The organism is Actinoplanes sp. SE50/110, assembly GCF_900119315.1.
In the GTDB taxonomy this organism is placed as follows: domain Bacteria; phylum Actinomycetota; class Actinomycetes; order Mycobacteriales; family Micromonosporaceae; genus Actinoplanes.
Genome location: NZ_LT827010.1, coordinates 1698358 through 1925398, shown reverse-complemented (window position 1 = coordinate 1925398; position 227041 = coordinate 1698358). Strand labels below are relative to the sequence as shown.

General features: G+C 72.5%; 204 protein-coding genes, 2 pseudogenes and 1 riboswitch (2 of these 207 running past the window's edge). Of the genes and pseudogenes, 77 read left to right on the top strand and 129 right to left on the bottom strand.

From position 1 onward, the window contains the following. The 6 genes in view from ACSP50_RS08630 to trpC are tightly spaced (at most 54 nt apart) and all read right to left on the bottom strand, a layout consistent with a single transcriptional unit that may run on beyond the window. Positions 1-955, bottom strand: partial view of an NAD(P)/FAD-dependent oxidoreductase gene (locus tag ACSP50_RS08630; protein ID WP_014688781.1) — the 5' portion only. Its footprint begins 236 nt before the window's first position; only the first 955 of its 1191 coding nucleotides appear in the window; the start codon lies at positions 953-955; its stop codon lies off the left edge, out of view. Positions 956-984: 29 nt separating this feature from the next. Beyond that, complete coding sequence (lgt, locus tag ACSP50_RS08625; RefSeq protein ID WP_014688780.1) at positions 985-2181, bottom strand: prolipoprotein diacylglyceryl transferase; 1197 nt, start codon at positions 2179-2181, stop codon at positions 985-987. A 54-nt stretch (positions 2182-2235) separates the two neighbouring features. Then, entirely contained in the window at positions 2236-2889 is a 654-nt protein-coding gene (locus ACSP50_RS08620) for a pyridoxal 5'-phosphate synthase (RefSeq protein ID WP_014688779.1), read from the bottom strand. Then, on the bottom strand, positions 2889-3713 hold the full coding sequence (gene trpA, locus ACSP50_RS08615) for a tryptophan synthase subunit alpha (RefSeq protein ID WP_014688778.1): 825 nt from the start codon (positions 3711-3713) through the stop codon (positions 2889-2891). Before trpA ends, ACSP50_RS08620 begins: the two co-directional genes overlap by 1 nt. Continuing rightward, positions 3710-4951 carry a tryptophan synthase subunit beta gene (trpB, locus tag ACSP50_RS08610; RefSeq protein ID WP_014688777.1) on the bottom strand — a complete coding sequence of 414 codons (1242 nt, stop codon included), beginning with the start codon at positions 4949-4951 and terminating at the stop codon, positions 3710-3712. The genes trpA and trpB overlap by 4 nt, the downstream gene beginning before the upstream one ends. After that, positions 4948-5805 carry an indole-3-glycerol phosphate synthase TrpC gene (gene trpC / locus ACSP50_RS08605; RefSeq protein WP_014688776.1) on the bottom strand — a complete coding sequence of 286 codons (858 nt, stop codon included), beginning with the start codon at positions 5803-5805 and terminating at the stop codon, positions 4948-4950. The genes trpB and trpC overlap by 4 nt, the downstream gene beginning before the upstream one ends. Positions 5806-6126: 321 nt before the next feature. Here trpC and ACSP50_RS08600 point away from each other — a divergent pair, with 321 nt between their 5' ends. Then, a complete protein-coding gene (locus tag ACSP50_RS08600; protein WP_014688775.1) occupies positions 6127-6405 on the top strand; it encodes a hypothetical protein in 279 nt (92 codons plus the stop codon). Positions 6406-6421: 16 nt separating this feature from the next. Here the strand turns inward: ACSP50_RS08600 and ACSP50_RS08595 are convergent, their stop codons facing one another. From ACSP50_RS08595 to hisI, 3 genes are read right to left on the bottom strand one after another with little or no spacing between them, the layout of a single operon-like run. Continuing rightward, positions 6422-6949, bottom strand: a complete 528-nt coding sequence (locus tag ACSP50_RS08595; protein WP_014688774.1) for a Trp biosynthesis-associated membrane protein — start codon at positions 6947-6949, stop codon at positions 6422-6424. After that, positions 6946-8454 (bottom strand): anthranilate synthase component I, encoded by a 1509-nt coding sequence (locus ACSP50_RS08590; protein ID WP_014688773.1) that lies wholly within the window; start codon positions 8452-8454, stop codon positions 6946-6948. The genes ACSP50_RS08595 and ACSP50_RS08590 overlap by 4 nt, the downstream gene beginning before the upstream one ends. Next, a complete protein-coding gene (hisI, locus tag ACSP50_RS08585) occupies positions 8451-8810 on the bottom strand; it encodes a phosphoribosyl-AMP cyclohydrolase (protein ID WP_014688772.1) in 360 nt (119 codons plus the stop codon). The genes ACSP50_RS08590 and hisI overlap by 4 nt, the downstream gene beginning before the upstream one ends. A 201-nt stretch (positions 8811-9011) precedes the next feature. On the opposite strand from hisI, the gene ACSP50_RS08580 reads away from it, so the two are divergent. Beyond that, positions 9012-11108, top strand: coding sequence for a hypothetical protein (locus ACSP50_RS08580; protein WP_014688771.1), 2097 nt, complete (start codon positions 9012-9014; stop codon positions 11106-11108). Between the two features lie 147 nt (positions 11109-11255). Here the strand turns inward: ACSP50_RS08580 and ACSP50_RS08575 are convergent, their stop codons facing one another. Beyond that, entirely contained in the window at positions 11256-11981 is a 726-nt protein-coding gene (locus ACSP50_RS08575; protein WP_014688770.1) for a DUF2470 domain-containing protein, read from the bottom strand. A gap of 70 nt (positions 11982-12051) precedes the next feature. On the opposite strand from ACSP50_RS08575, the gene rpsD reads away from it, so the two are divergent. Further along, entirely contained in the window at positions 12052-12660 is a 609-nt protein-coding gene (rpsD, locus tag ACSP50_RS08570) for a 30S ribosomal protein S4 (protein WP_014688769.1), read from the top strand. Here rpsD and ACSP50_RS08565 read toward each other — a convergent pair. Both ACSP50_RS08565 and ACSP50_RS08560 read right to left on the bottom strand, forming a co-directional pair. Continuing rightward, positions 12657-14420: an ABC transporter ATP-binding protein gene (locus ACSP50_RS08565; RefSeq protein WP_014688768.1), complete on the bottom strand. Its 1764-nt coding sequence runs from the start codon at positions 14418-14420 to the stop codon at positions 12657-12659. The genes rpsD and ACSP50_RS08565 overlap by 4 nt on opposite strands. Then, positions 14417-16192: an ABC transporter ATP-binding protein gene (locus ACSP50_RS08560; protein ID WP_172898735.1), complete on the bottom strand. Its 1776-nt coding sequence runs from the start codon at positions 16190-16192 to the stop codon at positions 14417-14419. Before ACSP50_RS08560 ends, ACSP50_RS08565 begins: the two co-directional genes overlap by 4 nt. A gap of 139 nt (positions 16193-16331) precedes the next feature. Here ACSP50_RS08560 and ACSP50_RS08555 point away from each other — a divergent pair, with 139 nt between their 5' ends. Both ACSP50_RS08555 and ACSP50_RS08550 read left to right on the top strand, forming a co-directional pair. Next, positions 16332-16958 (top strand): TIGR03085 family metal-binding protein, encoded by a 627-nt coding sequence (locus tag ACSP50_RS08555; RefSeq protein WP_014688766.1) that lies wholly within the window; start codon positions 16332-16334, stop codon positions 16956-16958. Positions 16959-17026: 68 nt separating this feature from the next. Then, the gene (locus ACSP50_RS08550; RefSeq protein ID WP_014688765.1) at positions 17027-18472 is read left to right on the top strand and encodes an APC family permease; all 1446 of its coding nucleotides are present in this window, start codon (positions 17027-17029) and stop codon (positions 18470-18472) included. Here ACSP50_RS08550 and ACSP50_RS08545 read toward each other — a convergent pair. Further along, positions 18353-19729, bottom strand: coding sequence for a PLP-dependent aminotransferase family protein (locus tag ACSP50_RS08545; protein WP_014688764.1), 1377 nt, complete (start codon positions 19727-19729; stop codon positions 18353-18355). The two genes, ACSP50_RS08550 and ACSP50_RS08545, sit on opposite strands and share 120 nt — an antisense overlap. A 99-nt stretch (positions 19730-19828) precedes the next feature. Here ACSP50_RS08545 and ACSP50_RS44565 point away from each other — a divergent pair, with 99 nt between their 5' ends. Further along, positions 19829-19951: a hypothetical protein gene (locus ACSP50_RS44565; RefSeq protein WP_014688763.1), complete on the top strand. Its 123-nt coding sequence runs from the start codon at positions 19829-19831 to the stop codon at positions 19949-19951. Here the strand turns inward: ACSP50_RS44565 and ACSP50_RS08540 are convergent. Next, positions 19923-20813 (bottom strand): carbohydrate kinase family protein, encoded by an 891-nt coding sequence (locus ACSP50_RS08540; RefSeq protein ID WP_014688762.1) that lies wholly within the window; start codon positions 20811-20813, stop codon positions 19923-19925. The two genes, ACSP50_RS44565 and ACSP50_RS08540, sit on opposite strands and share 29 nt — an antisense overlap. Positions 20814-20938: 125 nt before the next feature. Between ACSP50_RS08540 and ACSP50_RS08535 the strand changes: the two genes are divergently transcribed. Next, positions 20939-22762: a long-chain fatty acid--CoA ligase gene (locus tag ACSP50_RS08535; RefSeq protein WP_014688761.1), complete on the top strand. Its 1824-nt coding sequence runs from the start codon at positions 20939-20941 to the stop codon at positions 22760-22762. A gap of 78 nt (positions 22763-22840) precedes the next feature. On the opposite strand, the gene ACSP50_RS08530 is transcribed toward ACSP50_RS08535, so the two are convergent. After that, entirely contained in the window at positions 22841-23548 is a 708-nt protein-coding gene (locus ACSP50_RS08530; RefSeq protein ID WP_014688760.1) for a YitT family protein, read from the bottom strand. A gap of 58 nt (positions 23549-23606) precedes the next feature. On the opposite strand from ACSP50_RS08530, the gene ACSP50_RS08525 reads away from it, so the two are divergent. Beyond that, a complete protein-coding gene (locus ACSP50_RS08525; RefSeq protein WP_014688759.1) occupies positions 23607-25061 on the top strand; it encodes a PLP-dependent aminotransferase family protein in 1455 nt (484 codons plus the stop codon). Between the two features lie 391 nt (positions 25062-25452). On the opposite strand, the gene ACSP50_RS08520 is transcribed toward ACSP50_RS08525, so the two are convergent. Next, positions 25453-25794, bottom strand: a complete 342-nt coding sequence (locus tag ACSP50_RS08520; RefSeq protein ID WP_014688758.1) for a VOC family protein — start codon at positions 25792-25794, stop codon at positions 25453-25455. 10 nt (positions 25795-25804) lie between these two features. Between ACSP50_RS08520 and ACSP50_RS41660 the strand changes: the two genes are divergently transcribed. Both ACSP50_RS41660 and ACSP50_RS08515 read left to right on the top strand, forming a co-directional pair. Then, entirely contained in the window at positions 25805-26008 is a 204-nt protein-coding gene (locus ACSP50_RS41660) for a hypothetical protein (protein ID WP_043511043.1), read from the top strand. A 132-nt stretch (positions 26009-26140) separates the two neighbouring features. Further along, entirely contained in the window at positions 26141-26569 is a 429-nt protein-coding gene (locus ACSP50_RS08515) for a hypothetical protein (protein ID WP_014688756.1), read from the top strand. A 135-nt stretch (positions 26570-26704) separates the two neighbouring features. On the opposite strand, the gene hisF is transcribed toward ACSP50_RS08515, so the two are convergent. The 7 genes from hisF to hisD all read right to left on the bottom strand — a co-directional run bounded on the left by hisF (position 26705) and on the right by hisD (position 32231). Further along, positions 26705-27466, bottom strand: coding sequence for an imidazole glycerol phosphate synthase subunit HisF (hisF, locus tag ACSP50_RS08510; RefSeq protein ID WP_014688755.1), 762 nt, complete (start codon positions 27464-27466; stop codon positions 26705-26707). 97 nt (positions 27467-27563) lie between these two features. Continuing rightward, positions 27564-28289 (bottom strand): bifunctional 1-(5-phosphoribosyl)-5-((5-phosphoribosylamino)methylideneamino)imidazole-4-carboxamide isomerase/phosphoribosylanthranilate isomerase PriA, encoded by a 726-nt coding sequence (gene priA / locus ACSP50_RS08505; protein WP_014688754.1) that lies wholly within the window; start codon positions 28287-28289, stop codon positions 27564-27566. Positions 28290-28297: 8 nt separating this feature from the next. Beyond that, the gene (locus ACSP50_RS08500; protein ID WP_014688753.1) at positions 28298-28618 is read right to left on the bottom strand and encodes a hypothetical protein; all 321 of its coding nucleotides are present in this window, start codon (positions 28616-28618) and stop codon (positions 28298-28300) included. After that, complete coding sequence (gene hisH / locus ACSP50_RS08495; protein ID WP_014688752.1) at positions 28615-29235, bottom strand: imidazole glycerol phosphate synthase subunit HisH; 621 nt, start codon at positions 29233-29235, stop codon at positions 28615-28617. Before hisH ends, ACSP50_RS08500 begins: the two co-directional genes overlap by 4 nt. Before the next feature lies 1 nt (position 29236). Continuing rightward, complete coding sequence (gene hisB / locus ACSP50_RS08490) at positions 29237-29848, bottom strand: imidazoleglycerol-phosphate dehydratase HisB (RefSeq protein WP_014688751.1); 612 nt, start codon at positions 29846-29848, stop codon at positions 29237-29239. Continuing rightward, on the bottom strand, positions 29845-30924 hold the full coding sequence (locus ACSP50_RS08485; protein WP_014688750.1) for a histidinol-phosphate transaminase: 1080 nt from the start codon (positions 30922-30924) through the stop codon (positions 29845-29847). The genes hisB and ACSP50_RS08485 overlap by 4 nt, the downstream gene beginning before the upstream one ends. Further along, positions 30921-32231, bottom strand: a complete 1311-nt coding sequence (gene hisD, locus ACSP50_RS08480) for a histidinol dehydrogenase (RefSeq protein WP_014688749.1) — start codon at positions 32229-32231, stop codon at positions 30921-30923. Before hisD ends, ACSP50_RS08485 begins: the two co-directional genes overlap by 4 nt. Before the next feature lie 109 nt (positions 32232-32340). Between hisD and ACSP50_RS08475 the strand changes: the two genes are divergently transcribed. After that, positions 32341-33048, top strand: coding sequence for an LON peptidase substrate-binding domain-containing protein (locus tag ACSP50_RS08475; protein ID WP_014688748.1), 708 nt, complete (start codon positions 32341-32343; stop codon positions 33046-33048). Here the strand turns inward: ACSP50_RS08475 and ACSP50_RS08470 are convergent. The 26 genes from ACSP50_RS08470 to ACSP50_RS08345 form a co-directional block, all read right to left on the bottom strand. Beyond that, positions 32963-33712: a hypothetical protein gene (locus tag ACSP50_RS08470; protein ID WP_155123456.1), complete on the bottom strand. Its 750-nt coding sequence runs from the start codon at positions 33710-33712 to the stop codon at positions 32963-32965. The two genes, ACSP50_RS08475 and ACSP50_RS08470, sit on opposite strands and share 86 nt — an antisense overlap. Positions 33713-33741: 29 nt before the next feature. Then, complete coding sequence (dnaE, locus tag ACSP50_RS08465; RefSeq protein ID WP_014688746.1) at positions 33742-37272, bottom strand: DNA polymerase III subunit alpha; 3531 nt, start codon at positions 37270-37272, stop codon at positions 33742-33744. Positions 37273-37307: 35 nt separating this feature from the next. Next, positions 37308-38837, bottom strand: coding sequence for an AAA family ATPase (locus tag ACSP50_RS08460; protein WP_014688745.1), 1530 nt, complete (start codon positions 38835-38837; stop codon positions 37308-37310). Positions 38838-39021: 184 nt separating this feature from the next. Next, positions 39022-39951: a hypothetical protein gene (locus tag ACSP50_RS08455; RefSeq protein WP_155123455.1), complete on the bottom strand. Its 930-nt coding sequence runs from the start codon at positions 39949-39951 to the stop codon at positions 39022-39024. 92 nt (positions 39952-40043) lie between these two features. Beyond that, complete coding sequence (locus ACSP50_RS08450) at positions 40044-40928, bottom strand: RluA family pseudouridine synthase (protein ID WP_231957014.1); 885 nt, start codon at positions 40926-40928, stop codon at positions 40044-40046. 41 nt (positions 40929-40969) lie between these two features. Continuing rightward, positions 40970-41557: a signal peptidase II gene (gene lspA, locus ACSP50_RS08445; protein WP_014688742.1), complete on the bottom strand. Its 588-nt coding sequence runs from the start codon at positions 41555-41557 to the stop codon at positions 40970-40972. Then, positions 41530-41952 (bottom strand): TraR/DksA family transcriptional regulator, encoded by a 423-nt coding sequence (locus ACSP50_RS08440; protein WP_014688741.1) that lies wholly within the window; start codon positions 41950-41952, stop codon positions 41530-41532. Before ACSP50_RS08440 ends, lspA begins: the two co-directional genes overlap by 28 nt. A gap of 324 nt (positions 41953-42276) precedes the next feature. Beyond that, a complete protein-coding gene (locus ACSP50_RS08435; RefSeq protein ID WP_014688740.1) occupies positions 42277-42561 on the bottom strand; it encodes a DUF167 family protein in 285 nt (94 codons plus the stop codon). Between the two features lie 6 nt (positions 42562-42567). Next, positions 42568-43407, bottom strand: coding sequence for a hypothetical protein (locus ACSP50_RS08430; protein ID WP_014688739.1), 840 nt, complete (start codon positions 43405-43407; stop codon positions 42568-42570). A 30-nt stretch (positions 43408-43437) separates the two neighbouring features. Then, entirely contained in the window at positions 43438-44250 is an 813-nt protein-coding gene (locus ACSP50_RS08425) for a DivIVA domain-containing protein (protein ID WP_014688738.1), read from the bottom strand. A gap of 43 nt (positions 44251-44293) precedes the next feature. Further along, complete coding sequence (locus ACSP50_RS08420) at positions 44294-44599, bottom strand: YggT family protein (RefSeq protein WP_014688737.1); 306 nt, start codon at positions 44597-44599, stop codon at positions 44294-44296. A gap of 23 nt (positions 44600-44622) precedes the next feature. Beyond that, entirely contained in the window at positions 44623-45360 is a 738-nt protein-coding gene (locus tag ACSP50_RS08415) for a cell division protein SepF (RefSeq protein ID WP_014688736.1), read from the bottom strand. A gap of 190 nt (positions 45361-45550) precedes the next feature. Then, entirely contained in the window at positions 45551-46264 is a 714-nt protein-coding gene (locus tag ACSP50_RS08410; protein ID WP_014688735.1) for a YggS family pyridoxal phosphate-dependent enzyme, read from the bottom strand. A gap of 9 nt (positions 46265-46273) precedes the next feature. Next, entirely contained in the window at positions 46274-47413 is a 1140-nt protein-coding gene (ftsZ, locus tag ACSP50_RS08405) for a cell division protein FtsZ (protein WP_014688734.1), read from the bottom strand. A gap of 296 nt (positions 47414-47709) precedes the next feature. Next, positions 47710-48477, bottom strand: a complete 768-nt coding sequence (locus ACSP50_RS08400) for a cell division protein FtsQ/DivIB (protein ID WP_014688733.1) — start codon at positions 48475-48477, stop codon at positions 47710-47712. Between the two features lie 4 nt (positions 48478-48481). Then, entirely contained in the window at positions 48482-49885 is a 1404-nt protein-coding gene (gene murC, locus ACSP50_RS08395) for a UDP-N-acetylmuramate--L-alanine ligase (RefSeq protein ID WP_172898863.1), read from the bottom strand. Between the two features lie 61 nt (positions 49886-49946). Then, positions 49947-51053 (bottom strand): undecaprenyldiphospho-muramoylpentapeptide beta-N-acetylglucosaminyltransferase, encoded by a 1107-nt coding sequence (gene murG / locus ACSP50_RS08390; RefSeq protein ID WP_014688731.1) that lies wholly within the window; start codon positions 51051-51053, stop codon positions 49947-49949. After that, positions 51053-52420, bottom strand: coding sequence for an FtsW/RodA/SpoVE family cell cycle protein (locus ACSP50_RS08385; RefSeq protein ID WP_052311533.1), 1368 nt, complete (start codon positions 52418-52420; stop codon positions 51053-51055). The genes murG and ACSP50_RS08385 overlap by 1 nt, the downstream gene beginning before the upstream one ends. 63 nt (positions 52421-52483) lie before the next feature. Further along, positions 52484-53599, bottom strand: coding sequence for a phospho-N-acetylmuramoyl-pentapeptide-transferase (mraY, locus tag ACSP50_RS08380; protein ID WP_014688729.1), 1116 nt, complete (start codon positions 53597-53599; stop codon positions 52484-52486). After that, a complete protein-coding gene (gene murF, locus ACSP50_RS08375; RefSeq protein WP_014688728.1) occupies positions 53596-54987 on the bottom strand; it encodes a UDP-N-acetylmuramoyl-tripeptide--D-alanyl-D-alanine ligase in 1392 nt (463 codons plus the stop codon). Before murF ends, mraY begins: the two co-directional genes overlap by 4 nt. Continuing rightward, entirely contained in the window at positions 54984-56486 is a 1503-nt protein-coding gene (locus ACSP50_RS08370; RefSeq protein WP_014688727.1) for a UDP-N-acetylmuramoyl-L-alanyl-D-glutamate--2,6-diaminopimelate ligase, read from the bottom strand. The genes murF and ACSP50_RS08370 overlap by 4 nt, the downstream gene beginning before the upstream one ends. A 57-nt stretch (positions 56487-56543) precedes the next feature. Further along, positions 56544-59159 carry a penicillin-binding transpeptidase domain-containing protein gene (locus ACSP50_RS08365; protein ID WP_014688726.1) on the bottom strand — a complete coding sequence of 872 codons (2616 nt, stop codon included), beginning with the start codon at positions 59157-59159 and terminating at the stop codon, positions 56544-56546. Positions 59160-59162: 3 nt separating this feature from the next. Continuing rightward, positions 59163-60362, bottom strand: coding sequence for a hypothetical protein (locus tag ACSP50_RS08360; protein ID WP_014688725.1), 1200 nt, complete (start codon positions 60360-60362; stop codon positions 59163-59165). Beyond that, positions 60359-61441: a 16S rRNA (cytosine(1402)-N(4))-methyltransferase RsmH gene (gene rsmH, locus ACSP50_RS08355; protein WP_014688724.1), complete on the bottom strand. Its 1083-nt coding sequence runs from the start codon at positions 61439-61441 to the stop codon at positions 60359-60361. Before rsmH ends, ACSP50_RS08360 begins: the two co-directional genes overlap by 4 nt. A gap of 249 nt (positions 61442-61690) precedes the next feature. After that, positions 61691-62122, bottom strand: coding sequence for a division/cell wall cluster transcriptional repressor MraZ (gene mraZ, locus ACSP50_RS08350; protein ID WP_014688723.1), 432 nt, complete (start codon positions 62120-62122; stop codon positions 61691-61693). 834 nt (positions 62123-62956) lie between these two features. Continuing rightward, a complete protein-coding gene (locus ACSP50_RS08345; RefSeq protein ID WP_014688722.1) occupies positions 62957-63754 on the bottom strand; it encodes a C40 family peptidase in 798 nt (265 codons plus the stop codon). Between the two features lie 39 nt (positions 63755-63793). Beyond that, a riboswitch (cyclic di-AMP (ydaO/yuaA leader) is annotated at positions 63794-63975 on the bottom strand. A gap of 382 nt (positions 63976-64357) precedes the next feature. Between ACSP50_RS08345 and ACSP50_RS08340 the strand changes: the two genes are divergently transcribed. From ACSP50_RS08340 to ACSP50_RS08330, 3 genes are all read left to right on the top strand, one after another. Then, on the top strand, positions 64358-65578 hold the full coding sequence (locus tag ACSP50_RS08340) for a Mur ligase family protein (protein WP_014688721.1): 1221 nt from the start codon (positions 64358-64360) through the stop codon (positions 65576-65578). A gap of 15 nt (positions 65579-65593) precedes the next feature. Continuing rightward, positions 65594-66307, top strand: a complete 714-nt coding sequence (locus ACSP50_RS08335) for a type 1 glutamine amidotransferase (RefSeq protein ID WP_014688720.1) — start codon at positions 65594-65596, stop codon at positions 66305-66307. Positions 66308-66368: 61 nt separating this feature from the next. Further along, complete coding sequence (locus ACSP50_RS08330) at positions 66369-67082, top strand: TVP38/TMEM64 family protein (RefSeq protein ID WP_014688719.1); 714 nt, start codon at positions 66369-66371, stop codon at positions 67080-67082. A gap of 158 nt (positions 67083-67240) precedes the next feature. Here ACSP50_RS08330 and leuS read toward each other — a convergent pair whose 3' ends face one another. Then, entirely contained in the window at positions 67241-70036 is a 2796-nt protein-coding gene (leuS, locus tag ACSP50_RS08325; protein WP_369793904.1) for a leucine--tRNA ligase, read from the bottom strand. 401 nt (positions 70037-70437) lie between these two features. On the opposite strand from leuS, the gene ACSP50_RS08320 reads away from it, so the two are divergent. Genes ACSP50_RS08320 through ACSP50_RS08310 form a run of 3 tightly spaced genes read left to right on the top strand, consistent with a single transcriptional unit; the run spans position 70438 to position 75238 of the window. Next, positions 70438-71475 carry a MoxR family ATPase gene (locus ACSP50_RS08320; protein WP_014688717.1) on the top strand — a complete coding sequence of 346 codons (1038 nt, stop codon included), beginning with the start codon at positions 70438-70440 and terminating at the stop codon, positions 71473-71475. Between the two features lie 2 nt (positions 71476-71477). Next, a complete protein-coding gene (locus ACSP50_RS08315) occupies positions 71478-72776 on the top strand; it encodes a DUF58 domain-containing protein (RefSeq protein WP_043511039.1) in 1299 nt (432 codons plus the stop codon). Further along, a complete protein-coding gene (locus ACSP50_RS08310) occupies positions 72773-75238 on the top strand; it encodes a DUF3488 and transglutaminase-like domain-containing protein (RefSeq protein ID WP_014688715.1) in 2466 nt (821 codons plus the stop codon). The genes ACSP50_RS08315 and ACSP50_RS08310 overlap by 4 nt, the downstream gene beginning before the upstream one ends. A gap of 662 nt (positions 75239-75900) precedes the next feature. Here the strand turns inward: ACSP50_RS08310 and ACSP50_RS08305 are convergent. The 9 genes and pseudogenes from ACSP50_RS08305 to ACSP50_RS08260 all read right to left on the bottom strand — a co-directional run bounded on the left by ACSP50_RS08305 (position 75901) and on the right by ACSP50_RS08260 (position 88894). Next, complete coding sequence (locus ACSP50_RS08305) at positions 75901-76293, bottom strand: DUF3040 domain-containing protein (protein ID WP_014688714.1); 393 nt, start codon at positions 76291-76293, stop codon at positions 75901-75903. A gap of 228 nt (positions 76294-76521) precedes the next feature. Further along, positions 76522-77838, bottom strand: coding sequence for an alkaline phosphatase family protein (locus ACSP50_RS08300; protein WP_014688713.1), 1317 nt, complete (start codon positions 77836-77838; stop codon positions 76522-76524). After that, on the bottom strand, positions 77835-78581 hold the full coding sequence (locus ACSP50_RS08295) for a methyltransferase domain-containing protein (protein ID WP_014688712.1): 747 nt from the start codon (positions 78579-78581) through the stop codon (positions 77835-77837). The genes ACSP50_RS08300 and ACSP50_RS08295 overlap by 4 nt, the downstream gene beginning before the upstream one ends. A gap of 49 nt (positions 78582-78630) precedes the next feature. Continuing rightward, entirely contained in the window at positions 78631-79005 is a 375-nt protein-coding gene (locus ACSP50_RS08290) for an SSI family serine proteinase inhibitor (protein WP_014688711.1), read from the bottom strand. A 42-nt stretch (positions 79006-79047) separates the two neighbouring features. Then, a complete protein-coding gene (locus tag ACSP50_RS08285) occupies positions 79048-82452 on the bottom strand; it encodes an error-prone DNA polymerase (protein WP_014688710.1) in 3405 nt (1134 codons plus the stop codon). Between the two features lie 12 nt (positions 82453-82464). Beyond that, positions 82465-84171 carry a DNA polymerase Y family protein gene (locus ACSP50_RS08280; RefSeq protein ID WP_043513738.1) on the bottom strand — a complete coding sequence of 569 codons (1707 nt, stop codon included), beginning with the start codon at positions 84169-84171 and terminating at the stop codon, positions 82465-82467. Between the two features lie 432 nt (positions 84172-84603). Further along, positions 84604-85389, bottom strand: a pseudogene (locus ACSP50_RS08275) (hypothetical protein); the annotation flags it as partial. Between the two features lie 764 nt (positions 85390-86153). Continuing rightward, positions 86154-86555 (bottom strand): SAV_6107 family HEPN domain-containing protein, encoded by a 402-nt coding sequence (locus ACSP50_RS08270; RefSeq protein WP_014688707.1) that lies wholly within the window; start codon positions 86553-86555, stop codon positions 86154-86156. 1280 nt (positions 86556-87835) lie between these two features. After that, complete coding sequence (locus ACSP50_RS08260; RefSeq protein WP_014688705.1) at positions 87836-88894, bottom strand: helix-turn-helix transcriptional regulator; 1059 nt, start codon at positions 88892-88894, stop codon at positions 87836-87838. 70 nt (positions 88895-88964) lie between these two features. Here ACSP50_RS08260 and ACSP50_RS08255 point away from each other — a divergent pair, with 70 nt between their 5' ends. Beyond that, positions 88965-90188 carry an MFS transporter gene (locus tag ACSP50_RS08255; protein WP_014688704.1) on the top strand — a complete coding sequence of 408 codons (1224 nt, stop codon included), beginning with the start codon at positions 88965-88967 and terminating at the stop codon, positions 90186-90188. A gap of 70 nt (positions 90189-90258) precedes the next feature. On the opposite strand, the gene ACSP50_RS08250 is transcribed toward ACSP50_RS08255, so the two are convergent. After that, positions 90259-92208, bottom strand: coding sequence for an APC family permease (locus tag ACSP50_RS08250; RefSeq protein ID WP_014688703.1), 1950 nt, complete (start codon positions 92206-92208; stop codon positions 90259-90261). 73 nt (positions 92209-92281) lie between these two features. On the opposite strand from ACSP50_RS08250, the gene ACSP50_RS08245 reads away from it, so the two are divergent. The 6 genes from ACSP50_RS08245 (at position 92282) to ACSP50_RS08220 (ending at position 97696) form a co-directional block, all read left to right on the top strand. Beyond that, the gene (locus ACSP50_RS08245) at positions 92282-93097 is read left to right on the top strand and encodes an SDR family NAD(P)-dependent oxidoreductase (protein WP_014688702.1); all 816 of its coding nucleotides are present in this window, start codon (positions 92282-92284) and stop codon (positions 93095-93097) included. After that, complete coding sequence (locus tag ACSP50_RS08240) at positions 93094-93768, top strand: monooxygenase (RefSeq protein WP_014688701.1); 675 nt, start codon at positions 93094-93096, stop codon at positions 93766-93768. Before ACSP50_RS08245 ends, ACSP50_RS08240 begins: the two co-directional genes overlap by 4 nt. Next, entirely contained in the window at positions 93765-94343 is a 579-nt protein-coding gene (locus ACSP50_RS08235; protein WP_014688700.1) for a GNAT family N-acetyltransferase, read from the top strand. The genes ACSP50_RS08240 and ACSP50_RS08235 overlap by 4 nt, the downstream gene beginning before the upstream one ends. A 3-nt stretch (positions 94344-94346) precedes the next feature. Further along, the gene (locus ACSP50_RS08230) at positions 94347-95102 is read left to right on the top strand and encodes a carotenoid biosynthesis protein (RefSeq protein WP_014688699.1); all 756 of its coding nucleotides are present in this window, start codon (positions 94347-94349) and stop codon (positions 95100-95102) included. Beyond that, on the top strand, positions 95099-96178 hold the full coding sequence (locus tag ACSP50_RS08225; protein ID WP_014688698.1) for a glycosyltransferase family 2 protein: 1080 nt from the start codon (positions 95099-95101) through the stop codon (positions 96176-96178). Before ACSP50_RS08230 ends, ACSP50_RS08225 begins: the two co-directional genes overlap by 4 nt. A gap of 81 nt (positions 96179-96259) precedes the next feature. Next, positions 96260-97696: an NAD(P)/FAD-dependent oxidoreductase gene (locus ACSP50_RS08220; RefSeq protein ID WP_014688697.1), complete on the top strand. Its 1437-nt coding sequence runs from the start codon at positions 96260-96262 to the stop codon at positions 97694-97696. 18 nt (positions 97697-97714) lie between these two features. On the opposite strand, the gene ACSP50_RS08215 is transcribed toward ACSP50_RS08220, so the two are convergent. The 3 genes from ACSP50_RS08215 to ACSP50_RS08205 form a co-directional block, all read right to left on the bottom strand. After that, complete coding sequence (locus ACSP50_RS08215; RefSeq protein WP_014688696.1) at positions 97715-99436, bottom strand: substrate-binding domain-containing protein; 1722 nt, start codon at positions 99434-99436, stop codon at positions 97715-97717. 132 nt (positions 99437-99568) lie between these two features. Next, the gene (locus ACSP50_RS08210) at positions 99569-100318 is read right to left on the bottom strand and encodes a class I SAM-dependent methyltransferase (protein ID WP_014688695.1); all 750 of its coding nucleotides are present in this window, start codon (positions 100316-100318) and stop codon (positions 99569-99571) included. Positions 100319-100362: 44 nt separating this feature from the next. Next, positions 100363-101301 carry a LysR family transcriptional regulator gene (locus ACSP50_RS08205; protein ID WP_172898861.1) on the bottom strand — a complete coding sequence of 313 codons (939 nt, stop codon included), beginning with the start codon at positions 101299-101301 and terminating at the stop codon, positions 100363-100365. Between the two features lie 179 nt (positions 101302-101480). On the opposite strand from ACSP50_RS08205, the gene ACSP50_RS08200 reads away from it, so the two are divergent. From ACSP50_RS08200 to ACSP50_RS08190, 3 genes are read left to right on the top strand one after another with little or no spacing between them, the layout of a single operon-like run. Beyond that, the gene (locus ACSP50_RS08200; protein WP_043511032.1) at positions 101481-102113 is read left to right on the top strand and encodes a succinate dehydrogenase cytochrome b subunit; all 633 of its coding nucleotides are present in this window, start codon (positions 101481-101483) and stop codon (positions 102111-102113) included. A 1-nt stretch (position 102114) separates the two neighbouring features. Continuing rightward, on the top strand, positions 102115-104061 hold the full coding sequence (locus tag ACSP50_RS08195; RefSeq protein WP_014688692.1) for a fumarate reductase/succinate dehydrogenase flavoprotein subunit: 1947 nt from the start codon (positions 102115-102117) through the stop codon (positions 104059-104061). Further along, positions 104061-104804, top strand: a complete 744-nt coding sequence (locus ACSP50_RS08190; RefSeq protein WP_014688691.1) for a succinate dehydrogenase/fumarate reductase iron-sulfur subunit — start codon at positions 104061-104063, stop codon at positions 104802-104804. Before ACSP50_RS08195 ends, ACSP50_RS08190 begins: the two co-directional genes overlap by 1 nt. Positions 104805-104925: 121 nt before the next feature. Here ACSP50_RS08190 and ACSP50_RS08185 read toward each other — a convergent pair whose 3' ends face one another. After that, the gene (locus tag ACSP50_RS08185) at positions 104926-105324 is read right to left on the bottom strand and encodes a nuclear transport factor 2 family protein (RefSeq protein WP_014688690.1); all 399 of its coding nucleotides are present in this window, start codon (positions 105322-105324) and stop codon (positions 104926-104928) included. 71 nt (positions 105325-105395) lie between these two features. Here ACSP50_RS08185 and ACSP50_RS08180 point away from each other — a divergent pair, with 71 nt between their 5' ends. After that, positions 105396-105956 carry a TetR/AcrR family transcriptional regulator gene (locus ACSP50_RS08180; RefSeq protein WP_014688689.1) on the top strand — a complete coding sequence of 187 codons (561 nt, stop codon included), beginning with the start codon at positions 105396-105398 and terminating at the stop codon, positions 105954-105956. Between the two features lie 198 nt (positions 105957-106154). Further along, positions 106155-106319, top strand: coding sequence for a hypothetical protein (locus tag ACSP50_RS41655; protein WP_014688688.1), 165 nt, complete (start codon positions 106155-106157; stop codon positions 106317-106319). Here ACSP50_RS41655 and ACSP50_RS08175 read toward each other — a convergent pair. Genes ACSP50_RS08175 through ACSP50_RS08165 form a run of 3 tightly spaced genes read right to left on the bottom strand, consistent with a single transcriptional unit; the run spans position 106309 to position 108736 of the window. After that, the gene (locus ACSP50_RS08175; RefSeq protein ID WP_014688687.1) at positions 106309-107451 is read right to left on the bottom strand and encodes an MFS transporter; all 1143 of its coding nucleotides are present in this window, start codon (positions 107449-107451) and stop codon (positions 106309-106311) included. The two genes, ACSP50_RS41655 and ACSP50_RS08175, sit on opposite strands and share 11 nt — an antisense overlap. A 59-nt stretch (positions 107452-107510) precedes the next feature. Further along, positions 107511-108008 (bottom strand): hypothetical protein, encoded by a 498-nt coding sequence (locus ACSP50_RS08170; RefSeq protein ID WP_014688686.1) that lies wholly within the window; start codon positions 108006-108008, stop codon positions 107511-107513. Positions 108009-108028: 20 nt separating this feature from the next. Next, a complete protein-coding gene (locus tag ACSP50_RS08165; protein WP_014688685.1) occupies positions 108029-108736 on the bottom strand; it encodes a TetR/AcrR family transcriptional regulator in 708 nt (235 codons plus the stop codon). An 83-nt stretch (positions 108737-108819) separates the two neighbouring features. On the opposite strand from ACSP50_RS08165, the gene ACSP50_RS08160 reads away from it, so the two are divergent. Continuing rightward, the gene (locus ACSP50_RS08160) at positions 108820-109533 is read left to right on the top strand and encodes a DUF2306 domain-containing protein (protein WP_014688684.1); all 714 of its coding nucleotides are present in this window, start codon (positions 108820-108822) and stop codon (positions 109531-109533) included. Positions 109534-109621: 88 nt separating this feature from the next. Here the strand turns inward: ACSP50_RS08160 and ACSP50_RS45010 are convergent. From ACSP50_RS45010 to metF, 6 genes and pseudogenes are all read right to left on the bottom strand, one after another. After that, a pseudogene (locus tag ACSP50_RS45010) lies at positions 109622-109777 on the bottom strand (MFS transporter); the annotation flags it as partial. Between the two features lie 19 nt (positions 109778-109796). After that, on the bottom strand, positions 109797-110873 hold the full coding sequence (locus ACSP50_RS08150; RefSeq protein WP_014688683.1) for an enolase C-terminal domain-like protein: 1077 nt from the start codon (positions 110871-110873) through the stop codon (positions 109797-109799). After that, positions 110866-112071: a serine hydrolase gene (locus ACSP50_RS08145; protein ID WP_231956887.1), complete on the bottom strand. Its 1206-nt coding sequence runs from the start codon at positions 112069-112071 to the stop codon at positions 110866-110868. Before ACSP50_RS08145 ends, ACSP50_RS08150 begins: the two co-directional genes overlap by 8 nt. A gap of 158 nt (positions 112072-112229) precedes the next feature. Beyond that, a complete protein-coding gene (locus tag ACSP50_RS08140; protein ID WP_014688681.1) occupies positions 112230-112667 on the bottom strand; it encodes an HNH endonuclease in 438 nt (145 codons plus the stop codon). A gap of 110 nt (positions 112668-112777) precedes the next feature. Beyond that, on the bottom strand, positions 112778-113407 hold the full coding sequence (locus tag ACSP50_RS08135) for a CDP-alcohol phosphatidyltransferase family protein (RefSeq protein ID WP_014688680.1): 630 nt from the start codon (positions 113405-113407) through the stop codon (positions 112778-112780). Then, complete coding sequence (gene metF, locus ACSP50_RS08130; RefSeq protein WP_014688679.1) at positions 113404-114327, bottom strand: methylenetetrahydrofolate reductase [NAD(P)H]; 924 nt, start codon at positions 114325-114327, stop codon at positions 113404-113406. The genes ACSP50_RS08135 and metF overlap by 4 nt, the downstream gene beginning before the upstream one ends. A 59-nt stretch (positions 114328-114386) precedes the next feature. Between metF and ACSP50_RS08125 the strand changes: the two genes are divergently transcribed. After that, positions 114387-115457, top strand: coding sequence for a polyprenyl synthetase family protein (locus tag ACSP50_RS08125; protein WP_014688678.1), 1071 nt, complete (start codon positions 114387-114389; stop codon positions 115455-115457). Here the strand turns inward: ACSP50_RS08125 and ACSP50_RS08120 are convergent. The 3 genes from ACSP50_RS08120 to ACSP50_RS43775 are packed head-to-tail and all read right to left on the bottom strand — an operon-like array spanning position 115438 to position 116463. Then, positions 115438-115773: a lycopene cyclase domain-containing protein gene (locus ACSP50_RS08120; RefSeq protein WP_014688677.1), complete on the bottom strand. Its 336-nt coding sequence runs from the start codon at positions 115771-115773 to the stop codon at positions 115438-115440. The genes ACSP50_RS08125 and ACSP50_RS08120 overlap by 20 nt on opposite strands. After that, a complete protein-coding gene (locus ACSP50_RS08115) occupies positions 115770-116096 on the bottom strand; it encodes a lycopene cyclase domain-containing protein (RefSeq protein WP_014688676.1) in 327 nt (108 codons plus the stop codon). Before ACSP50_RS08115 ends, ACSP50_RS08120 begins: the two co-directional genes overlap by 4 nt. A 16-nt stretch (positions 116097-116112) precedes the next feature. Further along, the gene (locus ACSP50_RS43775) at positions 116113-116463 is read right to left on the bottom strand and encodes an Rv2175c family DNA-binding protein (RefSeq protein WP_014688675.1); all 351 of its coding nucleotides are present in this window, start codon (positions 116461-116463) and stop codon (positions 116113-116115) included. Between the two features lie 36 nt (positions 116464-116499). Between ACSP50_RS43775 and ACSP50_RS43770 the strand changes: the two genes are divergently transcribed. The 3 genes from ACSP50_RS43770 to ACSP50_RS08095 all read left to right on the top strand — a co-directional run bounded on the left by ACSP50_RS43770 (position 116500) and on the right by ACSP50_RS08095 (position 120140). After that, positions 116500-117147, top strand: coding sequence for a hypothetical protein (locus ACSP50_RS43770; protein ID WP_014688674.1), 648 nt, complete (start codon positions 116500-116502; stop codon positions 117145-117147). Positions 117148-117282: 135 nt separating this feature from the next. Then, positions 117283-119286 carry a Stk1 family PASTA domain-containing Ser/Thr kinase gene (gene pknB / locus ACSP50_RS08100; protein ID WP_014688673.1) on the top strand — a complete coding sequence of 668 codons (2004 nt, stop codon included), beginning with the start codon at positions 117283-117285 and terminating at the stop codon, positions 119284-119286. Next, positions 119277-120140, top strand: coding sequence for a deoxyribonuclease IV (locus ACSP50_RS08095; protein ID WP_014688672.1), 864 nt, complete (start codon positions 119277-119279; stop codon positions 120138-120140). The genes pknB and ACSP50_RS08095 overlap by 10 nt, the downstream gene beginning before the upstream one ends. 156 nt (positions 120141-120296) lie before the next feature. Here the strand turns inward: ACSP50_RS08095 and ACSP50_RS08090 are convergent, their stop codons facing one another. The 5 genes from ACSP50_RS08090 to ACSP50_RS08070 all read right to left on the bottom strand — a co-directional run bounded on the left by ACSP50_RS08090 (position 120297) and on the right by ACSP50_RS08070 (position 127093). Further along, entirely contained in the window at positions 120297-121514 is a 1218-nt protein-coding gene (locus ACSP50_RS08090) for an IPT/TIG domain-containing protein (protein WP_014688671.1), read from the bottom strand. A gap of 73 nt (positions 121515-121587) precedes the next feature. Beyond that, positions 121588-123090: an IPT/TIG domain-containing protein gene (locus ACSP50_RS08085; protein WP_014688670.1), complete on the bottom strand. Its 1503-nt coding sequence runs from the start codon at positions 123088-123090 to the stop codon at positions 121588-121590. Positions 123091-123134: 44 nt separating this feature from the next. Continuing rightward, the gene (locus ACSP50_RS08080; protein ID WP_014688669.1) at positions 123135-124154 is read right to left on the bottom strand and encodes a low specificity L-threonine aldolase; all 1020 of its coding nucleotides are present in this window, start codon (positions 124152-124154) and stop codon (positions 123135-123137) included. Continuing rightward, positions 124147-125538 (bottom strand): class II 3-deoxy-7-phosphoheptulonate synthase, encoded by a 1392-nt coding sequence (locus ACSP50_RS08075; RefSeq protein WP_014688668.1) that lies wholly within the window; start codon positions 125536-125538, stop codon positions 124147-124149. Before ACSP50_RS08075 ends, ACSP50_RS08080 begins: the two co-directional genes overlap by 8 nt. Positions 125539-125602: 64 nt before the next feature. After that, positions 125603-127093 (bottom strand): glycosyl hydrolase family 18 protein, encoded by a 1491-nt coding sequence (locus tag ACSP50_RS08070; RefSeq protein WP_014688667.1) that lies wholly within the window; start codon positions 127091-127093, stop codon positions 125603-125605. A 170-nt stretch (positions 127094-127263) separates the two neighbouring features. Here ACSP50_RS08070 and ACSP50_RS08065 point away from each other — a divergent pair, with 170 nt between their 5' ends. The 5 genes from ACSP50_RS08065 to ACSP50_RS08045 all read left to right on the top strand — a co-directional run bounded on the left by ACSP50_RS08065 (position 127264) and on the right by ACSP50_RS08045 (position 132254). Next, entirely contained in the window at positions 127264-127734 is a 471-nt protein-coding gene (locus ACSP50_RS08065; RefSeq protein ID WP_014688666.1) for a glutathione peroxidase, read from the top strand. 10 nt (positions 127735-127744) lie between these two features. Beyond that, positions 127745-128422, top strand: a complete 678-nt coding sequence (locus ACSP50_RS08060) for a DUF429 domain-containing protein (protein ID WP_014688665.1) — start codon at positions 127745-127747, stop codon at positions 128420-128422. A 96-nt stretch (positions 128423-128518) separates the two neighbouring features. Next, positions 128519-130372, top strand: coding sequence for an SCO2524 family protein (locus tag ACSP50_RS08055; protein ID WP_014688664.1), 1854 nt, complete (start codon positions 128519-128521; stop codon positions 130370-130372). Further along, positions 130372-131277, top strand: a complete 906-nt coding sequence (locus ACSP50_RS08050) for an SCO2523 family variant P-loop protein (protein ID WP_014688663.1) — start codon at positions 130372-130374, stop codon at positions 131275-131277. Before ACSP50_RS08055 ends, ACSP50_RS08050 begins: the two co-directional genes overlap by 1 nt. Beyond that, positions 131274-132254, top strand: a complete 981-nt coding sequence (locus ACSP50_RS08045; RefSeq protein ID WP_014688662.1) for an SCO2522 family protein — start codon at positions 131274-131276, stop codon at positions 132252-132254. The genes ACSP50_RS08050 and ACSP50_RS08045 overlap by 4 nt, the downstream gene beginning before the upstream one ends. 13 nt (positions 132255-132267) lie before the next feature. On the opposite strand, the gene ACSP50_RS08040 is transcribed toward ACSP50_RS08045, so the two are convergent. Together ACSP50_RS08040 and ACSP50_RS08035 are read right to left on the bottom strand one after the other, a co-directional pair. Then, entirely contained in the window at positions 132268-133227 is a 960-nt protein-coding gene (locus ACSP50_RS08040) for a DUF6879 family protein (RefSeq protein ID WP_014688661.1), read from the bottom strand. Continuing rightward, positions 133224-134135: an SCO2521 family protein gene (locus tag ACSP50_RS08035; protein WP_231956886.1), complete on the bottom strand. Its 912-nt coding sequence runs from the start codon at positions 134133-134135 to the stop codon at positions 133224-133226. Before ACSP50_RS08035 ends, ACSP50_RS08040 begins: the two co-directional genes overlap by 4 nt. 179 nt (positions 134136-134314) lie before the next feature. On the opposite strand from ACSP50_RS08035, the gene ACSP50_RS08030 reads away from it, so the two are divergent. Next, on the top strand, positions 134315-135289 hold the full coding sequence (locus ACSP50_RS08030; RefSeq protein WP_014688659.1) for an FAD-dependent oxidoreductase: 975 nt from the start codon (positions 134315-134317) through the stop codon (positions 135287-135289). Here ACSP50_RS08030 and ACSP50_RS08025 read toward each other — a convergent pair. The 4 genes from ACSP50_RS08025 to ACSP50_RS08010 all read right to left on the bottom strand — a co-directional run bounded on the left by ACSP50_RS08025 (position 135252) and on the right by ACSP50_RS08010 (position 139982). Beyond that, a complete protein-coding gene (locus tag ACSP50_RS08025; RefSeq protein WP_014688658.1) occupies positions 135252-136025 on the bottom strand; it encodes a GNAT family N-acetyltransferase in 774 nt (257 codons plus the stop codon). The genes ACSP50_RS08030 and ACSP50_RS08025 overlap by 38 nt on opposite strands. A 196-nt stretch (positions 136026-136221) precedes the next feature. Beyond that, positions 136222-136986 (bottom strand): pyrroline-5-carboxylate reductase, encoded by a 765-nt coding sequence (gene proC, locus ACSP50_RS08020; RefSeq protein WP_052311882.1) that lies wholly within the window; start codon positions 136984-136986, stop codon positions 136222-136224. Positions 136987-137088: 102 nt separating this feature from the next. After that, complete coding sequence (locus ACSP50_RS08015) at positions 137089-138117, bottom strand: 6-phosphofructokinase (protein WP_014688656.1); 1029 nt, start codon at positions 138115-138117, stop codon at positions 137089-137091. A 377-nt stretch (positions 138118-138494) separates the two neighbouring features. Next, entirely contained in the window at positions 138495-139982 is a 1488-nt protein-coding gene (locus ACSP50_RS08010) for a DHA2 family efflux MFS transporter permease subunit (protein ID WP_014688655.1), read from the bottom strand. A 147-nt stretch (positions 139983-140129) separates the two neighbouring features. Between ACSP50_RS08010 and ACSP50_RS08005 the strand changes: the two genes are divergently transcribed. Next, positions 140130-140786 (top strand): TetR/AcrR family transcriptional regulator, encoded by a 657-nt coding sequence (locus ACSP50_RS08005; RefSeq protein WP_014688654.1) that lies wholly within the window; start codon positions 140130-140132, stop codon positions 140784-140786. An 86-nt stretch (positions 140787-140872) separates the two neighbouring features. Here ACSP50_RS08005 and ACSP50_RS08000 read toward each other — a convergent pair whose 3' ends face one another. Both ACSP50_RS08000 and ACSP50_RS07995 read right to left on the bottom strand, forming a co-directional pair. Beyond that, positions 140873-141367, bottom strand: coding sequence for a polyadenylate-specific 3'-exoribonuclease AS (locus ACSP50_RS08000; protein WP_014688653.1), 495 nt, complete (start codon positions 141365-141367; stop codon positions 140873-140875). A gap of 22 nt (positions 141368-141389) precedes the next feature. Then, positions 141390-142244, bottom strand: a complete 855-nt coding sequence (locus tag ACSP50_RS07995; protein ID WP_043511029.1) for a phosphotransferase enzyme family protein — start codon at positions 142242-142244, stop codon at positions 141390-141392. 247 nt (positions 142245-142491) lie between these two features. Here ACSP50_RS07995 and ACSP50_RS07990 point away from each other — a divergent pair, with 247 nt between their 5' ends. Further along, entirely contained in the window at positions 142492-143166 is a 675-nt protein-coding gene (locus tag ACSP50_RS07990) for a Crp/Fnr family transcriptional regulator (protein WP_369793947.1), read from the top strand. A gap of 126 nt (positions 143167-143292) precedes the next feature. On the opposite strand, the gene ACSP50_RS07985 is transcribed toward ACSP50_RS07990, so the two are convergent. Further along, positions 143293-143973 carry a 1-acyl-sn-glycerol-3-phosphate acyltransferase gene (locus tag ACSP50_RS07985; RefSeq protein ID WP_014688650.1) on the bottom strand — a complete coding sequence of 227 codons (681 nt, stop codon included), beginning with the start codon at positions 143971-143973 and terminating at the stop codon, positions 143293-143295. A gap of 141 nt (positions 143974-144114) precedes the next feature. Here ACSP50_RS07985 and ACSP50_RS07980 point away from each other — a divergent pair, with 141 nt between their 5' ends. Together ACSP50_RS07980 and ACSP50_RS07975 are read left to right on the top strand one after the other, a co-directional pair. Further along, positions 144115-144915 carry a hypothetical protein gene (locus ACSP50_RS07980; protein WP_014688649.1) on the top strand — a complete coding sequence of 267 codons (801 nt, stop codon included), beginning with the start codon at positions 144115-144117 and terminating at the stop codon, positions 144913-144915. A gap of 60 nt (positions 144916-144975) precedes the next feature. Beyond that, positions 144976-146391, top strand: coding sequence for a trehalose-6-phosphate synthase (locus tag ACSP50_RS07975; RefSeq protein WP_014688648.1), 1416 nt, complete (start codon positions 144976-144978; stop codon positions 146389-146391). On the opposite strand, the gene ACSP50_RS07970 is transcribed toward ACSP50_RS07975, so the two are convergent. The 6 genes from ACSP50_RS07970 to ACSP50_RS07945 all read right to left on the bottom strand — a co-directional run bounded on the left by ACSP50_RS07970 (position 146377) and on the right by ACSP50_RS07945 (position 152722). Then, positions 146377-147156 (bottom strand): alpha/beta hydrolase, encoded by a 780-nt coding sequence (locus ACSP50_RS07970; protein ID WP_014688647.1) that lies wholly within the window; start codon positions 147154-147156, stop codon positions 146377-146379. The genes ACSP50_RS07975 and ACSP50_RS07970 overlap by 15 nt on opposite strands. After that, on the bottom strand, positions 147153-148496 hold the full coding sequence (locus ACSP50_RS07965) for an NAD(P)/FAD-dependent oxidoreductase (protein WP_014688646.1): 1344 nt from the start codon (positions 148494-148496) through the stop codon (positions 147153-147155). Before ACSP50_RS07965 ends, ACSP50_RS07970 begins: the two co-directional genes overlap by 4 nt. A gap of 37 nt (positions 148497-148533) precedes the next feature. Beyond that, positions 148534-149211, bottom strand: coding sequence for an endonuclease/exonuclease/phosphatase family protein (locus ACSP50_RS07960; RefSeq protein WP_014688645.1), 678 nt, complete (start codon positions 149209-149211; stop codon positions 148534-148536). Positions 149212-149233: 22 nt separating this feature from the next. Further along, positions 149234-150181: an ROK family glucokinase gene (locus tag ACSP50_RS07955; protein ID WP_014688644.1), complete on the bottom strand. Its 948-nt coding sequence runs from the start codon at positions 150179-150181 to the stop codon at positions 149234-149236. A gap of 16 nt (positions 150182-150197) precedes the next feature. Next, positions 150198-151910, bottom strand: a complete 1713-nt coding sequence (locus tag ACSP50_RS43325) for a hypothetical protein (RefSeq protein WP_014688643.1) — start codon at positions 151908-151910, stop codon at positions 150198-150200. A gap of 359 nt (positions 151911-152269) precedes the next feature. Beyond that, complete coding sequence (locus tag ACSP50_RS07945; protein WP_014688642.1) at positions 152270-152722, bottom strand: SRPBCC family protein; 453 nt, start codon at positions 152720-152722, stop codon at positions 152270-152272. A 92-nt stretch (positions 152723-152814) separates the two neighbouring features. Between ACSP50_RS07945 and ACSP50_RS07940 the strand changes: the two genes are divergently transcribed. Beyond that, positions 152815-154494: a GAF domain-containing sensor histidine kinase gene (locus ACSP50_RS07940; protein ID WP_043511026.1), complete on the top strand. Its 1680-nt coding sequence runs from the start codon at positions 152815-152817 to the stop codon at positions 154492-154494. Between the two features lie 7 nt (positions 154495-154501). After that, a complete protein-coding gene (locus ACSP50_RS07935) occupies positions 154502-155170 on the top strand; it encodes a response regulator (protein WP_014688640.1) in 669 nt (222 codons plus the stop codon). Here the strand turns inward: ACSP50_RS07935 and ACSP50_RS07930 are convergent. After that, positions 155167-155583, bottom strand: a complete 417-nt coding sequence (locus tag ACSP50_RS07930; protein WP_014688639.1) for a DUF4395 domain-containing protein — start codon at positions 155581-155583, stop codon at positions 155167-155169. The genes ACSP50_RS07935 and ACSP50_RS07930 overlap by 4 nt on opposite strands. A gap of 7 nt (positions 155584-155590) precedes the next feature. Next, complete coding sequence (locus ACSP50_RS07925) at positions 155591-156094, bottom strand: MarR family winged helix-turn-helix transcriptional regulator (RefSeq protein WP_099343712.1); 504 nt, start codon at positions 156092-156094, stop codon at positions 155591-155593. Positions 156095-156162: 68 nt separating this feature from the next. On the opposite strand from ACSP50_RS07925, the gene ACSP50_RS07920 reads away from it, so the two are divergent. Next, positions 156163-157368 (top strand): MFS transporter, encoded by a 1206-nt coding sequence (locus ACSP50_RS07920; RefSeq protein WP_014688637.1) that lies wholly within the window; start codon positions 156163-156165, stop codon positions 157366-157368. On the opposite strand, the gene ACSP50_RS07915 is transcribed toward ACSP50_RS07920, so the two are convergent. Beyond that, positions 157300-157779 carry a thioredoxin family protein gene (locus ACSP50_RS07915; RefSeq protein ID WP_014688636.1) on the bottom strand — a complete coding sequence of 160 codons (480 nt, stop codon included), beginning with the start codon at positions 157777-157779 and terminating at the stop codon, positions 157300-157302. The genes ACSP50_RS07920 and ACSP50_RS07915 overlap by 69 nt on opposite strands. A 20-nt stretch (positions 157780-157799) precedes the next feature. Further along, the gene (locus ACSP50_RS07910) at positions 157800-159782 is read right to left on the bottom strand and encodes an ABC transporter ATP-binding protein (RefSeq protein WP_014688635.1); all 1983 of its coding nucleotides are present in this window, start codon (positions 159780-159782) and stop codon (positions 157800-157802) included. 268 nt (positions 159783-160050) lie between these two features. Here ACSP50_RS07910 and ACSP50_RS07905 point away from each other — a divergent pair, with 268 nt between their 5' ends. After that, entirely contained in the window at positions 160051-160566 is a 516-nt protein-coding gene (locus tag ACSP50_RS07905) for a DUF4240 domain-containing protein (protein WP_014688634.1), read from the top strand. A 336-nt stretch (positions 160567-160902) separates the two neighbouring features. On the opposite strand, the gene ACSP50_RS07900 is transcribed toward ACSP50_RS07905, so the two are convergent. The 4 genes from ACSP50_RS07900 to ACSP50_RS07885 all read right to left on the bottom strand — a co-directional run bounded on the left by ACSP50_RS07900 (position 160903) and on the right by ACSP50_RS07885 (position 165252). Then, positions 160903-162033 carry a glycosyltransferase family 4 protein gene (locus ACSP50_RS07900; protein WP_014688633.1) on the bottom strand — a complete coding sequence of 377 codons (1131 nt, stop codon included), beginning with the start codon at positions 162031-162033 and terminating at the stop codon, positions 160903-160905. Positions 162034-162292: 259 nt separating this feature from the next. After that, positions 162293-163549: a M48 family metalloprotease gene (locus ACSP50_RS07895; RefSeq protein WP_014688632.1), complete on the bottom strand. Its 1257-nt coding sequence runs from the start codon at positions 163547-163549 to the stop codon at positions 162293-162295. Between the two features lie 11 nt (positions 163550-163560). Continuing rightward, positions 163561-163770 carry a hypothetical protein gene (locus ACSP50_RS07890; RefSeq protein WP_014688631.1) on the bottom strand — a complete coding sequence of 70 codons (210 nt, stop codon included), beginning with the start codon at positions 163768-163770 and terminating at the stop codon, positions 163561-163563. A gap of 111 nt (positions 163771-163881) precedes the next feature. Then, positions 163882-165252, bottom strand: coding sequence for an NYN domain-containing protein (locus ACSP50_RS07885; RefSeq protein ID WP_014688630.1), 1371 nt, complete (start codon positions 165250-165252; stop codon positions 163882-163884). A gap of 104 nt (positions 165253-165356) precedes the next feature. Here ACSP50_RS07885 and ACSP50_RS07880 point away from each other — a divergent pair, with 104 nt between their 5' ends. From ACSP50_RS07880 to ACSP50_RS07860, 5 genes are all read left to right on the top strand, one after another. Continuing rightward, entirely contained in the window at positions 165357-167156 is a 1800-nt protein-coding gene (locus ACSP50_RS07880) for a DEDD exonuclease domain-containing protein (protein WP_043511024.1), read from the top strand. A gap of 107 nt (positions 167157-167263) precedes the next feature. Continuing rightward, entirely contained in the window at positions 167264-169054 is a 1791-nt protein-coding gene (locus ACSP50_RS07875) for a bifunctional (p)ppGpp synthetase/guanosine-3',5'-bis(diphosphate) 3'-pyrophosphohydrolase (protein ID WP_014688628.1), read from the top strand. 69 nt (positions 169055-169123) lie between these two features. Continuing rightward, positions 169124-169687 carry an NUDIX domain-containing protein gene (locus ACSP50_RS07870; RefSeq protein WP_014688627.1) on the top strand — a complete coding sequence of 188 codons (564 nt, stop codon included), beginning with the start codon at positions 169124-169126 and terminating at the stop codon, positions 169685-169687. 32 nt (positions 169688-169719) lie between these two features. Beyond that, positions 169720-170661 carry an NTP transferase domain-containing protein gene (locus ACSP50_RS07865; RefSeq protein ID WP_014688626.1) on the top strand — a complete coding sequence of 314 codons (942 nt, stop codon included), beginning with the start codon at positions 169720-169722 and terminating at the stop codon, positions 170659-170661. A gap of 42 nt (positions 170662-170703) precedes the next feature. Further along, positions 170704-170991 (top strand): Lrp/AsnC family transcriptional regulator, encoded by a 288-nt coding sequence (locus ACSP50_RS07860; RefSeq protein ID WP_014688625.1) that lies wholly within the window; start codon positions 170704-170706, stop codon positions 170989-170991. A gap of 3 nt (positions 170992-170994) precedes the next feature. On the opposite strand, the gene ACSP50_RS07855 is transcribed toward ACSP50_RS07860, so the two are convergent. Then, positions 170995-171963 carry a S9 family peptidase gene (locus tag ACSP50_RS07855; protein ID WP_231956885.1) on the bottom strand — a complete coding sequence of 323 codons (969 nt, stop codon included), beginning with the start codon at positions 171961-171963 and terminating at the stop codon, positions 170995-170997. Between the two features lie 74 nt (positions 171964-172037). Here ACSP50_RS07855 and ACSP50_RS07850 point away from each other — a divergent pair, with 74 nt between their 5' ends. Both ACSP50_RS07850 and ACSP50_RS07845 read left to right on the top strand, forming a co-directional pair. Next, entirely contained in the window at positions 172038-172625 is a 588-nt protein-coding gene (locus ACSP50_RS07850; RefSeq protein WP_014688623.1) for a GNAT family N-acetyltransferase, read from the top strand. Further along, positions 172622-173464, top strand: coding sequence for a PaaX family transcriptional regulator (locus ACSP50_RS07845; RefSeq protein ID WP_014688622.1), 843 nt, complete (start codon positions 172622-172624; stop codon positions 173462-173464). The genes ACSP50_RS07850 and ACSP50_RS07845 overlap by 4 nt, the downstream gene beginning before the upstream one ends. Before the next feature lie 66 nt (positions 173465-173530). On the opposite strand, the gene ACSP50_RS07840 is transcribed toward ACSP50_RS07845, so the two are convergent. The 4 genes from ACSP50_RS07840 to ACSP50_RS07825 are packed head-to-tail and all read right to left on the bottom strand — an operon-like array spanning position 173531 to position 177729. Continuing rightward, on the bottom strand, positions 173531-175141 hold the full coding sequence (locus ACSP50_RS07840; RefSeq protein WP_014688621.1) for a ubiquinol-cytochrome c reductase cytochrome b subunit: 1611 nt from the start codon (positions 175139-175141) through the stop codon (positions 173531-173533). Further along, the gene (locus ACSP50_RS07835) at positions 175138-176235 is read right to left on the bottom strand and encodes a ubiquinol-cytochrome c reductase iron-sulfur subunit (protein WP_014688620.1); all 1098 of its coding nucleotides are present in this window, start codon (positions 176233-176235) and stop codon (positions 175138-175140) included. The genes ACSP50_RS07840 and ACSP50_RS07835 overlap by 4 nt, the downstream gene beginning before the upstream one ends. Further along, on the bottom strand, positions 176232-177080 hold the full coding sequence (locus ACSP50_RS07830) for a c-type cytochrome (protein ID WP_014688619.1): 849 nt from the start codon (positions 177078-177080) through the stop codon (positions 176232-176234). Before ACSP50_RS07830 ends, ACSP50_RS07835 begins: the two co-directional genes overlap by 4 nt. A 52-nt stretch (positions 177081-177132) precedes the next feature. Continuing rightward, a complete protein-coding gene (locus ACSP50_RS07825) occupies positions 177133-177729 on the bottom strand; it encodes a heme-copper oxidase subunit III (protein WP_014688618.1) in 597 nt (198 codons plus the stop codon). 110 nt (positions 177730-177839) lie between these two features. Here ACSP50_RS07825 and ACSP50_RS07820 point away from each other — a divergent pair, with 110 nt between their 5' ends. From ACSP50_RS07820 to ACSP50_RS07805, 4 genes are all read left to right on the top strand, one after another. Continuing rightward, on the top strand, positions 177840-178811 hold the full coding sequence (locus ACSP50_RS07820; RefSeq protein WP_014688617.1) for a cytochrome c oxidase assembly protein: 972 nt from the start codon (positions 177840-177842) through the stop codon (positions 178809-178811). Between the two features lie 49 nt (positions 178812-178860). Beyond that, positions 178861-179295 carry a hypothetical protein gene (locus ACSP50_RS07815; protein WP_043511022.1) on the top strand — a complete coding sequence of 145 codons (435 nt, stop codon included), beginning with the start codon at positions 178861-178863 and terminating at the stop codon, positions 179293-179295. 35 nt (positions 179296-179330) lie between these two features. Continuing rightward, a complete protein-coding gene (trpD, locus tag ACSP50_RS07810; protein WP_014688615.1) occupies positions 179331-180389 on the top strand; it encodes an anthranilate phosphoribosyltransferase in 1059 nt (352 codons plus the stop codon). Positions 180390-180682: 293 nt separating this feature from the next. Beyond that, positions 180683-180892: a hypothetical protein gene (locus ACSP50_RS07805; RefSeq protein ID WP_014688614.1), complete on the top strand. Its 210-nt coding sequence runs from the start codon at positions 180683-180685 to the stop codon at positions 180890-180892. Positions 180893-181076: 184 nt separating this feature from the next. Here the strand turns inward: ACSP50_RS07805 and ACSP50_RS07800 are convergent, their stop codons facing one another. Together ACSP50_RS07800 and coxB are read right to left on the bottom strand one after the other, a co-directional pair. Next, the gene (locus ACSP50_RS07800) at positions 181077-181502 is read right to left on the bottom strand and encodes a cytochrome c oxidase subunit 4 (protein WP_014688613.1); all 426 of its coding nucleotides are present in this window, start codon (positions 181500-181502) and stop codon (positions 181077-181079) included. Between the two features lie 10 nt (positions 181503-181512). Beyond that, on the bottom strand, positions 181513-182442 hold the full coding sequence (gene coxB, locus ACSP50_RS07795) for a cytochrome c oxidase subunit II (RefSeq protein WP_014688612.1): 930 nt from the start codon (positions 182440-182442) through the stop codon (positions 181513-181515). Between the two features lie 166 nt (positions 182443-182608). On the opposite strand from coxB, the gene ACSP50_RS07790 reads away from it, so the two are divergent. After that, positions 182609-183745 carry a cysteine desulfurase family protein gene (locus ACSP50_RS07790; RefSeq protein ID WP_014688611.1) on the top strand — a complete coding sequence of 379 codons (1137 nt, stop codon included), beginning with the start codon at positions 182609-182611 and terminating at the stop codon, positions 183743-183745. Continuing rightward, positions 183742-183951 carry a sulfurtransferase TusA family protein gene (locus tag ACSP50_RS07785; RefSeq protein ID WP_043513718.1) on the top strand — a complete coding sequence of 70 codons (210 nt, stop codon included), beginning with the start codon at positions 183742-183744 and terminating at the stop codon, positions 183949-183951. The genes ACSP50_RS07790 and ACSP50_RS07785 overlap by 4 nt, the downstream gene beginning before the upstream one ends. Here the strand turns inward: ACSP50_RS07785 and ACSP50_RS07780 are convergent. The 4 genes from ACSP50_RS07780 to ACSP50_RS07765 all read right to left on the bottom strand — a co-directional run bounded on the left by ACSP50_RS07780 (position 183944) and on the right by ACSP50_RS07765 (position 187112). Further along, positions 183944-184444: an AAA family ATPase gene (locus ACSP50_RS07780; RefSeq protein ID WP_014688609.1), complete on the bottom strand. Its 501-nt coding sequence runs from the start codon at positions 184442-184444 to the stop codon at positions 183944-183946. The genes ACSP50_RS07785 and ACSP50_RS07780 overlap by 8 nt on opposite strands. Positions 184445-184460: 16 nt before the next feature. Continuing rightward, on the bottom strand, positions 184461-185438 hold the full coding sequence (locus ACSP50_RS07775) for a carbohydrate kinase family protein (protein WP_014688608.1): 978 nt from the start codon (positions 185436-185438) through the stop codon (positions 184461-184463). A 110-nt stretch (positions 185439-185548) separates the two neighbouring features. After that, the gene (erpA, locus tag ACSP50_RS07770) at positions 185549-185917 is read right to left on the bottom strand and encodes an iron-sulfur cluster insertion protein ErpA (protein WP_014688607.1); all 369 of its coding nucleotides are present in this window, start codon (positions 185915-185917) and stop codon (positions 185549-185551) included. 88 nt (positions 185918-186005) lie between these two features. Then, positions 186006-187112 (bottom strand): glycerate kinase, encoded by a 1107-nt coding sequence (locus ACSP50_RS07765; protein WP_043511020.1) that lies wholly within the window; start codon positions 187110-187112, stop codon positions 186006-186008. Positions 187113-187182: 70 nt separating this feature from the next. On the opposite strand from ACSP50_RS07765, the gene nadA reads away from it, so the two are divergent. The 3 genes from nadA to ACSP50_RS07750 all read left to right on the top strand — a co-directional run bounded on the left by nadA (position 187183) and on the right by ACSP50_RS07750 (position 190584). Further along, a complete protein-coding gene (gene nadA, locus ACSP50_RS07760; RefSeq protein ID WP_172898733.1) occupies positions 187183-188352 on the top strand; it encodes a quinolinate synthase NadA in 1170 nt (389 codons plus the stop codon). 188 nt (positions 188353-188540) lie between these two features. Further along, entirely contained in the window at positions 188541-189896 is a 1356-nt protein-coding gene (gene murA / locus ACSP50_RS07755) for a UDP-N-acetylglucosamine 1-carboxyvinyltransferase (RefSeq protein WP_014688604.1), read from the top strand. Between the two features lie 67 nt (positions 189897-189963). Beyond that, complete coding sequence (locus ACSP50_RS07750) at positions 189964-190584, top strand: DUF3043 domain-containing protein (protein ID WP_014688603.1); 621 nt, start codon at positions 189964-189966, stop codon at positions 190582-190584. Between the two features lie 4 nt (positions 190585-190588). On the opposite strand, the gene ACSP50_RS07745 is transcribed toward ACSP50_RS07750, so the two are convergent. From ACSP50_RS07745 to ACSP50_RS07720, 5 genes are all read right to left on the bottom strand, one after another. After that, the gene (locus ACSP50_RS07745) at positions 190589-191905 is read right to left on the bottom strand and encodes a family 16 glycosylhydrolase (protein ID WP_157432767.1); all 1317 of its coding nucleotides are present in this window, start codon (positions 191903-191905) and stop codon (positions 190589-190591) included. 63 nt (positions 191906-191968) lie between these two features. Beyond that, positions 191969-192916: an ATP-binding cassette domain-containing protein gene (locus ACSP50_RS07740; RefSeq protein WP_014688601.1), complete on the bottom strand. Its 948-nt coding sequence runs from the start codon at positions 192914-192916 to the stop codon at positions 191969-191971. Continuing rightward, entirely contained in the window at positions 192913-193713 is an 801-nt protein-coding gene (locus ACSP50_RS07735; RefSeq protein ID WP_014688600.1) for an ABC transporter permease, read from the bottom strand. The genes ACSP50_RS07740 and ACSP50_RS07735 overlap by 4 nt, the downstream gene beginning before the upstream one ends. Beyond that, positions 193706-194566, bottom strand: a complete 861-nt coding sequence (locus ACSP50_RS07730) for an ABC-2 family transporter protein (protein WP_014688599.1) — start codon at positions 194564-194566, stop codon at positions 193706-193708. Before ACSP50_RS07730 ends, ACSP50_RS07735 begins: the two co-directional genes overlap by 8 nt. A 1656-nt stretch (positions 194567-196222) precedes the next feature. Then, a complete protein-coding gene (locus ACSP50_RS07720) occupies positions 196223-196540 on the bottom strand; it encodes a hypothetical protein (protein ID WP_043511016.1) in 318 nt (105 codons plus the stop codon). Here ACSP50_RS07720 and ACSP50_RS07715 point away from each other — a divergent pair. Beyond that, positions 196539-200741, top strand: coding sequence for a WG repeat-containing protein (locus ACSP50_RS07715; protein ID WP_155123453.1), 4203 nt, complete (start codon positions 196539-196541; stop codon positions 200739-200741). The two genes, ACSP50_RS07720 and ACSP50_RS07715, sit on opposite strands and share 2 nt — an antisense overlap. 21 nt (positions 200742-200762) lie before the next feature. Next, a complete protein-coding gene (locus ACSP50_RS07710; protein ID WP_014688596.1) occupies positions 200763-201761 on the top strand; it encodes an aldo/keto reductase family protein in 999 nt (332 codons plus the stop codon). A 13-nt stretch (positions 201762-201774) separates the two neighbouring features. Here the strand turns inward: ACSP50_RS07710 and ACSP50_RS07705 are convergent, their stop codons facing one another. Together ACSP50_RS07705 and ACSP50_RS07700 are read right to left on the bottom strand one after the other, a co-directional pair. Beyond that, complete coding sequence (locus ACSP50_RS07705; protein ID WP_014688595.1) at positions 201775-202566, bottom strand: site-2 protease family protein; 792 nt, start codon at positions 202564-202566, stop codon at positions 201775-201777. 1 nt (position 202567) lies between these two features. Then, positions 202568-202765, bottom strand: coding sequence for a hypothetical protein (locus ACSP50_RS07700; RefSeq protein WP_014688594.1), 198 nt, complete (start codon positions 202763-202765; stop codon positions 202568-202570). An 82-nt stretch (positions 202766-202847) separates the two neighbouring features. On the opposite strand from ACSP50_RS07700, the gene ACSP50_RS07695 reads away from it, so the two are divergent. Beyond that, the gene (locus tag ACSP50_RS07695; protein ID WP_043511013.1) at positions 202848-204749 is read left to right on the top strand and encodes a bifunctional adenosylcobinamide kinase/adenosylcobinamide-phosphate guanylyltransferase; all 1902 of its coding nucleotides are present in this window, start codon (positions 202848-202850) and stop codon (positions 204747-204749) included. Next, complete coding sequence (locus ACSP50_RS07690; RefSeq protein WP_014688592.1) at positions 204746-205504, top strand: adenosylcobinamide-GDP ribazoletransferase; 759 nt, start codon at positions 204746-204748, stop codon at positions 205502-205504. Before ACSP50_RS07695 ends, ACSP50_RS07690 begins: the two co-directional genes overlap by 4 nt. Positions 205505-205858: 354 nt before the next feature. Here ACSP50_RS07690 and gcvT read toward each other — a convergent pair whose 3' ends face one another. Next, on the bottom strand, positions 205859-206950 hold the full coding sequence (gcvT, locus tag ACSP50_RS07685) for a glycine cleavage system aminomethyltransferase GcvT (RefSeq protein ID WP_014688591.1): 1092 nt from the start codon (positions 206948-206950) through the stop codon (positions 205859-205861). A gap of 120 nt (positions 206951-207070) precedes the next feature. Between gcvT and ACSP50_RS07680 the strand changes: the two genes are divergently transcribed. Beyond that, positions 207071-208603: a leucyl aminopeptidase gene (locus ACSP50_RS07680; RefSeq protein ID WP_014688590.1), complete on the top strand. Its 1533-nt coding sequence runs from the start codon at positions 207071-207073 to the stop codon at positions 208601-208603. 20 nt (positions 208604-208623) lie between these two features. Here the strand turns inward: ACSP50_RS07680 and ACSP50_RS07675 are convergent, their stop codons facing one another. After that, entirely contained in the window at positions 208624-208950 is a 327-nt protein-coding gene (locus ACSP50_RS07675) for a hypothetical protein (protein ID WP_014688589.1), read from the bottom strand. A gap of 163 nt (positions 208951-209113) precedes the next feature. On the opposite strand from ACSP50_RS07675, the gene lpdA reads away from it, so the two are divergent. The 5 genes from lpdA to lipB all read left to right on the top strand — a co-directional run bounded on the left by lpdA (position 209114) and on the right by lipB (position 215920). After that, positions 209114-210505 carry a dihydrolipoyl dehydrogenase gene (gene lpdA, locus ACSP50_RS07670; protein ID WP_014688588.1) on the top strand — a complete coding sequence of 464 codons (1392 nt, stop codon included), beginning with the start codon at positions 209114-209116 and terminating at the stop codon, positions 210503-210505. 40 nt (positions 210506-210545) lie between these two features. Beyond that, entirely contained in the window at positions 210546-212333 is a 1788-nt protein-coding gene (gene sucB, locus ACSP50_RS07665; RefSeq protein ID WP_080127752.1) for a 2-oxoglutarate dehydrogenase, E2 component, dihydrolipoamide succinyltransferase, read from the top strand. Between the two features lie 84 nt (positions 212334-212417). Further along, positions 212418-213341 (top strand): TIGR01777 family oxidoreductase, encoded by a 924-nt coding sequence (locus ACSP50_RS07660; RefSeq protein WP_014688585.1) that lies wholly within the window; start codon positions 212418-212420, stop codon positions 213339-213341. 30 nt (positions 213342-213371) lie between these two features. After that, entirely contained in the window at positions 213372-215258 is a 1887-nt protein-coding gene (locus ACSP50_RS07655; RefSeq protein ID WP_014688584.1) for a hypothetical protein, read from the top strand. A gap of 32 nt (positions 215259-215290) precedes the next feature. Beyond that, positions 215291-215920 (top strand): lipoyl(octanoyl) transferase LipB, encoded by a 630-nt coding sequence (lipB, locus tag ACSP50_RS07650; protein ID WP_014688583.1) that lies wholly within the window; start codon positions 215291-215293, stop codon positions 215918-215920. Here the strand turns inward: lipB and ACSP50_RS07645 are convergent. Next, positions 215917-217131: a PQQ-binding-like beta-propeller repeat protein gene (locus ACSP50_RS07645; RefSeq protein ID WP_014688582.1), complete on the bottom strand. Its 1215-nt coding sequence runs from the start codon at positions 217129-217131 to the stop codon at positions 215917-215919. The two genes, lipB and ACSP50_RS07645, sit on opposite strands and share 4 nt — an antisense overlap. 15 nt (positions 217132-217146) lie before the next feature. Continuing rightward, entirely contained in the window at positions 217147-218394 is a 1248-nt protein-coding gene (gene aspS / locus ACSP50_RS07640; protein WP_014688581.1) for an aspartate--tRNA(Asn) ligase, read from the bottom strand. 390 nt (positions 218395-218784) lie between these two features. On the opposite strand from aspS, the gene lipA reads away from it, so the two are divergent. Continuing rightward, the gene (gene lipA, locus ACSP50_RS07635) at positions 218785-219681 is read left to right on the top strand and encodes a lipoyl synthase (protein ID WP_014688580.1); all 897 of its coding nucleotides are present in this window, start codon (positions 218785-218787) and stop codon (positions 219679-219681) included. A 184-nt stretch (positions 219682-219865) separates the two neighbouring features. On the opposite strand, the gene ACSP50_RS07630 is transcribed toward lipA, so the two are convergent. The 3 genes from ACSP50_RS07630 to ACSP50_RS41640 form a co-directional block, all read right to left on the bottom strand. Next, positions 219866-220135, bottom strand: coding sequence for a hypothetical protein (locus ACSP50_RS07630; RefSeq protein ID WP_014688579.1), 270 nt, complete (start codon positions 220133-220135; stop codon positions 219866-219868). Positions 220136-220684: 549 nt separating this feature from the next. Further along, positions 220685-224500 carry an AAA family ATPase gene (locus tag ACSP50_RS07625; protein WP_052311529.1) on the bottom strand — a complete coding sequence of 1272 codons (3816 nt, stop codon included), beginning with the start codon at positions 224498-224500 and terminating at the stop codon, positions 220685-220687. After that, complete coding sequence (locus ACSP50_RS41640; RefSeq protein ID WP_014688577.1) at positions 224470-224625, bottom strand: hypothetical protein; 156 nt, start codon at positions 224623-224625, stop codon at positions 224470-224472. The genes ACSP50_RS07625 and ACSP50_RS41640 overlap by 31 nt, the downstream gene beginning before the upstream one ends. 175 nt (positions 224626-224800) lie before the next feature. Here ACSP50_RS41640 and ACSP50_RS07620 point away from each other — a divergent pair, with 175 nt between their 5' ends. Further along, positions 224801-225493, top strand: coding sequence for a DUF4191 domain-containing protein (locus tag ACSP50_RS07620; protein ID WP_014688576.1), 693 nt, complete (start codon positions 224801-224803; stop codon positions 225491-225493). A 62-nt stretch (positions 225494-225555) separates the two neighbouring features. Continuing rightward, positions 225556-227041, top strand: partial view of a translation initiation factor IF-2 gene (locus tag ACSP50_RS07615; protein WP_014688575.1) — the 5' portion only. It continues 44 nt past the right edge of the window; the window shows 1486 of its 1530 coding nt (coding positions 1-1486); the start codon lies at positions 225556-225558; the stop codon falls past the right edge of the window.

Sequence of the window (227041 nt, the reverse complement as noted above, 5' to 3'; positions counted from 1 at the left end):
CGCGCAGGGTCGCCGCGTCCTCGAAGGCGAGGCACGCGCCCTGACCCAGGTGGTGCGGCATGGCGTGCGCGGCATCACCGATCAGCAGGACGCCGCCCGGACCACTGGGAAAGGCGTAGGTGCGGGGCAGCGGCCGCAGCTCGCGGACACCCTGCGGGACGAGCTCCTCCGGCCGGGTCAGCGACAGCAGCTCACCGACCGGCTCGTGCCAGCCGGCGAACCACCGCTGCAGCAGGGCGAGCTGGGTGGCCGGCGGCTCCGGGCGGGCCGCACCGGCCGCCGTCGCGACCCAGTAGATGCCGCCCTTGCCGGCGGCGTGCGCGCCGAGCGGGATGCTGACGAAACGGTATCCGGCGCCGAGCGTCTCGCCGCCCAGCGCCCGGCCGCCGATCAGTCGCGGCACCCGGTATCCCGGGATGACCGCCTGCCAGGCGGCGAAACCGGAACCGACCGCGACCGACTCCGGCGCCAGCGCGGCGCGGATCCGGCTGTCGATGCCGTCCGCGGCGACCAGCAGGTCGGCTTCGATCAGGGTGCGGCCGTCACCGACCGCCGGGCGGTCCCGCGGGCCGGTGCGGACCGTGGTCACCTCGAAACCGGTCCGGATCTCGGTGTCGCCGAGGCCCGCGACCAGCGCGTCGTAAAGGTCCTCCAGGTGCGCCACGGCCGGGGCCGGGCCGCCGGCGCCGGTCCGCTGGCGGGGCGGCACCAGCCACTGGCCGTCCGGGCGGCGGACGCCGCCGTCCGGCAGCGGGGCGGCCGAGGCCGACCAGGCACCGTCCGGGTCGAGCGAGTCCAGGGCACGGCGGCCGTTGGGCCAGAGGACCACGGCGGTGGGCGGGGCGGCGATCCGCTCGGCGCGCTCCACAAGCGTGACCTGCCAGCCGGTGCGCGCCAGCGCGCCGGCCGTGGCCAGACCGGCCGGTCCCGCGCCCACCACCACGGCCGTCCGCATGCGCCGCTCGCCTTTCCGCGATCCGCCGGTCAGCGGTCGCCGGCGGGGCGGTCGGCCGTTTCCACCGGCCCGGCGGGCTCCTCCGGCTCGCCCGACCTGTCCGCACGATCGACCACCGGAGCCGCCGGGGCCGCCGACGAGGCGGGCTCGTCGGCGCGGTCGACCACCGGCGTTGCCTGCGGCGCGGAGTCGTCATGACCGGCGGTGGTCTCCGGAGGGAGCACGCCGGTCTCCTGGTACGCCCGGAAACGGTCCTCGGTGACGATCTGATAGGCGACCGGCGCCTTCTTCACCGCCGGGGTGGCGTCGACGTCGACGGTGGAGACCCCGCCCTCAGCGGCGGAAGCGGCGGGGGCGGCGGCGACCGGCTCGGTGTCCGGGGCGTCGATCGGCACCGCGTACGCCCGCGGGCCACGCACCACGATGAAGTAGATCAGCGCGCCGAGGAAGACGACGATCGAGGTGAAGACGTTGAGCCGGATGCCGAAGAAGTGGTTCGCCTCGTCGGTGCGCAACGCCTCGATCCAGCAGCGGCCCGCGGTGTATGCCATCACGTACAGGGCGAAGGCCCGGCCCCGACCGAACTTGAATCTCCGGTCCAGCAGCCACACCAGGCCGCCGACGCCGAGGTCCCAGATCGCCTCGTACAGGAAGGTGGGGTGGTAGAGGTCGGGCAGCGTGATCGGCTGGCCGTCGACCTGCGAGGCGTGCCCCGGGTTGGCCGAGTCCATCTCGTGCACCTGCAGGCCCCACGGCGCGGTGGTGACCTTGCCGTACAACTCGTTGTTGAACCAGTTGCCGAACCGACCGATGGCCTGCGCGATCGGCAGGGCCGGGGCGAGCGAGTCGGCGAAGATGCTCAGCGGCAGGCCGATCTGGCGAGCCGCGATCCACGCGCCGAGCGCGCCGCCGGCCACCGCACCCCAGATGCCGAGGCCGCCCTCCCAGATGTACAGGGCGCGGACCGGGTCACCACCGGAGCCGAAGTAGTCCTGCGGCGAGGTAATCAGGTGATAGATGCGGGCGCCGATGATGCCGAACGGCACCGCCCACACCACCAGGTCCAGCGACACCCAGGGCGCGACACCCCGGTGACGCAGCCGCTGCTCCATGAGCAGGGTGCTGACGACCATGCCGGCGATGATGCAGAGCGCGTAGGCCCGGATCGGCAACGGGCCCAGGTGCCACACCGACGTGGTGGGACTGGGGATGAGGGCGAAGTTCACGGGTGCAGGCTACCGTCGCGCGACTCGTTGGCAATGCCCCGGGGCGGTCCCGGCTCAGGGCCAGAGCTGTTCCCGGTGCCACCCGTCGGAGGTCCGGCGATAGCGCAGCCGGACGTGCCGCCGGGATGCGTCACCCTGCCAGAATTCGACGCTGTCCGGGGCCACGGCATAGAGGACGTGACTGGCCGGGACGAAATCCGGATGCTCGGCGAGCAGTCGCTCCGCTTCGGCGGCGGCCAGGCCCACGTCGGCCGGGTCGGCGATCACGTCGCTCTGCGCGCTGTTCAGGGTGGCCAGCCGGCTCCCCTGGGGGCGGCCGAGGAAGTCCGCGGCGGCGGCCTCCGGGCCGAGGTCGACCACGGTGCCGCGGACCCGGATCTGCCGGCCCTGCTCGTGCCAGTGCAAGCCGAGGGCGGCGGCCGGGTTCGCGGTGAGCTGCCGGCCCTTGGCGCTGGTCCGGTTCGCCACGAACTGCCAGCCCCGGGCGTCCAGGTCGCGCAGCATCACCACCCGGGTGTCGGGCCGGGCCTGCTCATCGACGGTGCTGAGGAACATGGTGTGCGGCTCGCGCACCCCGGCGACCACCGCCGCCCCGAGCCAGCACCGGAACAGCTGGAACGGGTCGTCCGGGGTGTCGCCCGGGTCGAAGCGGGGCAGGTCGCCCGCCATGACCGGCAGGCTCCGCAGCAACCAGCCGATGTCCCCCATCAGCTCGCGGCGTCGAAGCGGCCGCGCACGCCCTCGGCCAGCTCGGTGCTGAGCGCCCGCAGGCGGTCCAGCCCGGCCGTGCGGTCGGGCGCCTCCAGCACGCAGCGGATCAGCGCGCTGCCCACGATCACCCCGTCGGCGAAGGCGGCCACCTCGGCGGCCTGCGCGCCGTTGCCGACGCCCAGCCCCACCCCGACCGGCAGGTCCGGGTCGATCGCCCGGATCCGGGAGACCAGGTCGGGCGCCTGCGAGGAGACCGTCTTGCGGGCGCCGGTGACGCCCATCAGCGCGGTCGCGTACACGAAGCCCCGGCAGTTGCCCAGGGTCATCGCGATCCGCTCGTCGGTGGAGGACGGGGCGACCAGGAAGGTGCGGTCGATCCGGTGCCGGTCGGAGGCGGCGATCCAGTCGCCCGCCTCGTCCGGGATCAGGTCGGGCGTGATCAACCCGGTGGCCCCGGCCGCGGCGAGGTCGCGGGCGAACGCGTCCACCCCGTACTTCTCGATCGGGTTCCAGTACGTCATCAGCACGACCGTGGCGCCGGCCGAGGCCACCGCCTCGATGATCTTCAGCGTGTCCCGGGTACGGACCCCGCCGGCCAGCGCGATGTCACTGGCCTTCTGGATCACCGGGCCGTCCATCACCGGGTCCGAGTACGGCAGCTCGACCTCGATCACGTCGCAGCCGGCCTCGTGCATCGCGATCATCTGCTCGATGCTGTAGTCGATCGTCGGGAAGCCGGCCGGCATGCAGCCGACCAGCACCGCGCGGTCCTCCGACCGGGCCTTGGCGAAGGTCTCGGCGATGCGCACGGTGCCGCTCACGTGTTCTCCCCGGGGACGACCGTCTCGACCGGGTCGAGGATGCCGAAGTACGCGCCGGCGGTGTGCACGTCCTTGTCACCGCGGCCGGACAGGTTGACCACGATGGTCGGGGTGCGGCCCAGCTCCTCGCGCAGCCGCGGGGCGATCTTCGCAACGCCGGCCAGCGCATGCGAGCTCTCGATCGCCGGGATGATCCCCTCGGTGCGGCAGAGCAGCTGGAACGCGGCCATCGCCTCGGCGTCGGTGACCGGCTCGTAGCTGGCCCGGCCGGTGTCGTGCAGCCAGGCGTGCTCCGGGCCGACGCCCGGATAGTCCAGGCCGGCCGAGATCGAGTGTGACTCGACGGTCTGCCCGTCCTCGTCCTGCAGCAGGTAGGTGCGGTTGCCGTGCAGCACGCCGACCGACCCGCCGGTGATCGACGCCGCGTGCCGGCCGGTCTCCACGCCGTCGCCGCCGGCCTCGAAGCCGTACAGCCGCACCGCGGAATCCGGCACGAACGCGTGGAAGATGCCGATCGCGTTGGAGCCGCCGCCGACGCACGCCGCGACCGCGTCCGGCAGCCGGCCGATCTGGTCCAGGCACTGCTGCCGGGCCTCGACGCCGATCCCGCCCACGAAGTCCCGGACGATCTCCGGGAACGGGTGCGGGCCGGCCGCCGTGCCGAGCAGGTAGTGCGTGGTCTCGACGGTGGAGACCCAGTCGCGCAGCGCCTCGTTCAGCGCGTCCTTCAGGGTGCGCGAGCCGTTGGTGACCGGCACCACGGTGGCGCCCAGCATCCGCATCCGGGCCACGTTGAGCGCCTGCCGCTCGGTGTCGGTCTCCCCCATGTAGACCACACACTCGAGGTCGAGCAGGGCGGCCGCGGTCGCGCTGGCCACACCGTGCTGGCCGGCGCCGGTCTCGGCGATCACCCGCGGCTTGCCCATCCGCTTGGCGAGCAGCGCCTGACCCAGCACGTTGCGCACCTTGTGGGCGCCGGTGTGGTTCAGGTCCTCGCGCTTGAGCCAGATGTCGGCGCCGAGCCGCTCGGACAGCCGCGTCGCCCGGTAGAGCAGCGACGGGGTGCCCGCGTAGTTCAGCAGCAGATCCGTGAACTGCGCCTGGAAGGCCTCGTCCACCTTGGCCGAACGGTAGGCCGCCTCCAGCTCGTCCAGCGCCTTGATCAGCGCCTCGGGGACGAACCGGCCGCCGTACCGGCCGAAGTGGCCGGCCAGGTCGGGCAGCGTCGGGACGGTCATCGGACCGGCCTCGGGGTCGCCGGATGGTTGCCGGCGTTGACCAGCTCGGCCACCGCGTCCCGCGGCGACTTCTGGGTCACCAGGCCCTCGCCGACCAGCACCGCGTCGGCGCCGGCCGACGCGTAGCGGATCAGGTCGTGCGGGCCGCGGACGCCGGACTCGGCGATCTTCACGACGTTCTGCGGAAGGCCGGGGGCGATCCGCTCGAAGACCGACCGGTCCACCTCGAGGGTGCGCAGGTCACGGGCGTTCACGCCGATCACCTTCGCGTTCGCCTCCAGGGCGCGGTCCGCCTCCTCCTCGTTGTGCACCTCGACGAGAGCGGTCATCCCCAGCGACTCGATCCGCTCCAGCAGGCCGACCAGCGCGTTCTGCTCCAGCGCGGCGACGATCAGCAGCACCATGTCGGCGCCGTGCGCCCGCGCCTCGTGCACCTGGTAGCTGGAGATCACGAAGTCCTTGCGGAGCACCGGGATCTTGACCGCGGCACGCACCGCGTCCAGGTCGTCCAGCGAGCCGCCGAACCACCGGCCCTCGGTGAGCACGCTGATGCACCGGGCGCCCCCGGCCGCGTACTCCCCGGCCAGCTCGGCCGGGTCGGGGATGTCGGCCAGCGCGCCCTTGGACGGCGACGCCCGCTTCACCTCGGCGATCACCGCCACGCCGGGCTTGCGCAGCGCCGCGTAGGCGTCGATCGCCGGCGGCGCGGCCGCCGCGAGCTCACGCACCTGCTCCAGCGGTGTCCGCGCCTGGCGTGCCGCCACATCCTCGCGCACACCGGCGAGGATCTCCTCGAGAACGTTCTGCGGCCGCACGGGTCCGCCACTGCCCGCTTCCGCCTGATCGGATGTCACCGTAATGACTCCCCTCTCCGGGTGTCTTCGGCCCGATGCTAGGCGGCCAGGCCTCTCCCCGGGCTCCCGGGGTATGGCGCGCCTCACGAGGTGGACTGGGGCATAATGCCAGGCTGCCCGCTTCGGCTGTCACGTCGCTCACATCCGGCGAGCGGCCCTCCCCCGCGTGTGCTGGGACCCCTCCCCCGATCGGCCCACCCCCACGCAGCGTTGACACGGGCGTCACCGAGCGGAAATACGACTCCGGCATCGTATGTCTCGGGCAGACTTGTCCACGGCGTCGACGGCGCCGCCACCCGGACGATGATGCGGAGTCGACCAATGGCCACTGATCAGAACGGTTTCGCCGAGGTTTCGCGGGCCCTCGTCGCCATCGCCGCTGACGTCGTGACCGGCGTGCAGCGCGTGGTGGTGGGTCCGGACAACATGCGCACCGCGCGGGACAACGCGTGGTCGGCCATCGAGGCCGACCGGGCGCGGGCCGCGGCCCGCGCCGAGACCAGCCGGGCGGTCGCCGCCATGCTGGCCTCCGGCCGGACCCGACGGACGGTCGCGGCCACCCGCCACCGCACCCGGCAGGTCGCCGCCACGGTCCGCTGATGATGCGGAAAGTCTCTTAAGCGGTCGGATCGTCCCCGCGGTCCAGCGCGTCCCAGACCGCCCGGTTGCCGTCGGGCGCGGAGACCGCGCTGACCTGCGGCTTGCGCTCATATCGGGCGGACATCGCGGCCCACTCGTGGCCGTGGCGGGCGGCGAGCACCCCGCCTGCCGCGACCACGAGGCCGCCCAGCACCGCCGTGACCGCCCAGACGACCGCCCCGGCGCCGGCCGCACCGACCGGCATCCCGGCGCGGGCCAGCAGCGCGCCCGCCGCGATCCCGGCGCCCGCGGCGGCCAGCAGGACGCCCAGCGCCCGCCGGGCCACCCCCCGGGTGGCCAGCAGGGCGCCGGCCCCGGCCAGCGCGACCACGGCCAGCCCGATCAGCCACGGCTGGTCGTCGGCGCCGGTGCGCCCGGTGCTCAGATCGGACAGGCCGGGGCGGTGTTCCACGGTCAGCGACCACGTCCGGGTGACGGCGTACAGCGTCAGCCCGGCCCCGGCCAGGCACCCGAGCACCGACGCGGCGTGCGAGCGGCGGCTCATCGGGCGGCGCGCCGGGTCTCCGCGGCGGCGATCGCGGCCAGCACGGCGGCCGCCTTGTTCCGGGTCTCCTGCTCCTCGGCCACCGGGTCGGAGTCGGCGACGATGCCGGCGCCGGCGCCGACGTACGCCACCCCGTCCTTGACCAGCGCGGTCCGGATGGCGATCGCCATGTCCATGTCCCCGGCGAAGCCGAAGTAGCCGACCGTGCCGCCGTACAGCCCGCGACGTGTCGGCTCCAGTTCCTCGATGATCTCCATGGCCCGCACCTTGGGCGCGCCGGACAGCGTGCCGGCCGGGAACGTCGCGGCCAGCGCGTCGAACGCGGTCCGGTCCGCGCGCAGCCGGCCGACCACCGTGGAGACGATGTGCATGACGTGGCTGTACCGCTCGATCCGGGCGAACTCCGGCACCTCGACGCTGCCCGGCTCGCAGACCCGGCCCAGGTCGTTGCGGCCCAGGTCGACCAGCATCACGTGCTCGGCGCGCTCCTTCGGGTCGGCCAGCAGCTCGGCGGCGAGCGCGGCGTCCTGCTCCGGGGTGGCGCCGCGCCAGCGGGTGCCGGCGATCGGGTGCAGCAGCGCGGTCCGGTTCGCGCTGACCTTGAGGTGCGCCTCCGGCGACGAGCCGACGATGTCGAAGTCGTCGAAGCGCAGCAGGTACATGTACGGGCTCGGGTTGGTCGCCCGCAGCACCCGGTAGATGTCCAGCGCGTTCGCGTCGGTCGGCCGCTCGAACCGCTGGGCCACCACGATCTGGAAGCACTCGCCGGCCCGGATCGCCTCCTTGGCCTGCTCCACCGCTTTCTGGTAGTCGCCCGGCGCGGTCCGGCTGACCGGCTCGCCGGGCGGGCGGCGCTCCACCGTGGAGACCATCGGCGGGGTGGGCCGGGACAGCGCGGTGGTCATCGCGTCCAGCCGGCCGACCGCGTGGTGGTACGCCGCGCGCCGGTCCGCCTCGCTCGCGTCCTCGGCCAGCACCGCGTTGGCGACCAGCAGCGCCGAGCCGTCGTGGTGGTCGAGCACCACCAGGTCGGTGGCGAGCATCATGCCCAGCTCGGGCAGCGGCACGTCGTCGGCCGCGGTGGCCGGCAGCCGCTCGAAGCGGCGGACCAGGTCGTAGCTGAGATAGCCGACCATCCCGCCGGTCAGCGGGGGCAGGCCGGCGTCCGGAACGGCGCCGCCGGTCAGCGCGGCCACCGTCGCCCGCAGCGCGGCCACCGGGTCACCGTCCAGCGGCACCCCGTCCGGCGGCGTGCCCAGCCAGGCCGCCTGGCCGTCCCGCTCGACCAGGGTGGCGGCGCTGCGCACCCCGATGAACGAATACCGCGACCAGGCCAGGCCCTGCTCGGCCGACTCCAGCAGGAAGGTGCCCGGGCCGCCGGCCAGCTTGGTGTAGACGCCCACCGGCGTCTCCCCGTCGGCCAGCAGTTTCCGGGTGACCGGCACGACCCGGCGGTGGATCCGGACGAACGCCGCCTCGTCCGGAAGGGTCGCTCCGCTGGTCACTGGCCCTCCCGAGGCAGCTCGTCGAAGAAGCAGTTGTGCGCTCCGGTGTGGCACGCCGCCCCGGTCTGCTCGACGGTCAGCAGCAGCGCGTCGCCGTCGCAGTCCAGCGCCACCCGGCGGACCCGCTGGTGGTGCCCGGAGGTGGCGCCCTTCACCCAGTACTCCCCGCGGCTGCGCGACCAGTAGGTGGCCCGGCCGGTGGTCAGCGTCCGATGCAGCGCCTCGTCGTCCATCCAGGCCAGCATCAGCACCTCGCCGGTGCCGTGCTCCTGGACGATCGCGGCGACCAGGCCGTCGGGGGTGCGTTTGAGCCGGGCGGCGATCGACGCGTCTAGTGAGGTCTCTGCATCTGACACGATCACGATTCTCCCCCACCGCCGGCGCCACCCGGCACCGGCCGGGGAGGGGCCACGATCCGGGCACAGGGGATGTGCCGGGCCGATCGGGACGGTACCGTCGGCGGGGCGCCGCACCGCCACAGATGCCCCGGCGCCCGCCGCCGGTGTGTCTGCGCAGCTCCTGGCCTCGGTGGCGCGCCTCGCGACGGGAGTGGTCACATGGAGCCGACGTCCAGCCCCGACAACCCCCGGCCGGCCCCGGGACTCGCCCGTTTCTGGCAGGTCCGGCCCCACCCGGACAGCGCCGCGGAGATCCCGGTGGCCGCCCCGACGGAGCACCGCCGGCCGGTCGACCCGCTGGAGCTCGGGCTGCCCACCGACCTGCTGACCGGCGCATCCATGGCGTTCAGCGTGCGTGGCGCGTCCCCGTTCGGCCCGGTCGCCGCGGCCGACGGGCCACACGGCGCCAACGGCTCCGCCGGGGAACCGGGCGATCCGCCGGCCGGCGATCCGTTCGGCCTGAACCGGGCCGCGAGCCGGGGCCCCGGCGCCGCCCGGGGTGACCACAGCGGCCGCCCGCCGGCCCGTTCCCGGCACGGCGATTCTGATCACTCGACCCCTTCGGACCCTGAACCGGAGGGCACCCAGGACGTAGAGTCCCAGGAGCCCGCGGCCGGTTCACCCGTCCGGGAGACCTCTTTCGGGGGATTCCGGCTCGGCGGCACCGGGCGCTTCCTCTTCGGCGGACGGACCCACGACGCGCAACCGGGCGTCAACGGGCACGGCCCCGCGGAGGAGTCATCGGCCGCGGAGGAGACTCCCGGCGACGCTCAGGTCGCCGAAGCACCGGTCGACGAGGAGTCCACCGGGACCGCTCCGGAGGACGAGCCGGCGGACGACGCTCCGCCGGAGGCCGGGCAGGACACCGCCGACGCGGCGGAACGCGACGAGAACGGACGTGAGCACATGAACGGACGGGCAGGAGCCCCCGGGTACGCCCAGGCCCCCGACATGCCGGGCCCGGCGGAGGCACCCGCGGCGGACGGCCCGCTCGACGACGCCGCCGAGCCGCACCCGGCCGCCGGCTGGGCGTCGGTCCCGGTGCCGCCGCCCACCTCGGGCGCGCCGGCCGGGTCCACCGGCCCGGTCTCCGGCGCACCGGTGTCCCCCGGCTACGCCCCGGCGCCGTACCTGGCCACCGACTTCACCCCGGACCACCCGGCGGTCCCGGAGCCGACGGCCGCGGAACAGCCGGCCCATGACCCGGCCGCGTCGGCCGCGCCGGTCTCCCCCGCGCAGCCCGGCTTCCCCCCGTTCCCGCCGGCGCCCCCGGCCACCGGCTCGGCCAGCGTGCCCGCTCCCGACCTGCGGTTCCCGCTGCCGCCGGCCGCTCCGCCGACGCCGGCCACGCCGCAGATCCCGGCCAGCCGCACCCCGGTCGACCAGCCGCCGGCCGCCCCGGACACCAGCTTCGCGTTCGGCTCGCCGGCCACCACCGGTTACAGCCTGGGCCGCTCCGGCGAGGTGTACGGGGTCGCCTCGGTCACCCCGGCCGGCCCGTCCGCGCCGCAGCCCGGCTCGGTCACCCCGCCGCCGCTGGAGTTCCAGCCGTTCCCGGAGTCCGGCCTGAGCGGCATCTCGGTCGGCACCGGCCGCCGCGGCCGCACCGACGACGCCCCGCACGGTGCTCCGGACGGGACGCCGCTCGACGGGACCCCGCTCGACGGTGCCGCCGACACGACCCGCGGCCTGGCCGACGAGACGCTGCGTGGCGCGTCCGGCAATGCCGGCCGTGGGCTGATCGACGACGTCTACCGCGTCCCGGCGCCTGACGCCCCCCGCGGCCTGACCGATGAGGCCCTGCGCAGCCTCGCCGACGGCGAGCTGAACCGCGGTCTCACCGACGGCGAGCCGGGCCCCGCCGCCCGTCGCTCGGCCAGCCTGGAGGACGCCGAGCCGGTCCGCCGCCCGGGTCGGCGCGCCGTGCCCGACACCGACGACACCGGCCTGGACGGCGCCGCCGGCGACGAGGAGAGCGCGGCGGTCATCCGCCCCACGGTCTGGGACGAGGACGCCGCCCGCCACTTCCGCGCCGCCTGGCACGAGGTGAAAGCGGAGTTCGTCGACGACCCGGTCAACGCCCTGACCAGGGCACACGACCTGCTCACCGACGCGGTCAACGAGCTGACCGAGGTCCTGCTGGCCGAACGCGACGACCTCGACCCGCTGCGCGGCACCGACACCCCGGACACCGAGAGCATGCGGATGGCGATGCGCGGTTACCGGGAATTCCTGGAGCGCATCCTCTCCCTGTAAGCAGTTCGTCGCAGAGACGCGAGAAAAGCGGGCGGCCCGGGCAGCGGGCCGCCCGCTTTTCTCGCTGCCCGCTTCACCGCGGCATCGGTGAGCGGGGCGGGATCCCACCGCCCGGCAGCGGCAGTGGGTGGGCGACGGGATCCCGGGTCAGGCGGCGCAGCGGCGGCAGAGGATGGGGTGCAGGAGGTGGGCGAGGTCCTGCCGGTCGCTGACCGGGCGGGGAAACGCCAGCCGGGCGCTGCGGCCGTTCAGACGGACCACGAACCCGTAGCGGTCCATCCGCACCACGCGCGGCTCGTCGCCGGGATGCGCGGCGGGGCCCAGCTGACGTCGTACGTAATCGCCCATCTCGGCGGAATGATGGTCGGCGAGGTCAGCGATCAGATCGAATTCGACGGCGCGCAACGGATCGGGCGCCGCCGCGGCGTAGTCGTCAGGGTCGATCTCGACCAGGTGCCCACCGCGCTCGAAGCGCACCTCGGCCACGTCCAGCCGGTAGATCGCCTGTGTCCCGCCCACGTCGAGCAGGTCCCCGCAGGCATCCGTGTCGGCGTAGTCGAGGGCCGCGGCCCGCTCCTCGTCGCCGTCGAGCCGGGCCGCCCAGCCGGACACCCAGACCCGTCCGATCACCGGCGAGGTCACCATCGGCGGCACGTCCCGGATGTCCAGCACCAGCGCGGCGTCGTCGTTGCCCGGCTGCGGCCGCAGCGCGGCGGCCAGCGCGCTGCCGGCCGGCACCAGGAGCAGCGGCCGCCCCTGCGCGTCGGTGACGTGCCGGACCGGCAGCGGCCCGGGGTGGCAGGCGATGTGGGCGACGGCGGGCAGGTGACCGGCGGCGAGGGTTCGCGCGATCTCGGCGGGACTGGGTTGCATGACGAGCACCTCCGGGCACCGGTTAGGCTTACCTAAGTTAGGCAAGGCTAACCGTAACAGGAGAACCGCGTTGAACAACTCCCGACCCAAAGCGAAGCTGTCCCGGGCGCTGGGCATCCCGCTGACCCGCAAGTGTGTGAAGTACTTCGAGCGGCGCCCGTTCCCGCCGGGCGTGCACGGCCGCGGCCGGCGCAAGAGCTCGGACTACCAGGTCCGGCTGCTGGAGAAGCAGCGCCTGCGGCACCAGTACAACATCAGCGAGGTGCAGATGCGGGCCGCGTACGACGCCGCCCACCGGGCCGGGGGCAAGACCGGCGAGAACATGGTCACCCTGCTGGAGCGCCGGCTGGATGCCACCGTCTACCGGGCCGGGCTGGCCCGCACCATCTACCAGGCCCGCCAGCTGGTGGTGCACGGCCACTTCACGGTCGACGGCAGGAAGGTGGACCGGCCCGGCTACCGCGTGCAGCCCGGTCAGGTGATCGAGGTGCGCGAGTCCAGCCGGCAGAAGCCGCCGTTTCAGATCGCCGCCACCGGCGCGCACCTCGACGGGCCGACCGCGCCCTACCTGTCCACCGCCCTGGCGGAGCTGCGCACCACGGTGGTGCGCGTCCCGCAGCGCACCGAGGTGCCGGTCCTCTGCGACGAACAGCTGGTCGTCGAGTACTACGCCCGCTAACTGCGGGTCTGTTCCAACCAGCTGGCATAGAGCTTCGCGTAGGTCGAGCCCTCCTCGGCCACGAGCCGGGCATGCGGGCCGCGTTGCACGACGCGGCCCGCGTCCACCACGATCACCTCGTCGGCGGCCTGGGCGGTGGACAGCCGGTGCGCGATGGCCACCGTCGTCCGCCCGCGGGTGACCAGGTCCAGCGCGTGCTGCAGGCGCACCTCGGTGGCCGGATCGACCGCACTGGTCGCCTCGTCCAGGACGAGCAGGTCGGGGTCCGCCACGTACGCCCGGACCAGCGCCACCAGCTGCCGCTCGCCGACGCTGAGCGCCTCTCCGCGCTCCCCCACCGGGGTTTGCAGGCCGGCCGGCAGCCCGGCCAACCAGTCGCCGAGCCCGAGCTCGGCGAAGGCCGCGGTGAGCTGCCCGTCGGTCAGCGACGGCTCGGCGAACCGGATGTTCTCCGCGATCGTCGCGTCGAACAGGAACCCGTCCTGCGGCACCATCACCACCCGCGACCGCAGCGACGAGAACCGCACCGAGGTCAGCGGCGTACCGGAGAGCAGCACCCGCCCCTGCGCCGGATCCATCAGCCGGGTCAGCAGCTTGGCGAACGTGGTCTTGCCGCTGCCGGTCTCGCCCACCACCGCATACTTGCGCCGGGCCGGCAGATCCAGGTCGACGCCGGCGAGCACGATCGGACCGCCCGGATAGCGGAACGACACGTCGGCGAAGCGCACCGACAGCGGCCCGGCGGGCAGTTCGACACCGCGGTCGTCCGGGTCGGCGACGTCCGGCTCGACGTCCAGCACGTCCAGGATGCGGCGCCAGCCGGCCACCGCGTTCTGCGCCTCGTTCAGCATGTCGGTGGCGATCTGCACGGGCTGGATGAAGAGCGTGACCAGGAACAGGAACGCGGTCAGCTGCCCGACCGTGAGCTTCCCGTCCACGCCGAGCCAGACCCCGGTCACCACCACCCCGGCCAGCGCCAGACCGGCCCCGATCTCGCCGCTGGAGAAGCTGGTCACGCTGGTCCGCAGGGCTTTCTGCTGGGCCACCCGGAGCGAGTCGATCGAGGTGTCCAGCCGGGCCTGGGTGCGGCCGGCCACCCCGTACGCCCGGATCACCGTGGCGCCCACGACGCTCTCCGCGACCGCGCCCAGCATCACGCCGGTGCGCTCGCGGGACGCCTGATAGACCGCGCGCAGCCGCCGCTGGAACAGGCGGCTCACCCCCAGGGCCGGCCCGAAGGCGAGGAGAACCACAAGGGCCAACTGCCAGCTGTACGCGAACATCACCGCCGCCGACACCAGAAGCTGCCCGGCCGCCAGCAGCAGCTGCACCCCGCCGGTCTGCAGGAACTGGGAGATCTGGTCGACGTCGCTGGTCACCCGGGACACCATCGAACCGCGCCGCTCGGACTGCTGGTGCAGCATCGACAGGTCGTGCACGTGCCGGAAGGTCCGCGACCGCAGCCCGCCCAGCGCGGTCTCGCTGACCGTGAACAGCCGCCGGGTCATCAGATAGCCGCAGAGCGTCGAGATCAGCAGCGCGCCCAGGGTCAGCCCGACGATCCGCACCACGACACCGACGTCCGGGCCGCCCGGGGCGCGCACCCCGTGGTCGATGCCCTGCTGCACCGCGATCGGCACGGCCACCCGCCCGGCCATCTGCAGCAACGCCAGGACCATCGTGCCGCCCAGCCCGGTCCGCAGCTCCGGCGAGAGCGCCAGCCCGCGCCGGATGGTGGCCAGCGTCCCCTCGGCGCTCATCGCCGCTCCTCGGCCTTCTCGTATGCGGTGACCAGCTCGCGATAGCCCTCGTGCGCCGCCATCAGCCCGGTGTGCGTCCCGGTCGCCACCACCCGCCCGCGGTTCAGGTAGACCACCTCGTCGGCGAGCGCGATGGTGGCCCGCCGATATGCCACCACCAGGATCGACGCGCCGGCGTCCGCCCCGCGCAGCGCGCCGAGCACGGCCGCCTCCACCCGCGGGTCGACCGCGCTGGTCGCGTCGTCGAGCACCAGCAGCCGCGGCTTGCCGGCCAGTGCCCGGGCCAGGGTGAGCCGCTGCCGCTGCCCGCCGGAGAGCGACGTGCCGCGCTCGCCGACCGGGGTGTCCAGCCCGGCCGGCAGCCCGTCGACGAACCGGGCGGCCTGGGCCAGTTCCAGCGCCGTCCGGACCCGCGTGTCGTCCACCTCCGGCCGGTCCAGGGCGATGTTGCCGCGCACCGTGTCGTCGAAGACGAACGGGATCTGCGGGACCAGCGCGGTGGACCCGGCCAGCGCGGACAGCGCCAGGTCGGGAAGTTTCACGCCGTCCACGGCGACCGTGCCGGACTCCGGGTCGACCAGCCGGACGGCGAGCGAGGCGATCGTCGACTTGCCCGAGCCGGTCGCGCCGACCAGCGCCACGGTCCGGCCGGCCGGGACGGTGAAACTCACGTCGTGCAACACCTCGGGGCCGTCCGCGTACCGGTAGGAGACCCGGTCGAAGCGCAGCTCGGCGGGGCCGGTGCCGGGCAGCGTGCCCTCGCCGTACGCCAGGTCGCCCTCCGCGCCGAGGACCGCCTGGACCCGGTCCCAACCGGCCACGCTGCGCGGCAGCTCGCCCACCACCCAGCCGATCGCGCGCACCGGGAAGGCCAGCACGGTGAACAGGAACGCGACACTGACCAGGTCGGCGACCCCGATCGCGCCGGACCGCAGCCGCCAGGTGCCGAGCAGCAGCACGGCCAGCGTGCCCAGGCTGGGCAGGCTGTCCATCAGCGGGTCGAACAGGCCGCGGAGCCGGCCGACCGCGATCAGCGAGTCGCGCAGCTCGTCGACGAACACCCCGAACCGGCGGGACTCGTCGGCCTCCCGGCCCATCGTCTTGACCACCAGGGCGCCGTCGAAGCTCTCGTGCGCGACCGCGCTGACCGTGGCCCGGTTCTGCTGGACCCGGATCTGCCGCGGCGACATCCGCCGGGAGTAGACCAGGTTGAGCCCGAACAGCGCGGGGAACAGGGTGGCTCCGACCAGGGCCAGCACCCAGTCGGTGAGGAACAGCGAGACCAGCGCGCCGGCCAGCATCACCACGGTGCCGACCGCGAACGGCAGCGGCGCGATCGGCGCCCAGGCGGCCTCCACGTCGGAGTTCGCATTGGACAGCAGGGTGCCGGTGGCGTGCCGCTGGTGCCAGGCCGGCGGCAGCGACAGGTAGCGCCGGGTGACCGCGGCCCGGTACCGCGCCTGCAGCCGGAACTGCATGTACCCGGCGCCGAGCCGGCGGCCGAAGATGCTGGCCACCCGCAGCGCGCTGACACCCAGGAAGATCGCGGCGACCAGGCCGAGCCGGCTAGCGGTGGCCCGGTGCTCGGCGAAGGCGGGCACGACGACATGGCCGATCACCCAGCCGACCACGTATGAGTTGGCGATGATGAGCAGCCCGAAGAGGCTGCTGCCGATCGTGCCGACGGTGAAGAGCCGAGGCTCCGTGCGGATCGCGTGGCCGAGCACCCGCAGACCCCGTCCCAGCACGTCACGGCTGGCGCTGCTGGTCAATTTCCTACCTGACTGGTAAGCATTGGCCGGGGTTTCCGGCCTTACCGATCCCATCCTGCCGAACCGCGGCCCGCCAGCCCACCGTTTACATTGTGGTGACAATTACACCGGTCACCGCGAGCGCGCATACCATCGGCCGATGAACGACTACGCCCGTCAGGAACGCCGGCTCCTCGCCGACCTGCTGCTGCGCGAGGGTCCGGACGCGCCGACGCTCTGCGCCGGCTGGACCACCCGGGATCTGGCCGCCCATCTGGTGGTCCGGGACCGCCGTCCGGACGCCGGCGCCGGAATGTTCATCCCGGCCCTGCACCCCTACGCCGAGCGGGTGCGGACGGCCAAGGCCGCCCTGCCCTACCCCGCCCTGATCGCCGAGGTGCGCCAGCCCCCGGTGTGGAGCCCGGTCAGCAACCCGCTGACCGACGGCCTGACCAACACCCTGGAATTCTTCATCCACCACGAGGACGTCCGCCGCGCCGGGGCGTCGTGGGAGCCGCGACCGCTGCCCGCCGGGCACCAGGCCGCGCTCTGGCGCAGCGTCCGACTCACCGCCCGGGTCGCCCTGCGCCGGGCCGGGGTGCAGGCCGAGGTGATCGCCGACGGGTTCCCGCCGGTGCGCACCGGGCCGGCCCCGCAGGTCCGGATCACCGGGGACGCCGGCGAGCTCGCCCTGTTCTTCTCCGGGCGGCAGCGGGTCGCGACGGTGCGGATCGACGGCGACCCGGCGACCGCCGAACGGTTGCGGGGCGCCAGGCTCGGCTTCTGAATTGGCCCACCCGGAACGGCCCGGATTGGCTTTCCCGCCGAGGCCAATCCGGCTCTAGATTCAAGGTCATGACCGCCCGACTCTCGGTGTCCCAGGGTGCCGCCCTCTCCATCGGCGCCGTCCTGGGCACCGGCCTGATCTCGCTGCCCGCCCTGGCCGCCGCGGCCGCCGGCCCCGCCGCGCTGGTCGCCTGGCTCGCCCTGATCGTCCTCTCCGCGCCACTGGCCTGGACCTTCGCCGCGCTCGGCGCGCGCTATCCGGACGGCGGCGGGGTCGCCACGTACGCCGGCATGGCCTTCGGCCGCCGGGCGTCCGCCGCGGTGGGCTGGTGCTTCTACTTCGCCGTTCCGCTCGGCGCCCCGGTCGCCGCGGCCTTCACCGGCGGGTACGTGGCGGGCGCCGTCGGCGGCGGCCGGACCACCGAATTCGTCACCTTCCTCGGGGTGGTCACCGCGGGCTACGCGATGAACTGGTTCGGCCTGCGCGTCTCCGGCCGGGTCCAGCTGGTGCTCACCGGCACCCTGGCCACCCTGCTGGTGGTGACCGTGCTGGCCGCGCTCCCCCACCTCGACCTCGGCAACCTGCACCCGTTCGCCCCGCACGGCCTCGCCGGGATCGGCTCGGCCACCGCCCTGCTGGTCTGGGGCTTCGCCGGCTGGGAAGCACTGTCCTCGCTGTCCGCGGAATACCGGAACCCGCGCCGCGACGTGCCCCGGGCCACCATGCTCGCGGTCGCCGTGGTCGGCGTGCTCTACCTGGCGGTGGCCGCGGTCAGCGTGCTGGCCCTCGGTCCCGCCCTGGCCGGCAGCCGCGCGCCGCTGGCCGACCTGCTGGCGATCGGGCTGGGCGGGCCGGTGCGGGCGATCACCGCGGTGGTGTCGGTGGTGCTCACCCTCGGGGCGGTGAACGCGTACTACGCCGGGTCGAGCCGGTTGGGGGTGGCACTGGCCGCGGACGGCGCCTTGCCGGCCCGGGTCTTCGGGGGCCGGCGCCGCTCGCTGACCTTCATCTACGTGGCGAGCATCCTGTGCGCGCTGCTGCCGCTCGGACTGCGAACCTCGGCGCTGCTGGTCACCGGATGCTTCACCCTGGTGTACGTGTTCGGCACGGCCGCCGCGGTACGCCTGCTGCCGCGGGGCTGGTCGCGGGCGGTGGCCGGGGTGGCGTTCGTGGCGGTGTGCGGACTGTTCTGGCTGAACGGGTGGCCGGCGCTGCTCAGCCTGGTGTTCGCGGCGGGCGCGCTGATCTACCGCTTCGCCGTCGACCGGGCGGCCGGCCGGGCCGGCACCGTACGGTCCGGCGCCGGTGCCGCCGCCTCCCGTACGGACGCGGGCGCCGGGTCCGCCATCGGCGCGGCGCCTGACACCCACCCGGCGTCGGGCGCTCGCGCGGGGTCAGAGCAGTTCGGCCAGAAGTGCCAGGCCCTCGTCGATGAGCGCGGGGTCGACGGCGCCGAAGCCGAGGACGAGGCCCGGCCGGTCGCCGCCGTACCGGCTCAGGTCGTCGACCGCTAGCCCTCTCTTGCCCGCGATTTCGGAAATGTCGGGCTGGTCGCGGGGCATCAGCACGGTGACGTGCAGCCCCGCGGCCGACGGCAGCACTTCACATCCCGAAATATCGCTCAGAAGCCCGGCGATCCGGGCGTGGCGTGCCGCGTACTCCCGGCGGGCCCGCCGCACGTGCCGGGCCAGCTGCCCCTCGTCGATGAACCGGGCCAGCGCCGCCTGCATCGCCACCTGCCCGTGCCCGTCCCCGAGCTGCCGGGCGGCGGCCAGCGCATCCCGCAGTCCCGGCGGGGTCAGCACGAACCCCGTACGGATGGTGGGCAGCATGGTTTTGGAGAAGGTGCCCACGTAGAGCACCCGCCCGCACCGGTCGAGGGCCCGCAGGGGTTCGAGCGGACGGCTCCCGAACCGGAACTCACTGTCGTAGTCGTCCTCGACGATCGCGCTCTGCCGCCGCCGCGCCCAGTCCAGCAGCTGCCGCCGTCGATCCAGGCTGAGAACCGCCCCGAGCGGAAACTGGTGCGACGGCGTCACGTAGACGATCCGCGCGTGCGCCGGCAGCCGGTCGACGACCAGCCCGGCATCGTCCACCGGCACGCCCACCACCCGCGCGCCGAGCGAGGCGAACAGCGCCCGGGCCGGCGGATATCCCGGCTCCTCCACCGCGACCGTGTCCCCGGGCCGCAGCAGCACCCGCCCGATCAGGTCCAGCGCGTGCTGCACCCCGTTGGTGACCAGCACCTCATCCTCGGTGACCCGGATCGACCGGGCGTACCCGAGGTAGCGGGCGATCGCGGCGCGCAGGGCGGGATGACCGTACGGGTCGGCGTAGGTGCCCGGCCCGTTCGCCCGCAGCCGCAGCTCGGCGGCGACCATCCGCCGCCAGGTGTCGAACGGGAACAGCGACGCGTCCGGGATGCCGATCCGGAAGTCGTATTTCGGCGCCGGCACCGAGCCGCTGGTCAGCACCGGCGCGAAGGCCCATCCGGCGCGCGGTCGCAACGGGTCCGGCACCGCGCGGGGCGCCGGCCGGGGCGTCCGGGCCACCGCCACGAACGTGCCGGCCCCGACCCGGGCGGTCAGGTGCCCCTCGGCGGCGAGCCGTTCATACGCCCCGGCGACGCTGCCCCGGGACACCCCGAGGTCGGCGGCGAGCGCCCGGCTGGCCGGCAGCCGGTGCCCGGCGGGCAGCCGCCCGTCCGCGATCGCCGCCCGCAACGCCCGGTAGACGGCCGCGGTCGTCCGTCCGTCGATGACCAGATCCACGCCTGAACGGTATAGACAATCCGGTATACCCGTCGGTAGTAACCGGGCGCTTACGCTCAAGCCCGGAAGTCGAAGACGACCACCCGAGGGGGATGTGGCATGAGGATCCGTCGTGGACTGTTCCGGACGAGCGCCCTGATGGTCCTGGCCGTGGCCGCGGTCAGCCTGCTGAGCGGCGTGGGGGTGGCCCTGCTCACCGGTCCCGCGGTCTCGCTGCTCTGAGCTCCAGTTCGTCCCCGGAGATGAACGAGCCCGCGCCCACCGCACGAGTGCACGCGTACGCCCCGGCGATCGTCCCGCCGGTGAGGCAGTCGCCGTCGCTCTTCCCGGCCGCCCATGCGGTCAGGAAGGCGGCGGCGAACGCGTCCCCGGCACCGTTCGTGTCGACGACCGGCGCGCCCGGATCGGCGGCGTCCCGGTGCGTCCGCCCGTCCCGGGTGTACAGGTCGGCCCCGCCGGCGCCGTGGGTCACCACCACCCGCCCGGCCACCCCGTCGCGCAGGATCCGCTCGGCGGCGCCCGCGGCGAGCTGAACGCCGCTGACGAAGACCACGTCGGCGCCCAGGGCGAAATCGCGATGGTACGGGTTCTCCCCGTCCCAGTCGTGCAGATCGGTCGAGACGGTGACCCCGGCCGCGCGCAGCGACGGGATCAGGTGCCGCGCCCAGTCCATGATCGTCAGGTGCACGTGCCGGACCCCGGCCGGGAGCGGATCGTAATACCACGCCGGCAGGCGATATCCGGGCACGTCCCGGCCGTCGTACAGGGAGAGCCGCCGCCCGTCCGGGCTCATCAGGTTGACCGCCCGCCGTGTCCCGGCCGGGGCCGGCGCCGCGTGCAGCGGGATGTCCCACTCCCGGAACGCCGCCTTGACCCGGCCGCCGAGCTCGTCGTCACCGACCGTGTCGACCACCCGGACCGCGCCGCCGAGCGCCCGCAGCGCCAGCGCCACGCAGGTGCCGGTGTGCGACACGTGATCCTCGATCGGCCCGCGCGGGCGCGCCGAATCGGCACCGAGCACCGGCAGATCCGCCACCGGTACCACGGTGTCGACCCCGGTCCCGCCGATCACGAGAAAAACCATGCCGCCACGGTAGCGACTAGGATTGACCCGAGTTGCCGGGGTGCTCTAGCCCTGCCACCGCCATCGCATTACTCTGCGGTAACAACGATGTTAACGTCCCCCGGTTCAGTCTTAGGCGGCGCTTGATGGCTCTCGAGGTTCCCTACCGGTCGATCCCGGACATGCTTTTCCAGCGCGTGGCCAAGACGCCGGACGCGCAGGCGTTCGCCGGGCCGAACGCGACCGACACCGGGATGGACTGGCTGACCTGGCGCCAGGTGGGTGAGCGGACCAGGGCCATCGCGGCCGGTCTGCGCGAGCTCGGCGTCGGGCTGGAGGACCGGGTCGCGATCCTGTCCAGCACCCGCCTCGAGTGGATCCTGGCCGACCTCGGGATCAACGTGGCCGGCGCGGCCGCCACCACGGTCTACCCGACCACCGAGCCGGAGGACACCGCGTTCATCGTGTCCGACTCCGGTTCCAAGGTGCTGATCGCGGAGAACCCGAAGCAGGCGCTGAAGATCTCCGGCGCGCCGACCGCGATCACCAAGGTGGTGCTGATCGACGGCCCGGCCGACGCCGGCGCCACCCCGCCGCAGATCACCCTGGCCGAGCTGGAGGAGTTGGGCGCGGCCGCGCTGCGCCGCGACCCGGAGCTGATCGAGCGGGTGATCGCCGAGCTCACTCCGGAGCACATCGCCACGCTGATCTACACCTCCGGCACCACCGGTCGGCCCAAGGGCGTCGAGCTGCTGCACCGCGGCTGGACCTGGGAGGGTGTCGCACAGAACGACCTGGGCCTGTTCAACCCGGACGACCTGCACTACCTGTGGCTGCCGATGTCGCACGCGTTCGGCAAGACGCTGCTCTGCGGCATCCTGCACGTGGGCGTGCCGACCTACGTCGACGGCCGGGTCGACAAGCTGGTCGACAAGCTCGCGCTGATCCGCCCCACGCTGATGTGCGCCGCCCCGCGCATCTTCGAGAAGGTCTACAACAAGACGGTGACCAGCGGCCTGGCCGGCGGCGGCCTGAAAGCCAAGATCTTCACCTGGGCGGTGGCCACCGGCAAGCGCAAGGTCGCGCTGGAGCAGGCCGGCAAGCCGGTCGGCGCGGTCCTCTCCGCGCAGTACGCGGTGGCCGAGAAACTGGTCTTCGCCAAGCTCCAGGAGCGGCTCGGCGGCCGGCTGCGGGTGCTGGTCAGCGGCTCGGCCGCACTGTCCCGGGACATCGCCGAGTTCTTCGCCGCGGCCAACCTGCCGATCCTGGAGGGCTACGGGATGACCGAGGCCTCCGCGGCGAACTTCGTCAACCGCAACGGCCGCCTCAAGATCGGCACGGTGGGTGAGGCGATCGGCGACCTGGAGATCCGCATCGACACCGACGGCGAGGTGCTGATGCGCGGCGCCCCGGTGATGCGCGGTTACCACAACCTGCCCGAGGCGACGAAGGAGGCGTTCACCGACGACGGCTTCCTGCGCACCGGTGACATCGGCGAGCTCGACGCCGACGGCTTCCTGAAGATCACCGACCGCAAGAAGGACCTGGTCAAGACGTCCGGCGGCAAGTTCATCGCCCCCAGCGCCATCGAGGGCGCGTTCAAGGCGGTCTGCCCGTACACGTCGCAGGCGATCGTCGTCGGCCAGTCCCGCAACTTCGTCACCATGCTGATCACCCTGGACGAGGACGCGATCGCCGTCTGGGCCGCCGACGGCCCGCTCGCCGGCAAGACGTACGCCGAGATCGTCGCCGCCCCCGAAACCCACAAGCTGGTCGAGGGCTACCTGGCCGAGCTCAACGGCAAACTCAACCGCTGGGAGACGGTGAAGAAGTTCGCCATCCTCCCCCGTGACCTGAGCATCGAGGCCGGCGAGATCACGCCGTCCATGAAGATCAAACGCCGCAGCGTGGAGACCAACTTCGCCGACCAGATCGAGAAGATGTACGAGGGCTCGCTCGCCCAGATCTGATCGGGACCGCTACCGAAAAGACCGCTTCCCCACCGGGAAGCGGTCTTTCCTTTGCCGGTACGCGGTCAGCCGGCCCGGTCAGGCCTCCACCGGGGTGTGCTGCTCGGGGGAGCGTCCGGCTTCCGAGGCGGCCGGCGGGCGAGCGGCCGATGTCGTCCGTCGGCGTTCACCGACCGTGAGCTTCGGCAGGAACAGGTGGACCAGCGGCCCGATGGCCAGCGCATACGCCACCGTGCCGACCCCCACCGTGCCGCCCAGCAGGAAGCCGGCGCCGAGGACCAGCAGCTCGATCGACGTGCGGATCACCCGCAGCGACAGCCGGGGGAAGCGGCGGGCCAGTCCGGTCATCAGGCCGTCGCGCGGGCCCGGGCCCATCCGGCTGCCGATGTAGAGCCCGGTCGCGACGCCGTTGAGCACGATGCCGGCGACCAGTAGGCCGATCCGGGCCGGAAGGCCGGACCCGGGCGGCAGCACGGCGAGCACGGCGTCCGCGGAGAAGCCGACGAGCAGCACGTTCGCGATCGTGCCGACACCGGGGCGCTGCCGCAACGGGATCCAGAGCAGCAGCACCGGGATGCCGACGAGCAGCACGATCCAGCCGAACTCGATCCCGGTCCGCTCGGAGAGGCCCTGGTGGAAGACGTCCCAGGGGTTGAGGCCGAGCCCGGACCGGATCATCAGGGCCATGCTGGCGCCGTAGAGGAACAGACCGAGCAGCAGCTGCGGCACGCGGCGAACCAGGTTCGTGGAGAGGGCGGATGGTGTGACGCGACGAACCAGGCTCATGCTGCCACTCTCGATGCCAATTCTGCGATGTTAAAGTGCCAATCCTCGGGAGGTGGCTATGACAACGTCGGTTCGAGGGGACCAATTGGCCCGGCTACTCGGCCGGTGGCATTCACTGCCGGGCCGGCATCGCAGCCCCGACTACGCCGCCCTGGCCGCCGCCGTGCGCGGGCTGCTCGCCGACGGGCGGCTGGCGCTCGGTGTCCGACTGCCGGCCGAACGGGAACTGGCCGAGTCGCTCGGGGTCAGCCGCACCACGGTGTCCGCGGCATACCGCGCGCTGCGCGAGAGCGGCCACCTGACCAGCCGGCGCGGTGCCGGCAGCTGGACCACCCTGCCGCACGGGCACCGGGTGGCCACCTCCGGCCTGTGGACCCCGGACGACGACCTCGACATGATCGACATGGGGGTGGCCGCGTCGGCCGCCCCGGTCGAGCTGGTCCCGGCCGCCCGGGCCGCCGCCGACGACCTGCCCCGCTATCTGGGCAGCGCCGGCTACCACCCGACCGGCCTGCCCGAGCTGCGCGCCGCGGTCGCCGACATCTACACCGCGCGCGGCGTGCCCACCTCGGCCGAGCAGGTCCTCGTCACCAGCGGCACGCAGCAGGCCCTCGACCTGGTGCTGCGGCTGTCCGTTCCGGCCGGCGCGCCGGTGCTGGTGGAGACGCCCACCTATCCGAACGCGCTGGCCGCCCTCTCCGCCCGCCGCGCCCGGATCAGCACCCACGGCATGGACACCGCCACCGGCTGGGACGGCGAGATGCTCCTCGGCGCGCTGCGCCAGACCCGGCCGCGGCTCGCCTACCTGATCCCGGAATTCCACAACCCGACCGGCCACCTGATGCCCGCCGAGCTGCGCGAGCGCCTGGTCGCCACGGCCCACTCGACCGGCACCGAGCTGGTCGCCGACGAATCCTTCGTCGACCTGCCGCTGGACGACCCGGCGATGCCGCCACCGGTCGCGGTCTTCGACCGGCACTCCCGGGTGATGTCGATCGGCGGAATGAGCAAGCCCTACTGGGGCGGCCTGCGGATCGGCTGGGTCCGCGCCTCCGCCCCGATGGTCCAGCGGCTGGCCGCGATCCGGGTCGGCGTCGACATGGCCAGCCCGGTCCTCGAACAACTCGTCGCCGTCCACCTGTTGCGACTCGCTCCGGAAATCGTCGCGGCCCGCCGGGCCCAGCTGCGCTTCCGCCGCGACGCCCTGGTCACGGCGCTCCGCGAACAGCTGCCGGAGTGGCGGTTCTTCGTCCCCGGCGGCGGCGTCACCCTCTGGGTGGAGATGGACGGGCCGATCTCCAGCGCCCTGTCCCGGGCCGCCGAGGACGTCGGCGTGCGCCTGGCGCCCGGCCCGCGCTTCGGACTGGACGGCACGCTGGAACGCTTCCTGCGGCTGCCGTTCACCCTGCCGGCCGACGACCTGACGGAAGCGGTCCGCCGGATCGCCTCGGTCCGCCACGACCTCGACCGCACCCCACGACCCACCTGGCGCACCCCGGCCGTCATCGCCTGATCGGTTGCCGTCCTCGCCCATTTCGGTGACCACAAAGCCGTTCGCGCACGGTTTGAGGCGCCCCGCGGGGGGATCGCCGGTTCGACCGGGATGACCGGGCTTCACACCGGCCGGCGGACGGTCATCACGGCGAATACGCGAGGCGCTTGCCGAAGTCCCGGGCGGGCATCGACGGTTCCCTTGAACACTGCCGGCCCTCTTGGTCGCTTGCCGAAGTCCCGGGCGGGCGTCGACGGTTCCCATGAACACTGCCGGCCCTCTTGAGCACTCGCCGATGTTCCTGGCAGGCATCGGCGCCGGCCGAAGCTCCCGGGCGAGCCGCGGCACTTGCCGCAGTCCCCGGCGAGCTTCGGCCGCTCCGGACCGGGGCACCTCGCCGGGCGGAGCGCGGTCAGGAAGCGGCGCCCTGGTGCAGGCCGAAGAGGTTGCCGTCGGCGTCGCGGAACGTGGCGATCAGCGTGCCGCCGCCGACGTCGTGGACCGGGCGTTCCTCGGTGCCGCCGCCCGCGATCAGCGCGGTGAGTTCGGCGTTGATGTCGTCGACGTGCCAGTAGACGATCGGCCCGGCGGCGACGTCACCGTGCGGGTCGAGTCCCAGCTCGGGGCCACCGTCGGGACGGAATCCGACGTAGTACGGCGCGTCGGCGTAGGGTTCGACGCCGAGCAGCCGGGTGTACAGAGCCCTGGCCGCGTCCAGGTCCTTGACCGGGACGGTGATCGTTCGAATAGGCATTTTTCCCCCGATGTCACGCTCGATCTTCTGTCAGAAACCGTATGCCGGAAGCGCGGGCACGGATGTGCCGATGCGCGAATACCCCGGTTTCCGGAGGCGGCCGTCGATGGCGGAGATCAGGAATATCAAGATCAAATTCATCATGTCGTACGCTGCGGCCGACGACTGGTCGTGCGCGGCAGGCGCGCGGGATGGTTCGGTGCCCGCACGGTGAGATAGGGGTACCCCGATGTACGGCGTATGTCGTTATCAAGTGTGAAGATCACCTTTTATCCCCCGCAACCACCCGGTGATCATCCGGACACATTCGCTTCCCGACATGCCGGCGGCACGGCATCATTGCGGCATGGGGGCCGGCGGCTGGAATTGGAACGACGCGTGGATCTTCGTCTCCGCGGTCATCGCTGAGCGTCTGGAGCGTGACCGCGCGCTGCACGCCGCCCTGCCGGTGACCGGCGCCACGCTCGCCGACCTGATCGCCGCGGCCGACTTCCTGCACCACAGCGTGCCGGCCCGCGCCGAGCTGGAGGAGTCGGTGCGCCGGCTGGCCGGCGCCGGCCTGATCACGGTGGCCGACGACATCGTCCAGGTCGCCCCGGCCGGCGAGCAGCTCTGGCGCACCCGCCCGTTCAGCGGCCTCTCCTCAGCGGTGATGACCTTGCAGACCCAGCTGAACCGCGCCGCCTCCCCCGGACGGAGCGAGTGGACCCTGGAGGAGTCCACCTACAACGCCGCCGTCCGCGAGTACAGCCTCCGCCTCGCCGACGGCCGCTGAGCGAGCCGCCGCCACACCCCGCGAACCCGGCCACGCGCCGACCTCGCTCAACCCGATCAACGCACCGCACCGCGCACGGACCCCACTGGTCCCGGTCAGCGAAACCCCGTCCCGCGCAGACCCCGCTCGGCCGAGTCAGCGCACCGCGTTGCCCGCATCCCGGAGCGACGTCTTGACCTCGCCGATCGTCAGGTCACCGAAGTGGAAGACGCTGGCCGCCAGCACCGCGTCCGCCCCCGCCGCCACCGCCGGCGGGAAGTGCTCCACCGCCCCGGCTCCCCCGCTGGCGATCACCGGAATGTCCACCACGGCCCGCACCGCCCGGATCAGCTCCAGGTCGAAGCCGGCTTTGGTGCCGTCGGCGTCCATCGAGTTGAGCAGGATCTCGCCGGCGCCGAGTTCGGCCACCCGGGCCGCCCACTCGACCGCGTCGAGGCCGGCGCTGCGGCGCCCGCCGTGGGTGGTGACCTCCCACCCGGACGGCTGACCCGCGGCCCGGCGCACGTCGAGGGACAGCACCAGCACCTGGTTGCCGAACCGCTCCGCGATCTCGCTGATCAGCTCGGGCCGGTTGATCGCCGCGGTGTTCACCCCGACCTTGTCGGCGCCGGCGCGCAGCAGCACGTCCACGTTCGCCACCGACCGCACACCGCCGCCCACGGTCAGCGGGATGAAGACGGATTCGGCGGTACGCCGTACCACGTCGAGCATCGTCCCACGGTCGTCGGACGACGCGGTGACGTCGAGAAAGGTGAGCTCGTCGGCCCCCGCCGCGTCGTAGGCGGCGGCGAGTTCGACGGGGTCGCCGGCGTCCCGGAGGTCGACGAAGTTGACCCCTTTCACCACCCGTCCGGCATCCACGTCCAGGCAGGGGATCACACGCACCGCGACCGTCATGCCCCCACCCTAACCAGCCGTTCCACGCCACTCGAACGGGTCATGCCCGGTCCCGGAAACGTGCCCCACCGGGACGCCGGCGGGGCACGCTCCGATCTCAGGCCCGGGCGAGCACGTCCAGCGCCTCGCGCACGGTGAAGGCGCCGGCGTACAGCGACTTGCCCGCGATCACGCCCTCCACCCCGATCGGCTCCAGGGTCGCCAGGGCGCGCAGGTCGTCCAGGGTGGAGACACCGCCGCTCGCGATGACCGGCTTGTCGGTGGCGGCGCAGACCTCGCGGAGCAGGTCGAGGTTCGGACCACGCATGGTGCCGTCCTTGGTGATGTCGGTGACCACGTATCGCGCGGCGCCGGCCTTGTCGAGGCGGGTGAGGACCTCGTAGAGGTCGCCGCCGTCGCGGGTCCAGCCGCGGGCGGACAGGGTCCGGCCGCGCACGTCGAGGCCGATCGCGACCCGGTCGCCGTATTCGCCGCAGATGCGGTCGCACCACTCCGGGTCCTCCAGCGCGGCGGTGCCGATGTTGACCCGCTGGGCGCCGGTGGCCAGGGCGCGGGTCAGCGATTCGTCGTCACGGATGCCGCCGGAGAGCTCCACTTTGACGTCGAGCCGGGCGACGACGCCGGCGAGCAGGTCGGCGTTCGAGCCGCGACCGAAGGCGGCGTCCAGATCGACCAGGTGGATCCACTCGGCGCCGTCGTTCTGCCAGGCCAGGGCGGCCTCCAGCGGATCGCCGTAGGCGGTCTCCGAGCCGGCGGCGCCCTGGACCAGGCGGACCGCCTGGCCGTCGGCGACATCGACGGCGGGCAGCAGTTGAAGCGTCACGTTTCTCCCTAGGAACGGCGGCCCAGCGCCACGACGACCATGGCCGGCGCGGCGAGGACGATCAGAACGGTGAGCAGGATGCGCAGCGCCGGGTCGGGGATGAGGATCCAGACCGCGGCGATGGCGATCAGCGGGACCAGCACGATGCCGATCCGCTGCCGCCGACTGCGATGGTAGAGACGGCCGTCGCTGCCGAGTCTCGGCAGCCGGAGCCGGTTGAGCAGAGCGCGGCGACGCTGCCGCCGGGCCACCTTCCGAGCCCGGGCGGCCTTCTCGCGTTCGAGGACGACGAGCCGTTCGGCTCGGCGTCGCGCGCGTTCCTTGCTCATCGGAGCGCGGTGACCCAGTTGCTCAGCAGCGCGAAGCCGGCGTCAGCCGATTTCTCCGGGTGGAACTGGGCGACGCTGAGCGCACCCCGCTCGACCACCGCCGCGAACGGCTCGTCGTGTGCCGCGGTGGTCACCGCGGCGTCGCCGAGCGCGCCGAGGTCCTGGGCCGCGTACGAGTGCACGAAGTAGAACCGGGTGTCCGCGGCCAGCCCGGCCAGCAGCCGCGACCCGGCCGGCACGGTGACCGTGTTCCACCCCATGTGCGGGATCCGCGCGGCGTGCAGCCGGGTGACCGAGCCGGGCAGCAGCCCGAGGCCCTTGGTCTGCACCCCGTGCTCCACCCCGGACTCGAACATGATCTGCATGCCGACGCAGATGCCCAGCACCGGCCGGCCCTGCGCGATGCGTCCGGCGATCACCGGGCCGGCGCCCAGGTCGTCGATGCCGGCCATGCACGCGGCGTAGGCGCCGACGCCGGGCACGACCAGCCCGTCGGCCTCGGCGGCCAGCGTCAGGTCACTGGTCACCGTCACGTCGGCACCGGTGCGGGCGACGGCCCGCTCGGCGCTGCGCAGGTTTCCCGATCCGTAGTCGAGGATCACCACCCGGGCCGCCATGTCAGAGCACGCCCTTGGTGGACGGCAGCGAGCCGGCGTTGCGCGGGTCGATCTCGACGGCCTCGCGCAGCGCCCGGGAGAACGCCTTGAACTGGGCCTCGACCACGTGATGCGCGTCGGGGTGGCCGCCCGGCCGGCAGGCGCGCAGCACGTCGACATGCAGGGTGACCTTGGCCGCGTGCCCGAACGCCTCGAAGATGTGTCGGGTCATGCTGGTCGCGTAGACCGGCCCGATGTACGGCGTGAGCAGCGGCTCGTCGTGCACCACGTAGGGCCGGCCGGACAGGTCGACGGCCGCGCGGACGAGCACCTCGTCCATCGGGATGGTGGCCGATCCGTACCGCCGGATGCCCCGCTTGTCGCCGAGCGCCTGCGCGAAGGCCTCGCCCAGCGCGATCGCGGTGTCCTCCATGGTGTGGTGCGCGTCGATCTCCAGGTCGCCCTCGGTGCGCACCAGCAGGTCGAATCCGCCGTGCTTGGCGAGCTGGTTGAGCATGTGGTCGTAGAAGCCGACGCCGGTGCTCAGGTCACCCTTGCCGGTGCCGTCGAGGTCGATCTCGACGAGCACCTTGGTCTCGTTGGTGACGCGGTCGATCCGTCCGGTGCGGGTCACGACAAGATCTCCTCAGCGGCGTTCAGGAAGGCGGTGGTCTCGGTCTCGGTGCCGGCGGTGACCCGCAGCCAGCCGGGCAGGCCCACGTCGCGGATCAGCACCCCGCGGTCGAGGAACCGCTGCCAGGCGGCTCTCTGGTCCTGGTCGCCGGTGGCGAACAGCACGAAGTTGGCGTCGCTGTCGGCGACCCGGACGCCCCGGGACCGCAGCGTGGCCACGATCCGGTCGCGCTGCTCCTTGATCGCCTCGACGGTGGCCAGCAGCGACGCGCGGTGCACCACGGCGGCGCGGGCGGCGGCCTGGCTGATCGCGGAGAGATGGTACGGAAGGCGGACCAGCTGCACCGCGTCGATCACCGCCGGGTCGGCGGCCAGGTAGCCGAGGCGGCCGCCGGCGAAGCCGAACGCCTTGCTCATGGTGCGGCTGATCACCAGACGCGGGTGCCCGGGCAGCAGGGTGAGCGCGCTCGGGGTGCCGGGGCGCGCGAATTCGGTGTACGCCTCGTCGACGACCACCATGCCGCGGGCCACGCCGAGGATCGCCTCGAGCACGGCCGGGTCCAGCGTGGTCCCGGTCGGATTGTTCGGTGAGCAGACGAAGACCAGGTCGGGGTCGTGCCGCCGGATCTCGGCGACGGCCCGCTCCGGGTCGAGGCCGAAGTCGGGGTCGCGCAGCGCGCCGATCCACCCGGTGCCGGTCCCCTGCGCGAGCAGCGGGTGCATCGAGTAGGACGGGCCGAAGCCGAGCGCGGTGCGCCCCGGGCCGCCGAACGCCTGCAGGATCTGCTGCTGGACCTCGTTGGAGCCGTTGGCGGCCCACACGTTGGCCATGGTGAGCCCGTGGCCGAGGTAGGCCGCGAGCTCGGTGCGCAGGGCGATCACGTCGCGGTCCGGATAGCGGTTGAGGTCGTGCAGCTCGGCCTGGACGGCCTTGGCGATCGCCTCGGCCACATCGGCGGGCACCGGGTACGAGTTCTCGTTGGTGTTCAGCCGGACCGGGACGTCGAGCTGGGGCGCGCCGTAGGGCGACTTGCCCCGCAGGTCGTCGCGGATCGGCAGATCGTCGATGGTGGTCACCGGCCGAACCTCGCGGTGACCGCTTCGCCGTGGGCCGGCAGGTCCTCCGCGTTGGCCAGCGCCACCACGTGGCCGGCGACGTCGCGCAGGGCGGCCTGGTCGTATTCGACGACGTGGATGCCGCGCAGGAACGACTGCACCGACAACCCGGACGAGTGCCGGGCGCAGCCCCCGGTCGGCAGCACGTGGTTGGAACCGGCGGCGTAGTCGCCGAGCGACACCGGGGACCAGGCGCCCACGAAGATCGCGCCGGCGTTGCGGACCCGCAGGGCCCACTCCCGCGCGTCCCGGGTCTGGATCTCCAGGTGCTCGGCCGCGTAGGCGTCCACGACGGCCAGGCCCTGCTCCAGGTCGTCGACCAGCACCACGCCGGACTGCTCGCCGGTGAGCGCGATCCGCACCCGCTCGGCGTGCTTGGTCGCGGGGACCCGGGCGGCGAGCTCGGCGTCGACCGCGTCGGCGAGCGCCGTCGAGTCGGTGACCAGCACGCTGGCCGCCAGCGGGTCGTGCTCGGCCTGGCTGATCAGGTCGGCCGCCACGTGCCGCGGGTCGGCGGTCTCGTCGGCCAGGATGGCGATCTCGGTGGGGCCGGCCTCGGCGTCGATGCCGACCGTGCCGCGCAGCAGCCGCTTGGCCGCGGTGACCCAGATGTTGCCCGGCCCGGTGATCACGTCGACCGGCTCGCAGCGGTCACCCGCGTCCACCCCGTCCGCCCCGTAGCCCAGCATGGCGATCGCCTGGGCGCCGCCGACCGCGTAGACCTCGGTGACGCCGAGCAGGGCGCAGGCGGCGAGCACCCGGGAGTCGGGCAGGCCGCCGTTGTCCGCCTGCGGCGGGCTGGCCACCACCAGACCCTCGACGCCGGCCTCCTGGGCGGGCACCACGTTCATGACCACGGTGGACGGGTAGACCGCGAGACCGCCGGGGACGTAGAGCCCGACCCGGCGGACCGGGACCCAGCGCTCGGTGACCGTGCCGCCGTCGACCACCTTGGTGGTGGTGTCGGTGCGGCGCTGGTCGGCGTGCACCTTCCGGGCCCGCCTGATCGCCTCCAGCAGGGCGGCGCGCACGGCGGGGTCGAGGGTGTCGGCGGCCGCGGTGATCGCCTCGGCGGGCACCCGCAGGCGCTCCAGGGTGACCCCGTCGAACCGCTCGGTCGCCTCGCGGATCGCACTGAACCCATGCTGATGGACCGCCTCGACGACGGGACGAATCCTCTCGACGGCCACGGAGACGTCGAGCTGGGCACGGGGCAGCAGACCGCGCGGGTCCGGGCGGGAGCCGCGCAGGTCGATCCGATTCAGCACCCGACCAGTCTAGGCGGCCCCTCCGACAACTCCGCGGGCGCGACTCCCCGGCCCAGGCGTTGGGAAAACACAGGTTTGCCCAAGGTCAGCCGACAGCTAGGCTGAACCCGTGAGCGATCGGCTGCCGGTCTTCCCGCTGAGCACGGTGCTCTTCCCCGGTCTGGTCCTGCCCCTGCACATCTTCGAGGAGCGTTATCGCGCTCTGGTGCGGGAGCTGTCGGCCCGCCCGGCCGAGCCGCCGGCTGAGTTCGGCGTGGTCACCCTGCGGCACGGCAGCGAGGTGGCGGAGGGGTTCGGCGACGGCCCGGTGCCCGATCCGGCCCCGGTCGGCGCCGGTGATCTCTTCGAGGTGGGCTGCACCGCCGAGCTGCGGCACGTGAGCGAGCTGCCGGACGGCCGGTTCGACATCATGACGGTCGGTCGCCGCCGGTTCCGGGTGCTCGCCGTCGAGCAGGGCACCGAGCCCTATCTGTGCGCCCGGGTCGAGTGGCTGCCCGCGGAGGACATCCCCGACCCGGCCGCCGACCTGCTGCGGCCCCGGGTGCTGGCGGCCTTCCAGCGTTATCTGACGCTGCTGCGGCCGAGCGCCGACATCCTGGACCAGATGCCGGAGGACGCGACCGTGCTGTCCCACCTGGTCGCGGCGACCGCCCAGCTCACCGTCGAGGAGCGGCACGCGCTGCTGGCCGCCACGGACACCGTCGCCCGGCTGCGCGCCGAGCTGCGGCTGCTCAACCGCGAGGCTGGTCTGCTGGCCCGGGTGCGGGCGGTGCCGGTGCCGCTGTCGGATCTGGCGCGCCCGGCGAGTCCGAACTGAGCTGTTGCGCCCTGAACGGCGCCGAGCCGGGCGGCTCCGCCTCGTACTGCCCGTGGTTGGGGCCGTAACCGGGCTGTGCACCCGGACTGTCCAGGTCCGGGTCGTTGGACCAGCCGGCCAGCAGGGTCAGCACGATCGCCGCGACGAACGCCGCGACCAGCGTCGGGCCGTGCGCGTGGATCTGCGGCGGGGCCAGGTAGGTGTCGCCTTTCGCGGCGGTCGCCTTCCAGTGGGTGTAGTCGGCTCGGCCGATCATCTGACCGAGCGGGACCGCCACCCAGCGGATCCCGGCGGCGGCGCCGGCGACGACGCCCAGCAGCAGTGCCGGCCCCCGATCGCGGCGCAGCACCAGCCAGGCGAGCACCGCCACCAGCAGGCCGAAGCCGAGGCCGAGCAGGGTCAGCCAGCCATCGGCGGCGATGAACTGCTCGGCCGGGTCGGTGACCAGGAAACCGGAGGAGCCGGCGTCGACCACCTCCACGCGTGGCGCCAGCGTGTGCCAGAGCAGCCCGACCGGGGCGCCGAGCGCGGCGATCACGGCGGCACTGCCCAGGCCGGTGGCGAGCGTGCGGCGCAGCGAACGGTGGCTGCCGCCGCGCTGCGGACGCCACCAGGACGGTCCCGCGGGTGGCTGGTCGACGATCACGGAGTCCTCTGGCTGCACTCTCTGATCCTTCCAGATCGGGCCGGGGATCAGGCCACCGCCGCCGGGCCGAGGATCATCTTGAGGTCGGCGCGCAGCGCGGGGGTGGCCGCGACCCGGGCCGCGACCAGCCGCACCACCGTGGTCCGCTTGCCGTTCTGCAGGTGGACGTGCACCTCGGTGTCGCCGGGGTGGCTGACCAGGATGTCCTTGAGCTCGTCGACGAGCGGCGGGGTGACCCTGGTGATCGGCATGGTGAGGACCACCGGCTTGCTGTCCGGGTTATGGGATATATCGGGAATGGACATGTCCATCGCCATGATCCGCGGGGTGTCGTCGCGCCGGTCGACCCGGCCCTTGACCACCACGATCGCGTCCTCGGCGATGTACTGCCCGATCAGCTCGTACGTGTTCGGGAAGAACAGCGTCTCGACCCCACCGGCCAGGTCCTCCACGGTGGCCGACGCCCAGGCCCGGCCCTGCTTGGTGATCCGGCGCTGCACCCCGGTGAGGATGCCCGCGATGGTGACCACCTGGCCGTCCTGCACCGAACCGTCCTCGTTGAGCGCGGCGATGCTGATGTCCGCGTTGCTCTGCAGCACCTGCTCCAGCCCGGCCAGGGGATGGTCGGAGACGTAGAGACCGAGCATCTCCCGCTCGAAGGTTAGCTTGTCGCGCTTGTCCCACTCACTGTCCGGAATGGTGGGCATCGCCACGGTCGCCGACGACCCGGCGCTGTCCCCGAACGCGCCGAACAGGTCGAACTGGCCGGCCGCCTCGTTCCGCTTGACCCCGGCGTACGCGTCGATCGCCTCGGCGTGCACGGCGAGCAGCCCCTTGCGGGAGTGGCCCATCGAGTCGAACGCCCCGGCCTTGATCAGCGATTCGATGGTCCGCTTGTTGCAGGCCACCGCGTCCACCTTGGACAGGAAGTCGTAGAAGTCGGTGTACTCGCCCTTCTCCTTGCGGCACCGGGCGATCGCCTCGACCACGTTGCCGCCGACGTTGCGGACCGCGCCCAGACCGAACCGGATGTCCCGGCCCACCGGGGTGAACGGGCCGGCCGACTGGTTCACGTCCGGCGGCAGCACCTGGATACCCATCCGGCGACACTCGGCCAGATAGACGGCCATCTTGTCCTTGTCGTCGCCGACACTGGTCAGCAGCCCGGCCATGTACTCCGCCGGGTAGTGCGCCTTCAGGTACGCCGTCCAGTAGGAGACCAGGCCGTACGCCGCGGAGTGCGCCTTGTTGAACGCATAGCCGGCGAACGGCACCAGCACGTCCCACACCGCCTGGATCGCCTCGTCGGAGTAGCCGTGCTCGCGGCAGCCGTCGCGGAACGGGATGAACTCCTTGTCGAGGATCTCCTTCTTCTTCTTGCCCATCGCGCGGCGCAGCAGGTCGGCCTGGCCGAGCGAGTAGCCGGCGAGGATCTGCGCGGCGCGCTGCACCTGCTCCTGATAGACGATCAGGCCGTAGGTGGGCTCCAGGATCTCGCGCAGCGGCTCCTCCAGCTCCGGGTGGATCGGGGTGATCTCCTGGAGTCTGTTCTTGCGCAGCGCGTAGTTGGTGTGCGAGTCGACGCCCATCGGGCCGGGCCGGTACAGCGCCAGCACGGCCGAGATGTCCTCGAAGTTGTCCGGTTTCATCAGCCGCAGCAGCGAGCGCATCGGGCCGCCGTCGAGCTGGAACACACCGAGGGTGTCACCGCGGGCGAGCAACTCGTACGCCGGCTTGTCGTCCAGCGGCAGGGCCAGCAGGTCGAGCGGGGCGCCGTGGTTGAGCTCGATGTTCTTGTTGGCGTCGTCGATGATCGTCAGGTTGCGCAGGCCCAGGAAGTCCATCTTGAGCAGGCCGAGCGTCTCGCAGGTCGGGTAGTCGAACTGCGTGATGATCACGCCGTCCGAGGCCCGGCGCATCAGCGGGATGTGGTCGATGATCGGCTCGGCGGACATGATCACGCCGGCCGCGTGCACGCCGGTCTGCCGGATCAGGCCCTCGATCCCGCGCGCGGTGTCGATCACCTTCTTGACGTCCGGGTCGGTCTCGTACAGCTGACGGATCTCGCCGGCCTCGTTGTACCGCTTGTGTTCCTTGTCGAAGATGCCGGAGAGCGGGATGCCCTTGCCCATCACGTCCGGCGGCATCGCCTTGGTGATCCGGTCGCCGACCGCGAACGGGTAGCCCAGCACCCGGGCCGAGTCCTTGATCGCGGCCTTCGCCTTGATCGTGCCGAACGTGGCGATCTGGGCGACCTTGTCGTCCCCCCACTTCTCGGTGACGTAGCGGATCACCTCGGCCCGCCGGCGCTCGTCGAAGTCGATGTCGACGTCGGGCATCGAAATGCGCTCCGGGTTCAGGAAGCGCTCGAAGATCAGGCCGTGCGGCAGCGGATCGAGGTCGGTGATGCCCATGGCGTACGCGATCAGCGACCCCGCCGCGGACCCGCGCCCCGGGCCGACCGCGATCCCGTTGTTCTTCGCCCACTGGATGAAGTCGGCGACCACCAGGAAGTACGCCGGGAAGCCCATGCTGATGATCACACCGAGCTCGTACTCGGCCTGCGTGACGTGGGTGTCCGGGATGCCGGCCGGGAACCGCTTGCGCAGCCCCTCGAACGCCACGTGCCGGAAGTACTCCTCCTCGGAGAAGCCGTCCGGGATGGGGAACCGGGGCATCAGGTTCTTGAACGTGAACATCCCCTCGATGTCCACCTTCTCGGCGACCAGCAGGGTGTTGCGGCAGCCCTGCTGCCAGGCCTCGGAGGAGTCCACCGCGCGCATCTGCTCGGCCGACTTCACGAAGTAGCCGTTGCCGTCGAACCGGAACCTGTTCGGGTCGGCGATGTTGCTGCCGGTCTGCACGCACAGCAGCACGTCGTGCGCCTCGGCCTGGGCCTCGAAGGTGTAGTGCGAGTCGTTGGTGACCAGGGGCGGGATGTTGAGTTTCCGGCCGATCTCCAGCAGGCCGTCGCGGACCCGCTTCTCGATCGACAGGCCGTGGTCCATGATCTCGAGGAAGTAGTAGTCCTTACCGAGGGCCTCCTGATACATCGCGGCCGACTTCAGTGCCTCGTCGAACTGGCCGAGCCGCAGCCGGGTCTGCACGGCGCCGGACGGGCAGCCGGTGGTGCCCATGATGCCCTCGGCGTGCTCGGCGATGATGTCGAAGTCCATCCGCGGGTATTTACCGAGCTGGCCCTCGATGGAGGCCCGCGAGTTCAGCCGGAACAGGTTCTTCAGCCCGACCGCGTTGCGTGCCCACATCGTCATGTGGGTATACGCACCGTTACCGGAGATGTCGTCCGATTTCTGCTCCGGGCGGCCCCACTTGATCCGGCTCTTGTTCAGCCGCGAATCCGGGGCGACATAGGCCTCGACGCCGATCAGCGGGGTGATCCCGGCCGCCTTGGACTGCGTGTACATCTCGTAGGCGCCGTGCATGTTGCCGTGGTCGGTGATCGCGGCGGCCGGCATGCCGAGCCGTTTCGCCTCACTGATGAGTTCCTTGACCCGGGCCGCTCCGTCGAGCATTGAATACTCTGTGTGAACGTGCAGGTGCACGAAGGAGTCTGACACCCGGGCCCCCTCTTCTGTTGGCGAGGCGGATCAGCTTACTCCGCGAAGGGCTCCAGCATCACCGACGCGGCCCGCAACCACGCCTGCCGGGTCTCCGGTTGCAGATCGCCGTACTCGATCGACGAACCCACCTCCAGCGCCGGGTCGTAGGGCACCACCGCGACCGCGCGGGTGCGGGTCGCGAAGTGCTTCTTGAAGTCCGCCAGCAGCGGCAGGGCTCCCGGCGAGGGGCAGGAGATCAGCGTCACGGCGTTGGCCACCATGTCGCCCATCCCGCTCTCCTCCAGCACGTCGAGCATCCAGTCGGCGGTGAACGCGGCGTCCTCCCGGGGCACCGTGGTGATCACCAGCTGGTCGGCCATCCGCATGACCGTCTGCCAGTTCACGCTCTCCACGTTGTTGCCGGTGTCCACACAGATCACGTCGTGGGTGCGGCGCAGCAGGTCGGTCACCCGGCGCACGGTGCCCTGGTCCAGCCGCTGGGCGAAGCGCGGGTTCTCCTCGCCGGCGAGCACGTCGTAGGACCCGTCGGAGGCGTGCCGCAGGTACGCGTCGAGCTCCTGCAGCAGCGCGTCGCCGTGCAGGCCCTCGATCCGGTCCAGGTCGGCGAGCAGGTGCTTGATCGTCCGGGCGTGCCGGGCGCTGCCGGCCCGCAGGCCGAGCGTGCCGCGCAGCTCGTTGTCGTCCCAGGCGAGCACGCCGCGGCCGCGGACGCTGCCGATGGTGGCCGCGGCCAGCACGGTCGCGGTGGTCTTGTGGACGCCGCCCTTAGGGTTGGCGAAGGCCAGCACGCGCGGCTTGCCGAGCGTGCGGCGCAGCACCGCGGCCGAGCGGTCCAGACCCTCGTCGGTGCGGGTCTGCCGCCACTCGATCCGGGCACCGACCCCGGCGGCGGGTGCGAGCGGCGCCGGCGGGGCGAGGGACGCCGGCGGAGGCGGGGCGACCGGCGGCGCGAGCGGCGGAGAGACCGGCCGGGGGGCCAGTGGCGGGGAGACCGGGCGCGGGGCGAGCGGCGGCGTCGTGTACGCCTGCGGGGCGGCCGGGGGCGCCGCATAGGCGTGCGGGGCGGCCGGGGGCTGCCCGTAGCCGTTGGTCGCGGGATGACCGTTCGGCTGCGGCACCTGAGGCGGATAGCCGGGCGCCGGCGGATAGTCAGCCCGTGCGGGCGGTGCGGGCGGCGGGGTGACCGGCTGCGGCGACCGCGGCGCCGGCTCGAAGAAGCTGTGCTGCTGCTGGTCCGGGCGGGCCTGCCAGCGCGGATCGAGGGGGTTGACCGGCCGCTGCGGCATCGGCCGCTGCGGTTCCGCGGCCCCGTACCTCGGCTCGGCCTGGCGCTGGCCCTCGTAACCCCGGTTCTCCAGCGGGTTCACCGGCCGGGCCGACGCCCGGGTCGGCGGCGCCGGCGGCTGCTGCTGCCCCCACTGCTGCGGCACCGCGGCCGGATCGGCCCGCGGCTCGTCCGCCGGCTCCTCGGCGCGGTGACCGTGCCGGGCCCGGTCGAGCAGGGCCCGCCAGCGCGGGGCCGGCTCCGCAGGCCGGCCCCAGCCGGTCTCGGTCCCGTCCACGGCGTGTCCTTTCTGCGCCTACCCGACGTCGTGCTCCGGCGAGGGGGTCTCGCCAAGACAGGCTACGGAGGCAAACCCTATGCGGGCCACCGACCGACTGCCCATCCCCCCGTCGTTCTTGATCACATGACGGCACGCCGGTCGTGCACGTGCATCCACCCGAACGTTTCTTGATACGGAAAAATCAGCGGCCGGGTTCGGCGATCGACGCGACGGATGAGGCCTGAGCTGTGCCCACTTCGTCCTCCGAGGGTACGTCAGCCGGAGCCGTCGACGAGACGGCGACCGAGGGTGACCGGCCGGGACCACGCCCGGATGAGTGGGAAGTCACAGTGCCTCCGATCGACGACGGTAACCGTCCGGGCGATCCGGAGGCAACGCCCGGTGTCGCGGTTGGCACAGGCCGCACCGACGGGTCCGCGGTCACCAGGCCGCTCTCCTCGGGCCGCGGCGGCCGGAACTCGGTGTGGTCCAGGCTGCGCACCTCGGGAGCCGGGTCGACACCGCGCACCCCCGGCCGGGACGCGATGCCGCCCAGGGTCGCCGGTGCGGCGCGGATCACGGCCGCGAAGACACAGGAGCAGCCGGCCCGGTACGCCGCGGCCTCCTGCGCCGCGACCAGAGCGGCCGTGCCGTACGTGGTGCGCAGCCGCTGCTCGCGCTGCCCCTCGCCGGTCAGCGAGCGTTCCAGCCGGGACAGGTCGGCCTGCTCCCGGTCGCGCACCAGGGCCGCGTCGAGCATCCCGGCGGTCACGTCCCCGGGCATCGAGTAGACCGGGATCAGCGACACCTGGGTGCGCACCCCGGGCAGCGGCACCCGCGCGTACACCTGGGCCACCGTCGCGCCCGCCAGCAGCGCCGGCAGCTGGGCCGGCGCGGTGTAGTCGCGGAGGCTGACCAGCGCCCAGGTGTCCCCGGCGGCCGGGCCGGACGGGTCGGTGAGCATGCTGAGCTCACGCCGCGAGGAGTCCAGGTAACCGCCGACCGTCTGGCCCTCGATCACCCCGACCCGCACCACGTCACCCGGGTCGCCGCCGGACGGGTCGCCGGAGTGGCCGGCCCAGGCGACGGCGAGCACCAGCGTCGCGGTGGCGGCGGCCGCCACCCCGGTCATGATCTGCAACCGGAGCGAGCCGCCCCCGAACCTGACGAGGACCGCTCGCACACGATGCGCGGGCCCCACGGCGTCTCCCGGATGTCAGCAGGTCAGCCGGCGTCCTGCAGGACGTCCAGCGCGAATTTCAGGTCGTCAGGGTAGTCGCTGACGAAGCGGACCTCATCATGCGTCCGGGGGTGCAGGAAGCCCAGTTCCCGGGCGTGCAGCCACTGCCGGTTCAGCTTCAGCCGGGCGGCCAGGGTCGGATCCGCACCGTAGGTGAGATCGCCGACGCAAGGGTGCCGCAGCGCCGAGAAGTGCACCCGGATCTGGTGGGTACGCCCGGTCTCCAGCTTCACGTCGACCAGGCTGGCGGCGCGGAACGCCTCCAGTGTGTCGTAGTGGGTGACGCTCGGCTTGCCGCCGGACATCACCGCGAACCGGTAGTCGGCCGTCGGGTGTCGGTCGATCGGCGCGTCCACGGTGCCGCGCAGCGGGTCCAGGTGTCCCTGCACCACCGCGTGGTACCGCTTGTCCACCTCGCGCTCCTTGAACGCCCGCTTGAGCACGCTGTACGCCATCTCGGACTTGGCGACCACCATCAGGCCGGTGGTGCCGACGTCGAGGCGGTGCACGATGCCCTGGCGCTCGGCGGCGCCGCTGGTCGCCACGTTCTGCCCCATCGCGGCCAGACCGCTGACCACGGTCGGACCGGTCCAGCCGGGGCTCGGGTGGGCGGCCACGCCGACCGGCTTGTCCACCACCACGATGTCGTCGTCGCTGTAGATCACCGACAGGCCGTGCACCGGCTGGGCGACCAGCACCGGAGCAGTCACCGGCCGCGGCAGGGTCACCTCCAGCCAGGAACCCGCGGCGACCTTGTCCGATTTCGGCCGGGGGGCGCCGTCGACCAGCGCGTCCCCGGATTCGACCAGGTCGGCCGCGGCCGTGCGGGACAGCCCGAACAGCCGGGACACCGCCTGGTCCAGCCGCATCCCGTCCAGCCCGTCCGGGACGGGCAGCGAACGCGTGTCGCTCACGCCGTCTCCTCGGTCTCGACCTGCTCGTTCTTCGTGTTCTTCAGCCGGCTGCCGTCCCGCTGCCGGCCGGTGAGCTCCAGAAGCACCGCGAGGCAGACGCCCACGGTCAGGCAGCTGTCCGCGATGTTGAACACCGGGAACTTCTCCGCGTACGGCGCGAACACACTGATCATGTCGACCACCTTGCCCTGGAACGGGCCGGGTGCCCGGAACAGCCGGTCGGCCAGGTTGCCCAGCGCACCGCCGAGCACCAGACCGAGAGCGAGCGCCCACGGCACCGAACGCAGCCGGGTCGCCATCCAGCCGATCCAGCCGATCACCACCAGGGTGATCACCGGGAAGATCCAGGTGTGCGTGTCGCCGAAGCTGAACGCCGCCCCGCTGTTGCGCAGCAGGGACAGGTAGATCAGGCCACCGAGGATCCGGACCGGCTCGTTCGGGTCGAGATGCTCGGTGGAGAGGTACTTCACCCACTGGTCGAGCGCCAGCGCCAGCAGCGCGGTGGCACCCAGCACCGCGACGGCGCGCGCGGCGAACCGGGGAGCCTTGTCGGCGTTCAGCGTCGTTCCTCCAGTTGCTTGCATGACACACAGAGAGTCGCGGACGGGAAGGCGGCAATCCGCTCCACCGGGATCTGGTTGCCGCACCGCTCGCACCAACCGTAGTTGCCCTGTCCGAGCCGGTCGATGGCGCGTTCCACCTGTGTGATCCGCTCGAGCAGATTGTTGGCCAGCGTGATCTCCTGCTCGCGCTCGAACGTCTTGGTGCCGGTGTCGGCCTGGTCGTCCCCGGCCGAGTCGGCGAGCCGCTCCCGCGAAAGCTCGGTGATCTCACTGAGCGCATGATCGTACTCGGCCTGCAGCTCGGTGAGCCGCGCCACCAGAGCCTCCCGGATCTCGGCGGTCTCGGCCTCGCTGCGCTGCCGCTCGCCGGCCGCGTGGCCGCCCGAGGCGGGCCGGATGTCGGTTGCCTTGGCCATCGTCGCTCCCTCGGCCGCGCCCGGCGCGGCGGTCAGCGGTCCTCTTTCCACCGGGTTACCCGTCCCGCCGGCCGCTTACCCTCCGGCCGCCGGACCCCGGTAGATCTTGCCCCACCTGCAGAAATGGCGCGGCTGGAAAGACGCCGCGCACTCCGGAGGGTGGCAACGATACGGAAAGTGAGATGACCCGACAACCCGCCGGGCAGCCCCATTCCCGACAAACGGCATGAAACAGCCAGCCGGCGATCGGATACCCGACGATACACCCCAGGTCACCCCGGCATCACCGGTTGTCACTCTCCCCGGCGCCTGAATCCGGCCGCCCTACCTCTCGGCCACCAGTGCGGCCAAGAGCCCGGCCACCTCCGCGGCCGGCGCATCCACCGTGAAGACCTTGTCCCGGCTCGTCGCACCGACCCGCAGGCTCACCGCGGCGGCCCGCACCCCCAACGCGGCGGCCAGCGCCCGCCGGGCCGCCTCGGTCGCGTGGCCGTCGACCGCGGGCGCCGCCACCGCGATGATCACCGCCGTCCCGTGCGGGCCGGGGTAGCCGCCGCCGACCCGGGTCCGCCCGGCTCCCGGCCGCACCCGAACCGGCACTGACACCATCGGCGGTCAGCGGCGCGCGTTCGCGCCCAGCAGCCGGTCCACCGGCCGGCACAGGCCGCACGGGCTGAAGCCGAGCTCCACCGCCTCGGCCGCCGGCAGGGGCTCGGTCAGCCGCCCGACCAGGTGGGGGCAGTCCGCCATGTGGTAGCGGGGCCGCCCGTCCACCACGAGCACCTCGGTGTCGAACCGGGCCACCTGCACGGCGTCGGCGGGGCGCACCGCCTGCGGCAGCGGTTCGTCGTCCGGATCGTCGGCGTCCGGTTCCCCGAACCCGTCGTCGAGCCCGGCGTCGGTGGCCATCGGCCGCCGCCACGACTGGTCGTCGTCGTGTCCGCCGCGGGCCGCCCCGATGGTCGACGACGCGGCCTGATAGTCGGCCGCGGGCACCGGCGTTACGACGGTTTCGTCCGGGAGGTGTGTTCCCGCGGCACCCGCGTCATCGGTCGCCGGCGGAAGATCGACCGGCTCGCCGTGATCCGCCGCGGCCCGCTGCTCGTATACCTGGCCACCCGCCGGCGGCTCCGGGGCGGTGGGCGGGGCGGAGGCGAAGGTGGGCGGCTCGGCGTACCGCGAATCGGCTGCGAACGCGTCGCCGGCCGGGGCAGAATCGTGGGCGTCGGACGGCGCCCCGGTGGTGCGGCGCGGAGCCGGCGGCGGCGGGAAGTCGTCGTCCGGTGACTCCGGACGGTGCGCCGCGGCATTGCGCCGCGCGCCGATGACGAGGGCGACCGCGGCCAGCAGGCTGGCCACGATCGACGCTATGAGAAGGCTGCTCGACCCGCGGACCAGGCCGATCGCGAGGCACACCACCGCGACGAGGATGAGCGGGAAACTAGCAGGGATCATGGCTCATCCTCGTCGTGGTGCGGGGCTGCGTCAGCGGCCCGTTTCGATGGCGTTCGACCGGCCGCCGTACGACCCGGCCAGGCCGGCCGCGGCGAGGCCGCCGGAACCGCCGACCGCACGGCTCGCGTCGGCGCGCGCCATCTCGGCCTCCAGGCCCTGACCACGACCGTCGAGGTCGCGCAGCTGGCTCTCCAGGTACGCCTTCAGCCGCGTGCGGTACTCCCGCTCGAACTGCTTCAGCTCCTCGATGTGCTTCTGCAGCGCGGTCCGCTTGGCGTCCAGGCCGCCCATGGCCTCCTGGTGCCGCTGGCGCGCGTCGCGCTCGAGGGCATCGGCCTTGGCCCGGGCCTCCCGGGTGACCTCCTCCGCCTTGGAGCGGGCGTCGGAGAGCAGCTTGTCGGCCTCGCGGCGGGCGTCGGACACGTGGTCGTCGGCGGTGCGCTGGGCCATCATCAGCACCCGCAGCGCCTGCTGCTCGCCGTCGGCGCCGGTCGGGCCGGCACCCGGGCCGGGGCCCTGGGCACGCACCTGCTCCAGCTCGGCCTGCATCTGCCGGGCCGCCTGCTCGGCCGCCGTCTTGTCCCGCTGGACGCGGTCAAGCTGGCCTTTCAGGTCGTTGAGCTCGGCCGCGAGGCGGGGGTCGGCGCTCGGGCCGGCTGGTGCGCCACCCCGGCCGCCGCGCTCCACCTGGGCGCGCAGCTCGTTGTTCTCCTCGATCAGACGGGCGAGCTCGCGCTCGACCTCGTCCAGGAAGGCGTCGACCTCCTCCTCGTCGTACCCCCGCTTGCCGATCGGGGGCTTCTTGAAGGCGACGTTATGCACGTCGGCCGGGGTCAGCGGCATCGAAACTCCTCGGGTCAGTCGCGGCCGCGGTTGGGGCTGCTGTCTATCTGTAGTTCAAGATGAGCTGAAGGAGCACTAACTGCATGAGCACGAACAGGATAACCAGCAGCACGATGGAAGCCAGGTCCAAACTCACGTTACCAATGCGCAGCGGTGGGATCACACGCCTCAACGCCTTCAAAGGCGGATCCGTGACGCTCCACACCACCTCGAGTGCGGCGGACGCGCCCCGGCCCGGCTGCCATCGGCGTCCGTACTGGAGCACCGCACCCAGGACGAACCTGCTCAGCAGCACCAGGAAGAAGAAGTAAACCAACAGATAGAGAATCTGGAACACGATCGACAGCACGTCCGGCGGATCCCTCGTTCGGGTCAACTCTGGGCGAAGAACCCGCCCTCAGCGATCTTGGCCTTGTCCTCCGCGGTGACCTGGACATTCGCCGGTGAGAGCAGGAATACCCGGTTGGTCACGCGCTCGATCGTACCCCGCAGGCCGAAAGCCAGCCCGGCGGCGAAGTCCACCAGTCGGCGAGCGTCCGATTCATCCATCTCGGTGAGATTGATGATGACCGGCGTGCCGTCCCGGAAGTGCTCGCCGATGGTCCGCGCCTCGCGGTACGTGGTGGGGTGCAGCGTGGTGATCTGATACCGCTGCTCGTCCTCGATCGGACGCTGCTGCACCTGCGGCTGGTGCACCGGCTGCGGGGCGAGCGCGAGGTTCTCCCGGGTGGAGTAGGTGAGCGCCGAGGGCTGCTCGGGCGCCACCGCGGCCGGCCGGGTGATCGAGCGCACGCTGGACCGCTCGATCCGGTCCTCGTCGTCCCGGTCGAGCTCGGCGCGCACCGAGGAGGCGCGGTCGCTGAGCCGGGACGTGCGCTCGGTGCGCTCGGAGCGGACCGGACGCCGGGGCGCGGGCCGCTCGTCCTCCTCCTCGTCGTCGAAGTCGCCGGAGTAGCGGTCGCCGGACGAGTAGCGGTCCTGGTCGCGATCGTGCCGATCGGACCGCGACGACCGGTAGGAGCTCTCGCGGTATCCCCGCTCCTCGTAGTCGCGCTCGTCCTCCTCCTCGGCAAGACCCAGCCAGACGGCCGCCTTACGGAAAGTACTCATAGCCCCCACCTCCGTCCGCTGTTGCGGCCCGCGCCCCCTCATGGCGTGCCGCGTCCCCCCTGGCGAGCCGGACACCGGGTCCGTTACGGACCGGCGGCCTGCTGCGACGCTGCGTCGTCGGACGCAACGGCCGCCGGTGGTGGCGCGTCGCGTAAAACAACACCTGTGTAGTTTGCTGCCCGCCGCAAGGCTACCGCAGCGAGTTTCGCATCCCGAGTAAAGATGTACCGATCCGTACGTGTGTCGCCCCGTGCCGGATCGCCGCCTCCAGGTCGCCACTCATGCCCGCGGACAGCGTGGTGGCCCCGGGATGCGTGCTGACCAGGGCACCGGCCAGCTCGGCCAGCCGGGCGAAGGCCCGGTCGGGATCCTCGCCTAGCGGTGCGACCGCCATCAGCCCGCCGAGCCGGAGACCGTCCGACGCCGCCACCGCGTCGGATACCCGCCAGAGATCATCCCCACTCGCGCCGCCGCGCTGGGGATCGCCGTCCAGGCTGACCTGGACCAGCACCTCCAGCGGGGAATCGCGGACCGCCACGGCGGCCCGGTCCAGCGCCGTCACCAGGCGCACCGAATCCACGGACTCGACGACATCGGCGTACGAGGCAACCGATTTGGCCTTGTTCCGTTGCAGTTGGCCGACGAAGTGCCAGCGCAGGGCGACCCCGGCGGCCCGCGCCTCGGCAGCCTTGCCGGCCGCCTCCTGATCCTTGTTCTCCCCGGCGTCGGTCACGCCGAGCCCGGCGAGCAACAGCACGTCACTCGCCGGATACGTCTTGGTCACCGCGGTCAGCGTGACCGCCCCGGGCGGCCGTCCGGCCGCCACCCGGGCACGCTCGATCCGCTCCCGCACCGCACGCAGATTGGCGGCGAGCTCGGCCCGCCGCCCCTCGTCGAACTCCATGAGTCGGGATCAGGACCCGTTCTTCAGGAAGTCGGGCACGTCCACGTCGTCGAACAGGATCTGCTTGCGCGGCGCCGGCGTGGCCGGGGCGGACGGCGCCTGGTGCGGGGTCAGCGAGGTCGAGCTGACCGGCGCCGAGCTGCGCGGCTCGGCCTGCGGGAGCACCTTGTTGCGCACCGTCTCGACCGGCTTGTACGAGGGCGAGCCCCCGTCGAACCCGGCCGCGATCACGGTCACCCGCACCTCGTCGCCGAGCGCGTCGTCGATGACCGCGCCGAAGATGATGTTCGCATCCGGGTGGGCCGCGTCGGTGACCAGCTGCGCCGCATCGTTGATCTCGAACAGGCCGAGGTCGGAGCCGCCGGCGATGGAGAGCAGCACGCCGCGCGCGCCGTCCATGCTCTGCTCCAGCAGCGGGCTGGAGATGGCCCGCTCGGCCGCCTCGACGGCGCGGTTGTCGCCGCGCGCGCTGCCGATGCCCATGAGCGCGCTGCCCGCGTTGCTCATCACGCTCTTGACGTCGGCGAAGTCGAGGTTGATCAGACCCGGCGTGGTGATCAGGTCGGTGATGCCCTGCACGCCGGAGAGCAGGACCTGGTCGGCCTGCCGGAACGCGTCCATCATGCTGATCCCGCGGTCGCCGAGCGCGAGCAGCCGGTCGTTCGGGATCACGATCAGCGTGTCGCACTGGTTGCGCAGCTCGTCGATGCCGGCCTCGGCCTGCACCTGGCGCCGCTTGCCCTCGAACGAGAACGGGCGGGTCACCACGCCGATGGTCAGCGCGCCCAGCTTGCGGGCGATGTTCGCGACCACCGGGGCGCCGCCGGTACCGGTGCCGCCGCCCTCGCCACACGTCACGAAGACCATGTCGGCGCCCTTGAGCACCTCCTCGATCTCGTCACGGTGGTCCTCGGCGGCGTTCTTGCCGACGTCGGGCTGGGCGCCGGCGCCCAGTCCCCGGGTCAGTTCCCGACCGACGTCCAGTTTCACGTCGGCATCGCTCATCAGCAGGGCCTGGGCATCGGTGTTGATCGCGATGAACTCGACGCCTTTGAGCCCAACCTCGATCATGCGGTTCACGGCGTTCACGCCGCCACCGCCGATGCCGACGACCTTGATGACCGCAAGGTAGTTGTGCGGAGGTGTCATCGGGCTCAGCCTTCCCTTCCGGGGTTGGCGATCGTCAAGGGCCCCTGCGGTTCCGGTGGGATCCGCACTTCGACGATCGCTGCCGTCCAAGGGAGGGCGAGGAAACCCTCACCCTCTACTAGAGGTTTAAAGTTATGTCAACCACTCAAACCTCTCGACGCAACGTATGCGGACATCGCGCTCGGACCAAAGAACCCGAGCGGCGTGTCGCGTGCGCTTATGTGGCGAGTATGCGACTCACCCGTAACCTCGGACGAAATATTCCGTTCGTACGTTTTTGTCGGTTCTGTGATGTCTTACCGGATAGTAACGATCTTCGGTGCGCTCACGTCGATTTCCGACGCCCTGTTCTTCAACAGTGCCGTCGCCACCTTGCTCTTCAGGTCGCTCTCGGTGTCGTCTCCCCAGATCACCACCCGGCCGCCGCGCAACTCCAGCCGGATCGCCACCGGTGAGATGACCGACACGGCGTCCAGCTGCTCGCGCAACTCGTCACTGAGGGCGGCCAGCACCTTCAGCGCCGACCCGGTATTAGCGTCGTTCGGCCCCGGGGTCGCGACCTTGGCCAACGGCAGCCCGTCCGGTTTCCGCTCGGCCGACCGGAACGGCACGCCGGCCCGGTCGATCAGGGTGAAACCGCTCCGGCCCGGCACCGCGGCCACCGCGACCCGCTCCACCACCTCGATCCGCAGGGTGGACGGCCAGGCCCGGGTGACCACCACCCGGTCGACCGCGGCCAGGCCGCGCACCCGGGCGCTCACGTCACCCAGGTCGACCCGGGCCAGCGGCTGCCGGTCCGGCACCGCCGCGGCGGCCCGCACCTGAGCCGCGTCCAGCGTCTGCACGCCGACCACGTCGACGGTCCGCACCCCGAGCACCGCCGTGCCGTAGAACAGCCAGGCCACCCCGCCGGCGACCAGCAGCACCCCGGCCCCGATCAGCCAGGGCAGCGCGGCCCGCAGCCGCCGCTGCCGGGCACGGGCCATGAACCGGCGGGCCGACGGCGGCACCGCGTCGGTGTCCGCGCGCACCAGTCGCCAGTTGCGCGTGCCCGGCCCGGCCACCCGGTCAGCCCGCGAAATCCGGGGTCAGGTCGGCCTCGGCGAGCGCGGCCAGCAGCTCGTCGCCCATCAGCGAGATCGGCGGCGCGCCCATGGTCACCACCACGTCCCCGGGGCGGCTGCGGCGGACCACCTCGGCCGGGACGTCATCCCAGTCCGGAACGAAGACCTTGCGGTCGGCGGGCAGGTCGATCGCGGCGGTCAGGGCGAGGCCGCCCTCACCGGGACCGCGGGTCTCCCCCGGCCCGAACACCTCCATGATGATCGCCTGGTCGGCCAGCGCCAGCCCCTCGGCGAGTTCGGCCTGCAGGTCCCGGGTGCGGTACACCCGGTACGGCTGGAAGACCACCAGCAGGCGCCCGTCGCCGGCCACCTCGCGCAGCGTGCGCAGCGCGGCCAGCACCGAGGTCGGGTGGTACGCGTACTCGTCGTAGACCCGCACGCCGGCCGCGATGCCCTTGCGCTCGAAACGGCGGCGCACCCCCGGGAACGACTCCAGCGCCTCGGTGATCTTGGCCAGCGGCAGGCCCAGCTTGAGCGCGGTGAGCACGGTCGCGGCGCTGTTCAGGCCCATGTGCTTGCCGGGCAGCGCGAGCTTGAACTCACCGAGCGTCTCGCCGTGCAGGATGGCCGTGTAGCGCACCCCGCTGACGGTCGAGACCACGTCGGTGATCCGCAGGTCGGCGTCGGCGGACTCGCCGTAGGTGTAGACCGTCCTGCCCTGCGCCCGGAGCCCGGCGATCAGCTCCTCGGTGCCCGGCCCGTCGGCGCAGGTCACCACGAACCCGTCGGCCAGCCCGCCGAACTCCAGGAAGCCCGCCTTGAGCGTCTCCAGGTCACCCCAGTTGTTGAGGTGGTCACCCTCGATGTTGGTGATGATCGCGACGTGCGGGCGGTAGATCAGGAACGACCGGTCGTGCTCGTCGGCCTCGGCCACGAAGTGTGGCCCGCTGCCGTGGTGCCCGTTCGACCCGGCCGCGGAGAGCTCGCCGCCGATCACGAAGGACGGGTCCTGGCCGGCGTGCTGCAGGATCACCGTCATGATCGAGGTGGTGGTGGTCTTGCCGTGGGTGCCGGCCACCGCGATGGTCTGTCGGCCGGTCATCGCCGCGGCCAGCGCCTCCGAGCGGTGCAGGACCCGCAGCCCGCGCCGGCGGGCCTCGACCATCTCCACGTGGTCCTTCGGGATGGCGGTGGAGTAGACGACCGTGTCGACCCCGTCGAGGTTCGACGCCTCGTGGGCCATGTGCACGGTCCCGCCGAGCGCGCGCATCCCGGCCAGGGCGGGCCACTCGCGCAGCTCGCTGCCGGAGACCGGGATGCCCCGGGTCAGCAGGAGCCGGGCCAGGCCGGCCATGCCGACGCCGCCAATCCCGATCAGGTGCACGCTGCCCAGTTCCTCGGCGGTCATCTCACCGGCCGGCGTCAACTCCGCCGTGTTCACCACGTCTCTCCCTCGATCACTGAAATGCTCACCGGTCCACCGCTTCCAGAACGAAGCGCAGCAACTGCTCGTCGCCGTCGCGCCGGCCGTACCGGCCGGCGGCGTGACCCATCGCGGCCAGCCGCTGCCGGTCCCGGGCCAGCGGGATGATGTTCCGCTCGATCCACTCCGGGGTCAGCTCGCTGTTGTCGACCAGCATGCCGCCGCCCGCCTCGACCACCGGGATCGCATTGCGCCGCTGCTCCTGGTTGGAGAACGGGTACGGCACGTAGATCGCCGGCATGCCCAGCGCGGTGGTCTCGGCGACGGTGATCGCCCCGCCCCGGCAGAGCATCAGGTCGGCGGCAGCGTATCCGAGCTGCATGTCCGACAGGTAGGGCACGACGACATAGGGCACCGGCAGGTCGTCGGGCACCTCGAACGGGTCGTTGCGCCCGCCCTGCACGTGCAGCACCTGGATGCCGGCGTGGGCCAGCCGCTTGGCCGCGGCGGCCACCGCCAGGTTGATCGTGCGGGCGCCGGACGAGCCGCCGGAGACGAACAGCACCGGCAGGTCGGGGCGCAGCCCGAAGTGGTAGAGCGCCTGCGGGCGCAACGCCGGGCGGTCCATCCGGGTGATCCCGGTCCGCAGCGGGACGCCGACCAGGCGCGCGTTGCGCAGCGACTCGGCCTGCTCCAGCTGGTGCGGGAAACCCACGGCGACCCGCTTGGTGAATTTCATCCCCATCCGGTTCGCCACGCCGGGCGGCACGTTCACCTCGTGCACCACGATCGGCAGCTCGCGGCGCCAGGCCGCCAGGTAGGCCGGGACCGACACGTACCCGCCGAAGCCGACCACCACCTCGGCCTGCACCTCGTCGAGGATCTCCCCGGCCGCATGGGTGGACTTGTACATCCGGTCCGGGGTGCGCAGCAGGTCGAAGTTGAGCGAGCGGGGCAGCTGGAACGCCGGGATCACCCGCAGGTCGTAGCCCGCCGCCGGGATCAGCTGGTTCTCCATGCCCTTGGGGCTGCCCAGCGTGGTGATCCGGATCTGCGGGAAATGGCGGCGTAAGGCGTCGGCGAAGGCGAGCAGCGGATAGATGTGTCCGCCGGTGCCTCCCCCGGCGAGCACGACCGACCGCAGCTGAACCATCACCGTCTCCCCTCGCCCCCCGTACGCACCGGTTGTCCCGGCCGCCGCTGCGGAGGAACCGGCGGCAGCGGGGCCCAGACTAGTCGCACCCATCGGGGCGTCGGACGGGCGTTCAAAGCTCGGGCCGCGTCCGGCTCCGCCCGGGCGAACGAGGCCAGCATGCCGATCGCCGCCATGGCCACCACGAGAGCGCTACCACCTGCGGAGATGAACGGTAGCGGAAGGCCGGTGATGGGCAGCAGGCCGACCACCCCACCCATGTTGATCACCGCCTGGGCGACCAGCCAGGTGGTGATCGCGGCGGCCGCCAGCCGGCGGAACGGGTCGGCCGAGCGGCGGGCGATCCGGAATCCGGAGTAGGCCAGCACCGCGTAGAGCGCCAGCACCACGACGCAGCCGACCAGGCCGAGCTCCTCGGCGACGATCGCGTAGATGAAGTCGTTCTGCGCCTCCGGCACCCAGCCCCACTTGAGCGCGCCCTTGCCCAGGCCGACGCCGAACCAGCCGCCCTCGAAGATCGCCGAGCGGCCCTGGACGATCTGGTAGCAGACGCCGTTCGGGTCACACTTGTCCAGCGGGGTGAGGAACGCGGTGATCCGCTGCACGCGGTAGTTCGGCGCGTCGGTCGAGCCCGACCCGCCACCCCGGGACGCCGCGGCGATCAGCAGGGCGATGCCGGTCAGGCCGAACACCCCGAGCGCGCCGAAGACCCGCAGCCGCACCCCGGCCGCCCAGAGCAGGCCGACGATCAGCGCGAGCAGCACCAGCATGGTGCCCACGTCGTTGTAGCCGACCAGGAGGAACAGCAGACCGACCACCGGGAACAGCGGCATCGCCAGCTCACGCCAGCGGCTCAGCGCCGGGCCCTTGCGGGCGATCATGTCGGCGCCCCACAGCACGATGCCCAGCTTGGCCAGCTCGGAGGGTTGGATGACGAGCCCCTGGAAGGAGAGCCAGAGCAGGCTGACCCGCAGCGGGCCGACCTGGGCGCTGTGGTTCTCGGTGACGTGCTTCACCTCGACCAGCACGTCGAGGATCACCAGCAGCAGGATGGCGAGGCCCAGCACGTACTTGCCGACGGCCCGCAGGGTGATCGCCGGCAACCGCTGGAAGACCCAGAACGCGACCAGGCCGAGCAGCGCGAAGACCGCCTGGTTGGCGATGCCGGAGAAGGCGTTGCCGTCGGCCGCGTACGACTGCACGCTGGACGCCGAGAACACCATGGTGAGCCCGATCAGCAGCAGCATCCCGGAGCTGGCGATCAGCAGGTAGTACGACGAGAGGGGTCGGGCCAGCAGCCCGTGCACCGCGGGCAGCAACTGCCGGCTCAGTGACGGGCGGTCCTGTCGGGTACGGTCGTCCGCCATGCCCACATCATCGTCGGGCGGACACGCCATCGACGTGACCATCGATGGCGTGTCACCTGAGAGTTAGCCCATCACCGCGAGATGGTCGCTGTAGAACAGCCCCAGGCCGATCGCGGCGCAGATGCCCGCGATGATCCAGAACCGCACCACGATGTTCACCTCGGACCAGCCGGCCAGCTCGAAATGGTGCTGCAACGGCGACATCCGGAAGACCCGCTTGCCGGTGGTCTTGAACGAGATGATCTGGATCACCACGGACATCGTGATGATCACGAAGAGGCCGCCGATGATCACCGAGAGCAGCGTGGTCCGGGTGGCCACCGCGAGGCCGCCGATCAGGCCGCCCAGGCCGAGCGCCCCGGTGTCACCCATGAAGATCCGCGCCGGGTTGGTGTTCCACCACAGGAAGCCGACGCACGCGGCGGCCGCGGCCGCCGCGATCAGCGCGATCTCCAGCGGGTCCCGGACCTGGTAGCAGTGCGTCTGGGTGAGCTCGTTGGTGAGCCGGTAGTCGTTGTCACCGCACCAGTGCCGGTACTGCCAGAAGCCGATCAGCGAGTACGCCCCGAGGACCAGGATCGACGAGCCGGTGGCCAGGCCGTCCAGGCCGTCGGTCAGGTTCACCCCGTTGGACATCGCCATGATCACGAAGACGAAGACCATCACCGAGCCGACCTTGCCGACGTCCAGCCAGCTCACGTCCCGGATGAAGGAGATGTGCTCGCTGGCCACGGTTTCGCCGTTGGTGCTCGGGAAGTACAGCGCGGCGATCCCGAACCCGGTGCCGACCAGCAACTGGCCGAGCAGCTTGCCCTTGGCGGACAGGCCGTCCGAGTTGCGCTTGCGGACCTTCAGGAAGTCGTCCAGGAAGCCGACCGCGCCGCAGAAGACGAACAGGCCCAGCAGCACCAGGGCGGTCATGGTGGGCCGCTCCTGGGCGATCTGCCGGTCCGGGAGCGTGGTCAGGGCGAGGTGCCCGGCGACGTACGCGAAGACCGTGGCGAGGATGAACGCCACGCCACCCATGGTCGGGGTGCCCTTCTTGCCCATGTGGGTCGCCGGCCCGATGGTGCGGATCGGCTGCCCGGCCTTGAGCGCCGAGAAGACCTTGATGGCAATGGGGGTGCCGAAGAGCGAGATGAGAAAGGCGACCGCGGCCGCGACGATGACTGCCCTCACGTGGGCTGAACCTCCTCGGGGCGCCGCAGCCAGTCGGCGACGTCCCATGTGCGGTACCGGGAACCCTTGACCAGCACGACGTCGTCGGCGCGCAGGTCGGACTGCAGAATCTCGATGGCGGCGGCCTGGTCGGCGGCGAACAGGGCGGTCCCCCGCCACCCGGGTGCCGCCGCGGCTCCGTCCAGGATCGGGCGGGCGTTGTCCGCCACCGCGATCAGCCGGTCCACACCCAGTTCGGCGGCGAGCCGGCCGACCTCGGCATGCCCGGACACCTCGTGCTCGCCGAGCTCGGCCATGTAGCCGAGCACGGCGGTGGTGCGCTTCCCGGCGCCCATCGCGGCCAGCGCGTGCAGCGCCGCCGCGGTCGACGACGGATTGGCGTTGTACGAGTCGTCGACGACCGTCACCCCGTCCGGCCGCTCGATCACGTCCATCCGCCGCCCGGAGACGATGCCCACCTCGCCGAGCGCGGTGGCCAGGTCGTCCAGCGGCATCCCGGCGGTCAGCGCGGCCGCCGCGGCGGCCAGCGAGTTCGCCACCTGATGCCGCCCGGCCACGCCGAGCCGGACATTCCTCACTTCAAGACCATGATGGAGGACGTACGACGCCCGCCCCGCCGAGTCCACCGTGACCCCCGTGGCGCGCAGATCGGCGTCGGCCGCCTCGCCGACCCGCAGCACCCGCGCCCCGGTCCGCGACGCCATCGCCGCGACCAGCGGGTCGTCCGCGTTGAGCACCGCGACCCCGTCCGCCGGCAGCGCCTCGACCAGCTCGCCCTTGGCCCGCGCGGTGCCCTCGATCGAGCCGAACTCGCCGAGGTGCGCGGCACCCACGTTGAGCACCAGGCCGATCGACGGCCGGGCGATCCCGGTCAGGTACCGGATGTGCCCGATGCCCCGGGCGCCCATCTCCAGCACCAGGAACCGGGTCTCCCGGCCGGCCTGCAGCACCGTGTACGGGAAGCCGAGCTCGTTGTTGAGCGAGCCGGCCGGCGCCACGGTGGGCCCCAGCCGGGACAGCAGCTGCCCCAGGTAGTCCTTGGTGGTGGTCTTGCCGGACGAGCCGGTCAGGCCCACCACGGTCAGCTCGGGCAGCCGGGTGAGCACCTCGTGGGCCAGCTTCGCGAGCGCGGCCAGCTGGTCCTCGACCACCACCCCGGGCGCGCCGGCGTCCCGGGTGCCGAGCACCCCGGCCGCCCCGGCCGCGACCACCTTCGGGCCGAAGTCGTGCCCGTCCGCCTTCTCCCCGGCGAACGCCACGAACAGCCCGCCCGGGCCCACCCGGCGGGAGTCGTACTCCACGCCGCCGGTGACCGTCTCCGAGCCGTCGCTGTTGACCAGGTGGCCGCCGGTCACGGCGGCGATCTCGGCCAGTGTCATCGGGATCATGCGCGGCCCTCCAGTGCGGCGGCCAGTTCGATCCGGTCGTCGAACGGCAGCACCTGGCCGTTCACCTCCTGGCCCTGTTCGTTGCCCTTGCCCAGCACGGCGATCACGTCGCCGGTGGCGGCCAGCCGGACCGCCTCGACGATCGCGGCCCGCCGCCCGGCCACTTCGACGACCTTGCCGGCGTGCGCGTCCTCGGCGCCACGGCGCACCCCGTCCCGTACGAAAGCGGGGTCCTCGGTCCGGGGGTTGTCGTCCGTGACGATCACCAGGTCGGCGCCCCGGGCCGCCGCCTCGCCCATCAGCGGCCGCTTGCCCCTGTCGCGGTCACCGCCGGCGCCGATCACGCAGATCAGCCGGCCGCCGCGGGCGGTGGCCAGGTCACGCAGCGCGGCCAGGGCGGCGACGATCGCGTTCGGCTTGTGCGCGTAGTCGACCACGCCGAGGATCCCGCTCTGCGCCGGAACCTGTTCCAGCCGCCCGGGCACGCCCCGGCAGTCCCGCACGCCGGCGCCGGCCACCCGCGGATCGATGCCGGTCGCGACCAGCAGCGCGATGGCCAGCAGCGCGTTGGCGACGTTGTGCAGGCCGGGCAGCGCCACACCCGTCTCGACCGTCACGCCGTCCGGGCCGTGGGCGGTGAAGAGCTGACCGAACGCGGACGGGCGGACATCGGAGGCCCACCACGTGGCGGATTCGTCCCCGGCCGCGGAATAGGTCACCGTTTCCGGGGTGGCGAGCGACATCACCGCAGCGTCGTCCCGGTTGAGCACGCCGACCGCGGACCGGCCGTCGAAGAGCCGGGCCTTGGCCGCGAAGTACTCCTCCGACGTCGGATGGAAGTCCAGGTGGTCCTGACCGAAGTTGGTGTAGCCGGACGCGGCGAACCGGATGCCGTCCGCCCGCCCCATCACCAGGGCGTGGCTGGACACCTCCATCACCACCGCGGAGACCCCGCGCTCCACCCCGACCGCCAGGATCGCCTGCAGGTCGGTGGCCTCCGGAGTGGTCCGCACGCTCTTCACGGTGAAGTCGCCGAGCCGGGTCTCCACCGTGCCGACCAGCCCGGTCACCCGCCCGGCGGCCCGCAGGCCGGCCTCCACCAGGTACGACGTCGAGGTCTTCCCGGCCGTCCCGGTGATGCCGATCATGGTGAGCCGCCGGGACGGCTCGCCGTAGATCGCCGCGGCGGCCGCACCGAGCACCGCTCGGGGGTCGTCGACCGTCAGCACCGGCAACCCGGCGGCGAGCGCGGCGTCCCGCCCGGCCGGATCGGTCAGCACGGCCGCCGCGCCGGCTGAGGCCGCCGCGTCGACGAACTCGGCGCCGTGCCGGTTCGCGCCGGGCAGCGCCGCGTACAGATCACCTGGGCGCACCGCGCCACTACTGTGAGTGACCCCGGTGACATCGATGTCACCACCGTGCAGCGTTGCCCTCAGCAGCTCAGCGAGCCGCGTGAGGGGGAGCGGTGCGACGGTCTCGGGTCGGGGAATGCCGGACACGGCGTCAGACCCTACCCGGTAGGCCAGGTGTTCCTGTCAACGCCATCCGGCCCGGCTTCATCCATGGATCTTGAAAGTCGGCGGTTTCGTCGTGGACGGCGGCACCGAATTGCGCAGCAGCGTGTCCGACATGATCTGGGCGAACGCCGGAGCGGCCACCTCACCGCCGGTGCCCTTAGCCACGTCCATCGCGACCGCGACCACGTAGCGTGGGTTCTCCGCCGGCGCCATCCCGACGAACGAGCTGGCGTTGTGGCTGGTGTACTCGCCGTCGACGACCATCTTGCCGGTGCCGGTCTTGCCGGCCACCCGGTAACCGGGCACCTGGGCCTTCACCCCGGTGCCCTCGCTGTCCTCGACCACCGTCTCCATCAGCGTGCGCAGCTCCGCGGCGATCTTGGCGTCCAGCACCCGGTGCGTCTCGGGCGCCGGCGCCGGGGTCGTCGTGTGATCGGTTCCGGACACCGTCGCCTTGATCAGGTGCGGCTGGATGTACACGCCGTCGTTGGCGATCGCGCCGTACCCGGCCGCCATCTGCACCAGGGTGGCCGAGACGCTGTGCCCGATCGGCACCGACCCCTTCGCCGACCCGCTCCAGTTCTGCGGCGCCAGCAGCTCACCGGGCGCCTCACCGGGCATGCCCTCGCCGGTCGCCTTCCCGAGCCCGAACTTCTGCTGGTACTCGTAGATCTTGTCCTTGCCCAGCCGGCTGCCGATCTGGATCGTGCCCACGTTGGACGAGTAGGCGAGGATCCCGGCGATGGTCAGCCTGCTGCCCTTGGGCTGGACGTGGCTGTCGTTGAACGTCTTGCCGCCCTCGACGATCGCCGGCGCGACCTCCACCGTCGAGTCCGGGGTGATCAGACCCTCCTGCAGGGCCGCCCCGATGACGAACGCCTTGTGCGTGGAGCCCGGGTCGGTGACCACCGCGGTGGGCACGTCGATCCGGTCGGACGGCTGGTACTCCAGCGCCTTGGCCGCGTTGTAGTACGGATAGCTGGCCTGGGCCAGGATCTCCCCGGTCTTGACGTCCAGGACCACCGCGCCGGCCACCGTGGCGTGGTTGCGCTCCGCCTCGGCGTCCAGGATGTGCTGCGCGTTCCACTGGGTGAAGCTGTTGATCGTCAGCTGCAGCGAGCCACCCGGCTTGGCCGGCGTCTCCTGCTGGTACCCGCCGGCGATCGGACCGTCCAGCTTGCCCTTGCCGGACTCGAAGACCCACATCCCGTCGGTGCCGTGCAGCAGGTCGTCGTAGCGCGCCTCCAGTCCCTCCAGACCGTGCTGATCGTCGCCGATGAACCCGATCAGGTTCGCCGCCAGGTCCTTGCCGGGCAGCTCACGCCGCTCGTCGGCGTGCGTGTAGATGCCCGGCTTCTTCAGCGCCTCGATCTGGTTGGCCACCGACACGTCGACGCCCCGGGCCAGGTAGCTGAACTGCGACGCCTTTCCGTCGACCATCTTCGGCTGCATGCTCGCGGCCAGTTTGGAGGCCGGCACGCCGAGCAGCCTGGCCAGCGCCGCCGCCGTACCCGGGATGTCGTTCTGCAGCCGGGGATTGCTCGGGTCGGCGAAGATGTAGCGCGCCTCGACGCTGTTCGCCAGGATGTTGCCGTCCCGGTCCAGGATGCTGCCCCGCGCGGCCGGCAGCTTGATCGAATGCATCCGGTCGTTGCGCAGATCGACCAGCTTGTCCACCTCGGCCGGCGAGGTCGCCACCTGCAGCACCACCAGCCGGATGCCGATCATGGTGAACAGCGACAGCGCCAGGATCGTGCCCAGCCGCAGCCGCCGTGTGCTGTTGGCGAGCTTCGGCGGCTCGGCGGGCACCGGCCGGAGCCGGCGCGCCGGCTCCCGGCCCGGACCGCTTCCGCCGGTCACCCGCCGTCGTGCCCCGGCTTCCGGATCGGCGGTACGCCGTGAGCGGGGCTCGTCCGCGGAGGCCTGACGCGCCCTGGGGGCACGCGCCCCGTCGCGCCCGTCCCGCCGGGCCGGCGCGGCCTCGCGGGCCGGCCGGGGGTCGCGCCGCTCCGCCCGCTCGCGGGCCATCTCCCGGGGGTCACGCTTCTCGCCGCGCTCGCGGCCGGTCTCGCGCGGGTCGCGTTTCGCCGCGCGTTCCCGGGCGGCCTCGCGGGGGTCACGCTTCCCGGCGCGCTCCCGGGGCGCGCGGTTGTCGGCGCGCTCCCGGGGCTCACCGTTTCCTACGCGCCCCCGGGGCTCATCACTCCCGGCGCGTTCCCGAGGCTCAGCGTTCCCGGCGCGTTGCCGGGGCTCAGCGTTCCCGGCGCGTTCCCGGGGCTCAGCGTTCCCGGCGCGTTCCCGAGGCGATCGTCTCTCGGTGCCGGGGGCCGGCTCGCGGGAGTTCCGGCCGCCGGCCGGCTCCCCGGCCGGGCGGGCGGCGCGCTGCCGGGTGCGCGGGCCACCCTCGCCACCCTCGACCACCTGCAGCGCCGGGCGGAACGGGTCGGCGGTGCGGCCGGTCCGCGGGGTGCGCCCGCGCTCGGCCACGGTGCGGCCGCGGGGCGTGTAGGCCCGGGCCTCCCCGATGCTGGAGAACCCGCGCCGGTCGGCGCGCTCCGGCTGCTCGTCCGTCCCCTCGGCGGGGACGGCACGTGACGCACCGCGCCGGGGCGGAGTGCCCCGGCGCGGTGTCTCGTCGTCGGCTCGCGGCGACACGGCTTACTGCCCCGTTCCCACTACGTTCTGACCGGCGCCGGCCTGCCCGGCGTTCTGTGCGGTGGTGCCCTGCCCGGTCGCGTTCTGGCCGGTCGCGGCCTGGCCGGTGGTGCCCTGACCCGTCGTGCCCTGGCCGGTCGCGGCCTGGCCGGTGGTGCCCTGGCCGGTCGCGGCCTGGCCGGTGGTGCCCTGGCCCGTCGTGCCCTGGCCCGTCGTGCCCTGGCCCGTCGTGCCCTGGCCGGTCGCGGCCTGGCCGGCCGCGGCCTGACCCGTCGCGGCCTGGCCGGCGGCGCCGTGGCCGGTGCTGCCGGTCGACGGCTGCTGGGCGGTCACCGAAACCGCACCCCTACCCGGCGTCGGTGTCCGGATGATCTTGCCGTCCGGCAGCCGGATCATCGCCGGGTTGTCGGCCGGCACCAGGCCCAGCTTGCGCGCGGCGACCGCCAGATTGCCGGGGCTGGACGCCTGGATCAGCTGCTGCTCCAGCTCCTGCTGCTGCTCGTCGAGCGCGGTCTGGTTCTTGCGGAGCGCGTTCAGCTGGAACGACTGCTCCATGGTCTTCGTGTTGATCAGCAGGATGCCGACCACCCCCACCAGCACGAGCACGATCAGCCCGGCCGCGAAGGTCGGCCGCGGCGCCCGGATCGGCAGCGGCGGCGCGACCCGCAGCCGCGGCAGCGCCGGAGCGGCCACCTCGACGGTGTCCAGCCGCTTCGCCGCCGTCCCCTCGACCATCAACCCGGCCGTCACCGGCTCGCCGCGCCCGATCCCGGACCCGCGCGTGCCGCCCGTCGCCCCGCGCCCACTCCCGGCCCGGCGAGCACCGGGCTGCGCCGCCCGCTCACCCCCGGCGCGGCGCGTGGTCGCCCGCGCCTCCGGCTCCACAGCCGCCCGACGGGTCGTCGCCCGCGCCTCCGCCTCCACAGCCGCCCGACGGCTCGTCGCCCGCGCCTCCGGCTTGACAGCCGCGCGGCGCGTGGTCGCCTCCGCGTCCCGGTCGATGCCGGCGCGGCGGGCGTCCGCCGGGCGCCCGGTCACGTCGGCCGTCGCGCGCGTGTCGTTCTGCCGGGAGGTCTGGCGCGCCCCCCGGGCGCCGGTTCCCCCGGTCCGGGTGTCGCGGCCGGCTCCGCGTGCGCGCTCCCCGGCAGTGGAGCGCGGCTGCGCCGCACGGCCCCCCGACCGCGGCGCCTCTCGCTCGCTCATGCTTTCCCCTCCCCCTCCTGGTTCAGCCCCGGGCGTCGCCGCCCTTGTCCCCCGTGCTCGGCGACCATCCGGGGCCGTTCGCGGCCGGCCCCGCCCGGCTGGTTCGCCGTCTTACCCAGTTCGATCCGTTCCACCGCGCGCAGCTTCACCGAAGCCGCCCGCGGGTTCTCCGCCACCTCCGCCTCGCTGGGCAACTCCGACCCCCTGGTCAGCAGCCGCAGCGTCGGACCCGTCCCGGGCAGCTCGACCGGCAGGTCGATCGGCCCGGTGCTGCGCGCTCTCGCGGTGAGCGCCCGCTTGACGATCCGGTCCTCCAGAGATTGATAACTCATCACCACAAGTCGCCCGCCGGGCGACAAGACGTCCAAAGCCGCGGGAATCGCGGACTCGAGCACATCCAGCTCGCCGTTGACCTCAATGCGTAGTGCTTGGAATGACCTTTTCGCGGGATTTCCACCCGTTCGCCGCGCGGCGGCCGGGATAGCGTCTTTGATCAGCTCCGCCAGCCGGGCCGTGGAGACGATCCGCGCCTTCTGCCGCTCCCGCACGATCGCGCTGACCACCCGTGGCGCGAACTTCTCCTCGCCGTACTGCCGAAGGATCCGCACCAGCTCGCCCGGCTCGTACGTGTTGACGACCTCTTCGGCGGTGATCCCCCGCGACTGGTCCATCCGCATGTCCAGCGGGGCGTCCTGCGCGTACGCGAAACCGCGGTCCGCCTCGTCCAGCTGCAGCGAGGACACGCCCAGGTCGAAGAGTCCGCTGTCGATCGCCGGGATGTCGAGCTCGTCGAGCACCCGGGGCAGCTCGTGGTAGACCGCGTGCACCAGATGGATCCGCTCGGCGAACCGGGCCAGCCGGTGCCGCGAGTGGGCGAGCGCCTCGGTGTCCCGGTCGAGTCCGATCAGGACCGCCTCCGGGAACCGCTCCAGCACCGCCTCGGCGTGCCCGCCCAGACCCAGCGTGAAGTCGACGTGCACCGCGCCGGGCCGGGCCAGAGCCGGACCGAGCAGCTCGAGGCAGCGTTCCAGCAGCACCGGAACGTGCGCGCCGCGCGGCTCCCCCATGTCGACCCCCATTGACCCACCCGCTCGCGTTCCACTCGGTTCGTTGCCGTGTTGCCGTGCCCTGCTGATCCGTACCGGCCCGGCCGCGCATCCGTACCGCCAGATCCCCATCCGCTCGCATCCCGCGCCGGCTGGCGCCGGCTGGGGACACGCGCCTGGCGCCGGGGAAGAGGCGCCAGGAGCGGGAGCGGCTGGAGATCTCGCAGTACGGCAGCAGTGGCGTCCGGGCCGCACTCCCAGCGGCCCACCGAGTGCCACGCCCTACAGTCCGCCGGGCAGCACCCCCTCCTGGATGTCGGCGAAGTCTTCCTCGCTCGCCGAGAGGTAGTCGTCCCAGGACTGCCGGTCCCAGATCTCGACCCTGGTGCTGGCCCCGATCACCACGAGATCCCGGCCGAGACTCGCGTACTCCCGCAGATGCGTGGGGATGGTGACCCGGCCCTGTTTGTCGGGGACCTCGTCGTGCGCGCTGGCGAAGAACACCCGGCTGTAAGCCCGGGCGGCCTTGTTCGTCACCGGCGCCTCACGCAGCTGGCCGGCGATCCGCTGGAACTCCGGCATCGGGAACACGTACAGACAGCGCTCCTGCCCTTTCGTGATCACGACACCTCCCGCCAGCTCGTCGCGGAACTTCGCCGGGAGGATCAGCCGGCCCTTCTCGTCCAGCCGAGGGGTGTGCGTGCCGAGGAACATCGGCCCCCACCCCTTTGCCGGGACGACCGTCCCTTCGCGGAGGGAGCGGACCGTCTGTCAACTCGGGCCGGCAGGCTCCGCGGTTCGAGTCCCAGGGTTTCGGTTCCTCGGTCCTGCCACTGGGCCCCACTCTACTCCACTTCCCTCCACCTGCAACCCGAAAGCAACCGCTCGCGAGCCCTTTTCGCGGACGTAATCCCAGTTCACAGGTGGTGGAGCAAACGCAGCCCGCCGAGCATGATCCACCACGTCCGGTTTCCGACATCCGGCTCAGCGGGCGGAAAACTCCCCCGGAAACGCCCACCGCACCCCGCACGAAAGCCCCGCAAACCCGCCCGTGGAGGAAAGTGGAGCCCTCCGGTGGAGAAAAATGGAGCCTCCACCCCGCCTCCCCCGGGCTCCTGATCCACCCGCCACCGCGCTCCACTCCCGACCACCCACCCCCTGCGGGCCCACCCTCCACAGTCGCGCCACCACCCTTACCGGCCCACGCACCACCACCCCGCCCAGTTGGCCGCCGCCCGCCGGCCCCGGCGCCCAGGCCAGCGTCAGTCGAGGGGGCGAGCCGCGCGCGGCCGCGACGATCGCCCGGCGAGGCAGAGCGGGATGCGGACGGGGCGGGACCACCGACGTACCGGGAAGCAGGAACCTGAGGAAGCACGGACCGTGAGCCGACAGCGGCCGGAACGCCAGTGGGGCGCGATCCGATGCGGATCGCGCCCCACTGGCGTTGCTTCCTTACTTACTGCACTTACTGCGCTTACCGCCGCCGCCGTCCGTCATCCACCGGGAAACACCCGGCGGCAGCCGGTCGAGGCGGAGGCCGACGACTGGTCAGGCGATGCGGCGTACGACGTAGTTGCTGCCGTACATCTTGTGCTTGCCGACCCGGGCCCCGGTGTGCGGCGAGTCGTACATGTAGCCGCCGCCGGCGTAGATCCCGGCGTGGTAGCCGTACGACCCGGACCGGAAGATGATCAGATCGCCGGGCTGGGCCTGGCTCTTGCTCACCGCGCTGCCGTAGCGCTGCTGGGCGTCAGCCTTGTGCGGCAGGCTCCTGCCGGCCGCGACCTTGTAGACGTAGAGGGTGAAGCCGGAGCAGTCGAACCGTTTCGGTCCGGCGGCGGCGAACTTGTACAGGGCGCCGACGTGCTTCTTGGCTTCGGCCAGGACCCGTGCGCCGCCGTTGGCGCGGACCGTGATCAGCATGCGTGAGCTGGAGGTCTGCGCGTAGCCGGTGCCGGTGAACAGGGTCCGGATGTAGATCGACGACTTGGGCCCGGTGGTGAAGGTGACCGCGCCGGTGCTGCTCTTGGTGGCCCACGTCTGCCACTTGCCGCCGCGGTAGCCCTGCAGGCGGATGGTGCCCTTGGCGATCTTGCCGGTCTTCGGGTTGATCACCTTGGCGGTGACCTTGAGGACGGATCCCGCGGTGATCCGGCGAGCGGTGGTCGTGGTGGTCAGCCTGGGCTGCACGAGGGTTTTGGCGGCGGCCGGCGCGACTGCCCGGACGGTGTTCGCGGCGGTGGTGACCGGCGTCGCCTCGGCTGCTACGGCGGGCGACGCGCCGATCAGCTGGCCGGCGCAGAGGCAGAGCCCCAGGGAGAGTGCTGCGGTACCGGCGCCGGACATGCGGCGGCCATGGCTCGAACGGTGTTCGTGCACGGTAAGGTTTTCCCTCCGGCACGCCTGCGAGGTTAGCTGTCGGGTTCGGGCGGGAAGGCTGCCCGGCCACCTGAGTGGCTTCACCCCAAGGTCCACGTCGCCCGTGGGGCGCGACGCTGGTGCGGACCGGGATTGGTTCCCCCGTCCCTGCCCCCTGATGCCTTGTCAGCTTTCGGTGCATTGCGGTGGTCGCGTCGACCAGTCCGGGGCAGGGCTCGGCGTGGTCCGGTCGGCGCGGCCGGCGAGCGGTTGCCGCCGGTGAATCTTTGGTACCCGACTTCGCCCTCGATCGTCAGGTGCGATGTGATTACTCACCGTGATTGGCACGTGAGCCACTGTCCAATTTGCTAGCTCCGGAAAACAAATGTCATTGCTTTGAGTGCTCGACCGCATACGATCTGTCGATCCAGGTCAGTGAACCAGAACACACATTTTTTCGGCCGGTAACCCGGACGAGCGCACACGCGGTAACTCGACCGGATTACCCGGCCCGCCATCGGGGACCGGACCTTCCGGCAACTCGACGTGACCCCGCGGTCCGGTACCCTCGCTGGCGTGACGGACGGGAAGATGCCCTTGCGGGCGATAGTCGCGACCACCGCGTCGAAGACCGCGGCGGCGCTCTCCAGGGCCGCGGGCCGCGGCGACGGCTCGGTGATCGGCGGCTGGATCGGCCTCAAGATCGACCCCGACCTGCTGGCGCATCTCTCCTCGGGCCGGGCGGTGGCGCTGGTCTCCGGCACCAACGGCAAGACGACCACGACGCGGCTCACCGCGGCCGCGGTCGGCGTGCTCGGCCGGGTCGCCACCAACTCGTACGGCGCCAACATGCCCACCGGGCACACCTCCGCGCTCGCGAAGGAGGGGCACACCCCGTTCGCCGTGCTGGAGGTCGACGAGCACTACCTGGCCCAGGTGATCGACGCCACCCGGCCCAAGGTGGTGGCGCTGCTCAACCTCTCCCGCGACCAGCTCGACCGGGCCAAGGAGGTGGCGATGATGGCGCAGCTGTGGAAGACCGCGCTGGCCGGCCACCCCGAGATCCGGGTGGTGGCCAACGCGGACGATCCGATGGTCGTCTGGGCGGCCGCCGGCAGCCCGCAGTCCATCTGGTTCAGCGCCGGTCAGCGCTGGCACGACGACTCGTTCGTCTGCCCGGAGAGCGGCCACCCGATCGAGCGCGCGAACGGCGACTGGTGGTGCACCGGCTGCCCGCTGCGCCGCCCGACCCCGCAGTGGGTGGTCGAGGAGGACGGCGTGATCGACCCGCGCGGCGACTGGCACCTGGTCAAGCTGCAGCTGCCGGGCAAGGTCAACCTGGGCAACGCGGCCACCGCCCTCGCGGTCGCCGGCGAATTCGGGGTTCGCCCGATCGAGGCGCTCCCCCGGCTCTCCCGGGTGACCTCGATCGCGGGACGCTACGCCCAGGTCGACCGGGACGGCCGCAACATCCGGCTGCTGCTCGCCAAGAACCCGGCGAGCTGGCTGGAGGCGTTCGACATGGCCGACCAGGCGCCGACCCTGCTCTCGATCAACGCGCGGGACCCCGACGGCCTGGACACCTCCTGGCTGTGGGACGTCGACTTCGCCCCGCTGCGCGACCGTCCGGTCCTGATCACCGGCGACCGGGCGTTCGACCTGGCCGTCCGGCTGCAGGTGAACCAGGTGCCGTTCCGGCACGTACACACCTTCGACGAGGCGGTGGCGCAGGTGCCGCCGGGCCGGCTCGAGGTGATCGCCAACTACACGGCGTTCCAGGACATCCGCGCGGTGCTCGACCGTGTCAACTAACACCGAGGTCACAGCATGAACGACAGCACCCTCCGGATCGTCTGGATCTACCCCGACCTGCTCTCCACCTACGGTGACCGGGGCAATCTGCTGATCCTGGCGCACCGGGCGGCGGCCCGCGGCATCCCGGTCGAGACCTACGAGGTCCGCTCGGACATGCCGATGCCGACGACCGCCGACATCTATCTCATCGGTGGCGGCGAGGACGGCCCGCAGGCGCTGGCCGCCCAGCGACTGATCGCCGACGGCGGGCTGCACCGCGCGGTCAGCCAGGGCGCCTCGGTGCTCGCGATCTGCGCGGGTTACCAGCTGTTCGGTCACTCGTTCTTCGCCAAGGGGACCAAATGTGCCGGGCTCGGCCTGCTCGACATCACCTCGGACCGGGGTGAGAGCCGGGCGGTCGGCGAGCTGCGGGGCGACATCGACCCGCGGCTGGGCCTGCCCCCGCTGACCGGTTTCGAGAACCACGGCGGCCGCACCCACCTGGGCGCACACGCCGCGCCCCTGGCCCGGGTGACCGGTGGCATCGGCAACGACGGGCAGACCGAGGGGGCCTGGGCCGGCAAGATCATCGGGACGTATTCGCACGGCCCCGCGCTGTCTCGCAACCCAGCGCTAGCCGATCTGCTACTGCGTTGGTCCACGGGCGCGGATAGGCTTGCGCCCCTCGACGACTCCTGGGCCGACCGGCTCCGGGGCGAACGGCTCGCCGCGGCGAGCCCGGCTTAAGACGGAAAGAGCTGCACGACCGATTCGGGAACCGGCGAGAAAGTTGGGGCGGTAAGGCTGCATGACCGACACACCTGATCACCACACGAGCGTGCCGTCCCGCCGGAAGCGCCTGGTCCGGCTCGGTCTGCTCGCCGTCGTGATCGGCGCGCTGGCCGCGGCCTCCGCCCTGCTCCCGCTCCGCGACATCGGTGACGCGGTGGTCGCGCTCGGCCCGGGCGCGGCGGTCGCCGTCGCGGTTCTCGGCGGCCTGCTGCTGTCGGCGCTGGTCCCGCGGACCGCGGTCACGGTCGCCTGCGGCGCGCTGCTGGGCGCCGCGATCGGCGCGGTCGCCGCGCTGGCCGCCGCGGTGATCGCCGCGGCCGCCACCTACTACCTGGGCCGCTGGGCCGGTCGCGGGGTGCTGCAGGCGCGGGCCGGCGGCCGGCTGGCCCGGCTGGACGGCTGGCTCAACCGCCGCGGCCTGGCCGCCGTGCTGCTGGTCCGGTTCCTGCCGCTGGCGCCGTTCGGCCTGATCGGCTACGCCTACGGCACCACCAGCGTCTGCCGCAAGCGCTACCTGCTGGGCACCACGATCGCCGCCATCCCGTCCACGGTGACCTACGCGGTGATCGGCGCCGCGGTGGCCTCACCGGGCCGGATGAACGCGATCACGATCGCCCCCGCGGTGGTCAGCTTCATCCTGTCGACGGCGATCGTGCTCCGCTGGCGCCACACCGCCCGCCGCGACGCCGCAACGGCACCGTCAACTGCCGATTCGGCCGTACGGGCGTAGCAGCACCGCCGCGCCGCGCAGCACCGCCGCGCCTCGCAGCACCGGTTTTCCGGCCCCGCCGCGCCTCCCGGGAGCATCCCATCAGCCCGGTGAGCGGCCGTCCGCCCGGGTGAGGAAGCTGCCACGCTCTCCCTCACCCGGCGGCCCCGGTCGTCCCGTCAGACGACGACGCTGACCAGGCGGCCCTTCACCACGATGACCTTCTTCGGCTCCTTGCCGCCCAGCGCCTCGGCCACGGCGGCCAGGGCCTGCGCCCGTACCTCCGCCTCCGGGGTGTCCGGAGCGACCTCGACCCGGCCGCGGACCTTGCCGTTGACCTGCACCGGGTAGGTGATCGAGTCGGCGACCAGCTGGGCCGGGTCGGCCTGCGGGAAGTCGGCGTACGCCAGCGTCCCCGCATGGCCCAGCCTGCCCCACAGCTCCTCGGCCAGGTGCGGGGCGAACGGCGACAGCATCAGCACCAGCGGCTCGACCGCCTCGCGGGACACCGTCGCCAGCGGGGTCAGCGTGTTGGTCAGCTCGATCAGCTTGGCGATCGCGGTGTTGAACCGCAGCTCGGCCATGTCCTCGCGGACCCCGGCGATGACCCGGTGCAGCACCTTGCGCGACTTCGGGTCCAGCTCGGCGTCGGTGACCCGGATCGCCCCGGTCTCCTCGTCGACCACCAGTCGCCAGACCCGCTGCAGGAAGCGCTGCGAGCCGACCACCGCGCGGGTCTCCCAGGGGCGGGAGACGTCCAGCGGGCCCATCGCCATCTCGTACACCCGGAAGGTGTCCGCACCGTACTGGTCGCACATCTCGTCGGGGGTCACCACGTTCTTCAGCGACTTGCCCATCTTGCCGTACTCCCGGGCGACCTCCTGGTCACCGTGGTACCACTTGCCGTCGCGCTCGACGACCTCCTCGGCCGGCACGATGACCCCACGGGCGTCCCGGAACGCGTACGCCTGGATGTAGCCCTGGTTGAACAGCTTGCGGAACGGCTCGAAGGACGAGACGTGGCCCAGGTCGAACAGCACCTTGTGCCAGAAACGGGCGTACAGCAGGTGCAGCACCGCGTGCTCGACGCCGCCGACGTACAGGTCGACGCCGCCCGGGTCGCCGGGGCGCTGCGGACCCATCCAGTACGCCTCGTTGGCCGGGTCGACCAGCGCGTGATCGTTGTGCGGGTCCAGGTAGCGCAGCTCGTACCAGCAGGAGCCGGCCCACTGCGGCATGGTGTTGGTCTCGCGGGTGTACATCCTGGGCCCGTCGCCCAGGTCCAGTTCGACCTGCACCCACTCCTTCTTGCGGGACAGCGGGGTCTCCGGCTCGGTGTCCGCGTCGTCCGGGTCGAAGGTGCGCGGCGAGAAGTCGTCGACGTCGGGCAGTTCGACCGGCAGCATCGACTCGGGCAGCGCGATCGGCAGCCCGGTCTCGTCGTACACGATCGGGAACGGCTCGCCCCAGTACCGCTGCCGGCTGAACAGCCAGTCCCGCAGCCGGTAGGTGGTGGCGCCGGCGCCCTTGCCCCGCTCCTCCAGCCAGGCGATCATCGCCGCCTTGGCCTCGTCCTTGTTCAGGCCGTTCAGGAACTCCGAGTTGATCACCTCGCCGTCGCCGACGTAGGCACCCTCGCAACCTTCCGGAGTGGCGATCGTCCGAACGACGGGCAGCTCGAACACCGTCGCGAACTCGAAGTCGCGCTGGTCGTGGCCGGGCACCGCCATGATCGCGCCGGTGCCGTACCCGGCCAGCACGTAGTCGGCGATGAACACCGGGATGCTCGCGCCGTTGACCGGGTTGACCGCGTACGCCCCGGTGAAGACGCCGGTCTTCACCTTGCCGTCGGCGGTGCGCTCCTCCTCGGTCTTGGCGGCGGCGGTGACCCGGTAGGCCTCGACCGCCTCCGCCGGGGTGCCGGCGACCTTCCAGGCCTCCTTCGTCCCGGCCGGCCATGCGGCGGGCACGATCTTCGAGACCAGCGCGTGCTCCGGAGCCAGAACCATGTACGTCGCGCCGAACAGCGTGTCCGGCCGCGTGGTGAATACCGTGATCCGGTCCGCATCGACGGCGAAGTCGACATGCGCGCCCTGCGACCGGCCGATCCAGTTGCGCTGCATCAGCTTGACCGGCTCCGGCCAGTCCAGCGCGTCCAGGTCGTCGACCAGGCGGTCGCCGTACGCGGTGATCCGCATCATCCACTGCTTCAGACTGCGCTGGAAGACCGGGTAGTTGCCCCGTTCGGACCGGCCGTCCGGGGTCACCTCCTCGTTGGCCAGCACGGTGCCCAGGCCGGGGCACCAGTTCACCGGCGCCTCGCTCACGTAGGCCAGCCGGTGGCCGTCGATCACCTTGCGCCGCTCGGCCGGGGACAGGGTGGCCCAGGCCGCGCCCCGCTCGCCGGCCTCGTAGGAGGCGATCAGCTCATCGATCGGCCGCGCCCGGCCCTGCTCCGGGTCGAACCAGGAGTTGAAGACCTGCAGGAAGATCCACTGGGTCCAGCGGTAGTACTCCGGGTCGGTGGTGGAGAAGGACCGGCGCTCGTCGTACGCCAGGCCCAGCCGGCGCAGCTGCTGCCGGTACCGCTCGACGTTGGCCGCGGTGGTGACCGCCGGGTGGGTGCCGGTCTGCACCGCGTACTGCTCGGCCGGCAGGCCGAACGCGTCGAAGCCCATCGGGTGCAGCACGTTGTAACCGGCCATCCGCTGGAACCGGGTGTAACAGTCGGTGCCGATGTAGCCCAGCGGGTGCCCGACGTGCAGACCCGCCCCGGACGGGTACGGGAACATGTCCTGCACGTGCAGTTTCGGGGCGCCGGCCCGCGGGTGTCCCGGGTCGGCCAGCTCGCCGGTCGGGTTGGGCGCGTGGAACGTCCCGTTCTCCGCCCAGTACCGCTGCCAGCGCAGCTCGATCTCGCCGGCCAGCGCGGCGGTGTAGCGGAACGGGTTGTCGGTCTCGCTCATCTTCACCATCTCGTCTACGTCAGTGGGCTGGTGGGGTTCCGCGCTCCGGGCACAAAAAAGCCCCTCACGCAGGAGGGGGCGCCGCACTGTACCGAAGGGTCGGTCAGCGCGGCCGGCTAAGGAGCAGAACAGACCAAGCCATGCGCGCCATGATACTCGCTCTCCGTAACGCCGGGCGACCGGTATACCCCGTACGGCCCCATCACTCTCGGTAAATGGACCATGTTCGTCCGGTTTTCTCGAAAACCCTGCTCGTTCCGGCCTTTCGGAGGGGTGTACCGGCGGAGCTAACCTGTCAGGACGGGCGGCGAGCGCCGGAGGTTCACGGACCGCTGGGCGCCCGCAGACTTGGGGTGCCCTGACGACGGTGAGTCGTCCACCGCGGGGTACGTATCACTTGGAGGAAGCCCGTGACAACGCCGACCTGGGGCGAGCCGACCGGACCGCTGTCGAACGCCGAGTTCCGCACCGCGACGCAGGCCATCATGACCAACATCGAGCAGGTCATCGAGGGCAAGAGTGCGACGGTGCGGCTGGCCCTCGCGGTCCTGCTGGCCGAGGGTCACCTGCTGATCGAGGACGTGCCGGGCGTCGGCAAGACCAAACTCGCCAAGGCCCTGGCCCGCTCCATCGACTGCTCGGTCCGCCGGATCCAGTTCACTCCGGACCTGCTGCCCAGCGACGTCACCGGGGTGAGCGTCTACAACCAGGAGACCCGGGACTTCGAGTTCAAGCCGGGCGCCGTCTTCGCCAACCTGGTGGTCGGCGACGAGATCAACCGCGCCTCGCCGAAGACCCAGTCCGCGCTGCTGGAGTGCATGGAGGAACGGCAGGTCACCGTCGACGGCACCACCTACGAGCTGCAGGCGCCGTTCATGGTGGTGGCCACCCAGAACCCGATCGAGATGGAGGGCACCTACCCGCTGCCGGAGGCGCAGCGGGACCGGTTCACCGCCCGGATCGCGATGGGGTACCCGGACCCCCGGGCCGAGCTGGCCATGCTCGGCCTGCACGGCGACCACGACCCGCTCAACGACATCCACGCGGTGGCCGATGCCGCACTGGTCCGCCGGCTGATCGACACGGCCCGCGCGGTGCACGCCGCGGACGCCGTCCAGCAGTACGCGATCGCCCTGGTCACCGCGACCCGGGAGGCCCCCGAGATCCGCCTCGGCGCGTCCCCGCGGTCCACCCTGCAGCTGCTGCGCACCGCCAAGGCGGTCGCCGCGCTGGAGGGCCGCGACTACGTGCTCCCGGACGACCTGCAGGCGCTGGCCGTGCCGGTGCTCGCGCACCGGCTGATCCCGACCGCGGACGCCCAGCTGAACCGGCGCACCACGGACACCATCGTCTCGGAGATCGTGCACCGGCTGCCGATCCCGGTGGCCAACCGGAATCCGTACGACACCCGGACCGGCGGCACGCAGTACGAGTCCCGGGGGCGATGACCATGCGGGAGGCGCTGCGGGGACTCACCACGCGCGGCCGCTCGTTCCTGGCCGCCGCGATCGCCGCCGGCATCTCGGCGCTCATCCTGGGTGAGCGCGACCTGCTGCGCGTGGCGGTGCTGCTGGCCGCCCTGCCGTTGCTGGCCGCGGCGTACGTCGGCCGGAGCCGCTACAAGCTGGCCTGCACCCGGTCGCTGGAGCCGGGCCGCGCCCCGGTCGGCTCCAGCGCCCGGGTGATCCTGCGCCTGCAGAACCTGTCCCGGCTGCCCACCGGCACCATGCTGCTGGAGGACCGCCTGCCGTACGCGCTGGGCAGCCGCCCCCGGGTGGTGCTGGAACGTCTCGGCGCGCAACAGGCCAGCTCGGTGGCCTACACCGTGCGCGCCGACGTCCGTGGGCGGTACCCGATCGGCCCGCTGGTGATCCGGCTGACCGACCCGTTCGGACTGTGCGAGCTGACCCGTTCGTTCCCCAGCGTCGACCAGCTCACCGTGATCCCGCAGGTCACGCCGCTCCCCCGGGTGCGGTTGGCCGGGGAGTACGCGGGGACCGGGGACAGCCGGGCCCGCTCGGTGGCGGTGCACGGCGAGGACGACGCGGCCACCCGGGAGTATCGGCGCGGCGACGACCTGCGCCGGGTGCACTGGCGGTCCACCGCCCGCACCGGCGAGCTGATGGTCCGCCGCGAGGAGCAGCCCTGGGAGAGCCGGGCCACCGTGGTGCTGGACACCCGGGCGATCGCGCACCGCGGCGAGGGTCCGACCGCCAGCTTCGAGTGGGCCGTCTCGGCGGCCGCCAGCATCGCGGCGCACCTGCGCGAGGCCGGCTACAAGGTGCGTCTGGTCACCGGCGACGGGTCCGACCTCGACGGCAGCGAGCCCGGCGGTGACGGCCTGATCCTGGACGCCCTGGCCGACGTGAAACTCGCCGCGGCCGGCGACCTGGCGCTGCTGGTCGAGCAGGTCCGCCGGCGATCCGACGGCGGCCTGGTGATCGGCCTGTTCGGCACTCTCACCACGGCCGAGGCGCAGCTGCTCGGGCAGCTCCGCGGCAACGGCGCGACCTGCATCGGGTTCGCCATCGACAGCGACACCTGGGTGCCGATGACCGCCGGGGACCGGCAGGAGTCGGACCGGGAGCACGCGGCGGCGTCACTGGCGCTGGTCCGTGGCGGCTGGCGCTCGGTACCGGTCACGCACGGCGACACCCTGCCGGCGCTGTGGCCCACGGTGGGCCGCGGCTCACAGGGCTTCGCCTACCGCGCGGCGATGGCCGAGACGGTCAGCGGGGTGACCCGATGACCGGCCGCCGTCGTCTCGGACTCGTCGCGGCCGGCGCCACCCTGCTCGGCTCGGCCCCGCTCGCCACCATCTTCGACACCTGGAGCTGGCTGCTGCGGGTGGTCTTGACCGTCGTGATGATCGCCGGCACCGCGGTGCTCACCCGGACCCTGCGGTTCCCCAGCTGGGCGCAGGCGCTCGGCATGGTCGCCGGCCTGCTGATCACACTCACCTGGATCTTCCCGAGCGGGCACGAGCTGCTGGTGCCGACCCCGGCCACGCTGGCGCACTTCGGCGACCTCATCCAGCAGGCCGGGGACGACACCCGGGCGTACGCCGTGCCGGTGCCCGACCGCGACGGCCTGCTGTTCGTGGCGACGCTCGGGATCGGCGTGGTCGCCATCGTGGTCGACCTGCTCACCGCGGTGTTCCGGCGGCCGGCCCTGGCCGGGCTGCCGATGCTCGCGATCTACTCCATCCCGGTCGCGGTCTACCTGGACAGCGTCCCGGTCACCCCGTTCATCATCGGCGCCTGCGGCTACCTGTGGCTGCTGGTCGCCGACAACGTGGACCGGGTGCGCCGGTTCGGCCGCCGGTTCACCGGCGACGGCCGGGACGTCGACGTCTGGGAGCCGTCCCCGCTGGCCTCGGCCGGCCGCCGGCTCGGCCTGGCCGGCGTGCTGGTGGCGGTGCTGCTGCCGCTGATCGTGCCGACCGTCAACGGCGGCCTGCTGTCCCAGCTCACCCAGGGTGGCAGCGGGGCCGGCGGCGGCCTCGGCAAGGGCGGCGGCCAGATCAACCTGTTCGCCAAGCTCAGCGGCCAGCTGAACCAGACCACCACGGTCAACCTGCTCAAGGTGCGCACCGACGAGAAGGACCCGTTCTACCTCCGGTTCGGCGTCGCCGACCTGCTCAGCAACGACGGCTTCAGCAACCAGCCGCCGGGCGGCAACACGCTCAAGGCGGGCAGCCTGCCCGACCCGCACCACGACGGCGCGACCGACCAGGTGGCCTTCCAGCAGCATCACGCCGACATCGAGGTCAGCGACCTGCTGCGGCAGAGCATGGCCCCGATGTACTCGAACCCGATCGCGATCAAGGATCTGTCCGGCAACTGGGCGTACGACCCCAACCAGCAGGTGCTGTACTCCAACCGCAGCAACACCGGCAAGCAGAAGTACTCGATCGACTATCTGCGGGCGCTGTACACGCCGGCCCAGCTGCGGACCGCGCCGGCCCTCGGGCCGGACGACCCGATGCGCAAGCTGTTCACCGCCCACCCGGACAACAAGTACGTGGACACGCTGGTCGCCGGGCTGGTGAAGGGGAAGACGAACGACTACGACAAGATCCGCGCGATCTACGAGTTCTTCTCCCGCAAGAACAACTTCAACTACAGCGTGTCGACCCAGTCCACCGGGAACCTCTCCGACATCGAGGCGTTCCTGAGGAACAAGACCGGTTACTGCCAGCAGTACGCGGCGGCCATGGCGTGGATGGTCCGCGACGCCGGCATCCCGTCCCGGGTGGCGTTCGGGTTCACCCGCGGCACCCCGCAGGACAACGGTGCGTACGTGATCACCAACCGCAACGCGCACGCCTGGACCGAGGTCTACCTGCAGGGCTTCGGCTGGGTGCCGTTCGACGCGACACCGGCCGGCTCGGTGGCCGGCGCGTCCCGCTCGAACTGGGCGCCGGACACCGACCGGACCGCGACACCGACCGCCTCGGCGACGACCGCACCGGTCGCCGGTGCCAGCGCGTCCGCCGCCGCGGCCGGCACCGGCAAGCGCCCCAACCGGGCCGATGACGGCAGCGACCTGGCCACCGGCGGCACCTTCGAGAGCGACCAGCAGAGCTGGACCGGCCTGATCGTCGGCGCGGTGGTCGCCACGATGATTGCGCTGCTGCTGGTCCCGGCCCTGCGTCGGGTCCTGCTCCGGCGCCAACGGCACGCCGCGACCGTCGGGCCACCCCCGGCGACCTCGGTCGACCCGGGCATCGCCGGACCGTCCGGCGCGGTCACCGGGATCGAGGTGTCCCCCGGGTCGGCGCAGGCCCGGGCCGACGCCCACGCGGCATGGGACGAGCTGATCGACACCATGGTCGACTTCCAGTTCGCGGTCGACCCGACCGAGACCCCGCGGCTGACCGCCCAGCGGTTGGTCAAGGAGGCCCTGCTGGAAGCGGACGCGGCCGGCGCCGCCGAGCTGCTCGGCACGGCCGAGGAACGGGCCCGGTACGCCCGCCAGCCGATGCAGGGCGCCGAACTGACCACGGCCCTGCGCCGGGTCCGCGCCGGCCTGGCCCACTCCACCACCGGGTGGGTCCGGTTGCGGGCCGCGCTGTTCCCGCCGTCGATCCTGCTCAGCTGGCGTCTCGGCCTGGCCGAGGCGGGCACCCGGACGATGGAGGCGGCCGCCAGCACCGGCGATTTCCTGACCCGCTTCAACCCCCGCCGCCTGCTCCCCCGCGGGCGGTAGGCGCCGCCAGCGGCTACCAGGGACTACCAGGCAGACGCCGTCGGCGGCCGCCCGACAGGCACCGCCAGCGGCCGCCCGACAGGCACCGCCAGCGGCCGCCCGACAGGCACCGCCGGCGGCCGCACGACAGACACCGTCGGTGGCCGCCACCAGGCGCCGTCGGCAGCCGCCACCAGGCGGCTGTCACTCGGCGGCTGCCACTCGGTGGCGGCCAGCGACACACCACCCGCCTCCGCGGGCGCCGCACCATCCGCGGCGGGCCGCATCGACAACGACCTTCAGCATGAGCGGCGCCGTCCCGGAGGACGGCGCCGCGTGAAGTTTCCGGCCTCGGCGTCTGCCCGGCTATGCGTGCCGGCCCCGACATGTGCGGTTGACCCGCTGGGCCGGACAGGGCGTACCGCGGGAAGCAGAGAATGACCCGACGGGCCGCCACGCGGCGCACCACCGGAAGCATGTAATGACGACCTGATGCGCCCGGGCATGGCTTACGGCACACCACCGGAAGCACTCATGACGGGCCGCGGGAGCGTCACGACCCACCACCGAAAGCAGAGAATGACGACTGGACGGGGCGCGCGGAACTCACGACGCGCCGCCGGAAGCAGAGAACGACGACGGCGGCCCGGAGGCCGCCGATCGTCGGGTGCCGGGTGGGGCCGTCAGCGATGCCCCTCCGGACGCTGCCTCCAGCGGTCCTCCAGGCGGTCCAGCAGACCGCCGTTGCCCTTACGGCCCTGACGGGTGCGCCGCGAGGCGGTCCCGCCGACCGACTTGAGGTCGGGGGCCTGCCCGCGTTTGCGCGACTGCATCGCGAACGCGGCCGCCCCCAGCATCACGACGAAGCCGGCGACGCCGAGCAACACGGTGCCGGAAGCCGCTCCGTAGACGACGAGGGCCAGGCCCAGCACGATCACGAACGCGGCGATGATGAGCCGGCGCCGTGCGTGGAAACGCGGGTCGCTGGCCCGCACAGCCGAGGCGAACTTGGGGTCCTCGGCAAGCGACCGCTCGATCTGATCGAACAGCCGCTGCTCGTGCTCCGAGAGCGGCACGGCATTCCTCCCCGGGCGCATGTCCGGCCCAAAGTGGGGCCGGGGCAGCCGTCGGCTGCCTTATCACGCAAGTCTACGAGGGGGTCGGCGGGTCGGAAAGCGGGACGACGGCCGAGTGCGGGTGATTTTCCCTGCCCGGAAGATCGATTCGTCCGAAAAGCCCGGCTCACCAGCCCAATTACCTATGGTGAAACAATCACGACATCGAGTGATGCGGATGCCGGGCGCTCAGCGGGCGATCAACAACGGCACGGTCATCTCGGCCGCGGTGACCGATCCGTGGTACGCCACCAGCTGTCCCGCCTTGACCGGTTCCCACCCGGAGGCGATCGCCACCGCCCGGCCGTGGCAGATCACCACCACGTCGCCGATCCGCCCGGCGTGCGCGGCCGGCACCGGCCCGAACCAGCCCCCGGCGATCGCCTCCTCGCGGGTCAGTACCGATGCCTCGGCGCCGAACACCCCGCGCCAGCTGGCGATCACGTCATCCCGCGCGCCGTCCGCCACGTGCAGGTAGCGGACCCGGGACTCACCGGCGACCCCGACCACGCCGTCCCGCAGCTCCGGGATCGCGGCGATGTCCCGGCGGCCCTCGATCGGCACGTTCAGCTGGCCGTGATCGGCGACCACCAGCAGCGCGGAGCGTGGCGGCAGCCCGTGCACCACCCGGTCCAGCAGCCGGTCCACCCCGCGGGCCGCCGCCCGCCAGCTCGGCGAACCCACCCCGTCCTCGTGCCCGAAGTGGTCCAGATCGGGGTGGTACCCGTAGACCAGCGCCGGCCCGTCCGCCTCGCGCAGCGCGGCCAGCATCCCGTCGGCGACCGCGGCACCGTCCGCGGCGCCGCGGTAGACGCCGCCCCGGTTCGCCGCGAGGGACAGCCCGCTGCCCTCGAACTGCGGCCGGCTGACCACGGTGACCCGCACCCCGGCCGCGGCGGCCAGCTCCATCCGGGTCGGGACCGGCTGCCATCGCCGCGGGTCCGGGTCGTCGTCCCACAGGATGTGGGTGAGCGGCCGGCCGTCCGGGCGGCGGACGGTGAATCCGAGCACCCCGTGCGCGCCGGGCGGCACCCCGGCACCGAGCGTGACCAGGCTGACCGGGGTGGTGGACGGGAAACCGGCGGTCAGCGTCGCGGCGTGCCCACGCCCGCCGGCGGCCAGGTCGGCCAGGACCGGGGCGTGCGGCGCGGCGAGCGGCAGCTGGTAGGCGCCGAGGCCGTCGATCAGCAGCACGGCGATCCGGTCGACGCCGTCCAGGCGGGCGCCGAGACCGAGCACGTCGGCCGCGCCCGGCACGCCGAGCACGGCACTGACGCTGGGCAGCAGGTCGGCGAGGCTGCCCGACCCGTACGCCGGATGAACGGTCCGCAGCGCGTCCGGATGCAGCCCGTCGTCGGGAGCCGGCCCGCTCGGATCCACACCGGCATCGACAAGACGATCAGCGGCGGACGACAGGCCGCCCGGATCCGCACCGGCGCCGGAAAGACGATCAGCGGCGGACGACGAGCCGCCCGGGTCAGCGCCGGCGGCCGGGACAGCGCTCATGGCCGGCGCGCGAACAGGTGCAGCTGGGAGGCGATGTCCCGGAACGGCGGCTGCGCGCTCAGCGCGAGCTCCAGCTCCAGCACCGCCTGCGGGTCCTCGTCGAGCACGGCGGCCGGCAACAGGTCGGCGACCACCCGTACGCCGTGGGTCTGCTCCACCTCGAACCCCGCGGTCCGCAGGAGCGCGGCGGCGGTCTCCGCGTCGTACCGCCGGCGCAGCGTGTCGCGCGGCCCGGACCGGCCCTCCGGGTCGGTGACCAGCGCCGACGCCGCCCGCAGGTGCCCGTTGACGGCGCGGCCGAGGACCGCTGCGGCCCGCCCGGCGACCAGCAGGCTGAGGGCCCCGCCGGGCCGCAGCGCGCCGGCGATCGCGGTGACCACCCGCGCCGGGTCGTCGACCACCTCCAGCACGGCGTGGCACAGGACGAGGTCGGCGCTGCCCGGCTCGACCAGGCCGGCGAGCGCGTCGCCGTCGCCCTGCACGGCCCGGACCCGGCCGGCGACCCCGGCGTCGGCGGCCCGGCGGGTCAGCGCGGCCAGCGCGTCCGGGCTGGCGTCGATCACGGTGACGGTGTGCCCGGCCTCGGCCAGCGGCACAGCGAACCCGCCGGTGCCCCCGCCGACGTCCAGGACGGTCAGCTCGCGGCCGGCGTTGCGCTCCAGTTCACGGCGCAGGACGGCCCAGACCGCGGCGGTGCGGGCGGTGACGAGCGGCCGGCCGGTACGTGCGATAGCGGTGTCCACGCGCGCAAGCCTATCGGCCGGACCAACCCGTTATCAGGAACGGCGTCGGTCAGAAGGCGAAGAGCACCCCGGTGGCGCGGGTCATCTCGCAGCCGTTGCCGAACCGCTGGGTCCACTTCACCGGCCGGCCCCGCCAGGTGCCCCGCAGCTGCGCGGTCACCGGCTGGTAGAGCATGAAGCAGAGCCGGTCGGCGGGCTTGAGTCTCCGCGGGTCGGCGCCGACCCGGCCGAGTTCGGCGCAGGCCTGGGCGGCTTTCGGGTGCTCGCCGCCGTCCGGGTCGCAGGTGAGCCGGACGGCCGCCGGACGCCCCGTCTCGCCGGCGTAGGTGAGGACGAGCCGGGATTCCGGTCGGGCCGCCGCGGCCGGCGCGGCGGTGGCCAGGACGACCGCGGCGACGAAACCGGTGCAGATGCGTAGCAACATGGTGACGCACCCTATGCTATTTGTCGGGAAATTTCCGGCATATCAGCGGAAGTCGCGGGAGGCTGGTGTGACCGGCGGGTGCAGCGCGTCCAACCTGTCCGCCACCAGGTTCAGCACCCCTTCCACCTTCTCCAGCCTGCCCCGCACCAGCAGCGCCGCACTGCTGCGCGCCACCCGGCGGTACCGCAGCCACAGCCCCGGCGAGCAGGTCACGTTCAGCATCCCGGTCTCGTCCTCCAGGTTCACGAAGGTCACCCCGCCCGCGGTCGCCGGCCGCTGCCGGTGGGTGACGATCCCGCCGACCCGCACCCGGCTGCCCGCCGCCACCGTCCCCAGGTCGGCGATCGACAGCGCCCCGGCCCCGGTCAGCTGCTCCCGCAGGAACCGCGCCGGGTGCGTGTCCGGCGACAGTCCGGTCGCCCACACGTCCGCCACCAGCAGGTCCACCTCGCTCATCCCGGGCAGCGTCGGCGCCTCGGTGCCGGTCACCGTCCCCGGCAGCCGGTCCGGTTTGTCCTGGGCGGCCGCGCCGGCGGCCCACAGCGCCTCCCGGCGCGACAATCCGAAGGAGGCGAAGGCGTCGGCCGTGGCCAGCGCCTCCAGGTTCGCGATCGAGCATCCGGTCCGCCGGGCAAGATCGGTCATGGAGCGGTACGGCCCGTGTTCCCGCCGTTCGTTCTCGATCAGCTCGGCCAGGTCGGCCCCGATCGTCCGCACCGATCGCAGCCCCTGCCGCACCGCCGGGCCGCCGAGCCCCCAGACCTGCGGCGCCTCCCCCACCCCGGCCTTGCGCCGGGTGTCCGGGGTGGTCTCCAGGGTGGCCATCGCGTCGCTGCGGTTGATGTCCGGGCGGCGCACCTCAACCCCGTGCCGGCGCGCGTCGTCGACCAGCGTCTGCGGCGAGTAGAAGCCCATCGGCTGGGCGTTGAGCAGCGCCGCGCAGAACGCCGCCGGGTGGTACCGCTTCAGCCAGGCGCTCGCGTAGACCAGGTAGGCGAAGCTCATCGCGTGGCTCTCCGGGAAGCCGTAGCTGGCGAAAGCGGACAGTTTGTGGAACAGGTCGTCGGCGAGTTCCCCGGTGATCCCGTTGCCGGCCATCCCCTCGTACAACCGCCTCTTGATCCTCTCCATCTTCTCCACGGACCGTTTGGAGCCCATGGCGCGCCGCAACTGATCGGCCTCGGCCGGATCGAAACCGGCCACGTCGATCGCGAGCTGCATCAACTGCTCCTGGAACAGCGGCACCCCGAGCGTCTTGCGCAGCGCGTTCTCCATCAGCCGGTGCGGCACGTCCGGCTTCTCCAGGCCGTTCTTGCGGCGGATGTACGGGTGCACCGAGCCGCCCTGGATCGGCCCCGGCCGGATCAGCGCCACCTCGATCACCAGGTCGTAGAACCGGGTGGGCTTGAGCCGGGGCAGCGTCGCCATCTGCGCGCGGCTCTCCACCTGGAACACCCCGACCGAGTCGGCCCGGCAGAGCATCGTGTAGACCTCGGCGTCGTCGAGCCGCATGGTGCCGATGTCGAGTTCGTCCTCGATCATGTCGTACGCATAGTGCAGCGCCGACAGCATGCCGAGCCCGAGCAGGTCGAACTTGACCAGGTCGACCGCCGCGCAGTCGTCCTTGTCCCACTGCAGCACGCTGCGGCCGGGCATCCGGCCCCACTCGACCGGGCAGACCTCGATGATCGGCCGGTCGCAGATCACCATCCCGCCGGAGTGGATGCCCAGGTGGCGGGGGAAGTTCTGGACCGCGTTGGCATAGTCGACGACCATCTCGGGGATGTCGCTGTCGGCGGTGGCCACGTCGCCCCAGCGATCGATCTGTTTACTCCACGCGTCCTGCTGACCGGCCGAGAACCCGAACGCGCGGGCCATGTCCCGGACCGCCGACCGGGGGCGGTACGAGATCACGTTGGCGACCTGGGCGGTGTGCTCCCGCCCGTACTTCTGATAGACGTGCTGGATCACCTCCTCGCGCCGGTCCGACTCGATGTCCACGTCGATGTCCGGCGGGCCGTCCCGCTCCGGGGCGAGGAAGCGTTCGAAGAGCAGGTCGTACTCCACCGCGTCGACATTGGTGATCCACAGGGCGTAGCAGACCGCGGAGTTCGCCGCCGACCCCCGCCCCTGGCAGTAGATCTTCTCGCGCCGGCAGAAGTCCACGATGTCGTACACGACCAGGAAGTAGCCGGGGAACCCGAGCTCCTCGATCATCCGCAGCTCCTTCTCCAGCTGCGCGTACGCCTTCGGATGGTGCTCCCCGTACCGGACCCGGGCGCCCCGCATGGTCAGTTCCCGCAGCCAGCTCATCTCGGTGTGCCCGGGCGGCACGTCGTAGTCCGGCAGCCGCGGGGCGACCAGGTTCAGGTCGAAGGAGAGCCCCTCGCCGTACATCGCGGCGTTCGCCACCGCCCCCGGATAGTCCCGGAACCGGCGTGCCATCTCGGCACCGCTGCGCAGGTGGGCGGTGCCGGCCGCGGGCAGCCAGCCGTCCATCTCGTCCAGCCCGCGGCGGGCGCGGACGGCGGCGAGCGCGGTGGCCAGCCGACGGCGTGCCGGGGTGGCGTAGTGCACGTTGCCGGTCGCCACCACCTCCAGCCGGCGCTCCCGGGCCAGGGTGCACAGCGCGTCGTTGAAGTCCCCGTCGTACGGATGACCATGATCGGTCAGCTCGACCGCCACGTTCGACCGGCCGAACAGGTCGGCCAGCCGGTCCAGCTCCCAGGCCGCGGCGTCCATCCCCTCGGTGGCCAGCGCCTGCCGGACGGTGCCCTTGCGGCAGCCGGTCAGGACCAGGACGTGGTCGTGCAGGATCTCGGCGATCTGTTCCAGACTCTCGTACTCCGGCTTGCCCTTCTCCCCGCCACGGATCTGGGCCTGCGAGATGACCCGGGCCAGCCGCGCATACCCGTCGTGACCGTTTGCCAGGGCCAGCAGGTGGGTGCCCTCCGGATCCGGCTCGCCGTTCTGCGGCCGGGTCAGGCCCAGCGACAGTTCGGCCCCGAAAATCGTGGGCAGGCGCAGCTCCCGGGCCGCCTGGGAGAACCGGACCACACCGTAGAAACCGTCGTGGTCGGTGACCGCCAGCCCGGTCAGGCCGAGCCGGGCGGCCTCCTCGGCCAGTTCCTCGGGATGGCTGGCGCCGTCCAGGAAGCTGAAGTTGGTGTGACAGTGCAACTCGGCGTACGCGACCTCGGCGTCCGAACGGACCAACCCGGGAGCCGCCCGGTACGGCTCCCGCTTGCGGGTCCAGGCCGGTGCATCACCGCCGTCACCGTCCACCACGAGCGGATCGGCGACCTGCTCCGGCCCGGGAGCGGCCCACAACCCCGGCTTCCCGGCCGGTTTCGGCCCGTCTCCGCCCCGGTCTGCGCCACCGTTCCTCCGTCCGTCGAGATCGCGTACCAGATCGGCCCATGGCCTCGCCGGATTGTGGAAACTCATCGCCCTGCCCACTCAGTCATAGATCGCCTCCACCACCCACTGCCCCGCCGCCAGCGACAACAACAGCGCCCGCCCGTCAGCCAGCGACATCTGGAACCGGGCCCGCCGCCGCGCCTCCTCCGGCGCCCACCACCGCTCGTCGACCGGCCACGGCCCGGCCCACCCGGTGATCGGCAGCGGCGCCGACCGCCCGACGGCCAGGCTGGCCGGCGTGCCGGTGAGCTCCAGACGCGCGGAAACGCCGACCGGAAGCCCGAGCTCGTCATGCACCACCGCGGGAAGCGGCTCGGGCAGCACCATCGCCGGTGACGGCCGCGGCAGACGTCCGGGCCACGGCGGCAAACCCACACCTTCACCCCGATTGCGGCGTACGCCGTCAGCCGCGCCCGCCGCGCCCCTCTCCGCCGCCGCGCCTTTCCGGGGTGCCGTGCCCCCGTTCTCTCGGCCGGGCAGGTCGGGGGCGATGGCGCGGTCGAGCACCGGAACGGTGACCAGACCGGGAATCGGATCGGCGTGCACCGCGGCCGGCCGGGCCGGGGTGCGCTCGTCCCCCCACGGCACCAGCCGGACCTGATCACTCCCGGACCGCCCGCCGCCGATCACCGGGGTCACCACCGACTCCGGCCCGAGCAGGCCCTGCACCCGGCTGAACGCCCGGTGCGCCCGGTCCCGTTCGGCGCCCGCGTCCCCCCACAGCCCGGGTTGCAGCCCGGCGTGCGCCAGCAGCCCGTCCGGGATCAGGCTGAGCCGGACCAGGCCGGCGGTCGGCCGGGCCGGCCCGGACCGCCGGCCCCCGGTCAGCCAGCCGTCCAGCTGCCAGCGCACCCGGTCGGCGATGGCGGCCGCGCCCAGCAGTCCGTCGTGCCGCCACACCCGGTGCAGTTCCTGCCCGTCCGCGGTGACCGCCTCCACCCCCAGCCGGGTGCAGGCCAGCCCGTGCCCGGCCAGCCGTTCGTGCAGTCGTTCGGCGAGCACCCGGCCGGCGAAGGCGGCGGTGTCCACCCGGTCCAGCGGCTCGTCGTACGTCTCGGTGACGGCCAGGTCGACCGGCGGCTGCCGGACCGCCAGCGGCCGATGATCGCCGCCCCGGGCCAGCCGATGCGCCAGCGCCCCGTCGAAGCCGAACCGGGTCAGCACGTCCCCGGCCGGCAGCGCGGCGAACTCCCCGAGTGTCTTGGCCCCGAGCCGGCGCAGCAGGTCGGCCAGGTCGGGCCGGTCCAGCGCGTCCACCGGCATGCCGGCCAGAAACCCGGCCGTCCCCCCGACCGCCACGATCTGCCCGCCGCGCGCCGCGATCCCGGCCGCGAACACCCCACCGGCGATCCCCACCTGGCTCTCCACCGCGCAGGTCTGCGCCACATGCTCGACGATCCGCTCGGCCGCGGCCTCCTCCCCTCCGTAGTACCGGGCCGGCCCCCGGGCAGCCAGCGCGCAGGCCCCCGGCCGCACCACCTCCACCCCGGCCGCGACCTCCTCCACCGCGGCCACCACCGCCTCAAAGGTCCGCGCATCCCGCCCCGGGTCGTGCTCCACCACGATCAGATGCGGACACCGCCCCTGCGCATCCCGCCGCCGCAGCCCCCGCCGGACACTCTCCCGCCGAGCCGCCTCGGAACAGGCCAGCACCCGGTTGTTCGCCATCACCGCCACCGCCCCGTCCCCCGGCACCCCCAACTCGATCTCCGCCGCCACCACCGGCCAATCCGGACACCACACCATCAGCGTCCGCACCCCCTCCTCCACCCCCACGTCCCCTCCCCTCACCGCTCAGCCCTTCACCGCCCAGTCCCTCGCCGCCCAGCTCCCCGGCCGCTCAGTCCCTCGCCGCCCAGCTCCCCGGCCGCTCAGTCCCTCGCCGCCCAGCTCCCCGGCCGCCCAGCCCCTCGCCGCCCAGCCCCTCGCCGCCCACCTCTTCGCCGCCCAGCCCCTCGCCGCCCAGCCCCTCGCCGCCCAGCCCCTCGCCGCTCACTCGCCCGCTGAGGCCCCGGCCGGCACTTCATGCCGCGCCCTCTCACCGCCACGCGGACCGGTGCCCCACCGTCCACGCCGCGCTGAAGCCCCACCCCGCCGCGACGTGGACGCCCCCGGCTCCGGGTGCTCCGGGCCGGGGGTCGACGCGGTGAGGTCCGGGACGGCGCGGAGCGGCCGGTTACCCGGGGCGGGCAGCGTGCTGCCGGGAGGGTCGGCCGTAAGGTCCGGGAGGGTGGGTACGGCGACCGGACGGACGGGTGGGGCGTCCGGCATGCCGGCCGAGCCGACGGGCAGGGCCGCCGGGGTTCCCGGGCGGGACGTCAGGCCCGGCATCCAGAGGGTCAGCTCTTTGGGGCGGGCCGCCGCGCCGCGGCCGCCGGCGAGCACGGTGACCTCGCGCCGGCGCAGCCGGCCACGGCCGTCTCCGAGGCCTTCCCAGTTCCCCCGGCCGACCCGCAGTGTCACGTCGGCCCCGGTCCAGTCCCCGAACGGCACCAGCACACTGCCCCGCTGCCGCGCCCGGGCCGCCAGCCGCCCGGCGATGGACGCGGACACCGGCCCGGGCACCGCGGTCACCACCACGTCCACCCCGTCGATCAGCGCGGCGACCACGGTCGGCCAGTCCGGCCCGGGTTCGGGCACCAGCGCCAGCCGTTCCAGCACGATGCCGGTTTCCGCCGCGGCGAGCGCCCCCAGCGCCGGCAGTCCGACCACCGCGCACCAGGATCCCGCCCGGGACGCCGCCGCGAGCAGCGCCAGCATCAGCGAGGTCCCCCCGCCGGCCCGCGCCACCCGGCCTCCGGCCACCGCCACCGTGCTGCCCCGGCGCAGTCCGCGCCCCGGCAGCAGGTTGCCCAGCTCACTGGCCACCGGCAGCATCCGGTGCGCTCCCGGCTCCGCCGCCTCACTCGCCGGCCGAACCAGTTCCGCGAGCGCAGCCGTCCCGCTGATCATGCGCCCTGCCATCGTGCCCCGCCTTGTATCCCCGTGTACTTCCCCATCGCGGCGACACCCTCTGCCCGAACCCGCTACCTATCGGGCCCCAGCCCCGCTTCAGCTACATCACCCGCCGCTACATCGCCCCGCCACCCAGCCACCTCACTGCCACACCACCCCGCCGCCGAACCGCCCCGCTGTCCAGACCACCCGCCGCCAAACCGTCCCGCCGCCGAACCTCCCCGCCGCCAAACTGCCCGGCCGCCAAACCGTCCCGCCGCCAAACCGTCCCGCTGTCCAGACCACCCGCCGCCAAACCGTCCGGCTGTCCAGACCACCCGCCGCCAGATCTCCGGACCACCTCGCCACCAGACCGCCCCGCTGTCCAGACCGCCTCCGCAAGATCGCTACCCGCCTAGTCATGTCTGCCCGGCGCTGAACTTCCGAGCCTTCCGACACCCGCGGGCCGCGATCTAGGTTCCTGAGCACGGCGAGCACTCCAAAGGTGCGAGTGGACAAATCCCCAACGGGCAAGCCGGAGTTGCCAGCCCATCAGCGGGAGCCGGTCGAACGGCAAAGCCGGTCGGAAATCAGCGCAGCGGGCAGCCACCCGCCACCGCTCAGCCGCCGAATCCCTCCGCTCAGCCGCCGAATCCCTCCGACTCGCAGCGACCAGGGCCTTCGACGAACGCGGATGGTCAATACGAACGCGCAGGGTCAATGCAAACGGCCCAGGGTCGAGGCGAACAGCGCAGATCAAGTCGAACGGTGCAGATCAAGGCGAACGGCGCGGGTCAAGCCGCCAACGGGGGCTGATAGGAGAAGCCCAGGGAGGACTCGGCCACCGTCACGAACTGCTCGGCCGCACGCAGCAGGTCATCCGCCTCCCGGGCACTCACCACCTGGGGAATGCCCGCCTCGGCCGCCGCGCGTTTGCTGGCGCCTAGGGCGAAATAGCCCGCCCACTCGCCGAACTCCGGCGCGACCATCACCAGCAGTGACCAGACGCTCGTCGCCTTGGTGCGCCGTCCGGGCGCGCCCGGACGAGCCCGAGCCGCGAGCAGGGCCGCGGCCGCGCGCAGGGCGGCCAGATGAGCCGCCGCGTATCGCAGACCGTCGGGAGCCGTATGCGCCGCCTCGGCCAGCCCCTGCCGCGCGATCGCCAGCAGCTGAGCAGGGGTCCGCTGCGGCAACATATGCGCCGGAACAGTCGGCATCTCGGCCCGCGCACTCCCCACGCCCACCGGACCGGGCACCACAAGAGCGGACCCGAGGCCCCGCCCGGAAGCCGCCGAAACAGGAGATGCCGGGCCAGAAACCGCCGAGGCAGAAACCGCCTGAGTAGAAGATGCCGGGATGGAAGCCGCCGAAGCAGCCGCCACCAGAGCAGAGGCCGGGGCGGAAGCCGCCAGGGCAGAGGCCGGGGCGGAAGCCGCCAGGGCAGAGGCCGGGGCGGAAGCCGCCAGGGCAGAGGCCGCCGAAGCGGAGAGGGCCCGATCAGAGGCCGCCAAAGCAGAAGAGGCCCGATCAGAGGCCGCCAGAGCAGAAGAGGGCCGATCAGAGGCCGCCGGGACGGAAGGTGGGCGGCTGGGGGCCGCCGGGGCGGGAGGTGCCGCCCTGCCGGGATCCGGGCCGGAAACCGCTGTCAGACCCGGGACCGGCATCAGGCCGTGGGCCGTGCTGCTCGCCATGGTCGTTCCTCCTCGCCTGTTCCGCATCCGACATGCTGGCCGAACCGGACCGCCGCGGAGGAAGACGCAACGGACCTGGCCGTGACCACCCCCTGCCGGGAGTGGCCCTACGGCCGGGGTGCCGGGGCCCCACGGGCAGTAGGAGCCCCGGCTGCGGACCGGCCGGATGTGAAGCTTCCCCACACCACACCCGGCCGGTCACCGCCGGCGGGTCCGCCGCCCACCACCGGGGGTCGGGGGCAGTGAACGGCGGCCTGCCTTGTCGCGAGGCCCGAACCCGCGAATGCCCGGACCACGCATGCGGCACTTCGCGGGTGCCGCGCCCGGAAGTCACGCCGCGAAACGCACTCCCAGGGTCAGATCGAACGCTCTTTCGAACATCCGTTCTAACTACATCAGAGACTAACACCCGCCTACGACAAAACCGCAACCTTCAGAGCGCCACGCCACCCACTTTTTCGAACAGATGATCGACACCGAACCGGCCGAGCGGAGACGCGATCCACCGGAAACGGCAGCCGGCAATCGACGGCAAACACCGAGGCCGCAAGCAACTGGATGCGGGCGCGGGCGGGCGAGCGCGGGCGGCAGCGGGCGCGCGCGGCAGCGGGCGCGCGCGGCAGCAGGCGCGGGCGGGCGAGCGCGGGCGGCAGCAGGCGCGGGCGGGCGAGCGCGGGCGGCAGCAGGCGCGGGCGGGCGGGCGCGGGCGGGCGGGCGCGGGCGGGCGGGCGCGGGCAGGCGGGCGCGGGCAGGCGGGCGCGGGCGGCTGGAAAGAAGCGGAACGATCAGACCGAGGCCGCCCGCACGACACTCTCCCCCGCCGGAGTGCGGGTGTAGAGCACGCTCCGCCCCGCCCGCCGCCGCATCACCAGCCCCGCCTCCAGCAGCACCCTCAGATGCCGCCCCACCGACCCCAGCCCCAGCCCGGTGATCGCCACCAGCTGGCTGGTGCTCTTCGGCTGCGCCAGCGCCACCAGCACCCCGGCCCGCCCGGCCCCGAGCAGCCGTTCCAGCGCCCCCGGCGCCGCCCGTCCCGGCTCGGCCAGCACGCCCGACGCCCGATAGATCAGCGCGTACCGGGTCGGATCCGGATTCTCCCAGGCCGCCCATCCGCGGCCCAGCGTGGTCGGCACGAAGAGCAGCTGCGCCCCGGAGATGTCGCGGGGCGGATAGTCGTACGCGTTGATCTGCAGCCGCCCGCCGCCCAGCCACCGCATCCCGTCGCGCATCCCGTTCAGCGCGGCCTGCCAGCCGCCCTGGGTGAGCTGCCGGGTCCGGGCCAGCACGTCGGCTTCCAGGATCCGCCGGCGACGGGGCCAGTCCGGCGCGATCGCCGTCTGCCAGAGCCAGGTCAGCAGCCCGGCCATCCGCTCGCCGAGGTCGTCCCGGTCAAGCTCAGCCGGCAAGCCGGCCAGGCTGCGCGTACCGGAATCCTCCCGGTCAAGCCCGGCCGAGGCACGCACCCCCGGATCCTCCCGGCCAAGCCCAACCGGCAGCCCACCGGCCAATCCCTCCGCGATGTGCTGCCGGGCCGCCGCCGGCACGGTGGCCCGGATCACCGCCACCTCCGCCGCGAACGACCGCTCCGCGATCTCGGGCGGCGGCGCCATGAAGTCGGCGATCCAGTGCGGCCGCAGCGCCGCGTCCACCAGCCGCGCGGTGATCGGGTCGGCGGCCAGCCGGGCCCGGTAGGCGGGCCGGTGGGCGCGCAGCCAGGGCCGGTCGGCCGGGTGCTCCGCGCTGTCCCAGCGCAGCCGCATCAGCCCGGCGGTCGTCTCGGCCAGCGGCGACAGCACGAACCGGCTGCCGGCCAGGGTGTCGGCGTCGATCTGCCACCAGCCCACCCGGGTCCACCTTTCGCCGCTGTGCGAAACATTAACGGCCGGGCGGGACCGGCCCGAAGACTGACGAACCATGCGCACCTATCGCCAGTTGTTCCGCGTGCCCGGTTTCGCCCCGCTGTTCGTCACCTCGTGTCTGCAGAACGCCGCGGTCACGGTGGCCGGGCTGGCCCTGGCCACCGGGGTCTGGGACCGCACCGGTTCGCCGCTGCTCGCGGCGCTGAGCATGTTCGGTCCGTCGCTGGCGCAACTGGCCGGCGCGACGCTGCTGATGTCGGCCGCCGACCGGTGGCCGCCGCGGGCCGCGCTGACCGGGGTGGCCGCGCTGACCGGTCTGCTGACCGCGGTGTTGAGCGTGCCGGACCTGCCGGTGCCGGCGCTGTTCGGGGTGCTGCTCGCGACGGGCCTGGTCGCCTCGGTGGGCGGCGGGGTCCGCAACGGCCTGCTCAACGATCTGCTGCCGGCGGGCGGATACCTGCTGGGCCGGTCGATGCTGAACGTCTCGGTCGGGGTGACGCAGATCGCCGGATTCGCGGCCGGCGGCGCGCTGGTGGCCGTGCTGTCGCCGGACCGGACCCTGCTGGCGGCGGCGGCCCTGCACCTGGTGGCGGCCGGGCTGGCCCGGGTGGGTCTGGCCCGCCGCGCTGCGCGCGACCCGGGCCGGTTGTCGGTCGCGGCGACGATGCGGGTCAACGCGCGGTTGTGGGCGATTTCCGGCGTACGTCCGATCTTTTTGGGCCTGTGGGTCCCGAACGGCCTGATCGTCGGCTGCGAGGCGATGTTCGTGCCGTATGCGCCGGCCGGGGCCGGGCTGCTGCTGGCGGCCTCGGCGCTGGGCATGCTGGCCGGCGACGTGCTGGCCGGTCGCCTGCTGCCGCCGGTGTGGCGGCGTCGCCTCGCGCCGTTTCTGCGACTGCTGCTGGCCGTGCCGTACCTGCCGTTCCTGCTGCATCCGGCGCTGCCGGTCGCGGTGGTGCTGGCCGCGGTGGCGGCGGTCGGCTACTGCTCGACGCTGCTGTTGCAGGAGCGTCTGGTCGAGCTGACCCCGGCCGAGCACCGGGGTCAGGCACTCGGCCTGCACGCCTCGGGGATGCTCACCATGCAGGCGGTCGGCGCCGCGCTGGCCGGCACGCTGGCCGAGCTGAGCTCACCGGCCGTCGCGATCAGCGGGATGGCCGGCGCCTCGGTCGCGGTCACCCTGGCGCTGGCCGGCCCGTTGCGCGCGACGGCCGGCCGGGAACCGACGCCCGCGACGGCAGAACCCACGGCGGCGGCAGAACCCACGGCGGCGGCGTAACCCACGGCGGCGGACCGGCGGAGGTCTGCGGCGTGGCGGGTGGGCTCACGGCGTACCCGCTGATCGTCTCTCAGCCGACATGGACCCGCGGCCGCTTGTCGGGAGACGCCTCGGTCTGGCGCAGGATCTCCCGCACCACCGGCGCGGTGTCGCCGCGCCCGAACAGCAGATAGCGGAACAGGTGGCCGAGCGGGCTGCCCTCGGCCCACTCGAAGTAGCAGTGCGGCCGCACCCCGGTCGCGTCGCGGAGCGCGAGCAGCACCGCCGCGATCGCGTTGGGCACGGCCGGGCTCTGCACCCGCAGGATCCGGTGCGACCCGACCTCGATCCCGTGCACCGCCAGGACCTCGCTGAACTCGGACGGGTCGACCACGTCGACCTCCAGGAAGAGGATGTCGGCCCGGCCGGGCACCGGGTTCATCCCGCGCTGCTCGCCCTCTTTCACCGCGTACTCCGCCTCGTCGCCGTCCTGACGCTGGTTGGCCACGATGTTCAGCTCGCCGTCGTGCCTGATCGAGTCGGCGATGAAGCGCCGGGCCGGCTCGTCGAATTCGATCCGCTCGGCGCGCAGCTCGGTGGTCCGGGTGACCCGGGAGATCAGCGAGACCAGGATGATCCCGGCGATGAAGACCGCGGAGATCGCGATGCCGTCCGGTTTCTCGATGATGTTGTCGGCCAGCGCGTAGAGCAGCACCAGGGTGAGCACGCCGAAGCCGATGGTGGCGCCGCGGTGCCGGGCGCGGAAGGCCGAGATGGTCACCGCGACCGCGCCGGAGACCATCATCGCCAGGATGCCGGTCGCGTACGCCCCGGCCTGCGCGTTGACGTCGGCGCCGAAGGCGATCGTGATGCCGATGCTGATCACCGTGTAGACCAGGACCACCGGCCGGACCGCGCGGCCCCACTCCGGCGCCATGCCGTAGCCGGGCAGGTAGCGCGGCACGATGTTGATCAGGCCGGCCATCGCCGAGGCGCCGGCGAACCAGAGGATCAGGATGCTGCTGATGTCGTAGACGGTGCCGAAGACCTCGCCGAGTTTCAGATGCGCGAGATACGCCAGGGCCCGGCCGTTGGCCTGGCCGCCGGCCTCGAACTCCTTCTGCGGGATCAGCACCGTGGTGACGAAGCTGGTCGCGATCAGGTAGACGCTCATGATCGCGGCGGCGGTGGTGAGCAGCTTGCGGGTGTTGCGGACCCGCGCCTCCCCGTCCGCCGCCTTGATCAGCGGCATCATGCTGACCCCGGTCTCGAAGCCGGAGAGCCCGAGCACCAGCGCCGGAAAGGCGAGGACCGCCGGGCCGAGGACGTCGAAGAAGCCGCTGCCGTGCTCGGTCAGCCGGTCGGTCCACGCGGACAGCGCGCCCGGGGTGCCGAACACGTCGGCCAGGCCGACCGCCGTGATCACCGCGTTGAGCAGCAGGAAGATCGCGACCAGCGGGATCGCGACGCCGACCGCCTCGCTGAAGCCGAGCAGGAAGACGAAACCGAGGATCAGCAGCAGCACCACGGTGATCAGCACCTGGTGGCCGTGCAGGGCGGACGGGAGATTGGGGTTCTCCGACATGTGCACGGTGGCGTCGGCCGCGGACAGCGTGATCGTGATGATCCACGACGTGCAGACGAAGCCGAGCAGCACCAGCACGAAGATCTTGCCGCGCCAGAACGGCAGCAGGTGCTCCAACATCGCCACCGAGCCCTGCCCGTGCGGGCTCTCCCGGGCGACCCGCCGATACATCGGCAGCATGCCGAGCAGGGTCAGCGCCACGATCAACAGGGTGGCCAACGGGGACAGCGCGCCGGCCGCCAGCGCCGCGATCGCCGGCAGGTAGGACAGCGTGGAGAAGTAGTCCACACCGGTCAGGCACATCACCTTCCACCAGGCCTGCTCGTGGGCCGGATTCTCCGACTCCGGGCCGACCGGCTGCACCCGGTGGGCCAGCAGCCATTTCGACAGGGGCCGCTGGGACATCCGCTCGCGAACCGGCGCCACCACCGCCGGAACGTTGATCTCGGTGCTCATGCCACCCTCTTCCTCGTCACGTGCAGATGTCAGGATGCACTAGGGATACGACAGTCCGCGTCCAGGAGGCGTCATGACACAGACCATCGTGATCACCGGGGCCAGCTCCGGGGTCGGGCTGGCCGCCGCCGAGCAGCTCGCCGCCCGCGGTGACGAGGTGGTGCTGGTCGGCCGCGACCCGGGCCGGCTCGACGCGGCCGTGCAGCGGGTCCGGGAGGCCGGCGGCGGCCGCGCGCCCCGGCACTTCCGGGCCGACTTCGAACGGCTCGACGACGTGCGGGAGCTCGCCGCCGGGCTGCTGGCCGAGCTGCCCCGGATCGACGTGCTGGCCAACAACGCCGGCGGGATCATCAAGCGGCCCCGGCAGACGGTGGACGGCCACGAGGCCACCATCCAGGGCAACCACCTGGCCCCGTTCCTGCTCACCCACCTGCTGCGGGAGCGGCTGACCGGGGGCCGGGTGGTGAACACCGCCTCGGCGGCACACGTGCAGGGCCGGCCCGGCACCCGGTTCACCGACGACCCGAAGTCGTACAGTCCGTGGCGCTCCTACGGGGCGAGCAAGGCGGCCAACATCCTGTTCGCCGCCGAGGCCGCCCGCCGCTGGCCGGACGTGTGCAGCGTCTCGTTCCACCCCGGTGTGGTGCGCACCAACTTCGGGGAGGGCCGGCTGATCCGGCTGTTCTACCGGTACGCGCCCGGCCTGGTCACCCCGGAGGCCGCCGGCGAGCTGCTGACCTGGCTGTGCACCACCCCGGCCGGGGAGCTGGAGAACGGCGCCTACTACGTCAAGCGTCAGGTGACCCGGCCGGCCGCGCACGCCCGCGACCCGCGGCTGGCCGCCGAGTTGTGGGACGCCAGCCTGACCGCGACCGGCCTCGCCGGATGACGCACGTCGCCCTGCACGTCTGGCGGGTGCCGCGCAGCGCCGTCGGCTCGGCCATGCTGCGCATGGCCTTCGCGCGGCGCCATCTGGCCGGTCTGCGGTTCGGCAAGTTCCTCGGCACCGGCACCGGCACCGGCTTCGGTCCCGGCGACACCGATCTCACCCGGTGGGCGGCGATCACGGTCAGTGATGCGCCGGTACGTTTCCCCGTCTGGGAGCGGATCGCCGTCAACGGCGCCCGGATCGATCTGGAGCCACTGATCAGCCGGGGCACCTGGGCCGGCCGTACCCCGTTCGAGCCCACCGGCCGCCGCCCGGACGGTCCGGTGCTCGCGCTCACCCGGGCCCGGCTGCGGCCGGCTCGCGCGCTGACCTTCTGGCGGGCGGTCCCGGCGGTGGTGCGCGAGGTGCACCGGGCGCCCGGGCTGCTCGCCCGGTTCGGCGTCGGCGAGGCGCCGATCGGCTGGCAGGGCACCGTCACCGTGTGGCGGGACGCGGCGGATCTCGTCGCGTTCGCGTACCGTCAGCCGGAGCATCGCGCGGCGATCGCCCGGACCCCGGCCGACCGCTGGTACGCCGAGGAGTTGTTCGCCCGGTTCGCGGTGCTCGGGATCAGCGGTGACCGGTCCGTGCTGGGCTGGACCGCCGACGAAGGGGAACGGGCGGAAGCATGAGGCTTGTGGCGTGGCAGCCGGACGACCTGCTGCGGCGGCTCGACGACGTGGTCGGGGTCTACGGCGAGGCGATGGGCTACCGCCAGGAGCTGCTGCAGACCCGCCGGGGATACATCGGGTCGCACGTGCGCCGGCCCGGGTTCCGGGCGGTGGCCACGCTGACCACCGAGGGCCGGCTGATGGGCTTCGGATACGGCTACACCTCCGCCGCCGGCCAGTGGTGGCACGACCAGGTCCGGTTCGCTCTCGGCGAGGACGACCGCCGGCAGTGGCTGACCGACTGCTTCGAGGTGGTCGAGCTGCACGTGCGCCCGGCCGCGCAGGGCCACGGGGTGGGCGCCCGGCAGCTGCGCGCGCTGCTGGCCATGGCCAAAGGCCGCACCGTGCTGCTGTCCACTCCGGAGGCCGACGAGCAGGCGTCCCGCGCCTGGCGGCTGTACCGGCGGTACGGCTTCGCCGACGTGCTGCGGCACTTCTACTTCCCGGGTGACGAGCGGGCCTTCGCGGTCCTCGGCCGCGAGCTGCCGCTGGCCGAGCGTCCGCTCGAGGACGCACCGGGCATCGCCGGCGCCTGACCGGTGTCTCCCCGTCATCTGCCCTGGGGCCTGCTCGGGGCGCTCGTGCTCGCCCAGATCTGCTATCCGCTCACCGAGGGTGACACCCGGGCCGGGCTGACCGTGCTCACCGTGCTGCTCGGCGTCGCGTTCTCGCTGAGCCACGCGCTGCTCACCCGGGGCCCCCGGGCGCTCACGGCGCTGCTGTCGACCGCCACCCTGGGCGGGTTCGCGGTGGAGGCGATCGGGGTGGCCACCGGTTTCCCGTTCGGTTCCTACGAGTACTCCGGGCGTCTCGGTCCGCGCCTGCTCGGCGTACCGCTGATCATCCCGCTGGCCTGGACCTGGATGGCCTGGCCGGCCTGGCTCGCCGCGCTGCGGGTGACCCGGCGGCGGCTCCCCCGGATCCTGGTCGCCGGGGCCGGCCTGGCCGCCTGGGACGTCTTCCTCGACCCGCAGATGGTCGCCGAGGACTACTGGCGGTGGCGGCACCCGGTGCCCGCGCTGCCCGGCGTGCCCGGTGTGCCGCTCGGCAACTACCTGGGCTGGCTCGGCTTCGCGCTGCTGCTGATGACCGCGCTGGCCGCCGTCGCCGGCCGGGCCGCCGACCGGCCGCTGTCCGCCGACCGGCCGGCGCTCGCCCTGTGGATCTGGACGTACGCCTCGTCGGTGCTCGCCCACGCCGTCTTCCTGTCGCTGCCGGCGTCCGCGGCGTGGGGCGCGCTGATCATGGGCGCCGCGGTCCTCCCGCTGCTCGCCCGGCTGCGCGCACCCGCATGATCGTCGCCTGGCTGATCCTGCCGCCGCTGCTGCTGATCACCGCACACACCGCCGTCAACGCGCTGCTGCTGCGCCGCCCGCGCCGGGCGGCGACCAGCACCGAACGGGTCGCCGTCCTGCTCCCGCTGCGCGACGAGGCCACCCGGGTCACCCCGTGCCTGCGCGCCCTGCTCGCCCAGCGCGGCGTCGCCGATCTCACCGTGCACGTGCTCGACGACGGCTCCACCGACGGCACCGCGGACGTGGTCCGGGCGGTCGCCGGCGACCGGGTCCGGCTGCACACCGGCACTCCGCCGCCGCCCGGCTGGCTCGGCAAACCGGCCGCCTGCCAACGGCTCGCCGACCTGGCCGGGGACGTGGACGTGCTGGTCTTCGTCGACGCCGACGTGGTGCTCGCGCCGGACGCGGTGGCCGGGGCCGTCGATCTGCTGCGCCGGGCCGGAGCGGACCTGCTCAGCCCGTACCCGAAGATCGTCGGTGCCGGCCGGCTGGTCCAGCCGCTGCTGCAGTGGTCCTGGCTGAGTTTCCTGCCACTGCGCGCGATGGAACGCTCGGCGCGGCCGTCGCTGGCCGCCGCCGGTGGCCAGTGGCTGGTGCTGGACCGGGCCGGTTACCGGCGAGCCGGTGGCCACGCCGCGGTGCGCGGCGAGATCCTGGAGGACATCGCGCTGGCCCGCGCGGTCAAACGGGCCGGCGGGCGGATCGCCCTGGCCGACGGTTCCGGCCTGGCCACCTGCCGGATGTACGAGTCCTGGGACGAGCTCGCCGACGGATACGCCAAATCGCTGTGGGCGTCATTGGGGTCCGCGGCCGGCGCGACCGCCGTCACGCTCCTGCTGATTCTGCTGTACGTGGTGCCACCCCTGCTGGCGCCCTTCGCCCCGCTTCCGGCGGTGCTCGGCTACCTGCTCGGCGTGACCGGCCGGATGATCGCCGCCAGGGCCACCGGCGGCCGCGTCCTGCCCGGCACGCTGGCCCATCCGGTCTCCATCGTCCTGTTCGGCTACCTGATCGCCCGCTCCTTCCGGCTGCGCCGGGCCGGCCGCCTGGCCTGGCGCGGCCGCCCGGTGCCCTGAGCCGGCTGCCCGCCCTGACACCCGGACCGCCGGTGCGGGCCCGGCCGGGCGGGGACGAGGGGGATCACGGATCATCGGGGGATGAGCGACATCGTGGTGGTCGGGGCTGGGGTCGGCGGGCTGGCCGCGGCGATCCGGCTGGCCGAGGCGGGGCATCGGGTCAGCATCCATGAGCGGTCCGGCGTGGTCGGCGGCAAGCTGGCGGCATACGAGAGGGACGGCTACCGGTTCGACACCGGCCCCAGCCTGCTCACCCTGCCGGACGTGTTCACCGGCCTCGGTCTGGACCTGCGCCCGGAGCCGCTGGACCCGGTGGTGCGGCACTTCTTCCCGGACGGCACGGTGCTGGACTCGTCGTCGGACCACGAGACCTTCCTGGCCCGGATCACCGACGCGCTGGGCGGTGCCGCGGCGCGCGACTGGGACCGGTTCTGGCGCCGTGCCGAGCGGATCTGGCACGCCTCCTGGGAGTCGGTGCTGCGCCGCCCGGTGACCGCGGCGTCGCTGGCCCGGCTGTCCTGGCGGCTCGGTGACCTGGCCGCGATCGCTCCCGGCCGGTCACTGCGGTCGCTGGGCCGCCGCTATCTGCGCGACCCGCGGCTGCGGATGCTGCTGGACCGCTATGCGACGTATTCGGGCGCGGATCCGCGGCGGGCGCCGGCGGCGCTGGCCGCGATCCCCTACGCCGAGCTGGCGTTCGGCGGGTGGTATCTGCCGGGTGGGCTGGTCACCCTCGCGGAGGCGCTGCTCGCCCGATGCGAGAAACTGGGCGTACGGGTGCATCTGCACTCACCGGTCGCCTCGATCGCCACGACCGGCGCCCGGGTGTCCGGGGTCCGGCTGGGGGACGGGACCCGCCTCGCGGCGGACGTCGTCGTCTCCAACGTGGACGCCGTCACGCTCTACCGGGATCTGCTGCCCAGTCCGAAACCGCTGGCCCGCCTCGCCGACCGGAGCCTGGCCGGATTCGTGCTGCTGCTCGCGGTGCGGGGCGAGACTCCGCGGCTGGCGCACCACAACGTGTTCTTCCCGCGGGACTACGACGCCGAGTTCGACGCGGTCTTCGGGGGGCCGGGGCGGCGGGCGCGGCCGGCCGGCGACCCGACCGTCTTCGTCACCCGGGCCGCGGATCCGGCGGTGCGCCCGGCCGGCGACGAGGCGTGGTTCGTGCTGGTCAACGCGGCGCCACACGGCACCTCGTGGTCCACCGTGGACTGGCTGCGGGCGGGGCTGGCCGACGCGTACCGGGATCGGGTCCTCGAGGTCCTGGCGGGGCGCGGTCTCGACGTACGCGATCGGCTGATCTTCGCCGAGACCCGGACCCCGGCGGATCTGGCGGCGTCGGCCGCAGCGCCGGGCGGAGCGATCTACGGCACCGCCGGCGGCCTGGTCCGGCCGGCGAACCGCGCGCCGGTCGACGGGTTGTTCCTGGTCGGCGGCTCGACGCATCCCGGCGGCGGGCTGCCGATGGTCACCCTCTCCGCCGAGATCGTCGCGGGCATGATCGGATCGAACTGACCGGCGCCGCCGGGTGCACTAGTGGGTGTGTGCGGCGAGGAAGGCCTGGGCGATGCCGGCGGCCAGGTCGGCCGGGTTCTTGACGGTGACCGCCTGGCCACCGGTGGCCTTGGCCATGGCCTGCAGGGCGGTGGCGTTCGCGGCCGGGCCGTAACCGACGGCGATCACCGGCACCGGCTTGGCGGGGTCGGCACCGGCGGTCAGCTTCTTCAGGAAGTCCGCGTTGGACATCCGGTACTTCGTGCCGCCGTCCGAGCCGTCGGTGAGGACCACCACCACGGTCGCCGTGTCCGGCTTGGCCCGGCCGCGCATCTCGGCGACGCCGTCCAGCACGCTCTGGTAGAGCGGGGTCCCGGCGTTCGCCACCGGCCGGTACTCGCCGATCTTGGCGGCCAGCAGGTCACGGCGGCTCTTGCCGTCGACGGTGGCGATGACCGGGCCGAACGGCACCTCCTCGGTGTGCGCCGGGCTGTCCGCCGTCGGGGTGCCGAAGAACCACAGGCCGAGGCTGGTGTCGTCACCGAAGAGCTGGGCCGCGCTGGTCCCGGACTCGCGCAGCAGCGCGGCCTTGGTGACGCTGCGGCCGGCCCGGTCGGTGATCTTCTCGTTCATCGAGCCGGACGCGTCGATCAGCAGCAGCACCTGGAAGGCCACCGACTTGTACGCCGACCACTGCCGGGCCGCCCCGGCGAGCACGGCCGGGGCCGGCAGGCGCAGCGCGTTCTTGGTCGCGGTGGCCCGGAATCCGGCCGTCGTCAGCGCGTCCGGGGTGATCGCCTCGCGAAGGCTCTCGACCAGGTCGGCCGGGGCGCCCTTGCGGACCGCGTACGGATAGTCGGCGTCGATCTGGCCGTCGGCGGGCGCCGAGCCGGACAGCCGGACGTCGTGCTGACTCTTCTGATAGGTCAGCAGCTGCTGCTCGGTGGTCGGGAAGACCCCGACCTGGTAGATCGCCGTGGCCGCGTCGGTCTGCTTGCCCATCTGCGCGAACAGTTCCGCCGGGTCGGCGGCCGCGTTCTCCAGCCGGCTGCGCAGGGTGAGCGCCTGCAACTGGGCGATCCCGGCGTCCGGGTTGGCCTTGACCGTGGCCTGGCCCACCGCGTAGACGCTGAGCAGTCCGGTCGTGGTCAGCGTCGGATCGGGCATCCGGACCGCCGGCACCCGTTTCTGGATGGTGCCCTGGACCAGGCCGGACCAGGAGGTGACCCCGTTCGGCGCGAACAGGCTGGCGATCGACTCCGGCCCGGCGATCACCAGCGGCGACCAGGCCAGCGACGCGCCCTGCGTGGTGTAGACGTCGCCGCGGCTTTTGGCCAGGGCCAGCCACACGCTGCTGGACGGCACCCAGACGTCCGGCTTGCCGGTCAGCGCGGCGCCCGGCTCGGCGGCCTGCACCAGCACCTCGGAGCAGCGCTGGCCGGGCTGGCTGAGTGCGGCGGCGGCCTGCTGGATCACCGGGGCGATCTCCGGCGCGGCGGCGACCCGCAGGCGCGGCTGTGGGCAGGGTGGCGCGGTCTGCGCGGTGGGCGTCGGGGCGGGCGCGGTGGGCTGCGCCACCGGCGTAGCGCCGCGGCTGCTCATCAGACGCCAGGCGATGCCGCCGGCGGCCAGCAGGACCAGCACCACCACCGCGGCGGCCAGCAGGGCGCGGCCACGGCCGGGTGGCGGCTCGTGATGCGGCTGGCTCCACTCGCCCTGGTCGGGCGGGCGGGGGTCGTCGGGCCACTCGTTCTCGGGCATGCCACCTCGACATCGCGTGAAATTCGACAACTATCTAAAAGTCGAGACCGATGGTTGCGGATAGTAGTCCCGGATTTTTGTCCCGCAATGGTTCCTAAGGTTCCGCACAACATCTCGGCACATCTGTGACCGTCAGGACATCAGCCGGGGCGTCGCGACCGCGATCACGATGAACTCGCCGTCGCCGCTCAGACCCACCGGCTCGCGCCCCCAGCCGCCGTAGATCCGCTCGACCCGGAAGCCCGCCTCGCGCAGTGAGTCGCGCAGCTCCGGCTCGGTCCGGAAACGCAGGGTCGCCGAGTTCGCCAGTTCCCCTCCGTCGGCGAACCGGTAGCGCCCGGTGACGCGCACGGTGTTCAGCCCGACCTGCTCGGCCTCGCTCCACGCCTCCACCACCCTCCCGTCGTCGAGCACCACGGTGCGCCACGAATCCTGCGGGTTCCACTGCTGCCACGGCCGGTCGTCCGGGTCCCGGCTGTCGAAGACCAGCCGTCCCTCCGGGACCAGCGCCCGGCGCAGCCCGCGGAGCACGGTGTCCCATTCCTCGTCGTCGACGAAGGACTGGGCGACGTGACCGGTCATGAACGCGGCGTCGAGCGAGCGCGGGGCGAGCCGCTCGGCCGAGCCCTGCAGCCAGCGCACCCGGGTGCCGCCCGGCTTGCGGCGGGCCGCGGCCAGGGCGGCCGGCGCCGGGTCGATCGCGATCACCTCGTGCCCGGCCGCGGCCATCGCGATGGCCAGCCGGCCGGTGCCGCACCCCAGGTCGGCGACCCGGTGCGCGGAGCGTTCGGCGAGCACGGCCATGAAGAAGTCGTCGTCCCAGCCCCAGGGACATTCGGCGTCGTAGACCTCGACGAGTCGCGGGTCGTGGAACTCGCCCATCCACACATCTAGGACTTTAAACGCGTGGTGGGCAATTGACTACCCTAAGTGGACGGTCTCTCCAGGGCGCGCACGCCGAACGGCAGCCGGCCCGAGCCGATGTGGTCGAGCACCACCTCACGCAGCGCGGCCGCGGCATGCGGCAGCACCGCGGCACGGCGCTGGGCGAGCGCGATGGTCCGGCGCATCCCCGGCGGCGCGAGCGGGGTGGCCCGCAGCAGCGGCCGGTTGGCGAGCACCATGCTGGGCACCAGGGCGACCCCGAGGCCGGCCTCGACGAAGGCGAGCACCGCGTCCATCTCACCACCCTCGACCGCGAACTTCGGCGCGAAGCCGGCCCGCTCGCAGGCGTGCAGGGTGACCTCACGGATGTCGTAGCCCTCGCGGAACATCACCATCGGGGTGTGGCGCAGCTCGGAGAGCTCCAGTTGGCGGCCCACGGTGGGCGGCGGGCCGGCCGCGACCGAGGCCACCACCAGGCTCTCGCGCAGCAGCTCGATGGCCACCAGGGCCGGATCGACGCCGTGCTCGGGCTGCACGATCAGGGCCAGATCCAGGGTGTGCGCCAGCAGGCCGGCGGTCAGGTCGTGCGAGCTGCCCTCACTGATGTGCAGCTTGACCCCCGGGTGGTCGGCGCGGAAGGTGCGCAACACGGCCGGGACCAGCGAGGAGCACAGGCTCGGGGTGGCACCCAGGCGCACCTCGCCGCGGCGCAGACCGACGATGTCCTGCACGGCGTCGCGGGCCGCGTCGGCGTCGGCGACGATCCGCTGGGCCATCGGCAGCAATGTCTCGCCGGCGACGGTCAGGGTCACCGCACCGCGCATCCGCTCGAACAGCGGGGCTCCGAGTGACATCTCAAGGGTGTGAATCTGCTTACTCAAGGTAGGTTGCGAGACGCCCAGAATGTCCGCTGCTTGGGTGAAATGCCGGGTCTCCACCACCGCCAGGAAGTACCGGAGTTGTTGCAGCTGCACCGTAATAGCCTATCGCTATGAGTACCCGGCCGATCATGCATTAGACGAATGACCCAGGACTTCCTAACGTCCAGGTTGTGGCGGTAGACACTCCTATTCCCAAGACCAAGAACGCGGCGGGGGCGACGGCAACGCCCACCCCGCGCAAGGTCGTCCGGCCCTCGTCGGTGACCCTGAAGATCATCATGGCGGTCAGCGGCATCCTGCTGGTCCTCTTCCTCTACGTTCACATGATCGGCAACCTCAAGATCTTCTTGGGTGCCACCGACTTCGACCACTACGCGCACTGGCTGCGCGCGCTCGGCACGCCCCTGCTGCCGGACATGTGGTACCTGTGGATCCAGCGGACCGTGCTCACCGTCGCGGTGATCGCGCACATCTGGACGGCCGCCGTGCTGACCATCCGCGCCAAGAAGGCGCGCCCGGTCAAGTACGCGCACCGGCCCAAGGTGCAGGGCAGCTACGCCGCGCGGACGATGCGCTGGGGCGGCGTCATCGTCCTGCTGTTCATCATCTTCCACATCCTGGACCTGACCACCGGCACGGTGAACCCGGTCGGGGACCACGAGCACCCGTACGCGAACGTGGTCGCCGACTTCGCGCCGCACCGCTGGTACGTGACGCTCTTCTACGCCCTGGCGATCGTGGCGGTCGGCTTCCACCTGTGGCACGGCATCTTCAGCGCGGCCCGCACCCTGGGCCAGCAGACCATGCGGGGCCAGCGGCGCGCCAAGACGATCGCCCTGGTGCTGTCGGTGGTTCTGGTCGTCGGGTACCTCTCGGTGCCGTTCTCGGTGCTGACCGGATTGGTGGACTGAAATGGCTGAGACGGATTTCTGGAAAGAGGGCGACCCGGTCGTCGACAAGGCCGCCCCGGACGGCCCGATCGAGACCCGCTGGGAGCGCCGCAAGTTCGCCGCCAAGCTGGTCAACCCGGCGAACCGCCGGAAGCTGACGGTCATCGTGGTCGGCACCGGCCTGGCCGGCGGCTCGGCCGCCGCGACCCTGGCCGAGCAGGGTTACCACGTCAAGTCGTACTGCTACCAGGACAGCCCGCGGCGCGCGCACTCGATCGCCGCGCAGGGTGGCATCAACGCCGCGAAGAACTACCGCAACGACGGCGACTCGGTCTACCGGCTGTTCTACGACACGGTCAAGGGCGGCGACTTCCGCGCCCGTGAGTCCAACGTGTACCGGCTGGCCCAGGAGTCGGTGAACATCATCGACCAGGCCGTGGCGCAGGGCGTCCCGTTCGCCCGTGAGTACGGCGGCCTGCTGGACAACCGCTCGTTCGGCGGCACCCAGGTGTCGCGCACCTTCTACGCCCGGGGTCAAACGGGCCAGCAGCTGCTGCTCGGCGCGTACCAGGCGCTGGAGCGGCAGATCGGCCTCGGCAACGTCGAGATGAACACCCGGCACGAAATGCTCGAGCTGATCATCGTCGACGGCAAGGCCCGGGGCATCGTGGTCCGCGACATGATCACCGGCGAGATCACCACCGAGCTCGCGGACGCCGTGGTGCTCGCCTCCGGTGGGTACGGCAACGTCTTCTTCCTGTCCACCAACGCCATGGGCTGCAACGTCACGGCGACCTGGCGGGCGCACCGCAAGGGCGCGCTGTTCGCGAACCCCTGCTACACGCAGATCCACCCGACCTGCATCCCGGAGTCCGGCTCGCACCAGTCGAAGCTGACCCTGATGTCCGAGTCGCTGCGCAACGACGGCCGGGTCTGGGTGCCCAAGGCGCAGAAGGACACCCGCCGCCCGGCGGACATCCCGGAGGACGAGCGCGACTACTACCTGGAGCGCATCTACCCGTCGTTCGGCAACCTGGTGCCCCGCGACATCGCGTCCCGGGCCGCCAAGAACGTCTGCGACGAGGGCCGCGGCGTCGGCCCCGGCGGGCTCGGCGTCTACCTGGACTTCGCGGACGCGATCAGCCGGCTGGGCCGCAAGGCGGTCGAGGCGAAGTACGGCAACCTCTTCGAGATGTACCAGCGGATCACCGGCGAGGACCCGTACGAGACGCCGATGCGGATCTACCCCGCGGTGCATTACACGATGGGTGGCCTCTGGGTCGACTACGACCTGCAGTCGACCATCCCCGGCCTGTTCGTGGTCGGCGAGGCCAACTTCTCCGACCACGGCGCCAACCGGCTCGGCGCGTCCGCGCTGATGCAGGGCCTGGCGGACGGCTACTTCGTGCTGCCGAACACGATCAACAACTACCTCGCGGCCGGGCCGTTCAAGAAGATCGCGACCAGCGACGAGGCGGTCGTGTCGGCCCGCAAGGAGGTCGAGGACCGGATCGCCAGATTCCTGTCGATCGACGGCGACCGGACCGTGGACTCCTTCCACCGCGAGCTCGGCCACATCATGTGGGAGTACTGCGGCATGGAGCGCACCGAGGAGGGGCTGACCAAGGCGATCGGCCTGATCCGGGCGCTCAAGGAGGAGTTCTGGACCCGGGTCAAGGTGCCCGGTAAGGGCGAGGAGCTCAACCAGAACCTGGAGAAGGCCGGCCGGGTCGCCGACTTCATCGAGCTGGGTGAGCTGATGTGCATCGACGCGCTGCACCGGCGGGAGTCCTGCGGCGGCCACTTCCGGGCCGAGTCGCAGACCCCGGACGGTGAGGCGCTGCGGCACGACGACGAGTTCGGTTACGCCGCGGCGTGGGAGTACTTCGGTGCCGACGGCAAGCCGACCCTGCACAAGGAAGAGCTCGTTTTCGAGTACGTCCACCCGAGCACGCGGAGTTACAAGTAATGGACATCAAGGTCAGGGTGTGGCGTCAGTCCGGCCCCTCCTCCTCCGGGAAGATGGTCACCTACGACGTGAAGGGGATCTCCCCGGACGCGTCGTTCCTGGAGATGATCGACGTGCTCAACGAGACGCTGATCCTTTCCGGTGACGACCCGATCGCGTTCGACCACGACTGCCGCGAGGGCATCTGCGGCGCGTGCAGCATGGTGATCAACGGGGTGGCGCACGGCCCGGAGAAGGCCACCACCACGTGCCAGCTGCACATGCGGCACTTCTCGGACGGCGACGTGATCGACGTCGAGCCGTGGCGTGCCGCCGCCTTCCCGGTGATCAAGGACCTGGTCGTCGACCGCAGCCCGCTGGACAAGATCATCCAGGCCGGCGGTTACATCAGCGCGCCCACCGGCACCGCCCCGGACGCGCACGCCGCCCCGGTCCCGAAGAAGGACGCGGACGCGGCCTTCGAGGCGGCCACCTGCATCGGTTGCGGCGCCTGCGTCGCGGCCTGCCCGAACGGCTCCTCGATGCTGTTCACCGCGGCGAAGATCACCCACCTCGGCCTGATGCCGCAGGGCCAGCCGGAACGCGACAGCCGGGTGATCGACATGCTGCAGGCGCAGGACGACGCCGGTTTCGGTGGCTGCACCAACATGGGCGAGTGCACCGAGGTCTGCCCGAAGGGCATCCCGCTGAGCCTGATCGGCCGGCTCAACAGCGACTACCGCAAGGCCGTCGCCAAGCGCTGACCGCCGGCCGGTGGGGTGCCTGGTGCCCCACCGGCGCTCCACTCCAGGTGTCCGGCACAACGGCGTGCCGGGCACCCGGTCCCTCTCGCGGCACATCGACGGTCGCCGGGACCCGCCGCGCTCAGGCCGTGGCCGCGGCGATGGCCATGGTGTGCTGATACTCCCGCCAGCCGGCCAGCACCCCGTCCCGGGTACGCAGCACCCCGATGAACGGCGCGGCCGCCCGCCGTCCGCTCACCGTGTGCGTCCCCACCAGCTCGTATTCCACAATGATCACCTCGGGGTCACCGGTCTCGTGGATCACCACCGCCCGGCAGTCGTCGAACCGCACCGGGAACCCGGCCCGCCCGGCCCGGGCCTGCTCCAGGACCCGCTCGCGCCCCTCGGTGCGGGTCGGCCGCCCCGGCGCCGCGAACGGCGTCTCGACCACCACATCCTCCGCGAGCATCGCCTCGTCATAGGTCGCGTCGCCGGACAGCCATCGCTCGCGCATGCGCACGAAGATCTCCTGCGGTGTCACCACACACACCTCCGGTTAAGATGAGTCAAAACTCAGCTTCCTTCGACCACGATAGTGAGTGGAGACTCGACTTGCCACCGGATGCCGACGGTCCCCCGCTGCGCGCCGACGCCCAGCGCAATCGGGCACGCATCCTGGACGCGGCCGAGACCGTCTTCGCCGAGCGCGGGGCGACCGCGTCGACCGACGAGGTGGCGCGCCGGGCCGGGGTCGCGATCGGCACCGTCTTCCGGCACTTCCCCACCAAGAACGACCTGCTCGCGGAGATCATGAAACGCCTGCTCCGGCGGTTGACCGCCGATGCCGGCGAGCTGGCCGGCCGCGGGGACGGGCTGTTCGAGTTCTTCCGCCGGCTGATCGGCGAGGCGGCCGCCAAGCGATCGGTGGTGCAGCTGCTGGCCGGCTCGGGTCTCGAGATCCGCCTGCCACAGACCATCGGACAGCTGGAGTGGGCGGTCGGCGGTCTGCTGACCGAGGCGCAGGCGGCCGGTACGGTGGCCGCCGGCGTTCAGCTGCCCGAGGTGATGGCCCTGCTGGTCAGCCTCTGTCAGGGGGCGCTGCACGGCGGCTGGGACGAGACGCTGCGGGAGCGCACCCTGGCCGTGGTGTTCCTGGGTCTGCGGGCGGCCTGAGTCCCGGGCGGCGGGCGCAGGCGCCGCCGAAGCCGCGGTGCAGAAACGTCGTCAGCGTCTCGATCGCCTCGTCGTCCCCGAGTTCCCGGCCCAGCCCGGGCCGCCGCGCACCGGAGAACCAGGCGTTCGCGCGGCCGCCGAGTGGCGGATGGACGATCTGCACGCGCCCACTCCCGAGGTGCCCACACCCTGCCGGCCATGCCCGGCGCACTGCCCGTCCATCACGTCACGGCCGCCGCGGCGCTCCGCGCTTATGATGTACGTCAATCCGCCCTGTTCCTGATCCGTCCGGACAACTACGTCGGGTGTGCCACGGACGACCCCCGGGACATCCTCGATCACCTGCCGCTGATCAGCGGCTGACCCGCGCGGCCAGCGCCACGCCGAGCGTCAGCGCGGCGCCGATGATCAGCGGCGGCCGGGCGCCCGCGCCGGACAGCGCCGACCCGAGCGGGATGCCCAGGGTGATCGGCCCGAACATGACCATGCTGCCGGTGGCCCCGACCCGGCCCAGCAGCCGGTCCGGGGTGCCGGTCTGGATCGCGGTGATCCCGGCGATCAGCGTCCACGGCAGCCCGAGTCCGGTCAGCACGCTGCCCACCGGCATGGCCGGCCACCAGGGCAGTGCCCAGGTCAGACAGGCGGCCGCGAAGAGGGTGGCACCGAGCGCCGCGACCCGGGCCGGGCGCAGGCGGGCGAGCAGCCGGCCGGCCAGCAGCCCACCGGCGATCGCACCGGCGCCCTGCAGACCGGACAGCACGCCGAGGTAGGTGGACGGGCGGTGCAGGTCGTCGACGAGGTGCCGCAGCACCGCGGCGTTGGTGAACCCGGAGACCGCGATGGCCACCGCCGCCACCAGGACCGGGGTGCGCATCGGCGCCCGCCACAGCTCGGTCAGCCCGGCCCGGACGCCGCGCCGGTCGAGCGCCGGGCCGGCCGCCGGGACCGCGGGCGCGGCGCGCAGCCGGACCATGGCGTACAGCAGCGCGGTGACCAGCGGGAGCGCCGCGCAGAGCAGCAGCACCGGACGCGGGCCGTGCCAGGCATAGAGGGCGGCCCCGGCCGGTGGCGCGACGAGTTTCATGCCCTCCTGGGCGCTGGACCGCCAGCCGTTGACATCGCCGAGCAGCCCGGCGGGCAGGGCGGCCGGCAGCAGCGCGGTCTCCCCGGCGTCCAGCAGCACGTAGCCGATCCCGCGGACGAGCAGGACCAGGTAGATGCCGGTCGGGGCGGGGTCGAGCAGCAGGGCCAGGATCGCCAGGCCGACCAGCACGTCGACGGTGATCAGCAGCGGGCGGCGGGGGAAGCGGTCGACCAGGGCGCCGAGCCAGGGCGCGGCCAGCACCGGGGCGTACGTGCCGAGCCCGGCCAGCGCGGCCAGCCCGGGCGAGCCGGTGAGGTCGAGCACCCAGAGTCCGGCGGCGAGGGCGAGCGCACTGCCGCCGAAGCCGGAGCAGAGCGAGATCAGCACGAACAGCACGGCGTTCCGGCGCACACGTCACCTCAGACATGAGTCGGTCGGACTCAGATCCTCCAAGGTTGAGCGACCTGGTGTCAATCCGGGCTTGCCGCGGCCAGGCTCGCCGCAAGCCGGTCGACGGCGGCCCGCATCGGGGCCGGCAGGCGCGGCACCGGCGGCCCGGACAGGTCCGCGAGAGCACCGGCAACCAGGTCGAACAGCGCTCCGGGCGGGGCGTCGGGGGCGCTCGACAGGATCTCGCGAACCAGCGCGGCGCGCGGGAAACGGGCGTCCCACCGGCGATCGGCACCGATCCGTCGGTGCAGCTCGGCGGCGCTCTCCCGCAACCGGGCCGGCGCCTCGCCGTATCCGGCGTCCCGATCGGCCCGCAGCGGCCGGGCGCCCCGCTCGGCGGCCTGCGCCAGGCGGTGCCGGCGCTGCTCGGCGGCCTGGCGACTGGCCAGGCCGAGCGCCGCGGCGACGGCCGGCCAGGTGGCCCCGGCCCGGCGAGCCTGATCGATCAGCGCCAGTTCCTCGGCGTCCAGCCGGGCCCGCCGCTCCCGGATTGCCCGCAACGCACTGAGGTCGGTCACGCGTCCACCCTAGGGCATTGTCAATCAAACGTTGACATCAGGAGCTCGATACCGTCGAGCAGCCGGGCCAGTCCGATCTCGAAGGACTCGTCCGGCCCGGCAGCCTCCGCGAAGGCGCCGTCCGCGACCGCCTCCGCCAGGGCCGGGAACCGCTCCGCGGTGACGAACCGGGCCAGCAGCGCCCCGTAGTCGGCGACCACGTCCGGCACCCCGCTGAGCAGCACCGCGCTGATCTGCGCCTCGCCGCGCGCCAGGTAGAGCGCGGCCATCACCATCTCGCCGCGGAGCCGGTGGCTCAGTGGGGTACCGGCGAACGCCGAGAGGCCCCGGTCCAGCCAGGCCAGCTGACCCGGTTCGAGGGGCGGCCGGCCCGCGGTGGCCTGCAGGATCCACGGATGCGCGGCGAGCACGGCGCGCAGCGCGCGGGCCCAGGCGGCCAGACCGTCGCGCCACCCCGGCGGCAACCGCGGCGGCTCACCGGGCGCCGCGTCCTGCATGAAGACCAGCAGCTCGTCCTTGTTGGCCACGTGCCGGTAGAGCGACATCGGCGCGCAGCCGAGCCGTTCCGCGAGGCGGGCCATGGAGAGCGCCGCGAGACCGTCGCGGTCGGCGATCCCGATCGCCGCGGCGACGATCCGGTCCAGGCTCAGCGCCGGCTGCGGGCCCCGGGTGGGTCGCTCCGCCACCCCCCAGAGCACCTTCAACGTACGCGGCAACTCGCTGACCATCGCCCCATCGTAGGGGGTTCCGAATTTACTGCGTACGGCCTACGCTGAATTGCGTAGGACATACGCAGATAAGGGGACCGGCAATGACTCGATGGTGGCGGCGCCCGTGGATCGTCCCGCTCGCGGCGATCGTGGTGCTCTTCGTGACCTTCTCCCTCCCGCCGTATCTGAGCTTCGACCCGGCCCGCTCCCGGGTGCCCCAGCCGCCCACGCTCGGCGTCGCGCACTTCTGGCTGCTGGTGCCGCACGTGCTCTTCGGCAGCGTGGCGCTGGGCACCGCGGTGGTGCAGATCTGGCCGTGGTTCCGGCAGCGGCACCCGGTGGCGCACCGGCGGATCGGCCGGCTCTACGTGTTCGGCGGGGTGCTGCCGGCCGGAGTGTGCGCGCTGACGATCGGGGCGTTCACCCCGTACGGGCCGGTCACCCGGGCCAGCGACGTCCTGCTGGCGCTGCTCTGGCTCACGGTGACCACCGCCGGCTGGCGCGCCGGCCGGCGCCGCCGGTTCGGCGAGCACCGCCGGTGGATGATCCGCAGCTTCGCCCTGACCGCCTCGATCATCACCAACCGGATCTGGGGAGCGGTCTTCGTGATCGGGCTGACCCCGCGGCTGGACACCACGTTCCACGGCGACGCGGGCCTGCTGACCTGGGTGGCGTCCTCGGCGGCGGCGTGGCTGGGGTGGACGGTTCCGCTGCTGCTCGCCGAGGGGTGGCTGGAGCGCGGCCGCCACCGCCGGCCGGCCGCCGCCGTCCCCGCCCCACGCGCCGCGGCCGAGCCCGAGCCCGCGCGCCCCTGAGGCCCGGACCCGCGCGCCCCTCAGGCCCGCAGAGCAGGCTGGCGGCGGTGAAGACGAGCAACCCGGCCAGGCAGATCCGGCGGGTGCCGAGCAGGTCGCCGAGGCGGCCGGCGAGCAGCAGCAGGCCGGCGAAGGCGACCAGGTAGCCGTTGATCACCCAGGCCACGCCGGCCGGGGTGAAGCCGAGGTCGCGCTGGATGACCGGGACGGCCACGGCGACGATGGTGCTGTCCAGAACGATCATCAACGCGACGGTGCACAGGTTAACCCCGGGCGATCGCCGCCTCATCCCACGTGATGCCGGCGCCCGGACGGTCCGCGATCCACACCTGACCGTCGCGCGCCACGACCGGCTCGGTCAGGATCGGCCGGGCGTGGTCCAGGTACTCCAGGTAGGTGGCGCTCGGCGTGACCCCGAGCAGGTGCGAGCTGAACTCGGGGAAGGTGTGGCTGGACACCGGCAGGCCGGCGGCGTCGGCCACCGCCATCGCCCGTAGCCAGCCGGTCACCCCGCCGATCTTCATCACGTCGAGCATGGCGTGGTCGCCGGCTCGGGCCGCGATGCTTTTGGCCAGGTCGGACACGCCCCACCAGTTCTCGCCCAGCTGGATCGGGGTGACGGCCGCCTCGGCGATCCGCGCGTGACCGGCGAAGTCCTCGGCGGTGGTCGGCTCCTCGATCCAGTACAGGCCCTCGTGATCGAGCACCCGGACCCGCTCGATCGCCTCGGTCACCGTGAGGCTCTGGTTGTAGTCGGCCATCAGCCGGGCGTCCGGGCCGATCACCGCGCGCAGCGTCCGGATCACCGCGAGGTCGTCCGCGAGGGATCGCCCGCCGACCTTCACCTTGAACGCGGTGAACCCCAGGCCGAGCAGTTCCTGCGCCTCGGCCGCGGCGGCGCGGGCGTCCATCACCCGCAGCGAGGCGTACGCGTCGACCGGCCCCGGCTCCCCGCCGAGCAGCGTCACCAGCGGCAGCCCGGCGGCGACCGCACGCGCGTCCCACAGCGCCATGTCGATGCCGGCCGTCGCCATCCCGGCCAGCCCCTGCGGACCGGCCAACCGGAACATCCGGCGCATCGCCCGCTCGGCGGTCAGCGGGGCGGCGCTGCTGCCCACGAGCGCCTCGCCGACCGCACCGACCAGGCTCGCCAGCGGGCCCAGTGCCAGTGGGGTGTAGCAGCGCACATACGACCGCCCGACCACCCCGTCCCGGGTGTGGACGTCGATCAGCACCAGCGGGGTGGTCGCCATCACCCCGCCGGCCGTCTCCACCGGCCGGTCCAGCCGCAGATCGACCGCCCGGGCGCGGACCGCGGCGATGGTGCGGTCGTCACCCACCGCTGCCGCCGTCGGCGGGTGCGACCCCGGTGACCGCCAGCGTCTCCTGCCCGATCATCTCCGGCAGGGGCACGTCGTCGCGGTTGGCCAGGATGACGCCGGCCCACCCGGTGTCCGGGTAGATGCTCCAGTTGGCGCAGACCCCGGGGTTGCCGCCGGCGCGCTGCACGGCCCACTGACCGCCGGTGATCGCGGCGGGCGGGCCGTAGGTGCCGAACGCTCCCGGCCCCAGTGGGATCTTCGGCGCGGTGAGCACGTCCGCCCAGGGCCGGTCGAGCAGGGTGCCGTCGCGCAGCGCGTGGGCGAACCGGATCAGGTCCGGTGCGGTGGCGAAACCGCCGTCCCCGATCGCGTCGATGAAGGCACGCCCCGGATTCCGGTCGCGGAGGTAGCCGAGCGGGCTGCCCCGGTCCAGGTGCCGGACCGCGTCGAGCCGGCTGCCGTCGGCCATGGTCATGTACGGGTGGGCGAGGCGCGGGTCGGTGAGCCACTGCGGCCGGGTGAAGAACGCCGATCCGGTCATCCCGCAGCGCCGGAACACGTGCTGCTCCACGTAGTCCCAGTAGGACATCCCGCTGACAGTCTCCACGATCAGGGCCGGAATCACCGTCTCGGCGCCGACGTGCTCGCGGTCCTGCTGCCCGGGAATGCCGACCAGTCTCGACTGCCGCGCCCACCGCAGCTGGTACTCGTGGACCTCGGCCCGGCTCCGGAAGATCCGCTGGACGTCCTCGTCCGGGATGCTCAGCCCGGAGGTGCCGGAGAGCAGGTGATGGATGGTCACCGTACGGGCGACGTCCCGGTCGAAACCGTCCAGGTGGTCGCCGACCGTGTCGGTCAGCCGCAGCCGGCCCTGCTGTGCCAGTTGCAGGACGGCGATCGCGTTGAACGGCTTGCCGGCCGAGCTCAAGGTGAACGCGGTGCTCTCCCGGATGCGGATGCCCCGCTCCCGGTCGGCCATGCCGTAGGCGCGGGACAGCACCGTCCGGCCGCGGTGCGACAGCATGACCACGCCGGAGAACCGGCCCTGCGCCGCGAGCCGTGCCACGTAGCGGTCGTAGGCGCCGCCGGGAAGGGTGTCCGGCGGCAACCGGTCCGCGCCGGCGCGGGTCGGCGGGCCGCCGGTGACCGCGCCGGCCGCGGCCAGACCGCCCCAGCCGAGTAGTCGCCGCCGGCCGACCCCGGTTGCCGCGTCCACTTTCCTGAGCACCATTGTCCCCCCGTCGTGAAGTCAGTCTCCACCCTGCACGGCGGTCCGTTGCGGCGGCGTAAGCGGATCGCTCACGCCGCCGATATCGGGTGTGGAAAAAGGCGGCCGGCGAGTCCCCGTGTCCACCCGCCGGCCGCCGGTCCGGATCAGGCGAAGGTCACCCAGGCCGGCGCGTACGGCGTGACGCGCAGCGGCATCCGCGCCTCGGCCGGGGTCCGGTCGCCCTTGCGGTTGTTGCAGCGGCCGCAGGCGGCCACGGTGTTGAGCCACTCATTCCCGCCGCCGCGCGAGCGGGGCAGTACATGGTCGATGGTGGTGGCCGGCTCGCCGCAGTAACCGCAGGTGCGACGGTCGCGGGCCAGCACGCCGGCCCGGGACCAGCCGGGGCCGCGGCCACGCCGCCAGCGGGTCACCACATAGCTGACCAGTCGCACCACGGTGGGCACCTGATAGACGCCGATGGTCGCGTCCGGCCGCGCCTCGTGCACGACCGCCACCTGACGGAACAGCATCCGGATCGCGTGCCGGAGGCTGACCCGGTGCAGCGGCCCGCAGTCCGCGTTCAGCACCAGAACCGCGCTCATTCCGTTTCACCCCCGTCACATCCATATTCACCGGAATCAGCAGATCATCGGTGAATGACTGAGGAAGAAAATAGGCGTGGCATCGACGGCCGACAACCGAAATAAACGGATCAGCGAAGCGCGCGGCGCACGGTCGCGCCGAGCTGGATCAGCCCGGCCAGTTGCAGGGCGAGCCACAGGGCGGGCGGCAGCCAGGGCAGCCGGACCACGGTGATGGCGGCCAGGCCGAGACCGGCGATCAGGGCGCGGGTGGGCCGCTCGCCGACGGTCACCACCCCGATGTCGGACATGCCGGCCACCGCGGCCCGGGCCCGGACGTACTCGTGCAGCCAGCTCGCGGCACCGCCGGCCACCACCAGCCAGCCGGGGGCGCCGGCCAGCCAGAACGCGAGCAGCCATGCGGCCTCGCCGAGCCGGTCGGCGGCCGAGTCGTACACGAATCCGAGTCTGGTCACTCGCCGGGAGATCACCGCGACCGCGCCGTCGAGGCCGTCCGCGCCCGCCGCGAGCAGCACGAACAGGGCGGCCAGCGGGAGGCTGACCGGCACCGCGAGCGGCACCGCCCCGCAGATCAGCAGACCGCAGGTGGTCACCGTCATCGGTGACACCCGGTGGCGGCTCAGCCAGAAGCCGACCCGGTACGCCGTGAGCACCCAGCCGCGCACCACCCGGGAGGCTCGTCGCGGGTCGAACCCGCCGTGCAGCCCGGACCAGGCGAGGGCGTACTCGTCCCAGGTCACGCCGACGCGGCGACTTCCGCGGGGGCCAGCCGCTGCCAGACCTCGCGGGTGGCGGTGGACCGGTTCATGGTGATGAAGTGGATGCCCGGCACACCCTCCCGCAGCAACCGGGCGCACATCGCCGCGCACGTCTCGATGCCCAGCTCGCGCACCGCCGCGTCGTCGCCGGCGACCCGCTCGAAGTCGCGCAGCAGCGCCGGCGGGAAGGGCGCGCCGGAGAGCTGGGTGGAGCGCGCGATGGTGGCCATCCGGGTCACCGGCATCACGCCGGCCACGATCGGGGTGTGACAGCCGGCGGCCACCACCCGGTCGCGCAGCCGCAGATATTCGTCGGCGTCGAAGAACATCTGGGTGATCGCGTAGTCGGCACCGGCCCGGCACTTGCGGACGAAGTTGCGGGTGTCGTCCTTGACGCCGGCCGACCGGGGGTGTTTGTGCGGGAAGGCGGCCACCCCGACGCTGAAGTCGCCGGACTCGCGGATCAGCCGGACCAGCTCGTCGGCGTAACCGACGCCGTCCGGGTGCCGGACCCACTCGCCCATCGGGTCGCCCGGCGGGTCGCCGCGCAGCGCCAGCACGTTGCGGATCCCGGCGCCGGCCAGCCGGCCGATCACGTTGCGCAGGTCGGCCACTGAGTGGTCGACCGCGGTGAGGTGGGCCAGCGGCAGCAGCGTGGTCTCGGTGGCGACCCGCTCGGTGACCGCGACCGTGGTCTCCCGGGTGGTGCCGCCGGCCCCGTAGGTGATCGAGACGAAGCTGGGCCGCAGCGACTCCAGCTCCCGGATGGCCTGCCAGAGCAGCCGCTCCCCGTCCGGTGTCTTCGGCGGGAAGAACTCGAAGGAGAACGTCGGCGCCGCGCCGCGGACCAGGTCGCCGATCGACGGGGTGCCGGGCAGCCGGGAGGGAAGTCCGAGAGACACACCGGAACCATACCGGGCCGGTGGACGGGCCCGCGGCGGCGAACAAGTAGCGTCGACGCGTGACGAACTCCCCGCTCGACGAGGCCGGTCTGCGGTCGCGTGTCGACAAGGCGCTGACCGTGTTCCTGGCCGGGCAGCGTGACCGGCTGCTGGCGATCGACCCGGCGCTGGCCGAGATGTCCGCCACGGTCTCCGAGTTCGTGCTGGGCGGCGGGAAGCGGCTGCGGCCGGCATTCGCCTACTGGGGTTTCCGCGGGGCCGGCGGCGCCGACTCGGACGCCGTGGTGGCGGCCGTCGCCGCGCTGGAGCTGGTGCAGGCCAGCGCGCTGATCCACGACGATCTGATGGACCGCTCGGACACCCGGCGCGGGGTGCCGTCGGTGCACCGTCGGTTCGAGAAACTGCACGCCGGCGAGGGCTGGCGGGGCAGCGCGGCCGGGTTCGGCGACTGCGCCGCGGTGCTGCTCGGCGACCTGGCCCTGGTCTGGTCGGACGAGCTGCTGCACACCTCGGGGATGGCGGTGGCCGACGTGCAACGGGCCCGCCCGATCTTCGACGGGATGCGCACCGAGGTGACCGTCGGGCAGTACCTGGACGTGCTCACCCAGGCGACCGGCGACACGTCGCTGGAGCGGGCCGGCAAGGTGGCCGTCTACAAGGCCGCGAAATACACCGTGGAGCGTCCGCTGCTGCTGGGCGCGGCGCTGGCCGGAGCGGCCCCCGGGGTGCACGCGGCGTACTCGGCGTTCGGCCTGCCGCTGGGCGAGGCGTTCCAGCTGCGCGACGACGTGCTGGGCGTGTTCGGCGACCCGGAGCGGACCGGCAAGCCGGCCGGCGACGACCTGCGCGAGGGCAAGCGCACCTATCTGGTCGCGGCCGCCTTCGGCGCGCTGGACGCGGCCGGGCGGGCCGAACTGGACGCCGCGCTCGGCGACCCCGGCCTGGACGAGGCCGGGGTGGCCCGGCTGCGCACGGTCATCCGGGACAGCGGTGCGCTGGCCGCGACCGAGGCCCGGATCGACGAGCTGATGACCGCGTCGATCGGCGCGCTGGACGCGGCACCGATCGATCAGGACGCCCGGGAGGTGCTGCGCCGGCTGGCCGACGCGGCTACTCGTCGGTCCGTCTAGACCCGGCTCGCGGGGTGCGCTGGATGCCGCGCCGGCCCAGCGCCACCCACAGCGACAGCGTGCCGAGCACCAGGGCGAAACCGAACAGCAGGTCCTCGACCGGGGCGTGGACGAGCCGCGGGCCGAGGATCGCGGCCGGGTCGTACATCACGATGTCGCGCCCGGTCAGAATGCCGTTCGAGATCAACTGAAAGACGAAGATGATGGGGTACGTGGCCCAGAACACCAGTCGCCCGACGAGCCGGGTCCGCAGGATCAGCACGTCGAGCGTGAGGGCGGCCAGCACGCCGAGCACCGCAGCGGTGGTGTAGGTCACTCGTCCCCCGCCGGACGTCGCAGCACGGCCCGCACGGCCTCGAAGCCGAGGATCGCGCAGACCGGCACCACCAGGAAGAACAGCACCTCGTCGAGGGGCAGCCCGCCGCCGAGGTAGACGCCGGTGATCTGGGCCGGGTCGAAGTGCCAGTGGCCGGCCGCGATCGCCGCCAGGTCCCACAGGGTGAAGACGACCGCCATCGGCAGCACGGCCAGCAGCAGCCGACGCCACCGGCGCAGCACGTTGACCCGCAGGATCGGTTCCAGCCACAGCGCCCCGGCCAGGCATCCGGCCAGCACCGCGACGTACGACAAATGCCTCATGGTGTCGATCGTGCGATCAGAAGCCGAGGGCCTGCGCGCGGCGCTTGATCTCGCGCGCCTGCTGACCGCCGAGCGCGATCGCGGCGCTGCCGCCGACCTCGGCGTCCTCGGCGTAGAGCCACCGGAAGGCCTCTTCGTCGTTGTACCCGGCGTCGCGGAGCACGTTCAGCACACCGGGCAGATGCTTGAGGACGGTGGCGTTGGCCACCAGTTCGGCGGGCACCACGCGGATGCCGTCGCGGCGGACCGCGAGCAGGTCGCCGTCTCTGATCATCTGGTGCACCTTGCTGATCGACACGTCCAGCCTCTCGGACAGGTCGGGCAGGTTGATCCAGGCAGCCGGTTCGGTGATGACGGGTTCGCTCACGCGTACAGCGTGCCAGACCAGATCGGAGAACAGTTGATGAGCCTGTGGCGAAGGATGCGCGGTGAGCTGGCCGGCGCCTGGCGTTCGGTCAAGTACGACCTGTGCCGCCGCCCGGCTGAGGGCACCGAGGGGCCGGACGTCACCTCGACCGGCCTGAGCACGTTTCCCGGGTCGCTGATGGAGTGGCGCACCGTGCCGCCGGAGACCGACGCCCGGCCGCGGCGCCGATTCGTCGTGGTTGTCGCGTTGTGCGCGCTCGGGCTGGTCGGCGCGACCGGGTCGTATCTGCTGGTCACCCGCGGTCTGGCGGCGGCCGGCGAGCAACCCGTGGCGGTGCCCGCGCCGTCGCCGTCGCCGTCGCCGTCGGCCCGGCTGGGCACGGTGACCGGCCGGCCGCGCCCGACCGCGACCCACCATCGGGCCGCCCCGGCCACCGCCGTCGCTCCGATCAGCCCGACGAAGGCCGGAATATCGCCGGAAAGGGCGATCAAGCCGGCGCCCCGCCGCAGCCCGGTCTGCCACTGCGTGACCCCGCCGGTGCCGACCCCGACCGCCGCGCCCAGCAGCGAGCCGGCCCCCAGCCCATCGGTCCCCACCAGCGCTTCCGCGCCGCCGAGCGCCTCGGCAGAACCCGCCCCGAGCACGAGCGACGACGCCGCGCCGCACCTCCACCATCGTTGGTGAATTTCTGGATCCATCCGGAAGACCAGGCTGGGCGGCAGCGAATCAGTGCAGGTCACAGCCGTTTCGGTACCCGTTTGGACTCAGCTGTGACATCCTGGGTCACCCTCACCGGAAAGACACATACACTTCACGCCGATGGACACCACAGTCGCCGATACGTTGATCGGCACAACGATTGACGGGCGCTACCGGATCACCGGTCGCGTCGCCCGTGGTGGCATGGCGACCGTGTACCGGGCCACCGACGAGCGGCTCGGGCGCCCCGTCGCGCTGAAGATCATTCATCCGTCCCAGGCCACGAACGTGCAATTCGTCGACCGGTTCACCGACGAGGCCAAGACGATCGCCCGGCTCACCCACCCGAACGTGGTGGCCGTCTACGACCAGGGTCGCCATCAGGGCCTGCCCTATCTGGTGATGGAGTTCGTGCAGGGCCGCACGCTGCGTGACCTGCTCGCCCAGCGGCGCAAGCTGACCGCGGTCGAGGCGCTGGCGATCCTGGAGCAGATGCTCGCCGCGATCGCCGCCGCGCACCGCGCCGGCCTGGTGCACCGCGACGTGAAACCGGAGAACGTGCTGGTCGCCGAGGCGCCCAGCGGTGGCATCAGCGACCTGGTGGACGCGGTGGTCAAGGTCGCCGACTTCGGTCTGGCGCGGGCCATCGAGGCCAGCACGGTCGACGAGTCCGGCCAGCTGATGGCCACCGTCGCCTACGTCGCGCCGGAGCTGGTCCAGGCCGGTCAGGCCGACGCGCGCACCGACGTCTACTCGGCCGGCATCGTGCTCTACGAGATGCTGACCGGCATCGTGCCCTACGACGGCGCCGACCCGGTCGAGGTCGCCTGGCAGCACGTCGACAACGACGTGCCGGCCCCGTCGCTGCTCGTCCCCGGCCTGCCGCGGGCGCTCGACGAACTGGTCGCCCGGGCCACCCGGCGCCATCCGGCGGAGCGGCCGACCGACGCCGGCCGGCTGCTGACCGAGGTCCAGGCGGTCCGCGACAACCTGGGCGCGATCAACCTGCAGACCGCCCTGATGAGCCAGGTGCCGGCCCGCCCGCTGGGCGGCGACGCCACCACGATCGTCCCGGCCGTGCCGGCCGCCGACGCGACCGCCGTGGTGCCGCCGGTGCCGGGCGGCCATCCGCCGGCCGGCCGGCAGCGCCCGTCCTGGGCCCGGTTGCCCGAGCAGACCGGCAACCGGTCGGCTCCGCACGGCCGGGCCGCCGAGGAGCCGCCCGGCGAGGGCTTCTTCGCCGACAAGCGCCGGGTCCGGCTGTTCTCGCTGATCGCGGTGATCGCCGTGGTCGTGCTCGGCAGCACCTGGTGGCTCGCCCTCGGTCGGTACAGCGATGCCCCGAACCTGGTGAATCTGCCCAAGGCGGCGGCCGAGAACGCCGCGTCCCACGCCCACTTCGGCGTCTTCTACGGCCAGCCGCAGTATGACGACAAGGTCGCCAAGGACTCGGTGGTCAGCCAGAATCCCGCGCCCGGCGAGCGCACCGTCCGCGGTGAGACGCTCACCCTGATCCTCTCGCTCGGCCCCGAGGTGCACGCGGTGCCCGACCTCACCGGTCAGGAGGCGGCCGCCGCCAAGGGCTCGATCGAGGAGCTCGGCCTGAAATACAAGGAGGGCAAGGGGGCGTACAGCGACACCGTCCCGGAGGGCGTGGTGATCTCCACCGACCCGAAAACCGGGACGGAGCTGAAGCCGGGCGACACGGTCACCGTGGTGCTCAGCCGGGGCCGCGCCCCGGTCACCGTGCCCAACCTGGTCGGGATGAACATCAACGACGCCCGCAGCAAGCTGCAGGAGCTGGGCCTGTCCGCGCTGGAGCGCACCAGGCAGAGCAACGAGCCGGCCGACCAGGTTCTCGCGCAGACCCCGAAGGCGGGCGCCGGCGTGGAGAAGAACGCGGAGATCACCCTGGACGTCAGCGCCGGCCCGCCGCAGGTCACCCTGCCCGACCTGAACAACCAGAACTGCAACCAGGCCAAGGGCACGCTGGAGGGCCAGGGGCTGCAGGTCCAGGTCAACAACCTGAACCCGCTGAACCCGAACGCGGCCGTGCACGGGCAGAACCCAGGCCCGAACACGCCGGTCGCCCCGGGAAGCACGGTGCAGATCACGTGCTACTAGACCGGCGGATCGGGTCGCACACCAGGACGTCGGGCGGGCTGGCCAAGGCCGCCCTGCCCTACGCCGACGCGGCCGGCTCGGAAACCCTGCAGGTGTACGTCGCCAACTCCCGTGGCTGGGCGCTGCCGCCCGGCGACCCGAAGCAGGACGTGCTGTTCCGCGACGGGATCGGCGAGCGCGGGCTGCCCGCCTACATCCACGCGTCGCTGCTGGTCAACCTGGGCTCGCCGACCGTTCTGACGGTGGAGCGCTCGCTCGCCGCGCTGGAGCACGCGCTGCGCCGGGGCAGGGCGATCGGCGCCACCGCGGTCGTCTACCACGCCGGCAGCTCGGTCGACGAGGCGCACGCCGAGAAGGCCATGCACCAGCTGCACGAGCAGCTGCTGCCGCTGCTGGAGACGGCCGCCGCCGAAGGCCTGCCGCGCCTGCTGGTCGAGCCGAGCGCCGGCGGCGGCCGCAGCCTGGCCTCCAAGGTGCAGGACCTGGAGGCGTACCTGGCCGCCGTCGAGGGCCATCCGTGGCTCGGCGTCTGCTTCGACACCTGTCACGCCTGGGCGGCCGGCCACGACCTGGCCACCCCGGGCGGCATGACCGAGACGCTGGACGCCCTGGTCACCGCGGCCGGCCCGGGCCGCCTGCAGCTCATCCACGCGAACGATTCCAAGGACGCCTGCGGCTCCACGCGGGACCGCCACGAGACGATCGGCAAGGGCACGATCGGTGCCGCCCCGTTCGCCGAGCTGTTCCGCCACCCGGCCACGGCCGGTGTCCCGATCATCGTGGAGACGCCGACCGTCGACCACGAGGGCCACGCCGCCGACATCGCCCTGCTCAAGAACCTGCGCGACACCTGAGACGCCGCGAGGTCCGCTCGCCTCCCGGTCCGCGCGGCGCCGCGGCTCGTGGCGCCTTCCGCACCCTTGCGCGGTACGTGCGGGGAGCCGCCGCCGCGCCACGACCACCGCTGAACGGTCGGGACGAGGCCGGCCGCGCCGACCTCGTCCCGTTGCTCAGTTGTCCGTGTAGTTGAAGACCGAGGCTGCGGTGAAGTGGCTCTGCTTGCCGGTGCCGGAGGTGAAGGTGATCGGGACCGGGCCGGGATCGGTGGCCGCCGGCACCGTGCACTGGAAGGAGAGGCTGGAACCGGAGCCCTGCTTGGCGCAGTCGGCCGGGTGGTCGCCGAAGCTGAACGAGGTGGCGTTGCCCGCGTCGGCGCCGGCCACCCGGACCAGGACCTTGGTGCCGCCGGCCAGCGTGTCGGTCTTCGCCGACAGGTTGGTCACCACCGGGGCGATGCTCACCGTGGCCTCGTCGCCCGGGATGTCGTCATGGGTGACGGTGAGCGTTGCGGTATCGGTGAGCCGGGGCGGCATCACGACCTTGACGTGGCTCTCGTCGACCCAGGTGGCGGTGAGCGCCTTGCGGTCGAGGCGCACCACGATCCGCTCGGCGGTGAACTCCTTGGCGCTGGCGCCGACCGTGCCGCCCTTGATCTTCAGCAGCAGCGGACCGCCGCTGGCCTTGGCGGTCGGGTCGTCGGTGGTGTCGACGCTCAGCGCGCCCCGGTAGTTGACCTTGCCGCCGCCGCTCACCTCGCTGGTACCACCGTCACTCTTGACCCGCACGGTCGCCGGGCCGTTGGCCCCCTCCGGGGCGACCGCGGTGATCCGGGTGGCCGAGACCACGGTGATCGCGGTGGCCGGGACGTCGCCGAAGGTGACCGCGCCCGGGGTGTCCGGGTCGATGCCGAGAAAGCCGTTGCCGTTGATGGTGACCAGCGCACCGCCCTCGGAGCTGATCTTCGACGGGGAGACCGAGACGACGCCCGGGTAGTAGGCGACCACCGCGCCGGACATCGGCCCGGCCGCCCCCTTGCGGAACAGCTGCATGGTGGCGTTGGTCGCCTTGCCGGTGGCCGGTGCGGTGATCTTGAGGTGGGTCTCGTCCACCCAGGCCACCCCGGCCGAGATGCCGCCGATCCGGGCGGCGATGTGCAGCGCGCCGAACGCCGCCGGGGTGGCGCCCACGGTGCCGCCGGTGACCGTCACCGGGATGACCGCTCCCCCGGTGGCCTTGGCCGGGAACCTGTCGGTGAATTCCGCGCCGAGCAGGACCGGGTCGGTCGAGCCGGCGGCGAACGCGCCGGACTGGCTGGCCACGCCGGTGGCCAGGACGGCGGCCGCGACGGCGGCGCCGGCCACGGCACGGGACTTCTTCGAGTACGCCATGCTGCTGCTCCTGGTCAGTCGATAGGTCAGTCGATGGGTCGGAGGTGGGTCGGACGGTGGACGGCCGGGCGGGTCAGTCGATGTCGGTGTAGCTGAACGAGGCCGCCGGGGTGAACCGGCTCGCGGTGCCGGATCCGGAGGTGAACCTGACCCACACCGGCCCGGCCGCGGCCGCCGCCGGGACGACGCAGGTGAACACCAGGCCGGAGCCGGAGCCGCTGCCCGGGCAGACCGCCGCGTACGTGCCGAACAGGAAGTTCGACGCGGTCGTCACGCCCGGCCCGGCCACCTTCACCTTGACCGTGGAGCCACCGCCGACCGTGTCGCTGACCGCGGAGAGGCTGGTCACCACCGGGGCGACCGGGATGGTGGCGACCGGACCGGCGACCGTCTCCTGGTAGATGGTGAGGGCCAGGCTGTCGGTGGTCAGCACCGGCAGGGTGACCCGCAGGTGGGTGGCGTCGACGTAGGTGGCGGTCAGCTTGCTGGCACCCATCCGCACGCTGATCCCGGCCGCGGCGTAGTCGGCGAGGTTCGCCCCGAGCGTGCCGCCGGTGACGGTGAGCAGGTGCACTCCGCCGTTGGCGCGCAGATACTGGTCGCCGGCGAAGGTGAGGGCGCTGCGGTAGGCGATCCGCGCCGCCTCGGCGCTGGCCCCACCGGGCGCGGTGACCTTGACGGCGGCGTATCCGGCGGCGGCTCCGGCCGGCACCACGGCGTCGATCTGACCGGCGGACACCACCTGGAAGTAGCTCGCGTCGACGCCGCCGACGGTGACCGCGTCCGGGTCCTTCGGGTCCACCCCGCCGAATCCGCTGCCGACGATCCGGATCGTGTCGCCGCCGGCCACCGCGACCGCGCCCGGCGTCACCGAGGTGATCACCGGCGCGTAGTTGACCGTCGCGGTCGACTCGGGCCCGGTGAAGCCGTCCTGGACCAGTTGCAGCTTGCTGGGCACCGCCCTGGTGGTGGCCGGCACCACGACCTTGACGTGGGTGTCGTCCACCCAGGTGACCTTGGTGGTGGGGATGCCGCCCACCTTGGCGGTCACCTTGAGGGCGGCGAACTGTGACGCGGTGGAGCCCACGGTGGCGCCGGAGACCGTGACCGGGATCTCGGCGCCGCCGGTGGCCTTGGCCGTCACGCTGTCGAAGTCGGCGCTGAGCTTGAGCCGGTAGCCGAACATCGAGGTGACGTTCTTGCTGGTGCCGGCATCGGTGACGACCTTGACCAGCACGTTGCCGGTGCCCGGCGGGGCGGTGGCGACGAGCTTGGTGTCGGAGACGACCCAGATCCCGGTGGCCGGCACGTCGCCGAACAGCACGGTGCTGAGGTTGTCGGTGTCGATGTCCTGGAACCCGGAGCCCACGATGGTGACCGGCGTTCCCCCGTCGGGGGCGCCCATGAGCGGCGAGATGCTGGTGACGACCGGGAACACGTCGGAGGCGACCCGGATCGTGCCCGTCGCGGAGTAGGCGGCGGACGGTTCGGCGATGGCGACGGCCACGGTGCCCGCGACAGCGACCACGGCGGCGGTGAGTGCGGTGGCCCGGCGGGCCCGAGTTGTCTTCGTCATAGCGAAGCCATGTATCGGGCCCGCCGGGCCGAAGTTGCGGAAAGTCAGGCGAGCAACACGGTGAGCACCGAGATCGCCTCGTCGACGTCGTCGTCGGTGACGTCCAGGTGGACCACCAGGCGGGCCAGTTTCGGCAGCATGGCGGCGATCAGCACGCCCCGGCGGGCGGCCGCGGCGGCCAGTTCCGGAGCGTCCAGCGGGGCCTTGGTCAGGTCCAGCGGGACCAGGTTGGTGCGCACTAGGGCCGGGTCCACCACGCCGAGCGGCGCGAGGCCCTCGGCGAGCCGGCGGGCCCGGGCATGGTCCTCGGCGAGGCGCTCGACGTGGTGGTCGAGCGCGTACCGGCCGGCGGCGGCCAGGATGCCGACCTGGCGCATGCCGCCGCCCATCCGTTTGCGGATCACCCGGGCCCGGGCGATCCGGTCCCGGCTGCCGATCACCAGCGAGCCGACCGGGGCGCCCAGCCCCTTGGACAGGCAGACCGACAGGGTGTCGAAGAGCGCGCCGTAACTGGCCAGCGGCACCCCGTCGGCCACGTGCGCGTGCCAGATCCGGGCGCCGTCGCAGTGCAGGGCGACCCCGTGCGCGTCGGCCACCGCGCGCAGGTCGCGCAGTGTGCCGAGCGGGATCACCCCGCCGCCGCCCAGATTGTGGGTCTGCTCGACGGCGATCGCCGCGGTCGGCACGGAGGGGAAACCGGGCGGGCGGATCATCGCGGCGATCCGGTCGACGTTGAGCGCCGCGCCGGTGGCCGCCCAGGTGCGGGTGGAGATGCCGCCGAGCAGCGCGGCCGCGCCCAGCTCGTAGGTGACCACGTGGGCGTCGGCGCCGGCCAGCAGCTCGCCGCCGGGCGGGGTGACCAGTTGCAGGGCGATCTGGTTGGCCATCGTGCCGGACGGGGCGAACAGCGCCGCCTCGTGCCCGAACAGGGTGGCGACGTGCTCCTCGAGGGCGTTGACCGTGGGGTCGTCGCCGAACACGTCGTCACCCACCACGGCGGTGGCCATCGCCTCCCGCATCCCGTCCGTCGGACGGGTGACGGTGTCGGAACGCAGATCAACCACGGAGCATCTCCGCGACCAGGAAGGCCAGCTCCAGCGACTGCTGAGTGTTCAGGCGGGGGTCGCAGGCGGTCTCGTACCGGTCCGGCAGGTCGAGGTCCTCGATGCCCTGCGCGCCGCCCAGGCACTCGGTGACGTCCTCACCGGTCAGCTCGATGTGGATGCCGCCGGGGTGGGTGCCCAGGCCGCGGTGCACCTCGAAGTAGCCGAGCACCTCGTCGACGATCCGGTCGAAGTGCCGGGTCTTGTAGCCGTTGGACGACTCGTGGGTGTTGCCGTGCATCGGGTCACACTGCCAGACCACCTTGGCGCCGGTGGCGTGCACCTTCTCCACGATCGGCGGGAGCGCGTCGCGCACCTTGCCGTTGCCCATCCGGCTGATCAGGGTGAGCCGGCCCGGGATGTTCTCCGGGTTGAGCTTCTCGCACAGCTCGATCGCGGTCTCCGGGCTGGTGCCAGGGCCGATCTTGACGCCGATCGGGTTGGCCAGCCGGGAGATGAAGTCGATGTGCGCGTGGTCGAGCTGGCGGGTGCGCTCGCCGACCCAGAGGAAGTGGCCGGAGAGCCCGTACGCCTTGTCGCCGGAGACCCGGGTGAGCGCCCGGTCGTACTCCAGCGCGAGGGCCTCGTGCGAGCAGTACAGGCTCACCGTACGCAGCGCCTCGTTGTCGGTCATCCCGCAGGCGCGGATGAAGTCCAGCGCGCGGTCGATCTCCCGGGCGATCGCCTCGTACCGCTCGCCGGCCGGCGAGGCGCGGACGAAGTCCTTGTTCCAGTCGTGCAGCCCGTGCAGGTCGGCCAGGCCACCGGCCAGGTAGGCACGGAGCATGTTCATCGCGGCGGCCGAGTTCGCGTACGCCCGGATCATCCGCTGCGGGTCGGCGATCCGCGCCGTCTCGTCCTTGTCCAGCGAGTTGATCATGTCGCCGCGGTAGGCCGGCAGGCCCAGCGAGTCGGTCAGCGAGGAGCGGGGCTTGGTGTACTGCCCGGCCACCCGGGCCACCTTGACCACCGGCATCGAGGCGCCGTACGTCAGCACCACGGCCATCTGCAGCAGCGTGCGCGCGTTGGCCAGCAGGTGGCTCTCGGTGTTGTCGGCGAAGGTCTCCGCGCAGTCGCCGCCCTGCAGCAGGAACGCCCGGCCCTCGCAGACCTCGGCGAGCTTGGCGCGCAGCTGGTCGACCTCGTACGGCGCGACGATCGACGGGACGTTGGACAGCACCTCGCAGACCGAGGCCACCTCGGCCATGTCCGGCCAGGGCGGCATCTGCACCCGGGGCAGCTCGCGCCACCGGTCGAGGCCCAGGGCCTCGTCCTCGGCGGAGTCGGTGGAGGGGCGGGAGGTCGCGACTCCCGGGTGACTGAGCTGGTGCCACTCACGGCGCATGGGAAAAGCCTACGAAAGAGGGGCACCGGGCTGACGCCCGGTGCCCCTGTTTACCACTGGATGATCAGAGGTTGCCCTTGATCGCGGTGATCAGCTCACCGTTGCTGGTGTCACCGGAGAACTCCCAGAAGAAGGCGCCGCCGAGACCCTGGTTCTTCACGTAGGCCATCTTGCCCGCGATCGTCGCCGGGGTGTCGTAGCTCCACCAGTTGCCGCCGCAGAAGGCGTACGCGGTGCCGGCCACCGTGCCGGTCGCCGGGCAGCTGCCCTTGAGCACCTTGTAGTCCTCGATGCCGGCCTCGTAGGTGCCGGTGGCCGCCCCGGTGGCGGTGCCGCCCGGCGCCGCCTGGGTGACGCCGGTCCAGCCGCGGCCGTAGAAGCCCACGCCCAGCAGGATCTTGTTGGCCGGAACACCCTTGCTCTTCAGCTTCTGGATCGCCGCGTCCGAGTAGAAGCCGTCCTTCGGGATGCCGGTGTACGAGGTCAGCGGCGAGTGCGGGGCGGTCGGGCCCTTGGCGTCCCACGCGCCGAAGTAGTCGTAGGTCATCGGGAAGACCAGGTTCAGCTTCGCGATGCCGGACGCGTAGTCGGCCACGTCGAGCTTGCCGCCGTTGGAGCCGTCCGCCGAGATGGCGGAGGTGATCAGGAAGTTCGTGCCGAACCTGGTGCGCAGCGCGGTGATCACCTTGTTGTAGGCGTCCGGGCCGCTGGTGTCGCACTGCAGACCGCAGGCGTTCGGGTACTCCCAGTCGATGTCCATGCCGTCGAAGACATCGGCCCAGCGGGAGTCCTTGACCAGGTTGTAGCAGGAGTCGGCGAACGCGGCCGGGTTCGCGGCGGCCTGGGTGAAGCCGCCGGACCAGGTCCAGCCGCCGAACGACCAGATCACCTTGAGGTTCGGGTACTGCTTCTTGAGCTTGCGCAGCTGGTTGAACGAGCCGCGCAGGGCGCCCGCGTCCCAGGTGTCGGCGACGCCGTCGACACTCTCGGCCGCCGAGTAGGCGCGGTCGTAGTCGGCGTACGAGTCACCGATCGAGCACTGGCCGCCGGTGGTGTTGCCGAACGCGTACAGGATGTGCGTGAGCTTCGCGGCGGAGCCGGAGGTCACCAAATTCTTGACGTGGTAGTTGCGGCCGTACACGCCCCACTCGGCGAAGTAGCCGACGACGTTCTTGCCACCGGTGCCCGGGTTCGACGGGCTCGACGTGGTGGTCGACGGGCTGCTCGTCGGGGAGCTGGTCGGCGACACCGTCGGGGACACGGTCGGGGATGCGGTCGGGGAGGTGGTGGGAGTGGTCGTGCCACCACACGCGCCGCCGTCGGCCCAGACGTCCCACTGGCCGCTGTGCGTGGCCGGGGACTCGTTCTGGGTCCACCACTTGGCGGTGTAGTTATGACCGTTCTGTGAAGCGACGTTGTCCTTCACGTACGCGGTGCTGGCAGACCAGGCGGTGGCACACGCGGTGGCCGCGTTCGCCGACACGAGCGGGATCGAGGCCGAGGCGCCGATCACCACCGCACCGGCGAGCAGCGCCCGGCGGAGGGTTTTGCCCACGTGGGTCTCCTCTAATTCTTAGGAAACTTTCCAAAGGAAAAGTTAGAGAGACCGTAGTCACATCGATTAACACCAGTCAAGAGTGATGAAGACCTTTAAGCTCCCTTTAACAGAGCCCAGGGGATGAACACGGCGTGCATTCGCACGGCTACACCGCGTAGGCTCTCGTCATGACCATCTTCGACGTCGACATTGACGCACTCACCGGCGGCACGACCGATTTGGACCGCTACCGCGGATCGGTGCTCCTGGTGGTCAATGTGGCCTCGCGCTGCGGACTGACCCCGCAGTACGACAAGTTGCAGCCCCTCTACGACACCTACCGCGACCGCGGCCTGGTCGTGCTCGGCGCCCCCTGTGACCAGTTCGGCCACCAGGAGCCCGGCACCGCCACCGAGATCGACGAATTCTGCCGGGCCACCTACGGCGTCACGTTCCCGATGACCGCGAAGATCGAGGTGAACGGCGCCGGCCGGCACCCGCTCTATCAGGGACTCGTCGGCGACGGCCCGGACATCCAGTGGAACTTCGAGAAGTTCGTGGTCGCCCCGGACGGCACGGTCGCCGCCCGCTTCGCGCCCGGGGTCGAACCCGACGACCCGGAGCTCGTCGCGACCATCGAGAAGCTGCTGCCCCACTGAGTGCAGCGCGATGAGCATCCATGTGATCGGGGTCGACGCGTACGCGCTCGGCTGGGTCGGGGTCGAGCTCCGCGACGGCGCCTTCGGGCGCGCGGTGCTCGCCTCGACGCTCTACGAGATCGTCGCGGGCAGCTCGGGCGCCGCGGTGATCGGCGTCGACATCCCCCTCGGCATGCTGCCCGACCGCTGGCGGGCCGCCGACACGCTGGCCGCCGACCAGCTCGGCCCCCGGCGCGGCAGCGTCTTCCGGGTGCCGCCGCGCGCGGTCTGGGCGGAGCCGGACTTCGCGGCCGCCAACCGGCTCTGCCGCGAGCTGACCGGCGCCGGGCTCAGCCGTCAGTCCTGGGCGCTGCGGCCCAAGCTGCTGGAGGCGAACGCGATCTGGGAACGCCACCCGGGCCTGCTCTTCGAGGCCCACCCGGAGGTCTCCTTCCGCACCATGGCCGGCGAGCCGCTGCCGTACGCCAAGAAGACCTGGAGCGGCCAGTCGCGTCGCCGGGAACTGCTGGCCCGGCACGGCATCACCCTGCCGGACCGGCTCGGCCCGGCCGGGCAGGCGCCCCCCGACGACATCCTGGACGCGGCCGCGGTCGCCTGGACCGCCCACCGCGTCGCCACCGGCACCGCACTGTCCTTCCCCAGCCCGCCCGAGGAGGACAACGGCTCCAAGATCGCTATCTACTACTAGACGCCCTGCCGTACGGGATGGTGCTTTTCGGCCATTCCCGTACCTGGCGTCGGGTTTATAAACTGGCTCCGGGAGCTAGTGAATAGGTGGTCGCCGATGAGGGTCCAGCCACGGCAGCAGCTGCTGGAGATCTGGCAGGCGGTGCTCGACTACTCGTTCCGGGACGGCCGATGGCACTGGGGCGGCCGCGACGGGCGCAATTCGATCAGCGACGCCGAGCAGCTGCTCTGCATTCTCGGCCCGGCCACCACGATCCGGGCGTTCACCCTGGACCAGCCGGATCGGGTGGAGGACGACGTGCTGGACGCGATGCGCGCGCTCGGCGGCCGGCTGGACATCCCGATCACCCTGCTCCGGGTCGTCGAGGAGTATCTGACGACGTACACCGACGCGACCGGCACCCCGACCTTCGCGGCCGAGGGCTACTTCCGGGTCGCCGAGACGCAGGAGGAGAAGCCCAGTCCCGAGCAGCTGGCCCAGCCGGTGGTCGACTCGTTCGCCATCTCGCTCTCGCTGTCGCTGGCCATCATCGGTTTCGCCCGCCAGTTCCGGAGCAATCTGAAACGCCGCAGCGCCCGCGCCGACATCGACAAGCTCGAGGCGATGGCCAGCAAGCGGCTGACCGCCGCGATGATCGGCCTGCTGCGCAGCTTCACGGTGGACATCTTCGAGGTGGACTCCCGCGAGGGCCGCGCCCTGGTCCGCACGGTGAACCAGCGCGGGCTGGCCACCCGCCGGATCGTGCCGCTGATCCAGGAGTCGCTGCAGGAGATCCGGGCCAGCCTGCGGGACGTCACGATGGGTTCCGGCGCCGGCCTGGCCGACGACCTGGACCACCCGGACCGACTGTTCGAGTGCGGCTGGAGCTGGGGCGTGGTCCGCGACGCGCCGGCGATCGTGACCAGCGAGAAGGTCGGCGATCAGCCCGCCGGTTTCGCCGAGCCGGCACCGTACATCTACTTCACCGCGCTCGCCCTGGACGCCATCGAGACGCTGCTCTCCCCGCGGACCCGGCAGCTCGGCCTGCTCAACGAGGAGCAGCTGCGCCTGTCCCAGGGGCTGCAGCTGCGCTGGGACCTCACCCAGTCGTACTGGTCGACGATCGCCACCGCGAACATCGGCGGTGCCCGCTGGCCCCTGGAGGACATCCCCTGGCAGCGCATCACCGAGAACGAGTCGGAGTACTACAGCCTGCACGTCTCCTCGATCGTGGTGCAGGACCTGGTCCGCAAGCGGGCCCGGGACGTCGATCTGGACCGGGTCGGCCTGGTCCTGGAGGAGCTGGCGAACCGGTCGCGGATCACCCGCCGGGTCTACGCCGGGGACAAGTCCTATCAGGTGCACGCGCCGGGCTTCCCGATCGAGCTGGGGGGCAGCGACGCCGACATCGGCCCGGCCCTCACGTGGTATCTGTCGGATTTCGCACCGCTGCTGCTCAAGCGGACGATCAGCCTGGCCGGCCTGCTCGGCGACCCGGATCTGCGCGGCCGGATGCTGGAGCTGGCCGACGAGATCTGGGGACAGCTGGACAGCCGGCGGCTGCCCGGTGAGCGCCGGCGCGGGCTCTGGGACCAGCCCAGCCTGGTCTTCGAGGACTACGACGTCCGGTACGACGCGCCGTCCTGGTATCACACCAAGCGGGTGGTCGACTGCCTGGTGACCGCGGCCGAGGTGCTCAGCTCGCCGCCACTGCGCAGCACCCGGCTCACCGACCATGCCGGTGACCTGCTCAGCGAGGCCGACCATCTCTACGACCAGGAGCTGCTGCAGGGCTCACCGAACGGGGGTCAGGCGATGCGCACCGAGTTGCAGGAGCTGCAGTCCCGGCTCCAGCGCGCCCGGTCCGTCCTGGACGAGAAGCCGGGCACCGCGGCCGCGCTCGCCAGTGACGTGCTGCTGCGCCTGGACCGGTTCGCCGCGGCCCGCAGCGACCTCGACGGCGAGTCGTGATGCTGGTCTTCGCGACCTCCGACAAGGGGGGCACCGGGCGTTCGGTCACCACCAGCAACGTGGCCTACCAGTGCGCGCTGGGCGGCCACGACGTCTGCTACCTGGATTTCGACTTCGGGTCGCCGACCGCCGGCGCGGTTTTCGACGTGGACACCGGCAAGCTCGTGGTGGACGGCGGCGGCCTGCACTCCTACCTGCTGGGCACGGTGGCCGACCCGCACCGCTGCGACGTGTTCGCCGATTCGGAGCGGCTGAGCATGCGGGAGCGGCCGCTGGGCGCGGGCCGGCTGACCCTGCTGCCCGGCGACAGCGGCGGCGGCGAGTTCCCCAGCACCCCGGAGATGATCCGTCGCTGCAAGGAACTGCTGGTCCGGCTGGATCAGGAGTTCGACGTGGTGTTCGTGGATCTGAGCGCCGGCCGGTCGTACGCGTTGCAGATGGCGCTCGCCGCGATGGCCGGCGTGCAGCCCGCGCCGACCACCCGCTGGTTGGTCTACCACCGCTGGACCCAGCAGCACATCCAGGCGGCGGCCAGCCTGGTCTACGGCGAGCACGGCATCCTGGCCACCGGACTGACCCTGGGCCACGACCGGGAGCGACTGCTCGGCCAGCTGCGGTTCGTCCGGACGGCGATGGTCAGCCCAGCCGCGCAGGGCCTCACCGCGGAGCAGGCCGCCTGGGTCAAGGACTGGAACGGTGACCTGCAGAACCTCGCCCGGGAGCGCGGCGCCGGCGCGCTCTACCTGCTCGGCTCGGTGCCGCTGGACCCGGTGCTGCAGTGGCGCGAGCAGCTGATCACCAACCACGACCTGACGGTCAGCCGGATCGCCAACCGGGCCACCGCCGACGCCTTCGCCGAGCTGGCCCAGCTGATCGTCGACGACGACGTGTGGGACGACCGGTGACCGGCCCGCAGGCACACTACGAGGAGCGGTCGGCGCAGCCGCGCGTCGAGCAGTTGCCGCTGGCGCACCTCTCGATCGAGCTGGGCCACCTGTACAAGGAGGATTTCGCCGGCGGCATCGAGCAGTTCCGCCGGCACTTCCGGCAGATCCGGCCGTACGTGGCCGCCGCGCGGGACCGCCTGGCCGGCATGCTCGAGCCCGGGCGCACGCCCCGGGTCAGCACCTGCTTCATGATCGACGACTACTTCGACCGGTTCGAGGATCCACCGGCCGCGGTCGTCGACGAGCTGGTCAAGGCCGCCGCGGAGAACGATCTCACGATCGACTACCTGGCCCGGGAGGCGGGCTGCGCCCGGGCCGGCGAGGTCAGCCCGGCCGAGCTGGTCCTGGACCGCCTGGTCGCCGACCCGCCGCCCGGCACCGACGGGGTGTGGCAGCCGCCGCAGGAGAGTGGCTGGCTGACCAACGGCGACTGGCCGCCGGGCGCCGCGGCGCCGCCCGCGATGAGCGCGCGCACCGGCCCGGCCCGGCCGACCGAGAACGCGCGCAACCGGCATTCCGTCTTCTTCGCCGTGGAGATCTTCTCGACGGTGTCCGGCTCGCGGCTCTGGGCCTGCCCCCACCTGGCCGCGGTGTGGCAGCTGATGCGTCTGGGCCTGTTGCGCCACCACGGGCGCCCGGTGGCCCCGGCCCGGCCCGCCGGGGAGATCCCGGCCACCTGGGCCGAGATGCCGGCGGTGCTGCAGCTCAACGCGGCCGCCGCGCCGTTCCACGCGTACCGGACGCACTCGGTCCTGGCCCGCCGGTTCCTCAACATCGAGACCGCGGTGGGCATCGTGCTCAGCCAGGTCGCGGTCGACGAGGAGGTGCGGCTGCAGGTCGCCCGCCGGGCGGCGGGTGAGGGCTTCGCCCTGTCCGACAACCTTCTCGAGCGGATCGCGTACGTCTTCGACGGCGAGACGGCCCGCCTGGTCTGAGCGCCGCGCCCGGTCAGCGCGGCCGGGCCGCCTCCCACAGCTGACTGAACCGGTCGCGCCGCTCCTCGACCCGGCTCGGCCGCAGCACCAGCCGGGTGTTCACCACGATCGGCGGGGCGCTCTCGTCGATCCACGAGCCGGTGGTCACCTCGTAGCCGATCACCCCGTCGAACAGGATGAAGTCGAACAGCGACGTCCGGCGCAGCTGGCCGGCCGCGGCGGAGTCGAGCACCCGCACCTCCACGCCGATGTCCGCGTGCTGCCGGTACACCTCGTCGAGCCGGTCGGCGCCCTGCGGGTCGGGCCGGTCCAGGATGAAGATCCGGCGGACCCGGACGCCGCGCTGCACCGCCTCCCGCTGCGCGTCCAGATAGCGCTGCCCGAGGTCGGTGGACCACATCCCGCCGCCGTCGACGGTGGTCAGGCTGGTGGCGTCGATGCACTTCTCGGCCGAGCAGGTCAGGCCGAGCAGCCAGTCCCGGTCCTCCCCGTCGTAGATGGCCTCGCCGCCGTCGCCGAGCTCCTTGAGGAACTCGGCCATCCGGTGCAGTTCCCGCTGGGCCAGCCGGTGGGCCAGCGCGGAGGAGTTCGGTCCGATCCGGGTGGAGTGGCGGATCAGCTGGCTGAGCACCTCGGTCTGCACCATCGAGTCCTCCATCAGCCCGTACAGCTCGGTGGCCTCGCTGATCGCCCGGAACCGCTCGTCGACGCACTCGCGGATCTGCCGAGCCTGGTCCCGCTGACCGATCTGGACCTCGCGCAGCCGGCTCTCGAAGTCGACGAGGAATTGCACGACCAGTGCGGAGCCGCCGATCAGCACGGACAGGGTGACCGACAGTATCGGGTCCTGGTGGGCCAGGTTGGTCAGGGCGAAGGCGACGCCACCGGTGATCAGCGCGACGCCGACCTTGCGCACCACCTCGGACACGCCTCGCTCGCCGGGGTCGCCGTTGGTGGCGGACAGCCGGTTCACGACGCCGCCGATCCGGTCAGCCGGCCCAGCTCCCGCAGGGTGCTCAGCGCGAGGTGGTCGCGGATGCGCTGCACGGTGGCGGTCCACTGCCGGCCGAAGCCCGCATGCCGCTCCAGCTCGTCCCAGAACCGGCGGGTGGTGACCTCCAGCCGGGCGCCCGGCATCCAGAGGTGCAGCAGGTGGTCGAGGGCCGGCCGGATCCGGTCCAGCGCGGCCGGCGCGCGCGGGCCGCTCAGCGGCGCCCGGGCCACCATGCCGGTCAGCGTGGTCAGCAGCCAGTCGTGCAACGCCAGGTCCTCGCAGAGGGCCACCACGCCGGGCAGCGCGTCCTCGTCCCGGGTGTGCACCCGGACGGTGCGGCGGCCCTCGCCCTCCACGGTGAACCGGACGCTGTCCGGCTGGGTGTCGCCGAGCATCGCCGTCCAGCGCAGCGTGATCCGCCCGCTGCGGAACGGCACCCGGGAGTCGATCATCGAGCTGCCCCGGACCCGTTCCGCGGTGTGCCCGGCGATCGCCCCGAGGTTGAGCAGCGGCGAGACGGGCGTGGTGGCGAGGTACGCCTCGGCGGTGTCCCGCTCCCGGTGTTTCCCGACGATCTCGACGGTGTGGGGTCGGGCCAGATAGTGCGACCAGGGGAGCCGCCTGTTCTGCTCGCTGCGCACCGCCGTGGTGCGGGCCGAGGACTGCAACACGTGACCGCCGACCAGCAACGCCCGGGTGGTGACCGTCCCGATCGCCCGGGCCGTGCGCCGGGCGCCGATCGGGACCTGGCAATCCACGCCGGTCAGCCGGTCCGGTGAGACCACGTACGGCATCGGGCGGTCGGTCCGCAGCACCTGCGCCCCGGTGGTCAGGGCGAGCAGTCGCACCCCGACGTCGGCCGGGAGGGCCGCGGACGTCGGTAACAAGGAAGTGAGCACCTCACCCAGAACCAGCATGTCCCCCGCCGCCGTCGATCGGAGACTCCTCCAGGAGTCGATTGGACCGCACGACCATCGATCGCGCAATGTCCCCGTATTGTCACCTTACGCATCCGGATCCACTGTCGATCGTCGATCCTTTCGCCCGGTTCGTCTACGCTGGACCGATGAGCCAGCGCGCGGACGTGGTCGTCATCGGCGCCGGGGTCTCCGGTCTGACCAGCGCTCTGTGCCTCGCCGAGGCGGGGTTCGGGGTGCGCGTGCACAGCGCCGATCCGCCGGGGCGCACCACGTCCTGCGCGGCCGGCGCGATCTGGGGTCCACACCTGGTGGCTCACGAGCGGGCGCTCGGCTGGGCGCTGCGCTCCCTGGCCGTGTTCCGCGACCTGGCCGCCGACCCGCGGACCGGGGTGCGGCTGGTCGACGGCGTCGAGGCCAGCCGGGGCGACCTGGTGACGCCGCGCCCCGGGGCCGGCCCGGACGACGTGCGCCGCTGTGACCCGGCGACGCTGCCGCCCGGTTTCACCAACGGCTGGCGCTACCGGGTGCCGCTGATCGACATGAGCCGCTACCTCGACCACCTGTGCGCCCGGCTGGCCGGGTTCGGCGTCGAGATGACGATCGGCGAGCCGGTCACCGCGGCCGCCCTGCCGGGCTTCGGGCCGGTGGTGGTGAACTGCACCGGTCTGGGCGCTCGCGACCTCATCCCCGGCGACCCGGTCGCCCCGGTCCGCGGCGACCTGCTGGTCACCGGGAATCCCGGCATCACCGAGTTCTTCGTCGAGCACGACGACGACGCGGACGGCCTGACCACCTACGTGCTGCCGCAGGGCGACCGGGTGATGCTGGGCGGCAGTCGGCGCACCGGGGATTACTCGACCCTGCCGGAGCCGGCGGCGGCCCGGGCGATCCTGGACCGCTGCACGGCGGCCGAGCCGCGCCTGGCCGGCGTCCAAGTCCTGCGTCATCACGTGGGGCTGCGCCCGGTGCGCGACCGGGTCCGGATCGGGCCGGACGAGACCCACCCGCACGTGATCCACAACTACGGGCACGGCGGCGGCGGGGTCACCCTCTCCTGGGGCTGTGCTCAGGAGGTCGTCGCGGTCACTGCGGCCGCAGCACGTACCATCCGTCCGCGCTGAAACCGGTCACCCGGTAACCGGAGCCGAGCGCCTTCTGGAAGCCGGCGCGCACGCCGATCCGCCAGGTGCGGGCCAGGTCCGGGTCCTTGGTGCGCAGCGCGTCGATGTCGGCCGGGGTGGGCACCAGCAGCACCGCGCCGTCCTCGACCGGGAGCAGGGCCACCGACGACCGGCCGAAGTCCCAGAATCCGGGGTCGAACGGCGCGTCGACGGGCGCCAGCCCCGGCGCCGGGCGGCCGGCGCCGAACTCCCAGGCCACCACCAGGCGGTCGGTGTCGTCCCCGTCGTTCACCCCGTCGGTCAGGCTGCCGTACAGGTTCCGCCGGTACGACTGCACGGTGACCGGGAACTTGGTGAGGTAGAAGTACGCGTTGCGCCGGACCAGCGGATCGAAGGTCCACTGGATGCTGGACAGACCCTCGGCGACCGCCCAGTCCCGCTCATGCTCCATCAGGCGGTAGCCCAGCCCGAGGTTCTGCTGGCCGGGGAGCACCCCGGCGATGTGCAGATGCAGATGGTCCGGGCCGCGGAAGGCGACCGCCGCGCCGACCATCTCGCCCTGCACGAAGATCCCGGCCACGTAGTTGCGGGCCATCGCCATGGCACACAGGGTGGACGCGTTGATCAGGTCGAGCGCGTTCTCCGCGCCCCAGGCCCGGCACAGCACGCCGACCGCAGCCTCGAATTCGTCCATCTGGTCGAGTTCGCGGATCTCCGGACGCGGGCTGGCAGCCATGACGAATCACCACAGTCACTCGGACGACAACACAGTGGAACCGCGCCAGCCTAATGGCAGCCGGAGCGCGCGGCGAGAGCTGTTCACACGAACGTAACTGCTGGCTATGTGCCCAGTTCACGCTGCGTACGAACCCATCTCCCCAACGTAACTCACCAGGGGAAATAGAGGTTACGAAAGCCGCGGACCGGACAATTCACCCAGCGAGCTCGGCCGCCCGGTCCCGGGCCGCCTCCAGCGCCGCGAGCAGTGCCGCGCGCACCCCGTGCCGCTCCAGCTCGCGCAGCGCCGCGGCGGTCGTCCCGGCCGGCGAGGTGACCGCCTCGCGCAGCAGCACCGGATGCTCCCCCGAGTCGCGCAGCATCGCCGCGGAACCGGCCGCGGTCTGCACGATCAGCCGATGCGCGACCGCCCGGGGCAGCCCGAGCAGCACGCCGGCGTCGATCATCGCCTCGGCGATCAGGTAGAAGTACGCCGGGCCGGAGCCGGACAGCGCGGTGACCGCGTCCTGCTGGTACTCCGGGACCCGGACGGTCGCGCCGAGCGGCCGGAACAGCTCCTCGGCGGCGTCCAGGTGCTCGCCGGTCGCATGCGCGCCCGCGGAGAGAGCCGTCATCGCCTCGCCGACCAGGGCCGGGGTGTTGGTCATCACCCGGATCACCGGGGTGTCGGCGGGCAGCCGGCCGGCGAAGAAGCCGGTGGTCAGGCCGGCGCACAGGGAGACCACGAGCGTGCCGGGGGACAGTTCCGGCGCGATCTCGTCGAGCAGCGGGCCGGCGTCCTGCGGTTTCACGCCGACCACCACGATGCCGGCGCGCCCGGCGGCCGCGGTGTTGCCGGCCAGCGTCACGCCGTACTTGCCGGTCAGCTCCGCGCCGCGGGCCGGGCGCCGGGCGGTGACCACGATCCGGTCGGCCGGCCATCCGGACCGGAGCAGGCCGGCCAGCACGGCCTCGCCCATCTTGCCGGTGCCGAGCAACGCGACGGTCTGCTGAGCCACAACGATCTCCCCAGAGGTGGCACGATGCCGGGGACGGTGACCGCCCCCGGCATCGATGATGGATCAGTTGCCGAAGAAGACCTCGGCCTCTTCGTACCGCGACAGCGGGACGGTCTTCAGCTCGCCGGTGCCCTCGATCAGCGGGACCCGGACGATGTCGGTGCCGCGCAGCGCCATCATCTTGCCGAAGTCGCCCTCGTGCACGGCGTCGATCGCCTGCAGGCCGAAGCGGGTGGAGAGCACCCGGTCGAACGCGGTCGGGGTGCCGCCGCGCTGGATGTGACCGAGGACGACCGTGCGGGCCTCCTTGCCGGTCTTCTCCTCCAGCTGCTCGGCCAGCCACTGGCCGATGCCGCCGAGGCGGACGTGGCCGAAGCTGTCCAGCTCCTGGTTGTGCAGCACCATCTGGCCGTCGAGCGGCTGGGCGCCCTCGGCGACGACCACGATCGGCGCGTACTCCACCTGGAAGCGCTTGGTCACGTACGTCGCGACCTGCTCGACGTCGAACTTGCGCTCCGGCAGCAGGATGACGTTGGCGCCACCGGCGAGACCGGCGTGCAGCGCGATCCAGCCGGCGTGCCGGCCCATGACCTCGACGACCAGGGTGCGGTGGTGCGACTCGGCGGTGGTGTGCAGCCGGTCGATGGCCTCCATCGCGATGTTGACCGCGGTGTCGAAGCCGAAGGTGAAGTCGGTGGCGTTCAGGTCGTTGTCGATCGTCTTCGGCACGCCGACCACGTTGACGCCCAGGTCGTGCAGCTTGGTCGCGACGCCGAGGGTGTCCTCGCCGCCGATCGCGACCAGCGCGTCGACACCCTGCTCAGCCAGGTTGGCCTTGATCCGCTCGACGCCACCCTCGATCTTGAAGGGGTTGGTGCGCGAGGAGCCCAGGATGGTGCCGCCGCGCGGCAGGATGCCCCGGACCTCCGCGATGCCCAGCGGCTTCGTCAGACCCTCCAGCGGACCCTTCCAGCCGTCGCGGAAGCCGACGAACTCGTGGCCGTAAGCGGTGACGCCCTTGCGCACCACGGCACGGATGACCGCGTTGAGACCGGGGCAGTCGCCGCCACCGGTGAGCACGCCGATACGCATGTTTCTCCTCGTCCTTCCCCTTGCGGGTAGCGAGATGCAGATAGCCCGTGAGAATCCCCGGGAGCGTCTTCGTCGGCAGCGTTGCCGGCCCGGGGCGAGCCGCGACCAAACTCTAGTCTCCGCCCGCCGGGCTGCTGAACGCGCCCCTTCCCGATCAGAGCAACGACGCGACCCTGCTCGGGGCCTCGGCCTGCTCGCCGAGCAGGGTTTACCGGCCGGAAGGATCAAGTTCCGCGAACGGATGTCGTGCGCTGCGGCCGATGACCGGCCGCCGGCGCGGCCGGAACGCATCGCCCTACCACCCGTGGGTGGTCACGGAAAATGCGGAAGGCCCCCGGCTGCGGACAGCCGGGGGCCTTCTTCTCGCACCGGGTTCGTCAGTGCGCCATCGCGGGCGGGGCGTCCGGGTCGACGTCGAGCGGGCCGGTCCGGAACAGCACCAGCGCGACGACCGCGGCCAGGACGAAGAAGCCGGCCGACCACCAGAACACCGTGTGGTAGCTCTCGATCTGGGCCTGCAGTTGCAGCAGCTGGCTGGGCTGCTTGCCCTTCGCATAGTCGGTGGCGGCGGTGGCCGCGAACGAGCTGAGCAGCGCGGTGCCGATCGAGCCGCCGATCTGCTGCACCGTGTTGATCATCGCGGAGGCGACGCCGGCGTCGCGGTGCTCGACGCCGGAGGTGGCGGCGTTCTGCGTGGGTGCGAAGACCAGGCCGAGGCCGAGACCGATGACGATCAGGCCGGGCAGGACCCCGGAAGCGTACGTGGAGTCCAGGTCCAGTCGGGTGAGCAGGAGCAGGCCGCCGGCCGCGACCAGGGCGCCGAGCGGGACCAGCGGGCGCGGGCCGACCTTCGGGGCCAGGATGGAGCCGGCCGTGGTCGCGGTCAGCATCACCGAGCCGAGCATCGGCAGGAACGCCAGGCCGGTCTTCACCGGGGTGAAGTGCAGCACGACGGCCAGGTAATAGGTGAGGAACAGGAAGATGCCGAACATGCCGGCGCCGGCGATCGCGATCGAGGCGTACGAGCCGCCGCGGTTGCGGTCCAGGACGACGCGCAGCGGCAGCAGCGGGTGCTCGACGCGGCGCTCGATCAGCACGAAGAGGATCAGGGCGACGACGCCGACGATGATCGGGCCGAGGGTCCCGCGGGCCGTCCAGCCGTCGGTCTCCGCCTTGCCCAGACCGTAGACGAGGCCGACCAGGCCGACCACGGCGGCGATGGTGCCGGGCACGTCGATCCGGCCGTGCGCGCCGGACGGCTCGTCCTTGAGCTTCAGCATCGCGCCGGCCACCGCGAGGGCGGCGATCACCAGGTTGACGTAGAGGCACCAGCGCCAGGACACGTACTCGGTGAGCACGCCGCCGAGCAGCAGGCCGATGCCGCCGCCGGCGCCGGAGATGGCGCCGAAGATGCCGAACGCCTTGCCGCGCTCGGCCGGCTCGGTGAACGTGGTGGACAGCAGCGAGAGCGCGGCCGGGGCCAGCGCCGCGCCGAACGCGCCCTGCAGCGCGCGGGCCACGATCAGCATCTCCAGGCCGTTGGCGGCGCCGCCGAGAGCGGACGCCGAGGCGAAGCCGATCAGGCCGATGAGGAACATCCGCTTGCGGCCGAAGAAGTCGGAGAGCCGGCCGCCGAGCAGCAGCAGGCTGCCGAAGGCGAGCGCGTATCCGGTGACCACCCACTGGCGGTCGGCGTTCGAGAAGTGCAGCGAGGCCTGCGCGGTGGGCAGCGCGATGTTCACGATCGTGGCGTCGAGCACCACCATCAGCTGCGCCAGGGAGAGCACCACCAGCGCCCACCAGCGGCCGGTGTCGGCCGACGCCTCACGTCCGGCTTTCCGGGGTCGATCAAGAAGGGTGCTCATCACGGCCTTTCAAAAAGTTGAGGTACATCCTCCACTTCGGCAGGCTAGCACCGGAAGTTGAGGAGTCGCCTCCGGATAGTTGTACCCTTCACCACATGACCGAGACGGACGTGGCACGCGGATGACCGAGACGGACGCGGACCGCGGATGACCGAGACCACCCGCCCGCTGCGCCGCGACGCCCAGCGCAACCGGGAGCGCATCCTGCACGCCGCGCACGACGTGTTCGCGGCCCGCGGTTTCGCCGCGACCCTGGACGACGTCGCGCATCACGCGGGCGTCGGGGTGGGCACGGTCTACCGACGCTTCCCGACCAAGGAGGCGCTGATCGAGGCGATCTTCGCGGAGCGGCTGGAGGATCTGGTCTCGCTCGCCGAGGACGCGCTGGCGCTGCCCGCGGGCTGGGACGGGCTGACCATGATGCTGCGCCGCTCGATCGAGATGCACGCGGTCGACCGCGGGCTGCGCGACGCGGCGCTCTGCGTGGGCGTCGGCAAGCAGCACTTCGCCGAGGTCGCCGACCACCTGGTGCCGCTGGTCCAGGAGCTGATCGACCGGGCGCACGCGGAGGGCTCACTGCGGCCCGACGTGGGACTGCACGACCTGCCGGTGATCATGGCCACGGTGACCGAATTGGCCCAGCACAGCAGCGCCGGCCGACCAGCCGTCTACCGCCGCTTCCTGGAGCTGATCATCGACGGCCTCCGCGCCCGGCCGGACAACGGCGACCTCGGCCCGGCGATGACCCAGGCCGACGTCGAGGCCGTCGTCGACGACTGCGTGCCCTCGATCAAGAGGACCTAGGTCGCCGCGGGCCCACATCGCCACGGGCCCACGTCGCCACGGGCCCACGTCGCCACGAGGCGGGTCGCCACGGGCCCCGGTAGAAGCTAGGAACCGGACCCCATGGCCTGCCAGCGCGCCAGGTTGTGCCGCGCGTCGACCAGTGCGTCATGCCGCCCGGCCATCTCCGGCAGCGCCGGCCGTCCCCGGTCGTCCCACCGCTGGCGCAGGTCCTTGGTGAACCGCGGGATCTCCCGCGGCAGGGCCGGCATCGCCCCCCACAGCTGGGCCAGCGCCACGTGGTCGTACGCCGCGTACCACGCCCAGAGCTCCATCTGCTCGTTACGCCCGCGCAGCGGCTCCATCAGGAACTCGTAGAGCTCCTCACGGATCCGCTCCCGGCTGCGCCACGCCTTGTCGGCCGGCGACGGCAGCTTGTCCAGCACGTTGCGGCGCACCCAGGGCACGGCGCGACTGTCGTCGAACTCGGTGCTGACCGCGTAGAACTCGCGGCCGAACTCGTCGACGACACCGATCGAGACCAGGTCGACGAGCCGGCCGTCCTCGATGAATTCACAGTCGTAGAAATAGCGGTAGACCATCGCGGTACATCCTCGCCCATCGTCATCCGGGCATGGACGTCAGGGCCTCCCGCGCCGCCGCCAGCCCGGTGGGGCAGCCCCGGCGGGCGGACCGCTCGGCCAGCACCGCCCAGCGCAGCCGCAGCAGCACCGGCAGGGCGGCTTCCAGCTCGTCGGCGGCCACCGGCCCGGCGCAGCGGTAGCCGTCGAGCAGTTCGGCGGCCCGGTCCGGCCCGCCGGCGTAGATCACCGCGGCGGCCACGTCGTAGACGAGCGGCCCGGTGCCGCTGGTACCGCAGTGCAGCAGCCCGGTGCGGCCGGTGTCGACGTCCAGGACGAACGCCTCGGGGGCCGGGTCACCGTGCAGCACCCCGTAGGTGAGCCGGTCGGTCACGGTGAGCCGGGTGGCGGCGGTGACCGCGGCGGCGACGGCGGGCCGCAGCCACGGTTCGGCGTCCAGGTGCGCCGCGTCCGCTTCGACCGGCTGCCAGGGCCGCAGCCCGGGGTGCACGAAGCCGTCCAGGGCCCGGTGGACCGCGCCGAGCCGTTCGCCCCACCACTGCTGGTCGATCGGGTCGGCGCCGTCGAGGTGGCGCCCGGGTGGCCGGCGCAGCACCGCGAGGGCCCCGAGCGGGGTTTCGGCGGTGAGCTGCCCGGCCAGGGTCCGGACCGGTTCGCCGGCGCTGATCCGCACGCCGCGCAGGTGCACGGCGGCGGCCAGACCGGCTTCGGCGGGCAGTCGCGCGGCGGTCTCCACGAGACGGGCCACGTAGCGCTCACGTCCCGCGGTGACCTCCCAGTCGCGCGACATCACGGCCCTCGGCAGCGCGGTGATCCCGCTGGGATTCAGGTGCCACTGGTCGCGCAGAGCGATTCGCAGAATCTCATCTTCCGGCACCGCGGGATTATCACGGCACACCACCCAAATGCGACGGACAGCCAGGGTGACAATCACAGAAGGCGATGAGGTGTTTACAGAAAGCGACTGAGACGACATGATCGTACGTGGCGAGCGTCGATGTCCGGTCGGGAAATGGCGCTCGGAGCGCGCCGTGTGCTAAGAGTGATCGTTCGCGTCAGGGGGCCGGCACCAGCCGGGTGGACGCGGTCACCCTGGGGGGAGGGATAACGCCGTGGACCATCGCATGCCGGATTCCGGTGACGCGCTCACCGGCGTCGAAATGTTCGCCGGGCTCGAGCCGGATGTCCGACAGCGGGTGATCGCCGCGGCGGTTCCGCGCCATTACCGCAAGGGGCAGATCCTCTTCGTCGAGCACGATCCGGGCGACTCGCTGATCATCATGAAACGGGGCGCGGTGGCGGTCTTCCGCACCGCGCCGACCGGTGAGCGCGCGGTGCTCACCGTGGTCCGCCCGCCGGACGTGCTGGGCGAGGTGTCGCTGCTGGACGCCTTGACCCGCAGCGCATCGGCCGAGGCGATCGAGGACTCGCAGGCGCTGTCGCTGTCCCGGGCCGCCTTCATGGACCTGGTCCACTCGAACCCGCGGATCCTCGATGCGGTGATGCGATCGGTCGGGGGGCTGATCCGTCGTCTCACCGAGCAGAACGCCGACCACGTCTTCCTGGACCTGCCCGGTCGGGTGGCCAAGACGCTGGTCCGGCTCTCCGGGGAGAGTCAGGCGCCGATGATCACCATCGAGCTGAACCAGAGCCAGCTGGCCGAGATGGCCGGCGGGTCCCGGCAGAGTGTGAACCAGGCGATCGGCTCGTTCGCCAACCGCGGCTGGCTGCGCACCGAGGGCCGCCGGATCGTGGTCACCGACGTGCAGGCCCTGAAACGCCGGGCGGGCATGAACTGAGGCTTCCGGTCCGCTGCGGTCCAGGCCGATCGATCGGCGGTACGCGGTGAGCCCCGCCCCACCATGGGGGGTGGCTCACCCGTACCGCCGAATCGACGGTCGCCAGACCGGCCGGACCGGAAGTGATCAGGCGGGTTGCGGGTCTTTCAGCTTCGCGGCATAGACGTCGACGTACTCCCGGCCGGAGAGCGCCATCAGCTCGAACATGATCTCGTCGGTGATCGCGCGCTCGACGAACCGGTCCCCGCGCGAGTCGGCGTAACGGGAGAAGTCGAGCGGTGCGCCGATCCGCATCCGGACCCGCTTGACCGTCGGGACCAGCGTGCCGGTCGGCTGGATCTCGTCGGTGTTGAGCAGCGCCACCGGGACGACCGGGGCGCCGCTCTCCAGCGCCAGACGGGCCACGCCGGTCTTGCCGCGGTACAGCCGGCCGTCGGGCGACCGGGTGCCCTCCGGGTAGATGCCGGCGATGTTGCCCTCGCGGAGCACCCTCAGGAGGGTGTCGAGCGCCGCCTGGGCAGCCTCGCCGCCCGAACGGTCCACCGGGATGGTCCCGGCGCCGACGAAGAACATCCGGGAGAGCCAGCCCTTGATCCCCTTGCCGGTGAAGTATTCAGCTTTCGCGACGAAGGTCACTTTCCGCTTCATCACCAACGGGGTGAAGATCGAGTCGGAGAACGAGAGGTGGTTGCACGCCAGGATCACCGGGCCGGAACGCGGCACGTTCGCCAGGCCCTCGACGTGGGGGCGGAAGACGAGCTTCAGCACGGGTCCGAGGACCACCAACTTGAGCAGCCAGTAGAACACTGCCGTCCTTTCAGCGGATGCCGCCGGCGTCCCGGGGCGCAAGAAGGGTACGAAGCGGGGGCGGCGCGCCACAACGCACTCCCGCAACAGGCGCCTGCCGTGTCACCATTCAAGGCACGGTCGGGCAAGGGGGGTGCATCGGTGACAGCGGGCGGCGCCCGTCGCGGGCGGCGGGACAACGGACTCGACGCGACCGACTACGCGGTCGCGGGCGACGTCGACCCACGCGTAGGGGAACATCTGCTCGACGTGCTCGCCGGTGACGGCATCGCGGCATATCTGCAACCCACCGCGGATCTCAACCCGATCCTGCGGGCCACCACGCTGCCCGCCCGGCCGATCGACCGGCTCTACGTGGACCGCCTCCACCTGGACACCGCGCGGGAGCACCTGCAGCAGGTGACCGGGGGCGTGCCGCCCACCCCGCCGGCCGAGCCGGCGCCGGCACCCCGGCCGCAGTCCGAGGTCGACGCCGAGTGGGACCGGATCATCGCCGGGTTCCACACCACGGTCGACCCGGCCGCGGCGCCGTGGCCGGAGTCCGAGGGCACCACCTCCGACGCCGACCGCAAGGACCGGAGCCGGCCCGTCGGTGAGGACGGCCGCCCGGTCAACCGGCGGCGCACCGATCCCCCACCGCCGGAGCCGGTGGTCTATCCGGTGATCGACCCGTTCGGCTTCCCCGACGTCGCCGACGAGGACGAGCGGTATGTGCCGCCGCCGCCCCCGCCGCTGCCGCACATCTCGAAATACACGGTCGCCGGCACGCTCGGCGTGATCCTCGGCTTCGTGCTGTTCCTGTTCCCGACGCTGATCCCGGTCGACCGCAACTTCGTGATGTTCTTCGGCTTCGCCGGGATCGTCGGCGGGGCGATCACCCTGGTGTGGCGGCTGCGCTCCGGTGACGACGACGACGAATTCGACGACGGCGCCGTGGTCTGACCGCGCTGACCCAAATCAGTCAATCGACCAACTTCGGTGCTCTGCCGGTAACCTACGGTGATGCGCCAGAGTTCGCTCGTCGTCGTCGCACACCGTCTGCCCCTCAACGACAGCGCCGCCGCCGACGGCGCCTGCGAGTGGCGGCAGAGCCCGGGCGGTCTGGCCAGCGCCCTGCACGCCATCCTGCAGCAGACCCCGGCCACCTGGGTCGGCTGGAGCGGTGTGGTCGGCCCGGCCCCCCGGCTGCCGGACATCGGCAGCCTGCGCCTGCGACCGGTCGCGCTGAGCGATGACGAACTGCGCGGCCACTACGAAGGGTTCGCGAACGCGACGCTCTGGCCGCTGTACCACGACGCCGTCCAGCAGCCGGTCTTCCAGCGCGAGTGGTGGGAGACCTACCGCGCGGTCAACCAGCGGTTCGCCGAAGCCGCCGCCGAGGTGGCCGGCCGCAACGCGGCGGTCTGGGTGCAGGACTACCACCTGCAACTCGTCCCGCGGATGCTCCGCGAGCTGCGGCCCGACCTGCTGATCGGCTTCTTCATGCACGTGCCGTTCCCGCCGCCGGAACTGTTCATGCAGCTGCCCCGCCGGGTCGAGCTGGTGCACGGGCTGCTCGGCGCCGACCTGGTCGGCTTCCAGCGGGAACAGGCCGCGCACAACCTCGCCCAGCTGGCCAAGAAGCTGCTCGGGGCGGACGCCACCGACGACGCGATCACGGTCGGCGGGCGGACCGTGCGCACCGGGGCGTTCCCGGTCTCCATCGACGTGGCCGAGATGAGCGCGCTGGCCGCCCGGCCCGATGTGGCGGCCCACGCCCGGCAGCTGCGGCACGACCTCGGTGAGCAGAAACGGGTGCTGCTCAGCGTCGACCGGCTGGACTACACCAAAGGCATCGAGCACCGGCTCACCGCGTACCGGGAACTGCTGCGCGACGGGTACGTCAAGGTCCGCGACACGGTACTGGTGCAGGTCGCGGTGCCCAGCCGGGAACGCGTCGACAGCTATCGCGACCTGCGGGACCGGGTCGAGGGTGAGGTCGGCCGGATCAACGGGGAGTACGGGCGGGTCGGCGAACCCGCCATCCACTACCTCAACCAGCCGTTCGACCGCTGGGAACTGGCCGCGCTGTACCGGACCGCGGACGTGATGGTGGTGACCCCGCTGCGGGACGGGATGAACCTGGTGGCCAAGGAGTTCGTGGCGGCCCGCGCGGACGGCACCGGAGCACTGGTGCTCAGCGAGTTCGCCGGGGCGGCCGCCGAGCTCGACGAGGCGTTCCTGGTCAACCCGCACGACCTGGACGGGTTGAAGCAGACGCTGCTGCGGGCGCTGGAGGCGGACCCGGCCGACCTGGCCGCCCGGATGACCGCGATGCGCCGGCACCTGGCCGAACACGACATCCACGCCTGGGCCCGCGCCTACCTCACCGCCCTCGACCACACCGGCCGCCTCGCCCAGCGGCTAGGCGCGCGGTAGCTGCTTGTCCAGCCAGTCCAGGACGGCGTCGATCGGCTCCGCCCAGCTCGGCTCCAGCATCAGCTCGTGGCCCATGCCGGGAAACATCAGCGGGGCGCCGGCATAGGCCGCGGCCGCCCGGTCCAGCGCCTTGCGGCCCACCACCCGGTCGTCCGGGCTGCCCGCCACCAGCACCGGCGGCGCACCGACCGGACGCGGCGGCCTGACCCGACGCAGCAGCTCGACCCGCGGCCGCGGCCGGATCCGGCCCAGGTACGCGGACGCCTGCTCGGCCGGCACTCCGGCGCTGAACAGCTGCCGGGCGGACAGCCGAAGCCGGCCGCCGAACAGGGCGGGCAGCGTCCCGGCCGGATTGGCCCGCACCGCCGACCCCAGTGCCGACCAGCCGTCCAGCACAGGGGCGGCCAGCACCGCGGCGCGCGCCGGATAGCGACCCAGGGCACGGGCCACCACCAGGGCGCCGACGCCGTGGCCGACCAGCACCGCCTGCCGCGGCAACCCGGCCGCGGTCTGCACCACGTCGTGCACCAGGGCGCGCAGATCCCCGCCGGGGCGCGGGCTGACCGCGTACGCCGGGAAACCGCGGCCGGCGGTGTGCGGCAGCCAATGCTCGGCGAACGCCCAGCCGCCGTGCCCCAGCCCGGGCACGAACACCACCGGCGGGCGGCCGCGATCCTCGTCCGGCAGCCGGGACACGATCTCCCGCTGGGCCGGCGGCACCGGATCGGTCCAATCGTCGAACCGGAGCAGATCAAAACCAGTCACGCGGCCGGCTCCATCTCAGTGAGCAGACTCTGCAGGCAACGGAGATAGGCGACGTGGTCCACCTCGAACCAGTGCCGTTCGGTGTCCACCACCCGGCGCCGTGACCAGGCCGACAGCGGCTTCGCCGACTCCCTCTGCTGGACCGCGGCGGCCCGCGCCGGATCGGTCAGCCGCAGCCGCAGCCACCGGGCCGCCGCCACGCTCTGCCAGTGCGCCAGCGGCAGCAACCCGGAATCCGGCTGCAGCAGGCCGATCACCACGAGCGTCGGATTCTTCCGGGCGAACGTGTGCAGGTGCAGGTCGGGGCGGCCGTGCTCGTCGGCGTCGAGCAGGCCCGGCTCCAGGAACTCGAACCGCGGACGGTACCCGGTCGCGGTGATCACCAGGTCGGGCTCGATGCGCTGCCCGCCGGCCAGCTCCACCGCGGCGTCGTCGAACGCCGTCACGTCCGGCACCGGGGTGATCCGCCCGTGGCCGAGAAGATACGGCAGCTGGCTGTTGACGACCGGATGGGTCTCGTACGGCTGGTGGTCCGGCGCCGGCAGCCCGAACCGGGTCAGGTCGCCGGTGGTCAGCCGGACCGTGCGGCGATAGAGCCACTGCCGCAGGCGCAGCGGCAGCCGCCACCTCAGCAGCCGATCGTTGACCTGGTCGGCGGGGCGACCCAGCACGTACTTCGGCGCGTACCAGTACCCCCGGCGGGTCGAATGCCACACCTGGGCGGCCTGCTGCGCGGCCTCCACCGCGATGTCGCAGCCGGTGTTGCCGCCGCCGATCACCAGCACCTTGCGCCCACGCAGCACAGCCGGATCCTTGTACGCCCCGGCGTGCATCACCCGGCCCCGGAACTCGCCGGGAATCTCCGGCTTCCGCGGATCCCAGTTGTGCCCGTTCGCCACGATCAGCGCGGCGTACCGCGAGGTGCGGGACGTGCCACCGCCGGTCGACCGGGTGGTCACCTCCCAGCCGCCGTCCCCGGTCGGCGCCGCCGACACCACCTCCATGCCGAACCAGATGTGCTCACCCAGCCCGAAATGCGCGGCATACCGCTCCAGGTAGGTCAGCACCTGGCTGTGGTGCGGGTAGTCCGGCCAGGTGTCCGGCATCGGGAAATCGGGGAACTCGGTGAGCGGCCGCGACGAGATCAGATGGGTGCCGGCCGACACCGGGCTGCGGTCGTGCCGCCAGTTCCAGGCGCCACCCACCCCGGTCTCCCGCTCGTAGCAGTCGACCTGGAAGCCCAGCTCACGCAGATTCTTCACGGCGGTCAGGCCGCTGGGGCCGGCGCCGACGACGCAGACGGCGTCACGGCGGTCACCGATGTCCGGGGAGTCGTGCACCCGGCGATCCTGCCAGACGGGGCCCCGGGCCGGAAGCTCAGTCCGGCGGCAGCAGAAGGTCCGCGAGAATCGGCAGATGATCACTGGCGACGCGCGCCCGGTCGGTCGCGATGATCTCGTACCGCTCGATGGTGACGTCCGGGGTGACGAACAGGGCGTCGATCCGCCGGCTCGGCGCCGACGCCGGATAGGTCGGCTCGTCGTCCCGGGTGGTCAGCAGCCCGTCCTCGACGGTGCGCCAGGCGCCGCCGCCCGGGCCCTCGTTCAGATCGGCCGCCACGATCACCGGACCGGTCAGCGCGGACAGCTCGTCCTTCCAGAGCGCGGCCTGGGCCGGGCGCTCCGCCGGGTCGGTGGCCAGGTGCGAACCGGACACGGTGAAGGACGCCCCGCGCACCCGGCCCCGGGCGAAGAACGCGCCGCGCAGATGCCGGCCCGGGGTCAGCGGATAGCGCAGGTTCCACGTCTGGCCGACCGCCACCCGCAGGTCGACCAGCAGCAGGTTGCCCAGTGCGGGCAGCCCGCCGGCGGCGACCACCAGGCCGCACTCGCCGGCCAGCGTCGCCGACTTCTCCCGCCAGCGGAACCGGCGCGGTGCCTCCTGCACGATCAGGACGTCCGGGGCCAGCTCGCGGACCAGGCCGGTCAGCGCCGCCCGGTCGTCGGACAACCCGTGCACGTTCCAGCTGAGCACGCGCAACGGAACCCCGGACATCCCCGCCCCCTCGCCTCGGTGGCTAACGCCGGGCCAGGTCGGCCGCGCCCACGACGCCGGCCACATTACCCATCTGGGCGGCGCGCACCTCGGCCACCGGGAACCGGTCCCGCTGGGCGAGCTGATCGCGGTAGGTCCGCTCCGCCGGGCCCATCAGCAGCGGGCCGGCGTCGATCACCCCACCGCCGATCACCAGGATCTGCGGGTCCAGGCTCTGCGCCAGGTCGGCCAGGGCCACCCCGAGCCAGTACCCGATCTGCGCGAACGCGTCCATCGCCACACCGTCACCGGCCCGGGCCGCCTCGGTGATCTGCCGCCCGGTGATCGCCAGCGCGTCCCCACCGGCCAGCTCCAGCAGCTTCGCCGCCCGCTCCGGCTCCTGCCGGGCGCCGGCGCGGGCGAACCGGACCAGGGCGTTGCCGCTCGCATACTGCTCCAGGCAGCCGAGCCGGCCGCAGCCGCACGGATGCCCGTCCGGCACCGACTGGAGGTGACCGAGCTCACCGGCGATCCCGTTGGCGCCGTGCCACAGCTTGCCGTTCAGCACGATGCCGCCACCGATCCCGGTGCCCACCGTGATCATCACCATCGAGTCGTCGGCGTGCTTGGCCACCCCGAACCGGAACTCGGCCCAGGCCGCGACGTTCGCGTCGTTCTCCAGCACGGTCGGCAGGCCCACGGCCTTCGACACGTAGTCGCGCAGCGGCTCGTCCCGCCAGGCCAGGTTCGGCGCGAACAGCACCGTCGACCCGGCCGCGTCGATCCAGGCCGCGGCGCCGATCCCGATCGCGGTCGCGGCCGGGTACTGCGCCGCCAGCTCGGCGGCCACCTCGACGATCGTGTCCCGGGTGCCGGCCGGGTCGTCGGCCGGTGTCGGCCGCCGGTTCGAAGCGAGCACGTTGCCGTGCTCGTCGACCACACCACCGGCGACCTTGGTGCCGCCGACGTCGATTCCGATGGTCAGCGTCACGCTGCCCGTCCCCTCTTCACACCGCGTCGCCGTCCCGGGCGCCATCGCCCGCCCCGGCCCCGCGATCCTCGGGCGCTTCCGCGCCCCGCACATGATCCACGCTACGGGTCGGGCCCGCGCCACCTTCGGCGGCCTCCGCCGTGCCCACGGACCGGATGTCCGCAGCCGCCCGCTTCCGTCCGGCCGCGGCCTCCCCGTCCCCACTCCGGCCCGCCCCGGCGGTCCCGCCGGCATCCCCGGCCGCGCGCTTGCGCGGAGCGGCCCGCTTCCGGGCAGCCTTCGGCGCCTCACCGGCCACCGAACCCGCATCCCCCAACGACCCGCCCTGCTCCCGCGACCCGCCCTGCTCCGGCACGGCCGCTACTTCTCCGGCCTTCCGGCCAGATCGCTCGGCCGCGCCGGCACCCGCGGCCGCGCGTTTCCGCGGAGCGGCCCGCTTCCGGGCAGCCTTCGGCGCCTCACCGGCCACCGAACCCGCATTCCCCTGCGGCTCGGCCTGTTCCGGTACCACTGCGGCCTGCCCGACACCGTTTCCGGCCGGCACCACTGCGGCCTGCCCCGGACCGCTGGGGCCCGGCACGGCCGCGGCCCCGTCCGGGCGATTTGCCGGTACGGCCGAAGCCTCGCCCGCCGTGGCCCGGCGCCCCGCCGCACGGCGCGCCTCAGCGACCGCCTTGGCCACCGCCTGCTCCGCCGCCCGAGCCCGGGCGCGCGCCTCCTCGGCCTCCCTGGCGCTGTCCGCCGTCGCGGCGGCCCACGGGTCGGCCTCCCGATCCGAACCGGAAGCATCGGCCCCGGCGACCGCACCCGTCCAGGAAGCCGCGCGCACCGTGGTCGCCGGCCGGGGCGAGCCGGCCTGATCCGCCGCCGACGGATAACCGGCCTGACCCGTCACCGGTGGAGAGCCGGCCGGACGTGCCGCCTGCGCGACGCCAGCCTGACCTGCCACCCGACCCGCAGTCTGCCCAGACTCGTCCCGGTCCACCGGCCGGGCCGGGACGCCCGCCGCGGACACTGATCCTGTCGTTTCGGCGAGATCATGCGGATTGGTCGGTCTGGCCGGATCTGCCGCCCGGGTCGCCGCCGACCACGCCTGATCGGAGCTCGGCGCACGCCGCCCTTCACCCGTTGCCTGCCGCCCCGCGCCCGGCGCCTGCCATTCCCCGCTCGGCGCCTGCCGCCCCGGGCTCGGCGCCTGCCGTTCCCCGCTCGTTGGCTGCCGCCCCGCACCAGGCGCCTGCCGTTCCCCGCCCGGCGCCTGCCGCCCCGCGCCCCCGCCGGGAGATTTCCGGGTCGGCCGCGACCGCTCCCCCAGCACGGCGCCGGCCAGTGACGACAGACCGCGCAGCACGCCCGCCGCCCCGCCGGCCAGGTCCCCGGCCCCGGTCACGACCTTGAAGACGGTTTCCGGGCTGGGGTTGCGCGCCGCCGCGATCGCCTGACAGACCGGGCACACGCAGCATTCCGGGCTGCCGGTCGCCCAGCGTCCGCCGGGCCCGGGCGTGCCGGGTTGACCCGCTCCGCCGCGGGCCACGTCGTTGAGCATCCCGAAGAAGCCGTCGACGGTGTTGCCCACCAGCTTCGCCGTCCCGGAGACCGCGGCGCCCGCGACCTTCCCCGCGTCGGCGGACGAGGCGGCCGACGCCGCGGCTGACACCCCGGCCGTCGCGGCCCTGGCGATGATCGCCGCCACCAGTCGCTCCGCCTCGTCACGTGCGGACCCGGCCATCGCTCCCCCTCACCACCCGCGGCCCCGCCGCGGAAGATCACCGCACCCGCGACCCCGGCCGCGAGCAAGATCACCGCACTCACGGCCCGGCCGCGAGCAAGAACCCCCGCGGCCCGGCCGCGAGCACACCCACACTCACGGTTCCAGCCGCGAGCAACATCCGCACCCACGGCCCCGCCACGAGCGGAAACCCGCAACCCGGCCGATCAAACCCGGACCGAGCCACCAACGAACCGACCCGACACCGGACCGGGGGCCCCGAGCCGATCCCACCCCGAACTGACCCGAACCCGGACCGCCCGCCCGGACCGCCCGAATCCGGACCGCCCGACCGCCAGGCCGACCGGCGATCCCCGCGATCAGGCCGCGGGCAGGCTCTCGACCCGCCGCTTGAGCTCCTTCAACGCCGTATCCATGATCATCTTCTCTGCCTTGCGGCGGAACATCCCCAGCATGCCGATCGCCAGCTCGACGGCGAGCGTGTAGGTCACCGTCGTCCCGCCATCCGCGGTGGGGACCAATTCGTACGCCCCCTCCTGGGACTTCTGGGTCTTGGAGGGCGCGACGAGATGCCACTCGATCCGGGAGAGGTCGTCGGCGTACGCGTACTCCAACGTGTACTCGTCGGCCATCACCCCGGCGTCGATCCGGAAGGCGACCTGTGCGGCATATCCGTCCTCGTACTCCTCGACGACGGTGGCCTGTTTGATCGCCTCGGCCCACTCCGGGTAGGCCGGGAAGTCACAGATCACCTCGGCCACCCGGGCCGGGGGCGCAGCGACCTGGATCGACTGGGTCGAGGTGTCCGCCATGCACGGGAGGCTACCCGCTGGGTACGACAAAGCGTGCCACCGCCCCGTCGCCGAACGGGCCGTTTCCCGCCCGGGCCGCTACCATCCGTGACGTGCCAGCCCAAGCCAGCGGTTCCACGCGCATCCGCCCGCTCGAAGCCGCCGCGCGTGTGATCATGCTCGCGCTGGTCGCCGTGCTCTCCCTGATCGCCAGCGGTGACCCGCGCCAGCTGGGCTGGGTCGCCCTGCTGGCGGTCGCCGCGGTGCCCGCCTTCGTGGCCCGCCGGCATCCGGTGCTGGCCCCGGCCGGCCGGTTCGCCGAGGTGATCGTGACCGGTCTCGCGGCCGGTTTCATCGCCAAGGCGTCGACCGGGGCGGTGCAGGGTTTCGGCGCCGAGGCGATCCTGCCGTACCTCGCGGTGCCGCTGCTGACCGCGGCGCTGCGCCGCAAGCCGACCGAGGGTGCCGCGCTGCTCGGCGTGGCCGCGGTGGCGATGGTGGCCGGCGGCGCGCTGGCCGGACCGAAGACGGTGCTGGCCGGCACCGGCTATCTGGCGGCCGGCGGGCAGTGGCTGGTGCTGGGCGCGATCGTGACGTTCGCGGCCGAGGCGATGCGCCAGTTCCTGCAGCCGGCCGAGGCGACCCCGCAGCCGTACGCGGAGGCCACCCGCCTGCTCACCCAGCTGCGCAGCGTCGCCCGTTCGCTGCCCGGCGCGACCCTGGACCCGGGCGGCATCTCCGAGCACCTGCTGGAGGAGTTGCGCGCGGTCACCCCGGGGCACCGGGCCGCGGTGCTCTCGGCCAGCGGCGGCGGCCGGCTGGTGGTGCTGGCGCAGACCGGGGCGGAGCGGGTCGACTGGGAGACCACGCTCGACGCCGACTCGGCGATCGCCGACGCCTGGGCCACCCAGCAGCCGCACGTGGCGAGCCGGTCGCAGGCCCGCACGCACCGGGGCGGCGAGGTGTCCTCGCTGGTCGTCCCGCTGGTCGCCGGGGTCCGGACGATCGGCCTGGTGATTCTGGAGACGGACGCCGCGGGGGCGTACCCGTCGCCGGTGGTGCAGAGCGTGACCGAGGTGACCGAGCCGGCCGCGCTGCGGCTGGAGGCCGCCCTGCTCTTCGACGACGTCCGGTCGCTGGCCACCAACGAGGAGCGGCAGCGGCTGGCCCGGGAGATCCACGACGGGGTCGCCCAGGAATTGGTGATGGTCGGCTACGGCATCGACAACGCGCAGGCCACCCTGCCGGAGGGGGCCGAGGAGACGGCGGAGGAGCTGCGCGCGCTGCGCGGCGAGGTGACCCGGGTGATCACCGAGTTGCGGCTGAGCCTGTTCGAGCTTCGGTCGGAGGTCGACCGCAACGGCGGTCTGGCCGCCGCGATCGCGGAGTACGCGCGGACCCTGGGCACCAGCGCCGGCCTGCGGGTGCACTTCACCTTCGACGAGTCGACCGCGCGTCTGCCCGCGGCGACGGAGGCGGAACTGCTGCGCATCGCCCAGGAGGCGATCACGAACGCGCGCAAGCACGCCGGCGCCGCGAACCTGTGGGTCACGTGCACGGTGGATCCGCCGTACGCGGAAATCGAGGTTTCTGACGACGGCAAGGGTTTCGCCGACAATCGGCCCGATGGCCGGTACGGTCTCACCATCATGGCCGAGCGGGCCGAACGCATCCGGGGTCGTCTCAAGATCACTCCACGACACCCCAGCGGGACAACCGTCGCCGTAGTGCTCGGAACCCCGCCTCGGCGCGATAGCGTGCGGGATAGCGTTTCCGCTCCAGAAGGGGAGTAACCCGAGCATGTCGACCAGTCCTGCGCCGACGACGCGCACCAAGGTCCTCCTTGTCGACGATCACGACTTGATCCGTAAGGGGCTGCGACACGCATTCGAGCGCGACCGGCAGTTCGAGGTCGTCGGCGAGGCGGCGACGGCCGCGGAGGCGGTGCGCCAGGCCGGTGCGCTGCAGCCGGACGTCGTGATCATGGACCTCCGGCTGCCGGACGGCAGCGGCCTGGAGGCCACCCGCGCCCTGCGCAAGAACAACGCCAACATGGGCATCGTGGTGCTCACCATGTATGCGGGCGACGACCAGCTGTTCGGCGCGCTCGAGGCCGGGGCCAGCGCCTTCGTGCCGAAGACGGCCCCGGCCGACGAGGTGGTGGCGGCGGCCCGGCATGCCGCGTCGGCGCCCAGCGCGTTCACCGCGGCCGACCTGGCCGAGGCGATGAAACGCCGGCTCGCCCCGTCCGGTCCGCAGCTGTCGCCGCGCGAGGGTCAGGTGCTGCGGCTGCTGGCCGACGGCATGAGTGTGGCCGGGATCGCCAAGCAGCTGTTCGTCTCGGAGTCGACGGCGAAGACGCACATCTCGAAGCTGTACGAGAAGCTGGGTGCGGCGAACCGGGCGCAGGCGCTCATGACAGCGCTGCGGCTGGGACTCCTGGAAGCCCCGGACGCCCCGAAGTTCTAGACATTGCCGACACCTTCGGCGTTTCTGCCCGTCAGCCTGCGAATCCCCAGATAGGCCTCGCAGCCCAGGCAGAGCCCGAAAGCCGCGTTCAGGAACGCCGCGAGCAGCCCGAAGGCCGCGGCGACAAGACCGACTGTCTCCGCACCCGCGAGGTAACCCGCCGCGGAGACGCTCAAAAAGGCGAATCCGACTAGCTGCGCAAAGCGCACGGGGGCAGCGGGTTCGGACGGCTGCGGTGTCACCAGGAGCCGGAAGATCCAGGGGTAGGGACCCCATTTCGGCCGGTACGCGGTGACCGCGAAGACCGCGGCCTGAGCGAGCGCCAGCCAGCCGGAGCCGGTGATCAGCACGAGGGCGATGACGATGCTGGTGATGGCCGCGGCGAAGCGCTGGCCACGCGGGTCGAGGAGCATCGACCCATTATTCCCCCAGGGAATGTAGGACTTTCCGCAGTAGGCCGTTGAGCTGCTCCAGCTCCTCCAGGGAGAGCACCCGGAGCGCCTCCTGGTCGCGCGCCATACCCGCGAAGATGTCCGCACTCCACCGGTCCCGGCCGGCCGGCGTCGGCCGGATCAGCACCCGCCGCCGGTCCTGCGCATCGACGGTCCGGGTCACCAGGCCGGCCGCCTCCAGCCGGTCGAGCCGGCTGGTCATCGCGGCCCGGGTCACGTTCGCCGCTTCGGCCAGTTGCGCCGGGGTCGCCTCGGTCGGCCACGGCTGGATCATCAACACGTGCAGGGTCTTGTAGTCCTGCAGCGTGAAGTCGTCGCCGTTGCGGGCGAACGCCGCCGCGTCGGCCCGCTCGATCCGGCGCAGGATGTGCTTCATCCGCACCAGGGCACCCTCCACCTCGGGCGCGAACTGCGGCTCGTCCTTCCAGAACGCCGCCCACCGGGCCACGTGCTGATCCACTCCGTCTTCCATCCGGCCATCTTTGCACGCCATCTGATTATTAGTTGCCTGATAGTTAGACGGTAAATTATTTTGGGCCCATGACACGCGACTTCCGGCTTCTCGCTGCCGGCCAGACCCTGTCCTGGCTGGGCACCGGCTTCCAGACCGTGGCCCTCGCGGTCGCGGTCTTCGCCCACGGTGGCAGCGTCCGCGACCTCGGCCTGGTGATGGCCGCCTCGGTGCTCACCATGCTGGCCGGCACACTGTTCGGCGGCGTCTGGGCGGACCGGCTGCAGCCCCGGCACGTCATGGTCGTCTCCGACGTCATCCGGATGCTGTCCACCGCCGGCCTGGCGCTGATGTTCCGCGGCGGCGGCTACCACCTGGGCGCCCTCTGCGCGCTCACGGTGGTCTCGGCCGGTGCCGGCGCCTTCTTCACCCCGGCGATGAGCGCGCTCAAACCGCTGCTGGTCCCGGCCGTCGATCTGCAGCGGGCCAACGCCACACTGAGCATGCTGCAGACCGGCTGCGGGGTCGCCGGCCCGGTGCTCGGCGGCCTCGTCGTCGCCGCCGTCGGCGCTCCGGCCGGCTTCGCCGTCAACTCGGTCAGCTTCCTGGCCTCCCTGGTCACCGCCGCATTGATTCGCGTACGCGTGGAGCGTGGCCCGCATGAGCCGATGCTGCGTGAGCTGGGCGCCGGATGGCAGGCGATCCGCAGCCGGGACTGGCTGCTGGGTGGGATGCTCAGCGCCACCGTCTACCACGTGGCGAACGGGATCATCCTGGTCCTTGTGCCGTTGATCGCATGGCAGCGGCTCGGCGGCGCGCACGCGATCGGCTGGATCTCCGGCGCCGAGGGACTGGGCGGCCTGCTCGGCTCGGCGCTCGCCCTGCGCGTGCGGCCCCGTCGCCTGCTCCGGGCCGGGTGGCTCACGCTGATGCTGATGCCGTTCTGGGCGTTGTCGTACGTCTGGCCCGGCAGGCTCACCGCGGTGCTGGCCGGCGCGATCGTCGGATACGGCGGCCTGATGTTCTTCGCGGTGGCCTGGGAGACCGCGATCCAGGACCGGGTGCCACGGACCATGCTGGGCCGGGTGGCGTCCTGGGACTACCTGACGTCGTTCCTGGCGATGCCGGTGGGCAACGCGCTGGCCGGCCCGCTGACCGCCCGGTTCGGCGTCGATCGGGTGCTGGTGGCCTGCGCGTTCGTGCTGTTCGCCGCGGCCGCGTCCCCGCTACTGATCCGCGGCTCCCGCGATCTGACCCGGTCCGCCGAGCCGGCCGGAGTCGCCGCGCACGCCTGACTCGGCCAGGGCCGCGATCAGCTGCGGCTTGGCCGGCACCCCGGTGGCACGTCTGGTCACCCGGCCGGCGCCGTCCACGATCAGCAGCGTCGGGGTGCGCCAGATGTCCAGCTCGCGGACCTCGTCGAGGTGGCTCTCCGCGTCCACCTCGACGTGCCGCACCTCGGGGAGCAGCGCCACCACCTCGGCGCTGACCCGGCGCACGGCCCGGCAGGGCGCGCAGAACGCGGTGGAGAACTGCAGCAGCGTGACCCGGCCGGGCTCCACCCCGAGCCGGACGAGCAGGGCGCGATCCACCGTGTCCACGGCCCCAGTCTGCCGCACGCCGCCATCCGTCCGGCGCCGCCACCACCCGACGCCGGCCCCGGCCACGAGCACCACGCCGACCGCCGCCAAACCCACCGGATCCATGGGACAACTGTGACACCTGATCAGGCGGATTGATAGGCGCTGGCCTGCAACGTGAACAGCTGCGCGTACAACCCGCCGGCCGCCATCAGCTCGTCGTGACCGCCCTGCTCGACGACCGCGCCGTGATCCAGCACATAGATCCGGTCGGCCTCGCGGACACTGGCCATCCGGTGCGTGATCAGCACCACGGTCCGGCCGGCGGCCAGCCCGCGCAGCCGGCCGTACACCTCGTGCTCGGCCCGCGCGTCCAGGTTCGCGGTCGGCTCGTCACAGATCAGCAGCGGCGCGTCCCGGTGGAACGCCCGGCTCACCGCGAGCCGCTGCCACTGCCCGCCGGACAGGTCGGCGCCGTCGGTGAAATGCCGGGACAGCAGCGTCTCGTACCCCCGGGGAAGTTCCGTCACGAACCCGTGGGCGTCACCGGCCCGGGCCGATTCGCGCACCTCGGCCAGCGACGCCGGCCGGTCGTGCCGCCCGATCGCGATGTTGGCCCGCGCCGACAGCGGCCACCGGGTCGGCTCCTGCATCACCACCGCCACCCGCTCGCGCACCGACTCCGGCCGGAACCGGGTCACGTCCACCCCGTCCCAGCTGACCGTGCCCTGCTGCGGCCGGTACAGCCCGGCCAGCACCGCGGCCAGCGTCGACTTCCCGGAGCCGTTCTCCCCGACCAGCGCGATGATCTCGCCGCGGCGCAGCGTCATGCTCACCCCGTCCACCGCGGCCCGCTCCGCATCCGGATACCGGAACGTCACGCCGTCCACCCGGATCTCGCCGAACGTCGCCGGCGCGGGCACCTCGGACGCTGGCTCGGCCCGCGCCTCGGACAGCTCGCAGAACCCCTGGAAATCGGCGAAGTACAACCCGTACTCGTACACCCGGTTCGCCGAGAAGGCCAGTTCGCGCAGTTTGGAAATACCGATATTGATGGCGTACGCGGCGGCGCCCCCGGCGGCGAGCTCCATCCGCCCCGTCCACAACAGCCAGCACAGCGTCACATACGCCAGCCCGGTGAGCAGCCCGCTCAGTGCCTGCCCGGCCAGATTCGTCCGGACCTGCCGGGTCACCATACGGATCTCCTCCACCGTGGAGATCCGCAGCAGGCGGGCCACCTCGGCGAGCAGGAACCGGCGTACCGTGAAGGCCCGCAGTTCGGCGGCCGGTTCCCGCGCCGCCAACAGGTAGGCGAGCATCCGCTGGCGCCGCCACACGGCGATCAACCGCAGCCGGCTGCGATACCCGGCACGCGCCGCCCGCACCGCCGCCCAGCCGGTCGGAACCACCGCCAGGATCAGCAGCGGCAGCAGCGCCGGATGCAGCACGGCCAGCACCCCGGCCGCCGCCACCAGCCCGATCACGTGGGTCAGCACCTCGATGCCGAAGTCCACCACCTGCTGTGCCGCGTCGATCCCCCGGTCGCGGGCCCGTTCCATGGCGTCCCGCCAGTCCGGATCGTCGAAGGTCGCCAGATCCACCCGCGTGGTCAGATCGAGCAGCCGGTTCTCGGCCGCCTCGTACACCGCCGGCGACAGCCGCCCGTGCGCCGCCGTCGCCGCACTGGCCAGCAAGCCCCGCACCGCCAGCGCCGCCACCAGGAACAGCAGCGACGGCACCGCCGCACGCACCCGCTCCGGCGTCGGCCCGGCCTGCAGCAGCCCGTCGAACACCCCCACCACGCTGATCAGCCCCAGCGCCCCCGCCACCCCGGCCGCCACCTGCAGAACGAGAACCGCGACGGTGGTACCGGGACTGGCCCGCCAGCCCAACAGCCAAGCCTGCCTGAGCAGCCTCGGCAGCCGCCGCAACATCTGCAGGAAGGTGGTGTCGGCGGCCTCCTGGGTGCTGGTCAGCCAGTAGGGCAGCTCCAGCTCGCCCTCTCCCCCAGCCTCCAGCACCACCGGCTGGTCGTCCTCCGTCGTCGGTGGGGAGGCGCCGGCGGCGGGCACGGCCGCAGGCGGCGGGTGGTCGGCGGTGGCGGGTCGGGCGGTGTCGGCGTCCGGCATCGGCGGCCTCCGGTCGGGATCCCTCCGTTCCGTTCCTACGCCCCCGCCCCGCCCCATGTCCACGCTCATTCACGCCGGGATCCCCCCGGCGTGGCCACCCAGGACCCGTGACCTGCGGGACGCCGCTGATCGGGATCCTTACCGGCCTGATCGGCCACCCACCCGATGCCGACGATCGGCACCCGGCCCTACCCGGTCGGTAGTCGGCCGGACGGCCGCGATCGGTCGGTAGTCGGCTGGACGGCCGCGATCGGTATCCTCCCGGGCCATGACGGAGAAGATCTTTCCAGCCGAGGCCGACGAGGCACGCTTCTGGAGCCTGATCGAGTCGGCCTGGACCGCCCTCGGCGACGAACCCGCCCGCCTGCGCCACGAGCTGCTGACCGGGGCGCCCGGCACGGATCCATATGCGATCGACGCCTGGCTGGACCGCTTCGTGGAGCAGCTCACCGCCCTCTCTGCCGATCTCTCCTCGGCCGAACTGACCGCTTTGGACCGGGTGCTGGAACGCAAACTTCACGACCTCGACCGTGCGGACATCCACGAGGTCACCGACGGTTCCGACGACGGCTTCCTCTACGCGCGTGGACACATCGTCGCTCTGGGCCGGGCCTACTACGACGCGGTCAGCGCCGACCCGCAGAAGGCCGTCGTGGACGCCGACTGCGAAGCCATGTGCTATCTCTTCGCGAACCTCCACCAGGAACGCTTCGGTAGCTGGCCGGAAACCGGTTCCGGCATCAGCCGCGAAAGCGGCTCCAACTCCAGCGGCTGGAGCAGCTGACAGCCGCTCACGACCAACCCGCTGGAACCACCGACCGCTGTACCGGCAATCGCTGGACGCGGACAAACCGCTGGCCCTACCCGCCCCGCGGGCGTGGTCAGCCCGACCCGCGCAACGCGGACGCGGACGCGGACGCGACCAGCACGGCTGAATCGATCGCGGCGGTCATCTGGTCCGGTTGAAGCGGGCCGGACCAGGCAGGCGGGCCGGGCCGGGCAGGGAAGCCGGGTCGGGCAGGCGGGCAGACACAGGCGACCGGGTCAGGCAGGCGGGCAGACACAGGCGACCGGGTCAGGCCGGCGGGCTCAGGCAGGCGGGCGGACGCAGGCGGCCGGGTCAGGCGGGTGGGGTGAGCAGGTTGGTGAGGCGGGCGGCCTGGGTTTCCCAGCGCCACTCCTTCTCGACCCAGGCTCGGCCGGCCTGACCCATGGTGCGGGCCTGATCCGGGTCGGACAGCAGGGTGGTGAGGCGGTCGGTGAGGCCGGCCAGGTCGGTGCCGCCGACGACATAGCCGGTTTCGCCGTCGCGGACCGCGTCGGGGGCGCCACCGGAGTCACCGCCGACGACCGGGAGGCCGGTGGCGGAGGCTTCCAGGTAGACGATGCCGAGGCCTTCGACGTCCAGGCCGGCGGCGCGGGTGCGGCACGGCATCGCGTAGACGTCGCCGGCCGCGTAGTGCTCGGGGAGTTCCGCCCACGGGACCGAGCCGGTGAAGATCACGTCGGACTCGACGCCGTGATCGCGGGCCAGGGTGGCCAGGGTCTTGCGGTACGGACCGCCGCTGACCAGCAGCAGCGCCGCGCCGGGGACGCGGCGGCGAAGCTCCGGGAGGGCACGGATCAGCATGTCCTGCCCCTTGCGCGGGACCAGCCGGGACACGCAGACCACCACCGGGCGGTCGGCGAGGCCGTGCCGTTTGCGGACCGCGGAGCCGTCGACGCCGGGATGGAACGTGTCGACGTCGACGCCGGGGGCGAGTCGTCGCAGGTCGGTCAGCCCGTGCAGCGCCCTGTCGAGGCGGACCCGCTGGTACTCCCCCAGGTAGGTGATGACGTCACTGCCGCGGGCGATGCGGCGCAGCAGCGAACGGGCGCCGGGCAGGGCGGCCCAGCCGATCTCGTGGCCGTGGGTGATGCCGACCGCGCGGGTGATCCCGGCGGTGCGGCGCAGGCCGTGGGCGAGCAGCCCGAGCGGGGCGGCCGCGCCGAACAGGACGCTGTCGCACCCGTGTGCGCGGGCGAGTTCGCCGGCCCGTCTGGCGACCGCCGGGGTGGGTAGGAGCATCCCGGTGTCCTCCCGGACCACCTCGAACGGCTGCTCGGCGTCGAACGCGGCCGCCCCTTTCCAAGTGGACGAGTAGACGATCACCGAGCCGGCCGGCTGGCGCACCGCGAGGTTGTGCACGAACTGTTGAATGCCGCCGGGCCGCGGCGGAAAGTCGTTGGTGACCAGCAGCGTGCGCGCCATCAGCGGACACCCCCGCCGACAAGCCCCATCCGGGCGCGCCGGACGCAGGCCCCGCCCGCAAGGAAACCAACGGCGCGGGGTCGCGCCGCGAGACGACCCGCGACACGAGAGCGGACCGCGAGACGACCCGCGGCACGAGGGCGGACCGCGGGACGACCGGCGGCGCGGAGGCGGACCACGGGACGACCGGCGGCGCGAGGGTGGGCGGGGAGCGGGCCGGCGGCGCGGGGGTGGGCGGGGAGCGGGCCGGGGGTCGTCATCAGCGTTCGCCCCGGGCGTAGGCGCGGGCCGCGGCCATCCGCTGCACGGTGGACGGGTGCGTGGCGAACATCAGCAACTCCCAGGTCGGCGGGTCGGGGTCGGACAGGTTGACGGTGCCGAGGCGGCGTTGCATGGCTTCGAAGGTCTGCGGGTCACCGGTCAGGTCGAGGGCGTGCCGGTCGGCACGGGCCTCGATCTGCCGGGAGACGAACGCCTGGCCGGGGCCGGCGAGCAGCCCGGCAAGCGCGGCCAGCGCGAGCAGCAGGCCGATCGCCCGGGGCTCGCCGATCGTGTCGACGCCGGCCAGCCGGAGCAGGCCGGTCCAGGCGCCGAGCAGGTAGATCGCGATCACCGCGAGCGCGGCGCCGAGCGCGCCGAGCAGGGTGCCGGTGAGCACATCGCCGTCCTTGGCGTGGCCGAGCTCGTGGGCGGTCACCGAGACCACCTCGTCCGGCGTGGCCTCGGTGAGCAGGGTGTCGTAGACGACGATCCGCCGGGTGGGGCCGAGGCCGGACACGTACGCGTTGACCGCGCGGGTGCGCCGCGACGCGTCGGCGACCAGCACGTCCTTGACCGGCACACCGTCGGCGGCGGCCAGCGCGATCAGCTCGGCGCGCAGCGGGCCGGCCGGCATCGGGGTGAACCTGTTGAAGATCGGCTCGACGACCACCGGCAGCACGAACGACAGCAGCACCACGAGCCCGGCGGCACCGGCCGCCCCGAAGGCCCACCACCAGCGTGGTGCGAAGCGGGTGACCGCGAAGAACCCGGCCAGGGCCAGGCCGCCCAGCACGGCCGAGACGGCGAAGGATTTCAGCAGGTCGGTGCCCCAGCCGCCCCACGACTGGGTGGATATCCCGTAGCGCACCACGATGGTGTGCCGCCAGGCCGCGAACGGCAGGGTGAGCAGCTCGCCGACGAGGACCACGAGCAGCCCGCCGAGCACCGCGCGGCCCAGCCAGTGCCCGCCGAACGGCCGGCCGGCCAGCTCGACCAGCCGGGCGCCGAGCGGGGTGAGCCCGAGCGCCAGCGCCACCACCAGGCCGAGCAGCATGCTGCCGTAGGTGCCGGGACGCAGCTCGGCGCGGAACTGCCGGGCCCGGGCGACCTGCTCGGCCGGGAATCGGCCGAGCGCGGCCACCTGGTCGGCACGCGGGGCGGGGGCGCGGTGCCAGGGCACGGTGAGCGCGGCGACCAGCACCAGCGCCACGAGCAGCACCCCGAACGACACCAGGGCCCACATCCGGGGAGTCATGGCGAAAGATCCTATGCCGTCCGGCGGAGCGCGACCCGGACCGGCGGCTCCGGCGTCTCCAGCAGCTCCACCTCGAGACCGGCCAGCTCGAACACCTCGATCGCCCGCAGCTCACCGGGAGTCAGGTCGGCGATCCCGTCCGGTGTCTGCGCGAGCACGCTGACCAGGCACCCGGTGCACTCGTCGGTCCGCTCGACGCAACGACCACAATCGATGATCATTACCCCTCCTCGACCAGGAGGCCCGGCGCGACGGGCCGGTCACCTCAGGTGACCGTCACGCTAGGCCGGGGGTATGACAAGAAAATCGCCGCGCCGGTGTACGAGGGGGGCTCAGGACCGGGCGAGCCGGCGCAGCAGCGAATCCGCGCCCATCGGATACGCCCCGTGACGACGGACACCGTCGGCGACCTCCCGGTCGGAGGAGACCACCACCAGCGGCCGACCGGGCGGCTCGGCCCGGACCAGCTGGCGGATCAGCTCGTCGGCGGTGGTGCCCTTGCGGGAGAAGAGCACCCGCACGCCGCGCGGCGCCGGCGGCAGCCCGTGCACCCGCTCGGCCCCGTCGAACACCACGGTGACCTCGTCCCCGGTCTGCGCGGCGATCCCGCCGAGCCCGGTGATCAGGCGTTTGCGCTGCTGCTCCAGGGACATGTCGGCGAAGCCGCGCTTGGTCACGTTGTACCCGTCGACGACCAGGTGGGCGCGGGGCAGCGCGAGCAGCTGGTCGAGCCGGCCCGGGTCGTCGGTGTCCTGGGCGCGGGCCTGGGACCGCTCGGGTGCGCCGGGCCGGTCGGCCGCGGCGTCGGCCACGAAGTCGGCGGGCAGCTTGTCGGTGGGGTCCAGGGCCAGCTCGCGGCGCAGGCCGGTGGCCGCCTGCCCGATGGTTTCGAGCAGCAGCCAGAGGCGGGCGTCGTCGACCGCGCGGGCGTCCTTGGCGGCCTGCTTCCCGGTGGCCGCGGCGGCTTCCGCGTCGGCGAGGCGCGAGCGCATCCGGCGTACCTCCGCCTCGTGGTCCAGGGCGACGCGCGCAGCGCGGCCCTTCTCGGTGGCTAGCAGGTCGGCCGCGCGTTTCTGGGCGGCCTGGGTCTCGCGCAGCGCCTTGGCCGCGACCCGCGCCTCCTCGCGCACCTGGCCGAGCTCCTCGCGGACCCGGGCCAGCTCGTCGCGCAGCTTGTCGGCCTCGACCCGGGCCACCGCCCGGTCGTGCTCGGCGCGGGTGGCCCGCTGCTCGGCGGCGCGGATCCGGTCGGCCAGGGCGTGGCTGTCGGCGTCGGCCCGGACCACGTCACCGGCCGCCTCGATCAGGTCCCGCCAGCCGTCCGGGCGGGCCAGGTAGGCCAGCGCGGCGACCTCCACCGGGTCGGCCGCGGCCGGGGCGACCCCGCTGGTCACGGCGGCGCCCAGGTCACCGGCGTCGGTCACGATCCGGGCACCGATCCGCTGCCGGAACAGCGGGTCGGCGGTCAGCTGGGCGGCGATCTCCCGGCCGCCGAGGCGGGCCCGCCGGTTCGGTGCGAAGCGGGCGACCCGGCGCAGCACCACCGGGATCTCGTCGGCCGGCAGCCCGGGCAGCGCGGCGGCGGCGAGTGTCATGATCCGCTGCCGGACGACCTCCGGCAGAATCGGCTCGGGGGTGACATCCACAGCCGCGGCCGCCGCCTCCTCTGCGGGGCGGTCGTCGGGGTTCAGCGGCGCGGACATCCACCCATTCTCACACCGTGGCCCGCGAAAACGCTTGCCACGGCAAGTGATCTTTTCCAGGCGGGTTCGGTTAATGTCGTACCCCCGCTCTAGTGTTGCCCGCCGTGGCACAACCGGCTTATGTGCAGGGCACTCTGGACACGCTGCTGTCGGCGGACGGCTCGGTGGATCCGGCGGCCGTCTCGCTGGCCGACACCACCTTCGTGGTGCTCGACCTGGAGACCACCGGCGGCGCTCCGGACGGTGGCGGGATCACCGAGATCGGCGCGGTCAAGGTGCGCGGCGGCGTGCCGATCGGCGAGTTCGGCACGCTGGTGAACCCGGGTGAGCCGCTGCCGCCGTTCATCACCGTGCTGACCGGCATCACCGAGGCGATGCTGCGCCCGGCCCCGCCGATCGAGACGGTGCTGCCGGCGCTGCTGGAGTTCCTGCGCGGTGCCGTCCTGGTCGCCCACAACGCGCCCTACGACGTGGGCTTCCTGAAAGCCGCCTGCGCCCGGCACGGCTATCCGTGGCCGGCGCCCCGGGTGCTGGACACCGCGGCCCTGGCCCGTCGGGCGCTGACCCGCGACGAGGTGCCCAATCGCAAGCTCGGCACGCTGGCCCAGTTCTTCCGCTCCGCGGTGCAGCCCAACCACCGGGCGCTCGACGACGCGAAAGCGACCGTCGACGTGCTGCACGGGCTGATCGAACGGCTGGGCAGCTTCCGGGTGCACACCCTGGGCGACGCGATCGAGTTCGCCAAGGCGGTCACCCCGGCCCAGCGCAGCCGCCGGCACCTGGCCGACGGCCTGCCGCACGTGCCGGGGGTCTACATCTTCCGGGCCGCCGACGAGCGCCCGCTCTACGTCGGCACGTCGAAGGATGTCGCCACCCGGGTGCGCAGCTACTTCACGGCCGGCGAGAAACGCGCGCGGATCTCCGAGATGCTCACCGCCGCGGTCCGGGTGGAGGCGATCGAGTGCGCCCATCCGCTGGAGGCGGAGGTGCGCGAGCTCCGCCTGATCGCGGCGCACACCCCGCCGTACAACCGCCGCTCGAAATATCCGGAGCGGGTGGTGTGGCTCAAACTGACCGCCGAGGCCTTCCCCCGGCTGTCGGTGGTCCGGCGCTTCGCCGAGGACGGCGCCACCTATCTGGGCCCGTTCTCCTCGCGGCGCACCGCCGAGCTGGCCGCCGCCGGCGTCTACGACGCCGTGCCGTTGCGACAGTGCAACCACAAGCTGTCGCTGCGCACCCGCACCCCGGCCTGCGCGCTGGCCGAGCTGGGCCGCTGCCCGGCGCCGTGCGAGCACGAGATCACCCCGGAGGAGTACGACCTGCGCGCCGCCGCCCCCTTCCGGGTCGCCACGTCCGGCGACCCCGGTCCGGTGATCGAGGCGATCCTGGCCCGGCTGGACACGCTGAGCGACCGCCGGCGGTACGAGGAGGCGGCCACCGTCCGGTCCCGCCTGATCGCCCTGCTGCGCGCGCTGATCCGGATGCAGCGGTTGGACGCGCTGACCCGGCTGCCGCAGGTCGTCGCGGCCCGCCGGGACGACCGGGGCGGCTGGGAGATCGCGGTGGTCCGGCACGGCCGGCTGGCCGCCGCGGCCACCTCTCCGCCCCGCGAGCATCCCCGGCCCACCCTGGACGCGGCACTGTTGACCGCCGAGACGGTCCTTCCCGGACCGGGCCCGGTGCCGTCGGCCACGGCGGAGGAGACCGAGCGCATCCTGGCCTGGCTGGAGCGGGGGGACACCCGGCTGGTGGAAACCTCCGGCGACTGGGTGTCACCGGCTCGTGGCGCGGCGCGTTTCGCGGTCCTGCTCAGCCGGGCCGAGGCGGCCGCGTCCGCACAAGACTCGACCGTTCGCCTATCGGTAACTGACCGTTCGGATGACGCCCGCTCGCTTAGGCTGTAAAGGACTCGGGGACTTGTGGTGATTCACGGTTGCGGCAGAGGCAGCCACCACGGTTCGCGTGCCATGCTTCTCGCACGGGGCATGACGATCGGTGAGGGGGTGTCCGGGTGGACGTCGACGCCGGCCACGGCGCCGCTCTCGGTCGTGCGCTGCCGGCCGCCACGTCCCCGAGCCCGCTCAGCTTCACCCGGCGGCTCCGTTCGCTGCTGAGCTTCCAGGGCAACGACGACGATCCGGTTTCGACCCTGGCCAAGACGCACCGGACCATCCACCCGGCGGCCGATGTGGCGCTGCTGCGCCGCAGCTACGCGATCGCCGAGAGCATGCACCGCGGCCAGTTCCGCAAGTCCGGCGATCCGTACATCACGCATCCACTGGCCGTCGCGCAGATCTGCGCCGAGCTCGGGATGGACACCACCACCCTGGTCGCCTCGCTGCTGCACGACACGGTGGAGGACACCAGCTACACGCTGGAGGCTCTGGAGGGCGACTTCGGCCCCGAGGTGACCCACCTGGTCGACGGCGTGACCAAGTTCGACAAGGCGTTCTACGGCAAGGCCGCCGAGGGCGAGACGATCCGCAAGATGATCGTCGCGGCCGGCAAGGACGTCCGGGTGCTGGTGATCAAGCTGGCCGACCGGCTGCACAACATGCGCACGCTGGACGCCCGCTCGCCGGCCTCCCGGGCCCGGATCGCCAACGCCACGCTGGACGTGCTGGTCCCGCTCTGCGACCGGCTCGGCATCCAGGCGCTCAAACGCGACCTCGACGACGTGGTCCTGTTCCACCTGGAGCCGGACGCGTTCGCCCGGATCGACGAGCACGTGCGCAACCGGCCCGGCTGGGGTGACTACCTGGCCGACGTCTCCGCCAAGGCGCGCGTCGCGCTGCGCCGGTCCCGGGTCGACGCCGAGGTCACCGCGCGTCCCCGGCACTACTACTCGATCTGGAAGGACACCGTCGCCGGCGGCCACTCGGTCCCGCTCGACCTGCCCCGGATCGCGGTCGTGGTGGACGGACCGGAAACCGACTGTTACGCCGCGCTCGGCGCGATCCACGGCCGCTGGCGCCCGGTCGCCGGCCGGTTCAAGGACTTCATCGCCTCGCCGAAGAACAACCTGTACCGCTCACTGCACACCACCGTGGTCGGCCCGGAGGGACGCCTGGTCGAGGTGCTGATCCGCACCGAGACCATGCATCGATACTCCGAGTACGGCGTCGCCACCAGCTACCGATATCCCAAGGTGTCCGACGAGCCACCCGGCGCCGACCAGCTGACCTGGCTGAAACGAGTGCTCGACTGGCAGCAGGACACCACCGACGCGGCCCAGTTCCTCGATTCGCTCCGATGTGACCTGGCCGAGGCCCAGATCACGGTCTTCGCCCACGGCAACGCGTACGAACTGCCCAGCGGCTCCACCCCGGTCGACCTGGCGTACGAGCTGGGCCCGTCGAAGGGCGACCAGTGCCTCGCCGCCACCATCAACGGCCGCCTCGCCCCCCTCAGCTCCCCGCTGCGCGACGGTGACGTCGTCGAGATCTTCTCGGAGAACGACGGGCACGTCGAGGTCGAGCCGAACGCCCCGCGCGGCCCGCGTCGGGAGTGGCTCGGATTCGTCAAGTCGAGCCAGGCGCAGATGCAGATCAACCGCTTCTTCGACGAGCGGAACGAGCCCGGCATCAGCATCGCCGACAAGGTCCGCCTGGGCCGGGCGACGATCGGGCTGACCCTGCGCAAACACGACCGCGGCCTGGCCAGTGAGGTGCCGTTGCGCCGCCTCGCCGAGGACATGGGCTACCCCGACCTGGAAACCCTGCTCGTCGCGGTCTGCGAGCGCACCGTCGAGCCGGACTCGGTGGTCGAGCAGCTGATCGCCATGGTGGACCACCCGGACTGAGGCCGGTCCCGCCCCGCCTTCCGCCCACCCCGCAGGCTTCGTTCAGCGGGCCGGGCTAGCCTTACGCGCGTGAACCTTCCTCGGCAGCTGCGTGGCCTCGCGTATCAGGTCTTCTACGGCCTCCCCCTGCCGATGCGGCGCCACATCGCCCGCGCGGTCTCCCCCAAATTCCTGGTCGGCGCGGTGGCGGTGATCCGGGACGCGGAGGCCGCCGAGCCGGGCCGCATCCTGCTGCTGCGCCAGCCGCCCGGCCGCGGCTGGGGTCTCCCGGCCGGCCTGCTCAAGCGCGGCGAGCTGCCAGCCGTCGGCGCCGCCCGCGAGCTGCACGAGGAGGCCGGCGTCCGGATCGAGCCGGGCGATCTGCGCCCCGGCGACCCGAACGCGATCGTCCACCCGAACGGCGGGGTCGTCGACACGGTCTGGTTCGGCTGGGTGCCGGCGTCCAGCACACCGCTGGCGGTCGACGGCGGCGAGGTCCTGGAGGCCCGCTGGTGGCCGGTCGACGACCTGCCGAAGCTGACCTGGCCGACAGCCCGGCTGCTCGGCGTCTACGGGATCGGGCCCAAAGCCGGCGAGTTGCCCCCGTCGGTCCCGTCGTCCAGCGCCGCCCCGTCCCGGGATCTCCCCCAGTGACCCACCGGCCGCCCCGCCCCTGGAGCTCCCCAGTGACCCACTCGCCCACCGGCCCGGCCGTCGCCGGATCCGGTACGCCGCGCAGTCCCGAGGTGTGCGGGGTCGTGCTCGCCGCCGGCGAGGGGCAGCGGCTGCGCCCGCTCACCGCGACCGTCCCGAAAGCCCTCTGCCCGGTCGGCAACCTGCCGCTGCTCGACCACGCCCTGCGCCGCCTGGCCGGCCTCGGCCTGCTCGGCCCGGAGGACGTCGCGGTGAACGCGGCCTACCTCGCCGATCAGGTCGTCGCGTACGCCACCGGCCGCGCGCACCTGTCGGTCGAGCCGGACGGCCCGCTGGGCACCTCCGGCGGCGTCGCCCGGCTGCGCAAGTGGATCGACGGTCGCGGGGTGCTGGTCGGCAACGCCGACGCCTACCTGGCCGACCCGTTCCGCGACCCCGGCCGGGACATCGAGGCCCTGTGCGACGGCTGGTCCGGCGACACGGTGCGCCTGCTGACCAAGCCGTGCCGTCCCGGCGAGGCCGGCGGTTTCAGCGGTAACCGTTTCGCCGGTTTCTCCCTGCTTCCTTGGCGGTACGTCGCCACCCTGCCGGATGAGCACAGCGATCTCGTCCGCACCGCGTGGCGTCCCGCCGAGGCCGAGGGCGCCCTGGAACTGATCGGCTACGAGGGCCACTACCTGGACACCGGCACCCCGTCGCTGTATCTGGAGGCCAACCTGCACGCCGCCGGCGCCGGCCTGGTCGACCCTTCTGCCGAGGTGACCGGTACGGCCACCGGGTCGGTGGTCGGTGCCGGCGCCCACGTGGCCGGCACGGCCACCGGTTCGGTCGTCGGCGCCGGCGCCCACGTGGCCGGCCGCATCACCCGGTGCGTGGTCTGGCCGGGCGCCACCGTCGAGCCGGGTGAGGACCTCGCCGAGGTGATCCGCGCCCCGGGCGGGCTGACCGTCCCGGCTGCCGGGCTGGGTGGATAGCATGGTGCCGGAACATTCGCCGCACGGGTGAGGAGACCTCAGGTGAACACCGCGATCGTCCACATCGACTGCGCCACCGACTCGATCCCCGAGGTCGCCGAGGCGCTGGCCGCCCTGGACGGCGTCAGTGAGGTCTACTCGGTGGCGGGTGGCGTCGATCTGATCGCCATCGTGCGGGTCCCGCGGTTCGAGGACATCGCCGAGGTGATCGCCGGCCGCATCTCCAAGACCGCCGGCGTGATCAACACCGAGTCGCACATCGCGTTCCGGGCGTACTCCAAGCATGACCTGGAGGACGCCTTCGCGATCGGGCTGCCCGACGCCGACTGACGGTCACCGCAGCCGTTCCAGGCGATCGCGGTAGGTGTCCAGCACCCCCGGCGCCAGCAGCGCCCGTGGCCGGAAAACGGCGATCACCAGGCCCGCCGCGTCCGATTCGGCCACCACCGGCCGGGCCAGCGAGTGCACCGCATCGAACATGGCGACGGCAACATACCGGTCACCGAGGATCGACCGGTAGGTTGCCGCGGTCTCCGCGACGTCGACGTTGCGGTCGTGCTCGCCCAGCATCAGCAGCACCGGCACGTGCCGCCCCGCCATGGCCCGCAGATCGGCGGTGGCGTCCGAGGTGTAGTTGCGGGCCACGAAGCCCCATCGGGCCTCGTCCATCGGCTCCGGGTCGCCGCTGCGGGCGCGATAGGTCCGATAGGTCGCGCCCTCGTCCAGAAGCTGCCGGGTGCGATCGCTGACCGCCAGGGCCCGGTCGCGTTCGGCATCGCCCGCCCCGTCGTGGCTCAGTTCCGCGAGCAGGTTGTAGCGGCCCTGGCGGAGCCAGTTGACCGCCGGACCGGCCAGCACGACCGCGCTGATGTCGTCCCGGACGGCGACGATCCGCGGCACCACCCAGCCGGCCTGGCTGGCGCCCCACAGCACCACCGGCCCGTGCGGCACGTCCGGCCGGCCACGCGCCCAGTCGATCACCCGGGATGCCTCGTCTGCCCGGCCGGCCATGCTCTGCGCGAGCCAGTCCCCCGCCGAGCGGCCGACGCCGGGCTTGCTCCAGGACAGGGTCGCGAACCCGGCGTCCGCCGCGGCCTCGAACCACGGCTGGTACAGCCCGTCGTGGGTGGCCTCCACCGGCCCGTCACCATGGATCATCACCACCAGGCCGCGTGGCACGCCGCCGGCCGGCGTGGTGAGCACGGCGTCAAGCGCACCGGCCGGCCCGGGGACGCTGAGCCGCCGCACGTCGATCCGGAAGTCGTTGCCGGCGAGCAGGACGGCCACACCGACACCGATCACGGCGGCCACTGTCGTGATGACCGCAAAAACTATCTTCCTTCGCACGGTCGTAGATTAGACGATAGAATCGAGCCATGACACTGGAGATCGGATCCGGCTTCACCGAGGCCGAGCGAACCCGGGTCGGCCTGCTGTACTGGGCGGCCTTCGGGCGCAAGCTGCGCCTCGCGTTCCGCGACGAGGCCACCGGCGTCACCCGGGTGACGGCTGCGCTGCTCCCCGACCGGATGCTGATCGCCCGGGCCGGCGGCGCCGTGACCGGGGTGTGCGGCTTCCACCGGGACGGGCACGGCGCGGCCGACCTCTCGTGGTCCCGCCTCCGACCCCAGGCCGGCCGGGCGAGCGCACTGCGCGCGCTGCTGGCCCTCGCCCCGCTGGAGCGACACCCGCAAGCCGGCGTGCTCCTGCTGGACGGCGTCGCCGTCGACGCGGCGCTGCGCGGACGCGGCATCGGATCCGCTCTGCTGGCCGCCGCGGAGGAACAGGCCCGTCGGCAGCATGCCCGGTGGGTGCAGCTCTCGGTCGTCGACACCAACCCTCGCGCCGAGGCGTTGTACCGCCGGCTCGGATACCAGCCGGTCAGCAAGGGATCGATCGGCACTCTGCGGCATCTGTACGGCTTCGAGCGTTTCACCACGATGCGGAAGAGGATCAGCGCGTGACACCCGCTCCGAGGACCGTCGTCGAGGCGTTCCTGCCCGCCGACGGCGCGGCCGCACTGGACCAGCTCTACGACACCGCCAACGCCGCCGGGCTGGACGACCAGCCGGTGCGCCTGACGATCCGGCGAATGGTCGCCGCCGGCGAGGTCACCCAGTCCGGGCGGGGCCGCCGCGGCACCCTCGCACTGACCGCCACCGGACGCGAGCGCCTGCGCCGTGACCGGCTGGCGCTGCACCTGGCCCTCGCCCAGGACCGCGGGCAGGCCCCGTGGGACAGCCGGTGGCGGTTGCTCGCGGTCAGCGTTCCGGAGACGGACCGCGCCGCCCGGGACGCCATGCGCCGTGACCTTCTGGCTGCCGGGGCGGCGCCGGTCTCCACGGGTCTCTACGCCAGCCCGCACGACCTGAGCGCGATGCTCGGCCCTCTCGACACCAGCGCCACCGTCGCCGGCACTCCGGGCGCGGACACTCCCGGCACCGGCGCGTTGTTCCGGGCCATCGCCACCGACCTCGACGTGCGCGGGGTGACCGACCCCGCCGAGATCGCCGAGATGCTCTGGCCGGCGGCGCCGATCATCGACCGGTACGCCGTCGCCGACCGGGCCGTCGAGCTGGCCGGTTCCCTGCGGCCCGGCGCCGACACCCGAGCCGTGCTGCTGCGCCAGCTGCGCCTGGCCGATGCGTGGGAACTGGCGATGCGACAGGACCCGCTCATCCCGCCGGAACTGCGTGGCGACCCATGGCCTCCCGCCACGATCCGGCGCCGGTGGCACACCGCCTGGACGGAGCTGGCCGCCCAGCTCCCCGATCAGCTGCTCTACCGCGGCTGGCTGCCCTGACCCCGACGAACCCGGAAAAAAGATCGGCCCGCCGGCGGAAGCCGACGGGCCGATCTCCTGCGTATCTCAGCGCTTGGTGGTGATCTCCTCGCGCTTGGTGGCGCCGATCGGAGCCGGCGACACCGGCGCCTCGGCCGGCTTCTCGATCGGGAAGAAGAAGCCCTTGACCGCCGGCGCGAGCGCCCCGATCTTGTTCATCTTCTTCGGCACGACCCAGCCGCGGTACTCCAGCGGGATCGGGTGCCCGTGCTCGTCCACCGGGCCGAGCGGCTGGTGGATCTCGACGAACTTCCCGTTCGGCAGGCGCTTGATGATGCCGGTCTCGACGCCGTGGGCCAGAACCTCCCGGTCGTGCTGCTGCAGACCGAGACAGATCCGGATCGAGACGTAGTAGGCCAGCGGGGGCAGGACCAGCAGACCGATGCGGCCGGCCCAGGTCATCGCGTTCAGGCTGATGTGGAACTTGTCGGCGATCACGTCGTTGCCGCCGGAGATCGTGGCGACCAGGAAGAACGTGAAGGCCATCATGCCGATGCCGACGCGCTCGGGGTTGTCCCGGGGACGCTGCAGCAGGTGGTGCGACCGGTTGTCCTTCAGCTTCCGCGCTTCCAGCCACGGGTAGAGCATCGGCAGCGTGAACAGCGCGCCGAGGCCGACCACGGCGGGCCAGAACAGCGGCGGGATGCTGTAGCCGTCGCCGAACGGGATGTAGATCTGCCAGTTCGGCATCAGACGGACCAGGCCGTCCATGAACATGACGTACCAGTCGGGCTGCGAGGCCGAGGAGACCTCGGAGGCCAGGTACGGCCCGAACAGCCAGATCGGGTTGATCTGGAAGAGGCCGGCCATCAGCGCGATCACGCCGAAGACCGCCATGAAGAAGCCGCCCTGCTTCATCGCGTACCGCGGGAACATCCGCTCGCCGACCACGTTCTCGTTGGTCCGCATCGGGCCCGGCCACTGGGTGTGCTTCTGCTTGAACACGATGCCCAGGTGAACGCTGATCAGCGCGAGCAGGATGCCCGGGATGAGCAGCACGTGCGCGATGTAGAACCGGCCGATGATCAGCTCGCCGGGGTACTCCCCACCGAAGATCGAGGCGGACAGCCAGGTGCCGATGACCGGGAGGGACAGCATGATCGCCGAGGCGATGCGCAGACCGGTGCCGGACAGGCCGTCGTCCGGCAGCGAGTAACCGGTGAAGCCGGCGAAGAACCCGAGCAGGAACAGCAGGACGCCGATCACCCAGTTGATCTCACGCGGCTTGCGGAACGCGCCGGTGAAGAACACGCGGGCCATGTGCACCACGATCGACGCCATGAACAGCAACGCCGCCCAGTGGTGCATCTGGCGCATGAACAGACCGCCGCGCACCTCGAACGAGAGGTTCAGCGAGGACTCGTAGGCGCCGGACATCTGCACGCCGTGCAGGCCCAGGTACGACCCGTGGTAGGTGACCTCCTTCATCGTGGGATCGAAGAAGAGGGTCAGGAACACACCGCTGAGCAGCAGCACGATGAACGAGAAGAGGGCGATCTCCCCGAGCAGGAACGACCAGTGGTCGGGGAAGACCTTGTTCAGGAGCGCCCGGAGCGGGGTGGCCGCCTGGAAGCGGTCATCGACGCCCTTGGCGAAGTTGGCTGTTGCCTCGGCTGGATCTAGCTTTCGGCGTTTCACGGCCGCTCCCAGAAGTCGGGTCCGACAGTGTCCTTGAAGTCAGACGTTGCCACAAAGAAACCTTCTGCGTCCACCGACAGCGGCAACATCGGCAGACGCCGGGTGGCGGGGCCGAAGACCGGCTGCGCGTTGTCGGTGATCAGGAACTGCGACTGGTGGCACGGGCAGAGCAGGCGATTCGTCTGCTGCTCGTACAGGCTGGCCGGGCAACCGGCGTGGGTGCAGATCTTCGAGTACGCGACGTAGTTACCCCACATCGAGCCCTTGTTGCGCCCGTTCTTGTCGCTGTCCGCGTTGGCCCGGGCCTTGGCGGCGTCGGCGTCACGGAGGTGGATCAGCAGGGTCGGCGAGTCCGCGTACCTGTTGGTCGCCCCGCCCGGGATGCCGGGGAAGGCCGTCATCTGACCGCCCGCGCTGACGTCCTCCGGACGGATCGGGGTCCCGTCCTCCCGGGTGAGCCGGACCGGCTTGCCGCCGTTGGGCACCGGGTCGAAGCCGGTGTGGTCCATCATCTGCTGCGGACCCTTATGCGGATTCTGGATCAGGCCGCCGACCAGCGGGGCCGCCGCGGCCAGGCCGAGTGGGGCCAGGCCGAGACCGATCGCGCCCTTGAGCAGCGGGCGCCGCTGCACCCCCAGCTCGTCCGCGACGTACATCATGGTCTGGCCGGTGATCAGCCGGTCCTCGTCGCTGGACGGGTCGCCGTGCCGCTGCTGGATCGACAGCTCGTGCGGCAGCAGTTTCTTGGCCCAGGCCAGGATGCCGATGCCGAGCGAGAAGAGCGACAGACCCAGGGTCACCCCGAGGATCGGCGTGAAGAAGTCGCTCCTGGTGGTGCCCAGGGCCCACTTCCACGGCCACACGATGTAGAAGACCAGGAAGGCCAGGGCGGCCAGGCCGGAGAAGATGAACAGGAAGGAGATGCTGCGCACCATGCGCCGCTCGGCCTTCGAGTTCGGACCCGGGAACTGCGACTCGTACGTGACGATCTCGATGTCGTCGCGCCGCAGGCCCTCTTTGACGATGTCGAAGCGGGTCAGCTTCGGATCGGTCACGTCGACCGGCTCGCCGGCGACGCCGTGGTGCGCTGTCATGACTTCCCCGCAATCCAGAGCGACGTGAAGACCAGGATCGTGATCCCGACCAGGAAGATCGCCAAGCCCTCGGTCGCCGGACCGTAACCGCCCAGGTTGAACACGCCACCCGGGTCCTTGTTCTGCTGCAGCTGCTGCGTGATGTAGGTGATGATCTCGCGCTTCTGGTCGGGCGTGAGCTGGTTGTCACCGAAGACCGGCATGTTCTGCGGGCCGGTCAGCATGGCCGCGTAGATCTGCTCCGCCGTGGCGTCGTGCAGGCTCGGCGCGTACTTGCCGGACGAGAGCGCACCACCGGCGCCGGTGAAGCTGTGGCAGGAGGTGCAGTTCTTCCGGAAGAGCTCGCCGCCGCGGGCCAGGGCCTCGGGGTTGTTCTTCAGGTTCTCGACCAGCTCGCCGGTCGGGATCTGCGGGCCGCCACCGATCTCCTGGATGTACTGCGCGATCTGCTTGATCTCATCCGGGGTGAACTGCGGCTTCTTCTGCTCGGCCTGCGCCTCCTGGCGGGTCATCGGCATGCGGCCGGTACCCACCTGGAACTCGACCGAGGCCGAGCCGACGCCGATCAGGCTCGGGCCGCGGTCCTGGACACCCTGACCGTCCCGCCCGTGGCAGGTGATGCAGCTGTTGTCGAAGAGCTCCTTGCCCTGCTGCGCGGCGGTGGAGAGCTGGCTGTTGTCCTCAGCGAAGGCGCCAGGGGTGAAGGCGGTGTAGACGCCGCCGGCGAGCGCGAGCGCCGCGAGCATGCGCACCGCCGCACCGACCCGGCGGCGTGCCCGGCTGGGCGCGCCGCGGCGCCGGGAGAACACCCGGGCGCGCCTGCGGGCGGGGGTGTCAGAAGTCATGGGCTTATGTCCCTCTGGATTGAACCTGAAGCTCAGCGGATGTCGGCGGCGGTCACTTCAGCCAATAGATCATGGCGTACAGAGCGATCCAGACGACGTCCACGAAGTGCCAGTAGTAGGACACGACGATCGCGGACGTGGCCTGCGCCGGGGTGAAGCGCCCCATGGTCGTTCGGATCATGTAGATGATGAAGGCGATGAGGCCGCCGGTCACGTGCAGACCGTGGAACCCGGTGGTCAGGTAGAACATCGAGCCGTACCCGTCACCGTTGAGCTTGACGCCCTCGTGGACCAGGTTGCGGTACTCGTTCGCCTGGCCGAGCACGAAGATCAGGCCCATCACGAAGGTGATCGTGAACCAGCGCCGCAGCGCGAACACGTCACCCTTCTCCGCCGCGAAGACACCCAGCTGACAGGTCACCGACGACAGGACCAGGATCGTGGTGAAGGTCGTGGCGTACGGGATCTTGAGCTCTCTGGTGTGCTCCGCCCACATGCCGGGGGCGGCCGCGCGAATGGAGAAGTACATGGCGAACAACGCCGCGAAGAACATGAGCTCACTGGAGAGCCACACGATCGTCCCGACGCTGACCATGTTCGGCCGAGTGAGCGAGTGGATCCGGCTCTTGTCGATGGCTGCCGCTGTCACGGGCTCATTATTCCCCCGCGGTAGGCCTAAGGTCAGGCGGGGTCCCCAATCCGGTCAGGCGAGCCGCCCGCAATATTCGGTGACCAGGGGGTAGGTCTAGCTTTTCAAGGGTGCAGTCAGTCGAATTTGCCTCGCTGGCGGACGGGTCCGGGGATACTGGACTCCCGCCCTTCACCGCGGCCGCGATCTTCACCCGGTTCCACTTCGTCAGCCTGATCGCGGTGGGTCTGCTGGTCGCCGCGGCGCTCTACCTGTACGGCGTGCACCGGCTGCGGCAGCGCGGCGACCACTGGCCGGGTGGCCGGGTGGCGGCGTTCGTCGCCGGTGGACTCGGCTCGATCGCGGCGGTCTCGGTGACCGGCATCGAGGGCTACGACACCACGCTGATCTCGGTGCACATGGTGCAGCACATGGTGCTGTCGATGGTGGGCCCGATCTTCCTGGCCCTGGGCGCGCCGGTCACGCTGGCCCTGCGGGTGCTGCCCACGCAGCCGCGCAAGGCCCTGCTCGCGGTGGTGCACAGCGGGTTCGTCCGGGTGCTGACCTTCCCGCTGGTCGCGTTCGGACTGTTCGTCGCGAACCCGTTCATCCTCTACTTCACGCCGCTGTACCGGCAGACGCTGGAGCACGCCTGGCTGCACGAGTTCATCCACGTGCACTTCCTGATCACCGGGTGTCTGTTCTTCTGGCCGCTGCTCGGCCTGGACCCGCTGCCCAACCGCTGGCCGTACCCGGGGCGGGCGCTGCTGATGGTGCTGTCGGTGCCGTTCCACACGGTGCTCGGGCTGACCATCATGCAGGCCTCCGACCTGCTCGGCGGCGACTGGTACCCGAGCCTGCACCTGAGCTGGATGGATCCGCATGCCGACCAGGTCACCGCGGGCGGCATCCTGTGGGCCGGCGGCGAGATCGTCAGCGTCACGATGCTCGGCATCCTGGTGATGCAGTGGATCAAGCAGTCGGAGCGGGAGGCCCGCCGGATCGACCGGGCCCTGGACCGGGTCGAGATGGAGGAGGCCACGGCGGCCGCCAAGATCACAGATCCGCCGAACACGGATCGCCCGGGCCCCGAGGCCGGATAACAGATCCGATACGATCGGCGGGACCTCCGAGGTGAAGTGGGGCACAAAGTTGAGCGACACAGCCACGACCCAGTACACGGTTCTGCTATACAGCGACGACGCCGCGGTGCGCGACCGGATCCGGCTCGCCATCGGCACGCGTCCGGCGGCCGATCTCTCCGTCGAGTTCACCGACGCCTCCACCTGGGAGGAGTGCCGGCGACTGCTGGACGACTACGAGATCGACCTGATGGTGCTCGACGGTGAGGCGACCCCCGCCGGCGGGCTCGGCATCGCCCGGCAGACCAAGGACGAGTATCCGGACCCGCCGCCCACCTGCGTCGTGATCGCCCGCGCGGCGGATCGCTGGCTGGCAGCGTATTCGCAGGTCGACGCGACCCTGCTGGCCCCGCTCGACCCGGTCACCACCGGCCAGACGGTGGCCGGGCTGCTCCGCGCCCGCCGCTCCGGCGTGGTCCCGCTGGGCGCCCTCCCCCGCACCTGACCACCGCACCACACCCCCCGACGAAAGGCCCCGCCATGGGCGCACGCACCTGGCCGAATCTGACGAGTTCCCTGCTGCGTGGCGAGGAACTCGCCGCCGCGGACACGGCCTGGGCGATGAGCGAGATCATGGCGGGCAACGCCACGCCGGTCCAGATCTCCGGGTTCGCCGTGGCGCTGCGCGCCAAGGGCGAGACCCCGGCCGAGCTGGCCGGCCTGGTCGAGGCGATGCTGTCGGCCGCCACCCTGGTGGAGCTGCCGCCGGAGACCCGGGCCGCCGCTGTCGACGTGGTCGGCACCGGCGGCGACCGGGCCAACACGGTGAACATCTCCACCATGGCGGCGATCGTCACCGCCTCCGCCGGGGTGACCGTGGTCAAGCACGGCAACCGGTCGGCGTCCTCCACCACCGGCACCGCCGACCTGCTGGAGCACTTCGGCATCCCGCTCGACCTCGGCCCGGCCGGGGTGAACCGGACGGTCGCGGAGGCGGGCATCGGCTTCTGCTTCGCCGCGCGGTACCACCCCGGCATGCGGCACGCCTCGGTCACCCGCCGTGAGCTGGGCGTGCCCACCTTCTTCAACATGCTGGGCCCGCTGACCAACCCGGCCCGCCCACGCGCCGCAGCGGTCGGTTGCTTCGAGCCGCGGATGGCCCCGGTGATGGCCTCGGTCTTCGCCCTGCGCGGTGACTCGGCGCTGGTGATGCGCGGTGAGGACGGTCTGGACGAGTTCACCACGGCGGCGCCGACCCGGCTGTGGCTGGCCCGCGACGGTCGGGTCGACGAGATGCTGGTCGACGCCACCGAGCTGGGCCTGGCCCGCAGCGAGCCGAACGCGCTGCGCGGCGGGGACGCGTCCTACAACGCCGACGTGGCCCGCCGGGTCTTCGCCGGCGAGTCCGGCCCGGTCCGGGACGCGGTGCTGCTCAACGCGGCGGCCGCTTTCGCGGCCCAGGGCGGCTTCCCCGGTGATTTCCGCGACACCATGCGGGCCGGCATCGCCCGTGCCGCCGAGGCGATCGACTCCGGCGCCACCACCAAGCTGCTGGACCGCTGGGTCACCGCCGCTCGAGCCGCCAAGACCGCCGAATAACCGGCGTACGCCGTCATCCCCGCCCCGGCCCCGGTAGGCAGCCAGGGCACGTCCAGCGGTCGCCTGCGCCCCGGAACGGCGTCCATCGGGGCCGGAACCTCACCCGGACCCGCGGAACGCGCTCAGGGGCGGTCAGCGACTGCGACAGAATGGGTGGTTTGAGGGCACTAGTTGCTGAAAAATCTGGAAAAAGACTGCAACACACCGCCGGTGATGCTCGGAATCACCCGCGGGGCGTGACAACGTCTGAAGGACATTCGGGTAATCCCACCTTCCCGACGAAGGAGAAGCCCGTGCACGAACGTGAACTGCGCTGCGTCATCTGCGACGGCGACATGCTGTTCGAGACACCGCCCTGCGACGACGGGCACGACGACTGTCCCGAGCTGGTCTGCACCCGCTGCGGTGCCGCCGAGGTGGTCGCCCCGATCGTCGTCCACCTGTGGATGGAGCCGAAGGGCCCGCGGCGCATCGCCCCGCATCAGCGCACCGCCGCCGCCTGACCCGCGGCACCGGACCGCCCCGCGGCTGCGGGCCCGCCCCGCGGCGGCCACCGGGCTGACGGCGTACCGCGGCGATCGAGTGAACCGGAACGCCGGCGGGCCGCAAGCCGGCCGGCGACCCCGGAAAAGGCGGAAGCCCGCGTTCCCCGGAGGGGAACGCGGGCCACCGGAGACCGGACGGAGCTCAGTGCTCCGCGGGCTGCCGGGTGCTGCTGTAGTACTCGAAGAGCATCCCGCAAGCCGTGAAGATCACGCAGAGCAGGCCGAACGCCAGCAGCCACCACATCCAGAACACCAGGCCCAGACCGGCGATCGCCGCGGAGAACGCGATGCCGAACGGCCAGTAGCTGCCCGGGCTGAAGAAGCCCAGTTCGCCGGCGCCCTCGGCGATCTCGCCGTCCTCACGGTCCTCGGGGCGCAGGTCGATGCGGCGGGCGACGAACCAGAAGAAGCCGCCACACATCGAGCAGAGCAGGCCGGACAGGATCAGCGCGACGGTGCCGACCCACTCGGTCTGGTGCTGCTGGCCCTTGGTGTACAGGCCGTAGACGGTGGCTGCCCCGAAGAGGAACAGGGAGACACCCAGGAAGATCTTGTATTCGGTCTTCACGTCGTAACCCCTACTTCCCCGCGGCGACAGTGCTGCCGCTCTGGTTCCAGGTGTGCGTGCCGCGGCGGGTGTCGAACGGCTGCGTCTTGGTCGCGAAGGGCTGCTCGCCGATCGCGCTCAGCGCGTCCTGCGTCGACTGGCCGGCCTTCTTCGCCGCCAGGAACTGGTCGAACTTGGCCTGGCTGGTCGCGACCAGCTCGAAGTTCATGAACGCGTGGTACGTGCCGCAGAGCTCCGCGCACCGGCCGACGTAGCGGCCCTCCTTGTCGAGGGTCACCTCGAACACGTTGCGGATGTTGCCGGGCATGACGTCGCGCTTGAACAGCAGCTCCGGCACCCAGAACGAGTGGATGACGTCCTTGCTGGTCTCCTCGAAGCGGATCTTCTCGCCGACCGGGAGGACCAGGATCGGGATGACGTCCGAGGAGCCCACGGTGGACGCGACGGTGTGCGCGTCCTTGCCCATGCCGTCCCGGTAGTCGAACTCCCAGTTCCACTTGAACGCGGTGATCTGGACGATCTGGTCGGGGTTCTTCGACAGCTTGTCCACGTCGGTCTGGACGATCGCGGTGTAGTAGAAGAGCACCGCGACGATCAGCACCGGGGTGACCGTGTAGAGGACCTCCATCGGCATGTTGAACCGGGTCTGCACGGGCAGCTCGTCACCGCGCTTGCGATACCGGATCACGCACCAGAAGATCAGGCCCCAGACGCCGACGCCGACCACCAGCGCGGCGATCACCGAGGCGATCCACAGGTCGTACATCTCGTGGGCCTGCAGGCTGACACCCCGGCCGGGCCATCCGAAGTGGCCGAACTTGCTCCCGACGTCCTCGACCGAGCAACCGGCGAGCAGCGCCAGCAGCATCGCGCCGCCGAGACCCAGCCCGGCCGCCCGGCCAATCGCCCGCGGCCGTGTGGCCGAACTCCTTGCGCCCACCTGCTTCTGCCTCCTTAGCAGCGCCGCCGTCGCCCGAAACGGACACCTGGCGGCAAGGCTCACCGACGGTCGCACACTACTCGACCAGCGCCGGGCCACCCGCCACCGGGGGCCTCACGCGAGACCTTGAGGATTCCCCAGACAATCGGACGATACCGTTCCCTCTGTGGATTACACAGGCGATCCGCCGGTCTACCTGGACGCGGCCAGCGCCGCGCCGCTGCATCCGGTGGCCCGGGAGGCGATGCTCGCGGCGCTCGCCGACGGCTGGGCCGATCCGGCCCGCCTCTACGCGGCGGGCCGCCGGGCCCAGCAGCTGCAGGAGGCGGCCACGTCGGTGGTCGCGGACCTTTTGGGCGTACGCGCCGACGAGCTCTCGTTCTGGCCCTCCGGCGCCGCCGCGGCACAGGCGGCGGTGCTCGGCGGCCTGGCCGGCCGCCGGCGGGCCGGCCGGGTGCTGGTGCACTCCGCGATCGAGCACTCCACTGTGCTGCACGCGGCCGCCACCACTGAGGCCGTTGAGGTGGGTGTGACCCGTGAGGGCCGGCTCGACCTGGCCGCGTGGGCCGCCGCGGTGGCCGCCCCCGGGGTGGCCCTGGCCAGCCTGATCAGCGCCAGTCACGAGGCCGGCACGGTGCAGCCGGTGGCCGCCGCCGCGGAATACTGCGCCGAGGCGGGGATACCTCTGTTCGTCGACGCCGCCCAGTCCGTCGGCCGGATCCCGGTGCCGCCGGGCTGGTCGCTGCTGAGCGCGAGCGCGCACAAGTGGGGCGGCCCGCCGGGCGTCGGCCTGCTGGTGGTCCGCAAAGGAGTGCGGTGGATCTCACCCACCCCACAGGATGATCTTTATCGCCCCCGTCCGCCGGGCGCCGCCGACCTGCCGGCAATCGTCGCGGCGGCGGCCAGCCTGCGCGCGGTGACCGCCGAGGCGCGGGCCGAGGCGGTGCGGCTGAGCGCCCTGGTGGACCGGATCCGGGAGCGGGTGGCGGCCACCGTCGAGGACGTGGAGATCGTCGGCGACCCGGTCGAACGGCTGCCGCACCTGGTCACCTTCAGCTGCCTGTACGTGGATGGCGAGACGCTGCTGCACGCGCTGGACCGGCACGGGTTCGCCGTCTCGTCCGGCTCGTCGTGCACCGCCTCGACGCTGCGGCCCAGTCACGTGCTGGAGGCGATGGGGGTGCTCAGCCACGGCAACGTGCGGGTGTCGCTGCACCGCGGCACCACCGAGGCCGACGTCGAACGGTTCCTGGCGGTGCTGCCCGGGCTGGTCGCCGAGATCCGGAAGGAGGCCGGGTTCTGATCACCCTGGACTGCCTCGGCCTCAAGTGCCCGCTGCCGATCATCCGGCTGGCCAGGGCGATGCCGGGGGTGGCGATCGGCGAGATCATCCGGGTGCTCGCCGACGATCCGGCCGCGGCCAACGACATCCCCGCCTGGTGCCGCATGAAGGGCCAGGAGTTCGTCGCCGGCCACGGCCAGCGGTTCGACGTGCGAAGGACTACCTGAGGTACGCGACGACCTGCGGCGCCGGGTCCTGGGCGAGGTGGGTGTCGACCACCAGGCGCGGACCCAGGTAAGGCTCGTACTCCGACTGGCGTTCCAGCACCCGCACCCAGTCGGGCACGCCCTCGTGGTCGCGGGTCTCGTAGCGCGCCTCCACCCGGCGGCGGTGCTCGGCGTCGTCACCGCACACCACCTCCACCACGCGCAACGGCACCCCGATCCGGTCGGCCAGCTCGACCCAGAGGTCGCGGGCCGCCTTCACCGGGCTGACCGCGTCGATGATCACGTGGTGGCCGATCCGGAGCTGCGCCTCGGCCAGGGCCGCGACCACGCCGTACGCCGCGTAGCCGGGCCGCGGCTCGTGCACCGCGTACCGCTGCAGGGCGAAGTCGACGGTGTCGACCGCGAGCACCGCGGCCGGCAGCTCGGCGGCGACGGCCGCGGCCAGGGTGCTCTTGCCGACCCCGGGGAGGCCGGCGAAAACCGCGAGAACCATGTTCCTGTTTCTATCCTCAGGCCGGCAGGTGCGGCGCGATCTCGGCGGCGGCGGCCTCGCCGTACGCCGCGGCGAAGCGCTTGCCGAAGTCGGCGGGCCGGATCTCGTATTCCTGGGTGCCGACCGTCTCCAGCACCAGCGCGGCGACCAGCGAGCCGACCTGGGCGGAGCGCTCCAGGCCGAGGCCCCAGGAGATGCCGGAGAAGAAGCCGGCCCGGAAGCCGTCGCCGACCCCGGTCGGGTCCTCGCCGATCACGTCCGGGACGACCGACACGTGGATCCGCTCGATGCCCTTGCCGGTGATCTCGACGCCGTCCTTGCCGAGCGTGGTGACCCGGATCCGGACCTCGTCGAGGACCTGGTCACCGGACAGGCCCGACTTGGTCTCCAGCAGCGAGCGCTCGTACTCGTTGGTGAGCAGGTAGTCGGCGCCACGGATCAGGCTGAGCACGTCCGAGCCGTCCATCCGGGCCAACTGCTGCGACGGGTCGGCGGCGAACCGGTAACCCCGGGTGCGGCACTCCTGCGAGTGGCGGATCATCGCGGCCGGGTCGTTGGCGCTGATCAGCACCAGGTCGATGCCGCCGAGGCGGTCGACGACCGGGGCCAGCTCGATGTTGCGGGCCTCGCTCATCGCGCCGGCGTAGAACGACGCGATCTGGTTCAGGTCGTCGTCGGTGGTGCAGACGAATCGCGCGGTGTGTGCCACGTCACTGACGTGCACCGAGCCGCAGTCCACCCCGTGCCGCTCCAGCCAGGACCGGTAGTCGGCGAAGTCGGCGCCGACCGCGCCCAGCAGGATCGGCCGCAGACCGAGCTTGCCCATCCCGAAGGCGATGTTCGGCGCGACACCGCCGCGGCGCACCACCAGGTCGTCGACGAGGAACGAGAGCGAGACCTTGTGCAGCTGGTCGGCGATGAGCTGGTCGGCGAACCGGCCCGGGAAGTGCATCAGATGGTCGGTGGCGATCGAGCCGGTGACGGCGATCTTCATGGCGGCCCTTTAGAGGTGGGGAACAGGGGTCGTTACAGATGGAGACTACCGGGCGGTTACGCGGAACAGGCCGCCCCGTGAACGGGACGGCCTGCTCGGCAGTACGTGGATCAGCTGAACGAGTCGCCGCAGGCGCAGGAGTTGCCCGCGTTCGGGTTGTCGATGGTGAAGCCCTGCGCGTCGATCCGGTCGGCGAAGTCGATGGTGGCGCCCGCCAGGTAAGGCGCGGACATCCGGTCCACCACGACCTCGACGCCGTCGAAGTCGCTCACGACGTCGCCGTCGAGCGAGCGCTCGTCGAAGAAGAGCTGGTAGCGCAGGCCGGAGCAGCCACCGGGCTGTACGGCGATGCGCAGGCGCAGGTCGTCGCGCCCCTCCTGCTCGATCAGGGCCTTGACCTTCACCGCGGCGACGTCGGTGAGGATGACGCCGGTCGGGGCGGTCGCCTCGGTCGACTCGGTGTGCGCTTCAGTGGTCACTAGGTATCTCCCTGCCAGGTGCGGTCATGTGCCGTACCAGGCAACGCTAACCCCATTCCCGCAGATTCCCAATCCGGGCCCACTGAGATCAGCGACTCCACTGGGCGGCGATCCGTTCGGCCAGTTCCCGCAGGCCACGCGCCGGTTCCGCCATCGCCTGCCGGACCGAACCGAAATGCTCCACCAGGGTGTGCGTCTCGGTCACGCCCGCCGCCGCGGCCTCCCGGTACCCGGTCTCGTTGCGGCCGGCCAGCACCACACACGGCAGGCCGCGGTCACGGGCACCCCCGGCGATCCCGGCCACCACCTTGCCGCGCAGCGACTGATGGTCGAAGCTGCCCTCCCCGGTGATCACCAGGTCGGCCGCGTCCAGCTCCCGGTCCAGCCCGACCAGGTCGCTGACCAGACCGATCCCCGAGGTCACCCGGCCACCGAGGGCGATCAGCGCGGCACCGATCCCGCCGGCCGCCCCGCCACCGGGCCGGATCGCCAGATCTTCAAGATCAAAGGCCTTCTCCAGTACGCCGGCGAAGTGCCCGAGGGCCGCGTCGAGACGGAGCACGTCCTGGCGGGTCGCACCCTTCTGCGGGCCGAAGACGTTGCTCGCGCCGTGCAGGCCGGTCAGCGGGTTGTCCACGTCGGTGGCCGCCACCAGGGCGACCTGGCGCAGCCGCGGGACACCGCCCAGCGCGGCCGCGGCGATCAGCGCGGCGCCGCCGTAGGGCAGGGCGTATCCGGCCTCGTCCAGCGGGGCGGCGCCGAGCGCGGCGAGCATGCCGGCCCCGGCGTCGTTCACCGCCGAGCCGCCCAGGCCGATCACCACCTGCGCGGCGCCGCTCTCCACCGCGGCCGTCAGCAGCAGGCCCAGCCCGTACGACGTGGTCGTGGTGGGATCGCGCTCTTCGGTCGTGAGCAGGTGCAGGCCGCAGGCCTGGGCGCTCTCGACGTAGGCGACCCCGTTCGCGTACAGGATCTCGCCCGCCACCGGCCGGCCCAGCGGGTCGACCGTGCGGACCGGGATCCGGCGGCCGGGCAGCGCGGTGGCCAGCACCTCGACGAAGCCGGGGCCGCCGTCCGCGATCGGCCGCAGCACCAGCTCGTCGGTGGGGACGGACCACCCGTCGGCGATCGCCTGGGCGACTTCCGGGGCAGACAGGGTGCCGGCGAACTTGTCCGGACAGATCAGTACGCGCACCCCGGCAGTGTGGCAGCACACGCCCCGCGGGCGCAGCTACCGTCCCACGCCCTGTGCAACGATGTTCAGCGTGACGTCGACCTGGACCGAACCCGCAAACACCCCCGTCGCGCTGCTGCTTCTCGGCAAAGGCACCGACCCGGCGAGCGAGCGGGGCGTGGACTGCCCCGGCGATCTGCCCGCACCCAGCGACCCCGACCTGGTGGCCCGCGCCACCGCGGCCAAGGCCGCACTCGGCGACCGGGTGTTCGTGCTCGGGCACCATTACCAGCGCGACGAGGTGATCCAGTTCGCCGATGTCACCGGCGACTCGTTCAAGCTGGCCCAGCAGGCGGCGGCCCGGCCGGAGGCGGAGTTCATCGTCTTCTGCGGTGTGCACTTCATGGCCGAGAGCGCCGACATCCTGACCAAGCCGGAGCAGCGGGTGATCCTGCCCGACCTCGCGGCCGGCTGCTCGATGGCCGACATGGCGGTGCTGGGTCAGGTGGAGACGGCCTGGGAGCACTTCCAGGATCTCGGGATCGCGACCGACATCGTCCCGGTGACCTACATGAACTCGTCGGCCGACATCAAGGGCTTCGTCGGCCGCAACTCCGGTGTGGTCTGCACCTCGTCGAACGCCAAGCGCGCTCTCGACTGGTCGTTCGAGCAGGGCTCCAAGGTGTTCTTCCTGCCCGACCAGCACCTGGGCCGCAACACCGCGGTCCTGGAGATGGGCTTCGACCTCGACGACTGCGTGCTGTACGACCCGCACAAGCCGCACGGCGGACTGACCGACGAGCAGCTGCGCAACGCCCGGATGATCCTGTGGCGCGGGCACTGCTCGGTGCACGGCCGGTTCACCCTCGACAGCGTCCGCGAGGTGCGCGAGCGGGTCCCCGGGGTGAACGTGCTGGTCCACCCGGAGTGCCGGCACGACGTGGTCCGCGCCGCCGACCAGGTGGGCTCGACGGAGTACATCATCAAGGCCCTGGACGCCGCGCCCGCCGGCTCGGCCTGGGCGGTCGGCACCGAGCTGAACCTGGTGCGCCGGCTCGCCCTGGCCCACCCGGACAAGCAGATCATGTTTCTCGACCGGACGGTCTGCTACTGCTCGACGATGAACCGGATCGACCTCCCCCACCTGGTCTGGACGCTGGAGGAGCTGGTCGCCGGCCGGGTGCCGAACGTCATCACGGTCGACGAGAAGACCGCCCGCGAGGCCCGTGTCGCGCTTGATCAGATGCTCGCCCTGCCGTAACGCTGCGTAGCCGGGAGATTTCACCCCGGAGGGTGATTGCCCGGCTACTCGGTTTTCGGGCCGCGCGTGGACTGGCGGAGTTGTCACTCAGCGCTATGCTTCCCCGGTTGCGGAAGCGGGTACCCCCACCCGCGTTCCGCCCCCTCGATTCCCCTCGGGCACAACACGCCCACCGGCTGGAGGTTACGTTGACCGACGATGTCCTGATCGTGCACGGCGGCACGCCGCTGCAGGGACAGATCCGGGTCCGTGGCGCCAAGAACCTGGTTTCCAAGGCGATGGTCGCCGCGCTGCTCGGCGAGTCACCGAGCCGCCTGTACGACGTCCCGCGCATCCGCGACGTCGAGGTCGTCCGGGGCCTGCTCGGCCTGCACGGCGTCAAGGTCAGCGACGGCGCCGAGGATGGCGAGCTGGTGATGGACCCCACGAATGTGGAGAGCGCCAGCACCGACGAGATCAACGTGCACGCCGGCTCGAGCCGGATCCCGATCCTGCTGTGCGGCCCGCTGCTGCACCGGCTCGGGCACGCGTTCATCCCCGACCTGGGCGGCTGCCACATCGGCCCGCGGCCGATCGACTTCCACATCAAGGCGCTGCGCGAATTCGGCGCGGTCGTCGACAAGACGCCCGAGGGCATGCATCTGAGCGCTCCGAACGGGCTGCACGGCGCCAAGCTGGAACTCCCCTACCCGAGCGTCGGGGCGACCGAGCAGGTGCTGCTCACCGCCGTCCGCGCGGAGGGCGTCACCGAGCTGCGCAACGCCGCGATCGAGCCCGAGATCATCGACCTGATCTGCATCCTGCAGAAGATGGGCGCGATCATCACGGTGCACACCGACCGGGTGATCGAGATCCAGGGCGTGCCCCGCCTCTACGGTTACGAGCACAAGCCGATCCCGGACCGGATCGAGGCCGCCAGCTGGGCCGCCGCCGCGCTCGCCACCCGCGGCGAGATCGAGGTGCTCGGCGCCCGGCAGGCCGACATGATGACCTTCCTCAACGTGTACCGGAACATCGGTGGCGAGCTGAAGATCACCGACGACCGGGTGGCCCGGCACGGGGTGACCGGGGCCGAGGGCGGCATCAAGTTCTGGCATCCCGGCAACGAGCTCAAGGCCGTGGCGCTGGAGACCGACGTGCACCCCGGCTTCATGACCGACTGGCAGCAGCCGCTGGTGGTCGCGCTGACCCAGGCACGCGGCATCTCGATCATGCACGAGACGGTGTACGAGCAGCGGCTCGGCTACACCGAGGCGCTCAACTCGATGGGCGCCACCATCCAGGTGTACCGGGACTGCCTCGGCGGCACCCCGTGCCGGTTCGGCCGCCGCAACTTCATGCACTCCGCGGTGATCGCCGGCCCGTCCAAGCTGCACGCCGCCGACCTGGTCATCCCCGACCTGCGGGCCGGCTTCGCGCACCTGATCGCGGCGCTGGCCGCCGAGGGCACCTCACGGGTCTACGGGGTCAACCTGATCAAGCGTGGCTACGAGGACTTCGAGCAGAAGCTGGCCGCCCTCGGCGCCCACGTCGAACGCCCCTGAGCTGCTTTTTCATGTCGATCAACGGCGCGGTGTACGACACACCGCGCCGTTTGGCTACGCTCGTGTCGTGTCCCCGCTGTTTCGCCGCAAGCCAGCCGACCTCGTCGAAGACGCCACCGCCTCGGTGACCGAGACGCCGTCCGACGACAATCGCCGCAAGAACTACACGCCCAGCAAGAAGGAGCTGGGCGTGGTCACCCCCAAGCGCGCCCCGCAGGGCCGCCGGGTCGAGGCGGCGCCGGCCGACCGCAAGGAAGCGCTCAAACTGATGCGCGAGCGGCAGCGGACCGAGCGCGCCGAGGCTTCCGAGGGCATGCGCAACGGCGACGAGCGCTTCCTGCTCGCCCGCGACCGCGGTCCGGAGCGGTCCCTGGTCCGCGACATCGTCGACTCCCGGCGCACCATCGGCTCGTTCTTCATCGCCGGCGCGATCGTCGTGATGGTCGGCTCGGTGATCAAGAACCAGTCGGTCCAGCTCGCCAGCAACCTGCTGTGGGCACTGCTCGCCCTCGCCGTCGTGGTGGACAGCGTGTTCATCGCCCGCCGGATCAAGAAAGCGGTCACCGCCCGCTTCCCGGACACGACGCAGCGGCTGGGCTCGCTCTACCTGTACGGCATCATGCGCGGCCTGACCTTCCGGCGGATGCGGGTCCCCAAGCCCAAGGTCGAGCTCGGCGCCAAGATCTGAGCCGCTAGAACGGGACGCCGCCGCGCCACACCGCGATCGGCCCGACCGTCATGGTGCGCGGGAAAACCGTCGCCGAGCTGTCCACGTCGCCCGCGACGGCGATGTTGAGCAGCAGGTAGTGCGGCTTGCCGAACGGCCAGACCCGGCCGGAGGCGTTCGCGTCCGAGGCCCACAGGGTCATCGTGGGCGCCCGGTCGACGTAGAAGCGCACCACGGACGCGTCGAAATAGACGCCGAACCGGTGCGGCGCGACGTCCAGTGGCATGCCGAGGTCGGTGGTGGCGCCGCCCTCGCCCCAGCCGTACTGCCGGTCCCGGCCGGGATCGGTCCGGTCCGCCAGGTGCGCCGCCGATTTCGCCAGGGTCGGCTGTGCGCCGGTGCCCTCGAACACGTCCAGTTCCCCGCAGGCCGGCCAGCCGACCGTGTCGATCGCCGTGCCGAGCAGCCAGAAGGCCGGCCAGACACCGGCCCCGACCGGCGCGGTCAGCGCCGTCTCCACGTACGAGCCGGCCGGGATCGACACCTTGCCCTTGGTGGTCAGGCGGGCACTGGTGAACCCGGTGCCGGCCCGCAGGGCGGTCAGGGTCAGCTGCCCGGACCCGTCCAGCGCGGCGTTCCGCGGATCGGCGGTGTAGGTCTCCAGCTCGCCGTTGCCCCAGAGACCGGCACCCACATCGTGGTTCCACACGGCGGCGTCCGGCGCCGACCCGGCCGGCCCGGCGAACGACAGCACCCGGGCCGGGGCGCCGCTCACCCGGGGCGGCACCGGCGCGGCGACCGCGGTCACCGACAGCGCGGTCACCTGCAGGGTGAACGCCCGATCGGCCGGCAGGCTCAGATAGAACGCGGTGTCCGGGCAACCGGCCGAGGTGGCCACGAACGTCCGGGTGACCGGGCGCCACCCGGTGCCGCCGAGCGTGACGAACTCGGCGACGCCGCTCGGCCGGTGCTCCCAGGCGCCGTTGGCCAGCTGGATGCCGAACCGGCCACCGCCGCCGGCCACATCCCGCACCCAGGCCGTCATCCGGTAGGTGCGCCCCGCGACGAACGAGACGTTCTGGGCGGCGAGCGCGTAGGCCCACGCACCGGATGCGGCCGGCCGGCTCAGCTCCACCGCGGTGCCGGCCGGGGCGCCCCGCAGGCCGGACACCCGGCGCAGGCCCACCGCACCGGCCTGCGCGGTGGCCGTCCAGCCGGTCAGGTCCCGCTCGGCGGAGCCGTTCAGCACACCGGCGCCGGAGGTGGCGGCCCGGGCCGCGGTCGGCACTCCGGAGGCGACGAGCGCGGCGGCCGCGGCGGCGGCGAGGGTACGACGTCTCATGGCGGTCACCATCGGCCCGCGCGCCCGGCCCCCGAGCCGGACCGCCATCCCGCACCCGGATGGCTACCCGGCGTACAGGCGGGCGACCACGTCCTCGATGTCCGGCTCGACGACCGACAGGTCGCGGATCGGCACGGCGGCGACCAGGGCCGCGACCGCCGCGCCCGCGGTGATGTCGTCCAGGGCGAAGGTGACCCGGTGCCGGTCCGCCTCGACCCCGGTCAGGGTGGCGCCGGGCAGCGCGAAATCGGGTGGGAGCGGGGTGGTCAGGTCGGCGACCACGCTGCGGCGCGAACCGTACCGGGCGTGCAGCGCCTCGATCGAACCGTCGTGCACCACCCGACCGTGATCGATCACCACCAGGCGTTCACAGAGCCGCTCGATGTCGGCCAGGTCGTGCGTGGTCAGCACCAGCGTCACATCGCCGGTCGCGCCGAGCTCGGCCAGAAACGACCGGACCGCCTGCTTGCTGACCACGTCCAGACCGATCGTCGGCTCGTCCAGGAACAGCACCCGTGGGCCGTGCAGCAGGGCGGCGGTCAGCTCGCCGCGCATCCGCTGGCCCAGCGACAGCTGCCGGACCGGGGTGTCCAGGAACGCGTCCAGATCCAGCAGGTCACGGCAGCGGCGCAGGCGGGCGGCGTGCTCCGCGGCGGGCACCCGGTAGATGTGCCGCAGCAGCCGGAACGACTCGTGCAGCGGCAGATCCCACCACAGCTGCGAACGCTGGCCGAAGACGACGCCGATCCGCAGCGCCAGCCGGGTGCGCTGCGGGACCGGGCGCAGACCGCACACCTCCACCGTGCCGCTGGACGGGCTGAGCACCCCGGTCAGCATCTTCAACGTGGTGGACTTGCCCGCCCCGTTGGGGCCGATGTACCCGACCATCTCGCCCGGCTCGATGGTCAACGACACTCCGCCGACCGCCTCGACGACGCGTTTCTCCCGGCGGAAACGGCCGTTCTTCACGCGTACCGCGAAATCCTTGCGGAGATCCTTGGTCTTGATCATGATCCGGTGCTCCTGTAATGCCGGATGCCGACCCGCCAGACGGCGGCGGCGACAGCGGCCGCGACCAGCGCGACCAGGGGTGCGGCGAAGCCGGCCCAGGCCGGCAGGCCCAGCGGGTCCGGGCGGCCGAGCAGCGCCAGGGCGGGTTGGTAGGCGACGAAGGCGAAACCGAGGCCGTACGCGAACAGGCCGCGGAACCACGGGCCGTACACCGTGATCGGATACGACGCGAAATCCCGCCCGCCGTAGGTGAACGCGCTGCCCAGCTCCCCCGAATCCACCCACCAGAAGGCCAGGCTCGCGCTGATCACGAAGATCGCGCCGACGAACACCGCGCAGGCCAGCGGCGACAGCGCGACCAGCACCACCCGGCCCGGCGTCCACGCGATGTGGTTCAGCCGGACCGCGACCACCAGCACGCCACACCCGAAGATCACCCGCAGCAGCTTGCGGATCGGCAGGTCCATCAGCAGCAGCTGCGGCAGCGCGCCCAGCGGCCGGACCAGCACCGCGTCCAGCGTCCCGGCCCGCACATACACCTTCAGCCGGTCGACGTTGCCCACCGCGAAATCGGCCAGCGCGAACCCGGCCGAGACGAGACCCGTGATCAGCAACGCCTCGGGCAGCGTGAACCCGCCGATCCGGTCCGTCGCCCGGAACAGCACCAGCACGGTCAGCACGTCGAAGACCGTCGCACCGACGTTCGCCAGCAGCTCCACCAGGAACGACGCCCGGTAGGAGAGCACCGACCGGGCCTGCGCGGCCGCCAGCGCGACATACGCCCGCAGCTCACCCACCCTGCACCACCAGGCGACGCTCGGCCCGGCGCTGCACGAACCCGGCCAGCGCCAGCAACGCCACCGCCCAACACAGCTGGACCCCGACCAGGGCCAGCTGCAGGCCCGGACCGTCCCGCTCGGCGGCCACATCCAACGGCGACTGCAGAATGCTCGGCAGCGGGGTGCCCAGCCGGAGCGCCGCCGCCAGCCAGCCCGGCAGCAGCCGCAACGGGAAATAGAGACCGCCCAGCACCCCGGCGCCGAGCGTCCAGAACATGATCGGGCCACGCGCGTCCTGCAACCAGTACGCGGTGGCGTTCACCAGATAGCGGCAGCCGAAGCTGACCACCACCGCGAGCAACACGGACAGCAGGAACAGCGGAGCCGTCTGCCAGCGCGCCGGCGCCCGCATCGGGAAACACAGCGCGCCGACGGTGAGCAGCACCACGAACCGGGTGAGCATGCCGTGGGCGGCTCGGCCCAGGTCAGCGGCCAGATAAGCGGTCACCGGGGGGACTGGACGTAACAGATCGGCCGCGACGTCACCCGTCCGGATCCGTTCCGCCAGCTCCGACCAGCCCCACAACATGACCACACTCAGTAGTCCCTGACCCAGCCACACGTACGTGGCGAGCTGCTCGGCGTCATACCCTCCCGGGCGTCCCCCGTGTGTGCCGGCCGCCACCGCGAGCAGCACATAACAGCGCAGGTAGCCGAACACCACATTGGTGAACGTTCCGGCCATGGTGGCCTGACGATAGGTGGTGTAGCGCCGGAAACCCGACCCCACCAGTGCACCGAAAGTAGTGGTCCATCCCCGGAACGGACCATCCGGAGAGATCGTGAGCACGCTGGCGTCCTTCCCGGCCACGCCGCTAATCTCCTTTCACTGACCCGCAGTGGAGCCGGGAGACTGTACCCGGGTCCCCGGTCGGCCACGGCCCGATTAATCACACGTTGGAGTTCGCCGTGACGGAGCGTTGCCAATCGCCGGGCCCGGTCGCCCGATGAACGGTTGGAGCTCCCGCCCGGGCGCGGACGGCTGGGACGACGAACCGGCGTGGGTGTACGAGATCACCTGGGAGTGGGAGCCGCTTTCCGGACAGCGCTATCCCGGTGACCCGGGGCGGCGCAAAGCCGTGCACACACCGGTCTACGAAGCCAACCGCGGACAGACGGCGCCGGGCGTCCCCGGTCCCGGCGGTCCCGCGGCGCACGGACACGGGCGGACCCCGGACGAGGAACCGCAGCGGTACGCGGGTAGCCCCCGCGACTCGCGCGACGACCCGGCGTGGAACCGGCCGTACAGCGGGGAACCGCAACGTGGGATGTACGGGTGGGGAGCCGCGCCGTCGGTGCCGATGACGCCCGGGCGAGGACCCGGATCCGCGGCGCCGGTGTCGCCGGGGCGGGCGGCGCCGGTGTCGCCGGGGCGGTCCGGGGCGGCTCGGGTGCCGCAGGCCGGGCAGCGGGGGCAGGAGGGCTGGGGTGGGCAGCCTCAGCAGCAGCAGTGGCGTGGGGACGCGTTCGGGGGGCAGGCTCCGGCGGGTCCGGGACGGGGCGCCTATGGGGCCGGCTGGCCTGGTGCCTCGGATGTTCCCGGCGTTGCCGACGGGTCCGGTTTCTCCGGCTCTTCCGGCTCTTCCGGCTTTTCCGGCTTTTCCGGCGCGCCTGGTGAGGCCGGCGATTTCGGTGCGCAGAACCCTGGGCAGCACGGAGGCGGGCAGCACAGCGCTGGGCAGCAGCCGGGGGCGGCTCGTGGTGGGGCGCAGATGCCCGGTGGCGGGGCGGGGCCGCGCGGGCCGCAAGGGCCCGGCGGGCCGGTGCCTCCGCACCCCGGCGGGCCCATGTCGGCGCCGCAAGCAGGTGGGCCGCAGCAGTCCGGTCAGGCGCAGCAGCAGTCCGGTCAGGCGCAGCAGCGGTTCGGTGGGCCCGAGGCGTATCCGGCGCGGCCCGAACACGAATCCGGGTTCGGTGCCGGACGACGGGCGATGCCCGAGGCCGGGCGGTCCGGAGACGGGTCGCGGCCCGTGTCGCCGGCCTACGGCAGCGCGCGTCCCGCGCCGGCCGAGGCGTTCCCGACTCGCGGCGGGCGGGCGCCGGAGGGGCCGTTCGACCTTCGACCGATGCCGCAGGAACGGAACAGCCCGGCGCCGACCCGGCCCGCGGCACAGCCGATCCGGATGACGCCACCGCAGCCGGCGGTGCCGCCGGCAACGATGTACCCGGACGGGCCCGGACAGACTTCCGGGCGCCCCGGCCAGACTCCGGGACAGCATGGTGTCCGGCCCGACCAGGGAACCGGGCAGCCCGGCATGCGGCCCGATCAGAGGCCCGGGCAGCCGGGCATGCGGCCCGACCGGGGATTCGGACAGCCGGGCGCTCGACCCGACCAGGAACTCGGACAGCCGCGTAGGTGGCCCGATCCCGAGGCGGGGCAGGGTCCGATCCGGCCCGGGCGGGTGCCCGGGCGTGCCGATCAGACGCCGGTCACGCCGGGGCACGGTCAGGTTCCGGGGGCGCCGGGCTACGGTCGTGAGAATCGTGGCTGGGCCGCCGACCAGCCGGTTTCCGGGGTCGCGTCGGCACCGGTCTCCGGAATCGCCGCCCCGCCCGTTTCCGGGATCGCGCCCGTGTCGGGGGTCGCGGCCACGCCCCCACCCGGGATCGCGCCGGTGTCCGGGATCGCCGCCACGCCCCCACCCGGGATCGCGCCGGTGTCCGGGATCGCCGCCACGCCCGCACCCGGGATCGCGCCGGTGTCCGGGATCGCTTCCGCGCCGGTGTCCGGGATGGCGTCCGGCGGGCAGTGGCCGGTGGACGACGACGAGCGCAACCGGCTCATGGATACGCAGCGAATCGACTTCGGGGATCATGGGGTGCGCAAGCCGGTCCCCGCGCCGGAATCCTTCGCCGGGTCGCAGCCGGTGGCCGTGCCGGAACCGATCACCGCGCCCGATCCGGTGGCTGTGCAGCCGCCGGTGACGCAGCCACCGGTCGAGGCGCCGCGCGGTGCCTCGCAGCCGGTGGCCGTGCCCGAGCCCGCGGCGACGGAGCCGCGGGGGCTGGGCTGGCTGTTGTCGATGAGCGGGCTCGGTGCCGAGATGCCGGTCCCGGAGACCTCACCGCTGGCCGCGCCCGAAGAGACCGTGGTCGTGGAGAGCCTGCCCCCGACCGGCTGGTTCGCGCCGTCCGTCGACGACGAGGAACCGGCCGTACCCGAGGCACCCGACAGCGAGACGCCGTCCAGCGCTCCCGGCGCACGGTGGGAAGGCGGGGCAGCGAGCGCTGAACGGGATGCTCAGCCGGCGGGCGAGCTGGAGATCCGCGTGCTCGACCTTCAGGTCGACGGCGTGGTGGACAGCGGCGTGGCCGATGCCGAGGCGACCCAGGCACGTCCGGCCGGGGAGGACGCCGGGCATTCCGGCGCGGCGTGGGACCTGACCGGGTCGGGACGGGCCGAGGATCTCGCGGGTCTGGCTGCGCGCGACGCTGACCGGGGAATGCTTCCGCGGGCGGGAGCCGGGCGGCATGAGCGGCCCGGATTCGATGAGCCGGACGAGTCCGGGGCGGGCACGGAGGTCGGGGAGTACGCCGAGGACGTACGGCCGGGACGGCATGGCCGGGTGGAGGCCGAGCCTCCGGTGCCGGTCGTCACCGGGATCTCGACGGAGACTTCGCCGCCCACGATCGATCCGATGGTGGCCGAACTCGCCGAGGACACCGCGCATCGGACGCCTGCCGGAATCGCCGGAGACGAGGTTTCCCCTGCGGCCGCGGGAATCGTCGGCGACGACGTTGCTACGACGACCACCGGAATCTTGGGGGACGACGTCGCTGCGACGACCACGGAAACGGTCACGGACGACGTCGCTGCGACGACCTCCGGAATTGCGGCGGAAGGTGCCCGAGAGACGGACGCCGGATTCGGCGGGGCGGACGTTCCGGAGGTGAGCGGCGGATTCGGCGGGACGGAGGTTCCGGAGACGACCGTCGGGTCCTTCGTGGACGAGGTGTCTCCCGCGGCGGTCGGGTCCGCGGAGGATGCCGCTCCGTTGGGCCCGGCCGAGCCGGTTGCGGAGGAAGATCTGTCCACGGTCGCCGAGTCGGTTGCCGAGGAGGTTTTCCGCACCGCGGATGAGCCGATCGAGGAGACCGCCGGGGTCACCGCGGTCGAGCCGGTCGTGCAGGAAGAATCCGGTGCTCCGGTCGCGGCCGCTGAACCCGGGGTGGACGGCGGTTCGGTGATCGCCGATGAAGACTTCGATGTGGCCGCCGGAAGCGCCGCGCTTGCCGACGACGTCGAGGGAGAGCGGGCGGGCGGCGATGCGACGACCGCCGCGCCGGCGGATGTCATCGCTGAGCCGGAGGCCATCGCCGGACCGGATGCCATCCCTGCGCCGGAGGCCGGCGCCGAGGCGGACGTTGTCACGGATGCGGAATCCGGTGGGGACCCGGGTTCCCTCAGGGAGACGGATGCCGCTGCGGATGCGGTCGTCACGCACGCCGGTGTCCTTGCCGGTGCCGAGGTCGTCGGGGACACCGGCGGCCGCGCCGAGTCCGGTGCGGACGGGAATGTTGTCGCAGAGTCCCCTGGTGACCCGGTGGGGCCGGCTACGGCAGGGCTCCCCTTGTCGGGGGTGCCGGTGTGGCCTCCCCTTTCGGTGGCAAGCGTCATCGCCAGTGCCGTTGCGGCCGGCACCCGCTCGGCCGGTGAGGATGACAACGAGGCTGACCCGGTGGGTACGGCCCACGGCGCGGCCCCGGCAGTCATCGCTGAAAGCGACGCTGGCTCCGCGGCAACCGCTGAAGGCGACACCGGCTCCGCGGCCACCACTGAAGGCAACGCTGACGCAGCGGGCACCGCTGAAAGCGACACGGGCTCCGCGGGCACCGCTGAAAGCGACGCTGACGCAGCGGGCACCACTGAAGGCGACGCTGGCTCGGCGGATTCGGATGCGGGTGATGCCGATTCCGCCGGCGAGGTTGCGGCGCTGGGCGCCGGGGTGCTCGGCGGGGAGGTGAGGGACGGCGGCGCCTCGGGCGACGTGGCGAGTGCTGGTGCGGGACCGGCGTCCGGGGACGCCCACGACACGTCCGAACCGGGGTCGACCGCCGCGCACCACCACGGCGGGACCGGGCCGGCCTTCGCGCTCGCCGACGACACCACGCCCGAGGCGTCCGCCGCCGTCTCCACCATCGTGGCGGAGACCGCCGCCGATGGGACGGACAGCGAGTCCGCACCGGGCGGGCCGGAAACGGGCGCGGAGACGGCTGAGATCGTCACCCCGGCGCCCGCGGGCCCGGACCCTGCCCCGGTCGACACCGAGGGCGTTCCGGACGCTGAGGACGCTCTCCCGGCGGATGCTCACACGGGGCACGCCGATGGTGGAACCGTCGGCAGTTCTGAGCGTGCCGCGGCGGCTGACGACCGTACCGGCAAATCGGCGGACCTCGCGACCGGCGACCGTGCCGAAGAGGCGGGTCCGGCTCCGGAGGAGGACCGCACCACAGAAGCGGATCCCGAGCCGCGGGAGGACCGTGCCGTAGAAGGGGATCCCGAGCCGCGGGAGGACCGTGCCGTAGAAGCGGATCCTGCGCCGGAGGACATCCGCGAGAAGGCGGCGGATGCCGCGTCGTCGCGGGAGAGTCCCGCGGCAGCGGCGGATCCGGCGCCGGTGACCGGCCGGACCGAAGAGGCGGACGAGGCGCCGATCCGGCAGCGGCGGGAGCAGCGGGCCCCGGCTGACCGGCGCCGCGCCGATCCGGAGGAGATCCTGGCCGCCTATCCGTGGATGTTCGATCCGCGGACGCTGCGCGAGCAGGTCGACGAGCCGGACCGGCTGTGGGATCTCAGTGACCGGCTGACCGACCGGCTGGAGTTCGCCGAGCGGGACAACGTCCGGGCCGGGCTGCTCAGCCTGCGGGCCGTCGTGGGGCGGGTGCTGGGTGAGCTGGACGACGCTCTCGCGGACGGGCGGGCCGGGCTGCGGCATGCGGAGGCGAGCGGGGAGGCGCGGACCGTCGCGGTGGCGCGGGCCCGGCTGGCGCACGTGCTGCAGTGGCGGGGTGAGTTCGCCGAGGCGGACCGGCTGTATGCGGAGGCCGACTCGGCGGAGCTGCCGGCCCGGGTGCGGGCCGAGATTCGGGAGCTGGCCGGGCGGTCGGCGTTCGAGCAGGGCCGGTTCCTGGAGGCGGTGAACCACTTCGAGCGGGCCCTGGACCTGTGCCGGGACAGTGATGCCGAGCTCGTCGAGCGGGTCGAGGTGGCCCTCGACGTGATGGCGCGCCGGTCCGGGGACGGCTGGGGACCGTATCCGCGCAGCCGGGAGCAGCTGCTGAACCTGCCGCCGGCGCCGACGCCGCTGCGCGACGACGGCACCGGGCTGTGGGGGTACGCGGCGGCGGTGGAGCCGCGGTACGCGCAGGCGCAGCCGTTCGCCGAGGGGGTGGCGTGGGTGCGCCGCCCGGACTCGCCGGCCTGGGAGCTGATCGACGCGTCCGGTGCGGTGCTGATCGGCGCCGACTCGGGCTACCGGGACGCCGGGAAGTTCGCCGAGGGGCTGGCCTGGGTGAGCCGGGAGGCCGAGGGCGGCTGGGTCGCCATCGACCGCGGGAACCGGCTGATCGTGCCGGGCGGGTTCGAGGAGGCGCGGCCGTTCCGGCGCGGGCTCGCCCTCATCCGGCGCGGCGGCTGGGGTGCCGTGGACAAGCACGGACGGATCGTGGTGCAGCCGAAGTACCGGCAGTTCAGCACGGTGCTCAGCGCGGGCGGGCCGATCGACGGGTTCAGCGACGAGGGTTTCGCGGTGGTGGACGCGGGCACCGGCGCCGGGGTGGTGGACCGCACCGGGCAGCCGGTGCTGCCGCCGGTGCACAGGGCCGTGGTGCTGCACCCGTCGGCGTTCCTGATCGCCGACGAGGCGGGGCGCTGGGGCGCGCTGGATCGGCAGGGCCGGCCGCTGGTGGAGACCCGCCACACCGAGCGTGCCGACGCGGTCGCCGAGGTGCTCAGGCTCAAGCCGGACAGCAGGCCGGTTCTCTAGTTACTCGATAGGCTTCGAGGTATGGAGTTCCGTCATCTCGGCCGTTCCGGCCTGCTGGTCAGTGAGATCGCCTACGGCAACTGGATCACCCACGGGTCCCAGGTGGAGGAGGAGGCCGCGCTCGCCTGCGTGCGCGCGGCCCTCGAATCGGGGATCACCACGTTCGACACCGCCGACGTGTACGCCGGCACCCGGGCCGAGGAGGTACTGGGCCGGGCGCTGAAGGACGAGCGCCGGGACGGCCTGGAGATCCTCACCAAGGTGTACTGGCGGACCGGGCCGGGCGCGAACGACAGCGGCCTGTCCCGCAAGCACATCATGGCGTCGATCGACGGGTCGCTGCGCCGGCTCGGCACCGACCACGTCGACGTCTACCAGGCCCACCGGTACGACCACAACACGCCGCTGGAGGAGACCATGGAGGCGTTCGCCGACGTGGTGCACTCCGGGAAGGCGCACTACATCGGCGTCTCCGAGTGGGACGCGTCGCAGATCCGCGCGGCCAAGGCGCTCGCCGACGACCTGCGGATCCGGCTCGTCTCCAGCCAGCCGCAGTATTCGCTGCTGTGGCGGGTGATCGAGGCCGAGGTGGTGCCGGCCTCGCAGGAGCTGGGGCTGGGCCAGATCGTCTGGTCGCCGCTGGCGCAGGGCGTGCTGACCGGCAAGTACAAGCCGGGACAGCAGCCGCCGGCCGGCTCGCGGGCCACCGACGAGAAGTCCGGCGCCGGTTTCATCGCCCGCTGGCTGCAGGACGACGTGCTGACCGCGGTGGCCCGGCTCCAGCCGCTCGCCGACGAGGCCGGCCTGACCCTGGGTCAGCTCGCCATCGCCTGGGTGCTGCACAACCCGAACGTGTCCGCGGCGATCATCGGCGCGTCCCGGCCGGAGCAGGTGCGGGACAACGTGAAGGCGTCCGGCGTGAAGCTCGACGACGGCCTGCTCAAGGCGATCGACGACATCGTGGAACCGGTGGTGACCCGGGACCCGGCGCTCACGACCAGCCCCGCGAAGCGGCCGTGAGCGCCGTGACCCGCTAGGTCCAGAACCGCATCAGGTCGTACCCGTCGCTGACCAGCAACGGGTTCAGCCCCAGGTGGTCGGCGATCCGGTAGACCACGTCGTAGAAGTATCCGCCGAGCGAGGTCTGCCAGAGCGCCACGAACAGCAGCAGGAAACCGAAGGGCGCGAACGTGTCCCAGGCCCGCCGGTACGCCGGGCTCAGCCAGGGACGCAGGATGCTGCCCCCGTCCAGGCCCGGCACCGGCAGGACGTTCAGCACGCTCGCGGTGATCTGCAGGAACGCGACCAGCGACAGCGCCTGCCAGAACGCGATGTGCCCGTCGAACACCGAGTCCGGACCCAGACCCATCAGGAACGGCAGGGCCGCCACCAGCGCGAGCAACACGTTGGTGGCCGGCCCGGCCGCACTGATCAGCGAATCCTTGGCCCGGCTGTTGATGTATCGGTGGTCGACCCAGACCGCGCCGCCGGGCAGGCCGATGCCGCCGAGGATCACCACGATCACCGGCAGCACGATGGACAGCACCGGATGCGTGTACTTCAACGGGTTGAGCCGCAGGTAGCCGCGCTCGGCCACGGTCAGGTCGCCGGAGAAGTACGCCGCGACCGCGTGCGCGTACTCGTGCAGGCAGAGCGAGACCACCCAGCCCGAGACGACGAACAGGAACGCGTCGAACCCGACGTTGCCGAAGCCCGTCCAGATCAGCACGCCGCTCACCGCGAAGATCGCGACGATGCCGACGAAGATCGGGCTCGGGACGAACGCGTTCCGCGGCGTGCGCGTGTACACCGGTTCGTAGGTCACGTCACTCCGCCGGCTGCAGGCTCATCTGATAATCGACCCGGTCGTCCTCGACCAGGGTGACCGTGCCGACCCCGCCGGCCTGCAACTGCCGCCACTCCTGGCCGATCCAGGACTCGGCGTCGGCCTGACTGCTGAACGTCTCGGCCGGACCGTCGACCGGTTTGCCGTCGACGTCTTCGTACCGCCAACTCCACGGCATTGAGCCGCCCCCTCACGTCGTACGTCGGTGGCCTTCCACCCTACGGCTTGTGCGTGTGCGGTCCGGCTCTAAGGTACGGGGCATGTCCGAAGATCGGTGGAGCAGCGTCCTGGTGCTCGGCGGTATCCGCTCCGGTAAATCCGCGTTCGCCGAATCGCTGGTGGCGGACGCGCCGGCGGTGCGATACGTGGCGACCGCGGTCGGCGGCGAGGACGACCCGGAGTGGCTGGCCCGGATCGAGGAGCATCAGCGGCGGCGCCCGCAGTCCTGGTCGACCGAGGAGACCGGGGCCGACCCGGCCCGGCTCACCGAGCTGCTGACCAGCGCACCGGCCGGTGACACGCTGCTCGTCGACGATCTGGGCGGCTGGGTGGCCGCGGTGCTCGACCCGGCCCGCCAGCCCAACGACGACGAGGCGGACGTGGCGGCGCTGGCCGACGCGGTGCGCGCCTGCGCGGCCCGGCTGGTGCTGGTGAGTCCCGAGGTGGGCCTGTCGCTGGTGCCGGTCACCCCGGTGGGGCGCGCGTTCGCCGACGCGCTCGGCACGACCAACCAGGCGCTGGCCACGGCGTGCGACGGCGTCGTGCTCGTGGTCGCCGGGCAGCCGGCCTGGATCAAGCGGGTCACCGCGCCCGCGGTGACCACCCCGGTCACCCAGGCGCCGGTCACGCAGGCGCCGGCCGCGCTGGTCACCGCGCCGGCGACGCCCGCGCCGCCGCCACCGCCACCGGTCGTGGTCACCCCGCAGGGGCCGCCCACGCCGGACGCCGACGAGGCCACCGTCGTGCTGCCGGCATCGGTCGCCTCGGCGGCGCTGGCCGGCGCCACGATGAGCCTGCCGCTCGTCCGGTCCGGGCTGACCCGGATCGAGCCGGGCATGGACCTGCCGATGCCCAGCGGCGACGCCGGCCCGGACGCCCGGGACCGGCTCGGCCGGATCGACCTGCCCGGCGCCGGCCTGGGCCGGCTCAGCGAGGCGGTCGAGTTCGCCGCCGCCACCCAGGACACCACCACGCCGCGCCCGTGGACGTCGGTGCGCCTGCTGGTGATCTCCGGAGCACACGAGGGCGGGGCCGCGGCCGGCGCCGACCCGGCCGACACCGAACGCCGGGTGGCCGAGACCGAGCAGGGCGGCGGGCTGCTCGGCCGGCTCGCCGGGCAGGCCGGGGCGGACCTCGCGGTGATCCGGGTCGCGGACTCCGGTGCGATGGAGGACGGCCCGGTCGCCGACGAGCAGTCGGTCGAGGCCGCCATCCGCCAGGGGTGGCAGCTGGCCGACGACGCGGTCGACGCCGGGCGGGACGCGGTGCTGCTCGCCGGGCTCGGCGTGGGCCTGGAGGCGGTCGCGACCGCGGTGCTCGCCGCGGCCACCGGCGCCGAGGCGGCCGCCACCCTCCCCCGGGTGCTGCAGCCCGGCGGGCGCCTCGACGATCACGCGTGGATGGTGCGTTGCGCCGCGATCCGCGACGCGCTGCACCGGATCCGGCAGGAGCCGCGGGGCGCCGTCGACATCCTGCGCCAGCTCGGCGGCCTCGACCTGGCGGTCGCCACCGGTGTGCTGCTCGGCGCGTCCGCCCGGCGGCTGCCGGTGCTCATCGACGGCCCGCTCGGGATCGCCGCCGGGCTGGTCGCCCGGGATCTCGCCGGGCAGACCCGGCACTGGTGCCTGCTGCCCGAGGCGGGCACCCTCGCCCTGGTCAGGCAGGGCGCCGACGTGCTCGGGCTGACCCCGGTGCTGGAGCTCGGGCTGGACCTGGGCGAGGGCGCCAACGCGCTGGCCGCGCTGCCACTGCTGCGCGGCGTGCTGGGGCTGGCAGCGGCGCTGCCGGTGCACCCCGGTCTGCTCGCCGGGCACGAGGACGCCGGGCTCGCCGACGCCTACGCGGCCAGCCTCGGCGACAGCGACGCGACCGCGGATGCCGCCCTGGACGTGCTGGACGACGGCCCGACCAGCTTCGGCAACCCGGCGCCCAGCCGCTCGTGATCCCGGGCGCCGGGCGGCGCCTGATCGACGGGGTGCGGCTCGCGGTCACCACGCTGACCGTGCTGCCGGTGCGCGGCGGGCGGGTCGACCGGCCCACCGCCGGCGTGGCGATGGGTATCGCCCCCGTGGTCGGCGCGCTGCTCGGTCTGGTGCTCGCCGGACTCGGCGGGGGTCTGCGGGCGCTCGGCGCCCCGGCGCTGGTCGCGGCCGGGGTCACGGTCGCCGCGGGGGGCCTGTTCACCCGGGGCCTGCACCTGGACGGCCTGGCGGACACCGTGGACGCGCTGGGTTCCTACCGCTCCGGCCCGGCCGCCCTGGAGATCATGAAGAAGCCGGACATCGGGCCGTTCGGGGTGGCGGCCGTCGCCGCCACCCTGCTGATCCAGGCCGCCGCGATCAGCGCCCTGTCCTGGTGGCCGATCGTGATCGCCTGGACCACCGGCCGTCTCGCCATCACGGTGGCCTGCCGCCGCGGCGTCCCCTCGGCCCGCCCCGGCGGCCTGGGCGCCATGGTCGCCGGCACCCTGCCCACGCCGGCCGTCCTGGGGGCCGCCGCGGTCGTTCTGGCCGCCGCGGTGCCCGCCGTCCATCACCGCCCCTGGCAGGGACCCCTGGCGTGCGCGGTCGCGCTGATCGCGGTGCTGGCCCTGCTCCGCCACTGCACCCGCCGACTCGGTGGCATCACCGGCGACGTGCTGGGTGCGTGCGCGGAGCTGGCCACCACGCTCACGCTGATCACGCTGACCCTCGGCTGAAAGCCGACGGCGCGGTCCGCCACCCGCGCCCGCGCCGCGCGCGATCGCCCCGCGGCGCCCGATCGCCCCACGGCGCCCGATCACCCCGCAGCGCCCGATCGCCCCACGGCGCCCGATCACCCCGCAGCGCCCGATCGCCCCACGGCGCCCGATCACCCCACGGCGCCCGATCACCCCACGGCGCCCGATCACCCCACGGCGCGGCCCGCACCCCACTGCCGGCGCCGGCCGGCAGGCCGCGGGGCGGTGCCGGTTGAGCGCGGCGGGCGGCCTGGCGGCGTACACCGCAAAGGGTGAAAAGAGGCCCGGACGCCGGCGGCGCCGGGCGGTCCGCGGTGGCCGCGGCGTCGCGGGTCAGCGGACCGAAGGCGTCACGAACGGGGGTTTGACCAGGCGCGCCCCGGTCCGGCGGCCACGGATGTCGATCTCGACGGTGGCGCCGTCGGGCAGGTCCGGAGCGGTGTCGATCAGGGCGAGGGCGATCCCGATCTTCTTCGTCGGGGAGAACGTGCCGCTGGTGGTCTCGCCGATCGGGGTGTCACCGGCGAAGACCGGCATGTGGCCGCGCGGGATGCCGCGACCGGTCAGCTCCAGGCCGCGCAGGGTGCGACGCGGGCCGGCCGCCTTCTCGGCGAGCAGGGCGTCGCGGCCCCAGAAGGCCGGTTTGGACCAGCCGACCGCCCAGCCGGTCCGGGCCTGGACCGGTGTGATGTCCAGGGAGAGCTCCTGACCGTGCAGCGGGTAGCCCATCTCGGTGCGCAGCGTGTCGCGGGCGCCGAGCCCGCACGGGCGGACCCCGGCGGCGATCAGCGCGTCCCACACCGTGAAGGCCGTGTCCCACGGGACGACCAGTTCGTAGCCGTGCTCGCCGGTGTACCCGGTGCGGCAGACGACCAGCGGCGCGCCGGCCAGGGTGGCGCCGGTGAACGACATGTACTCGTGGCCGGCGGGCAGCCCGAGTTTCGCCACGACGTCGGCCGAGGCCGGGCCCTGAACCGCGAGGATCGCGAAGTCACGGTGCTGACCGGTGACCGTGACGCCGGGCGGGGCGGCCTCGGCCAGGCGGCGGACCACCTCGGCGGTGTTCGCCGCGTTCGGGATCAGGAAGACGTCGTCCGGACCGTAGAGGTAGGCGATCAGGTCGTCGACGACGCCGCCGGAGGGGTCGCAGCAGAGCGTGTACTGCGCCCGGCCGGGGGCGATCCGGTGCAGGTCGTTGGTCAGGCACGAGTTGACGAACTCGGCGGCACCGGGGCCCAGCACGCGGGCCTTGCCGAGGTGCGACACGTCGAAGACCCCGGCCGCCTCGCGGACTGCGGCGTGCTCCTTGAGGACACCGCCGCCCGCGTACTCCAGCGGCATCTCCCAGCCGCCGAACGGCGCGAGTTTCGCGCCCAGCGCGACGTGGCGTTCGTGCAGCGGAGAGCGGAAGAACTCGGCAGACATGAGACTCAACTTACCGGTGACCTTGGGTCTGGTTAGAGTCGCGGGGAATACCAAGTGTTTCCCACCAGCCGGGAGCACCGCCCGCCCGGCGGCCCGGCCCCGACGTCGTGGAGTGCCCGAGTGACCCAGCCCACCCTCAGCCTGGTCGACAGCGACCCGGCCGAATTGACGGTCGATGCCATCGTCATCGGCCTGCACAGCCAGCCCGACCAGGACGGCGCCCTGCTCCCGGCGTCCGGCGCGGAGAGCATCGCCGCGGCGTTCGACGGCCGGCTGACCGCGACGCTCGCCCTGCTCGGCGCGACCGGCGCGCCGGGTGAGGTGACCAAGCTGGCCACCCTCGGCACGATCACCGCGCCGCTCGTGGTCGCCGTGGGCCTGGGCGACGAGCCGTCCGGCTCCGCGCCCGACCTGGAGACGCTGCGCCGCGGCGCCGGCGCGGCGGTCCGCGCGCTGGCCGGCAGCACCCGGGTCGCGCTGGCCCTGCCGGTGCCCGACGACGCCGACGCCCCGGCGGTGCTGCGCGCCACCCTGGAGGGTGCGCTGCTGGGTGGCTACCGGTTCGCCGGCTACAAGACCAAGCCGCAGAAGGGCCACCGGGAGCCGGTCGCCGAGCTGCAGGTGCACGTGCCGGACGCGGCCGACGAGGCGGCCACCGCCGAGCTGACCCGGGCCGCGGTGGTCGGCCGCGCGGTCCGGCTGGCCCGCGACTGGGTGAACATGCCGCCGAACGAACTGCGCCCGGCGGGCTTCGCCGACCGCATCGCGGCCGAGGCCACCAAGGCCGGGCTGGACGTCGAGGTGCTCGACTTCGACCAGCTCAAGGCCGGTGGGTACGGCGGCATCGTGGCGGTCGGCCAGGGTTCGGAGGCGCCGCCACGGCTGGTCAAACTGACGTACGCGCCGGAGGGTGTCGCCGAGCCGAAGCGGGTGGCGCTGGTCGGCAAGGGCATCACCTTCGACACCGGCGGGGTCAGCATCAAGCCGGCGGCCGGCATGTGGGAGATGAAGTCGGACATGGCCGGCGCCGCCGCGGTGGCCGCCGCCATGCTCGCGGTCGCGGCACTCAAGCCGGGCGTGGCGGTCTCCGGCTACCTGGCGATCGCGGAGAACATGCCGTCCGGGTCGGCGTACCGCCCGGGTGACGTGATCACCATGTTCAACGGCAAGCGGGTCGAGGTGTTCAACACCGACGCCGAGGGCCGCATGGTGCTCGGCGACGCGATCGCCCGGGCCTGCGCGGACGGCACCGACTACGTGTTCGAGGCGTCGACGCTGACCGGCGGCCAGGTGATCTCCCTGGGCAAGCGGATCTCCGGCCTGATGGGCTCGGCCGAGGCGATCGCGCTGGTCCAGGCGGCCGGTGACGCGGTCGGCGAGCCGGCCTGGCCGATGCCGCTGCCGGACGACGTGCGCAAGGGCATGGAGTCGGAGATCGCCGACATCTGCCAGACCAACGCCAACCTGGACCGGGCCGGGCACATGCTGCAGGGCGGCGTGTTCCTGCGCGAGTTCGTCGAGCCGGGTGTGGAGTGGGCGCACATCGACATCGCCGGGCCGGGTTACCACGCCGGTGAGCCCACCGGTTACTGGACCAAGGGCGGCACCGGGGTCCCGATCCGCACCCTGCTGCGGGTCGTCGAGACGCTGTGAGAAACGGCGTGCCGCCCGGCCTAATCGGGCTGGGCGGCACGCTTGCGCCGGGCGTTGAAATCGCGCATGCGCTGCGGATAGCCGAGCAGCCGGACATCGTAGATCGGCAGCGAGAGCCGAAGGGCGAAACGGCGCGCGACCTCCGGTGACCCGATGCGCCGACGAGTCCATTCGCCGTCGTGTGCGACAAGCAACACGGTGGTCTCGGTCACTGTGGTGCGCGGCTCGACGAACGCCTCGACGCCACGGCGGGAGCGGACGAACTGCGTGAGGTGGTCGAGATCGGCCTGATCGACCGGGCGTCCGCCGGGCCCGGTGGACCGGGGACGACGCCGAAACCAGCCCACTGCTCCTCCTCACGCTGAATGCCGCAAGGGTACGACGAGCCGACGTGTCTTGGGGCACCTGGCTGCATTGAGCGGGTCTCCAAGTGACAAGATGTCCGAGACGGGACTGTGACCGTTTCCATTGTGTGACCCACATGGCGACGACTCGACTACGGGAGTCAACGTGAGCCAGCCGAACGGCGGAACCTTCGACATCGTCATTCTCGGCGCGGGCAGCGGCGGGTACGCGGCCGCGCTGCGCGCCGCCGAGCTCGACCTCTCCGTAGCGCTGATCGACAAGGCCGAGGTCGGCGGCACCTGCCTGCACCGCGGCTGCATCCCCACCAAGGCGCTGCTGCACGCCGCGGAGATCGCCGACCAGACCCGGGAGAGCGAGCAGTTCGGCGTCAAGGCCGACCTGGTCGGGATCGACATGGCCGGGGTCAACGCGTACAAGGACGGCGTCGTCGGCCGCCTCTACAAGGGCCTGCAGGGCCTGCTGGGCCACAACAAGAACATCACCCTGGTGCAGGGCGCCGGCCGGCTGGTCGGCAAGGACACCGTCGAGGTGGACGGGCAGCGCTACACCGGCCGCAACGTCATCCTGGCCACCGGCTCCTACTCGCGCAGCCTGCCCGGCCTGGACGTCGACGGCACCCGGGTGATCACCAGCGAGCACGCGCTGAAACTGGACCGGGTCCCGGCCTCGGCGATCGTGCTGGGCGGCGGCGTGATCGGCGTCGAGTTCGCCAGCGTGTGGAAGTCGTTCGGCGCCGACGTGACCATCATCGAGGCCCTCCCCCGCCTGGTCGCCGCGGAGGACGAGGAGATCTCGAAGACCGTCGAGCGCGCCTTCCGCAAGCGGAAGATCAACTTCAAGGTCGGCAAGCCGTTCGAGAAGGTCGAGAAGACCGCGGACGGCGTCAAGGTCACCATCGCCGGCGGCGAGACCCTGGAGGCCGAGGTTCTGCTGGTCGCGGTCGGCCGCGGCCCGACCACGGCGAACCTGGGCTACGAGGAGCAGGGCATCACCCTGGACCGCGGCTTCGTGATCACCAACGAGCGGCTGCACACCGGGGTCGGCAACATCTACGCCGTCGGCGACATCGTGCCCGGCCTGCAGCTCGCGCACCGCGGCTTCCAGCAGGGCATCTTCGTGGCCGAGGAGATCGCCGGCAAGAACCCGGCGGTCATCGACGAGGCCGGCATCCCGCGGGTCACCTACTCCGACCCGGAGGTCGCGTCCGTCGGCCTGACCGAGGCCAAGGCCAAGGAGAAGTACGGCGCGGACAAGGTCACGTCGTACAACTACAACCTGGGCGGCAACGGCAAGAGCCAGATCCTCAAGACCGCGGGCTTCGTCAAGCTGGTCCGGGTCGAGGACGGCCCGGTCGTCGGCGTCCACATGGTCGGCGCCCGGATGGGCGAGCTGGTCGGCGAAGCTCAGCTGATCTACAACTGGGAGGCCTTCCCGGAGGAGGTCGCCCAGCTCGTACACGCCCACCCGACGCAGAACGAGGCGCTGGGCGAGGCCTTCCTCGCGCTCGCGGGCAAGCCCCTGCACGCGCACAGCTGATTTCATCGCTTCGAGAAGCGTTAAAGGAGTTTGGGGAAAAATGCCGACATCGGTAACCATGCCGCGGCTGGGCGAGAGTGTCACCGAGGGCACCGTCACGCGCTGGCTCAAGCAGGAGGGTGAGCGGGTCGAGGTCGACGAGCCGCTGCTCGAGGTGTCCACCGACAAGGTCGACACCGAGATCCCGTCGCCCGCCGCGGGGGTGCTGACCCGGATCGTGGTCGGCGAGGACGAGACCGCGGAGGTCGGCAGCGAGCTGGCGGTCATCGCCGGGGAGGGTGAGGACGCCGGTGCGGCCGCCCCCGCCCCGCAGCAGCAGGCCGAGGCCGAGCCGGAGCCGGCCGCGCTGACCACCCCGTCGACCGAGAAGCCGGTCGAGGAGGAGGCGCCCGCGCCGCAGACCGCCGCCGGGTCCGCCGAGGGCACCGAGGTGAAGATGCCGGCGCTCGGCGAGAGCGTCACCGAGGGCACCGTCACCCGCTGGCTCAAGCAGGTCGGCGAGACCGTCGAGGTGGACGAGCCGCTGCTCGAGGTCTCCACCGACAAGGTGGACACCGAGATCCCGTCGCCGGTGGCCGGCACCCTGCTGGAGATCCGCGTTCCGGAGGACGAGACCGCCGAGGTCGGCGGGGTGCTCGCGATCGTCGGGTCGGCGTCGTCCGCGCCCGCCGCCGCGCCCGCTCCCGCGCAGCCCGCCCCGCGGCAGCCGGAGGCCGAGTCGAAGCCGGAGCCGAAGCCGGAGCCGAAGGCGGAGCCGGTCGGCGAGTCCTACGCGACGCCGGCCCCGGCCGCCGAGACGACGGCCCCCGCCCCGGCCGCGCCGCCCGCCGCTCCCGCGCAGCCGGCCGCACCGGCCGCCGAGACGGTCAAGGCGAACGGCGCCGGTGACGCCGGTTACGTGACCCCGCTGGTCCGCAAGCTGGCCGCGGAGAAGGGCGTGGACCTGTCCTCGCTGTCGGGGACCGGCGTCGGAGGCCGGATCCGCAAGCAGGACGTCCTCGACGCCGCTGCCGCCGCCCAGGCCGCCGCGGCGCCGGCGCCCGCCGCCGCTGCCCCGGCTGCCGCTGCCCCCGCCGCTCCGGCCGCCAAGGCGGAGCCGAGCCCGCTGCGCGGCCGCACCGAGAAGCTGACCCGCATCCGGGCCACCATCGCCCGGCGCATGGTGGAGTCGCTGCAGGTCTCGGCGCAGCTCACCACGGTCGTCGAGGTGGACGTCACCAAGATCGCCACGCTGCGGAACAAGGCGAAGGCCGACTTCCAGGCCAAGCACGGCGTCAAGCTGACCTTCCTGCCGTTCTTCGCCCTGGCCACGGTCGAGGCGCTGCAGCAGCACCCGGTGGTCAACTCGTCGATCGACGTCGAGGCGGGCACGGTCACCTACCACGGTGCCGAGCACCTGGGCATCGCGGTGGACGCGCCGAAGGGCCTGGTCGTCCCGGTGATCAAGGACGCCGGCGACCTGAACCTGGCCGGCCTGGCCAAGCGGATCGCCGACCTGGCCGACCGCACCCGCAACAACAAGATCGGGCCGGACGAGATCGGCGGCGGTACCTTCACGCTGACCAACACCGGCAGCCGGGGCGCGCTGTTCGACACCCCGATCATCAACCAGCCGCAGGTCGGCATCCTCGGCCTCGGCGCCGTGGTGAAGCGGCCGGTGATCGTGAACGACCCGAACCTCGGCGAGATCATCGCGCCGCGGTCGATGGTCTACCTGGCGCTCAGCTACGACCACCGGATCGTGGACGGCGCGGACGCCGCCCGCTTCCTGGTCACGCTCAAGGAGCGTCTGGAGGCCGGCCACTTCGAGCCGGACCTGGGCCTGTAGAGGTAGGACGTAAGGGCCGGGGGTACACACGTACCCCCGGCTCTCATGTTTTGAATCGGTTGATCTTCGGGAAAGAGAAAGAGCATGCGGATCGTCATGGCCGGCGCCTCCGGCTTTCTCGGTGCCCGGCTCGCCGCCCGGTTGCGGCAGAGCGGCCACGACATCACCCGGCTGGTCCGGAAACCCGTCCCGGGCGCCGGGCCGGAGGTCGCCGTCTGGGCGCCGTCGCAGGGCCGGCTCGACCTGTCGGTGCTCGCCGGCGCGGACGCGGTGGTCAACCTGGCCGGCGCCAACATCGGGGCCCGCCGGTGGACCGCGCAGTACAAGAACGTGCTGCGCTCCAGCCGGCTGGACACCACCGACACGATCGCCCGGACGATCGCCAAGCTGCCCGCCGGTGACCGCCCGCGGACCCTGCTGCAGTCCTCGGCGGTCGGCTGGTACGGCGACACCGGCGACCGCGAGGTCACCGAGGAGGCGCCGGCCGGCACCACGTTCCTGGCCGACGTCTGCCGGGTCTGGGAGGCCGCCGCCCATCCGGCCGAGGACGCCGGCTCGCGGGTGGTGCTGTTGCGCACCGCCCCGGTGCTGGACCGGCAGGGATCGCTGCTGAAACCGCTGCTCCCGGCGTTCAAGCTGGGCGCCGGCGCGCGGATCGGCGGGGGCCGGCAGTGGATGTCGTGGATCGCGCTGGCCGACTGGCTGGGCGCCGCCGAGTTCCTGCTGGAGCGCGAGGACGTGGCCGGTCCGGTCAACCTGGTCTCCGCCGAGCAGTGCACCAACCTGGAGTTCACCCGGGCGCTCGCCCGCCGGCTGCACCGCCCGGCGCTGCTGACCGTGCCCGGCCCGGTGCTCGACCTGGCGCTCGGCGAGCTGGCCGGGGAGGCACAGCGAAGCCAGCGGGCGATTCCCGGCGTTCTGCGCGGTGCGGGATTCTCCTGGATGTACCCGGACATCGAGTCCGCCTTGGCCGCCGCGCTGGATCCGGAACCGGCGAAGGCCCCCTGATCTCCAGGGCCCGCTGCTAACCTGCGCGTGATGTCCGTGACCGCCCCCGCCCCAGCCGCGTCCGCCGATCCTCCCTCCGAGCCCGCCGCCGCATCGGGCCGCGAGGCGCGCGAATGGCCTGTTCACCTGGCCTTCGCCGTCGTCGCGCTGTCCTTCGCGGTCTACGTGACGTGCGGCCTCTGGGCGGATCCGTACACCCATGTGCTCGCCGACAACGTCGGCGACCAGGCCTTCTTCGAATGGCTGATGGGGTACGGGTACTACACCGTCACGCACGGCTCGGACCCCTTCTTCACCAGCCTGCTGAACGCCCCCCTCGGGGTGAACCTGGCGGCCAACACCTCGATCACGGTGTACACGGTGCTGATGACGCCGCTGACCCACCTGGCCGGGCCGCAGGTCAGCTTCGTGACCGTGCTGACGCTGAACCTGGCCGGCTCCGCCTTCGCGTGGTATCTGTTCCTGCGCCGCTGGCTGGTCGGCAGCGCCGGGGCGGCCGCCGTGGCCGGGCTGTTCTGCGGCTTCGCCCCGGGGTTCATCTCGCACGCCAACGGCCATCTGAACTGGACCGCCGGCTGGGTCGCCCCGGTCGTCATCTGGCAGGTGCTGAAACTGCGTGAGCCGGGCCGCTGGCTACGCAACGGGATCATCCTCGGCGTGCTGATGGCGGTCGGTTTCTCGATCGCCGCCGAGGGCCTGTTCTACACCGCGCTGGCCTGCGCCGTGTTCCTGGTGATGTGGTCGCTGAGCCGGTCGGTCCGCACCGAGGCGCGGGACGCCTTCCTGACCGTGTTCCGCGCGCTCTGCGTGACCGGGCTGGTCGCCGGCGCGCTGCTGGCCTACCCGCTGTACATGCACTTCGCCGGGCCGCAGACGTTCAACGGCACCGGCTTCAACCAGCGGTACTTCGTCGAGGACGCCGCGTCCTACCTGTCCTTCCCGAACCGCTCCGTCGCCGGCTGGCTGGGCTGGCACGCCGACCTGGCGCCGAACCGGACCGAGGAGACGTCGTTCTTCGGCGTGCCCCTGGTCCTGCTGATCCTGGTCTCGTTCGTGGTGCTGTGGCGCCGGGCGGACGCCGGCCGGCGGGCCACACTGCGCGCGGTCGGCGCGGTCGGCGTGGTGTTCTTCGTCCTCTCCCTCGGGCCCCGGTTCAACCTGCAGAAGCACGAGTACCCGGACTTCCCGCTGCCGTACGCGGCGCTGGTGCACCTGCCGCTGTTCAACTCGGCGCTGCCGATCCGGTTCGCACTGGTCGTGGTCGGGGTCTTCGGCATCCTGCTGGCGCTGATCCTGGACCAGCTGATCACCAGGAAGATCCCGTCCGGCTCGCTGCTGCACACCGCACTGGCCTCGGCCGCGGTGATCGGTCTGCTGCCGATCGTCCCGCTGCCGGTGCGGATCCAGTTCCGGACACCGGAGCCGGCGTTCATCGCGCAGGGTCTCTGGAAGAACTACGTGCCCGAGGGCGGGACGCTCTCCGCCCTGCCGTTCGGGGCCAACGTCACCGCGGACGCCCAGCGCTGGCAGGCGTACACGATGGCTCGCGGCGGGCGGCAGTTCCGGATCCCGGACGGCTACTTCCTCGGCCCGCAGACCACCGGCGACACCGGCCGGAAGCAGCCGGGCCGGATCGGCGCACCGCCGATGGCCACCGACTGGCTGTTCCTGCGCGCCGCCTGGTACGGCTACATCACCACGCTGACCAACGGGGACCGCGCCCAGGCCCGCGCCGACTTCGAGTACTGGGGGCTGGACGCGGTGTTCCTGCCGTCCACCATCACCGGCTCGGACCACCAGACGCTGAACCGGACCGCGGTCGAGAGCACCGCCCGGGACCTGCTCGGTGAGCCCGAGGTGGTGGGTGACGTCCTGGTGTGGCGCATCCGTCGCGGAGTCGACCCCGTCGACCGGTAGGTACCCGCCGGTACGGGGATACGCTGGCCGTCGTGACAACCTCCGTACTCACCGTTCTGCGCCCCGGCCTGGTCGACTACCGCGACGCGTGGGACGAGCAGAAGCGTCTGCACGAGGCCGTGGCCGACGGCGCCCAGCCGGACACCATCCTGCTGCTGGAGCACCCCAGCGTCTTCACCGCCGGTAAACGCACCGAGCCGGCGGACCGGCCGTGGGACGGCACCCCGGTGGTCGACGTCGACCGCGGCGGCAAGATCACCTGGCACGGTCCGGGCCAGCTGGTCGGCTACCCGATCCTGCGCCTGCCCGACCCGGTCGACGTGGTCGCCTACGTGCGCCGGGTCGAGCAGCTGCTGATCGACGTGTGCGCCGAGTTCGGCGTCGCCACCGAACGGGTCGAGGGCCGCAGCGGCGCCTGGGTGCGGGCCACCGACGGCGGCCTCGACCGCAAGATCGCGCAGATCGGGATCCGGGTGGCGCGCGGCGTCACCCTGCACGGCTTCGCCCTCAACTGTGACTGCGACCTGGCGAATTTCGAGCGGTTCGTGCCGTGCGGGATCCGGGACGCCGGGGTGACCTCGCTCAGCGCCGAACTCGGCCGGCCGGTGCCGGTCGCCGAGGTGATGCCGGTCGTCGAGCGGCACCTGGCGACGCTCTTCTAGCCGACCCGCCAGACGCTGCGGGCGCTGCCCGTCGTCGGGCAGGCCAGAAACGGCCCGGCGACGGTGCAGCCGAACGGGAGCACACCGGCCAGCTCACCGTGCAGGCGGCCGGTGCGCAGGTCGGTCACCCGGGTGCCGCCGGTCACCGCGCGCAGCATCAGGCCACCGGTGGCCACACCGCGGCCCAGCTCGGTGACGACCCGGCCGGTCGCCGGATCCAGCCGGGCGACCCGGCCGCCCGCCGACGTGGCGAGATCGTCAGCGGTGTACGACGCCCACTCCGCGCCGCTCCAGCGCACCTCGCCGGTGGCCGTATCGAGCGCGGTGGTGCCGCCGCTGCCGGTGACGCAGAGCAGGTGGCCGCAACTCACCGCGGACACCGGGAACGGCCGCGGCACCGAGGTGAGCCAGGTGAGGCTCCCGTCCGTGATGCTCAGCGCGGCCACGGCGGACGGACCCAGCACGTACGCGTGATCACCGGCGACGGCCACCGACGGCTGGTACGGCCGCGTCCCGTCGATGATCAGCTGCTCCTCCGGCACGATCACGCCGTTCAGATCCCGGCTCGTGGCCAGCCGCCCGTCGGCTGTCGACCGCATCTCCACCTGGCCGCCGTCGTTCAGCATGATCAGCCGGAAGCCGGCCGGATCCAGCGCGGCAGCGGCCGCGTACCCGGGCCGCGTCCACCGGGTCCGGCCCGACGCCAGATCCACCAGCCGCAGCCGGGCCTCTCCGGTGTCGCTGTCGAAATAGCTGACCAGTGCCCGGTCGCCGAACGGCGCGACGGTGCTGCCGTCCGGCGGGCGCCAGCGGACCCTGCCGGTCGCCACGTCGAGCACCGTCACGGTGCCCTCGGCATCGGCGATCAGGACCGGACCGGCCACCGTCAGCCGAAGTTCTCCGCCGTCCAGCGGGACCCGGACCTGCCAGTCCGGGCCGCCGGCCACCAGCGGGCGCGCCACGATCACCGCGCCCGCGCCCGGGCCGGCCGCCCGGTGCGCCGCGTACAGCGCCCGGTCGGTGCACACACTGTCCAGCGTCGCCTGGCCGCCGGTCGAGGCGATCATCGGGAACGGCGGCGGGAGCGCCGGCACGGCCGCGGCACCGACCGGCAGCAGCACGGCGGCCGCGGCCAGCAGCTTCCACCACCGGGTCCCGGACGGGCGACGAACCGGGGCCGGGGCCGGCGCGGCATCGAGGTCGATCAGCACCGGCCCAAGCTAACCCTAGGGAGCCACCCGGTGCGGGTCGCGCGGGAAAGCCGCCACCTCGCGCACGTTGGCCGCCCCGGTCAGCCGCGCGACCAGCCGCTCCAGGCCGATCGCCCAGCCACCGTGCGGGGGCATCCCGTACCGGAAAGCCTCCAGATAGCCCGCATAGGCCGCGAGTGGCTCACCGGCCGCGCGCAGCGCGGCGACACAGTCGGCGTGCCGATGCAGCCGCTGGCCGCCCGTGACGATCTCCAAACCTCGGAAGAGCAGGTCAAAGCCGTTGGAGTACGTCGTGTCGGCCGGGTCGGGATGGGTGTAGAACGGCCGTTTACGCATCGGATAGCCGGTCACGTAGACGAACTCCGACCCGTGCTCACGCCGCGCCCACTCGCCCAGCGCCCGCTCGTGCGCCGGCGCCAGGTCGGGCTCGCCGGCCGGGGCGCCGGCGATCCGCAACGCCTCGGTGAAGTGCACCGCCGGGATCTCCGCCGGCACCTCCGGGGTCACCACCCCGGTCCGGGCCGTCACCTCGCCGAGCATCCCGCCGAGCGTGCGGGTCAGGGCGGCCATCACGTCCCGGTGGTCGGCGACGAACCCCATCTCGGCGTCGAGCGACGTGTACTGGGTCAGGTGCCGGGCGGTGTCACTGTTCTCCGCGCGGAACACCGGGCCGACCTCGAATACCCGTTCCAGGACGCCGACCATCATCTGCTTGTAGAACTGCGGCGACTGCGCCAGGAACGCGGGCCTGCCGAAATAGTCCAGCTGGAAGACGTTCGCGCCGGACTCGGTGGCCGACTCGACGATCTTCGGCGTGTGGATCTCGACGAACCGCTGCGCCTCCAGCGCCGCGCGGAAACCGGCGGTCGCGGCGGCGGCCACCCGGAGCGCGGTACGGCGCGCCGGGTGCCGCAGCGCGACCGCGGCGTGGTCCAGCTGCGCGGGCAGGCCCGCGGTGAGCGCAGGCCGGTGCAGATCGAACGGCAGCGGTACGTCCACAGCGGAGTGCACCCGGATCGCCGGAGCGGTGAGTTCGACGCCGCCCGGCGCCTGCTCGTTCGGGGTGACCACGGCGACGATCGCGACGACGGTCTCCTCGCGCAGGTCACCGGGGTCGTCGACGACCACCTGGGCCAGCCCGGCGGCGTCCCGGACGATCAGGAAAGTGACCGACTTCAGCCGGCGGATCCGGTGGACCCAGCCCTCGACCAGCACCTTCTCGTGCGGGTGGGCGGCCAGTTCGGTGGAGAGGATGCGTTGCACGGCGGTCGACCTCCTCAGGATGCTGCAACGCGGCCCCGGGGAGGTGCGGGCGAGCGGGATCCTCGCGGTACCACCACACCTTCGCGCCCCGCCGATCGCCGGGGCGCCTCTTGCACTGCTCGGCTCCGGGGTGTCTTCGCGCTCCGGCGCACGGGCCACCGTCACAGCTGCGGGTGGCTCTCTCGGCCGGCGTTTGCGGAGCGTTACTCGGTCCCATCACTGCCGTAGCCGGGACGTTAACGCCCCACGACCGGCGCGTGCATCCGAATTTCGTTTCGGAGGTGACGGCGGTCACAGGTCAGGTCACGTGAGCCTCGTCGCCCCTGCGCCTCGACCGGTCGTCTCCGGCGTATCTTCGGGGTTGTGACTATTGCTCCCGAGGGCCGCCGCATGCTGCGCATCGAGGCGCGCAACGCCGAGACTCCCATCGAGCGGAAGCCGCCGTGGATCAAAGTCAAAGCGAAAATGGGCCCCGAGTACACGCAGATGCGTGGCCTCGTGCAGAAAGAGGGCCTGCACACGGTCTGCCAGGAAGCCGGCTGCCCCAACATCTACGAATGCTGGGAAGACCGTGAGGCCACCTTCCTGATCGGCGGCGACCAGTGCACCCGGCGCTGCGACTTCTGCCAGATCGACACCGGCAAGCCGGCCGAGTTCGACGCCGACGAGCCGCGCCGCGTCGGTGAGTCCGTCGCCACCATGGGCCTGCGCTATGCCACCGTCACCGGCGTCGCCCGCGACGACCTGCCCGACGGCGGTGCCTGGCTCTACGCGGAAACCGTCCGCCAGATCCACGCTCTGCAGCCCGGCTGCGGCGTCGAGCTGCTCATCCCCGACTTCAACGCCGACCCGGCCCAGCTGGCCGAGGTGTTCGGCGCCCAGCCCGAGGTCCTCGCGCACAACGTCGAAACCGTCCCGCGGATCTTCAAGCGGATCCGCCCCGGCTTCCGGTACGAACGCTCCCTCGACGTGATCACCCAGGCCCGCGCGGCGAACCTGGTCACCAAGAGCAACCTGATCCTCGGCATGGGCGAGGAGCGGGCGGAGATCTCGGCCGCCCTCCGCGACCTGCACGCCGCGGGCTGCGAGCTGATCACCATCACGCAGTACCTGCGGCCGACCCCGCGGCACCACCCGGTGGAGCGCTGGGTCAAGCCGGAGGAGTTCGTCGAGCTCCGCGAGGAGGCCGAGGCGATCGGCTTCGCCGGGGTGATGAGCGGGCCGCTGGTCCGGTCCTCCTACCGGGCCGGCCGCCTCTACCGTCAGGCGCTCGACGCCCGCGGCTGATCCGTCGGTTTTCGTCCGCGGCCCGCGTCTGCTCGCGGGCCGCGTTCGGGGCCGCCCTTGTGCGGCGCCTCCGTAGGCTTTTCTTCACCACGGCCGCGTCTGCTCGGAGACCCGTCAACGGATGAAGGCCCGCAACCTCTCCAGGTCATCCGTTGCCTGGAATGGTTGCGGGCCTTCGCCGCGTTCACTTCTTGCCCTTCTTGCCTTTCTTCTCCTTACCTTTGCCCTTCTCCGCGCCCCTGTCCCTGGCCTGCCCCTCACGTTCCCGCCGGAACTCGGCGAGCCGCCGATCCGTCTCCGCCTCGGCCGCCGCCGCCTCGGGGAACATCATCGGATAGAGCAACCTGGCGAACAGAATGGCAATCGGCGCAAGCCAAGCCCACCAGGGAATCCCGGAGTCCGGCCCGAACAACGCCTCGACGACCCGATAAGCCATGTCGACCGCGCTGTCCATCACCGGCCCCCCGGGGGCGTGCGGAACTTGTCGTTCATGACGGCTCCCTTAGCTGTTGGTCGGCCCCCAATATCGGAGCCCCGCCAGCCGTCATTAGCCTTCCCCGGCCGCGCCCCCGCATCCCGGCCGGCGCGAGCGTTTCCGGCCGGCATTCGCTCCCACCTCGCAACCGTCCACACCGGCCCCGCACCCGGATACCCGATGCGCTCCAACGGACAGCGCGACTGACCGCAGCCCGACGAGGTACAGCACGACCGACCACGGCCCAACCGACCGCAACGCGGCAAACCGCAACGCAACTGACCGCAACGCGACCGACCGCAGCACAACTGACCGCAACGCGACCGACCGCAACCCGACCGACCGCAACGCGACCGACCGCAACCCGACCGACCGCAGCGCGACCGACGACAGGCAGCAACACGGCAGGCGGCAGCGCTGCAAACGGCAGCGCCTTGGTAGCCGCCAGGGCATGGCATGCCAAAGGCCGGCGGTGACGACCGGCACGCGACCGGCCTTACGTCCGCCAGAGGGGCGGCGGCACGGCGATCAGTCGGCCAACAGGTTGAGGCGGTGGGCGACGGCGGCGGCCTCGATGCGGTTGGTCACCGCGAGTTTCGCGATGATCCGGGAGACGTGGACGCTCGCCGTCTTCGGCGAGATGAACAGGCGCTGGGCGATCTGGCCGTTGCTCTGCCCCTCGGCGACCAGCCGGAGCACTTCCCGCTCGCGGGCGGTGAGCACCTCCTCGAGCGTTCCGGCGGCTGTCGCCGCCGGGCGGACCCCGAGCCGCCGGGCCAGCGTCTCCGCGGCCTCGACCAGCGGCGTCACCCGCAGGCCGTCGGCGATCGCGGTGACCTCGGCGAGTGCTGTAGCCGCCGCGGTCCGGTCGGCGGCGTTCGCCTCCGCGGCCCGCAGCAGCGCACACGCCAGTTCGTAGGGCTGCCCGTCAGCACGCCAGGCCGCGACTGCCGCGCCCCACCGCTCAGCGCCCCCGTCCAGCTCCGCCGCCACCTGGGCCGCCCCGGCCAACTCGGCGGGATAGTGCCGCGGCAACTGCTCCGCCGCCCACCAGATTCGAGCAGCCAGCCGCGCCGCCTCCACCGAAAGATCGTCCCCTGGAGCCCCCGCCGTGGAAGCCCCGTTTCGCACCCCGTCCCCTGAAGAAGCCACACTTCGCGACACCGCCCGGGCCGAAGCCACCTCCCGCGATGCCGCCCCGAACGAAACCGCATCCCCCGACGCCGCCCCGAACGAAACCGCATCCCCCGACACCGCCCCGAACGAGGCCACATCCGGCGATACGGCCTCTATCGGAACCGCGTCCTGTGACAACGCCCATGACGAGGTCGCATCCCGGATCGGCATCCGCAAACTGGCCGCATCCCGCGATCCCGGTTCCCAAGAAGGCGCATCCCGCAGAGCCGCCGCCAGCGAGGCCGCCGATGAGACAGCGGCACGCGGAGAGGGCGCGGAGCGCCCCGCGACGGGTGAGGAGGCGGCACCGGCAGAAGTGATGTCGCGGTCCTGAGAAGAGTCGCGGGCCAGGGCGGAGTCTCGGGCCAGGGCAGGATCTCGGGCCACGGCAGGATCTCGGGCCAGGGCAGATTTGCGGACCCGAGCGGAATCCCGGGCCGAGGAAGAATCCGGGGCCGAGACAGAATCCCGGGCGGAGGCAGGATCGCGGGCCGGGGCAGGGTCGTGGGCCGGGGTGGCATCGCGGGCTGCGGAGACCGCTCGGGCCGCGGTGGCCAGCAGCTGCCAGGTGTAGCGCGGGCGGTCGAGCAGTGCCGGGTCCTGCAGGGCGACCCGGGCCACCGCCACCGCTGCCGGCACGTCCCGTTCGTGGAGGGCGGCGAGGACGCGCAGCTCGTGCATCCAGAGTTTCTTCTCGGCCGGCACGTAGGGCTTGCCGAGCATGCCGATGGCGCGGCTGAGCAGGGGGCCGGCGCCGGCGTGGCCGCGGGCCAGGCGGAGACGGGCGCGCAGGCGGAGCCAGGGCAGGGCCATCAGGCCGGGTGGGTCCTGGCGGGCGGCCTCGGCCAGGCGGGCGTCGGCCTCGTCCCAGCGGCCCAGGGCGAGCAGCGCCTCGGCGTGGTTGGCGAGCAGGTGGACCCCGGTGGTGCGGGCCACACCGTACCGTGCGGCGTGCGGAACGCCCTCGGCCGCGGCGGCGGCGGACTCCTGGTAGCGGCCCAGCTCGAACAGCGCGTCGGAAACGTTGACCAGGCCGTGACACAGCGCCTGCTCGTCGTCGAGCCGGCGGGCCTGGGCGAGGGCGCCGAGCAGTGTGGGCAGACCCTCCTGCGCCGTCACCCGGCCGGCGCAGACCTGGCCCTTGGTGATCTCCGCATACACCTGGGCGGTGGTGTCGCCGAGCTCGTCGACCGACGCCCGGACCTGATCCCAGATCCGGGACACCTCGTCGCCGTCCATCCCGGCGAACAGATAGGCCACCTCGCCGAGCAGCTCCGCCCGCCCCGGCTCGGCAAACGCCGAAGCCGAGGCCGAATCGGAGGCCGACAGCGAAGCGGAAGCCGCATCGGAAACGGAAGTCGAATCGGAAACGGAAGTCGGAGCCGAGGCGGAGGGTGCAGCGGAAGCGGAGACGACCGCGGAAGACCCCGCAGACGCACCGGACACCGCCGGTGCGGCAGGAGCTGACGCCACGGCAGGCGCCGCCGACGTGACCGGCACGGCGGTGAGCAGCCGATACGCCTCCTTGGTCTCGGCGAACCCATCGCTCTTGCCCATGTTGCGCAGCAGCCGGGCCCGGCAGACCAGCAGCCGGGCGGCACGCAGCGGCTCGGCCTCGGAGTCCAGCTCGGCGAGCGCCGCCTGGGTCAGTTTCAGCGCCCGGGTCAGCTCCCCGGAGTCGATCGCGACCAGCGCGGTCTCCTCCAGCAGGTCGAGGTGGCAGACACCGAGCAACGAGCCGGCCGCGGGCACCTGCTCCCACAACTCCAGCACCCGGTCGAGCAGGCGGGCCTGCTCCGCGTACGCGAACTGCCGCCCGGCCTCGTCGGCCGCGAGTTTCGCGCTGACCAGGGCCCGCGGGTGGTTTCCGGCCGCGTGCCAGTGGTGGGCGGTTTCGGCGGGGGCCCGGCCCGGCGGGACGAGGTGCGGGTCGGCCTCGATCGCCTCGGCGTAACGGGCGTGCAGGCGGAGGTGCTCGCCGGGCAGCAGGTCGTCGTGGACCGCCTCGCGGACCAGGGCGTGGCGGAACTCATAGCCCCGCTCCGGGTCGAAGACGATCAATCGGGCGGCGACCACGACCCGCAGTGCCGAGTCGAGGGTGACCTCGTCGACGCCGGCGACCCGGGTGATCAGCTCGTGGCCGAGCCGGGTGCCGCCGACCGCGGCGACGCGCAGCATCCGCTGGGCCGCCTCGGTCAGCTGGTCGACCCGGGAGAGCAGCAGGTCACGAAGGGTTTCCGGGATGTCGGCGCAGGCCGGGTCGGCGGTGGCGGCGAGCTGCTCGATGAAGAACGGCACGCCCTGGGCGCGCCGGTCGACGGCGTCGACGGTCTGCGGCCGCGGCTCGCCGCCGAGCAGGTGGGTGAGCAGCTCCGCGGTGCCGTCCCGGTCGAGCCGGTGGATCTCCAGGCGTTGCACGCCGCGGACCCGCTCCAGCTCGGCGACGAACGGGCGCAGCGGGTGGCCGCGGTGCAGCTCGTCGGTGCGGTAGGTGGCCAGCAGCAGCATCCGGGGCGCGCGGGCGGAACGGACCAGGAAGGCGATCAGGTCCCGGGTGGAGCGGTCGGCCCAGTGCAGATCCTCCAGCACCAGCAGCAGCGGGCGCTCCACGGCGAGCCGGGCGAACAGCGCCGCGACGAGCTCGAAGAGCAGCCCGCGATGGGTGTCACCGAACTCCGGCGCGGGGCCGAGCTCGGGCAGCAGCCGGGCGAGGCCGGACTCGCGCCCCTCCAGGACCGCCACCCCCTCGTCGCGGACCAGCTCGCGCAGGGCGGCCGCGAACGGCGCGAAGGGCAGCCCCTCCTCGCCGAGCTCCAGGCACTGGCCGGTGAGCACCCGGACCGGCTCGCCGGCCAGGCTCCGGGTGAACTCCTCGACCAGCCGGGTCTTGCCGACCCCGGCCTCGCCGCCGAGCAGCACGGCGGCCGGCTCGCCGCCGCGGACCCGCCGGAACGTGTCGCGCAGCGCGGCCAGATCGGCATCCCGGCCGACCAGGATCTCGCTCGCCGTCATCATGGGGTCGAGCATGCCACGCGGATCCGACAGAAAATCCGGACCGATCGTGCGGGACGGGGCCGCGGCATCGGCCAGCCGGCCGATCGTGCCGGACAGGGCCGCGGCGTCGGCCAGCCGGCCGGTCACGCCGGACGGGGCCGCGGCACCGGCCACCGCACGCTGCGCCGGCGTCGCGGCCGCCCACCGGCCGCCTCGCGGGCCCGCCGGTACGCCTCGGCCTCCTGCCGCAGCTGCTCGCCGCGCTGCCGGGCCAGACTCAGATTGATCTCGGGATACATGGCGGTGCGCTCCTCGCGTCGAGTCGTCGTCCTTGCTGACGTCGACTCTTCGCGCGAAGGCGGCGGCCGGGCATGGGGACGCCGCCGCACTTCCGGGCCGCGCACTGCCTTACCGGGCACGCCCGGGGTGCCCGGGACGCCGTAAGGTACCTGAGGCTGACTACACTTTCCGGCTATGGCAAAACCCCAGGAGAAGGTGTCCTTCGTCGAGCGCCTGAAGCAGATCGGCCAGGTGTTCAGTTTCACCGCGAAACAGGACAAGTGGTTCGTCCCGCTCGTCCTCGCGGCGGTGCTGATCCCGATCGCGCTCACCGTGGTCGCCGTGCTCCTGGGCTGGGGTGTGCTGTTCATCCCGGTCGGCATCCTGGTCACCGTGCTGGCCGTGCTGATCGTGCTGAACCTGCGCTCGAACACCGCGATGATGAACGTGGCCGAGGGCCAGCCCGGCGCGGCCGCCTCGCTGATGGAGAACATGCGCGGCGACTGGCGGGTCCGTCCGGCGGCCAGCTCGACCACCCAGTTCGACATGGTCCACGTGGTGATCGGCCGGCCCGGTGTGATCCTGCTCGCCGAGGGCCACCCGCAGCGGGTCAAGGCCCTGCTCGGCCAGGAGAAGAAGCGCCTGTCGAAGGTGATCGGCAACGCACCGCTCTACGACTACGTGATCGGCTCCGAGGAGGGCCAGCTCCCGGTCCGCAAGCTGCGCACCACGATGCTGAAGCTGCCCCGCAACCTGACCGGCAAGGACGTGAACGCGCTGGACACCCGCCTGTCCGCGCTGATGGCCCGGCCGCAGATGCCCAAGGGCGCGATCCCGAAGAACATGCGGCCGAGCAAGGGCGCGTTCCGGCAGCAGCGTCCACGCTAAGCTCGCGATCCACCCGGTGGTCCACCCCCGTCACCGGGACGCGAACTGAAAACGGAGACGAGATGCCTACCGCTGGGCCTTACCGCCTGCAGCGCCAGCTGTCGAGCTGCGAGGTCGGTGACGTCTGGTCGGGCGTCGACGCGCAGGGGCGGCCGGTGACGGTCGCCCAGCTCAATGAGCTCGCGTCGGCCGACGACCGCTGGCGCGGCGCTTTCGCCGCGGCTTCCGAGGCGCTGGGCCAGTCCGACACCGATCGGCTGCCGATCGACGGCTCCGACCATCTCGGCGAGCGGCCCTGGGTCGCCTGCCCGGAGGGCGAGGGCCAGGGCGACGCGGCGGAGATCTTCACGGTGCTGGGCCAGAAGCTGCGTCCGGTCACCGCCGGGCCGCCGGTGGAGACGCCGCCGCCGGCCTCCGGCGACGCGGTGGTCGAGCAGCATTCCGATTCGGTACGTCGTGAGCAGGATCCGCCGACGGCGCCCTTCCCGCCGGTGCCGAGTCCATTCCCGGCCGCCGCCGGCCACCCCGTGTCGGCGCAGCCGTTCGCCGCCCAACCGGTGTCGGCGCAGCCCATGTCGGCACAGCCCATGTCGGCGCAGCCGTGGCCGGCCACGCCCGGTCCGGCCCAGCCGATGTCCGCCCAGCCCGGGCCGGAGCGTCCCATCCCGGCGTTCCCGGTCGCCACCCAGCCGGTGTCCGCGCAGCCCGTTTCCGCCCAGCCGGTCTCGGCGCATCCGGTGTCCGACCACCCCGTGTCCGGCCACCCGGTCTCGGCTCAGCCCGTCTCCAGCCACCCGGTCTCCGGCCATCCGACGTCCGGACTGCCCGCCTTCAGTCACCCGATCTCCGCGGTGCCGGTGTCCGGGAGCGGCCAGGCGTACCAGCAAATCGGTCGCCCGCCGCGCCCCGACCGCCTCCTGTTGCTGATCGTCGGCCTGGTGTGCCTGCTTCTCGGCGGCGCCGCCGGCGCCGCCGTGGTCTCCCTGCAGCGCGATGGCAAGCCGCGACCGGCGGCGAGCGACGCGCCGGTCACCTACACCGACGCTCAGCTGCTGCTGCCCGCCACGCCGCCGGTCGCGCCGGGGCTGACCCCGGAGCCGGACGGCGAGTGGCCGAAAAGCTGGCCGACCTTCGGCAGCAAGGCCACGGTCAAGCGGGTGACCGATCTCGACGGTGTCGGCTTCGATTTCAAGGTGCCCGACGGCTGGACCTGCGAGCTCGCCGAGAAGGCCGCGGCCGCGGTGCACTACCGGTGCGGCGCGTTCCAGGGGCCGACCCTGACCGCCGGCGGCGATCTCTACGTGCGCACCTGCGCGGCGGTCTGTGACGACAAGGCGCGTCAAGCCCTGCGGCAGCGCGAGGAGGCCTGGGGTCTACGGTGGACCAGCGGCACCTCGCTGCGCTCCTGGGCGGAGACCGACACCATCGACGGCAAGCCGCAGTACGGGCTGGTCTACGTCGGGTTCTGGCGCACCACCCCGGAGGACGTGCTGAACCGCGAGGTCGTGCTGCGGATGACCGCGCCGCCCGCCGCCAAGAAGGACGTGA

What these genes read in the sequence shown, in the direction of transcription:
- ACSP50_RS08620 (WP_014688779.1), bottom strand. Translation starts at nt 2,889, where the DNA reads ATGGGGGACATCGGCTGGTTGCTGCGGAGCCTGCCGGTCATGGCGGGC.
- trpB (WP_014688777.1), bottom strand. Translation starts at nt 4,951, where the DNA reads ATGACCGTCCCGACGCTGCCCGACCTGGCCGGCCACTTCGGCCGGTAC.
- ACSP50_RS08600 (WP_014688775.1), top strand. Translation starts at nt 6,127, where the DNA reads ATGGCCACTGATCAGAACGGTTTCGCCGAGGTTTCGCGGGCCCTCGTC.
- ACSP50_RS08595 (WP_014688774.1), bottom strand. Translation starts at nt 6,949, where the DNA reads ATGAGCCGCCGCTCGCACGCCGCGTCGGTGCTCGGGTGCCTGGCCGGG.
- ACSP50_RS08580 (WP_014688771.1), top strand. Translation starts at nt 9,012, where the DNA reads ATGGAGCCGACGTCCAGCCCCGACAACCCCCGGCCGGCCCCGGGACTC.
- ACSP50_RS08575 (WP_014688770.1), bottom strand. Translation starts at nt 11,981, where the DNA reads ATGCAACCCAGTCCCGCCGAGATCGCGCGAACCCTCGCCGCCGGTCAC.
- ACSP50_RS08565 (WP_014688768.1), bottom strand. Translation starts at nt 14,420, where the DNA reads ATGAGCGCCGAGGGGACGCTGGCCACCATCCGGCGCGGGCTGGCGCTC.
- ACSP50_RS08555 (WP_014688766.1), top strand. Translation starts at nt 16,332, where the DNA reads ATGAACGACTACGCCCGTCAGGAACGCCGGCTCCTCGCCGACCTGCTG.
- ACSP50_RS08550 (WP_014688765.1), top strand. Translation starts at nt 17,027, where the DNA reads ATGACCGCCCGACTCTCGGTGTCCCAGGGTGCCGCCCTCTCCATCGGC.
- ACSP50_RS44565 (WP_014688763.1), top strand. Translation starts at nt 19,829, where the DNA reads ATGAGGATCCGTCGTGGACTGTTCCGGACGAGCGCCCTGATGGTCCTG.
- ACSP50_RS08540 (WP_014688762.1), bottom strand. Translation starts at nt 20,813, where the DNA reads ATGGTTTTTCTCGTGATCGGCGGGACCGGGGTCGACACCGTGGTACCG.
- ACSP50_RS08535 (WP_014688761.1), top strand. Translation starts at nt 20,939, where the DNA reads ATGGCTCTCGAGGTTCCCTACCGGTCGATCCCGGACATGCTTTTCCAG.
- ACSP50_RS08530 (WP_014688760.1), bottom strand. Translation starts at nt 23,548, where the DNA reads ATGAGCCTGGTTCGTCGCGTCACACCATCCGCCCTCTCCACGAACCTG.
- ACSP50_RS08525 (WP_014688759.1), top strand. Translation starts at nt 23,607, where the DNA reads ATGACAACGTCGGTTCGAGGGGACCAATTGGCCCGGCTACTCGGCCGG.
- ACSP50_RS08520 (WP_014688758.1), bottom strand. Translation starts at nt 25,794, where the DNA reads ATGCCTATTCGAACGATCACCGTCCCGGTCAAGGACCTGGACGCGGCC.
- ACSP50_RS41660 (WP_043511043.1), top strand. Translation starts at nt 25,805, where the DNA reads ATGTCACGCTCGATCTTCTGTCAGAAACCGTATGCCGGAAGCGCGGGC.
- ACSP50_RS08515 (WP_014688756.1), top strand. Translation starts at nt 26,141, where the DNA reads ATGGGGGCCGGCGGCTGGAATTGGAACGACGCGTGGATCTTCGTCTCC.
- hisF (WP_014688755.1), bottom strand. Translation starts at nt 27,466, where the DNA reads ATGACGGTCGCGGTGCGTGTGATCCCCTGCCTGGACGTGGATGCCGGA.
- ACSP50_RS08500 (WP_014688753.1), bottom strand. Translation starts at nt 28,618, where the DNA reads ATGAGCAAGGAACGCGCGCGACGCCGAGCCGAACGGCTCGTCGTCCTC.
- hisH (WP_014688752.1), bottom strand. Translation starts at nt 29,235, where the DNA reads ATGGCGGCCCGGGTGGTGATCCTCGACTACGGATCGGGAAACCTGCGC.
- ACSP50_RS08455 (WP_155123455.1), bottom strand. Translation starts at nt 39,951, where the DNA reads ATGACCGGGGTGGCGGCCGCCGCCACCGCGACGCTGGTGCTCGCCGTC.
- ACSP50_RS08450 (WP_231957014.1), bottom strand. Translation starts at nt 40,928, where the DNA reads ATGCGGCTGGACCAGGCGGTGTCCCGGCTGTTCGGGCTGTCCCGCACG.
- lspA (WP_014688742.1), bottom strand. Translation starts at nt 41,557, where the DNA reads ATGCAAGCAACTGGAGGAACGACGCTGAACGCCGACAAGGCTCCCCGG.
- ACSP50_RS08440 (WP_014688741.1), bottom strand. Translation starts at nt 41,952, where the DNA reads ATGGCCAAGGCAACCGACATCCGGCCCGCCTCGGGCGGCCACGCGGCC.
- ACSP50_RS08435 (WP_014688740.1), bottom strand. Translation starts at nt 42,561, where the DNA reads ATGGTGTCAGTGCCGGTTCGGGTGCGGCCGGGAGCCGGGCGGACCCGG.
- ACSP50_RS08430 (WP_014688739.1), bottom strand. Translation starts at nt 43,407, where the DNA reads ATGATCCCTGCTAGTTTCCCGCTCATCCTCGTCGCGGTGGTGTGCCTC.
- ACSP50_RS08425 (WP_014688738.1), bottom strand. Translation starts at nt 44,250, where the DNA reads ATGCCGCTGACCCCGGCCGACGTGCATAACGTCGCCTTCAAGAAGCCC.
- ACSP50_RS08415 (WP_014688736.1), bottom strand. Translation starts at nt 45,360, where the DNA reads ATGAGTACTTTCCGTAAGGCGGCCGTCTGGCTGGGTCTTGCCGAGGAG.
- ACSP50_RS08410 (WP_014688735.1), bottom strand. Translation starts at nt 46,264, where the DNA reads ATGGAGTTCGACGAGGGGCGGCGGGCCGAGCTCGCCGCCAATCTGCGT.
- ftsZ (WP_014688734.1), bottom strand. Translation starts at nt 47,413, where the DNA reads ATGACACCTCCGCACAACTACCTTGCGGTCATCAAGGTCGTCGGCATC.
- murC (WP_172898863.1), bottom strand. Translation starts at nt 49,885, where the DNA reads ATGACCGCCGAGGAACTGGGCAGCGTGCACCTGATCGGGATTGGCGGC.
- murG (WP_014688731.1), bottom strand. Translation starts at nt 51,053, where the DNA reads ATGGTTCAGCTGCGGTCGGTCGTGCTCGCCGGGGGAGGCACCGGCGGA.
- ACSP50_RS08385 (WP_052311533.1), bottom strand. Translation starts at nt 52,420, where the DNA reads ATGGCGGACGACCGTACCCGACAGGACCGCCCGTCACTGAGCCGGCAG.
- murF (WP_014688728.1), bottom strand. Translation starts at nt 54,987, where the DNA reads ATGATCCCGATGACACTGGCCGAGATCGCCGCCGTGACCGGCGGCCAC.
- ACSP50_RS08360 (WP_014688725.1), bottom strand. Translation starts at nt 60,362, where the DNA reads ATGAGCGAGCGAGAGGCGCCGCGGTCGGGGGGCCGTGCGGCGCAGCCG.
- rsmH (WP_014688724.1), bottom strand. Translation starts at nt 61,441, where the DNA reads ATGGGGGTCGACATGGGGGAGCCGCGCGGCGCGCACGTTCCGGTGCTG.
- mraZ (WP_014688723.1), bottom strand. Translation starts at nt 62,122, where the DNA reads ATGTTCCTCGGCACGCACACCCCTCGGCTGGACGAGAAGGGCCGGCTG.
- ACSP50_RS08345 (WP_014688722.1), bottom strand. Translation starts at nt 63,754, where the DNA reads ATGTCCGGCGCCGGTACCGCAGCACTCTCCCTGGGGCTCTGCCTCTGC.
- ACSP50_RS08340 (WP_014688721.1), top strand. Translation starts at nt 64,358, where the DNA reads ATGCCCTTGCGGGCGATAGTCGCGACCACCGCGTCGAAGACCGCGGCG.
- ACSP50_RS08335 (WP_014688720.1), top strand. Translation starts at nt 65,594, where the DNA reads ATGAACGACAGCACCCTCCGGATCGTCTGGATCTACCCCGACCTGCTC.
- ACSP50_RS08330 (WP_014688719.1), top strand. Translation starts at nt 66,369, where the DNA reads ATGACCGACACACCTGATCACCACACGAGCGTGCCGTCCCGCCGGAAG.
- leuS (WP_369793904.1), bottom strand. Translation starts at nt 70,036, where the DNA reads ATGGTGAAGATGAGCGAGACCGACAACCCGTTCCGCTACACCGCCGCG.
- ACSP50_RS08315 (WP_043511039.1), top strand. Translation starts at nt 71,478, where the DNA reads ATGCGGGAGGCGCTGCGGGGACTCACCACGCGCGGCCGCTCGTTCCTG.
- ACSP50_RS08310 (WP_014688715.1), top strand. Translation starts at nt 72,773, where the DNA reads ATGACCGGCCGCCGTCGTCTCGGACTCGTCGCGGCCGGCGCCACCCTG.
- ACSP50_RS08300 (WP_014688713.1), bottom strand. Translation starts at nt 77,838, where the DNA reads ATGAGCGCTGTCCCGGCCGCCGGCGCTGACCCGGGCGGCTCGTCGTCC.
- ACSP50_RS08290 (WP_014688711.1), bottom strand. Translation starts at nt 79,005, where the DNA reads ATGTTGCTACGCATCTGCACCGGTTTCGTCGCCGCGGTCGTCCTGGCC.
- ACSP50_RS08285 (WP_014688710.1), bottom strand. Translation starts at nt 82,452, where the DNA reads ATGAGTTTCCACAATCCGGCGAGGCCATGGGCCGATCTGGTACGCGAT.
- ACSP50_RS08280 (WP_043513738.1), bottom strand. Translation starts at nt 84,171, where the DNA reads ATGGTGTGGTGTCCGGATTGGCCGGTGGTGGCGGCGGAGATCGAGTTG.
- ACSP50_RS08270 (WP_014688707.1), bottom strand. Translation starts at nt 86,555, where the DNA reads ATGTTGCCGCAGCGGACCCCTGCTCAGCTGCTGGCGATCGCGCGGCAG.
- ACSP50_RS08255 (WP_014688704.1), top strand. Translation starts at nt 88,965, where the DNA reads ATGCGCACCTATCGCCAGTTGTTCCGCGTGCCCGGTTTCGCCCCGCTG.
- ACSP50_RS08250 (WP_014688703.1), bottom strand. Translation starts at nt 92,208, where the DNA reads ATGAGCACCGAGATCAACGTTCCGGCGGTGGTGGCGCCGGTTCGCGAG.
- ACSP50_RS08245 (WP_014688702.1), top strand. Translation starts at nt 92,282, where the DNA reads ATGACACAGACCATCGTGATCACCGGGGCCAGCTCCGGGGTCGGGCTG.
- ACSP50_RS08240 (WP_014688701.1), top strand. Translation starts at nt 93,094, where the DNA reads ATGACGCACGTCGCCCTGCACGTCTGGCGGGTGCCGCGCAGCGCCGTC.
- ACSP50_RS08235 (WP_014688700.1), top strand. Translation starts at nt 93,765, where the DNA reads ATGAGGCTTGTGGCGTGGCAGCCGGACGACCTGCTGCGGCGGCTCGAC.
- ACSP50_RS08225 (WP_014688698.1), top strand. Translation starts at nt 95,099, where the DNA reads ATGATCGTCGCCTGGCTGATCCTGCCGCCGCTGCTGCTGATCACCGCA.
- ACSP50_RS08220 (WP_014688697.1), top strand. Translation starts at nt 96,260, where the DNA reads ATGAGCGACATCGTGGTGGTCGGGGCTGGGGTCGGCGGGCTGGCCGCG.
- ACSP50_RS08215 (WP_014688696.1), bottom strand. Translation starts at nt 99,436, where the DNA reads ATGCCCGAGAACGAGTGGCCCGACGACCCCCGCCCGCCCGACCAGGGC.
- ACSP50_RS08210 (WP_014688695.1), bottom strand. Translation starts at nt 100,318, where the DNA reads ATGGGCGAGTTCCACGACCCGCGACTCGTCGAGGTCTACGACGCCGAA.
- ACSP50_RS08200 (WP_043511032.1), top strand. Translation starts at nt 101,481, where the DNA reads ATGGCGGTCAGCGGCATCCTGCTGGTCCTCTTCCTCTACGTTCACATG.
- ACSP50_RS08195 (WP_014688692.1), top strand. Translation starts at nt 102,115, where the DNA reads ATGGCTGAGACGGATTTCTGGAAAGAGGGCGACCCGGTCGTCGACAAG.
- ACSP50_RS08190 (WP_014688691.1), top strand. Translation starts at nt 104,061, where the DNA reads ATGGACATCAAGGTCAGGGTGTGGCGTCAGTCCGGCCCCTCCTCCTCC.
- ACSP50_RS41655 (WP_014688688.1), top strand. Translation starts at nt 106,155, where the DNA reads ATGCCCGGCGCACTGCCCGTCCATCACGTCACGGCCGCCGCGGCGCTC.
- ACSP50_RS08165 (WP_014688685.1), bottom strand. Translation starts at nt 108,736, where the DNA reads ATGGTCAGCGAGTTGCCGCGTACGTTGAAGGTGCTCTGGGGGGTGGCG.
- ACSP50_RS08160 (WP_014688684.1), top strand. Translation starts at nt 108,820, where the DNA reads ATGACTCGATGGTGGCGGCGCCCGTGGATCGTCCCGCTCGCGGCGATC.
- ACSP50_RS08140 (WP_014688681.1), bottom strand. Translation starts at nt 112,667, where the DNA reads ATGAGCGCGGTTCTGGTGCTGAACGCGGACTGCGGGCCGCTGCACCGG.
- ACSP50_RS08115 (WP_014688676.1), bottom strand. Translation starts at nt 116,096, where the DNA reads ATGAGGCATTTGTCGTACGTCGCGGTGCTGGCCGGATGCCTGGCCGGG.
- ACSP50_RS43770 (WP_014688674.1), top strand. Translation starts at nt 116,500, where the DNA reads ATGAGCCTGTGGCGAAGGATGCGCGGTGAGCTGGCCGGCGCCTGGCGT.
- pknB (WP_014688673.1), top strand. Translation starts at nt 117,283, where the DNA reads ATGGACACCACAGTCGCCGATACGTTGATCGGCACAACGATTGACGGG.
- ACSP50_RS08090 (WP_014688671.1), bottom strand. Translation starts at nt 121,514, where the DNA reads ATGGCGTACTCGAAGAAGTCCCGTGCCGTGGCCGGCGCCGCCGTCGCG.
- ACSP50_RS08085 (WP_014688670.1), bottom strand. Translation starts at nt 123,090, where the DNA reads ATGACGAAGACAACTCGGGCCCGCCGGGCCACCGCACTCACCGCCGCC.
- ACSP50_RS08075 (WP_014688668.1), bottom strand. Translation starts at nt 125,538, where the DNA reads ATGCGCCGTGAGTGGCACCAGCTCAGTCACCCGGGAGTCGCGACCTCC.
- ACSP50_RS08065 (WP_014688666.1), top strand. Translation starts at nt 127,264, where the DNA reads ATGACCATCTTCGACGTCGACATTGACGCACTCACCGGCGGCACGACC.
- ACSP50_RS08060 (WP_014688665.1), top strand. Translation starts at nt 127,745, where the DNA reads ATGAGCATCCATGTGATCGGGGTCGACGCGTACGCGCTCGGCTGGGTC.
- ACSP50_RS08055 (WP_014688664.1), top strand. Translation starts at nt 128,519, where the DNA reads ATGAGGGTCCAGCCACGGCAGCAGCTGCTGGAGATCTGGCAGGCGGTG.
- ACSP50_RS08050 (WP_014688663.1), top strand. Translation starts at nt 130,372, where the DNA reads ATGCTGGTCTTCGCGACCTCCGACAAGGGGGGCACCGGGCGTTCGGTC.
- ACSP50_RS08030 (WP_014688659.1), top strand. Translation starts at nt 134,315, where the DNA reads ATGAGCCAGCGCGCGGACGTGGTCGTCATCGGCGCCGGGGTCTCCGGT.
- ACSP50_RS08025 (WP_014688658.1), bottom strand. Translation starts at nt 136,025, where the DNA reads ATGGCTGCCAGCCCGCGTCCGGAGATCCGCGAACTCGACCAGATGGAC.
- proC (WP_052311882.1), bottom strand. Translation starts at nt 136,986, where the DNA reads ATGGGCGAGGCCGTGCTGGCCGGCCTGCTCCGGTCCGGATGGCCGGCC.
- ACSP50_RS08015 (WP_014688656.1), bottom strand. Translation starts at nt 138,117, where the DNA reads ATGCGTATCGGCGTGCTCACCGGTGGCGGCGACTGCCCCGGTCTCAAC.
- ACSP50_RS08010 (WP_014688655.1), bottom strand. Translation starts at nt 139,982, where the DNA reads ATGAGCACCCTTCTTGATCGACCCCGGAAAGCCGGACGTGAGGCGTCG.
- ACSP50_RS08005 (WP_014688654.1), top strand. Translation starts at nt 140,130, where the DNA reads ATGACCGAGACCACCCGCCCGCTGCGCCGCGACGCCCAGCGCAACCGG.
- ACSP50_RS08000 (WP_014688653.1), bottom strand. Translation starts at nt 141,367, where the DNA reads ATGGTCTACCGCTATTTCTACGACTGTGAATTCATCGAGGACGGCCGG.
- ACSP50_RS07990 (WP_369793947.1), top strand. Translation starts at nt 142,492, where the DNA reads ATGCCGGATTCCGGTGACGCGCTCACCGGCGTCGAAATGTTCGCCGGG.
- ACSP50_RS07975 (WP_014688648.1), top strand. Translation starts at nt 144,976, where the DNA reads ATGCGCCAGAGTTCGCTCGTCGTCGTCGCACACCGTCTGCCCCTCAAC.
- ACSP50_RS07960 (WP_014688645.1), bottom strand. Translation starts at nt 149,211, where the DNA reads ATGTCCGGGGTTCCGTTGCGCGTGCTCAGCTGGAACGTGCACGGGTTG.
- ACSP50_RS43325 (WP_014688643.1), bottom strand. Translation starts at nt 151,910, where the DNA reads ATGGCCGGGTCCGCACGTGACGAGGCGGAGCGACTGGTGGCGGCGATC.
- ACSP50_RS07945 (WP_014688642.1), bottom strand. Translation starts at nt 152,722, where the DNA reads ATGGCGGACACCTCGACCCAGTCGATCCAGGTCGCTGCGCCCCCGGCC.
- ACSP50_RS07935 (WP_014688640.1), top strand. Translation starts at nt 154,502, where the DNA reads ATGTCGACCAGTCCTGCGCCGACGACGCGCACCAAGGTCCTCCTTGTC.
- ACSP50_RS07930 (WP_014688639.1), bottom strand. Translation starts at nt 155,583, where the DNA reads ATGCTCCTCGACCCGCGTGGCCAGCGCTTCGCCGCGGCCATCACCAGC.
- ACSP50_RS07925 (WP_099343712.1), bottom strand. Translation starts at nt 156,094, where the DNA reads ATGGAAGACGGAGTGGATCAGCACGTGGCCCGGTGGGCGGCGTTCTGG.
- ACSP50_RS07920 (WP_014688637.1), top strand. Translation starts at nt 156,163, where the DNA reads ATGACACGCGACTTCCGGCTTCTCGCTGCCGGCCAGACCCTGTCCTGG.
- ACSP50_RS07915 (WP_014688636.1), bottom strand. Translation starts at nt 157,779, where the DNA reads ATGGATCCGGTGGGTTTGGCGGCGGTCGGCGTGGTGCTCGTGGCCGGG.
- ACSP50_RS07910 (WP_014688635.1), bottom strand. Translation starts at nt 159,782, where the DNA reads ATGCCGGACGCCGACACCGCCCGACCCGCCACCGCCGACCACCCGCCG.
- ACSP50_RS07905 (WP_014688634.1), top strand. Translation starts at nt 160,051, where the DNA reads ATGACGGAGAAGATCTTTCCAGCCGAGGCCGACGAGGCACGCTTCTGG.
- ACSP50_RS07900 (WP_014688633.1), bottom strand. Translation starts at nt 162,033, where the DNA reads ATGGCGCGCACGCTGCTGGTCACCAACGACTTTCCGCCGCGGCCCGGC.
- ACSP50_RS07895 (WP_014688632.1), bottom strand. Translation starts at nt 163,549, where the DNA reads ATGACTCCCCGGATGTGGGCCCTGGTGTCGTTCGGGGTGCTGCTCGTG.
- ACSP50_RS07890 (WP_014688631.1), bottom strand. Translation starts at nt 163,770, where the DNA reads ATGATCATCGATTGTGGTCGTTGCGTCGAGCGGACCGACGAGTGCACC.
- ACSP50_RS07885 (WP_014688630.1), bottom strand. Translation starts at nt 165,252, where the DNA reads ATGTCCGCGCCGCTGAACCCCGACGACCGCCCCGCAGAGGAGGCGGCG.
- ACSP50_RS07850 (WP_014688623.1), top strand. Translation starts at nt 172,038, where the DNA reads ATGACACTGGAGATCGGATCCGGCTTCACCGAGGCCGAGCGAACCCGG.
- ACSP50_RS07835 (WP_014688620.1), bottom strand. Translation starts at nt 176,235, where the DNA reads ATGACAGCGCACCACGGCGTCGCCGGCGAGCCGGTCGACGTGACCGAT.
- ACSP50_RS07830 (WP_014688619.1), bottom strand. Translation starts at nt 177,080, where the DNA reads ATGACTTCTGACACCCCCGCCCGCAGGCGCGCCCGGGTGTTCTCCCGG.
- trpD (WP_014688615.1), top strand. Translation starts at nt 179,331, where the DNA reads ATGGGCGCACGCACCTGGCCGAATCTGACGAGTTCCCTGCTGCGTGGC.
- ACSP50_RS07780 (WP_014688609.1), bottom strand. Translation starts at nt 184,444, where the DNA reads ATGGTTCTCGCGGTTTTCGCCGGCCTCCCCGGGGTCGGCAAGAGCACC.
- ACSP50_RS07775 (WP_014688608.1), bottom strand. Translation starts at nt 185,438, where the DNA reads ATGAAGATCGCCGTCACCGGCTCGATCGCCACCGACCATCTGATGCAC.
- ACSP50_RS07745 (WP_157432767.1), bottom strand. Translation starts at nt 191,905, where the DNA reads ATGAGACGTCGTACCCTCGCCGCCGCCGCGGCCGCCGCGCTCGTCGCC.
- ACSP50_RS07740 (WP_014688601.1), bottom strand. Translation starts at nt 192,916, where the DNA reads ATGATCAAGACCAAGGATCTCCGCAAGGATTTCGCGGTACGCGTGAAG.
- ACSP50_RS07715 (WP_155123453.1), top strand. Translation starts at nt 196,539, where the DNA reads ATGGATACGCAGCGAATCGACTTCGGGGATCATGGGGTGCGCAAGCCG.
- ACSP50_RS07720 (WP_043511016.1), bottom strand. Translation starts at nt 196,540, where the DNA reads ATGAGCCGGTTGCGCTCGTCGTCGTCCACCGGCCACTGCCCGCCGGAC.
- ACSP50_RS07710 (WP_014688596.1), top strand. Translation starts at nt 200,763, where the DNA reads ATGGAGTTCCGTCATCTCGGCCGTTCCGGCCTGCTGGTCAGTGAGATC.
- ACSP50_RS07700 (WP_014688594.1), bottom strand. Translation starts at nt 202,765, where the DNA reads ATGCCGTGGAGTTGGCGGTACGAAGACGTCGACGGCAAACCGGTCGAC.
- ACSP50_RS07695 (WP_043511013.1), top strand. Translation starts at nt 202,848, where the DNA reads ATGTCCGAAGATCGGTGGAGCAGCGTCCTGGTGCTCGGCGGTATCCGC.
- gcvT (WP_014688591.1), bottom strand. Translation starts at nt 206,950, where the DNA reads ATGTCTGCCGAGTTCTTCCGCTCTCCGCTGCACGAACGCCACGTCGCG.
- sucB (WP_080127752.1), top strand. Translation starts at nt 210,546, where the DNA reads ATGCCGACATCGGTAACCATGCCGCGGCTGGGCGAGAGTGTCACCGAG.
- ACSP50_RS07660 (WP_014688585.1), top strand. Translation starts at nt 212,418, where the DNA reads ATGCGGATCGTCATGGCCGGCGCCTCCGGCTTTCTCGGTGCCCGGCTC.
- ACSP50_RS07655 (WP_014688584.1), top strand. Translation starts at nt 213,372, where the DNA reads ATGTCCGTGACCGCCCCCGCCCCAGCCGCGTCCGCCGATCCTCCCTCC.
- lipA (WP_014688580.1), top strand. Translation starts at nt 218,785, where the DNA reads ATGCTGCGCATCGAGGCGCGCAACGCCGAGACTCCCATCGAGCGGAAG.
- ACSP50_RS07630 (WP_014688579.1), bottom strand. Translation starts at nt 220,135, where the DNA reads ATGGACAGCGCGGTCGACATGGCTTATCGGGTCGTCGAGGCGTTGTTC.
- ACSP50_RS41640 (WP_014688577.1), bottom strand. Translation starts at nt 224,625, where the DNA reads ATGTATCCCGAGATCAATCTGAGTCTGGCCCGGCAGCGCGGCGAGCAG.
- ACSP50_RS07620 (WP_014688576.1), top strand. Translation starts at nt 224,801, where the DNA reads ATGGCAAAACCCCAGGAGAAGGTGTCCTTCGTCGAGCGCCTGAAGCAG.